The sequence below is a fragment of the Erwinia sp. MMLR14_017 genome (assembly GCF_033657285.1).
Taxonomy (GTDB): Bacteria; Pseudomonadota; Gammaproteobacteria; order Enterobacterales; family Enterobacteriaceae; genus Erwinia.
In genome coordinates this window covers 57,672-288,357 of record NZ_JAWVWP010000001.1, presented here as the reverse complement: position 1 = coordinate 288,357, position 230,686 = coordinate 57,672, and the positions used below count along the sequence as shown (strand labels likewise).

The following is a 230,686-nucleotide window of genomic DNA, read 5'->3' as shown; positions in this document are numbered from 1 at the left end:
TCTATTTCGGCGTCACTATTTCCTAATGTATTGTAAAAAATGGTACCGATTACCGCGACACCAAGCGCAGTACTGATTTGTAAAGCCGAGCTTGTCACGCCAGCAATCATGCCTGAAAATTCTGGCGCTACGCGGCCGGTTATCATCCGCATAAGCGTTGGCATCGCCAAACCCTGGCCAAAACCCGTAATAAACAGTAGCGCGCTAAGTGGTATGAGCGGGGGGGAGAAATCTACGGCCGTTTTGTTAATTAACCATACCAGTGCCATTAACCCAGCGGCTTCACACGCCATCCCAATGGAGCATAAATAATCACCTGCAAACCTCCTCAGATAAGGTGTCAATAGCGGACCAATTAAAAAGCCGACACCAAAGGGCAAAAAGATCAGACCTGCGTTTAAAGCGTCTAAATGTAATGCTTTTTGCAGATAAATCGTAAACAGTAGAAAGAATGCGGCGAGTGAATAGAATAGCAGAGCTATGACGAGTCCGAGCCCAATCCCCGGGGTGCCTAACACTCTTGGATCAAGTAGTGGTGCTCCCCCTTTCTGGCTAAGAAGGATTTCATAACGCCATGTAATAAAAGTCAGTAATGGAACTGTCAGAAATAATAACCATATCCACCATGCCCAGCCTGCCTCACGGCCTTCAACCAGGGGAATGATCAATGCACTGAGTGTTATTGTTGCTAATAGCATACCTCCAGGATCAAGTTTCCGGGCATTTTGTACCCGCGTTTCTTTTAGAAACCGAATGCCAAAAAGGATGACAAACAACGCTACTGGCAGATTAACGAGGAAAATCACCCTCCACCCCAGATTGAACAGATCCATAGAAATCAGAATACCACCCAGCGCCTGACCGATAACTGAGGCTAAACCAAATACTGCGCCATATAAACTTAACGCTAGCGGCTTCTCCTTATCGGGAAATAAGACCTGCACAGAAGCCAGCGCCTGGGGTGCCATTATAGCGGCTGTAGCCCCTTGCATTATACGTCCAGCAATTAACATTCCGGGTGAAGAAGCTAAACCGCATAACAATGATGCAGTAGCAAAACCGATTAATCCAAAGAAAAACATTTTCCCCCGGCCATATAAATCACCCAGACGGCCACCAGTCATTAACATCACCGCATAAACTGCGGCATATGATGAAATAACCAATTGTTCAGCTGAAGAGGAAGCGCCTAGCTCACCTTGAATAGAAGGCAAGGCCACATTAACAATAAAAAAGTCAAGCGGCGGCAGAAATGCTCCAACTAGTAAGATAAAAAACATTACCCAGCGACGCGGTTCTGGTTGTGTAACATTATATAAAGTCATTGAACGCTCCACATGGAATTAATCAGCCTCCATGATTTTAAATTTTTTAAAATGCTCTTTATACATTCAACTCTTCCCTGTAATTCTAATTTACTGGTCTGTCTGTATCGTCTTTACCTGGGGCACAGTTGAAAATGATATTTGCGCCATCAACTGCACACTGGCGAGCAATACCAGCACCAATGCCTTTAAAAGCTCCCGTTATACGAGCAACTTTGCCTTTTAATTTTTTCATTTACTTAATTCCAGGTGAGGCCTTAAAGGCAGTAGGTTGAAGATATTATAATGACCATTACAATATTGTTTAGGAACTGTCATTTTTGTTCTTTTAATGTTCATTTTTGAACGGCGCTATGAGTATGTATCGAGTTGGGCCCACCATTTCTCATATCCAATCGCACCAGGTAATTTTTTATGGGTGGTTAAATCCTGGATCAATCGTCTGTTCCGGCGAGGAAAAATGCTGATAGCACAAATCTCTGATATTCATGCTTCAGGGGATAATGACAATCTGAGTCGGTTTGACAGAGCGCTTGAATGGCTGGAGCATCAAAGTCTGGATATTCTTGTACTGACAGGCGATCTTATTGACGATGGGTGGAGTGAAGGTTATCACCTGATCTCTGAGCGGCTGGGACGGAGAAAATGGACATCCCTGATTCTGCCGGGAAATTCTGACGATCGCCGCCTGATGCGTTCAGTATGGGGAGCGAACCGATGGGCCAGTGATGCCCCAGCAGGTTCCCTGCATTTCGCCCATGAAACCGATCGGCTGCGCCTGTTAGGCCTGGATACAACCGTTGAAAATAAAACCTCTGGCAATGTAATCAATCATCTTGGATGGCTGAAAAAACAGCTGCAAAGTGAAAATACACTGCCATCGCTTCTCTTTCTGCATCATCATATTTTTGAATCTGGCATACCTACTCTGGATAGTACTATGTGTGACGGTTCCAGCCAGCTTGCCGATCTGCTCAGGCATATACCTGATAAGCCGCTAGCTATAGCCTCCGGGCACGTCCACAGGCCGGTTGCGGGAATTTTTGCCGGTATACCCGCTTTTATCTGCGGCTCAGTTTGTCCGGCCAATCCTCTCTGGTTTGGTTCAGAAAATGTCCCGCCGGTAAACGATCCGCCTTCGCTGATGATCCACCGATATGCGGGAAACGTTCTGACCAGTCATCATGTTTCGCTTTAGTGCTGAAGCAACGCTAAGAAAGGTGCCGCTGGATCATGCCGCAACATCCAACGGGCGGGAACGAGTCCCGCCGTTGGGTTGCCTTACCTTACGGCTTCGTAAGCCAGGCTGGCGACAACCTCCGTTCCTCCCTGTTTGATGTGCAGTTCGCACAACGAGCCACGGGTCAGCCAGGTGAAGAGTAATACCGTCACGCAGACCACCAGCAGGCTCAGAAAGAGCAGTTTATGTGCCATCGTTGGCTTCCTTCTTCCGTTGCTTTTCAGCAGGTAAAAGGCTACCTTTATGTTGTTGGGCATAAGGGTTGGCCTCACTCAGATTAACATCGTGTGGGGCCTTTCTCTTTCTGTCCCTTACGCATGCTCAGGACAAAAAGATCCAGAGCACCCGCCGCGTAGTTTACCCAATCCCCCTCTCCTTTTAATGAGCAGTTCATGAAAATCCGAGGCGGATCCCTGTTTATATAAGAACGATGAAACCTCTTTTTCAGGCAAGCTGGACTGGCCACTGATTCAGGACAATCCCCCGTTTGCGGGCGCCTTCACCAAAGTCTTTCAGCACCGCTTTCACATCGGGATCGATATATTCCGCATTGTCATGATCGACGATCACCACGCTGTTTTCCGGGATCTCTGCCAGCAGACCTTGCAGACGCGGGTTATGCATAAAGGTCAGGTTTTGCTGGAAGCGCAGAACAAAATGGTCGTCATAGCGCGTTAACTGCATCGCGTTGCGGTGACTCTTGTAAATGCTGAACAAAATCTGGGTCGCCAGACCAATACCGATCCCGGCCAGCATACCGAATACCAGAATGCCGCCGATAGTGGCCAGGAAAGGCACAGACTGCTGCGCGCCCTGCCGGAAATGTTCCACAAACAGGCGGGGCGTTGCCAGTTTATAACCGGTATAAAGCAGCACGGCGGCCAGGCTCGCGAGGGGTATCGCGTTCAGCAGATCGCTGAAGAGCAGTCCACAAACCAACAGCAATACGCCATGCAGCAGAATAGAAATTTTACTCTGTGCGCCCGCACTGACGTTAACCGAACTGCGGACAATAACCGCCGTAACAGGCAGGCCACCTAAAAAGCCGCTGATCAGGTTACCAATGCCCTGCGCGCGCAACTCTTTGTCTGGTGAGGGTGGCGGGTTCTGCGGACGCAGTTTTTTCAGCGCTTCCTGACTGAGCAGCGTTTCAAGGCTGGCGACAATGGCAAGCGTTACCGCCACCATATAGACCGCCGGATTCTGCCAGACGCGCCAGTCGGGGCGAACCAGCTCGCCAGTGAGTGCCGCAATAGAGTCGAAAGAAGGCAGAGAGATACGTGGAAGCGTGCTGACAATATCCGGGAACATCCTGCCTCCAACCACCGTCACCAGGCAGCCAAAGAGTACGGCTACCAGTGGGCCGGGCATCCAGCTTAACGCCTTGATCTTTTTTAGCGTCGGCGTCGACCAGAACCAGAGGATAAACAGACCAATCCCCGCAACAACAATGGCTGGGATCGAGACGCTGAACGCACCGCCAGTGATCAGCGAGCTGAGTTCACTCTCTTCAGAGGCCCCTAAAGCTACGGGAATTTGCTGGATTATCAACAAAATACCGATAGCGGCCAGCATGCCCTTAATCACCGTTCCCGGCACAAGCGTAATAAAACGTCCTGCCCGTATTACACCCAGTAAAAATTGCAGCACGCCAGCCACGATCAGCGCGAACAGCAACGCCGGGAAAGAACCCAGTGTTTCAATAGCGCCGGTAACGATAGTGACCAGGCCTGCCGCCGGGCCGCTGACGGCAAATTTTGACGGACTGAATGTGGTGACCACCAGGCCGCCGATCACACCCGTCAGTAAGCCCACAAACGGTGGCAGTCCGCTGGCCTGTGCAATGCCAAGGCAGAGTGGTAAAGCCACCAGAAACACCACCAGACCAGCCGGGATATCCCGGCGAAGCGTATTCAGATTCATGGGGAAGGTTCCTCTGCACTGTGTTGAATTAACTCTTTCAAATGCCCGGACTGCAAATCGTACACGCAGCCAAACACGTCCAGTTGCACACCGCTACGCCACGCGTTGAGAACGGGTTCTGCGGCGACAAGGTGGCTGAACTGCGCAAGGACATTAGCCTCGACCAGCTGATTAAGTTTTTCAGTTTCATCCTCAATGCCTTCAGTCTGAGCCAGACCAGCAGTGAGCGCTTCACGCAGTTGCGTTATGCGCCGCGCCAGCGGGGAGTTTTCATCGGATAAGGGAATGCCGGGCAGAGCCAGCGCCGCCTGCACGCCGCCACAACCATAATGACCGCACAGCACGATGCGTGAAACCTTGAGATACTCCAGCGCATATTGCAGCACGCTCATAAAGTTATCGTCGCCCTTCACCACCATATTGGCGATGTTACGGTGAACGAACAGTTCTCCCGGATGGGCGCCGGTCAGCACTTCTGCCGGTACGCGGCTGTCAGAGCAGCCTATCCAGAGCGAATGGGGCTGCTGCGAATGCACATTCTGATGAAAGTACTGTGGATTGCGTTGGCGGCGCTGTAAGGCCCAACTGCGGTTTTTCGCTAACAGGGGTTTAAGTGTCGTCAAAATACAGTCTCTCTTTGCTGGAATCAGGGATCGGATCGGGAAGTTAATAATTTGAAATATGTGTTAACAGAGAAAGAACCTCTGCATCAGTATGTACACAACTCATGTAATAAGTGCTGATATTTTAGAATGCCCTTAAATTATTAGGATTTATCCTGGGCATTTAAAATAAAGCAAAATGTAATCTTTTTTAAATTAATTAATAAAAGATTGATTTTTTAACTTCAGGGGTGAGGTTCATTAAAAACAAAGGATGGATAGAAGTTATGTCATTAATTTCAATAACTTATAATTACCTTTTATTTTGTATTGTTATTCACATATAAGTAAAAGTTATTCCTGAAAAGAAAATAGTCGGGACACCCGTCTCATTTTAATATTGTCGTATTACAAGCTTCATTCCAGCCTGAAGTGAATTTAAGCGAGGGGGAATAAGGCTTTTCATTTGTTTCTCTTTGAAGAAATAAGTCAGATAGTAATAACGCTATTTATCAAGTATCGTCAGACACACGCTGAAATTCTTTAACTTCTTTACAAAGAATAAGCCCCGCAGATAGCGGGGCTTTATAAGCGATGAGGCCTGACTAAACTTTTGCTGGTCCTGTTTTTGCCTTAACCAGGGCCAGAGAGCATCAGTGGATAACAGCATTCAGGATCAGCACGCCCGCCAGTCCCAGGAATGAGATTAATGTTTCCATTACCGTCCAGGTTTTCAACGTCTCTACCACCGTCAGATTGAAATACCCTTTAAACAGCCAGAAGCCCGGATCGTTCACGTGGGAAGCGATGACGCTGCCCGACCCCACAGCCAGCACCATCAGCGCCGGATCGGTATGGGTGATGGCGATGATGGGGGTAACAATCCCGGCGGTAGTAATAGCCGCGACGGTAGCCGAGCCCAGCGCTACTCGCAGCATCGCCGCAACGGTCCAGCACATCAGCAGCGGTGACAACGACGAGCCTTTCATCAAATCGGCAATGTAATTACCTACGCCGCTGTCCACCAGTACCTGCTTGAAGGCACCGCCGCCCGCAATAATAAAGACAATCATCGCGATTGCGGCAATGGAGCTGCCGCACATCTCCATCACTTCTTCCATCTTACGGCCGTTACGCAGTCCCAGCGTCAGCACGGCCACCACCACGGAGATAAACAGCGCAACGGCCGGGTTGCCGATAAATTCAAAGAACTGTCTGACACCGTTTTCCTTCGGCATGGTCAGCTCGCAGACGGCGGCAATCGCCATCAGGATCACCGGGATCACCGCCGCGAAGATGCTGATCCAGAAGCCGGGCATCTCGTGCTCTTCAAAAATTTTCGGATTAAACAAACCTTCCGGCGGTTCACGCTCGAAACTCTTCAGGAAGCGGGAGAAAATCGGCCCGGCGACAATCACTGTTGGGATAGTGATAATCAGGCCGTAGAGCAGCGTAGTGCCGATATTTGCCCCAAAGATGGTGGCAATGGCCGTTGGGCCGGGATGGGGCGGCAGAAAGCAGTGCGTTACTGAAAGCGCAGCCACCATTGGCACGCCTACGTACAGCAGCGGCATCTGCGCAGCGGCCACAATAGTGAACACCAGCGGCAGCAGCAGCACGAAGCCCACTTCGTAAAACATCGCCAGCCCGACAATCAGCCCGGTGACCACCAGCGCCCATTGCAGATGTTTTTTGCCGAAGGCGGCGATCAGCGTGGTCGCCACCCGCTGCGCTGCGCCCGTGTCCGACACCAGTCTGCCCAGCATGGCGCCGAACCCCAGGATCATTGCCAGGCTTCCCAGGGTGCCGCCAATCCCTTTTTGAATGGAGGCCACTACGGCCAGCGGCGTCATCCCTTCCGCCACGCCCACCACGGCAGAGACAAACACCAATGCAATAAAGCCGTTCACTTTAAAGACGATCATCAGCACTAAAAGCAGGATCACACCAACCGCTATAATGGTTACAGGCATTGTATTTCCTTGAAGAAAGTCGCCAGAAGATGAATCAGGTGTAGCTGCTTTTCTCTGCCTGTGCCGCCTGGCAGGCTAAATAGTTGGCGGCGCATCACACTCCGGTTAACAACACTTTCCGAACGGGCTTTTCGTCGCTACAGTACAACTCATCCGACCACTCACCTCAGGCTCCTATGAACACTTCTCTGTTCTCGCCGCTGGATCTGGGTTTTACCCAACTGAAAAATCGTCTGCTGATGGGCTCGATGCATACCGGGCTGGAAGAGCATTCTGACGGGCCGCGCCGTCTGGCCGCTTTTTATGCCGAGCGCGCAGCCGCTGGCGTGGCGCTGATTGTGACGGGCGGCATTGCTCCTTCCCCCGAGGGCGTAGTTATGGCGGGTGCAAGTGTTCTGAATCACCGGGAGCAGCTTGCAAACCATCGCCAGGTCACTCAGGCCGTACATCAGGCTGGCGGCAAAATTGCGCTGCAAATCCTGCACGCTGGTCGCTACAGCTATCAGCCCTCTTTAGTGGCGCCCTCCCCGCTTCAGGCACCGATCAACCCTTTCAAGCCGCTTGAGCTGAAGGCTGACGCGATTCTGACGCTGATTGGGGATTTCGCCCGCTGCGCCGCGCTGGCAAAAGAGGCGGGTTATGATGGCGTGGAAATAATGGGCTCGGAAGGCTATCTGATTAATCAGTTTCTCGCTGAGCGAACCAACCATCGCGATGATGAGTGGGGTGGCGATGAAACCCGCCGCATGCGTTTTGCGGTAGAAATTGTCAGAGCCATACGGGAAGCGGTGGGACGCGAATTTATTATTATCTTCCGGCTCTCCATGCTGGATTTAGTGGAACAGGGTAATACGCTGCCGCAAACGGTGCGGCTGGCAAAGGCTATTGAGTCGGCAGGCGCAACGCTTATCAATACCGGCATTGGCTGGCATGAAGCGCGGATCCCGACTATTGCCACCTCGGTGCCTCGCGCAGCCTTTGGCTGGGTGACGAAACAGCTTCGGCAGCATCTGCATATCCCTTTGATCGCCACTAACCGCATTAATCATCCCGATGTGGCCCAGGCTCTACTGGATGAGGGCTGTGCCGATATGATCTCGATGGCGCGCCCTTTTCTTGCCGATGCGCTGTGGGTGGAAAAAGCGCAATCGGGCCGCAGCAATGAGATCAACACCTGTATCGGCTGCAATCAGGCCTGCCTGGATCAAATTTTTGCCGGGAAGATAACCTCGTGCCTGGTCAACCCCCGCGCCTGCCATGAAACGGAGATGCCCGTTCAGCCAGCGGAGATAATAAAACGTCTGGCAGTCGTTGGCGCTGGCCCCGCCGGTCTGGCTTTTGCCGTCAATGCGGCCTCACGCGGGCATCAGGTCACGTTGTTTGATCGCGCTGCAGAAGTCGGCGGCCAGTTCAATATTGCCCGACAGATACCAGGCAAAGAGGAGTTCAACGAAACGCTGCGCTACTACCGCACTCAGCTGGCGCTGACGGGCGTCAGGCTCAGGCTGAACGAAACGGCTTCGGCCCGCCTGCTGGCAGATTTTGACGAAGTGGTGCTGGCAACCGGCGTGACGCCGCGCTGGCCAGCCATTCCAGGCATCGATCACCCCTGCGTGTTGAGCTATCTGGAGGTGCTGCGGGACAAAAAACCGGTAGGGAAACGCGTGGCATTAATTGGGGCAGGCGGCATTGGCTTTGATACGGCGGAGTATCTCAGCCAGCATGGCGCTTCAACCAGTCTGGATGTGGCTGCGTTTTGTCGGGAGTGGGGAATTGACCAGACATTGCAGCAACAGGGTGGACTGGTGCCGCCTGTGCTGCCCGTACCAGAGCGCGCGATCTGGCTGTTGCAGCGCAAACCTGGCAAGCCAGGCGCCGGGCTGGGTAAAACCACCGGCTGGATCCACCGTGCCAGCCTGCAAATGCGTGCGGTGAAGATGTGGGGCGGCGTGCAGTATCTGCAGATTGACGATCGTGGGTTACAGATCCTGCGCGACGGTGAACCGGTATTACTGGAGGTCGATAACGTGGTGATTTGCGCCGGACAGGAGCCTGACCGGGCGCTGGAAGAGGCGTTACGGGCAGCCGGCAAGCCGGTGCATATTATCGGTGGGGCTGATGTGGCGCTGGAGCTGGATGCGCGGCGGGCGATCGCTCAGGGCACAAAATTGGCCCTGGCGATCTGAGGTGCTGCTATTTACTTCCCGCTCCACGCCTTCAGACTGGCATCACGGGTTTGCAACTTCTGTTCGGGGGTGAGCTTGTTATAACCTTCGCCTAATCCGCTCTCCCAGTCTCCATAGAGCGGATTAGGAAGAATGATAAATTGCGTACCAAACAGGCGATTGTTCTGGTTCACAAATGCCCGGCGCTGAGCGTTGCCCTGATGATAAGTCGCTGCACCGTAATCGTTGAGATTATCGCCCACGTACAGCACAACGTTGTATCCTTCTGCCTTAATGGCATCAAAACGCGCCTGCTTATTGGAACTGTCGGTTTTCAGGCGCAGCGTTTGGTCATTTACGCCGGTAAAGCCCAATTGCCTGAGATTTTCTGCCGTGGCGGCAGCATCCTGCTTATCACGATTAGAGACATAGAACATCGTGCCGCCGTGACTGTTAACGTAGTTGGCAAAATTGACCGCGCCCGGTATGGCGAGGGCCTGTTTTGCCTGTGTCCAGCCTGACCAGGTTTTGTCGGAGAAGGGCTGGTTCGCTTTGACCTGCCATGCACTGTAGGCACTGTTATCGATCATCGTTTCATCCAGATCGACAATCACCGCTTTAGGCTTACCGGTCAGCGACGGTGCTTTATCAAAAGCCAGCGTGGCGAAGTTAAACGCCTGATACGCCAGCGCCTGATATTCACCCGACTGCTGGAACCAGTTGAGCGCCATAACCGACTGCTGATTGAGCTGATTAGCGGCATCCGTTTTCTGCTGCGCGCAGCCGGAAAGAGCCAGCGCCATCAGGGTGGCCACGCTTAACGACGTTTTTATTTTCAAAGTGCTGTATCTCCTGTCAGTGTGGCGGAAAAGCTTTCGAATTAATGCCTTAAAACTGTAGCATCTCCCCCGTACTGTGAAGAAAATGTTAATCCGCCAACTGCTGAAAAGGACCGGATCATGCCGCAACCCTACCATTCGCCCCTGTTATCCAGTCTGACGTGGCTTGATCACGCCTTCCAGCCAGCCGGAGAACGCCCACCGGAAGAGAGTATTTATAATCAGCAGCGCCACAGCGCCACGGTAGTGCTGGATACGGAAGCGCTGCCGGTCAAAAGCCGTGAGGCGGACGGGCTGATTGGCACAGGCACGCGCCCGGTGACGATTTATACCGCCGACTGCCTGCCGATTCTGATTGCGGATACACGCCACCAACAGGTCGCAGCAATACATGCCGGCCTTAACGGCGCATTGTCTGGCGTGTTGGTTAACACGCTTCGCCTGTTGACTGAACGGGGCGCAACGCCAGAAAGCCTGATCGTTGCGGTAGGCCCCGCTATTGGCCCCTGCTGCTATGAGCTGGGCGAAGAGCGCCTCGCCCGCATCCGGCAGGAGACACCAGAGATCGCCGCCCTTCTCGCCGTCACCCCCTCTCAGCCCACAAATGCAAAAGCCCTGCGGCCGCAGGCTGTGGGAACAACACAAGGAGAGTGGTTTGATTTGCCGCTGCTGGCTAAAAGGCTGGCGATGCGTGAAGGGGTGCCGGAGGCGCAGATTGAGCTGAGCCAGATTTGCACCTATTGCATGGCAGAGGAGAAGGCCAGCTTTCGCCGTAATACCCATTTTGCTCACGGCTATCAGCAGCGCTTCTCCTGGATCCGTAAGCGCAGCTAAATTCAGCGCAGTAAAAAGGCGGACTGTTTACACGGCCCGCCTTTTTTACTCTGAACAGCTGCGAACTAGCGCATCTTCACTGAACGCAGAATAACGAATTTCTGGTTAGAAGCGACGGTGGTGCAGTTGCCAAACAGCTTCTTCATTTTGCGGTAGTAATCGAGATGACGATTCCCGACAACACGCAGTTCCCCGCCCTGCTGCAGGCAGCGATACGAGTCACGCATCATCTGCCAGGCAATATAGTCAGTCAGCGTATTTTGCTGATGGAACGGTGGGTTACATAACACCGCGTGGAAGGCATTGGACGGAAAACCAGCCAGCGAGTTGTTTACCGAGAAGTGGCAGCGATCCCTGTCGTCAGGACGGTTCACTTCCACATTCATCTCGCTGGAGGCGACAGCCATCCAGGACTCATCAATAAAGTGCACTTCTGCCGCCGGGTTCTGATCCAGCGCCGTCAGGCCAATCACGCCGTTACCGCAGCCCAGGTCCGCGATTTCGCCCTCAATATTCTCCGGCAGGTTAGCCATAAAGAAGCGCGCGCCCACATCCAGACCGCTGCGCGAGAAGACGTTAGCGTGGTTATGGATCTCGTATGGCGTGTCATCCAGCGGCCAGATGGAGGTCATGGGGGCCTCTTCCAGCGCAGGCAACGTCGGCTGGCAGAAGATCAGCCTGGCCTTTTTCACCGCCAGCGAGGTGGTGGTCACGCCCAGCACACGTTCAAACAGGTTCAGCGTGGAAGTGTGAATATCTTTGGCTTTGCCTGCGGCGATGATCTGCGTCTCTGGCGTCACAACGCTACGCAGGGAGCGGAGCTGATGCTCCAGCAAGGCCAGCGTTTTAGGGATCTTCATCAGCACGCGCGCAGGCGCAACCGGCAGCGGAGCAAGGCTGTTGATAAACTTCACGTCGCCTTCATCCATCGCATTCAGATTCAGGTTCTGCCGCGTAGCCAGCTCGCCCATCAGGGAGTCGCTGATGCTGTACAGCTCTTCACCGTAAAGCCCACAAGCCAGCGCACCAAAGGTGTCGTTAAACAGGAATGTCGGTCCGGTAGTCTGGTCCTCTGCCACATGTTGCAGCAGATATTCATCAGCGGCATCCCACGCCTGCAGCGGGCTCTCTTCGCGCGTTTGAGGGAAACGGTGCAGCGTCAGCGTGCGGTGGCTCAGTTCGAGTTGGCTCATGGGATGACCTTAATGGTAAAATTCCCGCGTTTTATCCCCTAAAACGGGCTAACAGTAAACTTTTTTCTTTCCTGGAGTCTGCATGTCGTCGCTTATTTACCTGCAAGGTTACCCTGAATCGCTGTTGTCACAGGTGCAAACGCTGATCGATCAGCAGCGTCTGGGGGCGGTCCTGCAAAAGCGCTATCCGGCCAGCCACACCATTACCAGCGATAAAGCGCTCTACGACTATGCCCTGGCGTTGAAGAATCAGAGCCTGCGCAATGCTCCCCCGCTGAATAAAGTGATTTACGACAGTAAAATCAAGATAATGAAGCATGCGCTGGGCCTGCATACGGCCATCTCCCGCGTGCAGGGCGGCAAACTCAAAGCCAAGGCGGAGATCCGCGTGGCGACCATTTTCAAAAAGGCACCGGAAGCGTTTCTGCGCATGATCGTGGTGCATGAGCTGGCGCACATCAAAGAGAAAGATCACAACAAGGCGTTTTACCAGCTCTGTTGTCATATGGAGCCTGACTATCATCAGCTCGAATTCGATACCCGTCTCTGGCTGACCGACCAGGCTCTGCGGGGGCGTGAGGGCTGATCGCCCTGCGCCAGCCACGGAACCTGGCGTTGCATAACGTTCAGGCTACAGAAACTCCTTTGCCTTCTGGATCAGGCTGGTTTTGGTCAAGGCACCCAGATATCGCTTCTCCTGCGGATTATTCAGCACCGGTAAGCGCTCCAGCGTCACTCTGGCAAACGCTTCCCAGCTCTCAGTAATCGTTTGATTTTCAAAAATATAGGGGAAGGATTCATCCATGACGCAGCTCACCGGCGAATCCAGGGTGATCTCTTTATCCAGCACTTTTCTGGCGATATCGTGAATTGAGACCGCCCCCATAAACTGGCCGGTATCGCTGATAACGTAGACGAAGCGTTCACGCTTCAGTGAGCTGACCGCCAGCGCTTTCCCGACGGTATCGCCGGGCTTTAACGCCGCACCCGACACAATAAGCTGCGAGACAATACCGTTATCGAAATCGAATTTGGCGTCGGAGCGACTGAAGTGATTGCCAATCACCGGGTAGGTGCTGCTGGACTGCAGCCGGTAGACGGTCATTGAGGCCAGCACGCAGGCGATCATGGTGGGAAACAGCAGGCTGCTGTTGAGGGTCATCTCCAGCACCATCAGCATCGCCATCAGCGGGGCCTGGCTTACCGAAGCGAGGACTGCCCCCATTCCCACTGCGGCAAAAATCACCGTGTTGCTGACCGGCCATCCTGCCAGGCTGGCCAGCGTTGCCACTATCACGCCGAGTACCGCCCCTATCAGTAACGAGGGAGTGAAGAGGCCCCCAACGGCGTTAGATCCCACGGAAATCGCCGTAGCGATCATCTTCAGCGCCAGCAGCACAATCAGCCCTTTCAGCACAAAACTTCCGGCCATGATCGCAACAATCACTTCATAACCGTTTCCCAGAATATTGCTGCTGCCCACCGCCATCGCGCCGACGATAACGCCCCCTAATCCCAGCCGGAACGGCAGGCTTTTGATGCGGCCAAAACGCCGTTTGCTCTGGCCGATCAGCCAAATCATCGCCCAGCCCACCAGGCCCGCCAACAGACCCACTATCACCGTCAGCAGAATATTGCCGGGCGTCAGGTCAAACTGAGCGTGAGAAAAGGGATAAATGGCGGAACGGTAACCCAGCGTCCACATGGTCAGCACCGCCACGCCGGAAGAGATAATCAGCGGGATCAGTCGCTGTAAGGCGGAAATGCCAAACGCAATCTCCGCCACAAAAATCGCTGACGCCAGCGGCGCATGATACACAGAGGAGAGTCCGGCGGCGGCGGCCATCGCTACTATATCACTGTTTTTCAACGCAAGATGACGAAAGCAGAGCCGCCCCATCAGGCTGCCACTTAGCGCAGAAAGTTGCACCATCGGCCCCTCTTTACCTATGGAAGCACCGCTGCTGATGCTGGCAACAGAAGAGAGTGCGCGGAACAGAGAGGTTTTGGTGGGAACAGCGTCGAGCCTGGCGTTGATCACTTCCAGGTAGTCGGTACGGACCGTCTCTTTCTGTTCAATAGCGGTAGCATAACGCAGGAAAAAACCGGCAATCACGCCGCCCAGTCCCACCACCACCGGCCAGAGATACCACGGGTAGACGCCAATCGCCTGGGTCACATCCTGCTGCGTACCAAAGAGCACGGAGTTGATCATCTCAATCAACTGGCGAAACCCCAGCGTCACCAGCGTGGCCACCAGACCCACCGGGATAGCAACCAGAATGCTGGTCCAGTTCAGTGCGTGTTTACTGCCCGTCGTCATTGTTTATGCTCACCCTGGATGCGCGTATTTTCTCTTAGCGTGAAAGAGGATACGGTAAAAATCAAACTGCCTGAGACAGGATAACAGAGTGCCACACTGAGAGGCGCGCTTCGCTTTTTTTAGCCATTGCCCACGGCAACTCACGTGCTACTCTGACAGATAACGCCCAGGGCAGGCCCCTCTCCTGCTCCAACCTCACCCAAAACGTGTGGAGACTGAAACACGCATGATACGCTTCGCTGTTGTAGGGACGAACTGGATAACCCGTCAGTTTGTCGATGCCGCCCATGAAACCGGCAAAATGAAGCTGACCGCCGTCTACTCCCGCTCGCTTGAACAGGCTCAGGCCTTCAGCAAAGATTATCCCGTTGAACATCTTTTTACTTCGCTGGAGCAGATGGCGCAGTCAGAGGCGACAGATGCGGTCTACATCGCCAGCCCCAATGCCCTGCACTGCCAGCAGGCGCTGCTGTTTTTACAGCATAAAAAACATGTGATCTGTGAAAAACCGCTGGCCTCTAACCTGCGGGAAGTGGAGGCGATGATTGCCTGTGCCCGTGACAATCAGGTGGTGCTGTTTGAAGCCTTTAAAACCGCCAGCCTGCCTAATTTCCTGATTTTACAGCAGTCTCTGCCTAAAGTGGGCAAGCTGCGTAAGGCGCTGTTGAGCTATTGCCAGTACTCCTCGCGTTATCAGCGTTACCTCGATGGCGAGAATCCCAACACCTTTAACCCTGCCTGGTCAAACGGCTCCATTATGGATATCGGTTATTACTGCCTGGCCACTGCGGTCAGCCTGTGGGGCGAGCCTGGTCGCGTGACCGCTACCGCTTCTCTGCTGGAAAGCGGCGTGGATGCCCACGGAACAGTGCTTATGGAGTACGGCGACTTCGACGTCACAATCCTGCATTCTAAAGTCAGCCAGTCTGCGGTGCCGAGCGAGATTCAGGGTGAACAGGGATCGCTGGTCATTGAGCAGGTTTCGGAATGCCAGCGCGTCAGCTTTATGCCACGCGGCGCAAAAAGCCAGGACCTAAGTTATCCGCAGCATATTAATACTATGCTGTATGAAGCCGAGACGTTCGCCCGTCTGGTGGAAACTGATGAGATCGACCATGCAGGTCTCGCTACCTCACGTACCACGGCAAAGCTGCTGACTGAAATCCGTCGTCAAACTGGCGTCGTCTTCCCGGCTGACAATCTTGCGTCTGTGTAAACATTTCTAAATATGTCCAGTTGTGATTGACCTGTGCTGTGCCAGCCATTATCTTCTGGCACAGCATAGGGGAGTAACTTCAACGCCGAACGATCGTCAGCACGGTATCCACAGATATCCGGTCGTCGGGCAACAGGACAATGTACCTGCTGTGAGTGAGACCTGGCCTTAACCGGAACCTGTTTACCTTCTCTGAAGGAGGCAGCCTTCTTCTGAAAGCCAATTTTCATTTTACAGGATATCGCTATGCAATCTGTTGGCACGCCTCTGCTGTGGGGCAGCTTTGCCGTCATCGTCATCATCATGCTCGCTATCGACCTCTTCCTACAGGGGAGACGCGGCGCACAAACCATGTCAATGAAGCAGGCAGCGCTCTGGTCGCTCCTGTGGATCACCCTTTCTCTGCTTTTCGCCGCCGGTTTCTGGTGGTATCTCGACGGCAACATTGGCCGTGAAGTCGCCAATACGCAAACTCTGGCGTTCCTGACGGGTTATGTGCTGGAAAAAGCGCTGGCTGTGGATAACGTTTTTGTCTGGCTGATGCTGTTCAGCTACTTTGCGGTTCCTGCTGCAATCCAGCGCCGCGTACTGATCTACGGCATTCTTGGCGCTATCGTCCTGCGTACCATCATGATCTTCGCGGGAAGCTGGCTGGTTTCCGAGTTCAGCTGGATCCTTTACGTTTTCGGTGCGTTCCTGATTTTCACCGGCATTAAGATGGGCATGGAGGGCGGCAGCGAGGAGGAAAGCAACGTTGGCGACAAGCCGGTTGTGCGCTGGCTGCGGGGCCATCTGCGAATGACGGAAAATATGGAAGGCGAGAAGTTCTTTGTGCGGCGTAACGGCGTGCTGTTCGCCACGCCGTTGCTGCTGGTGCTGATTATGGTGGAGCTGAGTGACGTCATTTTTGCCGTTGACAGTATCCCTGCCATCTTCGCCGTCACCACCGATCCCTTTATCGTGCTGACCTCTAACCTGTTCGCTATTCTGGGCCTGCGTGCGATGTACTTCCTGCTGGCTAACGTCGCAGAGCGCTTCCACATGCTGAAGTATGGCCTGGCTGTGGTGCTGGTATTTATCGGTGTGAAAATGCTGATCGTCGATTTTTATCACATCCCGGTGTCGATCTCGCTGGCAACCGTGGGCGGTATCCTTGCGGTTACGCTGCTGGTTAATGCCTGGGTGAATCATCGCAACGACCAGAAGCAGTTAAGCAAATAATCGTGCCGTTGGCGGGGGCTGGTTCAGGCCAGCCCTCCGTATCGATTACCAGCGAATCTTTCTTATTGGCGGCCAATTCTTACCGACGTCAATTTTTCGAGACTTTTCCCTTCCCCTGACATCACATTTCCTTATACTCACCCGCGCAAACACACCGATGCCGCTCTGATCAGCGCATACGACGCTGGTGCGCATTGTTATTAATAACAAAAATGGTTTTTTATTATGAGTATGGAAAAACGTCGTCCCGGGCTGGTGCAGCGCCTGATGCAGGGAAGCCTGGTTACCCAAATCATGATCGGCCTGATCGCAGGTATTGCGCTGGCGTGGTTCTCCAAAGAGGGTGCGCTCTCCGTTGCCCTGCTGGGCACGCTGTTTGTCAGCGCCCTGAAAGCGGTTGCTCCGCTGCTGGTGATGGTGCTGGTCATTGCCTCTATTGCTAACCATCAGCACGGCAGCAAAACCAGCATCCGCCCCATCATCATCCTCTATCTGCTGAGCACCTTCTGCGCCGCCGTGGTCGCCGTGGTGTTCAGTCATCTGCTGCCGCAAACCCTGACGCTGACCGATGCCAGCCAGCAAATCACCCCGCCCTCCGGGATTCTGGAAGTGCTGAACGGTTTGCTGATGAGCATGGTTTCGAACCCTGTTGATGCGCTGATCCATGCTAATTATATCGGGATTCTGGTCTGGGCAATTGGCCTGGGCTTCGCGTTCCGCCACAGCAGTGACACTACGCGCGCTTTTCTGAATGATGCCTCCAACGCCGTGACTTATCTGGTGCGCATCGTGATCCGCTTCGCCCCTGTCGGTATCTTTGGCCTGGTAGCCTCGATTCTGGCCTCGACCGGTTTCTCTGCATTGTGGGATTACGCGCAGCTGCTGGGCTTGCTGATTGGCTGTATGCTGCTGATGGCGCTGGTGTTTAACCCGATTCTGGTTTACTGGAAAATTCGCCGTAATCCCTATCCGCTGGTCTTCACCTGCCTGCGCGAAAGCGGCGTTACCGCCTTCTTCACCCGCAGCTCTGCGGCAAATATTCCAGTGAACATGGCGCTGGCGAAAAAGCTCAATCTGGATGAGGATACCTACTCGGTTTCGATTCCCGTTGGCGCGAATATCAGTATGGCGGGTGCCTCCATCACCATTACCGTGCTGACGCTGGCAGCGGTCAATACGCTGGGTATTCAGGTGGATATCAGTACCGCGATCCTGCTGAGCCTGGTGGCTTCCATCTGTGCCTGCGGTGCCTCTGGCGTGGCGGGCGGCTCGCTGCTGCTGATCCCGGTAGCCTGTAATATGTTTGGTATTCCCAACGAGGTTGCCATGCAGGTGGTAGCGGTGGGCTTTATTATCGGTGTTCTGCAGGATTCAGCCGAGACTGCACTGAACTCCTCGGCGGATATTCTCTTTACGGCGGCGGCCTGTATGGCTGAAGATCGTCACCAGGAACGCCATGCCTGAAGTGCTGCAAAAGCAGGACTGAGGTCCAAAGCTGGCTTCTGCTCAGGAGTTATCACCCTGCGTGAGTTTTTGCAGAAAAGTCAGCTCTCAGCTTTACAGCAGGCTTGTCATCCAGGGTGGCGAGCCTGCTCTGTTTCCCTGCTGTTGCCTCACGTTATATTCAAAGCGTGACGCCACTTTTAAAAATCGCCAGCTCCCTGAAATCGTTCTGTTCATTACGGGTCTGGCGACCATTAGCAATCTCCACCAGCGTATCGACAAACTTCTCCAGCAGTACCGACATCTCTGTTCCTTTGATCAGGACACCAGCATCGAAATCGATCCAGTGCGGCTTTTTCGCGGCCAGCTCGCTGTTAGTGGAGAGCTTAACCGTGGGCACGAATCCGCCGTAAGGCGTCCCGCGCCCGGTACTGAACAGCACCATATGGCAGCCTGCGCCGGCCAGCGCGCTGGTTGCTACCGCATCATTACCCGGCGCACTGAGCAGGTTCAGACCCGGCTGATGCAGTCGCTCACCATATTTCAGCACATCAACCACCTGACTTTCTCCCGCCTTCTGCGTGCAGCCAAGAGACTTTTCTTCCAGCGTGGTGATGCCGCCCGCTTTGTTGCCTGGCGACGGGTTTTCGTAGATTGGCTGATCGTGGTCGATGAAGTAACGCTTAAAGTCATTAATCATATTCACCGTCTTCGCAAACGTCGCTTCGTCGCGGCAGCGGCTCATCAGGATCCGCTCGGCGCCAAACATCTCCGGCACCTCGGTCAGCACAGTGGTCCCGCCGTTGGCAATCATCTGGTCGGAAAAACGCCCCAGCAACGGGTTCGCGGTGATGCCGGACAAGCCGTCAGAGCCGCCGCACTCCAGGCCAAATTTCAGCTCGCTTAAGCGGCCTGGCTGACGCCTGTCGTGACGCATCACCTCAAACAGCTGGCGAAGATGCTCCAGCCCGGCCCCGACCTCATCATCATGCTGTTGCAGCGCCATAAAATGCACGCGCTCAGCATCATAATCGCCCAGCGTTTCACGGAAGACATCCACCTGATTGTTTTCGCAGCCCAGCCCAATCACCAGTACCGCGCCCGCGTTGGGATGGCGCACCATATTTTGCAGCATGGTACGGGTGTTTTCATGATCCTGCCCGAGCTGCGAGCAGCCAAAAGGGTGAGTGAAGAGGTGGACGCCATCAATGCCCGCCGCGTCATTACTCTCTTTCAGAAACCGGGTAACCATCTGCTTTGCAATACCGTTTACGCAACCTACCGTTGGCAATATCCACAGCTCGTTGCGGATCCCGACATCGCCATTTTTCCGACGGAAAATTTGCACCTCACGGTCGCCAGCCTGAGGCGGTAAGGTGGCGAAATCGGGTTGATAGCTGTACTCATCCAGATCGTTCAGATTGGTGCGGGTGTTATGCGAATGCAGCATTTCACCGGCGGCTACCGGCACGGTGGCATGCCCGATGGGCAGGCCATATTTAACAACCAGACTGCCCACGGCCAGCGGCTGAAGGGCACATTTATGCCCCCGCTCCATGCTCTGCTTGAGGATGACCTCTACTCCTGCAAAGTTCAGGCACTCGCCTTCAGCGAGATCGGTCAGAGCTACCGCCACGTTATCGTTTGGATGAATTTTAATGTAACGCTGCATCTGTTGTTCCTCAGTTCAAACGAATCAATGCCTGACGCACACCGTCACCGACAATGCGTTGCACATGTTCAGTCAGCGTGGCAGTTAAGCCGCTAACGCCGTTTAAGTCTTCGCCCCAGTGGTCCGACGCGCTCAGCACCGCTTCCACCAGCTGTTGCGGCGCCATTTTTCCACTATCCACCTGCTGCCACAGCGTGGCGAATGTTGTCAGCCAGGCTTCATCATCCTGCATAGCAAAGCTCTCCTCTCCCCGTTTGCCACGGTAATAAGCCAGCAAGGCGGCAAAAGCAAAGGTGAGACGCGCAGGCGGCTCGCCATGCAACTGACAGTGCCTCAGGATTTGAGGCAGTAAACGAGTACGAAACTTGGTCATGCTGTTCAGGGCGATAGCCTGTAACTGATGATGAATAAAAGGATTACGGAAACGGCTCAGTACCGCATCGGCAAAGCTGTTTAGCTCATCCGGGTGCTGGGAAAGCGTGGGAATAATCTCCTCTCTCAGCGTGCCGTTAACGAAAGCGGCAATATCAGCATCGGCCATCGCTTCCCCAACCGTATCCAGTCCGGCGAGGTAAGCGACCGGCATCATGGCCGTATGTGCCCCATTCAGGATCGCTACCTTCTGCTCTTTATAGGGTCTGATATCCTCCACCAGCCGGATATTAAGCGGGAATTTGTCCAGACAAAGCGCCTGTTCAAGCCAGGCAGGCCCCTGGATCGCCAGCAGGTAATAGATCTCTCCCGCCACCAGATACTCATCCTGATAGCCCAGTTGCTGCTGGATTTCTACGGCTTCCTGCGGATAGCCGGTAACAATTCTGTCGACCAGCGTTGAGCAGAAGGTGTTGTGCTGCTCAAGCCACTGCACAAAGGCAGAAGGGAGCGCCCACTCGTGCGCGTAGCGCAGTACCAGTGCCTTCAGCGCCTCGCCGTTATCATCAATCAGCTCACAGGGCAGCATCACCCAGCCTTTATCGCTGGCGCCGCAAAAGTGCTGCCAGCGGGCAAACAGCAGTTGCGTCAGCCTGGCGGGAAAACTGGCGGGCGGTCTCTCTTCCAGCCGATCGTTTGCATCGTAGTAAATACCGGCTTCGGTAGTATTAGAGAAAACGAAGCGGATCCCCTCCTCTTTTGCCAGCGCCATAAACGCTTCGTATTGCCGCCATGGATGGATCTCGGCATTCACTGAGCGGATTAGCCGGGGTTCGCTCACCACTTTCCCCTGCTCGTTCACGCCTCGGATCAGGGTGGTATAGAGCCCATCCTGGGAATTAAGGCTCCGCGTGGTCTGGCTGTTGCGCGGGCGCACCACGACAATACCGGCGTCAATGTCGGTATGTTCATTCAACAGGTCAATTTGCCAGCCAATGAAAGCGCGCAGGAAATTGCCCTCGCCGAACTGAATGATTCTTGTTGGGTAAGCCCGCCCCGGGAAGTTTTTGCGGTTCAATGCTGACATAGCCACATCCTTTACCTGAAAGCTGAGAATGAGTCAGCGCTGAAGGATGGCCGACGAATGGCTTCATGTTTAAAAGGTAGCAGGAGGGTTGTCCCTCTCCTCGCCGGGTAATTGCAGGATTGATCACACATTAAGGGTTTAATTGTGTATAAAAACCCGTTCAGGCACTTTTTTCGCCAGCAGCAAACATGGGGAAGCTGCAAAAAATTTAGAAATAAGCTACTCATGGCTTTTTTCAGCTCAAAGCTTGATAAATCGCATTTTAATAAATATCGCTCTCGCTCAATTCTTTGCAAAATAAGCGCTATAATGTCAGCCTGTGTAAAACTTCTTTTACCTGACTCCCAGGCCCTGTAAAACAACGTTGGCGACGAGTTTCTCCTGTCTCATTCGCCGCTATTTTGTTACAGTTAAACGCCTTTTCTTACCCGTTAGAGGGTATTCAGGGGGGCGTTCCGTTTTGCCTGTTAACCATAATACTGTCTGTGTTCAGACTGGGTGCCGCGCTCATAATAACGATTAACTCTTCGCGTCGGCCTCGTGCAGAACACCGTAAACAATGATGTTCGGGAACACCCAATGGATATTTTTAAAGCCCTGGTTCAAGCGCTTTGGCAACAAGATTTTGTCACCCTTTCCGACCCTACTCTGGTCTGGGCCATCTATTTTGTCCTGTTTATGATCCTTTTTCTGGAAAATGGCCTGCTTCCGGCTGCTTTTCTGCCCGGCGACAGCCTGTTGGTATTAGTGGGCGTACTGATTGCTAAAGGAACCTTAACCTTCCCTATGACCTTGTTTATTCTTACCACGGCGGCAAGCCTCGGCTGCTGGGTCAGCTATTTACAGGGGAAATGGCTGGGCAACACCCCTACCGTGCAAAAGTGGCTGTCGCACCTGCCCGCGCAATATCATCAGCGGGCCCATCAACTTTTCCACAAACATGGTCTTTCTGCTCTGCTTATCGGCCGCTTTATCGCCTTTGTCAGAACGCTGCTGCCCACTATTGCTGGCCTTTCAGGCCTGAGTAATACCCGCTTCCAGTTCTTTAACTGGATAAGCGCGCTGCTGTGGGTGCTGATTCTGACGGTGCTGGGCTTTGCGCTGGGCAAGACCCCTATTTTTCGCAAATACGAAGACCAGCTGATGTTCTGTCTGATGCTGCTGCCGCTGGTACTGCTGGTCTTTGGTTTGGTTGGCTCACTGGTCGTGCTCTGGCGCAAAAAGCGCAGCGCGAACAATGAGAAAGGAAACTCATAATGCTGGCTCTACTCAAACCCTATCTCTCAGTGCGGATGTTATCCATCCTCACGCTCTCTCTTGCCGCACTGATGCTGGTGATATTTGTCCCTTCGCTCTTTCGTAACGAGACGGCGCTGCAAATTCGCGTCTCACGACAGGGCACGACGCTGCCCGATGGTTTTTATGTTTATCAGCGACTTAACGCTGAAGGAATCCCCATAAAAAGCATCACGCCGGACAATGATTCGCTGGTGATACGTTTTGATACTCAAGAACAGAGCATTGCGGCGGAGAAAGTCCTGCACCAGATGCTGCCGTATGGCTTCGATATCAGCCAGTTCAATCCCCCTGGCTCCTCACAACTGATGAACCGCCTCAGCCTGCGAAAGCAGTCGGTAGGCTAGTTTTCAGCCGGATCAGCAAGCTATCTCTAAGAATCTTCTCTCTTTTTGAGCTTTTCAGGTTTTCTGACTATGCTTATCAGGCCAGAGAGACCCGATTCGTTTTTCAGGACTAGCGGGTCATATAGCGACCCAACACAATGGAAGGTAATTATAAGCATGAAATACCGCACTCTCCTCGGACTCAGCCTGTTTACTCTGACCACTTTTGCCACTGCTGCGGACACACTCTGTCTGCAAAAAGAGCAGGAAATTCAGCATGAAATCGACCTGGCCCAAAAACATGACAATCAACGTCGTGTCACTGGCCTGGAGCGCGCGCTGACGGAAGCGAAAGCGGGCTGCACTGATGAAAAGCTGAAGGCGCAGCATCAGGATAAGATTACTGAACTGAAGCAAAAAGTGGCCGAGCGGCAGAAAGAGCTGGAGAAAGAAAAAGCGGACGGCGATGACAGTAAAAAAATTGCCAAGCGTGAAAGAAAACTGGCAGAAGCAGAACAAAAACTGAAGGAAGTTCAGGCTGCACCTTACTGAGTAAGCGGCGCCGGACTCTCATTACTGACCATCAAAGGAGTTTGTCATGTCAAAAGATACTACGTCTGAACATCTGCGTGCAGAGCTGAAAACCCTGGCGGATACGCTGGAAGAAGTACTGAGCAATACCGGTGACAAATCCAAAACCGAGCTGGACAAGCTGCGCAGCAAAGCGCAAAGCGCGCTGAAAGATACTCGTGCACGCCTGGGCGACTCTGGTGAGCGTATTGCTCAAACCTCACGTGAAGTGGCCGATCAGGCTGATGTTTACGTGCGTGAAAACCCCTGGACCAGCGTAGGAATTGGTGCCGCCATTGGTGTGGTACTGGGTGTCCTGCTGACGCGCCGTTGATTATGGCAGATTCTCAACAACGCCACGGCCCCGGCAAAGGGGTCATTGATATCGGACAGCGTATCGTCACCACGATAGTGGGGATTGTGGAAACGCGTGTGCGGCTGGCCGTCGTCGAGCTTGAGGAAGAGAAAGCCAATCTGATCCAGATGCTGATCATGATTGGGCTTACCATGCTCTTCACCGCGTTCGGTCTGATGAGCCTGATGGTGCTGATCATCTGGGCAGTCGATGCACAGTATCGCCTGATGGCGATTGGCGTCACCACGGGCGTGCTGTTCGCTCTGGCTCTTATCTTTGGGCTCTGGACACTCGCCAAATCACGCCGCTCAACGCTGTTAAGCGTCACCCGTAAAGAGCTGAAGTCCGATCGGAAGCTGCTGGAGGATGAGTAATGAGCCGCGAGCGTGATGAACGCAAAGCCGGGCTGCTGCGTGAAATCCAGCAGCAGCGGCTTGACCTGAGCGCCGGTAAAAAGCGTTTTCTGGCCAGCACGGCCCGCTATGATCACGGCTGGCTGACGCTGGTTGGTCTGCGGCGCTATGTGGCGGTGGGAAGCGGCCTGATGGCTATCTGGTCAGTACGCAACCCGCGCTTTATTACCCGCTGGGCGAAGCGCGGCATTGGCGCGTGGAGCACCTGGCGCATGGTCCGTGCCTATCTTCCCCGCCGTTAGCCCCTTCAGCCCTCGCTGAGAGGGGCTTTTTTATTCCTCTACTCCTTCTTAACCCAGCAACATCTGGCCCGATCCTGCCATTCAATTTTCCTGAAGAACTTCGACAGTTTATCTCGCTTACAATACTTCCCTTTCACGAATATTATCTTCTGCAACGAACGGTACTGAGCGGTAAACACGTGTCAGGCCTGAATAAAACGTTGCAGGTGAGATTGCCTGCCTGATAAAACTTGTTAGGGTCAATCATGAAAAAATTAGAAGATATCGGCTTTTTGGTTGCGCGCATTCTGATGCCAGTGCTGTTTATTGTGGCGGGTTGGGGAAAAATTAACGGCTATGCCGGTACTCAGCAATATATGGAGCATATGGGCGTCCCGGGCTTTTTCCTGCCACTGACCATTCTGCTTGAATTTGGCGGCGGCCTGGCAATTCTGTTCGGTCTTCTGACTCGCTTCACCGCGATTGTGACTGCCCTGTTTACCCTGATCACCGCGTTTGTCTTCCACGCTGATTTCTCTGTGGATGGTAACTCAATCAACTTTATGAAAAACCTGAGCATTGCCGGTGGCTATCTGCTGCTGTTCATTACCGGCCCTGGCGCAATCAGTCTGGATCGTATCCTGAACAAAAAATGGTAAGAAACACCCGCTATACTCAGTAGCATCGAAGCGAGGAGACGATATCCTCGCTTTTTCATTTGTAGGAGGGAGGAATCATGGGACAACTGATTGACGGTGTCTGGCACGATAACTGGTACGATACCAAATCCACCGGCGGACGTTTCAAGCGCTCGGAATCGGCATTCCGTAACTGGGTAACCGTCGATGGCGAAGCAGGCCCGTCCGGTAACGGCGGCTTTCGTGCTGAAGCAGATCGTTATCACCTCTATGTTTCTCTGGCCTGCCCCTGGGCGCATCGCACGCTGATTATGCGCTCGCTGAAAGGCCTCGAATCACTTATTTCAGTTTCTGTGGTTCATCCACTGATGCTGGAAAATGGCTGGACGTTCGATGATAACTTTCCGGCAGCCACGGGCGACAGCCTCTACCAAAACGAATACCTTTATCAGCTCTATCTGCATGCGGATAAAGAGTATACCGGCCGCGTGACCGTTCCCGTGCTGTGGGACAAGCAGCAAAATACCATCGTCAGCAACGAGTCTGCCGATATCCTGCGCATGTTCAACAGCGCTTTTGATGCCGTTGGAGCAAAAGCGGGAGATTACTATCCTGCCGATCTGCGCAGCAAAATTGATGAGGTGAATAGCTGGGTTTACGACACCGTGAATAACGGCGTCTATAAATCTGGCTTTGCCACTTCCCAGCAGGCTTATGATGAAGCGGTTACCGCGCTGTTCCGCTCGCTGGATCGCCTTGAGCAAATGCTCGGTCAGCACCGCTATCTTACCGGCGACAGGCTGACAGAAGCCGATCTGCGGCTGTGGACGACCCTGGTAAGATTTGACCCGGTCTACGTGACGCATTTCAAATGCGACAGGCACCGTATTAGTGATTACCTGAATCTGAATGGCTTCCTGCGGGAAATCTATCAGATGCCGGGTCTGGCAGAAACGGTCAATCTGCCGCATATCCGCCATCACTACTACTGCAGTCATAAAACGATCAACCCATCCGGGGTGATCTCTCTCGGCCCGGCTTTCAACTGGGATGAGCCTCACGGCCGCGACGAGCGATTCCGTTAAGCTTTATGCTGCCGGCAGCAACGAAAACGGCCTCCTTTTTCAGGGAGACCGTTTTTCTCTCTCCAGGCGGCTTGATGCGCTGTTTCACCTGGATACTGGCATAAGGCGCGGTTTAGTTGCTCCGCTTCGCCATCAGTTTTGGGATTTCACGCAGGCACCAGGCTTTCGCTTCACCCATGCTGTCGCGTCGCCAGGCCATGATAATGTCAACCTCGCGGGTATATTCCGGGCTGACAACGCGCAACCGCCCTTCGGCAATATCTTTTTCCACCATCGGATAGGGCATGGAAGCCACCCCAAGCCCGGCAAGCAGCGCACGGTGCTTATCTTCGATTGAGCTGACGGTCAGCCGTTGTTGCTTGTCCAGCAGTTGCACAGTGAGCACCGGACGTTCCCGCGCGGTATCCGCGACGGCAATCCCGCGATATTTCACCCTGGTGACCTCTGACAGCGGCTCTGGCTCGTTATGAATGGGGTGATCCGGGCTGGCTACTATCACGCTGATCATGCTGTAGAGCTTGCGGGTATTGATCTCCGACGAGGCGCGGAAATGCATATCCGGCGCAATCACAATATCCGCCCGGCCTTGCTCCAGCCGCTCCCAGGCACCCGCAAGAACCTCAGTGACCAGCGAAATTTGCGTATTGGCTTTTTCGGCGAGCTTATCCAGCAGCGGAAACAGATAGCGGCTGGGCACCAGCGCTTCCGTGACGATTGTCAGGTGTGTTTCCCACCCTCTCGCCAACGCTTCGGCATCTGTCGTCAGCTTATCGGCCGCTTCCAGCAACACTCTTCCGCGCTCAAGCAGCATCCGGCCTACGTTGGTAAATTTGGTACGATGCCCGGAACGGTCAAACAGCACCACATCCAACTCTTCTTCCAGCTTCTGCATCGTGTAACTCAGGGCAGAAGGTACGCGGCCCAGCTCATCCGCCGCAGCCGCAAAACTTCCCCGCCGATCAATCGCATCCATCACTCTCAGCGCTTCCAGCGTCAGGGCGCGGTCTTTAGCCATAGCAGTTCTCTGTCAGGAATTTTGAATATACCGAGCAGATTAACTGGCTAACAATCTGCCGTCCAGAAACTTACCATAGAAGGATAATAAACGGTTGGCGAAATGAACTGACCGGGGAGGATATATGATTACCAGTCGCACCGCGCAAGAGTGTGGCAAGGCTGATTATGGCTGGCTGCAAGCGCGCTATACCTTTTCCTTTGGCCACTATTTTGACCCTAAATTACTGGGCTATGCGTCATTACGCGTGCTCAACCAGGAAGTGCTGGCACCAGGGGCTTCCTTTCAACCAAGAACCTATCCAAAGGTCGATGTACTGAATCTGATCTTGCAGGGAGAGGCAGAATATCGTGACAGCGAGGGCAATCATGTCACCGTCTGCGCGGGCGAGGCTTTACTGTTGTCGACCCAGCCTGGCGTAAGCTACAGCGAATTCAACCTCAGTAAAGAGCAGGAACTGACGCGTATGCAGCTGTGGCTGGATGCCTGCCCTGAGCGTGAGAATTCTGGCATACAGCGGATACAGATGGCTGAAAAGGTCCGTTATACGCTGCTCGCTTCACCTGACGGTGCGGATCGGAGCCTGCAACTGCGTCAACAGGTCTGGGTTCACCACGTCGTGCTGAAGCCGGGGGAGACGCAGACCGTGAAGCTTAACGGGCCACGCGCCTATGTGCAGTCGATCCACGGCAGTTTAAATGCGGTTGCCAGTTCCCAGGCTAAAGAAGAGTTAGTCTGTGGCGACGGTGCCTTTGTCTGTGATGAACAGAGCGTGACTCTGGTTGCTGAGACACCGCTGCGCGCGCTGATTATTGATTTGCCTGTTTAATTTAAGCCGGCACCAGGGAAATTTAGCGATCTGAAACAGAATCAGACGAAAACGGAGCTGTGCGTTTGTGATATACAGCTCATTGCGGCACCAGGGAAATTTTTCATATACAAAGCAAAACCCCGCTTACGCGGGGTTTTCTTTTTGCAGCAGCGGTGAAAATCAGACGTCAGATTTACGCAGTGCCGACCAGTAACCATAAAGCTGCAATGCGGCGGGGCTGATAACAGCCTGACTGCGTTCGTACTCTTCTGGTGTCATTTTATCAATGATTGCGGCCCCCTCTTCTGAAGCATGCAGCGCAATCGCGTCAAGCGCGGGCAGCAGGGTTTCCGGCAGGGCTGACCAGTTGTCCAGCCCCACACCTCGCAGATAGCCGAAACACCACTCTTCCACCACGATGTAATCTTCATCATCAACGGTGCTGTAGCCAAACAGCGGATCGAACTGGTCAGGGGCCGATGAAAGTCTTTCGGCAATATCGTTCTTGTGCTGGAACAGGAGGTCGTTGAACCGGGCCTCTTCCGCTTCATCAGCCCAGCGGGGAATATGCTGCTGTCCGCCCCACATCCCCGTGAGCCAGACTGAATTCTCCAACTTATTTGGCCCGGAAAGCACCGCAGTCAGCATGCCGTCCAGCTCAGAGATATCCAGCACGGATTCATCGTTGCCATACTCCAGCAACACCTCATCCAGCCACTCCAGTTGCTCTTCGTTAAGCGGTCCCGTATTCATACTCTGCTCCCCACAAGGATTTACGAACGATCCCTGAAGTTTACCTGCTAATCCTCTTTCCCGTAACGAAGAAAGCAGAAAGCTTGCTTTACCCTGCCCGTTGAAACGCAAAAACCCCGCCGAAGCGGGGTTTCTTTGATTGTTGAAGCTGACCGGTAAGCCGCTTTCTTTTTATAAAGAGCGTCGAGGACAGTCATTCATCGTCATACTCAGACTTAAACGCAAAAACTTCGCCGAAGCGGGGTTTCTTTGATTGTTGAAGCTGACCGGTAAGCCGCTTTCTTTTTATAAAGAGCGTCGAGGAGAGTCATTCATCGTCATACTCAGACTTAAACGCAAAAACCCCGCCGGAGCGGGGTTTCTTTGATTGTTGAAGCTGACCGGTAAGCCGGGTTCTGTCGAGGACAGTCATTCATCTAGGCCAGCAATCGCTCACTGGCTCAAGCAGCCTACCCGGGTTCAGTACGGGCCGTACCTGGTGAACCCCTATTTGGCCTTGCTCCGGGTGGAGTTTACCGTGCCACGAACTGTTGCCAGCCGCGCGGTGCGCTCTTACCGCACCCTTTCACCCTTACCTGATCCCACAAGTGGGCCATCGGCGGTTTGCTCTCTGTTGCACTGGTCGTGGGCTTGCGCCCCCCAGGCGTTACCTGGCACCCTGCCCTATGGAGCCCGGACTTTCCTCCCCTTTGTCTGTCTCCCCCGAAGGAGGACGGCAACAAAGCGGCGACTGTCTGGTCAGCTTCGGCGCGGATAATAGGGTATTCCGCGCAGTTTGTCACCCCTCTTGCTGCTCCAGAGCATACTTATAGAGGGCATTCTTTTTCACGCCGTGGATTTCAGCCGTGATCTGCGCTGCTTTTTTCAGCGGCAACTCTTTCTGCAGCAGGGCCAGCGTACGCAGCGCTTCCGGGGGCAGTGCATCCTCCTGCGCATGGAATCCCTCGACAATCAGCACCATCTCGCCTTTCCGACGGTTCTCATCTTCCAGTACCCAGGCCAGCAGCTCGCCCACCGGCGCGCCCTGAATGGACTCCCACGTTTTGGTGATCTCACGGGCGAGCACCACATAGCGATCCGTTCCCCATACCGTCACCATATCCTGTAGACTCTCCAGCAGACGGTGGGTGGATTCGTAGAAAATCAGCGTGCGAGGCTCCTGTTCAAGGGCGCGCAAAGTATCGCAGCGACCTTTGCTTTTGGCTGGCAGAAACCCTTCGTAACAGAATCGATCGGACGGCAACCCGGCAGCGCTTAATGCTGTAATCGCCGCACAGGCGCCAGGCAGCGGCACGACGCGAATGCCAGCTTCGCGGCAACGACGGACCAGATGGTAGCCGGGATCGTTAATAAGCGGCGTGCCGGCATCGGAAACCAACGCTATGCTTTGCCCTTCCTGCAGCTTAGCCAGCAATGTTTCTGCCTTATGCTGTTCATTGTGATCGTGCAATGCGAACAGCCGCGCATTGATGGCGAAATGTTGTAGCAACAGCCCGGTATGACGTGTATCTTCCGCTGCGATCAGGTCGACGCCTGCAAGCACTGATAGCGCACGTTGGGTGATATCGCCCAGGTTACCAATCGGTGTTGGAACGATATAAAGCGTGCTGGAAGAAATATCATCGCGTTGTTTCATTGTTTGATCCGAATTGCCGATTTAATATTGAGCATCTTGAAAAAAACATCACTGGATACAGTATGCTTCCTTCGAAAGTCATTCATAACAAAGCAGGACGCTGCATGCCTGTTCTGCTGGCCGCCTTGTTGTTTGCCGGGTGTACCAGCCAGGGCCCGCAAACGCCAACGGCGAATGTGCAGGGCGCAGCTACAGGCACTTCTGACTACTACCTGCAACAGATGCAGCAAAGCTCAGATGATAACAAGGTTGACTGGCAATTACTTGCAATCAAAGCGCTGCTTAATGAAGGGAAGTTCCCTCAGGCTAATGACCAGTTCTCCAGCCTGCCGCAGACGCTGAACGATACTCAACGTCAGGAAGCCCTGTTGTTAGAGGCTCAGTTAAAGCTGACACAGCAGGATGTTAAGGGTGCGACCGACCTGCTGAAACAGGTGGATGTCGCCTCGTTAGCGAAAGAACAACAGTCGCGTTTTTATCAGCTGCAGATTGCCGTGAACCAGGGGCGTCCCTCTCTGGAGGTACTACGCGCCTACATTGCGCAGGAGCCTTTGCTGACTAATCCGGCCGATAAGCAGAAAAATATCGACGTCACCTGGCAAACGCTGGTGCAGCTGACGCCCGATCAGGTCAACAATATGGTGATCAACGCGGACGAAAACATTCTGCAGGGCTGGTTAGATTTATTGAGCGTGTACAGGGCTAACAGCAACGATCCGGATATGTTAAAAGCGGGCCTTAGCGACTGGCAGACCCGCTACCCTAACAATCCGGCGGCCAAAATGCTGCCTACAGCGCTCAGCCAGGTGCAGAACTTCCAGCAGTCTTCAACCGGTAAAATCGCGTTGCTGCTGCCGTTAAGCGGTCAGGCACAGGTTTTTGCCAATGCGATTCAGAAAGGCTTTAACGACGCTAAAAATGGCGTGCTGGCCCAGGCTGCGGCTCCTGCTCCCACTGACGCGCCTGCCACCACAGAGGGCGCTCCTCAGCCTGACACTAACCCGGCAGATCCCGCTGCGGCAGTAAGTCCTTCAGCCGCGCCGACAGAAGCAAACAGCAACGCCGCAGCGGAGAGCACCCCTGCTCAGCCACAGCCTGCGGCGCAACCGGCTAATGTCGCTGATACCGCGCCGCCTTCCAGCGCGACGCAGGTGCAGGTTTATGACACCAGCACCCAGCCTGTTGATCAGGTACTGGCGCAGGCGCAGAGAGATGGCGCCACGTTAGTGGTCGGCCCGCTGATAAAAAGCGAGGTAGAGAAACTGGCCTCCCTTCAGACGCCGCTCAATATCCTGGCGTTGAACGAACCGGAGTCGGTACAGAACCATCCGAATCTTTGCTACTTTGCGCTTTCTCCTGAAGACGAAGCCCGAGATGCCGCTCATCATATGTGGGATCAAGGTAAACGATCGCCGCTGCTGTTGGTGCCACGCAGCTCGCTGGGCGACAGGGTCAGTAAAGCCTTTGCCTCTGAATGGCAGAAGCTTGGCGGCAACGCGGCCCTGCAACAGCAGTTCGGATCTGTCGGGGAGCTGAAGCAGGGAATCAACAGCGGCGCAGGCTTGCGCCTGACCGGTACGCCGATTACGCCGCAGCCAGAGCAGCCGCAGGGCGTGAGCATTGCCGGGCTGACCATTCCAGCGCCAGTGCAGGAACCGGCAGCAACCTCAGGTGAAAGCGGTAGCGTGGATGCGGTCTATATTGTGGCGACGCAGAACGAAATGGAGCTGATCAAACCGATGATCTCTATGCGTGTCAGCAGCCGTAATATGGTGCAGATGTATGCCAGCTCGCGCAGCTATCAGGCAGGTGCAGGCCCGGACTACCGTCTGGAGATGGATGGGTTGCAGTTCAGCGATGCCCCTCTGTTGTCCGGCGCGAATCCTGCGCTGATGCAGCAGGCAGCGAAAAATTTCAATAATGATTATTCGCTGGTTCGTCTGTATGCCATGGGCGTGGATGCCTGGACACTGGCTAACCACTTTAACGAAATGCGCCAGCTGCCGGGCTTCCAGATCAAAGGGGAAACCGGCAACCTGAGCGCTTCCCAGGAGTGCGTCATCAACAGGAAGTTGACATGGAGCCAGTATCGTCAGGGACAAATCGTTCCGGCAACCTGAGTCGCCAGCAAACGGGGGCGGGCTATGAGCAACAGGCCCGCCGCCTGCTGGAGAACGCAGGCCTGACCTTTGTGGCGGCAAATGTCCGCTATCGCGCAGGAGAGATAGACCTGATCATGCGCGACAGAATGACATGGGTATTTGTCGAAGTCCGTTATCGTCGCAACGCGCTTTTTGGCGGCGCTGCCGCCAGCGTGACCCGCAGCAAGCAGCAAAAGCTGCTTCATGCTGCCGCGCTGTGGCTCAGAAGCCGCAACAGTAGTCTGGAGACGACAGACTGCCGCTTTGATGTGGTGGCGATAACCGGGACACAGGTCGACTGGTTATCCAATGCCTTTACGGCAGAGTAGTGCCCTCTCAACGACTTACCAGGTGAATGAAGTGCTGGAAAGAATAAAAGTTTGTTTTACCGAAAGTATTCAGACGCAGATCGCAGCCGCAGAGGCGTTACCGGATGCTATCGCCCACGCAGCGATGACGATGGTACAGTCGCTTTTAAACGGCAACAAAATTCTGAGCTGTGGCAATGGAACCTCCAGCGCCAATGCCCAGCATTTTGCGGCCAGCATGATCAATCGCTATGAGACAGAGCGCCCCAGCCTGCCCGCTATCGCGCTCAGCGCGGATAACGTGCTGCTGACCGCTATCGGCAATGACAGGCTGCATGAAGAGATTTACGCCAAGCAGGTCCGTGCTCTGGGCCATGCAGGCGACATTCTGCTGGCTATCTCAACGCGCGGTAACAGCCGTGACATTGTGAAAGCCGTAGAAGCAGCGGTGACGCGCGACATGACAATCATAGCGCTAACCGGATATGACGGCGGCGAGCTCGCCGGTTTATTAGGACCGCAGGATGTGGAGATTCGCATCCCCTCGCACAGAAGCGCGAGGATTCAGGAAATGCATATGTTAACCGTGAATTGCCTGTGCGATTTAATCGATAACACGTTATTTCCCCACCAGGACGTTTGAAGGAGCTTAAATGAAGGCATTATCTGCAATGGCCGTGGTGCTGACCGCACTGATGTTACAGGGCTGCGTGGCAGCGGTTATCGGCAGTGCTGCGGTAGCGACCAAATCCGCCACTGACCCCCGCACCGTTGGCACCCAGGTGGATGACAGCACCTTAGAACTGCGCGTCAGCAATGCGCTCTCCAAAGATCAACAAATCAAAACGGATGCCCACATCGTTGCTACCGCCTACCAGGGCAAAGTGTTGCTGACGGGTCAGGCGCCTTCTGCGGATATCGCCAGCCGTGCGAAACAGATCGCCGTAGGTGTGGATGGGGCAACCGAGGTGTATAACGAAATTCGCACCGGCGATAAAGCGTCGTTCGGTACAGCCTCTTCAGATACCTGGATCACGACCAAAGTCCGTTCACAGTTGCTCTCCAGCGACCAGGTGAAATCGTCCAACGTGAAGGTCACCACCGAAAATGGCGAAGTGTTCCTGCTGGGTCTGGTGACCGAGGCTGAAGCGAAAGCGGCGGCAGATACGGCCAGCCGGGTCAGCGGCGTGAAACACGTGACCACAGCCTTCACTATTCTGAAATAACGCAGCACCTCCCCTACAGGCCGGAGTGGAGAGAAGACTTAACGTCCCGCTCCCCCGGCCTGAACACAAGCGTAAACTACGCCGGCAATCCAGGCAGAGACGAAAAGCCGATACCTGATTTTTTCAGCGGCGGAGACTCAAAGCCTGCTCAGACAATCCATCGCCACCGCCTTGAAGCTGGCGAAATCTCCGCTGTCACGCAGCCTTGTCATCGCCCTTTCACGCATAAACGTCACGAAGAGATCGTAGATAGCCATCGCCTCTTCATATTCCGTTTTGCTGATGGCCAGCAGGAAAATGACGTAAGCGGTCTCATCACCCCAGGCAATGCCCTGTGGAGCCAGCACGGTATAGACCACCGTTTTCTTCGCCAGCAGGCCCAGCGAGTGCGGTAAGGCAATGCCTTCACCCAGCATGGTGCTGACAATCGCCTCTCGCTCTTCAACGGAAGGCCAGAAATCGCTCTCCACCACACCCTCCTGCTCAAGCTGCTGGCACAGCGTCTGGAACAGGGTGGCCTGAGTCATTGGCTGATCGATAACGCAGAAATGCGCCGCGTCGAAGTACTTTTCCAGCATATAGGGACGGGTACGGTCCACCAGCACCAGCTTGCCGATCTGCTCAAGCTGATACTCTGTCGGGAAAGGAGACATCATCACCACCGGTTTGTCTTTCTCGCTCAGGCGCGCCGTGGAAATGACAAAGTCCTCCTCAATGGTGCTCTTCTGCTCATATTCACGCAGCGAGATGATGCTGCTGAGAACGATCTGCGGATACTTGCGGGTCAGCATGGCCTGAATCATCCGTACCGTAGAGTTGCCGGTATCACAGACCAGCAGGATCTGCGGATGGCGCTGATAGCCCACGTTGTAGTGCCGCTCCAGCCCGACGCCGATATGCAACACCAGAAAACCGATCTCATTTTCGCTAATCACGTAGGGGGTATATTTTCCCCAGCTGGAAACGGCCGCCAGGGTGACGTCATAAGCCATCGGATAGTGCTGTTTAATGTTGCTCAGCAGCGGATTGGGAATATTGATCTGATAGCGGACGCGGGTGATCATCGTTTTAATATGCGTAAGCAAATCCGCACGCAGCTGGGGATCGTTTTGCAGATTGAAGTTGTAGTGGTTGTTGATGTAGCTGAGGATATAGTCCACCAGCGACTCGCCGTCATCCGGGCTGATGGCGCTTGGCGCAATCTCCTCCACCCGCCGTGCCGCAATGTTGACACGCAGATAGGCCTCTTCCGCAGGCGAAATCGCCTTGCCGGTAATGGGCCGCATCAGATTGATGATATGGCGGGCGGCGTCGCGCACGTCCTCATCTACATCCTCTGCGCTGAAGTCCGACAGCGGATAGCCTTCGCTGATACGTCTGACCGCTACGGCGCAATAGAGGCGCAGATAAAACTCGCTGTCGTCCGTCATGCGAATATGGAAGCGGCTGAAACACTGATGCAGCAGCGGCTGAAGCGTGCCCAGCATGCCGCTGTTCAACGCCTCCAGGTTTAGCAGCGGATCTTCGCTGTCCTCCTGGGCAATCTGATAGAGCAGATCCGTCAGGCAGGTGCGCATCGCCACTTCGCTGCCAAACAGCTTCATACCGTAGCGGGGCTTGGTTTCAATCGCCAGCTGATAGCGCCCCAGCCACTCTCTTACTTCAGCCATATCGCTCTGCAGCGTGGCCCGGCTGACAAACCACTCGTCGGCCAGGTCCTCCAGCTTCAGAGAAAAGGCTGAAGTAAGAAATCGGGTTAACAGATAGTGTACGCGCGCGGCAGAAGTCCGGGGCACACGAAGATGGGAAGGTGACTGCTGTTGCAGCAGACTGTAGCGATCGGCATCCTCAATTTTTAGCTGATAGCCTTCACCGCGTGACAGGACAAAACGTACGCCATGATCGGCCAGCAGCTCGTTCAGGGTGGTGATGTCCGTCCGGACGGTACGCGTAGAAACAGCAAAGCGTCGCGCCAGCTCGTCCTGGGGCAACGTCTCGTTTTGTAACAGATCAAAAAGCTGAGCAAGGCGTTGGTTAGGGAATCTCACAAATGTTCCTGTCGTCAGGGAAGCCTGAAGCGGCCGGAAAGCTCCAGCCACAACCGCATTAAGGTGTTAAAACTAACTGCGAAGGGGCGCCCACCGCGGTGTAATCATTGCTGAACGTCAGGGCACCGCTGGCAGCATCTACCTGGAAACGGGTGATGTTATCGCTGCGCTGGTTCATGGCATACAGGGTCTTACCATCTGGTGACAGCGTCAGGGTACGCGTGTAGTCGCCCCGCGTCCACACGTCATCTTTATGACTCAGCGTGCCGTTCGCTTCAATAGCGAAATGGCCAATACTGTTGTGCAAGCGATTGGCAACATAGAGGTTTTTACCGGCGCTGTCGATCGCCAGACCGGCAGCAAAACTGGTGCCTTTATAGCCCGCAGGCAGTGCAGACACGGTTGCTGCTTCAGTCAGCGTTCCGGTTTTGCGGTTCAGCAGATAGCGGGTCAGCGTGGAGGCTTCTTCGTTGATCAAATAGATCGATTTGCCATCCGGATGGAATACAAAATGCCTTGGCCCGGCGCCTTCTGAAGAGGCGGAAATCCACGCCGGGGTATTAGCCTGTAATTTGCCGTCACTGCTTAGTCGGTACTGATAAAGCCGATCCAGCCCCAGATCCGTTGAGAAGACAAATTTACCGCTGGGATCGCTGGCGATCATATGCGCATGGGGACCATTATGATCGCTGATGGCAAAGCTTCCCTCTACTGCCGCTGCAGGCTTCCCAGCGCCCGCCGGGCCCTGATCCTGCTGCGAATCACTGGCTTCTGCAAGACCACCGTCCGCCCTGACCGGCAGCACCGCTTTACTACCGCTGACGTAATTCGCCACCAGCAGATATTTCCCGTCTGGCGTCAGGGAGAGGTACACCGGCCCCGCCCCCTGCGAACTGACCTGATTGAGCTTGCTCAGGCTGCCATCTGCCGCAATGGCATAGGCGACCACCACACCCTTCTCGCTCTCGCTGGCGACATAGAGGGTTTTGCCCTTCGCATCGATGGTGAGCTGAGCCGGATTGGGCAGATCGCTGACCAGCGTTTTACCGCTGAGCGCGCCGCTCGCGGCATCGACCTGAAAACGATAGACGCCTTCGCCGTTGGGATTATAGCTCCCGACATAGGCAAATTGCGCCTGGGCAACCAGGGGAACCGTCGCCATTAACGCGACAGACACGGCAGAGATCAAAGACCAGTTACGCATGGTGTTCCTCGCAAGAGAAGTTCAGGAGAGAAGGATAACGGCGGGCAGAGCGCCCGCCGGTTTAGCTTAACCTACCAGCTTTTTGGTCATCGCCAGCAGGGTGCTGACGTCGGCCGGGCGTGTGTTGCCGCTCTCTTTATCAATAATGGAGCTGTAGATATGCGGAATGATTTTCGGCACGCCCGCCTCAAGCGCGATCTGCAGGATCGCTTCATAGTTTTCCAGATCGATGCCGCCCGTTGGTTCCAGCCAGAAATCCTGATCTGCACACGCTTTTGCCACGGCTTTGAACTCATCAATGGATTTCAGCCCGCCCATCGGGAAATATTTTACCGAGCTTGCGCCCATATCTTTCAGCATGGCGATGGCGGTTTCTACCGGCACAATCGCATCAGCGGCTTGAGAACTCAGCGGTCCGGTAGAGATTTTCACCTGACCCACACTGCCGGTTGGGGAGATCAACGCATTCACTACGGTCTGGCTCTGGCCCAGCAGTGCACGGCTGGTTGCCGCACCGGTGAAGACCTGATTCACATGCTGCGGCTGGATTTCAGCTGAAATCGCGCTGACCATCGCAGACTGGTTAGGATCGCCAGCGCCCAGGCCAACAGAGAGCGCATTATCGATCAGAGCGGCGTATTCACGCATATCAGCGACGGCACTCTCCACGCTGTGGTAGTTTTTCGACAGCACGCCCACCAGCACATGGCCTTCAGCCGCTTCCCAGATCTCGCGGGCATTCTCTTTGGAACCGGCCAGCACGTTCAGACACACGCGGTCCTGATAAAATTTAGGGGTCAGCGTCATGCGTTTTTTTCTCCTGCTAATAATGACTTGATGCAAACATAAATCGTATCCAGCTGCGCAGGGGAAACGCTGCGTACGTCCACCTCAACGATGCCTTCATTGGCTTTATAGCCGCGGAAATAGATGGCGATGTCGCCGGTTTTCAGCGCCTGCACCACTTCGCCAGTGGTGTGGCCAATCACCGCTTCATCAAAATGGATTTCAGTGCGGGCGATGTCACGTCCAGCTGCATCCCATACCACGCGGGAGGTAATGCCCGGAAGAGAATTCAGGCTGTTGATAAACGGCGTCATTTTTTCCACCATCTGCGCGCCGGAGACTTTTTCCTGCACCAGATAGTTTTCAATCGCCTGGGTCAGTCCCAGAATCCCCTCTTTACCTACCTTCATCGCCCGGCCAATACCCATCGACTGGCGCTTCACCCATTCAACCGGCTGTTTACGCCCTACCACCAGCCCGCTGGTTGGTCCTTCAATGGCTTTGGCTCCGCTGTAAATTACTAAATCAGCGCCGTATTGGTAGTAACATTGCAGATCTTCTTCTGCGGCGGCATCCACAATCAGCGGCACGCCATGCTTGCGGGCAACAACGGCAGCCTGTTCAACGCTGAGGTGGCTCTTCTGCACGCAGTGGTGGGATTTGATATAGAGAATGGCTGCTGTCTGTGGTGTAACCGCAGCAGAGAGCTGATCCGCTGAGCATTCGTTAGCATAACCCGCCTCTACCAGACGACCGCCGCCCAGCGTCACCATCGTGCCCACGGGCGCGCCATAGTTCACGTTATGCCCCTTTGGCACCACAATATCGTGAGGGACAATCAGCGGCGCGGCGTGCAAATTCTCCAGCAGCCACTCATCATCCTTAACGATCACCGCCGCCACGGATTGCGCAATCCCGGCAGAAGCGCAGGAGACCACCACGGCATCTTCCGCACCCAGCAAATTAGCGATGTAAGCGCCGGTCTTGTTGACCAGCTCCTTCATTTCAAAATAGTGATTCAGGCCATAATTGACCGTTTCAACCACGTCGGCAGCTGGCGTGGAAACGCCCAGGATGGTCATGCGGCCAGAGGCGTTAATAACCTGCTTCAGGCCATATTTTTCATAAATCGAAGACATGATGCTTTTTCCCTTCGTCGGTAATGAACCAGTGTCCCGCCACGATGGCGGCCAGCGGCACCAGCTGTTTCTCACCCGCAACGGACTGCCCTTCGGAGTCGGTAAACAGGCAGGTTTCCTCTTTGAGGTCAAAAATAGTCAGATCGGCGTCCATGCCAGGCTCAAGCCGGCCTTTACTGTGCAGTCCCAGCCCTTCTGCCGCCTTGTGCGTCACGCACGCGATAATTTGCGGCAGGGTCATGCCGACGTTGAAGAATTTGGACATCACATGCGCAAGGGTATAAACCGGGCCATTCAGCCGGTTACGGCAGTAGATATCGGAACTGATGCTGTGCGGCAGAATACCCTGGGAAATCGCCACGCGTGCCACCTCAAAGCTGAAGCTGGCGCTGCCATGCCCCACATCCAGGCGAACGCCGCGCTGAATCGCCCGGCTCACGGAAGCACGAAGCTCTCCGGCAGGGGTCAGAATGCGGTTTGGCTTGCCGTTGTAACAGTGGGTAATAATGTCACCACGGGTCAGCAGATCGGCTATCTCATCCAGATCCGGCGGGTTGTTGCCGATATGCACCATCAGCGGTAAATCGCCGTTCTCCTGCTGGATCTCTTTCGCGCGGATCAGCGGGTTGATGCCGTTCGCTCCCACCACGCTGCTGCTCATGCGGGCCTTGATGCCGATGATAAAACCAGGCAGACGCTGCACTGCATCGCGTACGCCAACCTTGTCTATCTGCTTCATGTCGGCCAGTTCGTTCTGCGTCACGATGCCGGTACGGGCAATGTTCAGCAGTGCATAAACCTGAGTGCTGGCGTTGCGGGTCAGCTGATAAAATTCGTCGATGTCATCGGCACCGGTACTGCCTGCATCCACCACGGTGGTGACGCCGGTAGATACGCCGATCTTGTCCGCTTCATCATGATAAATAGGGGATTTTGGATAACAGTGAACGTGGGAATCGATCCAGCCAGCGCTCAGCCAGTAACGCCCCGCAAGGTCACATTGCTGGGTAGCGCTGCCGGTTACCTCACCCAGTACAGCAATTTTACCCTGCTGCACGGCAATATCGGTCAGGCTGCCATCGGGCAGTCGCGCACGACGGATAATAAGGTCAAACATGGCAAACTCCTTCTTTCACCGGATGCTCTGGCACCCGTCAAAGCGGCCTGCCCAAAACTTCAGGCAAGCCGCCGTTACTTCTAGAGAGCAACCGGGAAGAAAGCCCCCAGCAGCATGGCACCCAGAATTGCGCCACCGGTAATTGGCTTGTTCCAGAGATAGAACAGCAGCGCACCAATCAGCGACCCTAAGCCAATCGGAATCGACGCGGTCATCGCAGAGAGGATGATCAGCGGCCCCAGGAAACGGCCGGAGGAGTTACCCGCACCCATCATTACGTCCGCACCGTAGGTGGAGTCGCTGTTATTGATGGTGAACTTACGCGCCAGGATAATCAGATAGCCGATGGCCAGCCCAATCACCAGGCCGGTGACCAGCGAAGCGGCAAAGTTGGCGACCGGATAAACGATGCCCGCCCCCAACAGTAGCGCAGGAACGCCAAGGCCCACGCCCGTCTGGATGGCGCCACCGATGTCCAGGATACCTACCAGCGAACCCTCAATAATACGGGCAAACAGGAAGCTGGCACCAAATGCCGCTACCGCGCCGTAGACGCCAGTTTCCATTCCCGCACGCAACATCGACACAAAGGCCACTTCGTTAAAGGCACCCAGGCCATAGGTGTAATACATGTGCGTACCGGCAAAAACCCCTGCTGAGAGCAACCCGACAAAAATCGGGAAAGACCAGTCGGCATACCAGAAACCGCTTTTTGACTCTTCCATTATCACTGTCCTCGTCTTATTTGCCGCTCAGGGAGTTGTGGATCATCTCCAGCCACCCTGGCACGCCAAGCTGGAAGGATTGCAGCATTTTCATATCAAAGCCGCGGAAGAACCCGCTCAGCACGAACAGCAGGACAATCGCCACCATCATGATTTTGGTCACTTTGTTCCAGCCGCTCTCTTCCACGCCTTTACCAATCAGGATGCCCAGTACCAGACCCGGTACAGCGTTACCCATGATAAGCTGCGCCAGACCGCCGAAGATGGTTGCCCAGAAGCCCGACTTTTTGCCCGCGTCGATAGCTGCCAGCCAGAAAATCACCGGCATCACCGTATTCACCAGCAGGTTTGCCGCGGGCACCAGCACTTTAACGGCGGTGACCTGCAACGCTGCCGGAACGGCGGAAGCCGTCGAGTTAAGGAAAGCCACAACGATCATGCCGATGATGCCGCAGGCAATCGCCATTTTTTTCGGATCGTGCAGGGTTTCCGCTACGTTGCGGTTTTTCACCATCAGTGCCGCCGCGCCCCAGTGGGGGATAATGCGGTGGTCAACGTCCTGGGTGAAGGAACCGGCTGCCACAGAGGAAGCCCAGGCGTTAAAGAAGAAGCCCAGGCCAAAGGAGAAGTGAGAGGCGGGATCGCCTTCACAGGAGTTCAGTTCACCCAGTGTACGAAACGCCCCCATCCCCTGCGTTGTTGGTGCGTGAAACATGCGCGCTGCACCAGCGCCCACGCCCACGCCGACAAGACCGCCGATGATGAGCGACTTAAAGAGAATAATTAAAAACATCAGTCTTTCCTTTCAGGCTTGCGCCAACGTTTTTAAGTCATGGTTATTGCTGCCCTTACAGGCAGTGCTTTATTGCGTAATGAAATTGACTTTGTCAGTGTCAATCACCGTTACGTTGACGGTAATATCCAGCTCTACGCTGTAATTCCGTCGCTCTCTTGCCAGAAAGAAAAACAGAAACTTCTCCTTTCTGACGCTCTCCAGGGCGTGAACCACGACGACATCCTGGGGTTCAATCCGCAGCAGAACTTTGTTGGTCGCTTTAAGGACCTTGTTCTGTACCCGGCTCAGCGCGTCGGCAAAGGCTCTCTCTTTACTGTCACCCTTGCCGCTGACGTTCACCGTGGTGGTGAAGTGTTCCTTCATCAGTTAGCTACCGTGCTTCTTGTTCCACGCCTGCACCAGACGCTCACCTAACTCTTCTTTATCCATAAAACCGAAGCCCAGCACCGTGGCGCCTTCATTGATAGCGGTCACGCCTTCGTCAACAGAGCGCATACCGTGTTTCGCTTTGTAGCCATATTTATTCTGAGCCGTGATTGCTCCAGCGCCGCCGCTGCCGCAGAAAGAGATACCGAACGAGGCATTCTCAGCTTTCATCACGTCGCCCAGCTTCATATCTGCCGCCACGCCCGGTACAACCACCGCTTTGCCGCCCGCTTTCTCAACGCCCGCGGCCACTTTCTGCCCTTTTCCTAAACGATCGCCGATAACTACGATGACTTGTGACATGCTCTGATCCTTAATTGATTGAATTTGTAAGTTCTTACCCAGGGAGGAGACCTGCGGTTAGTCGTTCTCTTTTGCCACTTCAAAGTGAACAGAGAGCAGCCAGGCCTCTTCTTTCGGCAGGTTGCCGAACAGATCCACCACCTGCTGCGCCAGCGCCATCGACTCAGGGGAGATATCCTCAAACAGCTCCTCCTCCACTTCCGGCAGCGGTTCGCCGGTCAGGGAGCGCAGCGCCATCGCCTTAACATGCGAGACGAGCATCTGCTGCTGCACCGCATTGGGGACGATCGCTTTTGCGGCAAACAGGTCAGCAATCTGCGCCATTACTTTGTCTGCCAGCGTCTGAATCGCCTGCTCACTTTCATCCCTATTTACGGATACCGCTCCATTATTCACACTGCGCTCCTCGTGTTTCGCTTCGGTCCAGCCAAAACGGTGTTTTTTCGCGTTGAAAATAAATTAGCCCCAGCGGGGAAAAGTGTATAGACCGACTTTTTCCACTTCGAAGTGGAAATAGAACCACCGGGTGTGGGCCAGGCCACAAAATGGTTATTTCATGCAGAAAGAAGATAAAAACGGGAGATAAATCACGTTATTCCAGCCAGCCGCGATAATTTCACGCAGCAGGAAAGAAAAAAGGCGCCAGGTAAGGTCAGAGCAGGTGGATAAGATAGGTAAAACTTATAATAGTGGGAATAGCAGGAAAGAAGGGAAATTCAGCAAGTAAATGGGCCCGGCCAGGCCCGGAAATCTGTTAATAGTCCGAAGATTTTAACGGAATTTCTTATGATTCTCGTTACGCGTGTCGGCAAATTTCTCCGCTTCTTTTTTTGCGCCAGCCAGATCGCCAGCATTTGCCAGTTTCATGCTCGTATCAATCTGACTTATCAGCTTATCCAGCCCTGCATGAAAATCTTTTATCTGGGCACTGTCGGCAGGCTGGCCTTTTAACTTATCTGGCGTTTGCGTTTTGGCATTTTCAGCCGCGCCGCGCATATCGGTCAGGGCTTTTTTAAATTCGGAGAGATCATCCGTTTTAGTGACGGTACGTAAGCCGCCATTCAGAATATCCATATCATCCTCCAGGTCGGCCAGCGCCGAAACGCTGGAGAACAACAAAGAAGCCGTCAACAAAGTCAGTAACGTCCTACGCATGGCGCAATTCCTTATTTTTATGTGAAAAGCACGACAAAAAGGGGCGGCCTGTGGCCACCCCATAATAATACGCATAAATGACGGAATTACTGCCCGGCTATTTTCATTTCTGGCAGCAGCACCGAACCGCACTGAATATTACTGCGCAGCTCAATATCACTGCCGACAGTAACCATATTGCGCCACATATCTTTCAGATTACCGGCGATGGTTATTTCACTGACGGGATACTGGATCTCGCCATTCTCCACCCAGAAACCGGCCGCACCGCGGGAATAGTCGCCGGTAATGCCGCTGACGCCCTGCCCCATCAGCTCAGTGACCACCAGACCGGTGCCCATCTTTTTCAACAGCTGCTCAAAACTGTCGCCCTGACCGGCAATGCGCCAGTTGTGGATGCCACCAGCGTGCCCGGTGCTTTGCAGCCCCAGCTTGCGTGCGGAGTAGTTAGTCAGCAGCCAGGTTTGCAGCACGCCATCTTTTATAATATCGCGCTGCTGGGTGCGTACCCCTTCGCTGTCGAACGGCGTGGAGGCGAGCCCTTTCAGCAGGTGCGGCTGCTCCTGAATGGTGAGCCACTCCGGCAGGATCTGCTTGCCCAGTGAATCGAGCAGGAAAGTGGATTTACGGTAGACGCTGCCGCCGCTGATGGCTCCCACCAGATGCCCGAACAATCCTGTCGCCACTTCCGCAGCAAAGATGACCGGCGCTTTCATGGTGGAAAGCTTGCGCGGCGACAGACGTGACAATGTGCGACGCGCGCACTCTTCACCAACCCATTCAGGCGATTTCAAATCCTCAATAGCGCGGCCAATGGTATAGGCATAATCGCGCTCCATATCGCCATCGGCTTCCGCAATCACACTGCTGGAGATGGAGTGGCGGCTGGAAGAGTAGCCCTGGATCATGCCGTGGCTGTTACCAAACACTTTCATCCCGATGTGGCTGTTGAAACTGCCCCCTTCGGTGTTGGTAATGCGTTTGTCCGCCTTCAGCGCCGCCTGCTCTGCGCGAGCGGCCATCTCAATAGCACGATCGGGATCGAGATCCGTCGGGTGATAGAGATCCAGATCGGGGGCATCAAAAGCCAGCAGCTCACGATCGGCCACGCCAGCATAAGGATCGGGCGAGGTAAACTTCGCGATATCAATCGCCGCCTGCACGGTGCGTTTAATCGCTTCCGGGCTGAGATCGGTAGAGGAGGCGCTGCCTTTGCGGTTTTGATGGTAGACAGTGATGCCGAGTGCGCCATCGCTGTTGAATTCTACGTTTTCCACTTCACCAAAACGGGTGCTGACGCTGATACCGGTGGTTTTGGTCACGGCAACTTCCGCCCCATCGGTGCTGACTTTTGCCAGTTCGAGTGCTGTCGCTACCGCCTGTTCGAGGGTTTTACGCTGTTCTGCAACTTGGGAGAGTAATTTCATTGACCTACCATATAATTGATTAGGGCTTCTCTGGCAGCAGTGAAAACGCCAGATTTCCAGATTCATTCGGGATGAGGGTTCATTTGAGTCTAACAGACTCAGAGAACAATTTCGCAGTAGCCTAAGTTTCCTGATAGCATTAGCCTCTTTTTTAGGAACCTCCCATGACTAAACAGCCCGACGACTGGCTTGATGATGTACCCGATAATCAAGAAGAAGAAGATGAAGAGATTATCTGGGTCAGTAAAAGTGAAATAAAACGTGACGCCGAGGAGCTCAAGCGCCTGGGTGGAGAACTGGTTGAGTTAAGCAAGAACTCGCTGGACAAGATCCCGCTGGATGAAGATCTGCGTGCCGCTATTGAGCTGGCGCAGAAGATCAAGAAAGAGGGCCGCCGCCGCCAGATGCAGCTGATTGGCAAAATGCTGCGTTCACGCGATGAAGAGCCGATCCGCCTGGCGCTGGACAAGCTGAAGAACCGTCACAACCAGCAGGTTGCGCTGTTCCACAAGCTGGAAGTCCTGCGTGACCGTCTGGTTGCGGAAGGCGATGATGCCGTGCCGGACGTGCTGGCACTCTATCCGGATGCGGACCGCCAGCAGCTGCGTGCGATGATCCGTAATGCACAGAAAGAGAAAGCCGCCAACAAGCCACCCAAAGCCTACCGGCAAATCTTCCAGTATCTGCGCGATCTGGCTGAGGCCTGATCCTGAACGGGCGGAATAACCCCGCCTTCAGGCCAGCTGCCCCACAGCTGGGATGGTTAAGTCTCTTAGCTACGCGGGTCTCCCTCCCCTACGGATATCACGAGGGGGCGAATTTCTCCGCCCTCTTCACGCCACCCGCCGCGCTTACTTCGCCAGTCTCTCCAGTAGCTTCTGATGAATGCCGCCAAACCCGCCGTTGCTCATCACCAGAATGGTGTCGCCCGGCTGCGCCGTTTTGGCAATCATCTCCACCAGCGTATCCACATCCGCGCTCCAGTGGGCAGGCTGCACGCATGCCTCGGCTACCTCTGATACCTGCCACGGAATGTGATGCGGCTGGAACAGGAACACCTCATCGGCTCTGGCCAGCGCGGGTGCCAGATCGTCTTTGCTGATCCCCATTTTCATGGTGTTGGAGCGCGGTTCCAGCACGGCGAGAATACGCGCCGTACCGCCCACTTTGCTGCGCAGCGCCGTCATGGTTGCCAGAATAGCGGTGGGATGATGGGCAAAATCGTCATAGACCTTGATGCCATTCGCTTCACCACGCAGCTCAAGACGGCGGCGGGCATTGATAAAGTCGTTCAGTGCCAGGCCAGCATCTTCCGGTTTAATGCCTACGTGACGCGCGGCGGCAATCGCCATCATGCCGTTATGCATGTTGTGCTCGCCCACCAGCGCCCAGTTCACTTCCGCCACGCGTTCACCCTCCAGCCAGACTTCCCAGCGAGAGGCATCCGGCGTCAGCTTTTTCGCCTGCCAGTGACCTGATTCACCCACGCTCTCCTGCTCGCTCCAGCAGCCCATTGAGAGCACCTGTTTGATGTTGACGTCATGCTCAGGCAGCAGGATCTTACCCTGTCCCGGCACGATGCGGATCAGATGATGGAACTGACGCTGAATAGCCCGCAGGTCATCGAATATATCCGCGTGATCGAACTCAAGATTGTTGAGGATCAGCGTGCGCGGGCAGTAATGCACGAATTTCGACCGCTTATCAAAGAAGGCGCAGTCATACTCGTCCGCTTCGATGACAAAGAATGGGCTTTTTCCTAAAGTTGCTGAAACATCAAAGTTTCCTGGTACGCCACCAATAACAAAGCCGGGTTCGAGGCCGCACGCCTGTAAAATCCATGCCGCCATCCCCGCCGTAGTGGTTTTGCCGTGGGTTCCGGCCACGGCGATGACCCAACGGTCGCGCAGCACGAAATCATGCAACCACTGGGGGCCAGAGAGGTAAGGGATGTTACGTTCTAACACTGCTTCCACGCAGGCGTTTCCGCGCGTCATGGCATTGCCGATGATCACCAGATCGGGGGCCGGGTCGAGCTGGGAAGCATCGTAACCCTGAATTAAATCAATGCCTTGCTTTTCAAGCAGCGTGCTCATTGGCGGATAAACGTTGGCGTCTGAACCGGTCACCTCATGCCCGAGCGCGCGGGCCAGCATGGCCAGGCCGCCCATAAAAGTGCCACAGATACCGAGGATGTGAATACGCATAATAGATCCGTTAACTGGAAAGTCCGGCGCACAGTGTAGCGTCCCCGCAGCGAGGAAGAAACGGATTTGCCCTATGTTCTTTAGCGTTCAATCGGCTAAACTGCGTACGCATACGTTGGCAGTTTGTAAAGCAGGCTGCTGTTCAACCGCAGATTCAGGGATAGTGTTATGAAAACGTTAGGCGAATTCATCGTCGAGAAGCAACACGACTTTCCTCACGCCACAGGTGAGCTGACCGCGCTGATTTCAGCTATTAAGCTGGGCGCGAAAATCATTCACCGTGATATTAACAAAGCTGGCCTGGTGGATATTCTGGGCGCCAGCGGTGTCGAAAACATTCAGGGCGAACAGCAGATGAAGCTCGATCTGTTTGCCAATGAAAAACTCAAAGCGGCCCTGAAAGCGCGTGGAATTGTTGCCGGTATCGCCTCTGAAGAAGAAGATGAGATTGTGATCTTCGAAGGAGTGGAGAACGGTAAATATGTGGTCCTGATGGACCCACTGGATGGCTCGTCAAATATTGACGTTAACGTCTCTGTTGGCACCATCTTCTCTATCTATCGCCGTATTACCCCGGCAGGCACGCCAGTCACTGAGGAAGATTTCCTTCAGCCTGGCAACCAGCAGGTTGCAGCCGGCTATGTGGTTTACGGTTCCTCAACCATGCTGGTTTACACCACTGGCTGCGGCGTTCACGCCTTTACTTACGATCCCTCACTGGGTGTATTTTGCCTCAGCGCGGAAAAAATGGAGTTCCCTGAAAAGGGTTACACCTACTCTATTAACGAAGGAAACTACATCCGTTTCCCTCAGGGCGTAAAAAAATATCTGAAGTTCTGCCAGGAAGAAGATCAGCCTACCCACCGTCCCTATACCTCACGGTATATTGGCTCGCTGGTGGCGGACTTCCACCGCAATCTGCTGAAAGGCGGGATCTACCTCTACCCAAGCACCGCCAGCCACCCGCAAGGCAAGCTGCGCCTGCTGTATGAGTGCAATCCAATGGCTTTCCTGGCCGAGCAGGCTGGCGGTAAAGCCAGCGACGGTAAGAACCGTATTCTTGATTTAACGCCAGAAACGCTGCATCAGCGTTCACCGTTCTTTGTGGGTAATACCGACATGGTGAACGACCAGGAGCGCTTCCTGCGCGAATTCCCGGACGCGTAACGCCTCCAGGTAATCATGGTGAAAAGGGCGACCTCAGGGTCGCCCTTTTTTTAAGCCGGTTTTCAGGCCGGAGTGACTCTGAACACCGCCATTGACTGCACAAGTTGCTGGGACTGTTCTTCAAGAGAGTGAGTTGCCGCCGCAGCCTGCTCAACCAGCGCGGCATTTTGCTGCGCTACCTCATCCATCTGCGTAACGGCCTGGTTCACCTGTTCAATACCCCGGCTCTGCTCCTGAGAAGCGCTGGAGATCTCTTTCATCAGCGTGGTCACCCGCATCACCTCGGTAGCGATTTCATCCATGGTCTCCCCGGCACGGGTCGCCATTTGCGATCCTTCGTTCACTCTGGTCTGAGATTCGCTGATTAATTCGCGGATCTCTTTCGCCGCCGTTGCGCTGCGCTGCGCCAGCGTACGAACTTCGCTGGCAACAACCGCAAAGCCCCTGCCCTGTTCCCCCGCGCGTGCCGCTTCCACAGAGGCGTTCAGCGCCAGGATATTGGTCTGGAAGGCAATACCATCAATCACGCCCAGAATGTCGCCGATGCGCCTGGAGCTGCTGGAAATCTCCCGCATCTTCTCCATTACGTAGCTGACAACTTCACTGCCTTTATCGGCGCTGTCGGAGACCGATCTCGCCAACTGGTGAGCCTGGGTGGCATTTTCCGCATTCAGTTTCACGGTAGCAGTCAGCTGCTCCATGCTGGCCGCAGTTTGCTCCAGCGAGGCGGCAGACTCTTCCGTGCGCTGAGAAAGGTTAAGGTTGCCTGAAGAGAGTTCCCGGCTGCCGATATCGATTTGCAGGCTGGCATCCCGCACACGGCTGACCGACTGTTGCAGCGAAGCCTGCATTTCAGCCAGAGCAGTGTTCAGCCTGCCCAGTTCATTGCGGCCGCCCTCTGGTAACAGCTGTGTCAAATCGCCAGCCGCCACAAATTCCAGATGCTCAATGGCTGAATCCAGAGGCTTAAGCAGGATCGCCCGCAGTAACAGCCAGGAGACAGAGAGCAGGATAATCGTCAGGATGCCGCAGAAAACGATCAGGAAGGTAAGGATCTGCTGGTTTTTTGCTGTTTCTGCCAGCTGGGAATCGGAAACCTGATTGGCAAAAATATTGAAATCTTCCACCGCTTTGCTGAAGGCAGCGTTAAGCGGTGTCAATTTTTCTTCCAGAAGCGTGTAATAGCCATCGGTATTTTGCTGCTGCAAAGAGAGCATCATCGGCTTAATGCCCTGCTCAAGATAATTGCCGTAACTGGCTACAATGGCATCCGCCAGCTTCTTCCCCTGTGCGGTTACCGTGCCCGCATCAACAAACTTTTTTAATTCCTGTTGCGAAGTTTTAAGATATTTTTCGGCTCTGTTTGTCGCGCTGCTCGCGTCATCGATCATGCCGATTTCCATTTTCCTTACCGCCAGCGCGGCCGTGGTTCGTGCCCGGAGCAGGCCATTATTGGCAAGAAAAAGGCTGTTTAACTCGATCCCCTGAATGCGGTTAACGATATCCAGCGAACGATTTCCTTTATTAATGGCACTGATACCCATCACGCTGACGCCCAGCAGCATCAACGTCATCAACGCTAACAACACTAATAACCCGTTTCTGATTGAGATTTTTTTAAGCATGATGTTGTGTAATCCTCACTAAAGTTGTTAATCCATGAACGCCAAAAGCGGTGAGATTATCGGCAACGCCTTCCGCAATCTTTAGCAAAAATGAAGGTAAAACGAGCGGGAGCCATACGAGATTGATATGGATCAATTTTGCCTTTTCCTCTGAAAGGGTGAGCTCCAACAGCCCATAAGAGGGATCTGGCAAACCGAATTAACATCACGATAAAACCGGTTTGAATGGCTATTTTCTCAACATCATTAAGAGTATTTTTATGAAAAAAATTGCCCTGGTTCTCACGGTTCTGCTGTTTATGCTTAACGCTCAGGCCGCCACCAATCCGATTGATACCGCGCAACAGACCTGCCTGAACCGAGCCGCAACCACCCTGGCGATGCAGCGCTGCTTTGCTGAGGCAAATACCGCCTGGGACAAAGAGATGAATCAGCAGTACGCCAGACTTATTGCCATCCTGAGTACAGAGCAACAGGCCAAATTAAGGGGTGCTCAACGTGCCTGGCTCGAATACCGTGACAGTTGGCTGGAAGCCGTTAAAGCGCGGCTGAGTGATAGCGGCACTCAGGCCTCGTTACAGACAGGTGCTCAGCAGGTGGATCTGGTTAAAAACCAAGCGTTAGCGCTGAAATCTCTGGCACAAAGCTGCGGCAATCCGGATGAGTGTCATTAAACTGTTCCAGTCGTTTGTCCGACGCCGCCGCCAGCCCAGTACTGGAGCATTCCGAAAGGGCAAAAAGGGGGGATACTTTCAGTTGCAGTTGGCTATAATGAGCGTCACTTGATGATGAATGTATAAAGGAATTAACCATGAGTTTGAACCTGGTTCCAGCGGGCAAAGATATGCCAGAAGACATCTATGTTGTTATCGAGATCCCGGCCAATGCCGATCCGATCAAATATGAAGTCGACAAAGATTCCGGCACCCTGTTCGTTGACCGCTTTATGTCTACCGCGATGTTCTATCCGTGCAACTACGGTTACATCAACCACACCTTGTCTTTAGACGGTGACCCGGTAGACGTGCTGGTCCCGACCCCTTACCCACTGCAGGCAGGCTCGGTAATTCGTTGCCGTCCGGTTGGCGTGCTGAAAATGACCGACGAGTCTGGTGAAGATGCCAAACTGGTTGCCGTCCCGCACACCAAACTGACTAAAGAGTACGATCACATCAAAGATGTGAACGACCTGCCAGAGCTGCTGCGCGCACAGATCACTCACTTCTTCGAGCAGTATAAAGCGCTGGAAAAAGGCAAATGGGTGAAAGTGGAAGGCTGGGACAATGCTGAAGCGGCTAAAGCTGAAATTGTTGCCTCTTTCGAACGCGCTGCGAAAAAATAATTTTTCGTGTCGTGATAAAAAAACACCGCTCAGTGAGCGGTGTTTTTTTTATGACTTCTCTCCGGCGGGATCGACCTCATCGCGCAGCAGCCAGTCGCCGCTGACAATCTGTTTTTTCCCGGCAACCGAGCGCTGATAAACGTAGAGCCAGGCGCTGCCATAAGGCGTTTGCATCAGCTGACGTTTATACTCCCCACCTTTGGTTCTGAGCGCATCCAGCTCACCCAGCGTGGAAGCATCAATGCGGTAAACTTCGCAATAAACCCGTCCGTTTCCCGCCACTACGCCGGGATAAAGACCCAAACTGTAAAGCTCATAGCCGTCGATCTGGTGATCGCCCAGCCACTGCCCGTTGGTCATCCAGTGACTGTTGCCTTGCTTACGCCTTAAGCTGCCATAGACAATTATTCGCATTGCTAGAACTCAAACTGATAGAGCAAATCCAGGGCCTGGTCGAGACCAGACACCGCTTCCAAATAGAGCTTGGGCATCAGGCGATAACGTAAGGTTAACGTCGCCAGTGAATCAAATATGCCAACACCGTATTTTACCTGTAGACCCGGCAGAACATAGCCACTGACCTGGACCTGCTGGCTGTCACCGACGCCAGCCGTGTCCAGGGCCAGGTTACTCACACCAAAGGTCTCCCCGATTTTACCCACAACCTGCCCACTTTGTGCAAGTCCCAATCCCACTAAAGCTGAGGTTACTGCACTGCTGTCGCTGCCGGAAGAGTCCAGACCCTGTCCGCGAAGCAGATAGGACAAAGCTTCCTGCTGCGACATCGCCGGGTCGGCAAAGACTTCTGCTTTAGGTTCATCGGCCAGTCCTGTCACTCTGACGCCAGCGGTTACATCATCTTCGGTCGCTTCAGGATTACGAATCGCCTCAATATTAAGGTACGGCTGGTCTGGAGGACCGGCAAACTGCAGCTCTCCTTTGCGCACGATCAAGTCCTGTCCATACGCATGGAAGCGGCCGGACGGAATATTGATCTGCCCGTTAAGGCCCAGGCCACGTTTATCCTGCACCATTTTCAGATCGCCATTCAGTTTGGCTTTCAGGCCAAAGGCGCTGAGCCGCACGTCGTCACCGACATGGATAACCAGATTGCTGTTGATCGGGATCGCGGTGGATTTCGGTGCAATGGGCTTGAGGTCTTTATCCAGCAGCACTTCATCGGAGGAGACTCCCACGGCGCTCTCCGGCACTTCCTGCACGGTAATCCGCGCCCAGGGGATATCCACGCGACCGTCCAGGTTGAACAGCTGCGGCGTGGCTTCAAACACCAGATCCGGTGAAACGTCCATGCGTAACATTGGCGGTACCGTTACGCGGATTTTGTCACCCTTCGCCGCTATGCGTGCGCGCCATGCGTCGAGCACGCTCCAGTCCGCTCCGCCACTCAGGGTGAGCTGACCTTTGGAAGTCTGCACCAGCCCTTCCAGCGTGGAACTCATGCCGTTGAAGACCATATTCAGGTTGGCGGCAGTAAGGTCAACCGGCATAAAGCTGCCCTCGACGTCCACATCCTTCAGGCCGAGCTGGCCGAACACCTGTGGCTTTTGCAGAGAACCGCCGAGCCGCAGTCTGGAATTCACCATCCCGGCTACCTTCTCGCCCTTCATCAGGGCCGGATTAAGCAGCGCCAGCGACAGGTTGGCGATATTAACGTTACCCGACAGCGTGCGCCGACCCTCAGGATCGGCAATTTGCACGTTGCCATCCAGCTGGCCGTTATTAGCAATATGGATCAGCCAGTCGAGCTGGGCGCGACCGTTACGCAGCGCCGCATTCAGGTTCAGCGTGTCAAACGCGACCGGCAGCGTGTTGCCGTCCACATCCTGCTCCACCTTCACGCCGTTACCCTTCAGCGATACGCGGCCCTGCGGCAGACCACCGTCAGCCGTCCAGCTGACGTCAGCATCGCCCGTGAAGATGCCGCTGAGCTGAGTGCCGTCGCCGAGGAACGGCTTAACCATCGCCAGATCGAAGCGGTTAAGCGCCACTTTTGCGTGCCCGGAAGGCCCGGCCTCAATAGTTTGCGGCACGCACAGTTCAGCATTCGGGTTTTGCCAGCAGTGCGGTCCGATAGTGACGGTCTGCTTGCTGTTGAGGTAATCCAGCGCGATGGCGCGGGTTAAGCGCCATTCCCCTACCGGCGTGTCGAAACGCGTATTGTTCAGTGAGCCACGCCAGCGCTGAGTAGCCCGATCGAAGCTGCCATTCAGGGCCAGCTGGCCGGAAACCGGTTCGCCAGTCACGTCCAGCTTCAGCTGATGCTGCTTTTCACTGCCGCTGGCATCCAGCGTAATTTTTGAGATAGCCAGAGCATCCTGCTGCAATTGATCCACCTCAAGACCCAGCTTGCCCTGAATCTGCTCACCGGAGCTGACATCCCCTTTCAGCACCACACGAGCGATAGTAAGCGCCTGCCAGCGCAGGCCGGATGCGGTCAGGTCGGCGAGTAGCTGAGGCGTTTTCAGGTCGCCACGAGCCTTGATCGTCCCTTTCGCCACGCCGCCAAGGCCTGGCAGGGCGTTATCCAGATGCTGCGCATCGATATTGGCATCCAGGTTAAGCTTGTCGCCCAGTGATCCTTTGAGATCGATATTATTACGCCCCAGCACCAGCTTAAGACCCGGTATATCCCACTGGTTATAGCTGTTGCCATACAGCGAGCCGTCTGCAGTGACCGCATTCTGCTTAACGTTGCCGCGCAGCTTCAGCTCCGGCACGCGCATCTGCCAGCTTCCGCCGTACAGGCTGCCGCGCGTGGTAATTTTGCCCTCCAGCTTCGCAGGCCAGTCCGGGTATTGCTTCTCGGTATTGATGCCGGAAAGCGTCAGCTCGCTGCGCCAGCTGATCGCTTTGCTCCAGTCCACCAGCGCGGTGAGATCTGTATTTCCTTCCAGCGCCGCAAGCCGCAGCTTATCCAGCGCGAACTGTTCAACGTTGCCTTTGCCATCCAGCGTCAGGGTTGCAGGGGGAATGCTCTGCCCTTTCAGCGCGGTTTTCAGCGACATCACATAATCCGTCGCTTTACCTTTAAAGCTGAAGTTAAGGTTGTCTGCCTGATACTGCGTTTCACCAGTCAACGGCCAGCGCAGCTGTGGGCTCTGCACGGCCATCGACAGCGGTAACCCCACTTCAGCCAGCCGGGTAGTGGCATCCATTTGTACCCGCACCGGACCAGAGAGATTCAGCGCAAGGTTGAGCTGCTCACGCAGGCCGCCTTCCACTGTCATTTTGATCTTCTCGCCTTTGATCGGATCGACGTTGAGCGCGCTGTAAAGCGTGAAGTTCACCGGCCAGTTTCCGGCAAGCGTGGCCTGGCCTTGCGCGTTCAGCTGACCCTGTGGCGAGTCCACATCCAGCGTTTCCAGATGCAGCAATCTCTCCTGCGTTGTGGCTTTCAGCAGCAGTCGGTTCACGGTGATATCTGTGTCGCCGGTGATGCGCAGCTGCTCGCCAAGGAGTTGCTGAACATCAACATCCAGCGGCATTTTGAAGTCCGGCAGGTCAGGCAGCAAAGGTTTAGCGAACATCGCTTTCAGGGTTTCGCCCAGCGGCTGTTCATCAGGCTTCGGCTGCTGCACTTTTGGCTGCACCACCTGTTCATTAGCGACCTTCGCGGCTTTGGGCAGAGCGATCAGCAGGCCCTGAATATGCGTAGGATTCAGCGTCAGCGCCCGTCCCTGCCAGCTGAGTCCTGAGGTAAAATCGGCCAGCGAGATTGCCGTATCATCTACTTTTACGTTGATGTTATGCAGCGCCAGCTGACGCAGAGTGATGGGATAAGGAGTACTCAAATCGCCGGAGGAAGGCTCCTCCTCTTCGGGCGCAGGCGCAGCGGGGGCCATTTTTTTACTCTCCACCACCACGTTCACATCTTTCAGCGCCAGGTCATTCACGCAGAAGGCGCTATTTTTCAGACAGCCTAACTGGAGAGCCAGATGGAATTCCCCCGCGTTGACGGTGATGCCCGGCATCTCATACTGCACGCCTTTCAGCGTGAGATCACGCCAGCCGCCCTCCACCTGTTTGATCGCCAGGCCAGGAACCCAGCGTGACGCGCCGTTCAGCACGAGATGCAGACCGGTCGTGGTCCCAATTAAAAATGCGATGCCGCCCAGCAGCAACAGCAGGAAAATCAGGATGCCAATAAGGACCTTTTTCCAGCGACTCATAGTTCAGGCCCCAATCCGATGTAAAACTGTATATCCCGATCTTCATCATCCCCAACCGGTCGGGCAATATCGAGCTTGATTGGCCCCACCGGCGACTGCCAGCGTACACCGAAGCCTGCGCCCGTTTTCCAGTTACTTTGCTTGATATCATTCACCGCTTCACCGGAATCAATAAAGACCGCTCCCCACCATTTGCCCGTTACGTTGTACTGGTACTCCAGCGAGCCGGTAGCCAGTTTAGAGGCACCGGTCAGCTTACCGTCCTCATCTCGCGGTGAAATACCTTTGTATTTATAGCCGCGAATGCTGCGGTCGCCCCCGGCAAAGAAGCGCAAATCGGGCGGGACTTTTTCAAAGTCATTGGTTTCAATCCAGCCGAGATTACCGCGCGCCACGAAGCGGTGCTTATCGGCCAGCGTCCTTATCCAGACGTTCTGAGCCTGCACTACTGCGAAGTCGATATCCGAACCCCAGGTGGTATCAGAGACATCAAGAGAGTAGCGTTGCGAATCCCCCCACGTCGGCATTAATCCCCCTCTGGAGCGGGTGCGGTTTATGCTTACGCCTGGGTAGAGCAGCATCGTGGTGTTGGTGACATTACCCTGTGTAAAGTGATCAAGACTCCAGCGCAGGTTAATGGCGCGTTGCCAGCCGGAGGAGGATTCCCAGTAGCGGGAGGCTGCCAGCGTGGAGGAGTCAGATTTGGTGTCATTAAGGTCGGTCCTTTTCAGGCCTCCCTGTAGCAGGTAATACTGCTCAATGGGATTTTTCAGCAGCGGGATTTTATAGCTGAAATCGAGCTGCTGCTCCGGCGCCGAGACGTTGGCACTGGTAGTGAGGCTGTGTCCGTAGCTATTGACCCAGGGCTTTTTCCAGGTTGCTTTGACCCGTGGCCCCACGTCCGTTGAGTAGCCCACGCCGGTTTCAATGGTGTTTTCCGTACGCGGACTGACCACGCCGTGTAACGGCAGAATTTTGTTTTTACGGGATTTATCGAACTCAGGCGCCACTACCACAGAGTTAAACCAGCCGGTTGCAGATAAACGGCGGTTCAGCTCTGCCAAATCGCGCGAGCTGTAATAATCCCCTTTTTTAAAGGGCACCAGATTTTGCAGATACTCTTCGCGGATTTGCGAGCCTTCAAAGCTGACATCGCCAAAGCGATAGCGTTGCCCGCTGTCGTAATCGATGTCCCAGAAGGCCTCCCGACGCTCCACAGAGACGCCCAGCTGGCTTTTCGCATAGTCACCATCAAAGTACCCTTTGCGCAGCGCCATGTTGCTCAGGGAGCTTTTAAAACCGTCATAGTCACTGTGGTTCAGAACGCCGCCGATCTTCCCTCTACCGCTTTTCACCAGCGCCTGGTAATCTTTATCTTCACGCGCTTCGCCACGGATGATCACCGTTTCACCCGCCAGCTTCACCGGCTCGCCCGGCGTCACTTTAGCGACCAGCACCGGTCTTTTACCGCCTGCAGGCGGAGGTTGAAGATCAAACTCAATGGTAGGGTCATAATAACCCAGCGCTTTAAGGCCTTCTTTAACGGCATCGCTGACGCGGGCGCGGAAACGGCCATCCGCTGAAATCTCATCACTTGAAATGGTAGAGAGCCGCGCACGGACGTTTTTCTGTAAATCCCCGGATAACCCTGTCACCTGCAGTCGCACGGTGGCCGCTTCAGCAAAGGGTGCAGCAGCTAAAAGACCTAACATGCAATAGACATGAATTCGTGGCACGCTCACTCCTGATTATGTTGCCGGCCCTGATTCCAGCTGGGCACAACGTCTTCTTCATTTTATTTACTGGCTTTGGATCCTCTAAGCATGGCAACTTTTTGCCGCTTATCGACCTCTTTTTCCGCGTAAAGCCAAATTGTTGGACTTATTGTGTGCAAAGAGAGCATGGGTTACAACAACGGATCATGAATGAATATCAATGTCGGAGGTGATCCACAGGCAGAGTCGGATTAATCTCATCCTGATGAGTGCCGGAATTGTAAGCAGGGGTCACCACGGCTATAATCCACAGCACGGGTGCTGTTACCGCCTGTTAACTGACTTCTGCACCGGCTTTATGCCGATGGCGCAGACATTTTTGGCACGGATAGCCAAGTTTCTTATACGGAACAGGAGGTTCGCAGATCCTCATGCGCTGCCCAGGCCAAAAATGACAAGTAATCAACTCAAGGCCGGTTTCGAGCGCTTTCACCTGATAGCCACTGAACCGGGCCATTTTATGGATGTTTTATGTTAGACAGCTTGCTTGTCATCGTACTGCTGATTGCGATCAGCTCATTTTTCTCTCTTTCAGAAATCTCGCTTGCCGCCGCGCGCAAAATTAAGCTGAAGCTGCTGGCCGACACGGGCAACATTAATGCCCAGCGGGTAATGAAGATGCAGGAAACGCCAGGGATGTTCTTTACCGTGGTGCAAATCGGGCTTAACGCAGTGGCCATTTTAGGCGGTATAGTTGGCGACTCCGCCTTTTCACCCGCTTTTCGCTCCCTTTTCGAACGTTTTACTAACCCAATCCTGGCTGAACAGCTCAGCTTTATCTGCTCTTTTACTCTTGTCACCAGCCTGTTTATCCTTTTTGCCGATCTCTTCCCAAAACGTCTGGGAATGATCGCCCCTGAAGTGGTGGCGTTGAAAATTATCAACCCCATGCGCTTTTGCCTGTTTATCTTTCGTCCTCTGGTCTGGTTCTTTAACGGCGGGGCTAACATCATCTTTCGCCTGTTCAAAATTCCTCTGGTGCGCAAGGATGACATTACCTCTGACGATATCTATGCGGTCGTAGAAGCTGGCGCGCTGGCGGGCGTATTGCGTAAACAGGAGCACGAGCTGATTGAAAACGTGTTTGAGCTGGAGTCCCGTACAGTTCCCTCTTCCATGACCTCACGTGAAAACGTGGTGTGGTTCAATCTGCATGAAGATGAAGAGAGCCTGAAGGAGAAGATCGCCAATCATCCTCATTCCAAATTCCTCGTCTGCAACGATGATATCGACCATATCGTTGGCTACGTCGACTCGAAAGAGCTGCTGTTAAGGGTGCTGGGGCACCAGAGCATGGCGCTGAACAGCGGCGTGCAGATCCGTTCTGCGTTGATAGTGCCGGACACGCTGACCCTCTCTGAGGCGCTGGAGAGCTTTAAAACCGCCGGTGAAGATTTTGCAGTGATCATGAATGAGTATGCGCTGGTGGTGGGAATTATTACGCTGAATGACGTGATGACGACACTGATGGGCGATCTGGTCGGCCAGGGCATGGAAGAGCAGATTGTGGCGCGTGATGAGAATTCCTGGCTGGTGGAAGGCGGCACGCCGATTGACGACGTTATGCGCGTGCTGGATATCGATGAATTCCCACAGTCCGGCAATTATGAAACCATCGGTGGCTTCATGATGTTTATGCTGCGCAAAATCCCAAAACGCACCGATTTCGTGAAGTTTCACGGTTACAAGTTTGAGGTAGTAGATATCGACAGCTACCGTATCGATCAACTGCTGGTAACCCGCATTGATGCGCGTCCAACGGCGGCGGCGGCTGTACTGACTAAAGTGGCTGAAGAATAAAGGCAGGGAAGCAACAAAAAGGCGCGAATAGTCGCGCCTTATTTTTTAGTTAAACTCGGTCTGCAAGCGCAGCACCTGACGGTTTACTTCTGACATCACGCTGTAGTGCTGCTTATCTTTAATTCGTGGGATCAGGATCTTGCCTTTATCGAATTCGAAAGCGCCTACGTCTTTGATATATATCCTGCCGCGAAACAGCGTTTTTACGTATTTGGCTACCTGCAGCGGGTTGTATCGCTGGAAGATCTTCATGCTAATTAATACTCCTGAAAATGATGCGCGCTGCGTCGTGTCCAATCTCGGTACGAATCCTTGCAGCGCAAAGTGGATTCACTATAGACCAACATCGCCTTCCTGAAGTCCGAAAAATGAATTTTTTTACTGTTTTTACACATCGTGACAGAGGTCTCTCTGCTTTCGAAGTGTCCAGACAGTATAAACCTTCAATTGAAAGCGAATTGTGCAGTGTGTTGCAAAGATGTTGGCCCGATGCGACAGCAGCATCTTCTGCGCTTATTATTGCAGGAACATGACTAACTGGTCTGATCACCTTAAAAGGAGAAGCCGATGGCTGCCGTTCGCTTACTTTTTGTTCTTATCTCACTTTCACTGCCTTGTATTGCGGGCGCGCATGCCTTTAAAGAGGGTCAGCGCCTCCCCGCTATCGGTATTTCTGATAAAGGTGAGCTGATGTTGCAGCAGGATAAGTTTAGCTATCAACGCTGGAACAGTGCGAAATTGCCGGGCAAAGTACGAGTGGTTCAACATATCGCTGGCCGCTCGTCATCCAAGGAGAAGAACGCTTCGCTTATAGAAGCGATTAAGTCAGCAAGGTTTCCACACGATCGTTACCAGACCACCACCCTGGTTAACACCGATGATGCCATTCCCGGCACGGGAATGTTCGTCCGCAGCAGCATTGAGAACAACAAGAAACAGTTTCCCTGGTCGCAGTTCATCGTAGACAGTGACGGCGTGGCTAAAAAAGCCTGGCAGCTGGAGGATGGTGGTTCCGCGATTGTGGTGCTGGATAAAAAGGGTGAGGTGCGTTTTGCAAAGGATGGCGCGCTGACGCAGGAAGAGGTGAAACAGGTAGTGGCGCTGGTGCATAAGCTGCTGGAGTAAAGGGTGAGATCAAGGCCTGTAGTATAAGGACAAAAGCAAAACAGCGGCGCTGCCTGCCCTTCAGCCAGACATCGGGAAGAGAGAGTGGGCTGATAAGCAAAGGCTAAGCGGCATGGACGCCGCTTCGTAGCCCCAGGGAAGGGTTCACGGTATCTTTGTGTTCAGCCCACTCTCTTCGACCATGCAACTCAGATTACAGATTACGAGCGCTGTATATATTCAGACCGATGGCCTCCCATATTTACAGGTCGTGCATCTTTCAAAAATTCCAAATCACGCACTTAACTATCAGAAAATCGAAACGCGGAAGCCAGGATTCAGGAAGGATTCGCGTGGAGCATAATCCAGATCCTTGCCCTGCCAGTCGTGAACGTGCGCGCCTGCCGCTACTGCAACAGCATGCCCTGCACCGGTATCCCAGATATTGGTCGGCCCGAAGCGGGGATAGAGCTGCGCTTTCCCTTCCGCCACCAGGCAGAACTTTAACGAAGAGCCTATCGCCGTGGTCTGATGCTCACCTAACTGGCTGAGATAATCCTCCAGCTCAGTGTCTGAATGGGAACGGCTTACCACCACCAGCGGCGGACGGGCTTCCCGTACCTGAATCTGCTCACGGTTTCCGCCCTCTTCTTTCCACGCTTTGCCCTCCGCTGCGGAGTACATGACGCCCAGTACCGGAGCATAGACCACGCCCAGCACCGGTTTGCCCTTCTCAATCAGAGCGATATTCACCGTGAATTCACCGTTACGCTTGATAAACTCTTTGGTGCCATCAAGGGGATCGACCAGCCAGTAGCGCTGCCAGTGCTGGCGTACCTGCCAACCCGGCGGGTCTTCTTCCGATAACACCGGAATCTCTGGAGAAAGTGCAGAAAGTCCCTGAACAATCACCTGGTGGGCAGCAATATCCGCCGCAGTAACCGGTGAATCATCTGACTTGTGAGAGACATTAAGCGGCGCCTGTCCGTCATACACCACCATGATCGCATCGCCCGCTTCCCGAGCCAGCTGGCAGATTTTGTCTAACATTTTACACCTCATGATTAGCATCTTAAGACCGCGTATTACCGGCCAGTCTGTACTTGCATACCGATGGCTAAAACCTTAACCGATCATAGCAGCTGATAGTATCCCCCTCGCTGCCAGATCCTGAACCGGCAAGCTGTGATTGCTAAAGAGTGGGCTTAATTATCAACAGCATAATGTATATGGCGTTCAGTAACCTCCGCTTTTTAACCTCAGAGGTATAAGCAGTAAATATTTGTGGCTGATCACATTTATATGAGACATAAGGTAACAAGTTCATAAAACTTTGCGATGTTAGAGCGCTGTCGCCCCTGACTAACGGAGAAATGATGTTTTACGGAAAAATAACCTTGCAGACCACGCTATCCCTTTCGGCACTTTTTGTCGCAGCTTCGCTTCATGCCGCTACGGTCGATTTCCGCCTGCTGGAAACCACCGACCTGCACAGCAACATGATGGATTTTGACTACTACAAAGATACGCCCAGCGAGAAATTTGGCCTGGTGCGGACGGCCACGCTGATTGAAGCCGCCCGCAAAGAAGCCGCCAACAGCGTGCTGGTCGACAACGGCGATATTATTCAGGGCAGCCCGCTCGGCGACTATATGGCAACCAATGGCCTGCAGCAGGGCGAAGTGCATCCTGTCTATAAGGCGATGAATACCCTGGATTATACGGTGGGCAACCTGGGCAACCATGAGTTTAACTACGGCCTTGATTATCTGCATAAAGCAATCAGTGGCGCCCGCTTCCCTTATATCAATGCCAATATCATCGATGTTAAAACCGGTAAGCCACTTTTCACCCCCTGGCTGATCAAAGCTGTGGCAGTCACCGACAGAGAGGGGAAATCCCACCAGCTTAAGGTGGGTTACATTGGATTTGTGCCGCCGCAGATTATGGTCTGGGATAAAACAAACCTCACCGGCAAGGTTACGGTGAACGACATCACTGAAACTGCCCGTAAATGGGTTCCGGAGATGCGCAAAGCGGGGGCCGATATCGTGGTCGCCATTCCCCACTCCGGTCTCTCTGGCGACCCCTATAAAGCGATGGCGGAAAACTCGGTCTATTACCTCAGCCAGGTGCCGGGCATTGATGCCATACTTTTCGGCCATGCGCATGCCGTTTTCCCCAGCCAGGAATTCGCCAGCATTAAGGGCGCGGACATTAACCAGGGAACGCTGAACGGTATTCCCGCCGTGATGCCGGGAATGTGGGGCGATCACCTGGGCGTGGTCGATCTGGTGCTGGATAATCAGCAGGGGCGCTGGCAGGTCAGCAGCGCCAGGGCGGAAGCCCGTCCGATCTACGATAAAACGGCGAAGAAGTCGCTGGCCGCAGAAGACCCAGCGCTGCTGAAGGTGATGGAACAGGATCATAAAGCGACGCGCGAATTTGTCAGCAAACCGATCGGCAACTCTGCAGATGTCATGTACAGCTACCTGTCGCTGGTGCAGGATGATCCTACCGTGCAGATAGTAAACAACGCCCAGCGAGACTATGTGCAGCGTTACATTCAGGGCGATCCCGATCTGGCCACTCTGCCCGTACTGTCGGCGGCTGCGCCCTTTAAAGCGGGAGGACGGAAAAACGATCCCTCCAGCTATGTTGAGGTGGAAAAAGGCCCCCTTACCTTCCGTAACGCCGCCGACCTCTATCTTTATCCCAACACGCTGGTAGTGATGAAAGTCAGTGGCAAAGAGGTGAAAGAGTGGCTGGAGTGCTCTGCCGGTCAGTTCAATCGGATCGATCCACACAACAGTCAGCCCCAGTCGCTGATTAACTGGGATTTCCGTACCTACAATTTTGATGTGATTGATGGCGTTAACTATCGCATCGACGTTACGCAGCCGGCCAGATACGATGCCGAATGTCAGATGAGCAACGAAAAGGCTTCGCGTATCAGAGATCTGACCTTCAAGGGTAAGCCGATCGACCCGCAGGCAACCTTCCTGGTAGCAACGAATAACTACCGGGCCTATGGCGGTAAATTTGCAGGAACGGGGGAGAGCCATATTGCTTTTGCTTCACCGGATGAGAACCGTTCCGTCGTTGCAGCCTATATCAGCGCGCAGACCAGGGCTGAAGGCGAAGTGAAGCCGCAGGCGGATAACAACTGGAAGCTGGCGCATATTGAGAGCAGTACGCCGCTGGATATTCGTTTTGAAACCTCTCCCGGTGAAAAAGCAGCAAAATTTATCCGTGCGCAGGGGCAGTATCCGTTACAGCAAAAAGGAACGGATGAAATCGGCTTTGCTCTTTATCAGGTAGATTTGCAAAAATAAGGGGAATGGGCCAGGCGTACCTGGCCCGGAATCTTACAGGATCTCTAACAGCTCCACTTCAAACACCAGGGTGCTGAAAGGAGGAATAGAGGCACCTGCGCCACGCTCGCCGTAAGCCAGTTCATGAGGAATAACCAGCTCCCACTTTGAACCAACAGGCATCAGCGTCAGCGCTTCGATCCAGCCTGGGATCACGCCGCTCACCGGGAATTCAGCAGGCTCGCCGCGCTGTACTGAACTGTCGAATACGCTGCCATCGGTCAGTTTGCCGGTGTAGTGCACGCGTACGCGGTCCTGACGGGAAGGGATTGCGCCCTCGCCCTGAGCAATCACCCTGAACTGCAGACCTGACTCGGTGCTGCTCACGCCGTCGCGCTTGATGTTCTCTTCCAGGAATTTCTGACCTTCAACTGCCATTTCCTGCTGGCGCTCACGACGCACAGCATCAGCACGCTCATGAACTTCGCGCAGCGCACGGTGAACAACATCTACAGGTACAGCAGGGGCGTTCCCTTCCAGCGCATCGCGCAGGCCCGCCAGCAATGCTTCTGGTTGCAGACCCTGCAGACCAGATTCCAGCAGCTGCTGGCCAACCTGTAAACCGATACCGTAACTTGCTTGCGCTTCTACGCTGTCAAAAGAAGGGGTAGTCATGGATTTTCCTTTCATCATTGATAAAACCAGTGCAGAGCATAACAGCGCAGACATCGGGCGTAAAATGGCATCTTCTTCAGGTGACTTTTCGCCGTTAAAAGGAAACAATACCCGGATCCCACGGGCGGAATAAACTCCGCACGCACAATGCGTTATCAGCTATATTTTAGTCGAGGTTAACATGGGCCATCTTGCCCGCAGGCGAAGGAAAAGCCAGTCGCTTTCTCTGAACGGTTGGTTAAACCGGGTAGTAAAAAGCTCACTATTTGCGCGAGGTTCGCGCCCGGAGGAGGACCCCATGCCCAAAGCGTCTTCATCATCACGAATCCCGCAGTTGTTCAGCTGGATTTGGCATCTGCCGGAGTCTGTACGCTGGATGGATCCGTTACCGCCTTTCCACCGTCGCGGTATCATCCTCTCACTGTTGGTGATGCTGCTGGCCTTTCTCTGGCCTGCGCCTTCACCCCAGCGGCCAGCGATGACGTCAGGCCACTCTTCTGAGACCAGCATACCGATGCAGGCTGAACTCAGTAGTGAACAGCCAGAAGCGCCGACACAGAGGCCCTCAACGCCAGCGCCCTCGGCTAACGACTCGCAGGGCACATGGCATAATTATCAGATTGCCGCAGGGCAAACGCTGGCGCAGCTGTTTCGCGATAATAACCTGTCGGTCAATGATGTTTTTGCGATGGCACGGGTAGAGGGCGACGATAAGCCGCTGAGCAATTTACAAACCGGACAGGCTGTTCGCATTCGTCAGAATGCTCAGGGTGTGGTGAATGGCTTAACGGTGGATACCGACAACGGACAGATATTATTTACCCGTCAGCCAGATGGCTCCTTTGTTCGCGCGCAATAAAGCGGCGGGGACAAAAACAAAAACGCCGGCACGAGGCCGGCGTTTTTTCGCAGTAACGTCAGCGATTAAGCTTCAGAAACCACGTTTACAATCAGTTTAGCGAAGACTTCGCTGTGAACCTGGAAGTCCACTTCGTGCTCACCGGTGGTGCGCAGAACGCCGTTCGGCAGACGAACTTCGCTCTTAGCCACTTCAACGCCAGCTGCAGTTACAGCGTCAGCGATGTCGCGGGTACCGATGGAACCGAACAGTTTACCTTCGTCGCCTGCTTTAGACGCGAGAGTAACGGTGCCCAGTGCGTTGATTTTCTCAGCACGTGCATTAGCTGCAGAGAGAACGTCAGCCAGTTTGGCTTCCAGTTCTGCACGGCGTGTTTCGAAGAACTCAACGTTTTTCTTGGTAGCAGGAACAGCTTTACCCTGTGGAACCAGGAAGTTACGAGCGTAGCCCGCTTTAACGTTAACCTGATCACCCAGGCTGCCCAGGTTTGCTACTTTATCAAGCAGAATAACTTGCATTACCTTATCCTCTTAAAGTCGTTAATAGACAGCGGCCAGTTACTGATGACGATCGGTATATGGCAGCAGGGACAAGTAGCGAGCGCGCTTGATGCAACGAGCGAGCTGACGCTGGTATTTTGCACGAGTACCGGTAATACGGCTCGGGACAATTTTACCGCTTTCGGTAATGTAGTTTTTCAGCGTAGCGATATCTTTGTAATCAATCTCTACAACGCCTTCCGCGGTGAAACGGCAGAACTTGCGACGACGGAAATAACGTGCCATTAGGCTAGTCTCCAGAATCTATCAATTCAATCTGCTCGGCATGCAGTACCGTTTTGTTCAGTCCATTGCGGCCTTGATGGCAGCTAATAAAGCCTGAAACGGTAAGGTGCGTGCCGACCGTTATACTAAGAGTTTGGGCCTGATGGGCTTTGCCGCTGATAATCACCGGCATCCGACACCAGGCTTGCCGGGTAAAACCGGCTTCCACCTGCGATGAACGGTGCTCAAGCACGAACTGGCAGTGTGGAATACCTGACGGGCTTATTTTACGCATCGGCGTCTTGCACACAGTGCCAGACAGCGTCAGCCGGTTAGCCGTCACGGTCAATTACTCTTCAGAATCCCCAGCATCTGCATCATCAGAGGTTTCGTTAGCAAAATCTTCGCGACGATCACGACGCTCATCTTTCGCTTTAACCATCGGAGATGCTTCAGTTACCGCGTGCTTAACGCGCATAACCATGCTGCGGATAACGGCGTCGTTGAAGCGGAAGTTAGTTTCCAGCTCATCGATCGCTTCCTGCGGAGCTTCCACGTTCATCAGAACGTAGTGTGCTTTGTGCAGTTTATTGATCGGGTAAGCCAGCTGACGACGGCCCCAGTCTTCCAGACGGTGGATCGTGCCTTCTGCACCAGTGATAGCACCAGTGTAACGCTCGATCATGCCCGGAACCTGTTCGCTTTGGTCAGGGTGAACCATAAATACGATTTCGTAATGACGCATCGAATTTGCTCCTTACGGATTATTCAGCCTCCTGTCGGGGTCAGCCGCGGCCCATGGAAGCAAGGAACGTTATAAGCTGTGCCCCAAAATCTTTATCGGGTCACAACCTGAGAATGCGGCTGAAAAATTGACGCGTAATCATACTGGCGGCTCTGCAGAAACTCAAGGTAAAGTCGCGGCGGGGTGTAAATTATTTGTCAGCGGGGCACTGCTCAAAGCAGGCGTTTCGTGCTTAATGAGCGAAATCATTCTGTTAGAGAAAAGTCGTTCAAAAAAGCTGATCTAAAACAGCAAGAATTACTAATACCTTTTAGCGCGGAAGAGGCTAAACTATACCTGTTGCTTATGACACGACCCTGACGTCAGCGTCAGAGGGTTATCTGATTGTGGAGTTCACTATGAAAACCATCGCAATCGCCACTTTACTCGGTCTATTCCTTTCCACATCCGCCCTTGCCAGTACCTCTGGCTGCGAGCAGCAGGTGAAAAGCTACACCAGCAACGCGGCGAACAGTTACGTCTATATAAACCGGATTGCGTCTCCGTTAGACAAAACATCGCATAAAGCCCCAACCACCGCAGCAGAGCGGCTCTCCGGGCAGCTTTGAGAGCCTGACTCACAGGGTTGATATTGGCAGAAACGGCATGGCTCCCGGCCAGGGTTTACCTGAACGGGGGCTGCCCGATGGCTGCTGAGCGGGATAATGCGCCGCCCTGAGTTAAACAGGGTTACAGATAGCGCTTAAAAAAAGCCGCTATCGCTGCCAGCGCGGGCGGCGTGATGCGATGCCCAACCTCTTTCTCGGTAATAAACGTCAGATTTCCATCGAGTTTCGCTTCCCGCAGCGCTTTTTCTAACCTGAAGCTTTCTGCCGCAGGCACCACTTCATCCGCTTCACCGTGCCAGACCAGCAGTGGCCGGTTGGCGAGCTTTTCCAGCTGTTCGCTGACATCATAACTTGCCAGTGGTGCCATTCTTTCATCAAACTCTTGTTTCTGCTGCGGCGTTTTGGCCACCAGCGGAGGAAACAGCGTCTGTGACAGCGACATGAAATAGCCTGAACCCATCATACTGGCTACGCTGGTAATATGAGGGTATCGCGCCATCGCGCCCAGTGCGGTCATGCCGCCCATTGAGGCACCCGCCACTGCAAATCGCCCCTCTTCCACCAGCTTTTGTTCGCGTAGCGCCTCTTCTATAACCGGCACCTCATCAATGTTGCTTTTCAGGATCTCCCAGAAACGGCTCAGCCTTAACTCTGTATCGCCGTTGAAGCGTGAACCATGCATATCCGCATCTGGCATCACAACGCGAAATCCCGCCTTTGCCAGTTCAACGGCAAAATAGGCGTAGACCTCCTTCGATGAGGCAAATCCGTGCCAGAAAAGCAAGGTAGGCAGCGGTGCAGAGCGTTTCCCTGCTGGTGTGGCGTGCAAACACTCAATGCCTGCAAAAGAGTCCGTCGCTATCTCAATCATTAAGCCTCCGGTAAAGAGAATATGGCAATGAGGGGCCAACTCAAAAAACTGGCATTTGCGTTTATTCGCTAAATGGTTAGCCTGCTCACAAAATTAAAAACTAAATGTTTCATGAGTGTTGCCGTTAACCGATTCAACCCCCTAAAAAAATTAACAGGTCACCCATGAATAAATTCTCATTTCGGCGCTGGAGCCTGGGCGTAAAGCTCTCGGTGATCACCTCGCTCAGTGTCGCCCTGCTTTTACTGATCCTGACGTTAGCCTTAACGCACAATGCCGCTAAGCAACTGCAAACATTAACCCAGGAAAATATGGATAACCAGGTCGGCGGTATCGGCGATATGGCGGCCATGTTCAACAGTACGCTTAGCGAAGAAGTGGCCAATTATACGGCTCTCTTCCAGAGTTTTTTACCCAAACGCTTTACGCTGGATGAAACGCAGCAGATTGCCATTGGCGCTGAACAGACGCCAACCCTGCGCGCGGGCCTGAAAACCCTGAACCTGGATCAGGTTCTGGTGGATGACTTCCAGCAGCGCACGGGCGCAATTTCCACGATTTTCGTGCGTACGGGCGACGACTTTATGCGCATTTCCACCTCGCTACGTAAAGAGGATGGGGAGCGTGCCATCGGCACCCGTCTGGATCACGCCAGTCCCGCCTGGCAACGCGTCCAGAAGGGAGAAATTTATCAGGGCGTAAGCATGCTCTTCGGCAAGCGCTATATCACGCAGTATCAGCCGGTGAAAGACGACAGCGGTAAGGTCATCGGCATTCTGTTTGTTGGCGTGGATATCAGTAAACAGTATGCCGAAATCCGGCAAAAAGTGCTGAGTAAGAAGCTGGGTGCAACCGGGCATTTTGTGGTGCTGGATAACGCTGAAGGCAAAAACCACGGTAAGTTTGTTTTCCACCCTTCAGAAGAAGGGAAAACGCCGCGCTGGTCAGAAGCATTACAGCAGCAGTTGCTGAGCACGCCGGGCGGTATGGTGGAAGCGCCTGATGAAGATGGTTCGACGCAAATCATGACCTGGCATCGGTTGCCTGAGTGGAACTGGGTCATTCTGGGCGAGGTGGACAAATCCAGCCTGCTGGCGCCGATTGAGCGCACCCGCGATCTGTTCCTGATGATTGGCGCCGCGCTGGTGCTGGTATTCGCCCTGGGCTTTGTTATCACCACGCGCAACTGGATCAGCAAGCCACTGCAGGAAGTGATTGAGCTGGCCCGGCATTATGCCGCTGGCAACCTGCTGGCCACGCTGGATACCCGTCGTCATGACGAAGTAGGCCAGTTAATTATCGCCATCAACGGGATTGGTGACGGACTGGAGCAGATTGTCGCTCAGGTGCGTGAAGCCGCACAGGAGATCAGCACCGGCACCGATGCTATCGCGCTGAGTAGCGAGAATATCAGCGAACAGATCTCCCGTCAGGCCAGCAGCGTGGAAGAAACCTCAGCCAGCATGGAGCAGCTTAGCGCGACGGTGGCACAGAACGCGGCCAACGTCTCTCAGGCTCTGACTCTGGTCGATGAAGCCGCCTCAGCGGTAACCAACGGCGGCGAGACCGTGTCGCGCTCGGTGGTAACCATGACCGATATCAAGAGCGCCTCGCAGAGCATTGCTGACATCACGCATGTGATTGAGTCTATCGCTTTCCAGACCAATATTCTGGCGCTTAACGCAGCCGTTGAAGCCGCACGCGCAGGCGAACACGGTAAAGGTTTTGCCGTGGTAGCAGCAGAAGTCCGGGCGCTGGCGCAACGCAGTGCGCAGGCGGCAAAAGAGATTGACGGATTAATCGAAAACTCGCTGAGCAAAGTGGTTCAGGGTCACGCTCTCTCCGAGCAAACGCGTCAGGCAATGGAGGATATTGTGGGGCGCATCGGGCAGGTTAAAGTGCTGATGAGTGAAATCAACGTCGCCTCGAAAGAGCAGTCGGCTGGCATCGGACAGGTGAACATTGCCATGAACCAGATTGGCCAGGCCACGCACCAGAACACCGAGCTGGTTTCCACCTCCGAGACAACGGCGCAGGAGCTGAGTCGCAAAGGTCATCATCTGACGGATCTGGTCAGCGTATTTACGCTTAAAGGCTAAATTCGGTGGGATAGTTTACACTTTTTAGCTATCCCACTGGAGAACCGCCATGAGCCGAGTAGCCATCTTACTGTTTGTTTTGCTGACCGCTGGCTGTAGCCAGTTTAAAACGAAACCTGAATCTCCGCCGCCGCCAACGTCACAGGCCCAGGAGGTCAATCGCGCGCAAAGCCTGACTCTCACCAAACTTGGCTCCATCACTGTTAATGAACGGGGCTCGCCAGACGATGCGGAACGGGCGATAGCGGCTAAGGCCAACCAGGCTGGCGCAAGCTACTACTACATTCAGATGATCAGCGAAACCGTGATGCCGGGCCTCTGGTACGCCAGCGCGATTCTTTACGGCCCTTCAACCACCGGTGGCGCGCAGTAGCAGGCGCGCGGCTACACTTTCCGGCACCGGGGTGTGGCCTCTGGCATCGAGCATCTGGCGGCACCATGCGTCCGCCAGCCCCGGTTCCAGATGGGTCATCACCTGCGCACCGCAGGCAAGAGCAAACAGCGCTTCACACAGGCTTCTGGCCTGTGCCTCCTGCGGCTTACGCAGCCAGAGCTTTGTCTGACGCCACAGGCTGTCGTAATGACGATTCTGCCCTTTCACCGCGTCAAATTCCGCACAGAGCATCTCTGTTACGCCCGGCTGTCTGGCCACTACCCGCAGCACATCCAGGCACATAACATTTCCAGAGCCTTCCCAGATGCTGTTTACCGGCATCTCACGATAGAGGCGCGGCAGCTCACTCTCTTCGCAATAGCCGATGCCGCCCAGCACCTCCATCGACTCGGCAACAAAGACGCTGCCTTGTTTGCAGACCACATACTTGGCTACGGGAGTAAACAGGCGGCTGAAGACTTTCTCTTGCTCACTCTGAGCAAGAGACCAGGCGCGGGCAAGGCGCATCAGCATGGCGGTCTGCCCTTCCAGCATCAAAGCCTGAGAACATAAAACCTGCCGCATAAGCGGCTGTTCCACAAGTTTTTTGCCCAGCACCTGGCGCTGATGCACATGATAAAGTGCGACCGAAAAGGCCCGCCGCATCATCGCGTGGCTGCCCAGCGCGCAATCGAAGCGGGTATAGCCGCCCATTTTCAGGATCTGACGGACGCCTTCCCCCTCTTCGCCAATCAGCCAGCCGCTGGCATTAAAAAACTCCACCTCGCTGCTGGCATTGGAGCGGTTACCCAGCTTCTCTTTCAGTCGTTCAATATGCACCGCATTTCTTTCGCCGCCAGGCAGCAGGCGCGGCATGAAAAAGCAGGATAAACCGCCTTTCGCCTGTGCCAGCACCAGGTGAGCATCACTTTGAGGTACTGAAAAGAACCATTTGTGCCCGGTAAGGTGGTAGCACTCGCCATTGCCACGGGAAGCGGCTGGTTCAGCTCTGGTGGTATTACTCAGCAGATCCGTACCGCCCTGCTTCTCAGTCATTCCCATGCCGATCAACACCCCTTTTTTCAGCGGTGCTTCCTGCAAATGCGCATCGTAGCGATCCGAAAGCAGTGGCTTCAGCCACGCCTGAAAAGGCGCGGGAAGGTGCTTTTGCAACAGAGGAATGGCACCGAAGGTCATAGTGATGGGGCAAAGGCTGCCCGCTTCAACCTGCCCATGCACGATAAAACGGGCTGCACGGGCCACAAAGGCCGTTGCGGGCGCATTTTCCTGCCAGGGAAGATTATGTACGCGATTGGCGCACAGTCCCTGCATCAGCAGATGCCAGGCGGGATGAAAGCGCACCTCATCCAGCCGTTCGCCCCTGGCGTCGAAACGCAGCAGCTCAGGCGGGTAGATGTTCGCCAGCCGGCCTAATTCCAGCGACTCTGCGCTGCCTAATTGTTGCCCGACAGAAGTGAGCAGATCGGTATCCCAGCCCGCGCCCTCGCGCAGTACGGCCTCGCGTAGCGGCGTATCGGAGAGAAACAGATTGCTGTTCGCCAGAGGAAGAGGTTGATTAAAAACGGTATGGGTTTTCCACTCCATTGCGCCATCCTTTTCATTCACACAAACACACCGTGATTATGCGTGACAGAGCAGAAGTGGCGAGGAAAAGAGAGGGAATTCGGGGCGCAGGTCACGCCCCGTAACTGTTATTTACGGCGCTGGCGTACCGCTTCGAACAGGCAAACGCCCGTAGCAACAGAGACGTTCAGCGAAGAGACGCTACCCGCCATCGGAATGCTGATCAGCTCATCACAGTGCTCACGGGTCAGACGGCGCATACCTTCGCCCTCTGCGCCCATCACCAGCGCCATCGGGCCGGTCATTTTACTCTGATAGAGATCGTGATCGGCTTCGCCAGCCGTTCCGACGATCCACACGTTCGCTTCCTGCAGAACACGCATGGTTCTGGCCAGGTTCGTTACGCGGATCAGGGGAACATTTTCTGCCGCGCCGCTGGCAACTTTTTTCGCCGTGGCATTCAGTTGGGCAGAACGATCGCGGGGGACGATAACCGCATGTACCCCAGCGGCATCAGCGCTACGCAGGCAGGCACCCAGATTGTGCGGGTCGGTAATACCGTCAAGGATCAGCAGGAACGGCGAGGCCAGACTTTCCAGCAGGCCCGGCAGGTCATTTTCCTGATACTGACGACCAGGCTTCACGCGGGCCACGATGCCCTGATGCACGCCCCCTTCTACCTGGCTGTCCAGCCACTGGCGATTCGCCATCTGCACCACAATGCCCTGCGCTTCCAGCTCTTTTACCAGCGGCTGCAGACGCTTATCATCACGCCCTTTCAGGATAAACACTTCCTGAAAACGTTGAGGATCGCTCTCCAGCAGCGCCTTTACGGCATGGATCCCAAATACAATTTCACTCATTGATCGGTTACTCAGTTGGTCTTTATGCGCGTGCGGAACGGGGTCCATCATGCGTTGTAGAAAGGGGGCAGAAAGTCACTCTGCCCCCTGATGCTTCTCTGGCTTACAGAGCGCAACAAGCCCGCTCTGTGTCGCCAGGCCTTAAGCGGTAATGCTGCTCAGACAGGATTATCCGTTTTTTTCTTTGGCGCACGGCGTGAACGGCTGCCAGAGGTGCTTTTACGGTTTCGCTCCGCAGGCTTTCTCGGCTTTTTCTCTTTTTGAGCTCCCGCCTCAGCACTCTCATCTTTGGCCTTAGGCTCACGGAAAGCGCTGTCTGGCTCAAAATTGCCTTTTCGCGGTGCCCCACGACGCTTGCCGCTGTTAGAGAAACCGCCTTTTTTGGCCCGGTCGCGCTCTGTTTTGCCTTCGCCACGCGGTTTACGGCTGCTTGAGACCATTGCAAAATCAATTTTGCGCTCGTCCATATGCACCGCTTCCACGCGCACTTCTACCGTATCGCCCAGACGATAGGTTTTGCCGCCGGACTCACCAATCAGACGCTGCCCTACCGCATCGAAGCGATAGTAATCATTGTCCAGCGTGGAGACATGCACCAGACCGTCGATAAACAGATCGGTTAAGCGAACAAAGAAGCCAAAGCCGGTAACGCTTGAGATCACACCCGAGAAGGTTTCACCCACGTGGTCATGCATAAAGTCACACTTCAGCCAGTCGGCTACGTCACGGGTGGCTTCATCTGCACGGCGTTCGGTCATTGAGCAGTGCTGACCTAACTGCAGCATCTGCGGCAGATCGTAATGGAAGCCTCCTGTCGGTGTGGTATTCCCTTCCAGCGTGCCGTTCTCCTTCGCCAGCAGATATTTGATGGCACGGTGCAGCAGCAGATCCGGATAGCGACGGATAGGCGAAGTAAAGTGCGCATAAGAAGCCAGCGCAAGGCCGAAGTGACCACGGTTTTCCGGATCATAAACCGCCTGCTTCATGGAGCGCAGCAGCATTGTTTGCAGCATCTCGGCATCGGTACGGCTGGAGATTTGCTTCAGCAGCTCGGCGTAGTCCAGCGGATGCGGTTTGTTGCCGCCTCCCAGCGTCAGTCCCAGCTCGTTGAGCACGGAGCGGAAGCTCTTGATGTTCTCTTCGCTTGGGCGATCGTGGTCACGGAACAGGGCCGGCTCGTTATTTTTCTCAACATAACGGGCAGAGGCGATGTTCGCCAGGATCATGCACTCTTCAATCAGCTTGTGCGCGTCATTGCGGGAAACCTGTTCAACTCGCTCAATACGGCGCTCGGCATTGAAGACAAATTTGGCCTCATCGCTTTCAAACGAAATACCGCCGCGCTGCTCGCGAGACTTCTCCAGTACCAGATACATGCGGTGCAGCTCTTCCAGGTCTTTAACCAGCGGCTGATATTGCTCACGCAGCTCCTGATCACCCTGCAGAATGCTCCACACTTTGTTGTAGGTCAGACGCGCCCAGGAGTTCATCACCGCTTCATAATGTTTGTAACCGGTTAATTTACCGGTGGCGGAGATGGTCATCTCACAGACCATACAGAGGCGATCAACCTGCGGGTTCAGGGAGCAGAGGCCATTTGAGAGCACTTCAGGCAGCATCGGCACCACCTGGGATGGGAAGTACACCGAGGTGCCACGGTTGACCGCTTCGTCATCAAGCGGCGTGCCCGGACGGACGTAATAGCTTACGTCGGCAATAGCTACCCAGAGACGCCAGCCACCGCCGCGTTTGCGTTCACAGAAGACAGCATCATCGAAGTCACGGGCATCTTCACCATCAATGGTGACCAGCGGCAGATCGCGCAGATCCACACGGCCAGCTTTGGCTTCTTCCGGCACTTCTTCTTTCAGTTTAGCGATCTGGTTTTCCAGTTCCGGAGACCAGGTGTGCGGAATATCGTGGGTACGCAGCGCCATCTCCACCGCCATGCTGGTGCCCATGTTATCACCAAGCACCTCCACGACTTTACCCACGGCCTTGCTGCGGCGGGTAGGACGCTGAACCAGCTCCACTACCACCACATAGCCCATCCGCGCGCCCATCAGATCTTCAGCAGGAAGCAGAATATCAAAGCTCAGGCGGCTGTCGTCTGGCACAACAAAGCCCACGCCCGCTTCGGTGAAGTAGCGACCAACAATCTGGTTGTTACGCGGCTCAAGAACCCTGACCACGCGGGCTTCACGGCGACCTTTACGATCTGCGCCCATAGCCTGAGCCAGGATCACATCGCCATGCATACACATTTTCATCTGCTCAGCAGAGAGATAGAGATCGTCTTTGCTGCCTTCAATCCGCAGGAAGCCAAAGCCGTCGCGGTGGCCGATTACCTTTCCGCGCAGCAGATCGAGGCGCTCTGGCAGCGCGTAGCACTGGCGACGGGTGAAGACCAGCTGGCCATCACGCTCCATGGCGCGCAGGCGGCGGCGTAAGGCTTCAGTCTGCTCTTCGCCGGAGATAGAAAGTTCTGCAGCCAGCTCTTCACGGCTGGCAGGTTTTTCGCGTTTATCCAGATGAGCCAGAATAAATTCGCGACTGGGAATGGGATTATCATATTTTTCAGCTTCCCGTTCCTTAAAAGGATCTTTTGACATAGCGGTTCCTCCGTTGTCATCAACTGCTGAGTGAAGGGTGTTCAACCAGCAATAATTTGTAGAGCGGATGGTTATCTTCCAGCAGATCTGCCAGCGTGTAGCCATCCAAAACGGCCAGAAAACTCTGTACCGCATCGTGCAGCGCCTTTCTCAGGCGGCAGGCCGGGCTGATATGACAGGGGCTACAGTTTACAATCTGCAGCGGTTCCATATCGCGCACTACCTGGCCAATCACAATTTCCGCAGCCGGTTTACCTAAGCGGATGCCGCCATTTTTCCCGCGTACCGCCGCAACATAGCCAGCCCGACTGAGCTGATTGATGATTTTCACCATATGATTACGTGAAACGCCATAAGCTTCTGTCACTTCAGTAATACTGGCCATCTGGCCCGCAGGCAAAGCGGCCAGATAGATCAGCGCACGTAGACCATAGTCGGTAAAACTCGTTAGCTGCACAGTAACCTCAGAAGCCTGGCTGACGCCAGAAGCGATGCCGTAATCCGCTCAAAATGAGTGAGTTATCAATGATGATAAACCAGCCTCTGCGTTTGAGGCCATTTTATTTAAGCAAGCGTTGATAATGAGAAATAAGGCGGGAAGCGCAGACGGAAGAGTAAGGCCGGGCAAGACCCGGCCTTTTTTAACATTATGCGTCAAACGGGTCGCGCAGGATCATAGTTTCGCTACGATCCGGACCGGTAGAGATGATGTCAACCGGCACGCCGGTCACCTCTTCTACACGCTTAATGTAATCACGCGCGGCCTGAGGCAGGCCTTCCAGCGTCTTCACGCCAAAAGTGGTTTCAGACCAGCCCGGCATGCTTTCGTAGATCGGCTCAATCCCTTCCCAACCCTCTGCTGCCAGCGGGGTAGTGGTGACTTCACGGCCATCCGGCATACGGTAAGCAACGCAGATTTTCACCTCTTTCAGGCCATCCAGCACGTCCAGTTTGGTCATGCAGAAGCCAGAAAGGGAGTTGATCTGCACCGCACGACGCACGGCAACGGCATCCAGCCAGCCGGTACGACGACGACGGCCAGTGGTAGCGCCGAACTCGTTACCCTGCGCGCAGAGGAATTCACCCGTTTCGTCGAATAATTCCGTCGGGAAAGGACCTGCGCCCACGCGGGTTGAGTAGGCTTTAACGATACCCAGCACGTAATCCACATAACGTGGACCAATGCCTGAACCCGTTGCCACGCCGCCTGCAGTAGTGTTGGAGGAGGTCACGTAGGGATAGGTACCATGGTCGATATCCAGCAGCGTACCCTGAGCCCCTTCAAACATGATCAGATCGCCACGCTGACGTGCGCCATCCAGCAGTTCAGAAACGTCAACCACCATGCCGGTCAGGATGTCGGCAATAGCCAGCACATCGCTCAGCACTTTGTCGTAATCAACCGCTTCTTCTTTGTAGTAGTTCACCAGCTGGAAGTTGTGATATTCCATCACTTCTTTCAGTTTTGCGGCGAAGGTTTCCTTGTTGAAGAGATCGCCTACGCGCAGGCCACGGCGGGCCACTTTATCTTCGTAAGCAGGGCCGATACCCCGACCGGTAGTCCCGATCGCTTTCGCACCACGCGCTTTCTCACGCGCCACGTCCAGCGCCACGTGATATTCGAGGATTAAAGGGCAGGCTTCAGAAATAAACAGACGTTCACGTACCGGGAAGCCGCGATCTTCCAGACCTTTCATCTCTTTCATCAGCGCAGCCGGAGAGAGCACCACACCGTTGCCGATGATGCTGGTCACGTTTTCACGCAGAATGCCTGATGGAATTAAATGGAGGACGGTTTTCTCACCGTTGATGACTAGCGTATGGCCAGCGTTATGGCCGCCCTGATAGCGCACAACATATTTTGCACGTTCAGTCAGGAGGTCAACAATCTTACCTTTACCTTCGTCACCCCATTGGGTGCCCAGTACGACGACGTTCTTACCCATTTCTCAAAATCACCGATTGCTTAAAAATGGATTCTACCACCGTAAAACCCGTCTTTCAGCTCTTTTAGCATACGATTGCGGACTTTTTTGCCTGCGTTTAGCTGCCGCCGTGCACACTTATCATGTAGTAGATCACCGCGCCGGCTACCACCAGCCCACCGCCAAAACGGCGCAGCAGGGTGTCTGGTAACTGCGCCATCGATAATATCATCCGTCGCCAGATACGCGGCAGCAGTACCGGGCCCAGACCTTCTAAAACCAGCACTAAGGCCAGCGCCATCCAAATGGTTGGGTTCATTCTGTTTTCCGCTGATGAGCATAAAAAAGGGGCCGGAAAAATCCGGCCCCTTGCTTTATAACAGATTCTTAGCGGGTGGCGTTAGAAGGCGATTTCATAAAGCGGAAGAAATCGCTGTCCGGGCTCAGCACCATCACATCCTGGTTGCTGTTGAAGCTGTTTTCATAGGCACGCAGGCTACGAATGAAGGCGTAGAAGTCCGGGTCCTGGCTGAATGCGTCAGCAAACAGTTTGGCCGCTTCGGCATCTCCCTCACCCTGAGTGATCAGCGCCTGGCGACGTGCTTCTGCCAGCGTACGCTCCACTTCATAGTCCGCCTGCGCTCTGACTTTAGCCGCTTCTTCCGCACCCTGAGCACGCTGGCTACGGGCCACAGATTCACGCTCAGCACGCATACGGGCATAGATAGCATCGGAGACTTCGGTCGGCAGGTTAATCTGCTTGATGCGCACATCCACAACCTGAATACCCAATGCCGCCATGCTGTTTGGATTGATAGCTGGCTCATTGCTGGTGGTTTCACGCTCAACGCGTGCCGCCGCTGACGCGATAGCATCATCTGCCGCAGGCGTCGCCACATCATCATCCTGACCTGCGCTACCCGTGTTCAGCGCATCACGCACATCGGTAGTCAGACGGCCACGGGAGTCAGTAACGATATCCTTCACGTCCAGGCGACCGATTTCAGAACGCAAACGGTCACTGAACTTACGCTTCAGCAGCACTTCCGCCTGAGAGACGTCGCCGCCACCCGTGGCCAGATAGTAACGGCTAAAGTCGCTGATACGCCATTTGATATAGGAATCGACGATCAGATCTTTCTTCTCTTTGGTGACGAAGCGGTCGGCCTGGTTATCCATGGTCTGAATACGGGCATCCAGCGACTTCACGGATTCCAGGAATGGGATCTTGAAGTGCAGACCTGGCGCATAGACCAGCGGTTTGTTTTCATCATCACGCAGAACTTTGCCGAAGCGCATCACAATACCGCGCTGGCCTTCCTGCACCACAAACAGTGACGCGTAAAGCACCACCAGCACAACAATCAATACAACGATTAATGGCTTACGCATCGCTTACTCTCTCCCTTCGCGCTGGGTATCGTTACGCTGAGCATTCACCCGGCGCTGATCCATGATGTCGTCCGGGCTGAACGACGAACTGCCGGTGGCGCGATCGTTACTGTTCGCCGGTGGCATGCGCAGCAAGCTGCTGCCGCCGTCCCGGTTATTACTCGTTGTTCCGCCAGTCTGTCCACGCATGATCTGATCCAGTGGCAGCACCATCAGGCTGTTGCCTTTATCATTGACCAGAATCTTACGGGTATGACCCAGCACGCGTTCCATGGTCTCGATATAGAGACGTTCACGGGTAATCTGCGGCGCGGCCTTATATTCCGGCAGGATGCGGGCAAAGCTGTCCACTTCACCCTGAGCTTCCAGCGTGACGCGCGCTTTATAGGCGCGGGCTTTTTCTAAAATGCCCTGCGCATCACCACGGGCGCGTGGCAGTTTGTCATTGGCATAGGCTTCAGCCTCACGGACGGACTGCTCGCGGTTTTCGCGCGCGGCAATGGCATCATCGAACGACGCCTTAACATCTTCCGGTGGACGTGCCGTCTGGAAGTTAACATCCAGCAGCGTGATGCCCATATCGTAAGGACGGATAGTCTCTTCCAGCTCGCGCTGGGTATCGCTACGCACCACGGTACGGCCTTCGGTCAGAATGCGGTCCATGGTTGAACGGCCAATAACGCCACGCAGCGCGCTGTCCGTTGCCTGACGCAAGCTGTCATCCGCGCTGGTTACCGCAAACAGGTAGCGCTCAGGGTTAGTGACGCGGTACTGCACGTTCATTTCAACGCGTACAACGTTCTCATCAGAGGTCAACATGGTGCCGGAAGCCGACAGCTCGCGCACCGCCTCCACATTCACCGCACGGACCTGATCGATAAAGGTCGGTTTCCAGTTAAGACCAGGCTCAACCAGATGACTGAATTTACCGAAGCGTGTTACCACACCGCGTTCCGCTTCTTTGATGGTGTAGAAACCACTACCGGCCCAAATCACTACCGCCGCAACCACGACAATACCAATCAGACGACCACTGCGATTAGGACCAGATTGTCCGCCGCTGTTGTCGTTTTTACCACCGCCGAAACCGCCAAGCTTTTTGCTCAGCTTACGAAAAATATCATCCAAATCAGGAGGCCCCTTATCGCGCCCTCCCTTATTTCCCCCAGAGTTGCCGCCTTGATTATTGCTGCTCCCCCACGGGTCGCGGTCCTGTCCGTTATTCCCGGGCTGATTCCACGCCATGTTTATACTCCATATAATTGTGTGTGCGGTGGTATCCCAAGGCCGGGATACGCGTGTCAGGCAAAATCAGTCAAACAATGTAATCCACCAGCGTCGGTTCCTGTTTACACAGTCGACGCCAGTCAACGATTGGCATGCGTATTTGTAAACTTACGCTACCATCGTCTTCGTTCCACTCTTTTTCTATCGCCTGAAGCTGATAAAAACGGCTGCGTAACCGCCCTGCTTCTGGCGGCAGACGCAAATTATACTGCGCAATTTCGCCCGCCAGCCGCTCGGTCAGCGCCTGGAACAGCAGCGAAATCCCCTCTCCCGTCTGGGCGGAAAGCCAGACGCGGACCGGCAAATTCTCTTCATCACGATCGATTCTCGGCACAAATTCTTCGAGCATGTCGATCTTATTCATCACCTGAAGCGTGGGGATCTCATTGGATTCGATCTCTTCCAGCACCTCTTCAACAGCTTTAATATTTTCATCAACACGCAGGTCAGAAGCATCAATCACGTGGATTAAGAGCGTCGCTTCACGCGTTTCCTGCAGCGTGGCTTTAAATGCCGCCACTAAATCATGCGGCAGATGACGAATAAACCCAACGGTATCCGCCAGCACCACTTCGCCGACATCTTCAACGTCAACGCGCCGCAGCGTCGGGTCCAGCGTGGCAAACAGCTGGTCAGCGACATAAACCTCAGCGGAGGTCAGGCGATTAAACAGCGTGGATTTCCCGGCATTGGTATACCCCACCAGTGAAAGGGTAGGTACATCAGCCTTGTTACGCGCCTGACGCCCCTGTTCACGCTGTTTCGCCACGCGCTCAAGACGCGAGAGAATCAGCGTAATACGATTGCGCAGTAAGCGACGGTCTGTTTCCAACTGCGTTTCACCCGGGCCGCGCAGGCCAATACCGCCTTTCTGGCGTTCAAGGTGAGTCCAGCCCCGTACAAGACGAGTAGCCAGATGGCGCAGCTGTGCCAGCTCCACCTGCAGTTTACCTTCATGGGTACGGGCGCGTTGGGCAAAGATATCCAGGATCAGACCTGTCCGGTCGATGACTCGGCATTCACAAAGGGCTTCCAGGTTTCGTTCCTGGGCCGGGCTAAGGGCGTGATCGAACAGCACCACCGATGCACCGCTGGCTTTTACTGCCTCTGCAATCTCTACAGCCTTTCCTTCACCGACGAAATATTTTGGATGGGGCGCTTTTCGGCTACCGGTAATAACTCGCAGCGCTTCGACACCCGCAGAAGAGACCAGGGTTTCGAATTCCTGCAAATCTTCCATATCCCGGTCTTGGGAAAAATAGATGTGTACCAGTACGGCCTGCTCACCGGCATCATAACGGTCAAACAAACTTAAAACCTCTCAGAACCTTGTTAAACCTGCTACACGGATGGCCATACTGCGTGAATATCAGATTTTAAATGCGCGCCTGCTGAAGCAGACGGCGTTTTTTTGCGCGATATGGCCTCGCTGGTCAGCGAAGAGCCTTTCGGGCGAACTGCCAGGACGGGGAACCTGGTTAAAGAGGTGCCCCGTCATGGAAGCGCAGTCATTACTCTGCGTCGTCACTCTCTTGCTGAGGCTGAGTAGAAGCCCCCTGGGTGCTGCCATGATGATAGTTGCTGCTTCCGCCACCCGTATTGTTGCTATGATGGGAGACCGGGCGGGACGGAACAACAGTAGAGATAGCGTGCTTGTACACCATCTGGCTAACCGTGTTCTTCAATAAAATTACAAATTGATCAAACGACTCGATCTGACCCTGAAGTTTGATACCATTCACCAAATAAATCGAAACCGGAACACGTTCACGACGCAGCGCGTTTAAGAACGGATCTTGCAATGATTGCCCCTTAGCCATTCTATCTTTTCCTTATATGCTTGTTGTTTACTACTTAAGAGCATGAACGCTCTGAAATACTGCGTAAAAATTTGCGCAAGATAATGCACTAATTGTACACAATCACCCAGGCTTCGCACTAAGAACCTGTAACAGGGTATCCTGTGCGGCTTCCGGTTGTTCGCTATCCAGCCAGTGAACCTCCTTCCAGCCACGCAACCAGGTTATCTGTCGCTTAGCCAGCTGCCGGGTCGCACAAATTCCCCGATAAACCATGTCATCGTAAGTGATTTCGCCCGCTAAATATGACCACATCTGGCGATAACCCACACAACGAATGGAAGGCATGTCCGTATGCAAATCACCTCGTGCGTATAACGCCCGAGCCTCCGCTTCAAACCCTGACGCCAACATCTGCTGAAAACGCAGCTCAATACGCTGATGGATCGCTTCGCGATGCTGAGGCGCAATCGCGAACTGGACAACATCGTAGGGCAACGCTTCGCCAGCGGTTTTAGTCAGTTCCGTTAAAGTTTTACCCGAAATAAAAAAAACTTCCAGTGCTCGCGAGAGTCTCTGGGGATCATTCGGATGAATACGATTTCCAGCAACGGGATCTATCTCACATAATTGACGATGAAGGGCATCCCACCCCCTTTCATTCGCCTGCTGCTCAATACGCTGACGCACTTCCGGATCCGCCGGGGGCAACGGCGACAATCCTTCCAGCAAAGCCTTGTAATAGAGCATGGTGCCACCAACAAGCAACGGAATACGACCGCTTTGGGTAATCTCCGCCATTTCTGCGAGCGCATCCCGACGAAACTCTGCGGCGGAATAGGCCTCAGAAGGGTCGCGAATGTCCAGCAAACGATGGGGTGCCAACGCCAGTTCTTCTGCGGAAGGTTTGGCAGTACCAATATCCATTCCGCGATAGATCAGAGCCGAATCGACGCTGATTAACTCAACCGGCAGCTGCTGACGTAATGCAATTGCCAGCGCGGTTTTACCGGAAGCCGTTGGCCCCATCAAAAAAATTGCCTTTGGCCGGCCAGCCTTGGATGTTTCACTCATGCTTCAGGGCGTTCATCGCCAGTTCTGTATCGATGTGCTGTAAAAAACCAGAAGGTGGCGATTTCAGTAACTGCGGACAAAGTCGTTCAACTTCAGCCAGCAGTGCAATCGCCTGCGAGTGATTCCAGTGTGGATGCTCTGCGGCACAATGGCGCGCTAACCATTGCGCCACCTGCGTTGCCGACGCATCCTGCTGCCGGGCGAGATAGCCTAACAGGTCTGGAATCAAGTTTTGTAAATTTTGTTGGCGTAATGGTAAAGGTACGGCACGAAGCGTCACGTGATGCGAATCTGCCTGCAGATCAATGCCCATTCTCGCCAATAAATCGGCATGCTGGCCTATCGCTTCCCGCTCCGGCTTCTCCATTTTCAGCCGCACCGGAATCAGCAGCGGCTGCGGTTTCAGCCCCTCCACGCCTGGCTCCAGCTGCGCCTGTTTCAGCCAGCGCTCCGCCACCGGTAGATTGATCAGCGCCAGCCGCTCCTGTGCTTCAACCACGGCATAGCACTCCCTGAGCACCGTCAGTACGCGGCCAAAGCTCTGACTGTGAGCGCTGAGCGGCGTCTCCCTGGCTTTTTCGGGCAGTGGCTGTGGCTCTTCAGCCCTGGCGCTTTCCGGTGTTTGCAGGAGCTGCTGATAGGCTTTCCCTTCCCTTTTCTGGTAGGCCGGTTCCTGGCGCTGCCAGGCAGGGGAAGCCGCGCCCGTCTTTGACGTTCCGCCCGACACTGATGAAGTAGCCACGGTGGCGCGTCGGTCTGAACCTGATGAAGCGCCACGGGCGACGGAATTGCCTTGTGCATAAGAGCCTGAACCCTCGTCCTGCCCTGACGTGCTTGCCGGCGCCGGAATGGCGAAATGGTTTCCGCCCGCTGCCTGACGATTTTCAGGCTGCCAGCGGGCAGGATCTTCTGTCTCGCTGGCGGGTGTGCCCGTCTCCTGTAGCACGCTCACCACCCCCTGATAGATGAAGTCATGTACCAGTCGTGACTGATGAAAGCGCACTTCATGCTTGGCGGGATGGACGTTAACGTCTACCTGATGCGGATCGATTTCCAGATAGAGCACATAGGCGGGCTGGTGATTCTCTCCCAGCTTGTCCTGATAGGCCTGGCGGATGGCATGATTGATCAACCGATCGCGCATCATCCGGCCATTCACGTAGCAATATTGCAGATCCGTAATAGTGCGCGATCCCACAGGGTCAGCCACCCAACCCCGCAGGCTCAGATCGCCATGCTGCCACTCAATCGCCAGGGCGTGGGTCAGAAAACCCGTTCCGCAAATCGCGCCAAGCCTGCGTTCACGCTGGCTGCTCTCTTTCACGCCGCGATACTGGCGGATCAATTTACCGTTGTGGGTCAGTGAAAAGGCGACATCAAACCGCGCCAGCGCAATACGGCGGATAATTTCATCTATGTGGGTGAATTCAGTTTTCTCGGTGCGCATAAATTTGCGCCGGGCTGGCGTGTTATAGAAGAGATCTAATACTTCCAGCGTGGTTCCCACCGGGTGGGCCGCAGGCTTTAACGTCACCGCCATCTCACGGCCTTCGGCGTAGGCTTGCCATGCTTCTGCCTGCATTGCTGTGCGCGAGGTCAGCGTGAGCCTTGATACTGAACTGATACTGGCCAGCGCTTCACCCCGGAAACCGAGGCTGGTAATCGCTTCCAGATCGTCCAGCGTGGTGATTTTGCTGGTGGCGTGACGCGCAAGCGCCATCGACAGCTCATCTTTACCAATACCGCTGCCGTTGTCGCGGATGCGGATCAGCTTCGCGCCACCCTTATCAATCTCGATATCGATGCGCGTGGCACCGGCGTCCAGACTATTTTCCACCAGCTCTTTGACTACCGACGCTGGCCGCTCCACCACTTCACCAGCGGCTATCTGGTTAGCAAGCTGAGGAGGCAACACCTGAATCGGCATAGTTAAGTCCTTGTGATAAATGAAATTGCCCGAACGGCCTGCAAACGTCAGGAAACAAGACGCTGCCGCCAGCTTTACGAAGCCGGAATTTTCAGGGTCTGCCCCAGCATAACGTTTTGCGACTTCATTTTATTCGCCTGCTGTATCGCCTGCGGGCTGACGCCATAATGGGCGGCAATGGCGGTGAGCGAGTCGCCACGCACCACTTTATGCCGTGTCGGCGTTTTCGCCACGCTGCCGCCCGCCGGAACTTTTAATCGCTGTCCAACCCAGACGACATCGCGCTTCAGGGAATTAAGTGAGCGCAACGTCGACATACTCACGCCATATTGCGCGGCGATGCCGGAAAGCGTCTCTCCCCGTTTTACCACATGGCGCTGAGTTGCCCCAGTGTATTGGGTCGATTCAGGTGCCGGGTTGGGTTCAACATTAACCGCCGCTGCGGACTGCAAGGGGCGGTTTTCCTCCTTTGGGATAGATTGCAGCGGGTGCGCCAGGAAGTAGTTGCGGAGTCCTTTATAAATCGACTCGGCAATCTTCTGCTGGTATGCGCTACTGCCCAGCAGTCGCTCCTCCGAAGGATTACTGATAAAGCCGGTTTCCACCAGCAGAGAGGGAATATCCGGCGAGCGAAGCACGCCCAGGCTGGCATGTTCCGGCCGACGCTTATGAAGCGACCCCACGCGCTGAAGCTGCGCAATAACCTTAACAGCGACATCATAGCCAACCCGCTGCGAGTGGCCGAACTGCAGATCCAGTACCGCCTGGCTGAGGTAGGGATCTGCCTGACTGTTCGCCAACAGATCTCCCGCCCCGCCCAGTAGCTCAGACTGCTTCTCATGCTGCTCCAGCCAGCCCGCCATCTCACTGTTGGCACGACGGTTAGAGAGCACCCAGACAGAGGCACCGGAGGCGCTGCGGTTCGGCGCGGCATCGGCATGCACAGAGACCAGTACGTTGGCATTCTGCTTGCGCGCAACGTCTGAACGTCCCATCACCGAGATAAAGTAGTCGCCGTCGCGGGTCATTACCCCTTTGAACATCGGGTCAACATTCAGCAACGCCTTGAGCTTGCGGGCAATTGCGATGGTCACATTCTTCTCTTTCAAGCCGCCCGGGCCAATCGCGCCGGGGTCCTGACCACCATGACCGGCATCAATTGCCACAATCACCTGCTCATTGACTGAGCGAGGCGTTCTGCCAGGCGCCACAACCTGGTTGCCGCTGGTAACGGTTGTCACAGGGTTGGCTTTAAAAGGATTCTCTTTCGGAGAAGAAGATGCGCTTCGTGAAGCGCTGCTCACTGCAGCCGCACTACGGGTTGATCTGGTGGCGGATTTGGTGCCGTTGATGGTGAACACCACATTGTAGTTATTGCCGTTACGCTGCGTGACGGCACGGGTTTTGCCCGCCTGCGTCAGCTCAAACACCAGCCGGATACTTTGATTATCTTTAGGCTGGCTGGAGCGAATGCGCTTAACAATATTCTCGCCGCTGAAGCTTAGCGGCAGCCCTTTTACCACGCCGCTTTGACGAATATCCAGCACCACCCGGTCAGGGTTATGCAGCGGGAAAAAACCATAGATGGGCTGTCCGCTGAAACTCAGCGTTACGGTGGCTTTGTCATCACCGTTGGAGACCTGGATATCGGATAAATTGGCTGCAAGCGTGCTGAATGTGGACAGTAAAAGCGCCAGTACCAAACCAAACTTCATGCGCAATCTCATTGCCAATCCTTTTCCGCCGCGACTTGCTGAACCATCTTTTCCCCAACGGCGCTGCAGGCGGTGAGTTTTGCCTGACGCGCGTCGCCCTGATAACTCAGGGATAATTCAATATCCGGCACGGGCAGGAAGCCGGCGCCCTGTTGCGGCCACTCCACCAGGCAGATGCTTTCGCCGGTGAAATAGTCGCGGATGCCCATAAATTCAAGCTCTTCCGGGTCGGCCAGGCGATAGAGATCGAAGTGGTAAATCTGCCGGTCGGGCAAAAGATAGGGTTCCACCAGCGTATAGGTAGGGCTTTTAACGTTGCCCTTATGACCTGACGCCTGCAGGAAACCGCGGCTGAAAGTGGTTTTTCCGGCGCCCAGGTCGCCATAAAGATAGATGGTCACCGCGCCCTGACTGGCACGGGCCAGACTGGCACCTAAAGCGAGGGTTGCAGCCTCATCGGACAATGCGATTACACAGGTCTTCATGCTTATTTATTCAGAATCTCTGGATTAACAAAAAGATACAGCTCGGAAAAAAGATCGGTCGCCACCATTCCCCTCGTGCCATAGCGGGCAGAAACCGCTTCAGCCGCCGCACCGTGGGCTACGCATCCTGCGCAGGCTGCATCGAACAGTGAGAGCTTTTGCCCTAACAAACTGCCAATGATGCCTGACAATACATCTCCCATACCGCCGGAAGCCATGCCTGCATTCCCCACATCGGCAAAGGCCATCTCACCGGTTTCACTGGCGATAATGGTGCCCGCCCCTTTCAGTACCACTACGCCACCGTAGCGCTTTGCCAATTCTCTGGCTGAATGTAAGCGGTCACTCTCAATTTCACTGGTCTTGCCGTTCAGTAAGCGAGCCGCTTCACCCGGATGGGGGGTAATTATCCGATTTTGACGTTTATCGGGTCTGATTGCCAGCAGGTTAAGCGCATCTGCGTCCCAAAGCATCGGTTTCTGAGAATTTTCCACCTTTTCCAGCGCTTTTTTCCCCCATTCACCCTGGCCCAGGCCGGGACCGACTACGATCACGTCCGCCCACTCCAGAGCCTCGTCAATCGCCTGTCCCGTTAATTCCTGTACCATCAGTTCGGGCCGCGCCGTCAGCAGCGGCGTAATATTGTCTTTGTGAGTAAGTACTCGCACTAATCCCGCTCCAGCGCGCAGCGCCGCTTCTCCCGTCATGCGAATGGCGCCAGCGGTGCCGTGATCGCCGCCGATAATAACCAGCTTGCCATGATCTCCTTTATGCGAGGTGGGCTTGCGGGGTTGCAACCAACGTGAAAGCGAGGAGGCATCAAAACGTGCCAGAGGCGCTTCCTGCCCGGCAAGCCAGCTGTCGAGGCTCAGGGCGTGGAAATGCAATTGCCCGATATAATCGCGCGCTTTGCCGGTTAACAAGCCCGGCTTAAGGGCGATAAACGTCAGCGTGTGGGTGGCGGATATCACAGCACCAGGCGCTGTACCGTTAGCAGCTACTAACCCTGAAGGAATATCTACCGCAAAAATATCGGCCCGATGCGCATTCGCTTTATCGATCAGTTCGGTGTAAGGCGTTTCTGGCGGCCGGTTTAACCCCGTTCCCAGCAACGCATCGACAATCACATCAACTTTTTCCGGCCAGGTAGTAGCCGGATCGTGAATAACGCCGCCTGCCGCCAGCCAGGCATCCCGTGCCTGTGCCGCTTCTTCAGGCAGCGGTTTGCTGCCTTCGCAAGCGATCACCGTGACGGAAAGCCCCGCCGACTGGGCGAGTCTGGCGACCACAAACCCATCGCCGCCGTTATTACCCTGCCCACACAAAATCAACCAGTGAAGGCTGTCAGGCCACTGTTTACGCAGTGTGGCAAAAGCTGCTTCCCCCGCCCGCTGCATCAGTTCAAACATCGTTAAGCCCAGCGCATCTGCGGCTTCCTGCTCAAGCTGCGCCATCGCCTCTACAGGCCAGACAGAATAGGGTAAACTGGTGGGGTTAATTTGTTGGTTTAGGTTAGTCATGTCGCATCCTCTCGATCTCCATCAACTTGCCCGGGATATTAAACAGTGGGGGCAGGAACTCGGCTTTCAGCAAGTGGGCATCTGTGATACAGATTTAAGCCCTGAAGAGCCGCGCCTGCAGGCCTGGCTGGACAACCAGTATCATGGAGAGATGGAGTGGATGGCGCGTCACGGCATGATGCGCGCCCGTCCCCATGAACTGTTGCCCGGTACGCTGCGGGTCATCAGCGTACGGATGAATTATCTTCCCGCCAAAGCGGCCTTCGCCAGCACCCTGAAAAATCCTGAGCTGGGCTATGTCAGCCGCTATGCTCTCGGGCGCGATTACCATAAAGTATTACGCAATCGACTGAAAAAGCTCGGAGACTTAATCCGCGAACGCTGTTCAGAGGCGCAGTTCCGCCCTTTCGTGGACTCCGCACCGGTTCTGGAAAGGCCGCTGGCAGCAAAAGCGGGACTGGGCTGGACAGGCAAACATTCGCTGATTCTCAACCGTGAAGCGGGATCGTGGTTTTTCCTTGGCGAGCTGCTGATCGATCTGCCGCTGCCCGTTGATCAACCGCAGGAAGAGCAGTGTGGGCGCTGCGTTGCCTGCCTGACTATCTGCCCCACCAACGCCATTGTCGAACCCTATAAAGTAGACGCCAGACGCTGCATTTCCTATATGACCATTGAGTTGGAGGGCGCAATTCCGGAAGAGTTCAGGCCGCTGATTGGTAACAGGATCTACGGCTGCGATGATTGTCAGTTGATCTGTCCCTGGAATCGCTATGGTCAGTTGACCGATGAAGAGGACTTCAGCCCTCGTGCCGTGCTGCACGCCCCGCCGCTGACGGAGCTGTTCGCCTGGGATGAGGCAAAATTCCTGCGGACAACGGAAGGTTCAGCCATACGGCGTATTGGTCATCTGCGTTGGTTGCGCAACATTGCCGTGGCGCTGGGTAACGCGCCCTGGTCAGCAGAAAATGTTGCCGCGCTGGAAGCCAGGCTGGGGGAAAATGCGATGCTGGATGAACATATTCGCTGGGCGCTCAACCAGCAGTTAGCCCGCCGCAGTGAAAATGCCATAGCGATAAATGGACAGCAGAAAAGGCTGGTAAGGGCAGTAGAAAAAGGATTAACACGCGATGCATAAGTGTACAGCCGGGCTGTGGCTAAATTTGTCCACACGCTGTGTATAAAAATAAAAACTTGTTGTCATTCAATCGTAACAGAAAGCACAAGCGATCCGGATAACAATTTGTAATATTGATATAAGCTGTAAAAACAATAGATTACATAATAAACGTAAGCATTTACTTCCCAACAGAGCACGCTATGTACAGGATTAACTTGTGGATAACTCTGTTAAAGAACTTTTGCAAAAGGTGATAAAAAGCGACGCGCAGGCGGCTTATCCCTGTGGATAAATCGACTGTAAAAAAGAAGGGTGATGTTCTGGAGCGGGAAACGAGACTCGAACTCGCGACCCCGACCTTGGCAAGGTCGTGCTCTACCAACTGAGCTATTCCCGCTTGGATATCTGGTGACGGTCTGCAACAAACATTTGGAGCGGGAAACGAGACTCGAACTCGCGACCCCGACCTTGGCAAGGTCGTGCTCTACCAACTGAGCTATTCCCGCTTGGGTGCTTGCTGCAATACTACAAAATCAATTTGGAGCGGGAAACGAGACTCGAACTCGCGACCCCGACCTTGGCAAGGTCGTGCTCTACCAACTGAGCTATTCCCGCTCTGCGTAACGAGTAAAAAAGTGTCTCGGTACGGGGTGCGCATTATACGAGAAAACAGACCTGCCGCAAGCCTGTTAACGGAAAAAATTTCTCTTTTTCGCTCGACTGCTGATTAAATCAACAAAGTGGTAATTTAATCAGCAATGACAGGCAATTTGGTTTACAGCTGGATAAAATGTTCGCGGTAATAAGCCAGTTCCGCTACCGATTCACGAATATCATCCATCGCCTGGTGAGTGCCCTGCTTTTTAAAACCTGGCAAAATAGCGGGCTTCCAGCGGCGTGCCAGCTCCTTCAGCGTGCTGACGTCAAGGTAACGGTAGTGGAAGTAAGCTTCCAGTTCCGGCATATATTTAAACAGGAAGCGACGATCCTGGCCGATGCTGTTGCCACAAATGGGTGAACTGTTGGCAGGCACCCACTCTTGCAAAAAGGCGATGGTCGCCAGTTCTGCCGCACGGTCATCATACTGGCTGGCCTTAACGCGCTCGACAAGACCGCTGTTGGTATGCGTGTTTACATTCCACTCGTCCATCAGCGCAAGCTGAGCATCGGACTGATGCACGGCAAAGACCGGGCCTTCCGCCAGGATATTGAGATCGGCATCGGTTACCAGGGTGGCAATCTCAATAATACGATCCTGTTCCGGGTCCAGCCCGGTCATTTCAAGGTCAATCCAAATCAGGTTACTGGCATTTGCAGGCATAGGGATCCTCACCGTGGCTTATATCATCAAACATTAGGGTGTATCATAAACGTTTTGCCCTGTCAGGGCGAAGCCTGCCAAACGTGAGAGGAAGAGTGAGTAAAAACAAACTGTCCAAAGGTCAGCAACGTCGCGTGAGTGCCAACCACGACCGCCGTCTTAAACAGCGTGCGGATAAACCAGAACCCGATGACAGCCTGTTTGGCGAAGCGCGGGACGGTGTGGTCATTAGCCGTTTTGGTATGCACGCTGATGTGGAAGATGCGGATGGTTCAGTACACCGCTGCAATATCCGCCGAACTATTCGTTCGCTGGTAACCGGCGACCGCGTGCTCTGGCGCCCCGGAGTGCAAGGCGGCGCGACCGTCAAAGGCATTGTGGAGGCGGTCCATGAACGCACCTCCGTCCTGACGCGTCCTGATTTTTATGATGGCGTGAAGCCGATTGCCGCCAATCTCAATCAGATTATTATTGTCTCTGCGATCCTGCCCGAGCTGTCGCTGAACATCATAGATCGCTATCTGATAGCCAGTGAAACGCTCGACGTGGAGCCGCTGCTGGTGCTGAACAAAACGGACCTGCTGGATGATAAAGGCCGTGAGTTCGTTGACAAGCAGATGGAGATCTACCGCAATATTGGCTACCGCGTGTTGATGGTTTCCAGCCATCAAAAGAACGGTCTGGAAGAGCTGGAAGCCGCGCTGACCGGGCGAATCAGCATCTTTGCCGGGCAGTCTGGCGTGGGTAAATCCAGCCTTTTGAATACCCTGCTGGGGCTGGAACTGGGTACCAATGAGATCCTGACCAATGACGTATCAGACGTTTCCGGCCTGGGTCAGCACACCACCACCGCCTCCCGCCTCTACCATTTCCCCCATGGCGGCGATGTGATTGACTCCCCTGGCGTGCGCGAATTCGGTTTATGGCATCTTGAACCGGAACAAATCACCCGGGGATTTGTCGAATTTCGTGAGTATTTAGGTCACTGTAAATTCCGTGATTGCAAACATGATAACGATCCCGGCTGTGCCATTCGTGAAGCCGTAGAAAAAGGCGAAATCGCGCGAGCACGCTTTGAAAGCTACCACCGAATTCTGGATAGCATGTCTGATATGCAACTGAAAACACGGCGTAGTTTTTCAGAAAACAGTGACTAATACTGGCCCGCCTGCAAACAGCGGGCGGGCACCATAGCCTAATCACCAGGGCACTGTTACAATCCGCCCCGTTTCTCTATTTGTCTGATCAAGCCAGGAGGCTACTGTGTTGGATCGTCTTAAACTCGGCCTGAACGCTGTTTTACCTAAAAAAGGCCTGACTGAACTCGCCGGCTGGGGCGCAGGAAAACGCGCAGGCTGGCTGACTAAAGCGGTTATCGATACCTTTGTCTGGTTCTATAAAGTCGATATGAAAGAGGCTCAGAAACCGGACACGGCAAGCTACCGCACCTTTAACGACTTCTTTGTCCGCCCACTGCGTGACGAAGCCAGACCGATTGAAACCGATCCGAATTTGCTGGTGCTGCCTGCCGACGGCGCGATCAGCCAGTGCGGTCATATTGATGGCGACCAGATTTTCCAGGCGAAGGGGCATACCTATTCGCTGGAAGCGCTGCTGGCGGGTAACGCGGCGATGACTGAGATGTTCCGCGACGGCGAGTTTGTGACCATTTACCTGGCACCCAGGGATTATCACCGGGTGCATATGCCCTGCAACGGCATCCTGCGTGAAATGATCTACGTGCCAGGGGATCTCTACTCGGTTAATCCGCTAACGGCTCAGAATATTCCAAACCTGTTTGCCCGTAACGAACGCGTTATCTGCCTGTTTGATACCGAATTTGGTCCGATGGCGCAGATTCTGGTAGGCGCAACGATCGTCGGTAGCATCGAAACCGTCTGGGCTGGCACCGTAACGCCGCCGCGTGAAGGTGTAATCAAACGCTGGAGCTGGCCGGGTGCAGAATCTGAAGAGTCGGTAGTGCTGCTTAAAGGCCAGGAAATGGGCCGTTTCAAGCTGGGTTCTACGGTGATCAACCTGTTTGCCAAAGATCGGGTTAAGCTGGCCGAGAGCCTGACGCCAGAAACCGTCACGCGCCTGGGTCAGACGCTGGCTATCGCACTGCAGAAAACCAGTGCGGAAGATGTTCTCCACCACTCATAGCAGACACGCATGTTACGCCTGATTCTCACCGTTTTATTGGGCTGGGTACTTCTCCAGCCAGCCTGGGGTGCCAGTGCACCCGACGCCGCCCCTGTCAGGCAACAGCTTGACGAGGCGAAGTCGGATAAAAATATGCCGAATCAGGCGGACGTCGTGGATGCGCTGCAAACGGCGTTGAACTGGCTGGACGAGAGGGATAAATCGCTCGCCAATTCAGATGAGTATCAGCAGGTTATTGACGGCTTCCCCAAACTCTCCCGCGAGCTTCGCCAGCAGATCGTCGCGCTGGCGGAGAGCCCTAAAACCCTCAGCAGCACCATCACCGCACCAGAACTGGATCAGGAGATCCTTCAGGTCAGCAGCCAGCTGCTGGAAGAGGGTCGCCAGGCGCAGCAGGAGCAGGACCGCGCCCGTGAAATCAGCGACTCTCTGGCTCAGCTTCCCCAGCAGCAGACGGAAGCGCGTCGGGCGTTGAACGAGATTGAACGCCGCCTCCAGGGACAGCCTTCGGCTACTACGCCGCTGGCGCAGGCCCAGCTTGTCGCCCGTCAGGCCGAATCCGCCGCGCAAAAAGCCAAAGTGGATGAGCTGGAGCTGGCTCAGCTCTCCGCCAACAATCGTCAGGAGTTGGCCAGAATGCGGAGCGAGCTGCATCAGCGCAAGGCCGCCCAGCTTGATACCTATCTGCAGGATCTTCGTAATCAGCTCAACAGCCGCCGTCAGCGCGAAGCGGAAATTGCGCTGGAGCGCACCGAACAGCTGGCAGAAAACAGCGGCGAGCTGCCGAAAAATATCAGTAAACAGTTCCGCGTCAACCGCGAGCTTTCCAATGACCTGAATCAGCAGGCGCAGCGCATGGACCTTGTGGCTTCCCAGCAGCGTACTGCCACCAACCAGACCATTCAGGTTCGTCAGGCGCTGAGCACCATTCGCGAACAGTCGCAGTGGCTGGGGGTCTCTAACGTACTGGGCGAAGCCCTGCGCGCGCAGGTTGCCCGCCTGCCTGAAATGCCCAAACCCCAGCAGCTTGATATTGAAATGGGTGAACTGCGGGTACAGCGGCTGCGCTATGAAGATCTTCTTGAGCAGCAGCAGCAGTTGCGCAAACTAAAGCAGGATGATGGCAGCCCGCTCACCAACGATCAAAAGCGCATTCTTGAAGCGCAAATCAAGACCCAGCGTGAGCTGATAAACTCTTTACTTTCCGGCTGTGACAACCTGATCCTGGAGGTTACCAAGCTGAAGGTAGCCAATGGTCAGCTGGAGGATGCGCTCCACGAAGTGAAAGAGGCCACGCACCGCTATCTGTTCTGGACGGCGGACGTGAATGCCTTGAGCCTGAACTTCCCGCTGGATCTGGCGCGCGATCTGAAAAGCCTGCTTTCTCTGGATACTCTCGGTCAGATGGGCGGCGCGCTGGTTATGATGTTTACCAGCCGTGAAACCGTGATCCCCATTCTTGGCGCCGTGTTGCTGGTGGGCTTCAGCCTTAGCTCCCGCCGTCATTATCGCGATTTTATGGCTCGCTCGGCCAGCAAAGTGGGCAAAGTCACCCAGGATCGCTTTGGTCTGACAATGCGTACTGTGTTCTGGTCAATCCTGGTTGCCCTGCCCCTTCCTGTGCTCTGGATGGCGCTCGGCTACGGGCTGCAACACGCCTGGCCCTACCCTATCGCCGTTGCTATTGGCGATGGCGTCACGGCGACGGTGCCGCTGCTGTGGGCGTTTATGATTAGCGCCTCTTTTGCCCGCTCTCAGGGGCTGTTCATCGTGCATTTCCGCTGGCCCCAGGCGCGGGTTGCCCGCGCGATGCGTTTTTATACGCTTTGTGTCGGGCTGGTTGTGCCGTTGATTATGTTATTGATAAGCTTTGATAATCTGGACGACAGACAGTTCTCCTCCACGCTGGGCAGGCTCTGCTTTATTCTGATCTGCGGCGCGCTGAGCCTGGTGACAGTCAGCCTGAAGCGGGCAGGCATTCCGCTGCATCTCGACAAAGAGGGCAACGGCGAAAACCTGATCAATACGCTGCTGTGGAACCTGATGATCTGCATCCCCCTGATAGCCGCGCTGGCTTCCTGCATTGGCTATCTGGCGACGGCGCAGGCGCTGCTGGCCAGGCTGGAAACCTCTGTGGCTATCTGGTTCCTGCTGCTGGTGATCTACCACATTATTCGTCGCTGGATGCTTATTCAGCGCAGACGTATCGCCTTTGATCGCGCCCGTAACCGACGGGCTGATATCCTGGCGCAACGGGCAAAAGGGGAAGAGGAAGCCGTTACTGCTCAGACCAACTCCGACACGCTGGAAGTGGAAGAGCCGGTGATCGACCTTGACGCTATCAGCGCGCAGTCGCTGCGGCTGGTGCGCTCGATTCTGACGCTGATCGCCCTGATCTCGGTCATCGTGCTCTGGTCAGAAATCCATTCGGCGTTTGGTTTTCTGGAAAACATCAGGCTCTGGGATGCCAGTACCACCGTGCAGGGTGTTGAGAGCCTGCAACCGGTAACGCTGGGGTCGGTACTGATTGCGGTTCTGGTGCTGATCATCACCACACAGCTGGTGAGAAACATGCCCGCGCTGCTGGAGCTGGCGCTGCTGCAACACTTAAGCCTGACGCCGGGCACCGGTTACGCCATCACTACTCTGACCAAATATGTGCTGATTTTTGTCGGTGGGCTGGTGGGCTTTTCGATGATTGGCGTGGACTGGTCGAAGCTGCAATGGCTGGTCGCGGCGTTGGGTGTGGGATTAGGGTTTGGTTTGCAGGAGATCTTCGCCAACTTTATCTCGGGCCTGATCATTCTGTTTGAGAAGCCGATACGCATTGGCGATACCGTCACCATCCGCGATTTAACCGGCAGCATCACCAAAATCAACACGCGCGCCACCACCATTACCGACTGGGACCGCAAAGAGATCATCGTGCCGAACAAGGCCTTTATCACCGAGCAGTTTATCAACTGGTCACTCTCGGACTCGGTTACCCGCGTGGTTCTCACCATTCCTGCGGCTGCGGAAGCCAACAGTGAAGAGGTCACCAACGTGCTGCTGACTGCCGCGCAGCGCTGCCAGTACGTGCTGGACACGCCGCCAGCAGAAGTTTATCTGGTCGATCTGCAGCAGGGCATACAGCTGTTTGAGCTGCGTATTCATGCCGCCGAAATGGGTCACCGTATGCCGCTACGTCATGAACTGCATCAGCTGATCCTGCGCGGTTATCAGGAGCATGGTCTGGAAATGCCGTTCCCACCGTTCCAGGTACGGATGGAAACGATTGGCCGCAAGACACCTGCGCAAAATGGCGCGCCTGCGGCAAGAACTTACAGGTCAGGTGGATTGTAAAGCGGGCTGAGGGCTGAGGCAGGTCAGAACAGGGAGGCGGTGGAGAACCGCCTCCTGAGGTCGGTCAGCAGCGATCGACGGAGAAAGCGATCACTTCACTCAGCGTTTCCGCTTTAAGTGCCAGCATCACAATACGATCCACGCCTAACGCCACGCCTGAACAGTCCGGCATGCCGTGTGCCAGCGCGGCCAGCAGATGAGTATCAATGGGGTGCTGCGGCAGGCCGCGCGCGGCACGTTTTCGGTTATCCTGCTCGAACCGCTGACGCTGTTCACGGCTGTCGGTCAGCTCGCGGAAACCATTTGCCAGTTCAATTCCCCTGAAGTAAACCTCAAAACGCTCCGCAACACGGTGATCCTCAGTACTGATCTCTGCAAGAGCCGCCTGGCTTGCGGGGAAATGATAGACAAAGGCCGGTTTATCTTTACCGATCTGCGGCTCCACGCCCATCATAAACAGCAGTTGCAGCAGCGTATCGCGGTCTTCTTCACGGCTCGCCAGATCGCCCACGCCCAGCTTTTCAGCGACTTCACGCAGCTGCGTTTTGTCTGCTGAGAGCGGGTCGATCTCCAGGTGGCGGAGAAAAGCCTGCTGGTAAGAGAGCGTTTCTGCGGGTGCGCACTCCAGAACCTGCTGTAACAGATCGTCCACCTCGTTCATCAGCCGGTACATATCGTAGTGCGGGCGGTACCATTCGAGCATGGTGAATTCAGGATTATGGTGGCGTCCTGCTTCCTCGTTACGGAAGCTGCGGCAAAGCTGAAAGATCGGGCCGCTTCCCGCCGCCAGCAGACGCTTCATATGGTATTCCGGGCTGGTCATCAGATAGAGATCCAGCCCCTGCGCCGCGCCTGGCCCGACGAAACGGGTCTGGAAAGGAAACAGATGAACATCGGTCACCGTAGCCTGGCTCATGGCGGGGGTCTCCACTTCTAATACCCCTCGATCGGCAAAGAACCGCCGAATTTCCGCCATAATTGCCGCACGCTTCAACAAATTGGCAATGGGTGCGCTCGGCAGCCAGCTGGCCGTATCGCTCATCATTTTTACTCCTCATCAGACAGGGTGAAGCAGTCTACCTGTACCGGCAGGAACACACAAATTTGCGCGGAGAAATTCCCCGGCGGCGGTAAAGAGTCTGACCAACAGCGCGTAAAAACCCTGACGCCGCTCCCATTTTTTCTGTTTATTTCCCGACCAAATACCGGAACATATCAAGTTTAGCGGTGATGGGCAGTTTTATACTGATGCCCCTGGAAAAAATAAGGGTTTCCCCTTTTTTCCACTCTGACAGTCTGACAGGGAGAACACCGTGCACACTTGTACTGCCGATCTGGTCATTGTCGGCGCTGGCGGGGCGGGCCTGCGCGCCGCCATTGCCGCTGCCGAAGCGAACCCCACCCTCTCTATTGCGCTGGTTTCCAAAGTCTATCCCATGCGCAGCCACACGGTTGCCGCTGAAGGCGGCTCTGCTGCCGTAACTCAGGCCCATGACAGTTTCGACCTGCACTTTCAGGACACCGTTGCAGGCGGTGACTGGCTTTGCGAGCAGGATGTGGTCGACTACTTTGTTGAACACTGCCCACGAGAGATGACGCAGCTTGAACTGTGGGGCTGCCCCTGGAGCCGCAAGGAGGACGGCTCGATTAACGTTCGCCGCTTTGGCGGCATGAAGATTGAGCGTACCTGGTTTGCCGCGGATAAAACAGGCTTTCATATGCTGCATACGCTCTATCAAACCTCGCTGAAATATCCGCAAATCCAGCGTTTCGACGAGCATTTCGTGCTCGATTTACTGGTTGATGAAGGCGAAGCGCGCGGTCTGGTGGCGATGAATATGATGGAAGGCACGCTGATGCAGATCCATGCTGCGGCGGTGGTGCTGGCTACCGGCGGCGCTGCCAGGGTCTATCGCTATAACACCAACGGCGGTATCGTCACCGGCGACGGAATGGGGATGGCGCTGCGTCACGGCGTGCCGCTGCGTGACATGGAGTTTGTGCAGTACCATCCCACCGGGCTTCCCGGATCGGGGATCCTGATGACCGAAGGCTGTCGGGGCGAAGGCGGCATTATGGTCAACAGGCACGGTTATCGCTACCTGCAGGATTATGGCATGGGCCCGGAAACCCCACTCGGTCAGCCGAAAAATAAATATATGGAGTTGGGTCCGCGCGACAAAGTTTCTCAGGCTTTCTGGCACGAATGGCAGAAAGGCAACACCATCGCTACGCCGCGCGGAGACGTGGTTCATCTTGACCTGCGTCATCTTGGCGAGAAGAAGCTGCATGAACGGCTGCCGTTTATCTGTGAACTGAGTAAGGCCTACATCGGCGTGGACCCGGCTCAGGCCCCTGTTCCCGTCAGACCTACCGCGCATTACACCATGGGAGGCATAGAAACGAATACCCAGTGTGAAACACGCATTTCCGGGCTGTTCGCTGTGGGTGAATGTTCGTCCGTGGGACTGCACGGTGCCAACCGGCTGGGTTCCAACTCGCTGGCTGAGCTGGCTGTCTTTGGCCGCTTAGCCGGGGAAAATGCCGCCGCGCATGCCCTGCAACATCCGGCTAAATCCAACAGCGTAGTAGAGGCTCAGGCAAGGGATTGCGAAAGCCGCTTAAAAGGTCTGGTTAATCAGCAGGGTAAGGAGAGCTGGTCTGCTCTGCGCGATGAGATGGGGCTGGCAATGGAAGAAGGATGCGGCATTTACCGTACGCCTGAGCTGATGCAGAAAACCATCGATAAACTGGCCGAGCTACAGGAACGATTCAGACAGGTGCATATCAGCGATACCAGCAGCGTTTACAACACCCAACTGCTTTACAGCATCGAACTTGGTCATGGCCTTAACGTAGCGGAATGCATGGCGCACTCGGCGATGCAGCGCAAAGAGTCCAGAGGGGCGCATCAGCGTCTGGATGAAGGTTGTACCACGCGCAATGATGAGCAGTTCCTTAAACATTCGCTGAGCTATTACACCCCCGCAGGCGCGCCCGTTATTGCCTGGGATAAGGTGAATATCACCCGCCTGCCGCCTGCACAACGCCTGTATGGCGCAGAAGCGGAAAACAAGGAGGCTACTCATGGCTGAACTCACCCGCTGTAGAATCGATATTCAGCGCTACGATCCGGAAATCGATCTGCTGCCGCGCAATGAAATTTTCGAGGTTCCCTGGGATGACCAGACCTCATTGCTGGACGCGCTGGGTTATATCAAAGATAACCTGGCTTTTGATCTCTCCTGGCGCTGGTCATGCAGAATGGCGATATGCGGCTCCTGCGGCATGATGGTGAACGGTGTACCCAGGCTGGCATGCAAAACTTTTCTGCGCCACTACCCCCAAGGAATAAAAGTTGCGCCGCTGGCCCATTTTCCCGTTGAACGGGATCTGATTGTGGATATGAGCCGCTTTATCGAAAGCCTGGAAGCGATCAAACCTTGGATTATTGGTAATCCGCGCGAGGCGGCAAAGGGACCCAACCGGCAAACACCCTCGCAAATGGCGAAATACCACCAGTTTTCCAGCTGTATCAACTGCGGCCTCTGCTATGCCGCCTGCCCACAGTTTGGCTTAAATCCCGAGTTCATTGGGCCAGCCGCTATTACCCTGGCGCACCGTTATAACCTTGATAATCGGGATAAAGGCCGGGCGCAGCGTATGCCGCTGCTCAACGGCGATAACGGCGTCTGGCCCTGTACCTTTGTGGGTTACTGTTCAGAGGTGTGCCCCAAACATGTCGATCCGGCTGCCGCTATTCAGCAGAGCAAAGTGGAAAGCACCAAAGACTTTATGATTGCCACCCTCAGACCGCAATAAGGAGCTGCCTGATGACCACCAAGAGGAAACCTTATCATCAACCGATTGCCGCTAACTGGTGGCTACAGCTGGGCTTTTACCGCTTTTATATGCTGCGTGAAGCCACTGCCATTCCAGCCGTCTGGTTCAGTCTGGAGCTGATTTACGGACTTTTTGCGCTGAAAAAGGGTGAACAGAGCTGGCTGGCCTTTGTTGCTCTGTTGCAGCACCCGGTAATGCTGGTGATAAACGTGCTGGTGCTGGCCGCCGCCCTGCTGCACAGCAAAACCTGGTTCGACCTGGCGCCCAAAGCGCAAAGCCTTGTGCTGGGTGGTAAAAAAGTGTCGCCCGGTCCAATTGTAAAGGGACTCTGGGCAGTAATGATTCTGGTCAGCCTGATCCTGCTGACCTGGGTAGTGATACAGGAGCAGTAATGAAAAAGCTGACAACACGTTCAGATGAACCGATTTTCTGGAGTCTGTTTGGGGCAGGCGGCATGTGGGCTGCGATTGTCTCGCCAGTAATGGTTTTGCTGGTAGGCATCCTTTTACCGCTGGGTATTGGCACCGAAAGCGGGCTGAGCTACGAGCGCCTGCTGCCAGCGGCACAGGCTTTACCGGGGCGTCTCTTTCTTTTCCTGGTGATTGTGTTGCCGCTCTGGTGTGGCCTGCACCGACTTCATCACGGCATGCATGATCTCAACCTGCATGTTCCTGCCGGGAAATGGGTGTTTTATGGGCTTGCAGCGATCCTCTCCGTGGTCACGGCCCTCGAGGTGATTACGCTGTAAATCTCGGGCGGCATACCGCCGCCTGCTAAAAACCTTCTATACTCAAGCTATTCATACTTAAAGGAATAGCTTATGTCTCTGTGGAAATTTCTGGCGGCGGGAACTGGCGCCCTGCTTTCGGTAGCCTGTAGCACCACGCCGCCCAAAGGTGTGACGCCGGTCGAAGGATTTAACGCTGACCTCTATCTGGGAAGCTGGTATGAAATCGCCAGATTAAATCACCCTTTTGAGCGGGGTCTGGATCACGTCACTGCCACCTACAGCAAACGGGATGACGGCGGCTTAAAAGTGGTGAATCGCGGCTATAACACCAAAAAACAGCGCTGGCAGGAGAGCGAAGGGAAAGCCTATTTTACCGGACAGCCGAGCCGGGCCGCGCTGAAGGTCTCGTTCTTCGGCCCATTTTACGGTGGCTATAACGTGATTGCGCTGGATAGCGCCTATCAGCATGCGCTGGTTTGCGGGCCAAACAGAGACTATTTATGGATACTCTCCCGCACGCCGCAGATTAGCGACCAGGTTAAAACATCACTGCTGGAGAAGGCGCGAACGGAGGGGTTTGCGGTAGATAAGCTGATTTGGGTGAAGCAGACGCACTAACGAATGAGGCCGGTGCAGCGCACCGGCATCCGGGATTACTGAGCGGTTCGCTGAATCGCCTGCCCACCGGCAGAGACATCTTCACCCACGCCACGCGTAGTATTACAGGCTGTGAGCACTGAAGAGAGCACCAGAACAGAAAGAATCGAAATAATACTTTTCTTTAACATGGGAATGTCCTTTTAAGGTGAAGTAGAGTACTGCAATCAAAGCATAGCCGTAATTCAGCCACATGCGCTTGATACGAGTAATAAAAAGGACATTTTAGGAAATGAAGAGATTATTTGGCTGCGTGTGAGATGGCGCCACCCAAATGCTGGACGTCCTCACCAAAACCGTGGAAGGTATTACAGGCGCTGAGCGCGCTGGTCATTAACAGTGTGACAACAAGGCGTTTTATCCACTTCATCATCTGAATCGGCTCACATCATTAAAGAAAAGGGCCTGCAAACAGGCCCACTTCCCGGCGGTTATTTTACGCGAGAAACGTATTCACCTGAACGGGTATCCACACGAATAACTTCACCAATCTGCACGAACAGAGGCACTTTCACCACGGCACCGGTAGAGAGCGTAGCGGGCTTGCCGCCGGTTCCTGCGGTATCGCCTTTCAGGCCAGGATCGGTATCAGTGATTTCCAGCTCGACAAAGTTAGGTGGCAGCACCTGGATCGGCTTGCCGTTCCACAGCGTCACGATACATTCAGCATTATCCAGCAGCCATTTAGCCGCATCGCCAACGGTCTTCTCTTCAACAGGGTGCTGTTCGAAGGTTTCCGGGTGCATGAAGTGGTAGAACTCACCGTCGTTATACAGGTAGTTCAGGTTAGTATCTACTACGTCTGCGCCTTCGGCGGAGTCGGTAGATTTGAACGTTTTCTCAACGCGGCTGCCGGTCAGCAGGCGACGCATTTTCACGCGAGCAAAAGCCTGGCCTTTGCCTGGTTTAACGAACTCGCTCGATTCGATAGCGTAAGGTTCGCCTTCGAACATGATTTTAAGACCGGGACGGAAATCGTTGCTAGAATAAGTCGCCATAAAGGCCCTCTACAATTTAACACTGGTACTTAGCCAAAAAAATGGCACACATTGTAACCCTAAATACCCCTTCGCGAGAAGAATGGTTGCATCAACTTGCAGATGTAATCACCGACCCTGCTGAATTACTGCAACTGCTAGGCCTCGATTCGCACCCGGAGCTGACGGCGGGCAATGCTGCACGCCGTCTGTTTGCCCTGCGCGTCCCGCGAGCCTTTGCGTCCAGAATGCAAAAAGGCGATCCACAAGATCCGCTCCTGCTGCAGGTCATTACCGCCAGCCAGGAGTTTATTGATGCTCCGGGTTACAGTACCGATCCGCTCGATGAGCAGACCAGCGTGGTGCCGGGTTTATTACATAAATATCGTAATCGTGCGCTGTTGCTGGTCAAAGGCGGCTGTGCGGTTAACTGCCGCTACTGTTTCCGCCGCCATTTTCCCTATTCTGATAACCAGGGAAACAAGCGCAACTGGCAGCAAGCCCTGGAGTATATCCGAGAGCAGCCAGAACTGGATGAGATTATTTTCTCCGGCGGCGATCCCCTGATGGCAAAAGATGCGGAACTGGCGTGGCTGATTGACGAACTGGAGCAGATCCCGCACCTGAAACGTCTGCGCATCCACAGTCGTTTACCGGTGGTGATCCCAGGCCGCATCACACGTGCTCTCTGCCAGCGGCTGGCGCAGTCGCGATTGCAGGTGCTGCTGGTGACCCACATCAACCACGCGCAGGAAATAGATGATGAGCTGCGCGCTGCGCTGCATCAGTTGAAGCAGGCGGGCGTAACCCTGCTTAACCAGAGCGTTCTGCTGCGTAATATCAATGATAACGCCGTTACGCTGGCAGAGCTGAGTAATGCGCTGTTCGATGCCGGTGTCCTGCCCTATTACCTGCACGTGCTGGATAAAGTCCAGGGTGCGGCGCACTTTTACGTCTCTGACGACGAGGCCAGGGCCATCATGCGCGATCTGCTGGGCCGGGTCTCGGGCTATCTGGTGCCAAGGCTGGCCAGAGAGATTGGTGGCGAGCCAAGTAAAACGCCGCTGGATTTACAGCTCAGACAAGTTTAATACCCGGCCTGAAAAACAACAGGGGAGGATCATCGATCCTCCCCTGTGCACTCTTAAGCATTCTGGCTATGTTGCCTGGCGCTTATCCGGTGCCATTAAGGGCACTTATAGACCTGGCCGCTCATCTTGCTGTCCAGCGGGGCAAAGCTTGACCAGATATTTTGCGTTGGGCTGGTCGCGCCATAAATCACGTTGCCGCCCATCTCTGCCGCACGGTTGCGCAGATCGTTAGCTGCGCCACGCAGCGAGCTGCTTTCGCCGCCGCCTGCACCGCTAAACCAGTTACTCTGTTCGCCTGTCAGGTTGCCCAGCATCTGACACTCTTTTGCTGGTTGCTGGTCAGTGAAGGTGACGCGTTGACCCGCAGGACTCAGCTTGTTAGAAGTACTGCTACAGCCTGCCAGCAGCACGGCTGCCAGAGAAAATCCCAGCAAGACGTTAGTCCGCATTTTAATCCCCATTATTATCATCAGAGTCAGTTCTGAGCGTACCGGAATTTGAGCACTTTGGGTAAGTTTCCGTTGCCCAAAAACAGATAAATCATTGTTCGGGTTACTTCTTGCGCCATAACTTTACTATTTTCCCTCCAAAAAGAAAAACCCCCGTTTAAAAAACGGGGGTTTATCAGCGAGCTGAACCTTTTGTCTGCGACGCCAGGTTCTTTTGCCGGGAGGCGGGGATTACATCATGCCGCCCATGCCGCCCATACCACCCATGCCGCCGCCAGCACCTAAATCAGGCGCGTCGCCTTTAGGCAGGTCGGTAACCATGCATTCGGTGGTGATCATCAGGCCCGCTACAGAGGCCGCGTACTGCAGAGCAGAACGGGTCACTTTAGTTGGGTCCAGGATACCGAAGTCGATCATATCGCCGTACTCTTCGGTCTGAGCGTTATAACCGTAGTTACCTTCGCCCGCTTTCACGTTGTTGGTCACTACAGAAGGTTCTTCACCGGCGTTAGAAACGATCTGACGCAGTGGAGATTCCATCGCGCGCAGTGCCACTTTGATACCCACGTTCTGGTCTTCGTTCTGGCCACGCAGCTCGCCCAGTTTAGAAGCAACGCGTACCAGCGCCACACCACCACCAGCAACCACGCCCTCTTCTACTGCAGCACGGGTTGCGTGCAGAGCATCTTCAACGCGAGCTTTCTTCTCTTTCATTTCTACTTCAGTCGCTGCGCCCACTTTCAGTACGGCAACGCCGCCTGCCAGTTTAGCTACACGCTCCTGCAGTTTTTCACGGTCGTAATCAGAAGTTGCTTCTTCAATCTGCTGGCGAATCTGAGAAACGCGGCCAGAGATAGTTGCTTCTTCACCAACGCCATCGATGATGATGGTGGTGTCTTTGTTGATTACAACGCGTTTTGCCTGACCCAGATCTTCCAGAGTCGCTTTTTCCAGCTCCATACCGATCTCTTCAGAGATTACGGTACCGCCAGTCAGCACAGCGATATCCTGCAGCATTGCTTTACGACGGTCGCCGAAGCCTGGCGCTTTAACAGCAGCCACTTTCACGATGCCGCGCATGGTGTTTACTACCAGGGTAGCCAGCGCTTCGCCTTCAACATCTTCAGCAACGATCAGCAGCGGTTTGCCTGCTTTCGCCACGGCTTCCAGAACTGGCAGCATTTCGCGGATGTTGGAGATTTTTTTGTCAGCCAGCAGGATGAACGGAGTTTCCAGTTCTACTGCGCCGGTTTCTGGCTTGTTGATGAAGTACGGGGAGAGGTAACCACGGTCGAACTGCATACCTTCAACCACGTCCAGCTCGTCCTGCAAGCCGGTGCCTTCTTCAACGGTGATCACGCCTTCTTTACCCACTTTCTCCATTGCCTGGGCGATCAGCTTGCCCACGGTTTCATCGGAGTTAGCGGAGATGGTGCCTACCTGAGCGATAGCTTTGGAATCGGAGCAAGGTACAGAGAGGTTTTTCAGTTCTTCAACCGCCGCGATAACGGCCTGGTCGATACCGCGCTTCAGATCCATCGGGTTCATGCCCGCAGCGACAGCTTTCAGGCCTTCGGTGATGATGGATTGAGCCAGCACGGTTGCGGTGGTGGTACCGTCGCCCGCTGCGTCGTTCGCTTTAGAGGCAACTTCTTTCACCATCTGCGCGCCCATGTTCTCGAACTTGTCTTCCAGTTCAATTTCACGTGCTACGGAAACGCCATCTTTAGTGATGGTCGGTGCACCAAAAGATTTATCCAGCACTACGTTACGGCCTTTAGGACCCAGGGTAACTTTTACTGCATCTGCCAGTACGTTAACGCCACGCAGCATTTTTACACGTGCGTCATTACCGAATTTTACGTCTTTAGCTGCCATCTTAAATATCCCTTAAATTCGTTTCGTTCAATGAGTTACGCGAAATTACGCTTCAACAATTGCCAGAATGTCGCTTTCAGAAATGATCAGCACTTCCTGGTTGTCAATTTTCTCAGTTTTCGCACCGTAGCCTTCGCTGAAAATGACCACATCGCCCACTTTCACATCCAGCGGTTTAACTTCGCCGCTTTCCAGGATACGGCCATTGCCAACAGCCAGCACTTCGCCACGGGTAGATTTGCCAGCTGCGGAGCCGGTCAGCACGATGCCACCAGCTGATTTGGATTCCACTTCTTTACGCTTGACGATAACACGGTCGTGCAATGGACGAATTTTCATTGATAACTCTCCTTTGAGAAGTCCAATCAGGTTTTTTGGGATGAACGCCGGGCTTCACTGGCCCCGCCTCGTGACGGAAGAGATAGGGACGGAGAACCTCCCTTTCAAGGGGAAAAAAATAAAAATTTTGCTTCTGCGTCGCTTTTGCCCAAAAAATGCGCAATACCGTGCTGTAAAAAGCAAAAGGCGGGAAATCTCCCGCCTTGCGTTTCGTTACCGACGATCCTGAGGATCGTCATGTTCAATCAGTTTGCTCTCTTTACGCTCATACTCGCCGTCAACGGTGAAGCCGCTGTCGGGGCCTGCGCCTGTCCCGCGCCAGACCTTGAGATGGGGCATCAGTTTCAGCGTCAGATGCTTCTGTACCGGCGGCAATAACAGCAGTAAACCAAGGAAATCGGTAAAGAAGCCGGGCAGCAGCAGCAGGAAGCCCGCCAGGATCAGCGAAACGCTTTTGATCATCTCCGCAGCGGGGCTTTCACCCACCGCCAGTTTCTGCTGCATCAGCATGAAGTTTTTCATCCCCTGGTTCTTCACCAGTGAGATACCAATGAGGGAGCTGAACACCACCAGCAGCAACGTCAGCAATACGCCCATGACATGGGCAACCTGGATGAAAATCGTAATCTCGATCCAGGCAAGAAGAAATAGGACTAAAAACGGTAACCAGCGCACCGCACACTCCTGTCAGTCAGGGCCGTCTCGCCAAAACGCGACGACAAAAAGGGGATCGTTAACGATCGTATCTTTCAAAGATGGGCTCGCCCACCCCTGTTTTCAACCGCAACCAGAGAATTTCATGCCGGAGGAGCATTTGTGATCCAGATCACATCAGTTCGGACACGTTTGAAAATAAACGCTATTTAAGTGATCTCTCTTCAGGCTTTTTGCTACTAACAGAATATGATCGTGCTCCGTCAGTCGCAAATGGATAACATGTTCGCCGAGATGCAGCAGTACCAACGATCACATTGATTGTGACCACTCATGCCCCCTGAGCCTGGCCTGCAGAACGCGCCCGGTAGGGAAGGAGCATTAACAAGAAGGTTCCCATGACTAATAACATTCGTATCGAAGAAGACCTGTTAGGTATGCGTGAAGTTCCGGCAGATGCTTACTACGGTGTTCATACTCTGCGTGCGATTGAAAATTTCTACATCAGCAACAGCAAAATCAGCGACATTCCTGAATTTGTGCGCGGCATGGTAATGGTCAAAAAAGCGGCGGCCATGGCCAATAAAGAGCTGCAGACTATCCCGCGCAACGTCGCTAACGCGATTATTCAGGCCTGCGATGAGGTGCTGAACAACGGTAAATGTATGGATCAGTTCCCGATTGACGTCTATCAGGGCGGCGCGGGGACCTCGGTTAACATGAACACCAACGAAGTGCTGGCCAACATCGGGCTGGAGCTGATGGGGCATCAGAAAGGGGAATATCAGTTCCTCAATCCGAATGACCACGTTAACAAGTGCCAGTCAACCAATGACGCTTACCCAACCGGTTTTCGTATTGCGGTCTACACCTCAATTTTAAAGTTACTGGATGCTATCGGTCAGCTTAGCGAAGGATTCCAGCGCAAGGCTGTGGAATTTGAGTCCATCCTGAAAATGGGCCGTACCCAGCTGCAGGATGCCGTTCCCATGACGTTAGGCCAGGAGTTCCATGCCTATAACGTGCTGCTGAATGAAGAGATTAAAAACCTGCTGCGCACCGGCGAACTGCTGCTGGAAGTTAACCTGGGCGCTACGGCCATTGGCACACGCCTGAACACGCCTGACGGTTATCAGGCGCTGGCGGTGCAGAAGCTGGCGGAAGTCAGCAACCTGCCCTGCGTCCCGGCAGAAGATTTGATTGAAGCAACCTCTGACTGCGGCGCTTATGTCATGGTGCACAGCGCCCTGAAACGCCTGGCGGTGAAGCTTTCTAAAATCTGTAACGATCTGCGCCTGCTCTCTTCCGGCCCGCGTGCGGGATTGAACGAGATCAACCTGCCGGAGCTACAGGCTGGTTCCTCAATCATGCCAGCCAAAGTCAATCCGGTGGTGCCTGAGGTGGTAAACCAGGTCTGTTTCAAGGTCATCGGCAACGACATGACGGTAACCATGGCCTCAGAAGCGGGCCAGCTGCAGCTGAATGTGATGGAGCCAGTCATTGGCCAGGCGCTGTTTGAATCTGTTCATATCCTCACCAATGCCTGCTCAAACCTGCTGGAAAAATGCGTGAACGGCATCACCGCTAACAAAGCCGTTTGTGAAGCCTACGTGTTTAACTCTATCGGCATTGTGACCTACCTGAATCCTTATATTGGCCACCATAACGGCGATATCGTCGGCAAAATTTGCGCCGAAACGGGCAAAAGCGTACGGGAGGTGGTGCTGGAGCGCGGCTTACTGACCGAGGCGGAGCTGGATGACATTTTCTCTACGCAAAACCTGATGTTCCCGGTTTATAAAGCGAAACGCTATACCGATGAAAATGAACAATAACGCTCCAGCCAGTTAGGCCTTGAAGGCACGCCAGTTGCAAAACGGCGTGCCTTTTTTTATGACACCCTACAAATCATTAACGGTTAGTTATCATTTTTGACCAAGGAGAGCAGTATGTTAATACCAGAGCTGATTGTCGTGCTGATGGCGATCTATCTTGGGGCGCGGTTGGGCGGCATTGGCATTGGCTTCGCCGGAGGATTGGGCGTACTGATCCTGACGCTGGGCTTCCAGCTCAAGCCGGGCGCCATACCTTTTGATGTCATTGAGATCATCATGGCGGTTATCGCCGCTATTGCAGCAATGCAGGTCGCGGGCGGCATGGATTATCTGGTCAGTCTGGCCGAGCGCCTGTTAAGAAAGCATCCACGGCATATTACTCTTCTTGCTCCGCTGGTTACCTGGACGATGACCTTGCTGGCCGGAACGGGCCATACGGCCTTTTCTACCCTGCCGGTAATTGCGGAAGTTGCCAAAGAGCAGGGCGTTCGCCCTTCCCGTCCGTTATCTGTCGCCGTAGTCGCTTCTCAGATCGCCATCACCGCCTCACCCATCTCTGCCGCCGTGGTATTTCTGGCCGGCATTCTGGAACCCAGGGGCGTCAGCTATCTGGCCCTGCTTGCCGTATCGATCCCCTCAACCCTGATCGCCGTTTTGCTTGCTGCACTGGTCACTAATTTCCTGGGCAAGGAGCTGAAAGATGATGCGATTTATCAGCAACGGCTGGCAAAAGGAGAAACAGTATTAAGGGGTGCTGGTCTGTTTGAGGCGAAACCTGGCGCCAGACTTTCCGTGCTGCTGTTCCTGCTGGGCATTGTGGCCGTGGTGCTGTATGCCACCGCCATCAGCGATGCGGTGGGCCTGATCGCAAATCCGGTTCTGCCCCGTAACGAGGCCATCGTGGTCTTTATGCTGACGGTTGCCGCGCTTATTTGCTTCACCTGTAAAGTGGATACGGCCAGAATCCTCTCTGCCAGCACCTTTAAATCGGGCATGAGCGCCTGTATCAGCGTGATGGGCGTGGCTTGGCTGGGCGATACCTTCGTCAAGGCCCACATCAGTGAAATCCAGCAGGTGGCGGGCGAACTGCTTAATGACTATCCCTGGATGCTGGCGGTGATCCTGTTTTTTGCCTCCACGCTGCTCTATTCCCAGGCCGCTACCACCAAAGCGCTGATGCCTGCGGCGCTGCTGCTGGGCGTGTCGCCTCTCACCGCTGTCGCCTCTTTTGCAGCCGTTTCAGCGCTGTTCGTGCTGCCAACCTATCCTACTCTGCTGGCTGCCGTGGAGATGGATGACACTGGCTCAACGCGGATTGGTCGGTTCGTTTTCAACCATTCGTTTATCGTGCCTGGCACCATCGCTATTGTACTCTCTGTGCTGTTTGGCTTCCTGTTTGGAAGCCTGATTTTGTAGCAGCCCGCCAGGCCTGAGGAGAAGAAAGATACCGCAAGGCCTGGTTACGTCCTGACAAACCTCCCCATGCGCCGTCATGATATAGTCTGCCTCTTAGTCAGGATTGCCCTGTACGCTCAACCTGAGCCAGGAGAGGCACCTGCCCGATTTACTGCAACATGGAACCTGTAATGGCTAAGCGCTTTACCCACCTGCTGTTCATTCTTTTTATTTCTCTGCTAAGCACGAGCGCTTCTGCGTCACTGTTCGGACAAAACCGCACGCAGTTTGTTACGGTTAACCAGGCCTTCGCGTTCGACTTCACTCAGCAGGCGAACAAACTGACGTTAAGCTGGCAGGTCAAACCGGGTTATTACCTCTATCGTCAGCAAATTAACATCACCGCTCAGGGTGCCCGGCTGGCTACATGGTCGCTCCCGGCGGGTAAACCGCATGAGGATGAGTTCTATGGCAAAACGGAAATTTATCCCGACAGCCTGACACTGCCGCTCACGCTGCAACAGGCAGGGCAAGGTGCGACCGTTACCGTCACCTGGCAGGGCTGCGCTGCGGCAGGATTTTGCTACCCGCCGGAAACCCGTTCGGTTCCGCTTAACGCCGTAAGCGCTTCACAAAACAGCGATATACCGCGTACCACATTGAACAGCGAGCCAGATACCGCTATCGCTTCACAAAACAGCGACACACCAGCTGCTGCGTTGCACATACAGCCCTCTGCACCTGAAAGCCTGCCGTTTTCACCGCTGTGGGCGTTGCTGATTGGCATCGGCGTAGCCTTCACGCCGTGCGTTCTGCCGATGTACCCTTTGATTTCAGGCATCATCCTGGGAGGGAACCGGAAATATTCTCTCTCCCGTTTGTTTACGCTGGCGATGGTATATGTACAGGGAATGGCGCTGACTTATACGGTAATGGGCGTAATTGTTGCCGCTGCGGGCCTGCGCTTTCAGGCCGCGCTACAGGCTCCAGCTATTCTGATCGGCCTTTCCCTCGTTTTCATTCTGCTGGCGCTGTCGATGTTTGGCCTGTTCACGCTGCAGCTTCCCTCCGGGTTGCAGACGCGGCTCACCTTGTGGAGCAATCGTCAGCAGGGAGGTTCGCTGCCGGGCGTATTCCTGATGGGCGCGCTGGCAGGCCTGATTTGTTCGCCCTGCACTACCGCGCCGCTTAGCGCCATTCTTCTTTATATCGCCCAGAGTGGAAATATGCTGGCTGGCGCAGGGACGCTCTATCTCTATGCGCTGGGAATGGGCTTGCCGCTGATCGTGGTCACGCTGTTTGGTAACCGTCTGCTGCCGAAAAGCGGCGCATGGATGCAGACGGTCAAGGAGGGCTTTGGCTTTGTGATCCTCGCGCTGCCGGTGTTCCTGCTGGAGAGAGTGACGGGTGAGGTCTGGGGGTTACGTCTCTGGAGCCTGCTGGGCGTGGGCTTCTTCGGCTGGGCGTTCCTCAGCCTGCAATCCAAAAACGGCTGGCTGCGTCTGGGGCAAATTTTGATGCTGGCGGCTGCGCTGGTAGCGGCACGGCCCCTGCAGGACTGGGTATTTGATGCTCCGCCGCAAACGGCAACCACCCTGGCGTTTGGGCGAATAACAAATACTGCACAGCTTGATCAGGCGCTACAGAACAGCCAGAACCGCATCACCATGCTCGATCTCTATGCGGAGTGGTGCGTAGCCTGCAAAGAGTTTGAAAAACAGACGTTCAGCCAGCCTCAGGTTCAACAGGCGCTTGGCCATACTCAGCTGCTTCAGGCCGATGTCACCGCAAATAATGCGCAGGAGCGCGCGCTGTTAAAAGAGCTGCAGGTGCTGGGGCTGCCGACCATTCTTTTCTTTGATGCCAACGGCAAAGAGATCCCCCAGTCACGCGTGACGGGCTTTATGGATGGGGCGGCGTTTGTGCAGCATTTGCAGAAACTGCCGCAGTAAACGACACTACACTGTGATTTCCCGGCCCGTGGCCCGGAAAAGGCATTAAAGAGGAGAGTCGCTTGCAACGTGAACAGGTACTCGAGCATGCACTGAATATACTCGAGCAAAATGGCCTGGCGGCCTCTACCTCCTTTGCCATGATGGCGGATGGGGTAAACTGTCAGGAAGAAGATCTGCAACGCTACTGGCCAGACCGTGAAGCGCTGCTGTACGACGCGCTGCGCTACCACAGCCAGCAAATTGATCTCTGGCGGCGCAAGCTTATGCTGGATGAGTCGCTGAATGCAGAACAGAAACTGCTGGCGCGCTATCAGGTGCTGGAAGAAGCAGTAAAAAACAACCGCTATCCCGGCTGTCTGTTTATTGCTGCCTGTAGCTTCTACCCCCAGCCCGATCACCCTATCCATCAGGTAGCCGATCTGCAAAAGCGCGCCTCATGGCAGTATACGCACGATCTGCTGTCGCAGCTGGGCACTGACAACCCAACCCTGGTCGCCCATCAAATGGAGCTGATTCTGGAAGGTTGCCTGAGCCGCCTGCTGGTGAAGCGCAACGTGCAGGAAGTGGTTACCGCCCGCACGCTGGCGGAAGATGTGTTGAGCTTCGCGCTTTGCAGAAAGAATGGCGCATTAACCTGAGTAAGATTCACACTTTCTGTCTGAAAAGCAGCCAGTCAGCTCATCTTTAGCAGATTTTTGTGACAAAGCCGTTGACGCAAGACGGCCTTTACGGTTTAATGCGCCCCGTTGCCCGGATAGCTCAGTCGGTAGAGCAGGGGATTGAAAATCCCCGTGTCCTTGGTTCGATTCCGAGTCCGGGCACCATATTCAGAAAAACCAGCCTTAGGGCTGGTTTTTTGCTTTCTGGCGTTCCTTCTATTGTGATATTGCTGACCTGAAAACCGCCAAAGTGCCGATTTCGCTGCGGATGGCGAAGAGAAATGACCCGAACGCAGCCAGTCAATATAGCAGTCAGCACCTAACCTGAAATTATCGGCCAATAATCTCCTGACTTCATAAATCAGGAATAAATCCTTCGTCCAGCAATACCTTAATTACCCCACGAATCAGATACGAGTTAGAAAACTTCGCCGTATAGGTACGCGCCCCCTCTTCAACTGGCTGGAGCAGTCCCCTCTCAATCAGTTTACCAAGCTGATAAGTCACCTGCGTAGGCTTCAGGTCAGGTAAAACGGTGCGTAGATCGCCCGCTTTTATCGTCCCTAATTCAACAGAACGTTTCAGAACCTTTGATTCCAGCGGATTTATCAGCCCTCTCTCCGACGAAAAATCGATGGCCGGATACAAGATTTTTTCGCTCAGGAAAGCGTGGTTTGTCAGTTGATCGACTTTTTTCAGCTCAGAGGAGATCCCCGAAAGCACATATAGGCACCACTCTTCCAGCCCCTGCTCTGTTCCCTTATCGGCTAACGAAAGCATGGCGTAATAGCGTTCACGATCGTTACAGAATACCGCTGTCGGATTGAGTACCCGCCCACCAGCCTGAACATTAAAACCATATTTGATAAGCAACGCGTAGGTCAGCAATCTGACGGTTCTGCCATTACCGTTGCCAAAAGGATGTATCCAGCCAAAGCGGTGGTGCACCAGCGCAACCTTCATCAAATCGTACTTTGGCTTATCGGCACGGTTAATAAAGGCGGCCAGTTCCGCCATATAATCGGGAACGCGGATGTGGTCCGGCGGTAAATGGTCAGATTGAGCAATGCTGACGTTATGTTGCCGATATGCGCCGGGCGTTCTGTCGCCTTCCTGTTGCAGCCCGGCAACCGCCAGGCTATGTAGCTCGCGGATAAAATATTCCGTTATGTCATCGCCATTGCTCAGGTATGCGTCGATGAACTCCATCGCAGCTTCAATGTTGTTGATTTCTTTGAGCTGGTCCGTCGAACTCTGCGTTCCTTCAACCTTGCTTTCAACATAGTCGGCAAGTGTGGTGTGGTTTCCCTCAATCTTTGCAGAGCCAAGACTCTCCAGCATGTGGAATACGGCCTTCAACTGCGCAAACAGGATTGGGTGAACATCGGTTTCCAGCCGCAGATGCCGGAGGATCTCCAGTTCCGTCAGCGCGTCGACCAGAGGGGAGTCAAAGCTGGGGTTCAGAAGCGAGAGTTCAAAGTGATTACATTGAGCCATGATGTTTAGTTATCTCGACTGGTCCATGACGGTATCTCAAAAGTATAGAGAAAATTCTAATAGAATCTATATATTAGAAAATACACCAGTTATGATTATCTCAAAAACTATTGTTCAAACATATCAAATCTATGTTTGAAAGATGTTCAATGCAAAGGGGGACGGGGCTTTGTCGGCGTAATGCAGCATGGTTTTTTTAGCGCCGCTATGTGTGGAGTTCAGACCGTTATATGTGGAGTCAGGTCCACATATAGTGAATGGAACTCCACACATAACGAAGCCCCCCATGCGCAAAATGACGATTTTTCGTGTTAGCCCTCGCAAAAACAAAGCGATTTTTTATGGGGGCCTTAGTGGGGGCGCAGCTTGTGAGAAATACCAATAAAACCAATAAGAAACAGCGAGTTAGTGGTGGATGTGATTCCGGGTCCGGCACCCTATTCAGAAAAACCAGCCTGCGGGCTGTTTTTTTGCTTTCTGCTCTTGCTGATATTCCCTTTTCCCTGTTTTTCTGCATATTCCCCCTCCCCCGCGCTGTTAATTCCTTAACTTAAAATAAATTTCCTGCCAGATCGTTGCCTGGCAAGCCCTGCCGCTGCGCTCACAAAAAAAAGCCGCAGCCGGACTTGATCGATCCCTGAAAATGATAATACTGTATTTATATACAGTCCTTTCACGAGCTACTAACATGAATCTTCTCCAGCTTGCCGAGGTGCGGGATACCCTCTCTCTCCCCCTTTTTCTGGCCCGCGTACCCTGCGGTTCGCCTTTCTCTGCAGGGGATGACGTCGGGCAGCCTATGGACCTGAATAACCTGCTGATCCAGCATCCCGACGCCACCTATTTTATCAAGGTGAGCGGCGAATCGATGAAGGATGCCGGCATCAACGACGGTGATTTACTGGTGGTGGATAACTCGTTGACGGCCGGTCACGGCGACATTGTGGTGGCGGCCATCGATGGCGAGTTCACGGTAAAAAAATTGCATCTGCGGCCGGTGGTTCAACTGGTGGCGATGAACGAAGCCTGGCCACCGATTGTGCTGGCCGGGGAGGAGAAGCTGGATATTTTTGGTGTGGTTACCTTCACCATTAAAGCAATGGAATAAAAGAGGAGTAATGCATGACGGATCGTATCAGACAGTATGTCACCGGTGAGGTTTTGTCTTCTCACGCTGCCCGTTTTCGCTCGCCTGCCAGGCGGGAAGTAAAGTTTCTGTTCAGTAAATTACAGGATTTGGTGCCGACCAATCACGACTGCTACCTCACCGCCTGTAACGGCAGCTTCTGTATTATCGATCGTTATCGTCCAGCCGTAGCTGGCAGCCGTGTGCTGATAGAGCTGAACGGTAAGGGCGACTGGGCGAAAGTCCGGCTGAACCCGCCTCAAATGGTCACTGACGATGGGGAGATTATTCAGGGTGAACAGCTGAATGAGGTGACGGTAATTGGCGTGGCGATCCGTGAAGTGGTCTCAACCTATCTGCACCCCCGGCCCTCTCTTTAGCCGCAAGCAGCCTCCCGCAGGGCTGGCTATGATGCGCACAGAAATCACTGTTTTACCCAGCCCGGCGCGGTAGAATTCCTGACTCATGCCCACCAGGCCGCCGCTGTACAAACAGCGGCGGCTGGGACAACCAGGAGCAGTTTTGATGGTAAAGGATCCAGAAATCATTTCCCGGCTGGAGCAGGTGTTGGGGAAAGAGCAGGTGCTGACCAGTGAGGACAGCAAAGCGTATTACACCAAAGGATATCGGGTAGGCAGCGGCAAAGCGCTGGCTGTAGCTGTCCCACAGACGTTGATGCAGCTCTGGCAGGTTCTGGAAGCGTGCATCGCCTGCGATAAAATTATCCTTATGCAGGCGGCCAATACCGGCGTCACCGGCGGGTCAACGCCGGATGGTGCAGAGTATGACCGTGAAGTCATTATCGTCAGCACCCGCCGCCTGAAAGGGGTACAGATTATTGACGAGGCGCGTCAGGTCATTGCATTCCCTGGCAGCACCTTAACCGAACTGGAAAAAGCCCTGCTTCCCCACGGCAAAGAGCCCCACTCCGTTATCGGCTCATCCTGCATTGGTGCTTCCGTCATCGGCGGCGTATGTAATAACTCGGGCGGGTCGCTTATCCGTCGTGGCCCCGCTTTTACCGAGAAATCGCTGTTTGCCCGCATCAATGCGGACGGTTCCCTGCAGCTCGTCAACCATCTTGGCATTGAACTGGGCAGCACGCCGCAAGAGATGATTGCAAATCTGGAGTCCCACCACTACAGCACCGGTACGGCAGCCGACTGGCAGGGGAAGATCTGGGCAGATGATTATGCAGGGATCCTGCGGGACGTCGAAGCTGATACCCCAACCCGCTACAACGGTAACGTTCAGTATTTACATGACAGCTCAGGCAGCGCCGGGAAAGTCGCCGTGTTTGCCGTGCGCCTCTCCACCTTTGATGCCAGCGAGAAAACCCGCACCTTCTATATCGGCACCAACGATGAAGCGGAGCTGGTTGCACTACGCCGTACGCTGCTGACCGGGCTGACAGAATTACCCCTTCAGGCTGAATATATTCATCGCGATGCCTTTGATTTAACCCTGCGTTATGCCAAACATATGTGTTGGGCAATCAGCCGTTTTGGCCCCGAAGCCTTGCCTGGGCTGATGGCAAACAAAGCGAAATGGGATATCCGGGTGAAAAACCTGAAGATCCTTCCGCATAATTTTGTCGACAAAGTGCTGCAGTTTGCTAACAACGTGATGCCAAAAGGGGTCGCACCGCGCATTCTGGCCTGGCGGGATCGGTTCGAGCATCATCTGATGATCAAGGCTGAAGCCCGTCATGCCGATGAGTTACAGCAGCAGTTGGAGGATTTTTTCAGCGGCAGGTCTGGCCGCTATTTTGCCTGTGATGAACGTGAAGAGCGCGATGCTTTCCTGCTCCGTTTTGGCGTGGGCGGCTGCACTATCTCATATTGCGATTATAAAGGAATTAATGCCGACCAGCGGCTGGTTGCTTTTGACGTGGCGCTGCGTCGCAATGATACGGAATGGCGGATAAAATTGCCGCAGGCGCTGCGGGATCAGGTGCAGGAGGAGTCCTGCTGCGGGCATTTCTTCTGCTTCGTCAATCATCAGGACTACATTCTGAAGCCTGGGGTGGATGCCGTAGCGTTCAAACATGCCGTGCTTGAATATCTCGATCGGCGCGGCGCGAAGTATCCGGCAGAACACAACGTTGGGCATCTCTATCATGCCTCGTGTGAGTATGAGTCGCACATGCGTCAGTTGGACCCCACCAACAGCTGCAATCCTGGCATCGGCAAAACCAGCAGGAAGAAGTTCTGGCAATAAACGGCAGAGTGAACAGGGTGAAGGATAAGAGAAGAGCGCGGAGGGCTGGTCATCCGCGCTAACAGGCGTTACTTCGCGTAAGCCTCGGTAGAGATAGTCAGCTTCACATCATCGCCGACGGCTGGAACATATTTATCCAGCTTAAAGTCTGAACGCTTAAAGGTGGTGGTGGCATCAAATCCTACCGCCTGCTTCTTCACCATCGGGTGCATTCCCTGCTTATTCAGCACCGCATGCAGGATAACCGGTTTGGTAATATCTTTGATGGTCAGGTCGCCATAAACGTCCATTTTGTTTTTCCCTTTACTGACAACTTTTGTGCTTTTAAAGGTTGCCGTCGGGTACTTGCTCACGTCGAAATAGTCTGCGCCTTTGAATTCCGTGGTCAGCGCATCAACGTGGGTATTAATGGTTTCTACCGGGATGGAAACATCCACTTTTGATTCAGAGACATTGCTGGCATCAAAATCAATATTACCGGTGATATTGGAGAGATCGGCCGTTGGATGCGAGAAACCAAAGTGGTTCCAGGCTACCACAACCGAGGTGTGGCCTGAGTTTATTGCATAGCTCTCTATCGCCGCAGCAGAGAGCTGGGAATAGAAAGCGGCGGTAACCAATAACGGTACGGTAATTTTTTTCATTAATGACATCAGACTTGCCTTTATTTTCTCGAAGTGTGGTTCAGATAGTGCAAGATTATTCCCGCTGCCGATAGTGAAGATATTTGACCGGGTTGGTCAAAAAGATTAGACGACAGGCAGACGTTATTTCTTCCACAGCCTGTTCCTGCCGTCCTGATTCGTGCTTATTTCCCGGCCAGCGACTCTATTTCAGCTTTGGTTTGCAACAAGGCCGGTAACAAAGTGGGCAAATGCTCATCAAAACGCAGGGCGGGAGCCGCAAGGGAAAGTGCATAACGCTCGTTACCCGGCAGCGTTAAGGCCACCGCCACCCCACATACGCCCAGTGCATGCTCTTCACGGTCAATCGCTACGCCTTTATTCCGGATCTCCTGCAGATGGATCAGCAGGTCAGCCCGATCAAGACAGGTATTGGCTGTTCGCTGCTCCAGCTTCTCGGGCAGCAGCGCGTAAAGCCGATCGTCAGGCAATGCTGCCAGTAAGGCTTTACCCGGTGCGGTAGCATTGATGGGAAAAGCTGTGCCCGGCGGCGAAACGACTCTTAGCTCCCGATCGCTGACGGACTGTTCAACCAGGATAGCATGCAGCCCGCGATGCACAGCCAGGTCCACCGTTTCCCGCGTCCGGCGGGCCAGAGCTTCTATCGCCGGTCTGGCGAGGGCAACGATATCGGTATGCGCAGCGGCTGCCAGTCGGGCAAGCGCGGGACCAAGCGTTACGCCAGTCGCCGTCTGTGAAACAAACTGCTGGGCTTCCAGCGAGGCGACCAGCCGGTAAACCGTGCTGCGCGGCAGCGAGCAGTGCCTTGCCAGCTGCGCCAGGCTCAGGCCTGCGGGACAAGCTTCCAGTACCTTAAGAACGGTTGCCGCACGGGCAATGACGCCTGAATCTCCCTCACCTTTCATGCTTACTTCTCCCGGCCATTGACACAGACAAAATCTCCCACGACACTTATACCATTATATGGACAATCTGTCCATTATACGGACAAGGTGGACAGCGTGGTGCAAAAGAACAGAAACAGGCTTTCAGCGGCGGGGGCTTTCACCTTACTGGCGATCGCCTCTCTGACTATTATGGTGGGATGTGTGATTGTTCCGGGCCTTCCTTCCGTGGCGATGCATCTTGGTGTGCAGGGAGCGGCGGGCTGGCTGATTACCCTTCCCTCCCTGGGCGTGGTGATATTTGGCCCGATAGTCGCTAAAGCTATCGCCAGGCGAGGCCTTTACCGGGCGCTGCTGCTGGGGCTGTTCACTTACGGTGCGCTGGGCGTTGCCGGCGCCTTTCTCACCCATCCGGCGCTGTTATTTGCCGACCGGTTTCTGCTGGGCGGCGCAACGGCGATGGTGATGTCCGCCGGAACCGGGCTGCTTTCCGGCTTTTATGAAGGCGAACAGCGGCTGAAAATGATTGCCCGTCAGGGGATGTCGATAGAGCTGGGCGGCGTAATTTTTCTGTTCTTTGGCGGACTGCTGGCTACTGTCGGCTGGCGCTGGCCTTTCAGTCTCTATTTATTCGCCTGGCTGTTTATGCTGATGCAGCTGATGTTTGTACCGCGTCCTGCCAGAGCAACGCCAGTAACTGAAGTGGCACAGACGGAAACGAAAGATCCTTCTCTTTCACTGCTAAAGCCGATCTTCGCGGCGGCTGTTTTCTCAATGATCTGCTTTTTCACCGCGGTCATCATGCTGCCGCTGCAGCTAAAAGGCCTGGGTTACAGCGAAGCAGAAACCGGCTATTTTCTCTCTTTTATCTCATTAATGGCGGTGATCGCCGCCTGGCTGATGCCACGTTTTGTTATCTGGCGAGGCGATTACGGCACGCTGTATCTAGCTTTTGCGGCTTATGCTGCGGCGCATCTGCTGCTGGCGTTCAGCAGCGAGTTGAACCTGCTCCTTATGGCTGGCGTTCTGATGGGGGCTGGATTTGGTATGTCCGTTCCGCTGGTTAACCATCTTGTCGTCGACAAAAGCCCGGTACACCTCAGAGGAGCGCATCTGGCTTATCTGGCGATGGCCATTTTTTCCGGACAGTTTCTCTCTTCATTTATGGCTTTTATTCCCGGCAGTCGGGAGCGGATCTTTATCGGCGCGGCGCTTATCGCGCTGGGAACAGGGGGAGTGTTATGGCGCTGGCGGATAAACCAGCAACAGGCAGAACGGGAGAGCCAGACCCTCCCGTAATGGCTTAGCCTTGCACGTAAGCTTTTACCACTTCCTGCCAGGGCGTGGTTGGGCGGCCAATCAGTTTGCTGAGCGTATGGCCCTCATCAAACAGCGCACCTTTGGCCGCATTAGCATCGGAGTCAGCCAGCATCTCTGCCAGCCCGGCCGGCAGACCGGCTCCTTTCAGCGCATCTGCAAACGCTTCCTGAGAGAGATTGATATACTGAACCTCTTTGCCGCTTTGCTTAGCAATCTCTGCGGTGAAGGCCGCCAGCGTATAGGCCGAATCCCCCGCCAGTTCGTAAATCTTGTCTGCCGCATCACTGCTGGTGAGCACTGCGGCGGCGGCTTCCGCGTAATCCTGACGGCTGGCAGAGGCAATTTTCCCTTCTGCTGCGGCCCCAATAAAGGCGCTATGGGTGAGCGCAGGCGCAATGCTGGCGGCATAGTTTTCCGTGTACCAACCGTTACGCAGAATAGCGTAAGGGATGCCGGAAGCGATCAGGGCCTGCTCGGTGCTGCGGTGCTCACCGGCCAACCCCATGGGCGAGGTATCCGCATGCAGCAGGCTGGTATAGGCCAGCAGCGACACGCCTGCCTCCTTCGCCGCGGCAATCACCGCCAGGTGCTGAGCCTCACGAGCGCCCACCTCATTCGAGGAGATTAACAGCACTTTATCCACGCCGCTAAAGGCGCTGACCAGGCTTTCAGCATCGCTATAGTCCGCTTTACGGACCTGCACTCCCAGACCGGCAAGGTCAGAAGCTTTCTCAGGTGAACGTACGGCGGCAATTATCTCAGCCGCAGGGACTCTCTTCAGTAAAGCATCAATCACTAAACGGCCCAGTTGGCCAGTTGCACCGGTTACAGCAATCATGTTGTTCTCCTTATTTGCCTTTTAAATGCGTTAACAGCCTTTATGCGGCTAAATCGCTTTCACCCCACCACCCTATGCCATACACTAATTAAAAGTAAGTACTTACAGGAATGTTAGTGTGATAAAAAATCAAAATACTCCCTGCACTTCGCTCAGTGAAAAGTTTCGCCGTGGCGAACTGTTTGATGCCAACTGCCCCTCCAGAGAGGTGCTTAAGCGTCTGACCAGCCGCTGGAGCTTGCTGATTCTGGTCGCGCTGGAAGATGACACCTTGAGGTTCAGCGAGCTTAAGAGGAAAATTGGCGGTATCAGCGAAAGGATGCTGGCGCAAACCCTGCGTTTTATGGAAGAGGATGGCTTTGTCGAGCGCATCGCTTATGAGGTGATCCCGCCGCACGTAGAGTACAGATTGACGCCAATGGGCCAGGAAGTGCGCGGCCAGGTGGTGGGGCTGGCAGACTGGGTTGAAATGAATTTGCAGCAGATTATGGTGCATCGCCAGCAGTTTTCCGGCGAGTGATCCCGCTTCCTGATGCAGAGTTGCAGAGCGTTAAAACGAGGAAAAAAATGCATTATCCGAAAACAGGCGTAGGCGTTCTGATTGTGCGGGAAGGCAAGCTGCTGCTGGGCAGGCGCATTGGAAGCCACGGTGCCGACAGCTGGTCAACACCCGGTGGTCATCTGGAGTTTGGAGAAACGCCGGAACAGTGCGCGCGTCGGGAAGCGCAAGAGGAAACCGGACTGCACATTGGGAAAGTCACGAATCTTGCGTTTACTAATAATTTCTTCACCGCTGAGAATAAACATTACGTGACGCTTTTTATGCTGGCGGATGAGGTTTCCGGAACGCCAGAGCGTTGCGAGCCTGAAAAGTGTGCTGGTTGGGCGTGGTTTAGCGCCTCTGACTTACCGCACCCTTTGTTCGCCCCGCTTGAGACCTTGCTTAAGGAAGGCGGGCTGCTGCCCGTGTTGAGCGGCGCGCTTAACCGTACCTGACTGAGCCTGAGCTTGTTAATTTCTTTTGTACAGGCCTGGCCTGGCAAAAACATGAATAATTTATCCTTAAATTTTAATTAGTTAAACAAACCCCAGCCGATCTGTAAGGGGAACGTCTGGTGAGCCGGGCTGACTGGCAGTAGAGTGAAGATCCCCTTTGATGATGATGAGCATGTGCGATGACCAGCCTGGCCCCGATTATCAATTTATCTTCCCACCCGATTAACGATGCCGACTACCTTGCCAGCTGTAAACAGTGGCTTGATAAGAGCGGTGCGCTGGTGCTGAGAGCGTTTCTGACCACGGATGCGCTGAAGCGTGTTCGTCAGGAAGGCGAAGAGCATCAGCATCTTGCCTACTACGCTGCCAGCAAGCACAACGTCTATCTGAAAGCGCCAGACGAGGCGTTTGCCCCCGATCATCCGCGTAATTACCAGATCACCTCTTCCAAAGGGTGCATTACCGATGAGGAAGTGCCGGAGAACTCACCGCTGCGTACGCTTTACAACGCGGAAGCCTTTAAGGCTTTTCTCTGCGGCGTGCTGGGCGAAAAGCAGCTTTATCCCTATGCAGATTCCCTCTCCTCTATCAATCTGCACTATGCGCATACCGGGCAGGAGCTGGGCTGGCATTTTGATAACTCCTCCTTTGCCATTACTCTGCTGATCCAGAAGCCTGAAGCGGGCGGCGTATTTGAATATGTCAGTAATCTGCGGGATGCCGAAGCGGGAGAGATGAATTTCGACGGCGTGGAGCAGGTGTTGCAGGGCAAACGAACAGTGGAGAAGCTGGCGATCAATCCGGGCGATCTGGTGCTGTTTCGCGGCCGCAATGCGCTACACCGCGTGACGCCAACCGCAGGCGAGACCAGCCGCATGCTGGTGGTGCTGGCCTATAATGCTCAGCCCGATATTGCGCTCTCCGAAACCGCCCGTATGACATTTTACGGGCGTCTGTGACCCTGTAAGTGGGAAAAGAGGCCTGTTACAGGCTTCTGTAACCATCGAACCTACGGAAAAGGGCCTGTACTGCCTTTTCCCATTCAGTTTGCAAGCTTTACTGTCCGGCATCCAACACCCAGCAGCCACCTCCCAACGTCCAATATCCAACATCCGTCATCCAGCAGCCACCTCCCAACGTCCAATATCCGTCATCCGGCACCCAGCACTCAGCACTCAGCACCCAGCACTCAGCACTCAGCACCCAGCACCCAGCACCCAGCACCCAGCACCCAGCACCCAGCACCCAAAACTGCCACCTTTGTGCTCTGACGCCAACCTCTCTCCTCCGTTCTCTCTTCTGCTCCTTTACTGACCACTGCACCACAACGACGCACCTTTTTGATGCTTTCAACCTCACCGCTGCGGTCAGCCTCTCCTTAAATCAACAGGTTATTTTTGGCATCTATTTTGCAGTCTCATTTAATGAAACTTAATCCCATTTTTTGAGACTTGCCTGTGTCAATTCTGGAAACTACCGCCAGCATTTTAAAATTGATGGTATCGCTACAGGGCGGTATCCGTATCAGTGATGTCATCACCCATCTGGGCATGCCGAAAAGCACCGCCTCACGGGTCATGAATCAGCTGGAATCTTATGGCTATATTGAACGTGATGAATCCAGGGGCGTGTTCCTGCCTGGCCCGCTGATCCTCTCCGCTTCGCATCTGGTTAATCGTCAGGCCCCGCTGAGTGAACTGGTGGACAACGCGCTGCGCTCCCTGTGCGAACGAACCGGCTATACCGGCTATATCTCCATGCTGGACGATCAGGAGATCCTGGTTTTACGGGTGATCCACGGGCGACAGACGCTGCCGGTAGTGACCTGGCCCGGCTCCCGCTCTCCAGCCTGGGGCACCTCAACCGGGCGGGCCTTACTGGCGCGACTGAGCGACACAGAGCTGCGGACTTTTTTCACCAGCCCACAGGTGTTGGCTCAGCTGACCGGAACAGGCCACACCACTGAGAAACTTCTGGCCGCTATCAGCCAGACCCGTGAGGCGGGTTATGCCACCGCAGTGAATGAATCGGTGGCGGATACCGCCTCGGTCAGCTGTGCCATTGGCGACCCCACTACGCATGAAGCGGTCGCGTTTTGTCTCTCCTTTCCCCAGGCGCTGGCAAAGCCGGAAGAGCTGCAGCGCATCGCCACCCTTTTAAAAGAAACCGCTCTGCTTATCGCCCAAAAAACGGGTGACGCGCTGGTGAGCCACCAGCCTTAACTTTTGCCAATACCAGGAGAATCACCGTGAGCCAGACAGTGCGTTCAGAAACATCACACGACCAGACGGCGGGACATCCCCGCACCTTCGCCCCTGCCACGCTGCTGCTCCTGCTGGCGCTCAGCGTATTTGGTGCGATCATCGGGGTTCAGCTATTAACCACCCTCGGCGTGACGCCCAATACCGCCATCATTGGCGCGATGGTCGCGATGGTTATCGCCCGTATTCCGCTGCAGTGTTTTGCGCGCTTCCGTTCCATACATATTCAGAATCTGGCACAGAGCGCCACCTCCGCCGCGACGTTCGGTGCCGCCAACTCCCTGCTGCTGCCCATTGCCATTCCCTGGCTGTTTGGGCGTCAGGATATGGTGATGCCGATGTTTGTTGGCGTGGCTTTAGCGATGCTGCTGGACGGCTATCTGCTCTATCGCCTGTTCAATACCCGCATTTTTCCGGCAGAGGGAGCCTGGCCTCCTGGCGTGGCTGCCGCGGAATCGATTAAAGCGGGCGATCAGGGCGGGAAGCATGCCGCGCTGCTGGGCGTGGGCATTGCTATGGGCGCTGTCGGCTCCTGGTTTAAATTTCCTATGGCGGCGCTCGGCACCGCCTTTATCGGCAATATCTGGGCGCTGGGCATGCTGGGCATCGGCTTCCTGCTGCGCGGCTACTCGCTGCCGGTGTTTGGCTTTGATATCAATAAGCTCTACATCCCGCACGGCATGATGGCTGGTGCCGGAGTGGTGGCGCTGTTCCAGATCGTCAGGCTGGTGCGGAGCGGTAAAAACGAGGCGCCACCCGCCGAACAGCAACAGGCAATATTGCCAGAAGCGCAAAATACGCAGATCGGTAAAACGCTGCGTTTCGGCGCGCTCGGCTTTGCGCTGATCTCTGTTCTGATTGCGTTGACCAGCGGCCTTTACGCTCACCTCACTCTGCCCTGGCTGCTGGCATTTATGGTTTACGCTGCCTTCGCCGCCTTCCTGCACCAGATGATTGTCGGTCTGGCGGCGATGCACTCTGGCTGGTTCCCGGCCTTTGCCGTGGCGCTGATTACGCTACTGGCAGGCATTCTGATTGGCTTTCCACCGGAAGCGCTCGCCATGCTCTGCGGCTTCTCGGCAGCGACCGGGCCAGCCTTTGCGGATATGGGCTATGACCTGAAAGCGGGCTGGATCCTGCGCGGTAAAGGGGAATTCACCTCTTTCGAACTCGATGGCCGCCGCCAGCAATTGCTGGCCGCGATGCTGGCCTTTGTCGTGGCTATTCCGGTGGTGTTGTTTATCTACAAAGGCTATTTCGCCCAGGGGCTGGTGCCGCCGGTTGCCAAAGTTTATGTCGCCGCCATCAACGCGGGCGTGTCGATGGAGATCGCTAAATCACTGCTGATCTGGGCCATTCCCGGCGCGCTGATCCAGCTTGTCGGCGGCCCTGGTCGTCAGATGGGCGTACTGCTGGCTACCGGCCTGCTGATTAACAATCCGCTGGCAGGCTGGGCGGTGCTGATCGGTATCGCTATCCGCACGGTCTGGATCCGCGTTGGCGGTGAACCGGCGCGCAACAAGATGGAAGTGCTGGCCGCAGGCATGATCGCGGGTGACGCGCTGTTCAGCTTCTTCAGCTCGGTGCTGCCGGGTGGAAAAAAATAATTCAACATTGAGGGAAAATCATGAGCTTATATCAAACTTTGCAGGTATTTGAATTGCTGGACAGCGCCTGGGCCAGCGGAGAGAAAGTACGGGAACTGCTGGCGGGTTACGCTAACGTAGAGGTGACCGTGAAAGAAGTTCGTGGCGCGAAAGGCACCACCGACTTTATCAAAATCTTTATTCCGGGTTTTGAAGGCAAGCGGCTGGGCGGCTCCGCGCCTACGCTGGGTATCGTAGGACGACTTGGCGGGATTGGTGCCCGTCCGGGCCGTATCGGGATGGTTTCCGATGCGGATGGCGCGGTAGCGGCGATAGCCTCTGCCCTCAAACTGGCGGAGATGCAGCGCCAGGGAGACAGCCTGCCCGGCGACGTGATTATCACCACCCATATCTGCCCGGATGCGCCTACGCGCCCGCATGAGCCGGTCGATTTTATGGATTCGCCGGTAGAAACCGAAGAGATGAACGAGCAGGAAGTCTCTGAAGAGATGGATGCGGTGCTCTCTATCGACACTACCAAAGGCAACCGTATTATTAACCACAAAGGGTTCGCGATTTCGCCAACGGTGAAAGAGGGCTACATCCTGCGCGTCTCTGAAGATTTGCTACGGATAATGGAGATGACTACCGGTAAACTGCCCGTCACCTTCCCGATCACCACTCAGGACATCACGCCTTACGGCAACGGCGTTTACCACCTGAACAGTATTCTGCAGCCTTCTATTGCTACCCGCGCTCCTGTAGTTGGTGTTGCGATCACTGCCGAAGGCATCGTACCGGGCTGCGGCACCGGCGCCAGCCACGAAGTGGATATCGCGCTCGCCTGCAAATTTGCGGTGGAAGTGGCGAAAGAGTTCTCTCGTGGCAGCTGCCAGTTCTTTGATGCCACTGAGTACCAGCAGCTGCTGAATCTTTACGGCTCGCTGGCTCATCTGCAGAAGCGCCAGCCGGAGGCCTGAGATGAAGGCTCGTAAAATTGGCACGCTGACCATTGGGCAGGCGCCGCGCAGTGATATCACTCCCATACTGGACAATGCATTACCAGACCATGTTACCTGCCTGCACGCAGGCGTGCTGGATGGACTGGATGACGCCACCATTGCTGCCCGTTTCCCCGTGGGACCTGACGAAGCGGTGCTGACTTCACGCCTGCTGGATGGCCGGGCGGTAGTGATGGGAAAAACGGCGGTTGGCCTTGCCGTACAGCAGAAAATTAGCGAGCTGGCGGCAGCGGGCTGCGAAATGGTGGTTCTGCTCTGTACCGGAGAATTTCATGGGCTGCATGGCGATGGCGCATGGTTGATCGAGCCGGATCGTATTTTGCCGCCAACGCTTAACGCGCTGGTGGGCGATCGTCAGGCCGGGATCCTGGTCCCCCTGGCTTCACAAATCGCCAGCGAACTGGAGAAGTGGAAAGGGGCAGCGAGGAAGCCGGTGTTTGCCGTAGCCTCACCTTATACCGCAACAGAAGAAGAGATCGCTGCCGCTGCCCGCTCGCTCGCTGAACAGGGCGCAGAGATCATTCTGACCGACTGCATGGGCTACACTGGCTGGCATCAGGCCATCTGTGCCCGCCACGTTGACCAGCCGGTGGTGCTCTCTAACCAGCTGCTGGCCGATCTGCTCCGCAACGTGTTGTAAAAGGAACAATCATGAAACTGCTGTTATTAAGTAATTCAGCGTCACCTGGTTTGCGCTACCTTGAGCATGCCCTCCCGCTGGTCGGGCGCGATCTGAAACCGGGCCAGAAAGTGGTGTTTATTCCTTTCGCCGGGCTTACGCAGAGCTGGGATAGCTACACCGACAAAGTGCGCGAGGCTTTTCGCGATCTGCAGCTTGAGATCGTCGGGGCCCACACGCTGTCCGATCCGCAGAGGGCGATCGCGGCGGCTGATGCCATTATGGTCGGCGGTGGTAACACCTTTAATTTGCTAAAAGAATGCCGTGCACGCGGCCTGTTGCAACCCATTGCCGAAGCGGTCAAAACGGATACGCTGTATGTAGGCTGGAGCGCTGGCTCCAACCTTGCCTGCCCCACTATCCGCACCACCAACGACATGCCTGTTGTTGATCCAGGCGGGTTCGATGCGCTGAATCTGTTCCCACGCCAGATCAACCCGCACTTCACCAACGCGCTGCCAACGGGCCATCAGGGCGAAACGCGCGAACAGCGTATCCGCGAGCTGCTGGTGCTTTCGCCAGAGCTGGAAGTCATTGGCCTGCCGGAAGGAAACTGGATCGAGATGAACGGCGACCAGGCTTATGCTTATGGCCCTCATCCGACGCTGCTGTTTAAAGCCGGTGAAGAAGCTGTGACGCTGCCAGCCGGAGAGCCGCTGCTCTGAGGGGAAAATTATGCTGGGGATTATCCGGGTTCTGACGCACGACGATCCACATTTTGTGGGAGAACATGGCCGACTGATTGAAAAGCACTACGGAATTGTTTCAGTGAGCCGCTGTATTGACCAGCAGCGAACCGGGATTTTTGATGCGCAGAGCGAAGCGCGTGCTATACCGAAAATTGTGGCACTGGGAAAAGCGCTGGAAAACGAAGGTTGCAATGCGCTGTTTCTCAGCTGCGCCGCCGATCCGGGTCTGCTTTTGTTACGTCAGGCTGTCTCAGTTCCGGTCATCGCCGCAGGTAGTGCTGCCGCAAGCGTGGCAGCACTACTACAGCGGCCCACTGCGGTGATGGGCATCGGCACCGAAGCGCCCCAGCCCTTCAGAACGCTGTTGGGTGAAAATGTCCGTTACGCCAGGCCCGAAGGCATCACTAACACCACCGATCTGCTGACGCCAAAAGGGCGGGCTGCCGCTCTGGCCTGCGCTGAGACGCTCTACACTGAGGGGATTGAAGTCATTGCTTTCTCCTGCACTGGCTTCTCAACCATTGCACTGGCCACCGCTATCCAGCAACAGCTCGGCAAGATTGCTATTGATGCCGTCAGTGCCGCCGGGCTGTTTATCAGTCAGCTTGCTCCCCGCTAAGGCTGAGGGCTGAAACCTTCAGCCCTCATTTATTATCACAACCGGCACCCCGAAACGGCGGCACAGCGCCCTGATATGTTTACCTCACCGCGCGGGACCAGCATCTGGCTGCGTTAATGCCGTCCAGGCCCTGAAGAAGATCTGTCGGGTGCGCAGCGCGATCAATGCCTGCCAGTCGGGATCGTCAGGAAAGAAGCCGTCATAAAGATCCCGCTTGATCTGTAACCCCTGTTCACTGGCGGGATCGCCAAACAGATGCAACCAGTGATCGTTACGCACGCGGCGATGCATCTCTTCGCCTTCCAGCGTCCCACACTCCACCACCAGCTGAAGTAGCTGCGTTTGCGGCAGGTTATCCAGCATAAACTGAGAGAGGTAACCGGTGGCCGTGGCGGTTACGCCCGTTTCGCTGTCGCGGCCTGCGCCAGTAATCAGCACCGTTAACCACTCGCCAAAGATCGCTCTGGCCTGCCGAAGCGCCGGATAGTCATGCCCGGCTATCGCCATCAGCATCGGATGGCCGTAAGCGCCTGCGCCAGTATGCAGGTCGAAACTGACGATCTTTTCAGCCCGAGCCAGATGACGGTCGATAATGTTTTTCAGCGTGAGGTGCGACCAGCTCGCCCGCTGCCCGCCATAGAAGATGCCGTCGGCAAACTGATACTGTCCCGCCTCAACGATACGCTTAACGCCTGCCCAGCCCAGCGTTTGCCGTTTCTCAAGCAGCAGCGCGTCTGCCCGCGCCCGCCCGGCCCCGTCAAAGTCGCGGCAGGTATAAACGGCATGCAGTTCACCATATGCCTGGTTATGCGGCGTCCCTGTCACGAAATTGATAAAGTTACGGTTGAGATCGGCATTATCTTCGTTCACCCGACGTAAATGGGCGGTGCCCCAGGGGTTGATCAGATGCACCAACACCAGCGCCACATTATCCGGCATCGCTGTTGCCTTAACCCTTTCCAGCCAGGCAATCTGACTCTCTGAGCCGTAATAGCCCTCTACGCCGTGCGTGCCGGAGACGATAAGCATCAGCTTTTCCGCTGCGGGATCGCCCACTACCGCAACATCGGTAAATAATGCTTCGCCATTCGGTCCAGCAAGAGGATGCGGGTAAGGGGTATTCACTCCGCCCGCTCTTGCCACGGCGGCCAGAAAGCGCGCCCGCTGCGCGCTGTAATCAGGAAGAGATCGCATCAGGCTCACTTCTGCAGGTGGTAAACATCAAAGCTGAAATACTTTTTCGCCAGCTTGTCGTAGGTACCATTTTTATGCAGTTCAGCCAGCGCGGCGTTAATCTCGGCGACCCGCCCGGTGTCATCTTTACGCAGACCAATCCCAACGCCTTCACCAAAGTACTCTTTGTTATAGAGCGTTTTGCCGCTGATCTGATAATCCTTGCCCTGCGGAGATTTCAGGAAGCCCGTTTCCGCCGACGCGGCGCTGGTCAGCGTCGCTTCTACGCGCCCGGAGGCCAGATCTGGCCAGATCTCTTCCTGATTAGGGTAAGAGACTACCTGGATACCAGCGGAAGCCCAGACAGCTTTAGCGTAAGCTTCCTGCGTCGTGCCCTGCGCCACGCCGATCGTTTTGCCTTTTAGTGAAGCAGTATCTGGAGCCAGACCGCTGTTCTTTTTTGTCACCAGTGCGCTGGGGGTGTTGTAAAGCATATCGGTGAACGCTACCTGCTGGCGACGCTTGTCGGTCATTGCCATTGCCGAGAGGATGGCATCGAATTTACGCGCCTGTAAGGCAGGAATAATCCCGTCGTAACCTGTCTGCACCCAGACACATTTCACCTGCATCTGATGGCAGATGGCGTTGCCCATCTCTATATCAAATCCCCGCAGGCTGCCATCCGGCGCTTTGGATTCAAAAGGGGGAAAAGTGGGGTCAACGCCAAAACGCAGCGGCTCGGCGGCAGAAGCGCTGACGGCAAACAGCACCAGAGCAGTAAGGACAATTTTTTTCATTCATGGCTCCCGGGAGTAAAAGCGTAAAAAACGTTCATCTCTTTCATACCATGATTTATTTGCCGCAGGGGATACTTTCCGCTTATAGCTGATTTTACAGACAAAAAAAGGGCCTTCATCAGAAGGCCCTTGTTACTGTTTCGCGCTGAATTAACGCTTTGGTGCAGCGTCCGGATACATGGCTAACAGGCGGCGCGTCACGCCGTTGGTCCAGCCGAAGCCATCCTGCAGCGGATATTCACCGCCGCCTGCCAGCACCGGCGCGCGTCCGGCAACATTATATTTTTCAACCATTTTGTGATGGCGATGGTAGGTTGCGCCCACTACTTGTAGCCAGCGCGTGGCAATTTCCTTCGCCAGCAGCTCTTCGCCATAATTGTTAAAGCCTTTGATCGCCATCCACTGCATGGGCGCCCAGCCGTTTGGTCTGTCCCACTGCTCCCCTGTCTCTTCAACGGTACAGAGCACGCCGCCAGGGGCAAGCAGATGCGAACGGATAGCGGCCGCAGTCTGCGTAGCCTGATCCAGGCTCGCCATCCCCACATACAGCGGCGTCACCGAAGCCGCAGAGAAGGCGCCTTTTTCGCGCTCACGCCAGTTGTAATCGCGGTAGAGACCCGCTTCGGCATCCCAGAGATAGTTGTCCAGGATCTCCCGGCGGCGTACGGCTTTCTGCTGGAACAGTTCAGCCGTTACCAGGTCTTTCTTCTCTGCCGACAGGCGCGCAATGGTGGTTTCCAGCTTGTAGAGAAACGCATTAAGATCTACCGGCACGATGCTGGTGGTCTGGATACTCTCCAGACGGCCAGGCTCGCTCAGCCAGCGCGAAGAGAAGTCCCAGCCCGAAGCCGCCCCTGCGCGCAGGTCACGGTACACCTCGCCTGAAGGACGTGCGGAATTTCTGGCTGTTTCGACATCCTCAATCCACGACTCGTCACGCGGCGTATCGCGATCGTCCCAGTAGCGGTTCAGCACCGATCCATCAGAAAGCATCACCACATGACGATACGCTTCATTTGGTGTCAGCGACTCCTGACCATCCATCCAGAACGCATGTTCGCGCTTCAGCTGCTTCAGGTAGCGATGCGCTTCATTCACGCCATCCTTCTCAAACAGCTCCACCATCATGGCGAATACCGGTGGCTGTGAGCGGCTCAGATAGTAAGTCCGGTTGCCGTTCGGAATATGCCCGTAGGTATCAATCATCCAGGCGAAATTGTCCGCCATATTTTTAAGCAGATCGGTACGGCCGCTGGCGGCAAAACCCAGCATGCTGAAGTAAGAGTCCCAGTAATAGGTCTCGCCAAAGCGGCCTCCCGGCACCACATACGGCTCTGGCAGCGGCAACAGCGAAGAGAATTCGGAATGCTTCTCAGGCTGACGGGTTAATACCGGCCACAAGGAGTCGATATGCTCGCCCATACTTTTATTGGGATCGGAAACATAGCGGCTGTCATGCACTCGTGGCAGATCGAAATTCTCCAGCACAAACGCCAGAAGATTAAAATCTTCGCGCTCACGCTGAATAAAATAGCGGTACAAAATTCTTTCGGGCTCAATTTTCGGCGCGCAGTCCGCAAACGTTTTACTGTCGGTAAATATCCGCGACGTTTGTACCGCCTCAAACAGTTCCTGATAGCGATCGGAAGGCGTCAGGATATCTGGTGAGGGCAGACCACGGATCGGCTCCGGTTGTGGCTCAACGTTTACGTCCAGACCAGCTTCGTAGTCATGATAATAAGCTTCAAAGTCAGTCTGATTATTGTCAATGATTAGGTCATTTTGGTTAAAAGTGATAAAAACCTCCTGATGCCAATTTATATCGACAATGTTTGCGCTGTAATTTCGAAAGAAGCGCTTAGTATAGTACTCTGGTCTCACAACGCAACCCGCTGTATTTATTACCAGTAATAAATTAATATTTCAAAAAATGACTCTCTGCCCTTCCCAGTTATATTTTTACGTATTTATTTATATTTATTCTTATCCACAGACATAAACTGACAGACTGGGGTAAAAAGTGAGAAATTTATTGCTTAAACGCAGCACAATAAAACACAAAAAAAGTGGGCAGCAGCGGGCCGCGCTTCAGGCGTAGCGCAGAAAACCAGCAGCGGATGACTTAAGGAAAATTCTTAGTGCCCCTCTGTTTTGTTCAGTAGCAAAATTAGCCAGAGCCGAAAGAAAAGTAAGTAAAAATATTGGCGTTTATCGTTTACATCTTTTTAAAAGAGTCGAATACTGTCTCAGCCAGATTGTCGTGCAGCCCTAGCCACGCCTGGCATCAATAAGCTTATCTGATAGCAAACCAGACACGTTAATTAATAGTTAAGGAACTCTCGTGGCACCGGTAGTAAATAAATCCGCAGCGTTGCACTCGGAAAGTCTTTCTGATGAAGATGACAGTTTAGTTTCCTCCCCGGATATCGATTCCATAAATAAAACCTATATTACCCGTGGCACACGTCGCTTTATGCACGCCACGCTGGCGCTTTTTTGTGCCGGACTCTCAACCTTTGCCGTACTCTATTGTGTTCAACCGATCCTTCCTGTCTTCTCCCAGAGCTTTAACCTTACCCCTGCCCAGAGCAGCCTCTCACTCTCGGTGACAACGATAATGATGGCGCTGGGGCTGCTGGTAACCGGCCCGCTGTCGGACGCTATCGGGCGGAAATCGGTGATGTCCGTGTCGCTTTTGCTGGCAGCGTTCTTCACCCTGATCTGCGCCACGATGAGCAGCTGGGAAGGTGTGCTGGCGATGCGCGCGCTGACTGGCCTTGCTTTAAGCGGCGTTGCGGCGGTTGCCATGACCTGGCTCAGCGAGGAGCTGCATCCCGTATTCCTCTCATTTTCGATGGGACTCTATATCAGCGGCAACTCCATTGGCGGGCTGGTTGGCAGGCTCTCGACAGGGATGCTGGCCGATCACTTTTCGTGGAACGTCTCGCTGTTTGTTGTGGGCCTGTTTGCGCTGGCAGCCGCAGGGCTGTTCTTCCGCCTGTTGCCGCCTTCGCAGCATTTTCGCGCCTGTTCGCTGCGGCCTCGTAAGCTGTTAGTTAACTTTATGTTCCAGTGGCGTGATATGGGGCTGCCGATGCTGTTCCTGATCGGGTTTGTGCTGATGGGCAGCTTCGTCACCCTGTTTAACTACGTGAGCTACCGTTTTATGGCCGCGCCTTTTTCTCTCAGCCAGACGGTTGTTGGCCTGCTGTCAGTGGTTTATCTGACTGGCACCTACAGCTCGCCACGAGCCGGGATGATGACCGTAAAATATGGTCGTGGCGTCGTTCTGATGGGCTCGCTGATGCTGATGTTGACTGGCCTGCTGGCCACCCAGTTCAGCACCTTGTTGCTGGTGCTGCCCGGACTGATGCTGTTTGCAGCGGGCTTTTTTGCTGCGCACTCTGTGGCCAGTAGCTGGGTGGGACATCGCGCGCGTCGTGCCAGAGGCCAGGCTTCCTCTCTTTATCTGTTCTTTTATTATCTGGGTTCCAGCGTTGCGGGCACGCTGGGCGGCGTGTTCTGGCACGGTTGGGGCTGGATGGGCGTCTCGGCATTTATCGCCGTTATGCTGCTGGGCGGTCTGTGGCTGGCAAACAGGCTGCGGAAGATCCCCGTTCTGGTGAAAAAAGTACGATAACATGCGGGCGGAGGCGCTCCTCCGCCCCCGCTCCTTCCCCGAAGATTTACAACCCTCTGCTCAACCATTAAGCTACCGCCCTGATCAAGCCCACCCCCTGCCCGTTGCCCTTTTCAGGCCGGGAGAAACTGCCGTTGAAGGAACAGTGATGAGCGACGTGGAAAACCTACAGGCCATGGTGATCTTCGCCAAAGTGGTTGAGACGCTCAGCTTTACCGAAGCGGCGAAACTGGTGGGCGTGTCAAAATCCTCCGTCAGTAAAGAGATCTCTGCGCTGGAAGTCCGGCTGGGCACCAAACTGCTGCAACGCACCACCCGTAAAATTGCGGTGACCGAGGTCGGCATGACCTGGTATCACTACTGCGCCCGTATTCTCAGCGAAGTAAAGAGCGCCGACCTGTTTATCCGCCAGTATCACGAAGAGCCAACCGGCAGCCTGCGCGTGGTGGCCCCGGTCACATTCGGCTGCCAGTGTATAGTGCCGGTGCTTAATCAGTTTGTGGCGAATAACCTGCACGTCAGCGTCGATCTTGATCTCACCGACCGCCCGGTAAATCTGGTGGATGACAATGTGGATCTGGCGATTGTGATCCGGCGCGATCCGCCTGAGCACGCCCACGCTACGCCGCTGATGGATATCAGTTGGGGGTTGTATGCCGCGCCTGACTATCTCAAACGCTTCCCGATAATCGCTCAGCCGGACGACCTTCCCCGTCACGACTTTGTTCTGTTTCGCGGCCCGGCCCATACGCTTTCGCTGCCGTTTCGTCGTGACAAGCTCAAGCGGGACATTGAGGTGCGCAGCCGCTTTCGTGCTAATAACAGCACTGCGCTGGTCAATTCCGCCATTGCGCAGACTGGCATCGCCTATCTGCCGGACTACATCGCTCAGGAAGCCGTCAATGAGGGCAGGCTGTGCCGTGTTTTACCCGAGTGGGAAATGGATCTCTACAAATCGTGGGTTCTGACGAAAAGCGACACTCTGATTTCGCCGCGCGTCAGAGTCTTTATTGAGGATTTACAGCAAGCTTTGGGGCAGGAAAGATAAAGGCGGAAACGCTGTTCCGCCTTTCTGCACTCAGTAGTAGTTACCGTGACGGTAATCCCAGGTGGTAAAGGTGTCGGATAACATAGACATAATTTTATCCACATCCAGCCCTTTACGGATCAGTACCGGGCATGGCGTGATATTACGCTCGCCTTTCTGCTCCGGAACCAGTTTGCCCTGATCATCGACCATTGCCACCATCACGCCCTGCTCGTAACGGGTTTTCTCAGACTCGTTCGGCTGGATAGATTTTACGTAGTCGTTAGCTTCAATAATCAGGTCAGCCTGCGATTCAATACGCTCGCCAATCCCTTCAACCAGACCACGATTGCCTTTGCCTGACGGGTTAGCGGAGCTGGCGAAGGAGAATTTCCCGTGGTTTTCCCACAGCTCTTTCGCCAGGTTTTCGCCAGGTACGCCAAACTTGATTACGAAGCAGCTGGTCTGGCGACGATCCATCATCAGCTCTTTTGAACCATCTTCCGGGATACGGGCCACCGCTTCTTCTTTCCACGGCAGAATGCAGCCTAACAGCACATCCTGATCCCAGTGCTGCTGATAAAGCGACTCGATTTCCGGGTTCAGCTGCGCCAGCTCTTTCAACTGCTCCAGAGAACCACACAGCACCACGCCCGGCTTGTTACGGTTGCGCTGCTTGGCATCAAACTTACGCTCCAGACCTTTAGCATCGGAAGTCATAATGATGTAGCCCACTTTAGTGGGACAGACGATCATCCCGCCCTCGGCAGAAAGAATGTTAACTGCTTCTGGCTGTAAGCCGCCGTTCCAGTGGATAGTTTTATTGCTCATGGTGGCACCTGTTCTCAGAAATTCAAATTTAGCGAAGCGTTGAAGGTAGCACAGCTTTCACCGGCTGGCCTTGAGCTTGCCTGTTGCAATCATCCTGCCGTTAACCCGCCCCTTACGCAACAATTAAGCAGTAAATTGCATCATTGTTTTTACCAGGAAACAATTGTTGCTTAACGCGTACTCTGGCGAACTTCATTCTCTTCCGGCCCACTCAACATTTTAAGCGAAAATCCGGAGGCTATATGCAGCTCGACTTTTTTCAGGAACAGGATATTCCCCTTCTCAGTAGCTGGTTTGCCTCACAGCGTGAGGTGACCCAGTGGGCAGGACCCGGCGTGCAATGGCCGTTAAGTGACGACTTTCTGCAGACGCTGCTCGGTTCTGCCAGCCAGAAACCGGCACGTCTGCTGACGTTTGCAGCGCGGCAGGAAGGGGAGCTGGCGGCCGTGGCGCAGCTGGGATTTGAATGGGAAAACCATCTTGCCTGTCTGTGCCGCGTGGCGGTGAACCCCAGGCTGCGTGGGCAAAATCTGGCGGAAAAAATGGCTAACTTGCTGATTGAAAGCGCCTTTTTACACCTGCAGCCTGTGGTGGAACGGCTTGAGCTTCACGTCTATCCGTTTAATCAGGCAGCGGTAAGGACCTATGAAAAACTGGGCTTTGTGCATGAGGGCGTGCGACGGGCTTGCGTGGCGGTGGGTGATGAACGCTGGGACTGCGCCTTTTACGGCCTGCTGCGCACGGAATACACCGGGCGCAGCGCGGGATTAACAGCGCAGGAGAAGGCTTTTAGCGCTGCCTCTGCCTGAAATCAGGCCGGGATCAGTTTTTCCGCTTTCAGGCGGTCAAACAGCGCAATAAAGGCATCGCGGGTGCATTGATAGCCCGTGAATCCTGCCTTGCGGCTCTTGCTGATGTCGGTAAACACCTCCATTGGCCGGCCCAGATCGGCATCGGTATGCCACCAGGAAACCAGTTTGCTGATATCCGCTTCTTTCAGGTTGAACTGTTTTGCAATGGCCTGCCACTCGGCTGGCGCGGCATCCATACGCCCTTCCAGCGGCTGCACTTCGCCCGGGAACGGCGCGGCTTCAATGCCAAAGTAGTCGGCAATCTCACCCCACATCCATTTCCAGCGGAATACGTCACCGTTCACGACGTTGTAATCCTGATTCTGCGCTGAAGGGGTGGTCGCAGCCCATTCCAGCTGCTGCGCCAGAATATGCGCATCCGTCATATCGGTCACGCCTTCCCACTGCGCCTGTGAACCAGGGAAGATAAACGGCTGGCCGGTTTGCTTGCACAGGGTCGCATAAACCGCCAGCGTCTGGCCCATGTTCATCGCGTTGCCCAGGGCAAACCCGATGATAGTGTGTGGACGGTGAACGCTCCAGGTGTAACCATATTTCTCTGCGCCAGCGAAGAGTTCATCTTCCTGAGCATAATAGAAATTATCCACTGGCTGACGTCCCTGCTCTTCACGGAACGGAGTCATTGGCACTTCGCCCTTGCCGTAGGCATCGAACGGGCCAAGATAGTGTTTAAGGCCGGTGATCAGGGCAACATGACCGCCTTTCAGACGATCGCCCAGAGCTTCAATCACGTTACGTACCATCGCCCCGTTAACGCGAATATTCTCTTTCTCATTAGCCTGACGAGCCCAGGCACTGAAAAAGACTTTGTCTACGCTGATGTCTTGCAGGGCTTTCTGAACAGAGTCGCTGTCAGTGAGATCGGCGGTGAGCGCCGTACAGCCTGCAGGAACGGCAGTCCGCCCGCGGGACAAGCCATAAACTTCCCAGCCTTCACCAGTAAGCTGCTCTGCGAGGGCGGTACCATTAATGCCGCTGATACCAACGATGAGTGCGCGTTGTTGCATAACTAATCTCCTGAAAATAAGCAGACAATAAGCATAATAGAGAAATCCGACGGGCGCATAGCTCCCCGAACAGTACTGCACCGGATGGCATCAGGCGATGGTGAAGCGCAGGTCGCGGCCGTGGTTGCCGCTCCTGGCGTGGCGCAAATGGCGGCCTGGCCGATGGAAAAGGAGCTGTCGAGGGGAGAACTGATACCCATCCTGCCAGAGCTGGCGGTGGATGGGCTGCCGCTAACCGTAATCTGGCCGCGCAAAAAGCAGCTGACATCCAAAGTCGATGCGCTGCTTTCCGTGTTGAATCAGCTCAGAATGCATTAATTGCTGGCGGGTTTGTTAACGCTTATCCGCCATGGAATACCGAATTTATCCACCAGCGTACCGAATCCCAGCGCCCAAAATGTCTCTTTCCACGCCAGCGTCACAGAGCCACCCTCGGCAAGGTTGTCGAACCAGCGTTTGCCTTCATCAACGTCATGGCTTGAGAGACTGACGGCAAAACCGTTGTAGTTTACCGCTTCAGCGCTGTCGCTCAGTTGCAGTTCGCCGTCGCCGATATGCAGCAACGCATGCATGATTTTATCATCTGCAGGCTGCTGTGCTGCGGGGCTGTTCTGCTTTTCAGGCTGCTGATGCTGGTCAGAGGGAACATCTCCCCAGGTCATTTTAAACGCCAGTTTGGCGCCGGTAGCCTGCTGATAAAAGGCCAGAGCTTCTTCACAGTTGCCAGCAAAATAGAGATAGGGTGAAAGCTGCATAACGTCTCCTTGGTTTGAAAGGGGGCAAAATCTCAGACTCAGGAGCAAGTGTAGTAGAGGAAAGCGGCGGGATCGGAAATCTCGGGAATTGAGTCTGGTTATTTATCCCGTAAGGCCAGGGTGTGAAAAGAAAAATGGCCGGATTTACCGGCCATTGAAGAAGATAAAACGGACGCAGCTATGTGCCCGGCATCCGTTTTTCTGCGTACGTGAAGGCATAAAACCGCTGCTGCTATTTGCCCTGCATCAGTTTTTCTGCGTCCACATTGCCCTGTTCCGGCACCGTTTTACGCACTTTCGCCACATCGCTGGCGCTGACCTGCGTTTTGGCTGTGTTGCCCCAACTGGTGCGGATAAAGTTCACCACATCTGCCACCTGCTGGTCATCCAGGCGCCAGCCAAAAGCGGGCATGGTGATGCTGGACGGCGCGCCTTTCATGCCTGACAGCGTAGAGCCGCCGAGCACAATGTGGATCAGGGAAGTGGGATCTTCAGCCTGAACCACAGGATTGCCCCGCAGCTCCGGGAAGAAACGCTGATAGCCGCTGCCGCTGGTTTTATGGCAGGCGGCACAGCTGTCCACATAGAGAGAGGCGCCTGGCTTGCTCTCATCCCCTTTCCACAGCGCTTTAGCAACTGCCTCATCCTCTTTGAAGCCAGCCTGATTAGGATCGCGAGCGCCTAATGACTTCAGATAGCGGGCAATGGCGGTGGCATCTTCAGCCGAGAGGTGCTGCAGACTGTGCTCAACCACGTCGGTCATCCCGCCAAATACGGCGGTGCGATCGTTACGGCCTGTACGCAGGAACTGCACCAGATCATCTTCGCTCCAGCTGCCCAGGCCATCCCGGTTATCGCCACGCAGATTACTGGCGGTCCAGCCATCAATCGGCGCATTACTGCCGGACAGGTAGTCGCTGCCTTCGCTGTCGTTGAGCGCTTTTTCCTGCATAGTGAGGCTGCGGGGCGTATGGCAGGCGCCACAGTGCCCCAGCCCTTCCACCAGATACTGGCCGCGAGCCAGCACCGGGTCCTGACCTTTTATCGGCTGGAAGGCCTTCACATCCGGCGCAAACACGCCGCGCCAGATAGCCAGCGGCCAGCGCATAGAGAGCGGCCACACGATGTCACTCTCCTGATTGGGCTGTTCCACCGGCTTCACGCCATGCATAAACCAGGCATACAACGCCTGCATGTCGCTATCGCTGACCACTGCATAGGAGGGATAGGGCATCGCCGGATAGAGCGTATCGCCGTTTTTCGCCACGCCATGACGCACCGCTTTCTGGAACTCATCATAGCTGTAGTCGCCGATACCGGTTTTCTTGTCCGGGGTAATGTTGGTGGAGTAGATATTGCCAATAGGCGTTGCCATCGTCAGGCCACCCGCAAACGGCTCGCCGCCTGCTTTGGTATGGCAGGCTACGCAGTCTCCGGCTCGCGCCAGATATTCACCGCGTGCAATCTGCTCTGCACCGTTGTCATCCGCCAGCGCGGCAAAACTTGCCATGCCCAGGACCAGGGCCGGGATCATCATCTTCATCAGGGTTCTCCTTACGCCTGCACCAACGGACCTGGGTTTTTCAGGTACTGTTCACGAATCGCTTTCGCTGACCAGTAGGTCAGTGCCGCCACCATGCCAGTTGGGTTATAACCCAGACCTTGTGGGAAGGCAGAAGCGCCGGGCACAAAGACGTTCGGCACGTCCCAGCTTTGCAGATAGCGGTTCACCGCGCTGGTTTTAGGATCTTCACCCATGATCGCGCCGCCGTTCATATGCGTGGTCTGGTACACCGTGGTGTCGAAGTGGGTGCCTGGCTTTTTCGGTGAGCCGCTGATCAGCTTCGGGTTCATCGCTTCGGCAATTTTGTGCATCCGATCGTGCATGAACTGCGACATTTTGATGTCGTTATCCTGCCAGTCGAAGGTCATCCGCAGCAGCGGCTGGCCAAATGCGTCCTTGTAGTTGGGATCGAGATCCAGATAGTTGTTACGGTAAGACTGGTGGGCACCGTGGGCATCCATCGAGACGTGGTGGGTATAGTGATCGGCCACTGCCGCTTTCCACTTGCTGCCCCAGTTTGGCGTGCCCGGAGGCGTCGGCAGACCGGAGACAGGCTTCACGCCCGCCTGGTTGACCCAGAAAGGGGAGCCGCCGACAAAACCATATTTACCGTGATCGAAGTTATCCGCGTTGAAGTCATCCACACCCACGCCCGCGCCGCCTGCGCCAATAAAGTTATTGGTGAAGACATCTTTATCGAAGAACGCTTTGATAGTAGAGATGTTCTGATAGGCGAAGTTTCGCCCTACGGTGCCCTCATTAGTCACCGGATCGTAAGGCTTACCAATCCCGGAGAGCAGCATCAGATGCACGTTGTGGAACTGGAAGGCAGAAAGGATCACCAGATCTGCAGGCTGCTCGATCTGGCGACCCAACGCATCGACATAAGTCACGCCGGTAGCGCGCTTTTTGTCGGCGGTGAGGTTAACGCGCAGGACGTTGGCATTTTCACGCAGTTCAAACTTCGCTTCCTGACGCAGCGAAGGCAGCACGTTCACGTTTGGCGAGGCTTTAGAGTACATATAGCAGGCGTAGCCGCTGCAGTAGCCGCAGAAGTTACACGGCCCCATTTGTGCGCCATAGGTGTTGGTGTAGGGGCCAGAGGTGTTGGCGGAAGGCAGATCGTAAGGGTGATACCCCACTGACTCTGCCGCCTGAGCAAACATCTGGGCAGAGAAGGTGCGTTTTTGCGCGGGCAACGGGAATTTGTCGGAACGGTCTGGCGCAAACGGGTTGCCTTTGCCCTGCCCCGTCACTTTGCCTTTCACGCTCCATTCTGAACCGGAGGTGCCAAAGACCTTCTCTGCTTTGTCGAAGAAGGGTTCAAGCTCGTCATAAGTGACGCCGAAATCCTGAATGGTCATGCCTGCGGGGATAAAGTTTTTGCCGTAGCGCTCTTCGTAATGGCTGCGCATCCGCAGTTCGATCGGATCGACGCGGAAATGCACGCCGGACCAGTGCAGGCCTGCGCCGCCGGTGCCGGTGCCGGGCAGAAACGCGGCAAGCTGGCGGTAAGGCTGGGCTGTCTGCGCAGCATTGTGACGGATGGTCACGGTGCTTTTCGACAGGTCCTGGAACAGCTTTTTACGGATGTTATAGGTCAGCTCGTCAATCACCTGCGGGTAAGCGCCGTCAGGATAGGTGTCGCGATGCGGGCCGCGCTCCAGCGCTACCACGTTCAGCCCGGCTTCGGTCAGCTCTTTGGCCATGATCGATCCCGCCCAGCCGAAACCCACAATCACCGCATCCACTTTTTTCATTTCATTTGCCATGATTATGCTCTTTCCCCACGAATCGATACCGGTGGGAACGGATAGCGCTCGCCACGTTCAACCCAGTCCATAAAGTCCGCACGTGCGCCCGGAAAACCAATCAGCGTCCAGCCAACCATGCCCTGATTACCGCCATGGATCGGATCGCTGAAGAATCCTTCACGGGTATTCTGCAGCAGGAAAGTAAAGAACACTTTTGCCGGAACCTGCTTAAACTCTACGCTGCCCGCTTCAAACGCCTGCAGCAGCGCATCCTGCTGGTCGCCGCTGAGCTTAGCGAAGACGCTGCCATGCCGGGCTTTTGCCACCGCATCGGCATCTTCCAGGCCAAGACGGTAAATCTGACGTGGGACTAAGGGATACTGAAATCCCAGTTCTTTATCCGCATCCGGGTGGAACGGCCCCTGCATATACCAGTTGGCGCCGGTGGCATAAGGGGTGTTCATCTGGCGGTCGATATATTCCGCTACGCCAGCTTCCAGCGCACCCGGACCGCGATCGTCAGCGGGGATCAGACGGGCAACAGCGGCCTGGATAAAGGCATACTCTTCTGGCGTGAACCATTCCGGTTGGTAATCACGAGCTTTCTGTGGGCCTGCGGGAGTGGCCTCTTTCGCGGCGGCAGGCACGGCGGCGGTAAACGCGCCAATGCCAGTACTGCCAATGGCTACAGCGGGAGCGAGGGTAATTGTTTTCAGCAAAAAGTCCCGGCGGGAACTTCCTGTTTTTTCATTCGACATTGAGATTGCCTTATCAAACTTACGCCTGGTGTTACGGCTAAGGTTTCACGGTTGCTTGCGGTCATTATTTTTTTGGGTAGGGCTGACTGGGGTTACCGTTAAAAATGTTACCGGTAACAATGGCACGCAGTTTAACAGGTCTTTTAGCAAATATTTAGCGACAGGAAACAAAATGGCACAAATTCATTAACAAAGAAGCGGATTCAACCAGTAAACAGGGAGCTTAAGCCTTAGGATGATGAGTTACTGCACTGTAATAATGAGGTTAATAATTAAATGAGTGAAGCCCTATCCTCAGGGATATCCCCCCACCAGCCTGCTAATAACGGCACGCTTTCAGCACGTATTGATGCCCTCCCCGCTTCTGCCGGGCTCTGGCGCTTTATCGCCCTGCTCTCGCTGGGCGGCTTCTTCGAGCTTTACGATCTGTTTCAGACGGGTTACATCAGCGGCGGACTGGTAGCGGAAAATATTTTTCACCTGGGTACGCTGGGCGTGTTCGGCATTTCCGATCAGGCGGCTTTTGCTTCCTCTACTTTCCTTGGCTTATTTATCGGGGCGAGCCTGCTTGCTCCTTACGCCGACCGTTTTGGTCGTCGTCTGACCTTTATGTGCGCGCTGGCCTGGTACGGCTTCTTTTCCCTGCTGATGGCGTTTCAGCATCAGGCTGAATGGATTATTTTTTTCCGTCTGCTGGTGGGGATTGGGCTGGGTATTGAACTGGTCACCATCGACACCTACCTGACGGAATCGGTGCCGAGCTATCTGCGTAGCAGAGCATTTGCTTTTGCCTTCTTTGTGCAGTTCCTGTCGGTACCCGCCGTGGCGCTGATGTCATGGTGGCTGGTGCCGCAGACGTTTCTGGGGTTAACCGGCTGGCGCTGGGTAGTGATTGCCGGTGCGCTCTGCTCGCTGGTGATCTGGATTATCCGTAAGAATCTGCCTGAGTCGCCCCGCTGGCTGGCGCAACAGGGCCGCCATCTGGAAGCGCATCAGGGCGTGACCCGCATGGAGCTACGCTGTGGAAAACCCTCCACCGAGCCGGCGCCAGAAGCTATTGATACCGGTGAAATCATTCAGCAAAAAGGGCGCTTCCGCGACATCTGGCGGCCAGAGTACCGCCAGCGCACGCTGATGCTGGTGGTGATGAATATCTTTCAGGCGATTGGCTTTTTCGGCTTTGGTAACTGGCTTCCGGCGCTGCTCTCCGGCAAAGGCACCAGCATTACCCACAGTCTGCTGTACGCTTTTTTTATCACCCTTGCCTATCCGTTGGGTTCACTGATTTGCAGCCGCTATGCCGACAAAATCGAGAACAAATGGCAAATCGTCTTTGCTTCACTGATGACGGTGGTGTTCGGCACGCTGTTCGCTCTGCTGAGTAACCCAATCCTGCTTATCGTATGTGGTTTCTGCATCACTTACTCCAACGCCTGGCTGACCTACAGCTATCACGCCTATCAGACAGAAGTGTTCCCGACGTTTATTCGCGCGCGCGCCGTGGGCTTCTGTTATTCCTTCAGCCGCCTCTCTACCGTGTTCAGCAGCATTATTATTGGCGTCATCCTGCAGGCGGCGGGAACGCAAGGGGTGCTCGCCTTTATCGTGGTCAGCATGCTGATTGTGATGCTGGTGATTGGCATATTTGGGCCAAAGACACGCGGCCTTGACCCGGAGAAGATCTGAGAGCAACCAGCCGTTACCGGCTGGTTTTCGTTACTTGCCTGAAAGCGGATCTTGCGGGAAATGCAGGCCAGGCGGCGCGGCAATTCCCACCAGCCCGACGCTGTCATGCCGAAGGTCGGGGGAATGCTCTGCAAAACGTTCTGCGGGATGGAATACCTTCAGCCGGGTTTCCGGAGGCTGCGGGCGACCAAAGAAGTAGCCCTGGAACAGGGTGCAGCCCTCGATTTTTAACTGCTCAAACTGTTCACTGCTTTCCACCCCTTCCGCGGTGATCTGAATATCCAGACTGCGGCTCATCCCGGTGATGGCACGAATAATCGCCAGCGCTTCGCGGCTCTCCTTCATGTCGTTAATAAAGGACTTATCGATTTTTATTTTATCGAACGGGAAGGATCGCAGGTAGCTGAGCGACGAATAGCCGGTACCAAAGTCATCCAGCGCAATCCGCACGCCTAATGCCTTTAATTTTTGCAGCGTGCGAATGTTCACCAGCGTGTTGTCCAGCAGCACGGATTCCGTTATCTCTACCTCAAGACGCTGCGGTTCCAGCCCCGACGCCTTCAGCGCTGCCTCAACCACCGAAACCAGCGAGCTGTTTTTGAATTGCAGCGGCGAAAGGTTCACCGCCACGCTCTGATGCGCAGGCCAGGTTGCCGCCTCACGGCACGCCTCATACAGCGCATAAGCCCCCAGGCTGTGGATCAGGCCCGTCTCCTCCGCAATCGGAATAAACTCCATCGGCATGATCAGCCCTTTCACCGGATGATGCCAGCGCATCAGCGCTTCATAACCGATGATTTCACGGCCATGGTTATTGGTGATGGGCTGGTAGTAGAGCCGCAGATGCTTGTTGGTGATCGCCTCACGCAGATCGTTTTCAATCATTCTGCGCAGGCTGGCGGCTTCGCCCATCTCTACAGAGAAATGCTCAAACCGGTTGCGTCCGTTACGCTTCGCTTCGTACAGCGCCATATCGGCACAGCGCAGCAGTTGCTCCGGCGTGGCGAGTTCGCGGCCGCCGATAGCGATACCAATACTCAGACCGACCGAGAGGTTATGGCCGTCAACGTTGAATGGCGCACGGATAACTTCAATCAGCCGGCGGGCTACCGCTTCGGCCTCTTGCTGGTGCGAGAGCGAGGGCAGCACAATGGAGAATTCATCGCCACCGTTACGGGCCAGCGTGTCGACATCCCGCAGGACGCCACGTAACCGGCTGGCGACAGCACGCAGCAGATCGTCTCCTACCTGATGGCCGAGAGCATCGTTGACGTTTTTGAAATTGTCGAGATCCAGACCCAGGGTGGCAGTCAGCTTGCCCATCTCACGGTCCTGGCGCAGCGCTTCGTTCAGCCGCTGGCTGAACAGCACGCGGTTGGGCAGGCTGGTGAGGTTATCGTGATGCGCCATATGGTGAATACGGGCATCCGCCGCTCGCTGGTCGGTGACATCATCCGCAATCAGCAGGACGTAATTCGTGCGGGCGTCGTTACCCCGGATGATCGACGCAGAGGCAGAGATAATCCGCTCTCCGCCGCGGGTATTTAACAGCTGTTCGTTTTTATGCAGCCCTTCATTACGCTGCGCCGCCGAGGAGAGCTGGGAGAAATAGTCACCCATTTCTGGCGTCAGGCACTCAACAAGCTTTTTGCCGTTGACCTGATTCTGCATCAGGCCAAGCAGCTGTTCGGCCTTGTTATTCATCAGCAGGATCTCCCTGGAGACCACATCCTCCACAATCACCAAAGAGGGGATATTGGCGATAATGGTATCCAGGAATTTAGAGAGCGAGGCCATCTTGGTACTGTTCTGCTCGGCCAGATCTTTCGCCCGCAGGATCTGCTGCTCATACTCGCGCACTTCGGTGCAGTCACGGGTGATCTTGGCATAGCCCAGCAGCTGGCCCTTTTCATTGCGGATGGCATCGATCACCACATGGGCCCAGAACGCGCTGCCATCTTTACGGTAGCGCCAGCCCTGATCGTTAAAACGACCGGTCGTTTCTGCCAGTTTCAGGTTAGTTTCAGGCAGGCGTGCCAGCCGGTCCTGTGCGCTATAGAAGCAGGAGAAATGCTTGCCCACGATTTCGTCTGCGGTATAACCCTTGGCGCGGTGCGCGCCAGCGTTCCAGTTAACGACCCTCCCCTTCGGGTCCAGCATATAGATGGCGTAATCGGTTACGCCTTCCACCAACAGCCGGAAAACCTGCTCTCGTTCGCGTTGCTCATCTAAAAGCCGCTGCTGTTCTGTGCAGTCGCGGGTGATCTTGGCGTAGCCGATCAGTTTGCCGTCGTCGTCATGCACCGCGTCAATTACCACATGTGCAAGAAAGGAGCTACCGTCCTTACGGTAACGCAGCCCCTGCTCTTCAAAACGTCCCGTGCGATAAGCGGTTTTCAGGTTGGCTTCCGGCACTTTGGCCAGCCTCTCCTGAGCGCTGTAAAATACGGAAAAATGTCTGCCAACGATCTCGTCAGCGGTATAACCTTTGGAACGCTTTGCGCCAGCGTTCCAGTTAACGACGTGACCATCCGGATCAAGCATATAGATGGCGTAATCAGTGACGCCCTCCACCAGCAGACGAAATTTTTGCTCCTGCGCACGCTGCTCTGCCTGCAAGGCTTTTTGTTCTGTGCAGTCACGGGTGATTTTCGCGAAGCCGATCAGCGAGCCATCATCAGCATGCACGGCATCAATGATCACGTGCGCCCAAAACGAGCTGCCATCTTTGCGGTAACGCCACCCTTCCACTTCGTAACGACCCGTTCTGGCGGCTGTGGCAAGACCATGCTCAGGTAAGCCTTTAGCGCGATCCTCTGCGCTGTAGAAGGTGGAAAAATTTTTGCCGATAATCTCTTCCGGCAAATAGCCTTTGGCTCTTTGCGCACCCGCATTCCAGTTGGCTACAGTGCCGTCCGGTTTGAGCATATAGATTGCGTAGTCAATTACGCTCTGCACCAGTAACCGGTACATCACATCGCTATTTTCTGTCATGGTCTTTTCGCCTGGTTGCTGAGGACGTTGTGAGCTTTTGGCTAATACGTCACCCGCTTTCGACTGCGTCAGGGCTTGACGCCAAAGGGCTCAACGCTGCCTCAGTTCTGCAGGTTGCCTGTTTTTTTCTAAGAAAATTCTTAACAGCTATAAACTGAAAGGCGCAATGATTTCAAGCGTTTTCCGTTTCTCACTCAGAGGTTCTTTTATCTGTATCGGCATTGTTTAAAAATTATTCAGCATTTATTTAATGCTGACACTTATCGAAACAACCGCGATAAGATTGTTCACAATAAAAAGCGTTATAAAAAAGAGCACACTTTATGGAGTCATTATGTTCAAATCTTTTTTCCCCCGACCGGGGCTGTTTTTTGGCAGTGTCGTGCTCTGGAGCGCCCTGGCTATTTTGATGTGGTTTGCCGGCGCCAGTAACTGGATCTCTCATTTTTCCGTGTTTGCCGCCAGCGCTCAGCAACCGCTACCGAATAATGCCTGGCGCTTTATCGCGCCCTCTGCGCTGGCCTTTTATCTCTACTATCTGGCGGTCACCGCGCTCTTTTACGCCTTCTGGGCCATCGTCAGCCCGCATCCCTGGCAACGCTGGTCCATTCTGGGTTCCGCGCTGATTATTTTTGCTACCTGGTTTTCGGTGCAGGTGAGCGTGGCGGTGAACGCCTGGTATGAACCTTTCTATGATTTGATTCAGAAGGCGATGTCGCATCCTGACACCATTAAAATCGAGACCTTCTACCAGCAGCTGCAGGGGTTTTTAAGCATTGCGATGATTGCGGTGGTCGTAGGCGTACTGAATATGTTCTTTGTCAGTCACTATATCTTTCGCTGGCGCACGGCGATGAACAACTACTACATGGAGCACTGGCCGGAGCTGCGGGGCATTGAAGGCGCCGCACAGCGTGTGCAGGAAGACACCATGCGTTTCTCCTCCACGCTGGAAGATATGGGCACCAGCTTTATCAACTCCATTATGCTGCTGATCGCCTTCCTGCCGGTACTTGTGACCCTTTCCGTGCATGTGAAAACCATCCCTGTGCTGGGCAGTATTCCTTATTCACTGGTGATTGCGGCGCTGCTGTGGTCGGTGCTGGGAACAGGCCTGCTGGCGGTGATTGGTATTAAGCTGCCGGGACTGGAGTTCCGCAATCAGCGGGTAGAGGCGGCTTACCGTAAAGAGCTGGTCTATGGTGAAGACGACCCCCATCGCGCCCGGCCGCCAACCGTTCGCGAACTGTTTTCCAACGTGCGCAGAAACTATTTCCGCCTCTATTTCCACTATCTCTACTTCAATATTGCCCGCATTCTTTATCTGCAACTTGATGCCGTATTCAGTCTCTTTGTGCTGTTCCCGTCGATCGTTACCGGTGCCATTACCCTTGGATTGCTGACACAGATAACTAACGTGTTCGATCAGGTTCGCGGCTCGTTCCAGTATCTGATTAACTCCTGGACTACGCTGGTAGAACTGCTGTCGATCTACAAACGTCTGCGCAGTTTTGAACGGACGCTGGACAATTTACCCGACCCGCAGGATGCGACGGTCGAGTAAGGTTCCGGCTGTAAAAAAAGCCCCGTTTTTTTGAACTGCACTCTAAAAGTTGGAGACCCAACTGATTAAGGTGCAGTTCAGTGAGCAGTCCAGATGTTTCCCCTCGAATTACGGCTCGCCGTTGCTATCTTAACCGCAGGAAGAGTTACCTGAGACAGCCGTCCGTTTTGATGTGGGCCGCACAGCGGTTCGCCGCTGGGTTGCCGCATGAGAGCAGCACGGCATTGACGGCCTGCCCAGAGAGGATGCGTTATCCCTCCGTTTTTTTTACTCTCACAATGCAATTAATCCTGAATATGCTTAATTTCAGACAGAGATAAGGCGTCGTGATAACCGGACATGGCTGGGGAAAAATGTGTTTTATTGATTTACATCAACAAAACAATAAACAGGATCCCCTTATAACGGACAGATCAGAAGATAGTTTTCTTCTTCACGCGATAAGGAGTTTGCGAATGGCTATACCAGTGTACTTATGGCTTTACGATGATGCGGGAAATCCAGTCAAAGGTTCTGTAGATATAAATGGGCGGGAAGGCAGCATCGAGATTGTAGAACTGATGCATTCAGTTGATTTACCAATTGATGATCAAACGGGAAGAATAACGGCTAAGCACGTTCATGGCGATTATGCTCTTATCAAAGAATCAGACAGTTCATCCCCTTACCTGTATCAGGGAGTAACCACAGGGAAACGCTATAAAAAAGCAGAGATAAAGTTCTACAGAATAAATAATAACGGGCAGGAAGTTGAATATTTCCGCACAACGTTAAAGAACGTTCTTATTAAAGAACTGGAACCGTTCATGCTGGATGTAAAACACCCTGCATTTACCAGGCACAACCATCTTGAGGCTCTTTATCTCAGCTACGAAAAAATTACCTGGCATTATATTGATGGAAACATTATTCACTCAGATTCATGGAATGAAAGGAAGGTTGCATAATGGGATGGGTTTATAACGTTAGCTCCAGAAAATTTTTGCTCAATGGAACCTATCGGTTTTCTGCAAGATACTCAGGAAGACCGGGTTACAAAGACGATAGCGCAAATGAATGTGTCAAAGGGAAAGGCCCGATCCCTGGAGGGAAATATACGATTGGCAGGCCTTTTTACCACCATAAAACGCGTGGCTGGACTATGCGTCTCACTCCCGCTCATTCTAACTCTATGTGCGGGCGGGATGGTTTCATGATCCACGGTGATAGCTCAAAACATCCAGGTGAAGCCTCAGATGGATGTATTATTGTCGATCTTTCAGGCAGAAAAGAGATTGCTGCTAGTGGTGATTACACTTTGGTTGTTGAGTGACTTACATGATAAAAAGAGTTATTTACATAATAATCACCCTGCCATTTTTTTCATACGGAGCAGGAAGTAGCTGTGCAGTCGTTGGTGCTTCAATGGAACAATATCTGTTTGATTCCGTTGTTCACGATTTAAATATCGACGGAGCGGTTATTGAACGCAAAGAGACCAAAGTGCAGATTATCAATATATCACCTGTATCTGACCTGTTTGCGGAACAGCTTGCAAAAACAGATGGCAACGCAGATAAAAATAAAAAAGCGTTGTTGAAGGAAGGGGATTATTTTGAAAGCTATTATACTAACGGAGCAAAAACCATTACAGCTAAATATATATATTTCAATAACAAAAACAAGAAAAATATATTTATCGCATCCAGCATTATGAACAATGACGAATGTTCTGTACGCTTTAATGGGTATCTGACGCTATCTCGCGAATTTTAGAAGGAGTTCTTAGAGATAATCAAAAAGCAGGATTAGCAATTTGGCAGGCAAAAATTGATTATGCTGGCATGGTGAGTATGCCGGGATTGTTCTTAGGTAAAATCCGATAGGGTAACTGGTAATCTCAGGCAAAGGTGTCAGGCCAACGAATGACGAAATTCCATGAAGTTTCCCCGACCAATCTGTTCCAGGTTGATCGGGGGTTTCCAATGATCCCGTGTCCAACATTACGGGGGCATTTTATTCAGAGGCTTTCCGTCGCGCCTTAGCTTCAGGGCTTCGCCTCTTTCGCCAGCGCAGCAAAGACCTGCTCAACGGCCCAGGCGCCCGGATCTTTCACGCCGTTCAGGCTATCCTGATTCAGGTAGGAAGAGCGCCCCGCCTGTGCTTTCTCCATTTTTGCCGTTTCGTCGGCGCCTCTCTTCGCCGCAGCGGCCACGCTGGCGAGATCTTTACCGGCCACCAACGCTTCAAAGGCAGGATGCAGCGCGTCGATCATCGTGCGGTGCCCCGGACGTGCGCCGCCATAATGCTGCATGCGATCCAATCCCCAGCTTAGCGCTTGCGGCAAGGATTCGCCCTCTTCCAGCTTCTGCCCGGCAGCGGTAAACATGATCGACATCAGCACGCCGCTGGACCCTCCCATGACCACGGCAAGCTGCTCCCCCACCAGGGTAAGCAGACTCTGCAGCTCGTTTAAAGGCAGTTTTTTCTCCTGCAACTCTTTCAGGATTTTGCCCGCGCCCGCGGCAAAAGTAGAGCCGGTATCGCCATCGCCAACTTTGGCATCCAGCTGATTCAGCTCGCTTTCCAGCCCCACCAGCGTGGTACAAATTGTGCTGATGGCGTCTGCTACGCCAGCATTTTCAGAAGGCGTTATCTGCTGCTGCGAAGCGGTTTTCTCGCCTTTAACAGACTTCAGTGCTTTTACCTCCACAGCTGGCTGCCAGCCGCTGGCTTCCACTGGTGCAAGCAGCGCCTCTTCCAGTTGGGGAGAGAGCAGCAGCGTTGAGAGTGAAAAACCTTTCATATCCAGTGCACTCACCAGCGTGGCCGGGCCAACCAGGTACTTCACCGATTTTCCCAGAGAGGCGTTCAGCGTCTCACGCGTTAATACCGCCATCTCTAAGGCAGAAAATCCGCCCAGGTTATTGATCAGCAGAGCCACTTTCTGACCCTGTGCATTATGCTCCGCCAGCTTTTCCGTCAGTACGTTAACGATCTCCACGCTGTTTTGTGTTTTCAGCGTAGAGGCACCCGGCTCGCCATGAATGCCCATCCCCAGCTCGCTCTGCCCCTCCTTCACCCGATCGTCGCGTTTTTCACCCGGTACATGGCAGGTGGAAAAAGCCAGCCCGATACTGGCCGTCGCTGCAATCGCTTCCGTTGCCAGTGCAGTCACCTCTTGCAGAGATTTTCCCTGTTCGGCGGCAAAGCCCGCCACTTTATGCACCAGCGCCGTTCCCGCGATGCCGCGCGGCTGAGGATTATCCGGCAGCGCAATGTCATCGGTTACCATGACCAGCTCAACGTTGAATCCCAGCTTTTTTGCTTTTTCCGCCGCCAGACCAAAATTAAGCCGGTCACCGGTGTAGTTTTTTACAATCAGCAGACAGCCCTTCTCACCCGTCACGTTCACAATAGCGCTAAGTACCGCATCCACGCTGGGGGAGGCGAAGATATCGCCACAGACGGCCGCCGTCAGCATCCCTTTTCCCACAAACCCTACATGCGCAGGTTCATGGCCCGATCCCCCACCGGAAATTAACGCGACGTCAGATTTATCCCAGTCATTACGGACCACGACCCGGATATCCTCCCCTACCTCTAACTGGCTCAGATTATGGAACCGGCTACTAAGCAAAGCCCCTTCGATCGCTTCATTAACCAGGCTGCTCTTCTGATTCATAAAAAACTGACTCATGCTGCTTCTCTCTCTGATGAAATGAAAAGGAATCTAAGTCACTAACTGTAGCTGAATTATTCTGGTAAACCGGAAAAAAGCATGCCCCAGGGCGAGTAAAAAAGGGAAATTAAGATAAAGCTTAACATGTTAATTTAATACCATTAATTGACCAACTAACTTATCAATCTACTTATTTTCCCGCGCACGAAATATTGCAATTCTTATTTAGTTTTTCATGTTACTACAAGCCATATATCTTATTGTGGCGCTTCGACACAAAACCTTAATCAGTTGATAAACAATGGAATTATTCCTTAACACATTTTTATCAAAATCACTTTCACCCGAAAAATTGCGCCCTGTAATGCCGTTTCAGTCACATTTTAATGTTAATTATTTTTCAACATAGTGAGAAATGGCTTAAAATAAGCGTGATTTTTAAGAAAGGCTTGTGGCAACCATAATTATCCTTTAAAAAAGACTTGAGCGGATAAGTCATAATAGTTATTAAAATACCGCTCACAGCAAATGCATTGAGTTCTATCACGCCAACACCAGGGCGTTCAGGAAGCAGACCATCAGGTCTGCTTTTTTTTGTTTGTCAGATCCTCTCTACATGCTGTCAGTTTTGCGCCAGCCTCCTCTATCGCATCCCGGCAGAATGAATTCTTTACTTCAGGAGAGTCATCATGCTGTTAACCCCTTCAGAAAAGTATTCGCCAGCCCCCGTTTTATCCCTGCCCGATCGCCAGTGGCCGGGAAATACCCTGACTCAGCCGCCGCGCTGGCTCTCTACCGACCTGCGCGACGGCAATCAGGCGCTGGCAGAGCCGATGGACAGTGAGCGTAAGAGGCTGTTCTGGGAATTGCTGTTGCAATGTGGTTTTAAGGAGATTGAGGTGGCTTTCCCTTCCGCCTCGCAAACCGACTTCAACTTCGTTCGTGAGCTGATTGAGGGCAATCATATCCCGCCAGACGTGACCATTCAGGTGCTCACGCAGGCCAGAAGCGATCTGATTGACCGGACATTTATGGCGCTGGAGGGGGCGAAACAGGCGACTTTGCATCTCTATAATGCTACCGCTCCCCTGTTCCGTCGTCTGGTGTTCCGGCAGAGCCGGGAAGAGATCGTTGCGTTAGCCGTCAGCGCTACGCGGCAGATCAGGCAGCGCTGCGAGGACTACCCAGCCACGCACTGGACGTTTGAATATTCACCGGAGACGTTCTGTTTTACCGAAAGCGATTTTGCGCTGGAGATCTGCGAAGCGGTCGCCGCCGTATGGCAACCCTGCTCTGCGCGTCCAATGATTATCAATCTTCCGGCAACCGTCGAGGTGAATACGCCTAACGTCTATGCCGATCAGATTGAGTATTTTTGCCGCCATTTCTCCCTGCGTTCGCAGGTGTGCATCAGCGTTCATCCTCATAACGATCGGGGCACCGGCATCGCCTGTGCCGAGCTGGCGATGCTGGCGGGTGCCGATCGGGTGGAGGGCTGTTTGTTTGGCAATGGTGAACGTACGGGCAACGTTGATTTAGTGACGCTGGCGCTGAATCTCTATACGCAGGGCATCTCTCCCGGCCTCGATTTCAGCAATATCAGGCAGATTGTAGAGACGGTGGAGCAGTGTAATCAGCTGCCGGTTCATCCCCGCCATCCCTACGCCGGAGAGCTGGTCTTTACCGCGTTTTCTGGTTCGCATCAGGATGCGATTAAAAAAGGCTTCAGCGCCCGTCAGTTGTCCCCGCTCGATCGCTGGGAAGTGCCTTACCTGCCGCTGGACCCTGCCGATCTCGGCTGCAGTTATGAAGCGGTGATCCGCATTAACAGCCAGTCCGGAAAAAGCGGTGCAGCATGGATGATCGAGCAAAATCATGGTCTGGCGCTGCCACGCGCGCTGCAACAGCATTTCAGCCAACACGTGCAACAGCAGGCCGACCGCGAAGGTGGTGAAATGACCCAGGCGGCCATCTGGCAGCTTTTCTGCCGCTTATATGGGCTGGCATCGCCCCTGGTGTTGCTTAATGATTACCGCTGCCAGAGCGAAGGTGGCGAACTGCTGTTACAGGGAGAAGTCAGTATGGGAGAGAGACGCAAGACGCTGGAAGGCAGAGGAAAGGGGCTGCTTTCCGCAGCCGTCAACGCATTAAGCCGGGCTTTTAATATCACGCTGTCGATTCAGGATTATCATGAGCATACCCTGGGGAAACAGAGCGACAGCCGTTCCATAGCTTATCTTCACTGCGTGCTGCCAGGCGGGCAAACCCATTGGGGAGTGGGCATTGATGGCGACGTGGCCAGGGCTTCCTTACAGGCGCTGCTGAATGTCCTTTCTCACTGCCCCTCTCTCGCCGGAAAATAGTCGCTGGGCGAAACGCCCATAATCCGGCGGAACATGGCGCTGAAGGCACTGTGGCTTTCATAGCCCATATCCAGCGCCACACGCAGTACGGAGTCGCCCGCAGCAAGGCGCGTCAGGGCTTCCATCAGCCTGGCACGCCGCACCCAGTCGCTGAACTGTAACCCTGTCTCCTGTTGAAAATGTCGCGCCAGCGTCCGGCTGCTGACGTTGATCTGCCTGGCGCTGCTCTCCAGCATCCAGCACTCCGCCGGTTCAGCACGGATGCGCTGGCAAAGCGCGATCAGCGGCGGGCTTTGCGGCTCCGGCAGGCAAAACGGCAGCACATTCATTATCCTGATTTCATCCAGCATCAGCTCATAAATCCGCTCCGTGCGCGTGTTGGGCTGATACGCGTCGGGAAGTAACAGGGCAGAGACGATCAACTCACGCAGCAGCGGAGAGACCTGCACAACCTGGCAGGTCACGGGCAGATCGGCACGTGCCAGCGGGTCGATAAACAGTGTTCTGGCGGCCACCTGACCGGTAATCTGCAACGCGTGCCTGACGCCTGCGGGCATCCAGACGCCGCGACCGGGCGGCACAATCCAGTGACCTTCTGCGGTTTCGACTTTGACTACCCCGGAAAGAGTATGAATCAGCTGGGCGCAGTCGTGATGATGTAGCGGTTCAAGCTCACCGTGCTGATAATCATGGGCGAAAGGGATTAGTGGGCGGGAAGTAAAACGGGGAGTAAAGGTTGTCGACATTCTTGTCACCGGCAGCAGACTAATTACAAAAACTTAGCATGCAACCGGTGACGAAAACAGCTTTTAAGCGCTAGCGGAAAACGCTGATCGCTTCCACCAGCCGCGTTGCCTGATGGGTCATCCGCCCTGATGCCTGCGCGCCCTCTTCCACTCGCGCCGCGTTCTGATGGGTAATATTATCGAGGTCCTCTACCGCCAGGCTGACTTCACTTAACGCCGTTGCCTGCTCGGAAGTTGCCGCGCTGATCTGCGCAATCAGCGTGGTCACGTTCTGCACCTGCGAAACAATATTTTCCATCGTTTGCCCGGCGTCGTTGACCTGGTCACTACCCAGCCGCACTTTGGTAGCGCTGTTCTCCACCAGATCCTTGATCTCGCTGGCGGCTTTAGCGCTGCGCTGCGCCAGACTGCGAACTTCTCCAGCCACCACCGCAAAGCCTTTGCCCTGCTCGCCGGCGCGCGCGGCTTCCACGGCCGCATTCAGCGCCAGAATATTGGTCTGAAACGCGATGCCGTCAATCACGCTGGTAATGCTGGCGATTTTCTTCGAGCTTTCAGCAATTTCGGCCATCATAGTGACCATCTCCTTCATCGCTTTGCCACCCTTGCTGGCCACATCACTGGTGCTTTTCGACAGCGAATTCACCTGCTGCGCCGTTTCGGTATTACTTTGCACCGTCGCGGTCATCTCATTCATCGTGGCGGCAGTCTGCTGTACGTTAGCTGCCGCCTGTTCGGTACGACGGCTCAGCTCATTGTTGCCCTGCGCTATCGCATCACTGGCGCTGAGCACATTGATTGCCTGACCGCTGACATCATTCACCAGCCAGCGGAACATCAGCCCCAGTTGGTCAATCGCCCGCAGCGTGGTGCCAACTTCATCCACGCGATCGATCTGATCGACCTGATGACTGGCGCCCGTTGCCACGCGCAGCGCCTGCTGGCACATCTGCTCAATCGGGCGTGAAATCTGCTGCTCCAGCCAGGCCGAAGCCAGAATCAGTAACAGCGCCATGATGCCGCCGAAAATAGCCAGAGATTGCGCAGGCAGACCCAGCGACCAGACACCCGCTAATGAAAGAGGCAACAGAGCAATCAGAGCGGTACGGATACGCCAGCGTAGCGGCAACGTTTTGAACAGGGAAGCCCAGCGCATCACGCCGGTTCTGACCAGCAGCCCTTTATGGAAACGCCACCCTTTACGTTTGCCCTCGCGGAATTCGCGATAAAGCCGTTCGGTTGCCTGGATCTCCTGCACGGTGGGTTTGGTGCGCACGGACATATAGCCCTGCACTTTGCCCTCTCTGACCACAGGGATGGCGTTAGCCCGCACCCAATAGTAATCGCCATTCTTACGGCGGTTCTTCACCAGTGCCGTCCATGGCTCGCCCTGTTTCAGCGTCGCCCACATATCCGCAAAGGCTTCCGGCGGCATATCGGGATGCCGCACCAGATTGTGCGGCTGGCCGTTAATCTCATCCGGCGTAAAGCCGCTGGCCTCGATAAACGCATCGTTAGCATAAGTGATATGGCTGTTGATATCGGTGGTCGACATCAGTGTGGCCCGATCGTCAAACATATACTCTTGCTGGGTGACGGGTAAATTTGTACGCATGAATGAATACCCTTGAGGCTGCCGCCTGAATTGACTTAGTGGGATAAATTACGGTTTTTTATATTTTCGGCGGCAGAGGGGTGAACTTTAGCGGCCTGAAAGAAATTACGTGATTCTTGTCGCAAACCGGGAATTCAGGCGGGCCGTGCGTTGCGCAGAAAATGAACCGGTTCCAGAGCAGAGATACCCCTTCATCTGCCAGGCCATTATTATCAAGAGGAATTTCAGGATAGAGCGGAGATAAGGTTGCAGAAAAGCAGTGAGTGGAAAAAAGAGGCGGTAAAACTGAGGGTTAGTAAAGAGTGCTAAGGGCGGGTTTTTCTGCCCTCAGCACCCACTTATCATCAGGTCGCTGAAGCTAATTTCTTCATTTTTGATTCATATGCCACTGCCTGCTTAGCATCGAACTGGTTTTCCCATTTGGCAATAACCAGCACCGCCAGCGCATTGCCCACCACGTTCAGCGCGGTACGCGCCATGTCCATGATGCGGTCTACACCAGCAATAAAGGCCAGGCCTTCCAGCGGAATACCTACGCTGCCAAGCGTGGCCAGCAGCACCACGAAGGAGACGCCCGGTACGCCTGCAATACCCTTTGAGGTCACCATCAGCGTCAATACCAGCACAATTTCCTGACCCACAGAGAGGTCGATGCCGTAGAGCTGGGCGATAAAGATGGCCGCGATGCTTTGATAGAGCGTCGATCCGTCGAGGTTAAACGAGTAGCCCGTCGGCACCACAAAGCTGGTGATCGATTTCGGCGCGCCATAGGCTTCCATCTTCTCCATGATACGCGGCAGCACGGTTTCCGAACTGGAGGTGGAGTAAGAGAGGATCAGCTCATCTTTCAGAATGCGCATCAGCGTGGTGATACGCAGTTTGCAGAGACGTGCGACGCCACCCAGCACTACAAAAGCAAAGAACAGGATCGCAGCGTAAACCAGGATAACCAGCTTCGCTAACGGCCACAGCGAGGCGAAACCGAAGTTGGCGATGGTCACCGAAATCAGCGCAAACACCCCAATCGGCGCGTAACGCATGATCATGTGGGTGACTTTGAACATCGCTTCAGAGGTAGAGCGGAACACCTTCAGCAACGGATCGCGATGTTCGGCAGGCAGCGAAGAGAGCCCCAAGCCAAACAGCACGGAGAAGAAGATGATCGGCAGCATGTCGCCTTTGGCGATGGCGGCGAAGATATTCTGCGGGATCAGCGACAGAATGGTGGTGACCAGGCTGTGCGCCCCGCCCTGCACCTGCGCCGTGGTTGCTTCATACTTAGAGATGTCCACCGTTGCCAGCGTCGACATATCAATGCCGTAGCCGGGTTGAAACACGTTCGCCAGGGTAATGCCTACCACAATGGCAATGGTGGTTATCACTTCAAAATAGACGATGGTTTTCACGCCAATTCGCCCGAGTTTTTTTGCATCACCCACACCGGCAATACCTACGATCAGGGTGGAGATGACGATGGGCACGACAATCATTTTGATCAGGTGAATAAAGATGTCACCAGCGGGGCTGAGAAGGTTAGTGATTAACCATTCACGTTCTTCCGGCTGGTTATGCAATATAGCGCCGACGATGATCCCCAGTACTAACGCCGTCAGTATTTGCCAGGCAAGGCTGAATTTTGCTTTCATAACTTGTCTTTTTCCTTAACAAAACCCGTGCTCCGCGCAGAATGGCGGAATGAATCACTCTCAAGGGGAGTAGGCCGATGTCGGCTAATTCGCGGATAATGGATGGTTGAAACCTGAATTTCAGGCGCGTAATCAGTACCATTTTCACTGGTATAAATGCAACCCTAAGCGACATGTGGCTACTTTATGGTCAGGTAACAGGATAAAGCTCTGAAACGCCGCCACTTATAGTAACTTGTTGTTATACTTAGAAATAATTTAGATTCATTAAGCATATCTATGCATTTTGTGTCATTGCGTTGAAATAATGATACGTTTCAGTTGTCTGTTTTATAAGCGATGATTTTCGTTGATGCGCTGCTTTTGTGGGCAAAAAGGCGAAAAGGTTCCACCCTCTGGGGGCCATTCAGAGCCATTTCATTACCTGATGTTATGACGTGATCTGTGGCGCAAAAAGCAAACAAAACTCCCCGGCTCGCTTTAATTAACCTTTGATTGACATATCATTAACATCTTCAAGGAGATTTGCCATGAGCCAACAACACCGACACCCTGTTCCCGCCAATATTGCGGAAAATGCCCTGATCACTGCCCATCAGTACCAGTCGATGTATCAACAGTCTGTACAAGACCCCGATGCGTTCTGGGGCGAACAAGGCAAAATACTCGACTGGATCAAACCCTTTTCTGTGGTGAAGAACACTTCGTTCGCGCCGGGTAATATTTCTATCCGCTGGTATGAGGATGGCACGCTGAACCTGGCGGCTAACTGCCTTGACCGTCATCTGCACAGCCGTGGCGATCATCCCGCCATTATCTGGGAAGGAGATGATGCCAGTGAGAGCAAAACGCTGACTTTCCGCGAGCTTCACCGGGAAGTCTGCCGCTTTGCCAACTCCCTGACCGAGCTTGGGGTGAACAAAGGCGACGTGGTGGCTATTTATATGCCTATGGTGCCGGAAGCTGCGGTTGCCATGCTGGCCTGCGCGCGCATTGGCGCGGTGCACTCGGTGATTTTCGGTGGCTTTTCTCCGGAGGCCGTGGCGGGCCGCATTATTGATTCCAGCGCTAAGCTGGTGATCACAGCCGATGAAGGTGTACGTGCGGGCCGTACTATCCCACTGAAGAAGAATGTTGATGACGCGCTGGCTAATCCCGGCGTGAAGACTATTACCAATGTGGTGGTGTTCAGGCGCACCGGCAAAGAGACGGGCTGGGTAAATGGCCGCGACCTCTGGTGGCATGAGTTAATGAATAAGGCCAGCGCGCACCATCAGCCGGAAGAGATGAGTGCGGAAGATCCGCTGTTTATCCTTTATACCTCAGGTTCCACCGGCAAACCCAAAGGGGTGCTGCACACCACCGGCGGTTACCTGGTCTATGCCGCGACAACCTTTAAATATGTTTTTGATTACCATCCTGAAGATGTTTACTGGTGCACCGCTGATGTGGGCTGGATAACCGGACACAGCTACCTGCTGTATGGCCCACTGGCCTGCGGCGCGACCACTTTGATGTTCGAGGGCGTGCCCAACTGGCCGAAGCCCAGCAGGATGGCAGAAGTCGTCGATAAACACAAAGTTACTCTTCTTTATACCGCACCTACCGCCATTCGCGCCCTGATGGCCGAAGGGGACAAAGCGATTGCCGGAACCGATCGATCCAGCCTGCGCATTATGGGTTCCGTGGGTGAGCCGATCAATCCGGAGGCCTGGGAGTGGTATTACAACAAAATTGGTGACGGACGCTGCCCGATTGTGGATACCTGGTGGCAGACCGAAACGGGCGGCTTTATGATCACCCCGCTGCCTGGCGCGACGGAACTGAAAGCGGGCTCAGCGACTAAGCCCTTCTTCGGCGTACAGCCTGCATTGGTAGATAATGAAGGGCATGCTCAGGAAGGGGCCTGTGAAGGCAACCTGGTGATTGTGGATTCCTGGCCGGGCCAGGCCCGCACCCTCTATGGCGATCACGACCGCTTTGAACAGACTTACTTCTCTACCTTTAAAAATATGTATTTCAGCGGTGACGGTGCGCGCCGTGACGAAGAAGGTTACTACTGGATCACCGGGCGGGTTGACGATGTGCTGAACGTTTCAGGCCATCGCCTTGGCACGGCAGAGATCGAATCGGCGCTGGTGTCGCATCCGAAAATTGCCGAGGCTGCCGTGGTGGGTATTCAGCACAGCATCAAAGGCCAGGCAATTTATGCCTATATCACCTTAAACAGCGGCGAAGAACCCTCTCCTGAGCTTTATACCGAAGTGCGTAACTGGGTGCGCAAAGAGATTGGTCCGATAGCCACGCCAGATGTGCTGCACTGGACCGACTCGCTGCCGAAAACCCGTTCGGGCAAGATTATGCGCCGCATCCTGCGCAAAATTGCTTCGGGCGATACCAGTAATCTGGGCGACACCTCCACGCTGGCCGATCCTGGCGTCGTGGAGAAACTGCTCGAAGAGAAGCAGTCCATTAAGATGCCGTAGCGGCACAGGTTTTAAATAGCGTCATAACGGTAAATGGGCAGCGTAATAAAAAGAAGTTAATAACGCTGCCCATTATTCATTTCACTAACAGTCATTGAATGCTTTAACCCTATCCTACAGACCCTGAATAATTTGAGGTTTGGTGCGACGAGCGTATTCCGGGAGCCTGCTCCAGGGGGCGCTCGTGCACTATCCGCAGCCTGAAGTATGACGGGTATAAAAGAATACCTCTGGAGACTCTGTGATGAATGACATTATTTATCAACGGATAGAAAAGAGTGCACGCTTTAAAGAACTGGTGAGAAAACGCCAGGCCTTTGCCACTCTGCTCTCCGTTATCATGCTGATTCTGTACGTGGGCTTTATTCTGCTGATTGCCTTTGCGCCCGGCTGGCTGGGTACGCCGTTGCACGCCGGAACCAACGTCACCCGGGGTATTCCGATTGGCGTTGGGCTTATTGTGATCTCTTTTGTGCTGACCGGCGTTTACGTCTGGCGCGCTAACGGTGAATTTGACCGTTTAACCCGTGAGTTGCTGAATGAGGTAAAAGGATGAAATATCGTCATCTGTTATTTAGCCTGCCCGCCCTTTTGCCTTTTTCCGCGCTGGCTGCCGATGCGATAACCGGCGCGGTGGAAAAGCAGCCGACCAATTACGAAGCGATAATTATGTTTATTATCTTCGTGGCGGCAACGCTCGGTATTACTTACTGGGCCTCTAAACGCACCCGTTCCCGCAATGATTACTATACGGCTGGCGGCAATATCACCGGCTTCCAGAACGGGCTGGCCATGGCGGGTGACTTTATGTCAGCCGCCTCTTTTTTGGGCATCTCCGCGCTGGTTTATACCTCGGGTTATGACGGACTGATCTACTCGCTGGGCTTCCTGGTGGGCTGGCCGATTATTCTGTTTCTGATTGCCGAGCGCCTGCGCAATCTTGGACGCTATACCTTTGCTGATGTGGCTTCTTACCGTCTGAAGCAACTGCCGATCCGCACGCTTTCGGCCTGCGGCTCGCTGGTAGTGGTCGCGCTCTATCTTATTGCTCAGATGGTCGGCGCGGGCAAGCTTATTCAGCTGCTCTTTGGCCTGGATTACCACATTGCGGTGGTGCTGGTAGGGATATTGATGGTGCTCTACGTGCTGTTCGGCGGCATGCTGGCCACTACCTGGGTACAGATTATTAAAGCCGTCCTGTTGCTGTTTGGTGCCAGCTTTATGGCGATTATGGTGATGAAAACCGTTGGTTTCAGCTTTAATAACCTGTTTACCCAGGCGATGGCGGTGCACCCGAAAGGCATTGAGATCATGCGGCCTGGCGGCCTGGTGCATGATCCGGTCTCCGCCCTGTCGTTAGGGCTTGGGCTGATGTTTGGTACCGCCGGTCTGCCGCATATCCTGATGCGCTTTTTCACGGTCAGCGATGCCCGCGAAGCGCGTAAAAGCGTGTTCTACGCCACCGGATTTATGGGCTATTTCTACTTCCTGACCTTTATTATTGGTTTTGGCGCTATCCTGCTGGTTGGCGCTAATCCAGCCTTTAAGGATGCCAGCGGCCTGCTGATTGGCGGAAATAATATGGCGGCGGTACATCTTGCCGATGCGGTAGGCGGCAGCCTGTTCCTGGGCTTTATCTCCGCCGTTGCCTTCGCCACCATTCTGGCGGTGGTGGCTGGTCTGACGCTGGCAGGCGCGTCGGCGGTCTCTCACGATCTCTATGCCAGCGTGTTCCGCAAAGGACAGGCGACTGAACTACAGGAGCTTCGGGTTTCCAAAATCACCGTAGTGCTGCTGGGTTTTGTGGCTATTGCGCTGGGGATTTTATTCGAGAAGCAGAACATCGCCTTTATGGTGGGGCTGGCGTTCTCCATTGCCGCAAGCTGTAACTTCCCGATTATTCTGCTGTCGATGTACTGGTCGAAGCTGACCACACGCGGCGCGATGATTGGCGGCTGGCTGGGATTGATCACCGCTATTATGCTGATGGTGCTTGGCCCGACTATCTGGGTGCAGGTTCTGGGCAATGCCAAACCGATCTATCCGTATGAATATCCGGCTCTTTTCTCAATGCTGGCGGCCTTTATTGGCACCTGGCTCTTCTCTGTTACCGACCATTCGGTATCGGGCGCACAGGAGCGTGAGCGCTTCCAGGCGCAGTTTGTTCGTTCACAGACGGGTGTGGGCATTGAGGGCGGCAAGGCGCACTGAGTAAAGCATAGAGGGGCGGATCGAGCGATCCGCCCTGCGCATCAGAAGTGAACTGAAGCACCTACATAAGGGCCATCGGCAATAACGTTATCTTTACGACCGTCTTTGCCGTTCATGCTCATATATTTATAACCTACACGGACATCAACCAGGGAGATTGGCTGGAAGCTGACGCCGCCTGATGCTTCCTGGTAGTCGTCGATATGGCTGGAGAAGGCGTCCGGAGAGTAGTAGTACTCGCCGTAAACGTTGAACATTTTGGTCACCGGCACCCGCACGCCGCCGCCGACCGCAACGGCATAGCCATCTTTGCTGTCAGTGGGGTTGGTGGACATCACTTTTACGCCAGGTGAGAGGAATACATCGCCAATGGCGACGTTGTAGCCCAGACCCAGGCTCTCTACATTGCCGTCATGATCGCTGCGCAGCCAGTCGCCTGAAAGCGCAAAGCCTGGCGAGTTAGTCCCCAGCCCTACGCGCACGTGGGTGTAATCCTCACCGACGTTAACGCCGCCATCGATTGCCTGCGCGGATCCTGCCAGCGCCAGAAGCGCCAGTGCGCCTGCGGTAGTTGCCACTGCTTTCATTTTTTTTCTCCTGATGAATTTACTCACGCCTTTATCGGGCGGCCTCGCAGAGTAAACTAACTGTGGGCTGAATAAAATGAGACATGGCCTTATCACCGGAGAATTTAGTTAACATTACAAATCATCTGGTAACAGGATGTGTCCCTCAGACCGTTGCCCAGAGCAAATGCCCGATCGCAGGCGCCATTACCACCGTCACCACTCCCGAGAGCATCATCACCAGGCTGGCGACCACGCCCTCTTCCTGACCCAGTTCATAAGCATGAGCTGTTCCGGCCCCATGAGAGGCCGCGCCAAACCCGGCACCTTTTGCCATGCCCTGTTTTACCGCCAGCCTGATAAACAGCAGATCGCCCACCGCCATGCCAAACACGCCAGTGATCACGACAAACAGGGCCACCAGGTCTGGTTGCCCGCCAAGCTGTTTAGCCGCAGCAAGCGCAAACGGGGTTGTGATGGAACGCACCGCCAGGCTCCGCTGGATCTCCTCTGGCAGCGTCAGCAGCCGGGCCAGCCACACCGAGCTGAATATGGCCACTGTCGTGGCGGTAATAACGCCTGCGGTTAACGACATCCAGTGACGCCTGATAATGGCCAGATTTTCATATACCGGCACGGCAAAGGCCAGCGTGGCGGGTCCCAGCAACCAGAGCAGCCAGTGGCTCTCACCAATATAGTTCTGCCACGAGATATGCGTGACCAGCAGCAGCGCGACCAGTACCAGCGGCGTCATCACCAGCGGCATCATCATCAGCTTGTGCCAGCGGCGGTAGAGACGCTTATTAAGGAAATAGATACACACCGTGGCAATCAGGCAGAGAATGCTGATAAGAAAGCTGGTCATTCCGCTCCCCTTTTCTTGCGCTCTGCCAGCCAGATTTCCAGACGATAAACCCGATCGACCACCAGTGCCGTCGCGCCCAGCACCAGCAAAGTGCTGAGGCCAATCACCAGCATAATTCGCCAGCCCTCTACCCGCAGCAGCTGGGAGTAGTTAACTACTGCGACCACGGCCGGAATAAAGAACAGCAGCATTTCGGCCAGCAGCCAGCGCGAACCCGCCTTCACCCAGCCCAGCGGCAGCACGCGCAGCATAATTAAAGCCAGTAACAGCAGCATACCGACGATATTTGCAGGCAGCGGCAGATGGAATCTGTCGACCAGTTGCTGGGCAACCAGAAAGAAGGCGATATAGAGTGCGACCTGAAATGGAACCTGAACACGTTGCAGCCAACCCGTTCTTTGCGAGCTAAGGACCAACGCCATACTGACTTCTCCCTAAATGTATCGAGCCACCAGTATAAAACGGTTACAAAGAGTGAAAAAAATGACTTAATATTATTCAAACTATGCCGTACAGGAATGATTATGGACGTTCGCGCCCTGCGCTATTTTGTCGAAGTGGTACGCCAGCAAAGCTTTACGCGGGCGGCGGAGCAGCTGTATGTCACTCAGCCCACCATCAGTAAGATGCTGCGCCAGCTTGAGGATGAGCTGGGTTGCACGCTGCTGATCCGTGAGGGCCGCAAGCTGCATCTGACCGATACCGGTCAGGCGGTTTACCAGCGCGGGATGACCATCCTGCAGGAGTTCAAGCAGCTTGAAGCTGAGATCAGCGATATTAACGATTTGAAAACCGGCGAGCTGCGGTTAGGTATTCCGCCAATGGTGGGGATGCAGATTGCCGGTTCGATCTCCGCCTTTCGTCACCGTTATCCCGGCGTGGAGCTGAAAATTTCTGAATTTGGCGGCTTAACGGTCCAGCAGGCGGTGCTCTCCGGTAGTCTGGATATTGCGATGACCGCGCTGCCGGTTGCCGATGATTTACCGCTTAACGCTTTACCGTTGATGAGCCATCCGCTCTGCGTGCTGGTACCGCGCACCAGGGAATGGCTGCGGCGCACGCATATTCCGATTGCCGAGCTGGCCTCGCAACCTATCCTGATTTACAACGAAGAGTTTTCCCTCAATCGTCAGCTGATGAAGGCTTTTCAGTCCAGCGGCTTTACGCCGCAGATAGCCGTGCGCAGCGGCCAGTGGGACTTTTTAGCGGCAATGGTACAGGCCGGCATGGGCGTTGCCATTCTGCCGGAGCCGATCTGCCAGCGGCTGGATAAAAAGCACTTGCTCTGGCTGCCGCTGGAGTCCGATCTGGTCTGGAAGCTGGGGCTTATCTGGCGGGAAGGCAGCTATCTGTCAAAAAGCGCCCAGGCCTGGATAGCCTGCTGCCGGGAGTTCTGGCCCGGTCAGGCTCCTACGCTATCGGTAGGGTCGCGCACATAAGAGGCCTGAATGACCGCCAGCACACGGAGGGTTGTTCCATATTCCTCAGGCTGTACGCTGCCTTTTAACTTCTGCCAGAGACAAACTCAAAGGGACGATCGCCGGGCCGATGCTACCTATTGCGGCGATCTGTTCTGAAGAGGGTTTAAAACAGCTGCTGCGCCTTCGCTATTGCATCCCGATATAACCAAATCTTCACAGCCCAATAATCATTCAGTTATTTTGATTAATTAGAGCAAATAGCTCAGCTTTCATTCACACCTTCTCACGCCTATGATTGTTCACATCGGGGCATAAAGCCTCCCAAAAAATTAAAAAACTCAGGAAATAATCATGAAAACCATCAAAACTTTAGTTGTAGTTACCGCCCTGTCTCTGGTTTCTTTCACCAGCTTCGCTCAGAGCGTTACCGCTTCTGCTTCCACGCTGGATGGTGCAGTCGCTAAAATTGCCGCTGAGGCTCATCAGGCTGGTGCCTCCTACAAAATCACCGGCGCTCGCGTAGACAATGGCGCTTACGTCTCGGCTGAACTGGCTAAATAAGTCTCTTTGCCTGAGCCAGAGCTGAAAAAGGCCGCCCAATGGGCGGCCTTTCTGTCTCTGCAAACCGGATGCAATCGACCTGTAAATCCTCTGGCCCGCGAACTCAGCTACGGGCGAAGCGATCTACTCTTCCTTCTCGATCAGCAGTGCCTCCAGTAAATCGAGGTCGTGCAGCAGTTTTTGCATCGTCTCGTTGCTGATCTTCTGCGTGGCGCGCAGGTGATAGAGTTCACCCCGTTCGGCGCGCAACGCAGTCAGGCGGAAGCGGCGTTCAAGGTTCTCGGCGTAGAGTGAACGCTCAAGATCCTCTTTCCCTACTACCCGTCGACGAAGATTACCTGTAACCCGCGAACTCACCTCTTTAATCAGTTCAGGATCGATATTCTCTTCCGTATCTACCACCAGGCGCTCTTCCATCTTATGCAGACTCTCAATGGCGGTACCGGCCATGACCGCACGGGCCATCTGAATCTCGTGCCGGTGCGCGTTCTTATCCTTGCCGGCAATGCCGCGCAGCAGCAGCGGCAGCAGCACCACGCCCACCAGCAGCGAGAACAGGATCACGCCCGTTGCCAGAAACACCAGCTCATAACGCGCCGGGAAAGCGTCTCCGTTGCTCAGATAGAGCGGAATAGAGAGGACACCGGCCAGCGTAATCGCCCCACGAACCCCTGCGAAAGAGGCAATCAGCAGCTCACGCAGCGAGTAGCTGGTGAACTCCATCGGCTTCTTCTTCAGCAGCCGTTTGCTGATCAGCTGCATGGTCCAGAGCCAGCCGAAACGCACAACCATCAACGCGGCGTAAATCAGCACCACGGAAAGCATCAGCATCCACAAATCGACGTTCGGGTCAGCATCCGCCTGGGTGACCGAGATCTGCAAAATAGCCGGTAGCTGGAGTCCCAGCATCAGGAACACCATGCCGTTAAACACAAATTCCAGCATCTGCCAGACGCTGTTGGCACGCAGGCGCATAGCCAACGGAGCCTGACGGATAATACCGGAACGGGTGATGGTCATACCGGCCGCAACCGCCGCCAGAATGCCCGATACGCCAATATGTTCCGCAATCAGATAAGAAGCAAAAGGCAGCAGCAGCAGCAATACAGTTTGCGTAGCGGGATCGTCTCCGCTCCAGCGGCTGAACAACCGCAGCGATTTCCCGTACAGCCAGCAGATAGCGATACCCGCCAGCAGGCCGCCAATCGCCACTTTTAAAAATTCGATGGTGGCGCCGGAGACGGTAAACACCATCGTTCCCATTGCTACAGCCACCGCAAACTTCAGGGAGACCAGGCCGGAGGCGTCGTTCATCAGCGCTTCGCCCTGCAAAATCGACATGATTTTTTTCGGTATCCGCCCCTCGCCCACAATGCCGGAGAGCGCCACGGCATCGGTTGGTGAGAGTACGGCTGCCAGCGCAAAAGCAGGCAGCAACGGGATCCCCGGCACCAGCCAGTAAATCAGGTAGCCAATCCCTACTACCGTAATCAGTACCAGAACCAGTGCCAGACCGATAATCTCACGCCCGTGGTGCAAAAATTCGCTGGTTGGCGTTTTCCAGCCGTCAGCAAACAGCAGCGGCGGGATAAACAGTACCAGGAACAGCTCAGGGTCGAAGTCGACATGCAGGCCAAACGTCGGCCAGGCGAGCAGCGCGCCCAGGCCTATCTGCACCAGCGGCAGCGGGATTTGAAAGGGGATAATGCGGGCGGCAACGCCGGAAAGCGACACCATCAGCGTTAAGATGAGGATAGTAAAAAAGATTTCCATGTTTTCCTTATACGTCTTCCTGGGGAGTGCTAAAACTCAGACGAAAATGTGATCAGGCTCAGTGAATAGTAAAACAAAAAGGGCAAGGGTTTAAAAACAGGAAGTGCCTATTTGCAGAAAAAACGGGAGAGAAGGAGAGAAACGGGAGCCGTAAGCTGGCTCCCGGAAAATCAGATCGCCCAGCCACCGGCATAAAACGCCACCAGCGCGACCGCAATGATCACCGTGCCAGCGTTCAGCTTGCGCCATTCGCCTGCGAATATCCGGCCAATCACCAGTGAACCGAAACCAAGCATGATGCCGGTAACGATGTTACAGGTCAGCACGATAAAGACCGCAGCCAGCAAACCGGACATCGCGTCGACAAAATCATCAAAATCAATTTTCGATACGTTGCTCAGCATCAGCAGACCGACATACATCAGCGCGGGCGCTGTAGCATAGCCTGGTACCAGATAGGCCAGCGGAGAGAGGAACAGGATCAGCAGGAACAGGATGCCGACCACAATCGCCGTCAGGCCGGTTTTACCGCCTGCCGCCGTACCCGCTGCGGATTCGATATAGACCGCTGCAGGAGAAGCGCCTACCAGCCCGGAGAAGATGCTGCTGAGGGAGTCAGTGGTTAGCGCTTTACCACCGTTGATGATCTGGTTCTCTTTATCCAGCAGGTTTGCCTGCCCGGCCACCGCACGGATAGTACCTGTAGCATCAAAAACGGCGGTCATTACCAGCGCCAGCACGCTTGGCAGCACCGCAGGTTTCAGCGCACCGAGGATATCCAGACTGAATACCAGTGAGTTGCCCTGGGCATCGCTCAGACTCGGCATGGCAAACAGCCCCTGATATTTTACCGCCGGGTCAAAGATCAGGCCGAGAATGGAAATGGCAATAACCGTCAGCAGAATGCCGCCGGGCACGCGCAGTTTTTCCAGGCCAAAGATCACCGCCAGCCCCAGCAAAGACATCATTACCGGGAACGACGCAAAGTCTCCCAGCGCCACAGGCAGGCCGGGCGCCGGGTTTTTCACCACCAGTCCGACACCATCAGCGGCAATCAGCAGCAGAAACAGGCCAATCCCCACGCCGGTGCCGTGCGCCACGCCCATCGGCAGGTTGCGTAGTATCCAGGAACGAATGCCGGTGGCAGAGATAATGGTGAACAGGATCCCCATCAGGAAGACGGCACCCAGCGCCACAGGCACGCTGATATGCTGCCCCAATACCAGACTGAACGCGGTAAATGCGGTCAGAGAGATGGCACAGCCGATAGCCATGGGCAGATTAGCCCACAGCCCCATAAGCAGTGAACCGAAGCCCGCAACCAGACAGGTTGAAACAAATACTGCCGCCGGAGGGAAACCCGCTTTGCCCAGCATGGAGGGAACAACAATGACGGAATAGACCATCGCCAGGAAGGTCGTGAGGCCTGCTATGATTTCCTGGCGAACAGAACTGCCGCGCGCAGAAATTTTAAACCAGCTGTCCAGTGAACCACCGGGCTGATGAGAAGGAGTCGACATAGTGAAAAATCCCCTGAGATTTCTTATGAGTTATTGATGCGTGACGCATGAAGCAGACCTCGTTCAACGTTTTACCATCCCAGGACACTCTGTTCACAGACCGTAAAAAACCCATTCAGGGGCGACGGTTGGAAAAAAGGCAAACGTTTACTACGCCACGCAAAAGGCTAACATTTAAAGGCAAACGATTATCCAGCGTTTATTACTGCATTTTCAACTCTTGTTTGCGCCTGTTTTTACACAAACTCTGAGCCAGCTCCTTGCGGATTTATTCCGCTGCAAAGTCCGGAAACTCTACCCATCTGCCCTGCCGCCTCGTAATAGTGATTTCTTATAGGTAAAGGGGCCGGAAGGGATGCTGAAACGCTGGATGCCTTCAGGGGAAAAAAAATTCAGCTAAGTTTCACTTCTCCACCCTTTTGCAGGGCACGCTGCCAGGCTGCGCGGCTCTGCACTTTTGCCAGCCAGGCCTGAATGGCGGGAGAGGTCGCCGCGCCGCCACGGGCGCTCAGCGCCTGAAGGGGAAAGCTCATCTGCACATCGGCAATGCTGAAATGCGCACCGGCAAACCATTCGTGACGGCTCAGGTGCTGTTCAATAAAGTCTCTGTGCGTCGCCAGTTGTTTATCCAGATAAGCTTTCTGTACGCCCTTGCCAAAAGCGTTGCCAACGGGCCGTAACAGCCACGGCACCGGGGGCTGCCCCATCCGGCTGAAGATCAACTTCATCACCAGCAACGGCATAAGTGAGCCTTCGGCATAGTGCAGCCAGTAGCGAGACTGCAGGCGTGCTTCCTCATCCAAAAGTTTCAGCCTGTTTTCTGCGTCATATCGCTCAGCAAGGTACTCAAGGATCGCACCAGACTCCGCAATAACCCGATTATCGTCGGTGATAACCGGAGATTTACCCAGCGGATGCACTTTTTTTAACGCCTCCGGCGCCAGCATGGTGGCTTCCCGCTGGTAAAGCTTAATCTGATAAGGGAGTTCTAACTCTTCCAGCATCCAGAGCACACGCTGCGAGCGGGAGTTATTAAGATGGTGAACAGTAATCATGCGCTAACCTTGTGTTAAACGAAGTGTTAGCAGTATAGACCCCGCTCAGGCGTGGGGCTTATTCCTGTTCAGGCTCCAGCAGAATAGCACCGGTGCCCTGCGCGCCTAACTGATCGTTGGGGTTACGCAACGGGCAATCCTGCATGGAGAGACAGCCGCAGCCGATGCAGCCATCCAGATCGTCACGCAGCCGGGTCAGGGTTTCAATTCGCCGGTCCAGCTCTTCGCGCCACTTTTCCGTCAGCACTTTCCACTCTTTAGGCGACATCCGGTGTCCGACCGGAAGCTGCATCAGATGATCGCCAATCGTCGCCAGCGGAATACCAATGCGCTGCGCAATTTTCACGATCGCCACCCGACGAAGCACATCACGGTGATAACGTCGCTGATTGCCGGCATTACGGAAGCTGCTGATTAATCCTTTGCTTTCATAGAAGTGCAGTGCAGAAACGGCCACACCACAGCGCTGGGCGACATCGCCTGGGGTCAGCTCCCGCTTGTTGGGGCAATTGCGATTTATTTTCATTCAGGCCTTTACCTCAAGTTAACTTGAGGAATTATACTCAGCAACCATTGAGAAGACGAACCGAAATTTCTCACCAGGGAGAAGAGCAGTATGCATGACGACATCATTCACACCCTTACCGACTGGATTGAAGGCAATCTCGATAAAACGTTGTCGATTGACGAAGTGGCTGCCAAATCGGGCTATTCAAAATGGCATTTACAGCGGATGTTTCGTACCGTCACTAAACAGACGCTGGGCAACTATATCCGTGAGCGCCGCCTGACGCTGGCGGCTGAAGCGTTACGCCAGACGCAGCGCCCGGTATTTGATATCGCCATGCAGTATGGTTACGACTCACAACAGACCTTCTCCCGTGTGTTTCGCCGTCAGTTTTCGCAGACCCCCACGGCTTACCGCCACACGATGCGTCGCCAGTCGTTGATCCGCCCTTCTGGTTATCGCTTCGATTGCAGCGATTTCGCCACGCATGCCTGTGCCAAAGTGGCCGATAAAACGATCACGCCTGCTTGCAACTGAAGAGAGCCAGCCGCCCCCTTGCTACAGCAATTCATGGTTATAAAGGGGGTGGTCCCTGCAATAACCGTTCAGGCCCGGCGGCTGTTCTGTGATGCGGCCTGCGGGTCCTGGCCCCAAAATGAGGGGGAGAAATACCAGCCGCCGCCCAGCTCTTTGATGTGGTACATCGCCGCATCCGCCCTGGCCAGCAGCGCCTCTCCGGAAGGATGATCTCTGGCCAGCGCCACGCCAATACTCAGGGACTGCGCTACCATTTTGCCGTTCCCTAACTGAATTGGCTCCCGCATCGCCTCTATGATATGTTCCGCCACTCTTGCCGCCTGTTCGCCACTTTCGATTCTGGTCAGCAAGACGGCAAACTCATCGCCTCCCAGTCGGGCAACCATATCTCCCTTGCGTAAATTATCGCGCAGGCGTTGCGCGGTTTCTGCCAGTACGTTATCTCCGGCGGCATGGCCATGGGTATCGTTCACCTCTTTAAAACGATCGCCATCAATAAACAGCACCGCCAGTTTGTTCGCCATCAGGGGATCGCTACTCAGCTTTTTCAGTTCCAGTTCAAAAGCCTTTCGGTTGGGTAAGCCGGTCAGCGCATCATGCAATACCTGATGCGCCAGCGAATCATTTTCACGCTGCAAGTGATGCTGCCATTCAGTAAGCTCATCCAGCAGGCTGTTGAAATCTCCGCTCAGCTTATTCAGCTCTGCAATAGAGGAAGAAGGAACCCGCATCAAGAAGGCGCGACGTATCCGAACATCGTGAGCCACAGAGGCAATATTCAGCAGGCCGCTAAGGATGCCGGCATGCATCCGGTTTGACAGCCAGAAGGCGAGAATAGCGGTAATCAGCAGGCTGCCGCTCAGCCATTTCAACGCCTGGCTGAGATAGTGCATCACCCGGCTGGCATCCCCCGTCAGCCACACTTCGCCGACCTGCTGTCGGGAATGCATAATGGGCACGCTGACCGGCTGTGGGAAAAGCCAGTGCGTCACCAGCTCTCCCGCGCCTTCAGCGTGACGGGTGCCGGGCACAGGCCAGTTGACCAGCACTCTTTTATTGGCATCAAGAACCCTGGCATGACCGAACTCTGCTGTTGCCGCAATTTGCCGGACAATATCGCTGGCGGTGGCACTGTCGCCTGCTAACACCGCAGGCTCCAGGCTGTAGCCCAGCGTAGTGGCGACCAGTTGCAGGTTATTTTCTGCGTAATTGCGCAGCGCAAACAGCGACAGCACCGACAGCGAGACCCCGCTGAACATCAGCGACACGACAATGATCGCCAGATAGATCCGTTGCAGAGATTTGCGCAGCGTCGGCAACGGCTTTTTGCCCGTTGCTACAGCTGGTTCAGAATAGTCAGGCATGCCTTCTCCCTCGCCTGAATGGCGGTGAATGAGCGTTGAGTTAAAAACACAAAAGCTCCTTTCTGTTTTTATTGCCCGCTGCTGACTACTAAAGCCGTTATTCAGTGAGCTAATCTTCAGGCAAAGCCTGTCCGTCCCGGAAAATGCAAAGGGATGAGAGGTAAGGATTTTGAGTATGAAAAAGCCTACAGCCCACAGGCGGGTTGCACAACGTTTAGCAGGTCGGATTCATCCCAAAGAGGAAATTTGACTTAATCCTGAAATAAAAGAAGCTTAAAACGTCACGCAAATTAGCTATCGACTAAATTGCGGGTTATCTCCTCAACCGCCAGTAAGAAAATACAAAGGGGCAAAGTAAAAATAATAAGCCAGACGTTTGCTTAACAGAATTAATTGTCATTTCCCGTCTCAAAAATCAGCTTCCCTCCGGCTCCGCTAATAATATTTTTAATAACGAAAGCGCTTCTCTCGAGCATACAGCGTGCTGGCGGGCACTGTTCGGGAGCGATGCCACAGTAATAAATTAACTATTCACGATTTAAGGAATAATTATGTAAACCTCAGGAAATAAAAGCTTATTTAGCGCCGCAACAAAAAACTACCATACCAGGGCTAAATTTTATTCAAATTTTAAAATCGAGTGATATAATGTGACAGTCGTCACACTTCTAAGCCCCTTTGTGTCTGCTCAGATGAAAAGTAACCTGGCAATTTTTCGTCTGAACTGGTGATGACACGGCCTTTTGTCAGGGCAGTCTTACCTGGAGTATATACAGATATGGGTACCTTAACCGCTAGCCTGGTATTGATGAGATGGGAACTGGTTAGTGCAGTAATGATGTTTTTCGCCAGCACCTTTAACGTGAAGTGCCGTAAAACCAGCCGTAACGGCATCGCTTTCATTTTTACTGGTGTAGGGATCGGCATGTCATGCTGGTTCGTTACAGGGCTGTTAGGCATCACGTTGAGTATGGAGAATCTGCACAACTTCTGGCACATCACTAAAGATGTGTTCATCGACGTCATGAGCCACACCCCTTCTGATTATCCTATGCCCTGAAAACAAGCGAGCCGCTTTCTCCTGGAGAAACGGCTCGTTAGTCCGATCGGGTCATTCAGATTTTTTTAAGCGCTACCGGCAGCGGCGTTACGTCAGAAGTCGCGGGCAGATTTGTCGCCTTCTTTTCCTGCAGCCACATATCACCCATCATTTTATCCAGACCCATATCAAGTCCTGTTACCATGCCAGCACCCGGCGTAAAGGTAAGCTCACCAAAGTAAATTTGCCCTTCACTGATGTACCAGTCTACCCGTACATAGTCAAAATCACTTGCCAGCTCCTTACTGAGCGCCAGCGCCTTTTCCAGCGTTTCTCTGTCGCCGCTGATATCCAACCCCGTGTCACGGATTTTGTAGAAGCACTGCTGCAAGCTGTTTACGTAGAAGTTCATAGAGAGTGGCGCATTACCGCAGCGGTTGTAGATAATCTGCAGAACGTACTCAAAATTGCCATCTTTCTTGTTGAACATGTGGAATTTATAATCTACAGCGGCAAGTTTACCGTCGCCCACATACTCCTCCACTACGATCCGCGGCTTAATATAGCGGTAATGGATCTCACGGGAATGGTGTGAGAAATCGCGGCTCAGCCACTCTTCACAGCGTTTAACCAACAGCTGTTTCTGAATACAGTCCGGCTCTTCCAGCAATATTTCTACCATACCAGAACCATGGTTCGGTTTAATTACGGTATTTTTAAGGGATTTAAGACCCAGCAGCGTGATCGGATCTGCCGTTTCATGCAGCATGGGAATTAAATACTGTTCACCAATTGTTTTTGCTATGTAGTCACGCACCAGAATTTTATCCGATAGGTTGCCATATCGAACATGGTCGCCGGTAACAAATTTCCTATACAGAATTTTCTCATTAAATAATTTTGGCTGGTGTATGTTAGGCAACCGCTTAAATTTGTGAAAATAATGAATTCTGTCCTGATAGGACCAAGGCATTTTTTTGAGCAGGTATAAGACGCCTTTTCTCAATTCTGCTTTGAGTTTTAACATTTTTTACCTCATTTGTAGGTTTTGTAGTTGAGCGAGGAAAGCTGTATTTTAAGAATGACGCCATTCTTAAAGAGATAATTCATTACCGTCAGGGAGAGCAACTCTGTAACCAGTACGCTCCAGGCAGCCCCTGTTAATCCCCAGAAACGGATGAAGAACCAGTTAGTCACTACGCTAATTACCACCAGTAAAACAATCTTAACCAGCAGATAATTAAAACCACCTTCTTTCACCATATAGCGATAAGCTACTGTTCCCATTGCCGAAAAACAGGTGGCCAGTGACAATAACGTAACGAGGTTTCCCGATTGTGTGTAGTCATGCCCATAAAGGGTAATGATGATCTTTTCGCCAAACAGCGCGACGACAAGAAGCATCAAAAATGAAACTGCCATAACATAGCCATTCAGCCTTGCGGCCAGTTTTACTGCCACATCCGCGCGCTCCCTGAAAATCTCAGAAAAACAGGATGTAATAATCGCCACCGGAATAAAGATCCATGAGGCAGAAATCGTATTGGCGGCGGTAAAAAGCCCCAGGTCGTGCGCTGACCCCACCCCCACCAGGAAAAATTGCGCCAGCTTCACCTGTATCGAAATAAACACGCTGGATATAGCCAGCGGTAAGCCCGCATGCAGCAGATAACGCAGATAGCTCCTGTGCTTGCGTTTAGGTGGTGAGCTGATGCTATTTGCCTGATAGAAGCGGCTACGCTTGATAACATATGGCACCAGCGTGACGGCTACTATAGAGAACGAAAGCAGCATAGGGCTCAGCTTGAACCACGCCACCAGAAAACTAATAGCAAAGCTGATGAGCATACCGGTGGCATTGGCAACCGTATTCATCCGTGATTCCAGCCGGGCGTTGTTATATACGCTGAAAATATCCTGGGTAACAAACATCGCAGAGAGAAACGATGCGATAGCGAAAACCAGGAAGTCTTCCCGCATTTCCAGCCAGACATAAATTAATACCGGCATGGACAACAGTAACAACAGAACCATCCGCAGCTGTTTGGCAACCGCCATCAGCCGTATTCCTTTAGCCGCACTTTTGCTGATACTTTTAAACAGAATGGTTTCAGTACCGAAAATGGCAATAGTCTGAACAATTGAAAAAATTGAAGCAGAAAATGCTATTTGCCCGAATATCGAAGGCCCAAAGGATTTTGCGACATAAGATGTGACAAATATCACACCGAATACGGAAACAACCTTTTCCGACATCATCCAGATGGCGTTTGACATAGCGCTGTGTTTCATCGAAGCATCCTTTGTAAAACTAACCACTTGTTGCAATAACTCAGACATCCATGTTGAAAACGAAAAAGTAATACGCTCAATAAACCTGGCGATAAAATTGGACCTGGAATTTATAATACGGATTAATCCTAATCCGCGCTTATTCAAAAGCGTTCGTTTTTCACATCTTCATCACTGAAAACTGTATTGAAATTCTCCGAAGATAAATCCTGAAGGGTTTTCCCTAAGCCACTTTTGGCGCTAATTATCATGGCACAGATTTTACCGCTTACATGCTGGAGTATTCTGAATTACCCGCTGGTCTTGCTCATGACATGAGACGAATTTATATCAAAAAGCTGCATATCGAAAGCTAACTCGGGGCTTTGGAAATAAAATAGGAGAAATCCCATGATGATATTTCTTCATAATCACTTAACTTAATCGTTGCCATTCAAATCGCGCACTTACACCGGCTGCCCTAATTTATGGAATTATCAGATCCATTCATTATTGCAGTCATTCTCATCACATTATTGTTAAGAAAGGGAAGAGCATTTATGAGAAAGTCACGATATACAGAAGAGCAAATCACCAGCGCCATTAAAGCATCTGAATGTGGTGTAAAGGTCAAAGAGATTTGCGATGAACTGGGCATCTCTGAAGCGACGTTTTACAGCTGGAAGAAAAAATTCGCTGGACTCTCTTCTGAGGAAGGAAGGAAAATCAAGGATTTAGAAGAGAAAGTTCATAACATGGAGCGTGAGTTACAGACGCTGTCCTCGGATAAAGAGATGCTGCAAAGCGTTCTGAAAAACTTCTTTACTACCAATGACAAACGTCAGGCAGTTAATTATCTGCAGGATACTTTTGATATCGGAACCCGCCGCAGTTGCCGTTTGTTGGATATAAGCCGCAGTGTTTATCACTATCCCTACAATGTAGAAAATCATTAATTGAGATCTACCGCACATTTCATTATTAATTGCAGGACCAAATTAAAATATTTACAATGCTAATTGAAAAGTACGAACCCATTTCAGGGAGACGCTTTTTTGTGATGAGTTAGTTGTCATTATCGTCCCCTAACGAACTGTTCATTTATTCATCGCCAGCTAAAAACCTTTTAACTTCAAGTGCTTCTGAGCGCATTTATCTTTGAATCCAAAGATAAATGCGCCTTTCATGACATTAACCCTTCTAACGAAAAGCGTGAAAAACAACCATACTACTTTAAATTCCGTAAACTTTTTCTTTTTATCAATGGTTCATGAATTTGATCCTTCTGGCGAATTTTCACTCTTTCTGCTACCTCCCGTCCCAGCCAGAAAGCCCGTATTGCGGCGGCCGTCAGGGATAGAGCCCTGACTTTGCTACCATAAATTAAGTAGAGATACTTATGCATAGCCTTATTTATGGTTAAAAAATAGCCAAAAGAGAAACCCTAACCTGGGTATTTCTAATGTTTTAGACGAATCTATAGCGCATTCCTGACCTTTGCCGGGCCAGATTATTTGAGTTAAGTGTGGTTTTACTTTACAGAAAGCGTCTCAAAAAATGCAATTTTGCCATTAAGTAGTCGCTGTTGACTGTCCAAAAATAGCGCTAATATCATTAGCGATTATTCTTATAGCAGAACAATTACTTACTGTGCCAGGCAGAAAGAGTCTGTATGCAGGCCCTGAGCGGCTCGGCATAGTCTTAAAAACACGCCTTGCATCACAGTTCCTTCAAAATAACGGCGGTCTTTGCGGCCAGCCAGGAGAAAAGGAGCCGGTCAACTTATCAGCATAAATTTATTTATCAGTAACGACTTTAATGATGACGGGTTCAGGTTTAATGTGCGTGGCGACAACTACCCCCGCAATCAGAAAGAGGATCCCGCAGAGAGTCAGCAGAGGCGGCCAGCTCTGGCGAATAAGAAAGGTATAAGCCAGCCCGGCAAGGATTTCGAACACGATCAGCGGCCCCACCAGCACGGTAGGCAGTCGTTGGCTCGCTTCATTCCAGCATAATGCCCCCAGCCAGGAACAAAACAGCCCAATCGCTATCATTAAAGGCACAAAGCGCCCCGGATGCGGCCCAAAAGGCAGCGGGAAATCGGGCTGAGTTATCTGCAATTGCAGACTCACTAACAGATAGCCCGCTATCGCCAGCGGCAGGGTAGCAATGCCCTGCGCCGTTGCCCAGGTGCTCGCCTTTTTCTCCGGATGCTCCCGCAGCCAGCGAGCGTTGCGTAGCGGATACCATGTCCAGCAGATCATCGCCATTACGGCCAGCGCAATGCCGCTGAGATAGTGCCACAGATCGGTCTGAGGGCCGCTTCCCGCTAACTCTGCGATATTGACGCACACCAGGCCGCCCGCAATCAATATCAGAGCCGGCGTCAGCTTACGCCAGGACAATCTGCCTTCATGATGCCCATAAAGCAGGTTGGCGCTGACGGATATCACCACCGGCAGCGTGCCAATAATCATTGTTGAAACCGGGGCGCCAGTGCGCTGGATAGCGTTCGCCAGAAAGGTGTAATAAAGAAGGTTACCGACCAGGGCCAGTTTAAATGCTTCATTCCAGTCGCTGCGCTTAAGCTGGCGCAGACGTTTCCAGTCACGCCAGGCAAGCGGCAGTGCGATCAGGCCAAATGCGAGATAACGGGCGACAGACTGCAACGCTCCGGGATAATCAGGCACCAGTAAAGGGCCAACAAAAATTAAGCCCCACATCATCCCGGCAGCCAGAGCAAACAATACACCTGCAAACATAGAAACCTGCTTTTCAACAAAAGAGAGGCACATTGTCGATATGGGGAGAGTAAAAAGCTTGTAGCAAATTGCTATCGCCTGCTGGCGTTGACCTGCTTCTGATAACGCGCGGGGGTAATGCCATAGCGGCCGGCAAAAGTTTTTGTCAGATGGGCCTGGTCGCTTAGCCCTACCATTACCGCCACGTTCGCCGCAGGGATCCCTTGTGCAAGCAGCGTTTTGGCATGGTAAAGACGAAACGCCATAAGCATCTGGTGGGGAGTCACATGGAAATGCGCTTTGAACTGACGCTGGAAATGGTAAGGACTGAGCGAAACCAGACTGGCAAGGTCAGCAAGAGAATGGGTGTCGGCCAGATTTTCGCGAAGAGAGGCTTTAACCAGATCGAAACGGTGTTGGGCTTCAGCAGGTGCTTTTTCCGCAATGCGGGCATGAGGACGGAGAAGTTCAGTCAGCGAAAGCAGCAAGCTGTCCCGCGCCAGCGGATCGGGCGCTTGCCATAACGCAGCCAGCAAACCAGAGAGCTGTTTCGCCCGCTGCGGATCAAACCGCACTGCGTCAGTAAACCACCAGCCCTGCTCGCCTGTTAACGCTTCAAGCTGCTGTGGCTCGATATAAATCATCCGATATTGCCACCCCTCTTCCGCAGCCGATTCACCGGTATGCAGTTCGTCCGGATTCATCAATACCAGCGATTGAGCAGGGGCAAGATGCTGAACCCCGCGATAACGGAAACGTTCGGCGCCCGCCACAATCGTGCCGATGCCAAAAGCTTCATGCGTGTGCGGTTCAAAGGCATAGCGGGAGATATGGGCATGATAAAGCTCCACGCCAGGCAAGCCTGCAAGGTGGCGAAACTGGGCGCGATCTTTTTCATCGCTGAACTGCGCTGGCACACCCTGCACTTGACTCTCCGTCAGAGAATAAAGAAAGGATAAGCTTACGACGTTTACACAGGGCGATCCATTTTTGCCGTTTGCCCGGCTGATTTGCCTTAATTCTTCCGCAAGATAAACGGCTACTCAACGTCCGGGAATTTTCTTAAGTCGAACAGAGATGTTTACCAAATGTTGAGCGTCAGGGTGGTTGACTGTGGTTTTCCCTCTGGATAAGCCGCTATGTCTGATACCACTTTAGTTCCCCACCAGGAAACGAACCTGACCTTTTTTCTCTCCCTGATCACCGGAAAATTCAAGCCAGGAAAATTGTGGTATGACCGCGAATATCGCATCAAATATCTGTTCCGTTCCCTTGCCGTGCCGGCCACGACGTGGAAGATAGTGAAAGCAATTACCCGGGAACCGGTGATGCGCGATATTCTGCCCATTCAACATACGCTGCCCAGTAAAATACACCGCCCTTACCTTTACAGCGGCATGCCGTTAGCCGATCGCGCTGACGCGATTATCAACCACTATCGCTATGTGAAAAATTTGCCCGTACCGCGCCTTCGTCAGGCTATGCTCACCAGCCAGGGCGTGGAATTAATCACGTTCGCGGGAAAGAGTGGCGAGACGTTTACCATTACGCTGGCCTGCACCGGTCGTTGTGAAAGAGAAGGGGAAGTCAATCTGCTGTTCCGGCGTGAAGGGATCCAGCTGGCGATGCTGACCTTTGCGGTCACGGAAAGTCAGGGCAAAAAAGTGGCGATGATTGGGGGCATTCAGGGCGCTCACCGGGATACGCCGCACGAGCTGATCCGCGAAGCGACCAAAGCCTGTTACGGGGTATTCCCAAAACGTTTGCTGATGGAGACGCTGAGCCTGATTTGTACCGCCACCGGCATTGAAAAAATCGAAGCGGTCAGCGACAACGGGCATATCTTCCGCAGCCTGCGTTACCGGCTAAAAAAACGCCAGCTGTTCCACGCCAGTTACAATGAATTCTGGCAGACGCTAAACGCGCAGCCGCTTTCAGACAAACTCTACGCCCTGCCGCTCAGCTTCCCGCGTAAGCCGCTGGAAGAGATAGCCAGTAAAAAACGGTCGGAATACCGTAAACGTTATGAGCTGCTGGAGGCCATACGGAAGCAGTTCAGTGAGGCGATTGCCTGAAGCGGGGGAAATAGCCCTGCTAAACGGGCTACTTATTCTCTTTTTCGACGTCGTCGATTCGCCAGCCTGCCGCCTCTTTATGTAAGGTGATCAGCAGAAGCTGTTGATCGGCAGGATCGTCGCCCAGCGTCACGTCTCCGGTCGCGGTAGTGCCATTCAGGGTAAAATGCCCCACCTCAACATGATCTACCCAGCTGTCGCTGTAGTCCTGATCCTGGAGAAAATAGTCGTCATCCATGCCGTCCGGGCTTTTGATCAGCACGTTGATCTTCTGAAGAAGCCGTGGGGTCACAAAGCTGTTGAGTTCAGGATCGTGTTCATCGATCGGACTTTCGTCTTTACTTAAGGCCGTTAAGTACCAGCTGTAAAAATTTCTGCTGGTCGCTTCGGGATCGCTGTTCTGTTCCGCCGCCGTTACCTGCCAAGCCAACAGGGCCATCACTGACGCCAGTAACCATTTTTTCATCTAATGCCATCTCTACCCGGAAAGTTCGGAACGCTCAGCTAATTTACCCTTTCACGCTGCGCTTTGAGCAGAAATTCGCTTTTTATTTAGTAACTTTTTATACGGTATGTGCCTGCGGCACCTTCATGGATCATATTTTGCTCAGCCCTGCCCGCCAGCGGCAGGCCTCAGGAAAAGCAACATGGCCGGAAAGGGCCGAAAACTGACAATAATTGAGATAAACAGCAGCAAACGGACATTACTTATTTTCATTAACAAATAATACGGCTTTCCGGCAACCTGTTTTCCTGACGGGCCACTTTTTTCACTACAATCAGGTTTTGCGGGCAACGGCTTAATTTTGCCTGTGTAATCAGAACGCCGGGGAGAAAAGATGCAACAGATGTTGATAAAGAGTAAGCGAAGCAGAACGCATCTTGAAGATCGCCATTTAGCTCTGGTGCTCGCTACCGCAGCTGGCCTGCTGAACGCGATGGCGCTGGGCGCGTTCGGCTTTTTCCCCTCGCATATGTCGGGTAACACCTCGCAAATCTCAACGGAAGTTTCTTCATCTGATTTAAGCGATCTGCTGATCCTGGCGGCCATCATTGTCGCGTTTGTTGCCGGTTCGGTCACTTCGCGCCTGTTGGTTATCAGCGGGATAAAAAATAGTATCAGGACTATTTTCAGCCTGATTTTGTTGCTGGAGGGCGTGGCGCTGATCCTGTTATCGCTGTTTGAGCAGTTCTTCTACTCTTCCAGCCATAATAACGAAATGATAGTGCTGCTGGGATTCCTGATGGGCATTCACAACGCCACCTCTACCCAGCTCTCTAATGGCCGTGTCCGATCCACGCATATTACCGGCACGTTAACTGACGCGGGCATAGCCATGGGGTCCGTATTAAGCGCGCTGATGCGCCGCGACTTCTCGAAAGATTTAAAGGCACAGCGCAGCCAGCTTTTCACCCACCTGGTGACGATTTTTTCGTTCCTGGCGGGTGGGGTTTGCGGCCTGCTGCTGTTTAAGTACTTTGGCTTTACCGCCATGATCGCCGTCGGCGTGTTTCTGGCGCTGGTGTCGTTAAGTTCCATCGCGCTTACGCTGCTGATGGCAAAAAAACGTCCCCTGAAGCCGGGGGTTTTATGAGGTCTTCAGAAGATCTTCCTGATAAACCGGGTAATCCGTAAATCCTTCACTTGTCCCACCATAAAGCGTGGCGGCATGATGATTGTTAAGTGGCCAGCCTTTGGCGATGCGTTCAGGCAGATCGGGATTAGCGATAAAGGGTCGACCAAAGGCAATCAGATCGGCCAGATTCTCCTCAACCAGCCTGGCGCCCCGCTCCGCCGTGTAACGACCGGCATAAATAATACGCCCGCTGAACACAGCCCGGATTTCGCGGCGAAAAGCGTCAGGCAGATCCGGGGCATTTTCCCAGTCCGCTTCAGCTATAGAAACATATGACACGCCAGCGCTTTCGAGTATTTTCACCGCTTCCACATAGGTTTTATGGGGGTCTTTCTCAACCAGCCCGATATAGACACGATCTTCATCGGTGCTGGTAAACAGCGGCGTAAAACGGACGCCCAGACGTTCTGGCCCTATGGCGTCACTGATAGCCTGAACGATTTCACGCAGGAACCTCAGTCTGTTTTCAACAGAGCCGCCATATTCATCGGTACGCTGGTTGGCATGCTCCGAAATAAACTGATTAACCAGATACCCATTTGCAGCATGAATTTCCACGCCGTCGAAACCTGCACTGAGGGCATTTTTTGCCGCCTGCGCATAGAGGCCGACAAGGCTTTTAATCTCTGAGTGAGTCAGTTCTCGTGGCGCAGAAGGCGCGACCAGTGTCCCTGTATTCGGCCCGGTTTCGATAAACGCTTTTACTTTTTCGGCCATAATGGCAGAAGGCGCTACGGGCGCTCCCCCTTCTGGCTGCAAAGCGGAATGAGAGACGCGTCCCACATGCCAGAGTTGTGCAAAAATGATCCCTCCTTCGGCATGTACCGCACGGGTGACTTTTTGCCAGCCCTCAATCTGCTGCTGGCTGTAAATACCCGGTGTCCAGGCATAACCCTGACCACGAGGCTCGATTTGCGTCCCTTCGCTGATCATAAACCCTGCGCTGGCGCGCTGGCGATAATACTCCGCCATGAGATCGGTGGGCACATTACCTGGCTGGGCGCTTCTCTGCCGCGTAAGAGGCGGAAAGACAATCCGGTTCTTAAGCGTATAGGGGCCAAGGCTGGTGGTATCGAACAAAGCTTTATGATTCATGTCGTTTTCCAAAATTATCATCGAAAGGATGGCCAGAGGTAAAATCTGCCGTTTGCGTTTTAACGCCTGTTCCGCAAGCTGCCTGATAGAGTGAACAGGATTTGAGTGACCGGTCGTAACGCGCAACTATTGATTAGACCGGTCGTCTAAGATCTGAGCAAATCGCTGTTCTTTGTAACAAGAGCCACTCCGGGTGTGATTACCTTACGATTACTGCGATAAACTTTTTGCCGCTTTCTCAATCAGGGCGGCGACTTTTTCCGGCTGTGAGGCGTAAATGGCGTGACTACCTTTCAGCTCCGTAACGGTGCTGTGCGCACGCTGTGCCATAAAGCGCTCCAGCTCAGGATTGATGGCGCGATCCTGCGTGGAGACCACCGCCCAGCTCGGTTTGGTTTTCCATGCCGGTGCGCCTGCCGGTGTGTTAAAGGCCGCCGCGGCCGTCATAACCTGAGAGCGCGCCATAAAGTCAGCCTCTTTTGCCGGTAAGTCGGCAGCAAAGTCTGCGTGGAAATTTTCAGGTTTCAGATAGAGATAGTGATCGGTGGTTTCGGTAATCCCCTTGCTGGCTGGCGGATTTTTGCTGGCAAGGTTCAGTAACGACTCGCCTTTCTCTGGCTGGAAGGCCGCCACATACACCAGGCCCGCCACCGACGGGTCATTTCCCGCGTCGCTGATGATCATGCCGCCGTAGCTGTGGCCCACCAGCAGCGTTTTTCCTTTCTGTAATGCCAGAACGCGGCGGGTCGCGGCAACATCATCAGCCAGAGAGGTTTCCGGCTCCTGCACCACGGAAACGTTATAGCCCTCTTTGCCCAGAATACGCGCCACCGGTAACCAGCCAGAGCCGTCAGCAAAAGCACCATGCACCAGAACTACGTTTTTCACCGGTTCAGCCATTGAAGCCTGAGCAAAGGTGGAGAGGATCAAACTTAATGCCAGGGAGGTAAATGATTTTTTAAACATGATTTTTCTCGCAAATGTCAGTGACGCCGCCCCGGCTTACTGGCCGGCAGAGGCGCGTTCACGTATGAAAAAGGGTTTGAAGAGGAGGCTTGCCATCAGGGCCGCCTCCTCACCGCTGAGAGTTATTCAGCCAGCTGCTTAAGAAGCTGTGCCGCCGTGGCCGCAGAAGAGGTCGGGTTCTGACCGGTGATCAGCAGGCCGTCTCTGACAACATACGAACTCCAGTCCGCGCCTTTGGAGTAGATGCCACCTTTGGCAATCAGTTCGTCTTCCACCAGGAAAGGCACAATCCGGGTCAGGCCGACCGCTTCCTCTTCGGTATTGGTGAAGCCGGTTACTTTTTTGCCCTGAACCAGCGGCGCGCCTTCAGGCGTTTTGACGTGGCGAAGCACGCCGGGCGCATGACAAACCAGCGCGACGTTTTTGTTTGCCGCCAGGAAGGCCTCGATTAATGCGATAGAGTGCTTATCTTCCGCAAGATCCCACAGTGGGCCGTGACCACCGGGATAAAAGACCGCGTCGTAATCTGCCTGCGACACGCTGTCCAGGCGAACCGTTTCGGCGAGCTGCGCAATGGCGTCGGCATCTGCCTCAAACCGGTGTGTCTGCTCGGTGCGGAAATCAGGCTCGTTGCTTTTTGGATCTAACGGCGGGTTGCCCCCTTTTGGCGAAGCCAGCGTGACTTCTGCGCCCGCATCTTTAAAGGCGTAGTAAGGCGCTGCCAGCTCTTCGAGCCAGAAACCTGTTTTGCGTCCGGTATCACCCAGTTGATCGTGTGAGGTCAGAACCATAAGAATTTTCATTTGTGACTCCTGCAATATAGTATTTAAGGTTTGATTAGACCGGTCGTCTATTAACAAGGTAAAAAAACAGCCCGGCCTGGTTAAATAATTTCTGTAAGAACTCTTTTACTTTTCAGTTCAACACCGGCCTGCACTCTTGCTTACTTCCGGTTGATGTCTCTAAGCTACCATCCATTAGACTGGTCGTCTACAAGTAATTTGCTTCTTTTTTATCTCTTGCTTAACTCGCCAACATTCAGAGAAAGGTCAACCCAATGATATCAGTCTTTTCAAAGGGTTGCCTCAGGTGCTTTTTTAAGCCCGGCATAAAATCAATCGATCGTTTTTGCCCAGACGGCCTGTGCGTTAGTGAATTCACGTAACCCAAAGTGGGAAAGCTCGCGGCCATAGCCGCTCTTCTTCACGCCGCCCACAGGTATCCGGGCGTTAGTGGCAGAAAATCCATTGATAAAGACCCCACCCGTTTCCAGCCGACGTGCGATACGCTGCGCTCGTGTTAAGTCACTGGTCCAGAGATTGCCGCCTAAACCATAATCGCTGGTATTAGCCAGCAGAATGGCATGCTCCACATTGTCGGCAATAGTGATAGCGGCCACCGGGCCAAACGTTTCTTCATCAAATGCAGCCATACCCGGAGTGACATTACCCAATACGGTAGGCTCATAAAAATTACCGCTTCCCTCTATTTTCTTACCGCCCAGAAGCAGCGTTGCTCCGGCTGCAAGGGTACGTTCTACTTGCTGATGCAGTTCCTCCCGCAGATCTTTCCGCGCCATTGGCCCAACGTTAGTAAGCGGGTCAAGCGGGTCGCCAATCTTCAGTTGCCTGACGGCTGCGATAAATTTCTGCGTGAACTCTTCAGCTACAGGCTTTTCCAGAATAAAACGCTTGGCTGCCAGACAGACCTGGCCTGCATTCTGGAATCGCGCTTCCACAGCCGCCTTCACGGCCAGCTCAATATTCGCATCAGCAAGCACAATAAACGCGTCTGAACCACCCAGTTCCAGCAGGCTCTTTTTCAGCGCCTTGCCAGCGATTGACGCCACGGCAGAACCTGCACGCATACTTCCGGTCAACGTCACGGCTGCTACGCGGTCATCTTCTATAACCCGTGCCACGGTGTCGTTATCAGTAATAAGATTTGCAAAGAGTCCTGCCGGGAAGCCTGCGCTCTCATAGGCGTCCTGTAAGGCATAAGCCGAGCCCATAACATTCGGCGCATGCTTAAGAATAAAGCCGTTGCCTGAAAGCATAATCGGCCCTGAGGCGCGGATCACCTGCCACAGCGGAAAGTTCCAGGGCATAACGGCCAGAATGGAGCCAACGGGCAGATAGGAGACATGCACCCGATCGTCATTCTCAACAGAGACAGGTTCATCAGCGAGGATAGCCGGGCCGTTATCAGCAATCCAGTCAAGGGTAGCAGCACATTTTTCTACTTCCCCACGGGCGGCGGCCAGCGTTTTTCCCATTTCGGCGGTAATGATCCCCGCCAGGCTTTCTGTGCGTTCACGCAAAATTGCCGACAGGCGACGATAAGCGACGACGCGTTCAGACATTGGAGTGGCACGCCACAGACGAAAAGCCGCGTTATTTTCCACCAGCAGGCTTTCTATTTGCTCAGCGGTCTGGAATGCATAGGTCGCTATCAATTCATCAGTCGCGGGATTACGTGAAGTCGCGACGCTGACGGCAGGGGTAGTCATTGGAATCGGTTGAGATGACATGATGTTGCCTCCGGGTGGTTTAAGAGAGCACGTTGTGTGCTGCTGTGAATCCACTTTAGGCGGGTCAGATCATCCCTGGAAGGCGTCTTGTTATCCTATGACTCGCTGTCACTGGCAACGTGTCGTGGAATATAGGTCACCAGAGAAAGGTCGGGACGCCCCTCTGGCGTTAAGGCGACATAGGTAAATTCAATATGTCCCGAGGTAGGATGTAAAAGCCGCTTGCTGCCCTCGCCCATGCCTTTCACTTCCGTATCCTGCCACCACTCCTGGAATTCCGGGCTTTGTTCAGAAAGCTCCTGAATAAGGTTGTCGAATGGCGCTTTATTCTGCGCATGCGCCCGTGAAGCGCGGAACACAGAGATCATCCCTCTCGCCATTTGCTCCCAATCCAGGATCAGCGTGCGGTAGGGCCGGTACAGAAACAGCAGGCGCAACGTATTGCGTTCATGGGGTTGCAGCGAGCCATAATCGATAAACAGCTCTGCAATAGCATCATTCCAGGCAAGAATATCAAGCCGGGTATTGCGGATATAGGCCGGGATGGGGTCGATAGCACGAACCAGACTCTCCAGCCCTTCGCTGACGCCATCATCAACCGTACGGGGCAGAGGCTCTTCACGGGGTGAAAGGGCAAAAAGATGGGAAGACTCAATTCTGTCGAGCCTGAGGACTTTGGCTATACGCTGCAGGGCATCGGCGGAGGGCTTGATCTCTCTGCCCTGCTCCAGCCAGGTATACCAACTCACGCTGACGCCAGCCAGTACCGCCACTTCTTCACGCCGTAAACCTGGCGTACGGCGCGTGCCTGCGGGCATGCCAAATTCCTGCGGGTTCAGACGCGCCCGTCGGCTTACGAGGAAAGCGCCCAGTTCACGACGCTGTTCCGGGGAGGTTTTTTTTACCATGCAACGTGTTATCCCTTAGCTTAATCATTGATGAGAGCTATCTTTCTCTGTGCGCATCGCCTGAAAAATCTTATCGCAAAAAGGAAAGGGTTAACATGGCCTCCCCGGAAATCCAACTGAAAGAGTTGCTTCAACAGCTAACCCTGAAAGATTTTCCAGCTATTTCAGTGGCTGTTGGTAAAGGTCACCACAGAGTCTGGCAGGCCTCGGCAGGCTATTGCGATCTTCAACATCCTATAAAAATCACCCCCGATACCGGTTTTGGCATCGGCAGCATTACCAAGGTTTTTGTTGCGGTAATCATTCTTCAGTTAACTGAAGAAGGTCTTCTCTCGCTTGATCTGCCGCTGTCACGCTGGTTAGAGAAAAGCTTTTTGTCAGGGATCGCTAACGCAGAAACCGCCACTGTCAGGCAACTGCTGTCACACTATGCCGGAATACCGAGCTGGGAAAATCAGCCCGCATGGATTTGTGCTGCCCGTGGTAAAGGGATGGAACCAGAAAAGCGATGGTCGCCCGCGGAAACGATTGAGTATATTCGCGGGAAAGAGCCATTATGCCGTCCGGGTGAACAATTTAATTATTCCAATACTAACTTCACGCTGCTGGGATTATTAATCGAACGGGTCACACAGAATACTTTTGAAACAGAATTATACAGAAGGATTATCGGGCCGCTTGCGTTAGAGAATACCTGTTTAACAGGCGCTGCATTTTCTGCGCCTTTAAAAATAGCCAACCAATATCACCATGCCGACAACAGTTTTATAAAAAATGCCGGACTTTCCCCCTGGTTTAAGCCAGCGAATAATAATCTTGTCGACGTTTCTGCCAGTAACCTCTCGGTAGAATGGGCGGTGGGAGGCATAATTTCAACGGCGCAGGATCTTATCAGTTTTATTCTGGCATTGAAAAATGGCAGGTTGCTGAATGCCCAAAGCAGGCAGGAAATGCAGCACTGGATGCCAGCCGACAGCGCAAGTATGGGATTGAGTCTGTTCAGAGCGGAGACAAATTACGGCAGAGCAACAGGACATGGCGGCAACGTATTGGGCTTCAGTGCCTGCGCATGGTGGTATGAAAAAACGGATTGTGCCGTCGTCATACTGACAAACCTGGGTTCAATGCATGCCGATCCAGAGGCCAACTGCGCAAGTAAGTTATTCAGGGAATCAGAAATTGGCAGGCTGGCGCAGGAGATATGCGCACTGAATTAAAACTAAAGCTCTGGCGGTTACCGCGCCGATGCCCGATGAGTGTCCGATATTTGATTTACTACATTGATGCGCCGCTTATGAGTCATGCACAGACTGACCCGAAGTGCTGGCTGGTGCCGAATAAAGTGAGGGTGCAATCAGACATAAAATCCGGGCATATTAATCGTTGAAGTATCCCCATACGGGGGATAAACTATCTCATAGTTGGGGATAGGTGACATCATGCGCGCGACATTTATTGAGCTTTCCAGCTTCCAGAAATACCGGGCTGAATATCTGAATGATGATCAGTTCAGGCTGTTTCAGAACATGTTGCTGGCCGCCCCTGAAAAGGGCGATGTGATCCCTGATACAGGCGGGCTACGTAAAGTTCGTTTCAGGGATGAGCGCCGGAACAAGGGCGCAAGGGGCGGGATCAGGATTATCTATTACTGGACGAATGAAAAAGGCCAGTTCATCCTGTTTACCATCTACGATAAAGATCAGCGTGACGATCTGACCAAACAGCAGCGTGATGCCCTGGCGGACGCGCTGAATGTGATTAAAAAGGGGCTGAGACATGACTAAACGCGATATTTTCAGTGAACTGATGGCGGGTATGCAGGAGCTTAAAGATCATCAGGATGGTAAGATCACGCTCAAAAGCTACAAGGTCAGCAAGCGCGCGCCCATCACCATTGCACCGCAGGAGCTGCGCAACGTGCGCGAAAAACTCAACCTGTCACAGGCCGTTTTTGCCCACTATCTTCACACGGGCGAAACCACATACCAAAACTGGGAGCAGGGAAGAGCCAGACCTAACCCACAGGCCGTTTTGCTGATCCGCATGGTAGAGCAGAACCCTGAAACCCTGCATACCCTCGCCCAGCTCTGATGCGCCCGTGACTGAACAAACCGCGCTAAATGACCTGGTTTTTCTTTATATTCCCCGCACGCTCTGGAGAGCAGCCCCTGGAGGATAAAGCCGATGCTGCCGCACCAGCTTTTCCCGTGCACCCCTATATGGCCACTGCGCTGCATTTATATTTCCTGCTGACGCGCAGTCTGTTTTCTGTTGTTCTGAGATGGCACCGGCTTTCGCTAAGGGTATCACTGTGCTGCGCTATCGCCAGAAGTAAGCTCTGGACGCTTGGTTATCACCGCAGCGACTACACAAAACCAGAGAGCGTTTCCGCAAAATCCTGGCCTTTCAGGTCGCTGAGTTAATTAACATAAATGTTTCCCGGAGCGGTTTTTCCAGCAACATAACGGCATACGCATACGCTTGCGAGCGAATATTGGTTTAGCCCAGAACCAGACCGTAACGTTTCTGCGACTGGCTGTACCAGCTGGAAAGGGGAAAGACCTGAAGATTATGTTTCTGCCAGATAGCTGCAAGCGGCACATCCTGTATGCCTTTGCGAAGAAAGGCCACGATATGCATGCCGCCATCTGTCAGTTCATAATAAAAATATCAGAATAGAGTGCATACAACGCGCCGGGCATTATCTCTCTTCGCTGCTGAAAAAGAGTGCGCATTCTTTTTATATGTTTAAAAAATGTCCTTCACTGAGAAACATACTGAGTATTTTTTGAAGTAACAGAGGTTGGCCAGTCTCCATAATTTCCCCATTTTCCCGGAAACGCTGGATGGTATTCGGTGGCATAACAATGTAGCCAATACGCAGCGCGGGCATGATGGTTTTACTGAAGGTCCCGATATAAATCACCCGCTCGTTGATATCAAGGCTCTTTAATGCAGGTATAACTTTACGGGTGTAGTGAAACTCTCCGTCATAATCATCTTCAACAATCCATCCTTTATTTTCGCTGGCCCACGCCAGCAATTCATGTTTTCGCGGTAAAGAGAGGGAGACGGCCAGGGGACTCTGATGAGTCGGGGTTATTAGGACAAAACGCGCATCATGATGATGTTTTTTAAAATAACAGGTATCCAGCCCCTGCTGATTTACTGGCGAGTAATGCAGGTTTGAAGCAATACGTTTGAGCAGCTTCTGGCCAAAAAAATAGCCCGGGTCTTCCATCACTACTTTATCGGTATGCTGAGCCAGTGACTGCAGGATTAAGCGAATATTTGTGCGATAGCCATTAGTAACAAATATTTGTTCAGGCGTGCAGGTTATCCCGCGTGAGATTTGCAGGTAGCTGGCCAGCGCCTCACGCAAGGGGGCATAGCCCATCAGCGGCTGGTTTGTCATCTCTTCCGGATGAAGTGAACGGGCCGCTTTACCAGAAAGTAACAGCCATTTTTTAAAAGGAAATTCATCAAGGGCAGGAATGCCCAGTCGAAGATCCCCGCTACCCTCTCGCAGATCGATAATCTCGTTGATATCCGCATCCGCTAATTTTGCTTCAACAGGGCTACTGACAGGACTCATCCTTAAATCCGGATTAACCCGTGTTCCTCTTGCACCCTGACTGACAATGTAATCTTCACCCACAAGGATAGCGTAAGCAGATTCAACGTCGTCCGGCCTGGGCAAGAAATGTGCCGGGGTCAGCATTCTGCTTCAGCCCGCTGGGCATCCGTGATAACTGCAACCTGCCCGCACTCTGCGGGCAGAAGGGAAAGTAATGCAGAAAAAACAGCTCCGCTACCCTACCGTTTACGCATTATTACCTGTATCAGTCGCGACAGAGCTGTGGCTTTTTAACTAACCTCTTTATCCGACTTTCAGTGGCCATGGGTCCTGAGCTGATTCAAGCAACCACTCTTTAAAAGAGTGGGCGGCGGCTGAAGGCTGAGCTTTTGCTATCTCTACAAGGTAATAGGCCAGCGGGCTTGACTGAGCATCACCAAAAGGTCTGACTAAACGGCCAGCCTGAAGGTCAGCCGTGACCAGGCTGCTTCGTCCCAACGCCACTCCACTTCCAGCCATTGCTGCCTGTAATCCCGCTGCTGAGTCATTGATCCTGAGCACGCGGTTTCCAGTCTGGACATCCATTCCGGCTTGTTGAAGCCAGCTCTGCCAGGTGGGGAAAGCTGGCGTATCCCGCATTGAGAGATCGTGAATTAATACATGATGACAGAGCATTTCCGGGGAAGTCAGCGGGAACTCTCCCTCCAGTAAGGCAGGACTACAGACCGGGAAAAATTCCTCCCCCATCAGGTGTTCTGCACTCAGACCGGGCCAGCGTCCATGACCAAATCTTATCCCCAGATCGATACGCCCGGCGGCTAAATCCACAAGACGGCCCTCCGTCTGAAGAATAAGTTCAAACTGAGGGTAGCGAGACTGAAAATGTTCCACGCGTCCAAGCAACCACTTGTCTGCAAAAGCGGGCGGAACGGTGACAGTGATAGTTGCCGGAGCCGAGCCCTGACGTAGCCCCTCTACGGCGCTGGTCATCAGGTCAAATGCAGCCTGTAACTGACTCAGGGCGGTGATGGCTGGGGGCGTCAGTTCCAGACGGGATGGCCCTCCTCTGGAACGATTGAATAAGACTATGCCATAACTCTCTTCAAGGTTTTTGACGAGTTGCCCTACCGCCGCAGGGGTGACATTGAGTTCCTGCGCTGCACCGACAAAGCTCAGATGCCGGGCTGCGGCTTCAAATGCACGCAGTGCGTTAAGGTGACGGGGAGCCCGCATTCCATGAATTCTCCATAGCATTAAGATTACGATCGAAATAATAGTGCCGATGTGTGGAAAAAGTTTGCATAAGCACTCTGTCGCTTGCCTATCCGTCATTCAGGCCATTGGCGGTGAAGCCAATGGCTGTGAACTCAGAACTTTGACAAACCGCCATCAACGACGATCTCATCACCTGTGATAAACGAAGCGCGATCGCTGGCAAGAAACAGGACGACTTTTGCCACTTCACTCGCTTCACCGAAACGTCCCAGCGGTACAGAGGCTTCAATGCCTGCCGCAACTTCTTTCAACTGCTCATCCGACAATCCCAGTTTGCCGTGAAAGGGTGTGCTGACTGGCCCAGGACTGACAGCATTCACGCGGATCCCACGTGGGGCAAGCTCTGCGCCCAGGGTCAACGCCAGAGAACGCACTGCGGCTTTGGTCGCCGACAGAATGGACAGGCCTGGCGTGCCGACACTGTTCAGGAAAGAGGTGGTAAGAATAATACTCGCCCCTTTACTCATCAGCGGTGCTGCCTTTTGAACGGTGAAAAAGGCACCGTTAAAGTTCAGCGAGAACTGTTCGCTAATTTGTGCAGCAGTCACCTCTTCAAGAGGTGAAGCGCTGCCTGCGCCAGCATTAGCAAACACAATATCCAGACGGCCAAAGCGTTCAGCAATGGCGCTTACTACCTCATCCAGTGAGTCGGGATGACGAAGGTCACAGGCGATAACCAGCGCTTTATCACCAAACTCAGCTCGCGCCTGCTCAAGCCGCTGTTGATTTATGCCGGTCAGGACGACCTGAGCGCCCTCTGCTATAAACTGGCGCGCGGTTTCAAGACCGATCCCGGAAGTCCCGCCAGTGATCAGGACAATCTTGTTTACAAATTCGCGGTTTAAGTTAGTCATGGTTTTTTCCTCAGCGATGATAGTTGATTTATGCCGGTGGTAACTGGCAGGAGTAAACTATCCAGGAAAGAGCGCATTCAGCCAAACCACAAGAACTAAGCTGCCGCTAAAGAAAAACTATACTCCTTACTCCATCCAGATAAGGAGAAAAGAGTATGTTTGCAGGATTTACCCAGCAGGAGGTTACGCTTTCTGAAGCCGTGCTTAACGTACGTTATGGCGGCAATGGCCCGCCCGTGCTGTTACTGCATGGCCATCCCCGTACTCACGCAACCTGGTCAAAGGTCGCCCCGCTGCTTGCTCAATCTTTCACCGTGGTGTGCCCGGATTTACGCGGTTTTGGCCGCTCTTCCAAACCCGCTGACTTACCCGACCATGCAGGCTCCTCCAAAAGAGCAAAAGCCCGCGATTGTATAGAGCTGATGAGCTTTCTTGGCTTTGAGGAATTTGCGTTAGTTGGGCATGACAGAGGAAGTTATACCGCCTACCGCACCGCTTTAGATTATCCCGAAAAGATTACGCGGCTGGCGGTACTGGAATGCGTTCCCATACTCGAAGCACTGGAGCGATGTAATGAAAAATTTGCCCGCCAGTGGTATCACTGGTTTTTCTTTGCACAACCTGAAAAGCCTGAGCGGGCTATCCTGGCCGATCCTGACCAATGGTACGGAGAGCGTCCGGAAACGATGGGAGATGAAGAGTATGAAGAGTTCAGACGGGCGATACACGATCCAGCAACAGTACATGGAATGATTGAAGATTACCGTGCCGGGTTGTCTGTAGATCGACAACATGAACTTCAGGACCGTCAGGCAGGCAGAATGATTAAGTGCCCTCTGCTCTCGCTGTGGGCAGAGCATGATGACCTGGAGGAGATCTATGGCGATATTCCGGCCATCTGGAGACGCTGGGCGCATAATGTGCAGGGTAAGAGCATTAACAGCGGCCACCATATGGCCGAAGAGGCTCCTGAGGAGCTTACGGCTACACTCCGGCAGTTTCTTTTGTCATCTGAGTAGCGTTCAGCCAGCTAAGTGCCCTGCCAGCGTGACAGGAAAAGGTGAGCTTTATGCGGCTGGCGGAAGCATAAAGCGTTCACTGACCGGTTACAATGGCCTGATTCTTGTTCAAATTTATTGAGTTATTGCAGCAAATTGTTCAGCTTTTAAACGTTCATGTTTGAGCCTATTATGATTTTATCGAGGCAGAACGGCCTCTTAATAAAATTATCTCTGAGGAATTAAACATGAAAACCATCAAAAATTTCGTTGCAGTTACGGCTCTTTCCCTGATCTCTTTCGCCAGTTTCGCCCAGAGCATTACCGTTTCAGCCCCTACTCTCGACGATGCTGAAGCGAAAATTTCCGCTCAGGCTCTGCAGTCTGGCGCAACTTATAAAATCACCGGCGCACGTGTTGATAACGGTGCTTACGTGTCGGCTGAACTGACTAAATAAGTGTCCTGCTTTAAAACAGTGCAAAGCAATAGCGTGATATTGAAACAAAAAACCCTGCCTGAGCAGGGTTTCACTGTTTCCAGAGTAAACAAGAGCAATTAGCTACCGATCAGCCGGACTATCAATCGTCGGATTCGGTGAGTGTAGCCCTGACGTGAGGGAGGCTCTGCGGATAATTTTGCTGAATAAACGCAATCATTTTCTCACGCACGTGACAGCGTAAATCCCAGGCTATGGGTGAATTCTGCGCGGTCATCAGCAATCTGATTGTCATAGTTTTCTCATTAGTATCAGTAACCTGAAGCACCTGAGTCTGTTGATCCCATAATTTTGTCTCACTGAGGACTTTTTCAAAATGCTTACGCAGAGGCTCTAAAGGCATGGTGTAATCAACATAAAGAAAAACAGAGCCTAATATTTGTGCGTTATTACGCGTCCAGTTCTGGAAGGCATTTTCTGTAAAGTAGGTTATAGGCAGCACCAGTCGGCGCAGGTCCCAGATACGCACAACAACATAAGTCAGGTTTATCTCCTCAATCCAGCCCCACTCCTTTTCAACGACCACCGCATCATCAATTTTTATAGGTTGCGTAAAGGCTATCTGAATGCCGGCAAACAGGTTGACAAGCGACTTCTGTAGCGCAAACCCAATGATTATTCCGGCAACCCCCGCACCGGCCAGGATGGTTGTGCCGAATTTTCGAATGCCAGGGAAACTGAGTAGTATCAGAGAAACACAGAATGAGACCAGCAGTACAATAGCGACTTTTTTTACATATATTATCTGAGTGCGAACTTTACGGGCACGAAGATTATTTGAAAGATTAATGTCATAGCGTATAAAAAGCATATCCTGCACAACATTCGTCAATCGAATTAAAATCGAGCAAAATGATAATATAATGAATATATTAACAATGTTTGTAATAATATAAAGATAACTCGGGTGGATGTTAATATAATTAACGCCAATATTTATTAACATCAAGGGAATGAAAAGAAACATCGATCCACGAAGATGCTTTTCAAGGGATTTGAATAGCTTTCGGTCACGATTCTGCCAGTAGCGAATAAACACGAGAAGTATAAATCGGGCCAGGAACCCCACTGCGAATGAGAGAGTGACGAGCAATAAAGCAGGTACCCATGATGGCGCACCAGATAACTCACCGAATATCATTGGCATTTTTTTCCCTTATATTCAGACAACAACTTTTAGTTGTCATATCAGTAATAAAAATTCAGTAACCGTTGTCTTTCCGGTTATCTGCGAATTCAATGGCTAACGCGCATAAGTTCAGATAACTGACGATTAACGCAAAATATCCATGAAAATAAACCAATATAAAGGGTAGCATAAACGCCAATGGCCTCACTCAGTTGGCTGAAGAAGCCTGAGGAGCTGGCGGCTGCACTCCGGCAGTCTCTTTTGGTATACGAGTAGCGTTCAGCCGGATCGATACCGTTTCAGCGTGACAGCGCAAGGTTTGCGCCATATGTCTGGCAGGATATAAAGCACTCACCGATCGGTTAAAAACGCCCTGAAACTTATTCAAATTTATTGAATTATTTCAGCAAATTGTTCAGCTTTTAAACGTTCATGTTTGCGCCTATTATGATTTTATCGAGGCGGAACGGCCTCTTAATAAAATTACTTCTGAGGAATTAAACATGAAAACCATCAAAACTTTCGTTGCTGTTGCGGCCCTTTCCCTGATCTCTTTCGGTAGCTTTGCCCAGAGCATTACCGTTTCAGCCCCTACTCTTGACGATGCTGAAGCGAAAATTTCCGCTCAGGCTCTGCAGTCTGGCGCATCTTATAAAATCACCGGCGCACGTGTTGATAACGGTGCTTACGTATCGGCTGAACTGACTAAATAAGACTCCGGCGTTAAAGCAGTCAAAGCAGTCAAAGCAGTCAAAGCAGTACCGTGATACTGAAACAAAAAAACCCTGCCTGAGCAGGGTTTCACTGTTTTTATGGAACGATGACTGAAACGAGAGTCCTCAGAAAGGAATATCGTCGTCAAAATCCATTGGTGGTTCATTGTTAGCCGGAGCGTTATTCTGCTGCGGCTGCTGCGGACGGGACTGCTGGCCGCCGCTGAACTGGTTGTTGCTGCCGCCCTGTGGCTGCTGTGGCTGGCCCCATCCGTTGTTGTTGCCCTGTCCACCGCCGCCTGCCGGTGCGCCTGCGCCGCCACCCTGACGGCCACCCAGCATCTGCATGGTGCCGCCGACGTTAACCACCACTTCCGTGGTGTATTTCTCTACGCCAGCCTGGTCAGTCCATTTGCGAGTCTGCAGCGCGCCTTCGATATAAACCTGGGAACCTTTACGCAGGTATTCACCCGCCACTTCCGCCAGCTTGCCAAACAGCACAACGCGGTGCCATTCGGTTTTCTCTTTGGTTTCGCCGGTCTGCTTGTCACGCCAGCTTTCAGACGTGGCCAGGGTAATGTTGGCAACGGCGCCGCCATTTGGCATGTAGCGAACTTCCGGGTCTTGACCCAGGTTGCCCACCAGGATCACTTTGTTTACGCCTCTGCTGGCCATGTTGGTGTCTCCGATAATTGTTCTGCTTTAAGTCTAAGCCGGAAATTCTAACATGCCACTCTTTGAGATCCTACTTTCAGATCGGGATCGTAAAGGGTTTATCAGGCTTGCAACGTTGCAGGTTGCGGCCTGAGAAGGATCGGAAAATTTTCCGGTCAGGATCAGGATCCTGGTATGCTCTGTTGGCAAAACACTGGTTATCCATATAGGTTTTTTTGTGCCATAATAACAGGCTTCATTCTGACCGTGCCTGCACGGTGAGGTCTGTGTTAATCCGGGAATTGTGAATGGATAAGATCGAAGTACGGGGTGCACGCACCCATAATTTGAAAAATATTAACCTGATCATCCCTCGCGACAAACTGATCGTTGTCACAGGCCTGTCAGGCTCCGGTAAGTCCTCGCTGGCGTTTGATACGCTCTACGCCGAGGGGCAACGCCGTTACGTGGAATCTCTCTCTGCCTATGCCCGCCAGTTTCTCTCACTGATGGAGAAACCGGACGTTGATCATATTGAAGGGCTGTCGCCAGCCATTTCCATTGAGCAGAAATCCACGTCACATAACCCGCGCTCCACCGTGGGAACAATCACTGAAATTCATGACTACCTGCGCCTGCTGTTTGCCCGCGTGGGTGAGCCTCGCTGCCCGGATCACGACGTGCCGCTGGCCGCACAAACCGTCAGCCAGATGGTGGATAACGTGCTGGCTCAGCCGGAAGGCCGCCGCCTGATGCTGCTGGCGCCTGTTATCAAAGATCGTAAAGGCGAGCACACCAGGACACTGGAAAATCTGGCGTCACAGGGCTATATCCGCGCCCGTATTGATGGTGAAGTGTGCGATTTGTCAGATCCGCCAAAGCTTGAGCTGCAGAAAAAACACACCATTGAAGTGGTGGTAGACCGCTTTAAAGTGCGCGAAGACTTACAGCAGCGTCTGGCCGAATCGTTCGAAACAGCGCTGGAGCTTTCTGGCGGTACCGCCGTTGTGGCTGATATGGATGATGAAGCGACCGAAGAACTGGTGTTCTCCGCTAACTTCGCCTGCCCGGTCTGCGGTTACAGCATGAGCGAACTGGAACCGCGCCTTTTCTCCTTCAACAATCCGGCCGGCGCCTGCCCAACCTGTGACGGCCTGGGCGTACAGCAATATTTCGACCCGGATCGCGTGGTACAGAACCCGGAGCTGTCGCTGGCTGGCGGTGCTATTCGCGGCTGGGACCGCCGCAACTTCTACTATTTCCAGATGCTGCGTTCACTCGCCGAACATTTGAAATTCGATATTGAAGCGCCGTTTGAAACGCTGAAGGATCATGCGCGTCAGGTGATCCTGTTTGGATCCGGCAAAGAGAGCATTGAATTTAAGTACATCAACGATCGCGGCGATACTTCCGTGCGGCGCCATCCGTTTGAGGGCGTGTTGCACAACATGGAGCGCCGCTATAAAGAGACCGAATCTTCTGCCGTACGTGAAGATCTGGCGAAATTTATCAGCAACCGCTCCTGTGCCAGCTGCCACGGAACGCGCCTGAAGCGTGAAGCACGTCATGTGTTTGTAGAGAACACCACGCTGCCGACTATTTCTGATATGAGCATCGGCCATGCGCTCGATTTCTTCCAGAACATGAAGCTGAGCGGCCAGCGGGCGCAGATAGCTGAAAAAGTGCTGAAGGAGATTGGCGACCGCCTGCGGTTCCTGGTGAACGTGGGCCTGAACTATCTCTCTATGTCTCGCTCTGCCGATACGCTCTCCGGTGGTGAAGCGCAGCGTATCCGTCTGGCGAGCCAGATCGGGGCGGGGCTGGTCGGCGTGATGTACGTGCTGGATGAACCCTCTATCGGCCTGCATCAGCGCGACAATGAACGTCTGCTGGAGACGCTGGTGCATCTGCGCAATCTCGGTAACACGGTGATTGTGGTTGAGCACGATGAAGACGCTATCCGTGCGGCTGACCACGTGATTGATATCGGTCCGGGCGCGGGCGTACACGGTGGTCAGGTTGTGGCGGAAGGCACCGTAGATGACATCATGGCGGTTGAGGAGTCCTTAACCGGGCAATACCTTAGCGGCAAGCGTGGCATTGCGGTCCCAAAAGAGCGCGTGAAGGCAGATCCCAGCAAGGTACTTAAGCTGACCGGCGCCAAAGGCAACAACCTGAAAGATGTGACGCTGACGCTGCCGGTAGGCCTCTTCAGCTGCATTACCGGGGTCTCCGGCTCGGGAAAATCCACGCTGATCAACGATACGCTGTTCCCGATCGCCCAGCGCCAGCTCAACGGCGCAACCGTTGCGGAAGCCGCGCCTTATCGTGAAGTCACCGGCATGGAAAACTTCGATAAGGTTATCGACATTGACCAGAGTCCGATTGGCCGCACGCCGCGCTCTAACCCGGCAACCTATACCGGCATTTTCACGCCAGTACGTGAGCTGTTTGCTGGCGTGCCGGAATCGCGCACGCGGGGTTATACACCCGGACGTTTCAGCTTTAACGTCCGTGGCGGGCGTTGTGAAGCCTGTCAGGGCGATGGCGTGATCAAAGTTGAGATGCATTTCCTGCCCGATATCTATGTGCCGTGCGATCAGTGCAAAGGCAAACGCTATAACCGTGAAACGCTGGAAATTAAGTATAAAGCGAAGAATATTCACGAAGTGCTGGATATGACCATTGAAGAGGCTCGCGAGTTCTTTGATGCCGTTCCTGCGCTGGCGCGTAAGCTGCAGACGCTGATGGACGTTGGCCTCTCCTATATCCGGCTGGGCCAGTCGGCCACCACCCTTTCCGGTGGTGAGGCGCAGCGCGTGAAGCTGGCACGTGAGCTTTCCAAGCGCGGAACGGGCCAGACGCTCTATATTCTTGATGAGCCGACCACCGGTCTGCATTTTGCGGATATTCAGCAGCTGCTGGAAGTGCTGCATAAGCTGCGCGACCAGGGCAATACCATCGTGGTGATTGAGCACAACCTTGATGTGATCAAAACCGCGGACTGGATTGTGGATCTCGGTCCGGAAGGCGGCAGCGGCGGCGGGGAAATTCTGGTTTCCGGCACGCCGGAGACGGTAGCGCTGTGCAAAGAGTCGCATACCGCGCGCTTCCTTAAGCCGATGCTGAATGTGAAGTGATAACGTTGTCGGGGCGGAGAGTTCTGCCCCGACAAATGACGTTTTAATGTTTATTGCGTGACAAACAAAATCTACGTTTTTCAACAAATCACCCACCTTTTAAGGCTATTTTTGCCGCATTCAGCTTAATCGTGCAGGATCAGGCAAGATTTAGACAGGTTCCGGCATACCCCCTTTGCCTTTCGCTAACTATCCTTACTGTTCTCTGATCTGTTCAGATCACGGTGCCCTTTGCAGGGACTCACCTAAGCGTTACGTTCAAAAAACTTTCACTGACTGGAGATACCATGAATATTACGCATGCCTATGCTGCACAGGATGCAAAATCGAAGCTGGCCCCGTTTGAGTACCAGCCGCGCGAACTGCGTGAACACGATGTCCAGATTGAAGTGATGTACTGTGGCGTCTGCCATTCCGACCTCCATCAGGCTCGCAACGAGTGGAAAAACACCATTTTTCCCGTCGTTCCAGGCCATGAAATCGTAGGCCGCGTGACAGCGGTAGGCGGCCATACTCATAAATATAAAGTCGGCGATCTGGTCGGCGTAGGCTGCCTGGTAGATTCCTGTCGTACCTGCGACAGCTGTAAAGAGGACCTGGAGCAGTATTGTGAAAACGGCTTCACCGGCACCTATAACGGCGAAGACCGCATCACGGGCGATATCACCTACGGTGGTTACTCCACGCAGGTTGTGGTGAATGAGGACTTCGTGTTGCGCGTACCGGAGAATCTGGACCCGGCTGGTGCCGCGCCGCTGCTGTGCGCCGGTATTACTACCTACTCTCCTTTGCAGCACTGGAAAGTGGGTCCCGGTAAAAAAGTCGGCATCGTTGGCCTGGGCGGCCTGGGCCATATGGGCGTAAAAATTGCTCATGCCATGGGTGCCTATGTTGTGCTGTTCACCACCTCACCTTCTAAAGTGGAAGATGGCAAGCGCCTGGGTGCGGACGAAGTGGTAATTTCAAAAGATGCGGACCAGATGGCTGCGCACGTTAACAGCTTCGACTTTATCCTCAACACCGTAGCAGCCCAGCACGACCTGAACCCGTTCATCAACCTGCTGCGCCGTGACGGTAATATGACGCTGGTTGGCGTTCCTGAACATGACCATCCATCACCGCAGGTTATTAACCTGATCTTTAAACGCCGCAGCATTGCCGGCTCGCTGATTGGTGGCATCAAAGAGACGCAGGAAATGCTGGATTTCTGCGGTAAGCACAACATCACTTCCGATATTGAGATGATTAAAATGGAAGAAGTGAACGAAGCTTACGAACGTATGCTGAAAAGCGACGTGAAATACCGCTTTGTAATCGACATTGATACGCTGCGTAACCAGTAAGCTCTGCTGGTAATATTGCTACAGACGGGCGGAATTTTCCGCCCGTTTTGTTATTCCGAATGTTGCCTTTACAGAATCTCCTCAGGCTTCACAGCGGTGATTGGTAGAGTAGTCAGATTCTCTTTACTCGCTTAAGCCATTGCCAACTGATACCGATGCCTGACTTGCTGCGGCTGGCTCTTCGTCAGAATAAGCGGCAGTATGAAAATCTATCTCCCATTTCAACACCTTGCCATATAGCTCGGAGAGGGCGAACTTCTCTTCCACACTCATTTCTGCTGCACAGCGGTCCAGCTCCGCTTTCAGCCAGCTCGCCTGCTGATAAAATTCCTCTTCTGCATGCATCTCAACCCAGTGGCGAATGTCGCTATCGCTCTGCGTTTTCAGACTGACGCGTTTGCACCAGTGGTAATACATCCATTCCGCCCCAAACATTAGCGTGACGATCTCCGAATAACTACCGCGCTGTGCCACATTCAGCATACCCTCGCGGAAACGCTGCACGCCCGGCAGGTTATCCGGATAGTTTGCAGGATTGACCTCACGCTTCGCCAGCACCTTTTCAAACCATGCAATCTGCGTATCGACCAGCGCATTCAGTACGCCGATGAGCCAACGCTGCTGGCGGATGTCGGGGGCTTTACTTACCCCCAGCGCAAAGATAGCGATGGCGGTAGCAACAAAATTCCCCTCGAACACCAGATAGCGGTTAAACACCTCTTCCGGCAGGCGATCCTGCTCTATCTCGCAGACAAAGCGATGCTGCTGCATCGCCTGCCAGCCAGCCTGATGCTCACGCAACAGGCGATCGCTGAACGCCTCCATCTATTCAGCCTCCAGCACGCTGCGGGCTGCCGCCATAAAATGTTGTACGCGGGCCAGTTCGACCTCATTCCACCAGACGCCATCCACCTTTAACGCGCTGGCGACGATCACGCCCTGGGTTCTGGCAAGGATCTGCCCAACGTTGTCCGGCGTTACGCCCGACCCGACCAGCAGCGGCAGTTCGGTTGCGCTGCGGATCTCGTCAATTTCGTCCAGCGTCGCGCTGTCACCGGTTCGCTGTCCGGTGGCGATCACCGCGTCGGCCTCAAAGAAATCCACATCACGGGTCAGCTCCTGAATGGAACGGTCGGCCACAATAGCGTGGCTGCCATGTTTGACGTGGCTGTCGGCAAACACTTTGATGTGCTCCGCCCGCAGTTGGCTGCGGTAACGCAGTGCTTTAGCCGCCGCGCCTTCGATAAAGCCTTCGTTGGCGATATAAGCATTCGCCCACTGATTAACACGTACAAAGTCTGCCCCGCCCGCCAGCGCGGTGGCCAGTGCTGGAATGGCCGCATTAGCAAGGACATTGATGCCCAGCGGTACGTTAAACCGGGTACGGACTTTTTCGGTTATCACTGCCATTAGCGCAGCGGTTTCCGGGCCAATATCTTCCGGCTTGGAGAAGGGAATATCGCCATGATTTTCAATGATCAAACCATGAACACCGCCGGAAATATAATTATCCGCATCGCGTAGCGCGCGCTCAATAATATCGCCTACAGTCTTTCCTCTGTATTTTGGTGTGCCGGGAAAGGGGTCGCAATGAATAACGCCAATGACCGCTTTCTTACGTGAAAAAATAGCTTGTATTGCGTCTGTTTTTCCTGCTGATATAGCAACCATCTTCTTCATCCTGTTCAAGGAAACACAATGCGTGTTTATGTCACCGGTAATATCACCGTCGATGAAACCTGGGCAATATCTGATATTCCCAAAAAAGGCTCATCCATTCATGGCAATAAAATCTCACAAGATATCGGAGGAAAAGGGGCTAATCAGGCCATATTACTTGCCCGCTGCGGAATAGAGACAACGCTTATTGCCGCCGTGGGAAATGACAGTAATGGCAGCTGGATCAGAGAGCAAATACGCGCTGAGCCGCTACGCCTGTTGCCTGAAAAGTTATTCCCTTGTCACAGTGATACCTCAATTATTTTCAATAGCGAAGATGGCGATAATGCCATCGTCACCGCCACCGTTGCAGCTGACTCTTTGAGCCTGGCAGAGATTACGCAGGCGCTAACCGGCGCACAGCCTGGCGATGTTTTACTACAGCAAGGCAATTTCTCCCTGGAGAAAACCCGCAGTCTGTTCGAGCTGGCCAGAGCCAACGGAATGATCGCCGTCTTCAATCCGTCGCCCGTTAAACCTGAGTTTGCTCAGCTCTGGCCGCTGGTAGATATCGCGGTACTTAACGAGCATGAGGCTGAGTTACTCAAGCCTGCGGGCGTAAAAACGTTAGTGATCACTCACGGATCTCAGGGCGCATCGCTGAAAACCGCTGATAAAACTCAGTTTTGTGCGGCAACACCCGCTCAGGCTATTGATACCACCGGCGCTGGCGACACGTTTCTGGCGGTGATGCTCGCCTCCGCCCTGCTCCGCCAGAGCGAGATAGACGAGTTAGCACTTACTCACGCCAGTAAGGCTGCGGCCATTACCGTCAGCCGTCCGGGAACCCACAGCGCTTTCCCCAACATAGCTGAACTCAACGCGCTGCTACAAAACTAACGCGCAGGCCCACCTCTCTGTGGGCCTGCAGATTTATTTGAAAAGAGGACGATAGGGGTCAACGTTCGCTTTTGTCACCACGGTAGCGGGCACCAAAATTCGCTTTGGCACCGTTTTTCCAGCGCTGATGTCGTTCAGGGCTTTCAACGCCTCTTCGCCCATCTTCTCAGGATCCTGTTGCAGAACGGCGGCAACATATCCGCCATCTATGCCGCTGATGGCTTTAGCCGTAAGATCCCAGCCAAACACCTTAATGTCCTTTTGCCGCCCCTGGTTTTCAACAGCCGCAATCGCTCCCAGCAGTGCCGGCTCGCCGGTGGCATAGATAGCGGTTAAATCAGGGTTGCCGGTAATCAGATTCTCTGCCGCCGTCATGGCGCTGTCCTGAATATTGCGGCCATCCACCACGTCGGCCACGGTAATCTGCTTGTTGGCTGTGATGATCTCCTGGAACCCTTTTTGCCGGTCGTTCTGAATGGCTGAGTTCAGCGCACCAACAATACCCAGCCGTGCCTTGCCGTTCATATTTTTTTGCACATAATCAAGGAAGTAGCGACCAAGGATTTTACCGCCCTCAATATTATCCACGCCCACCTGGGCCGCCTGCGGCCCTTCAGGCAACACGGCATCAATGGCAATCACCGGGATCTTTGCCGCTGCCGCTTCTTTGATGGCAGGCATAATGCCGTTGACGTCAATGGCATCGACCAGAATGCCCTTCACACCCTGCTGAATATAATTTTCGATGGCATCATTCTGCGCAACCGGATTATCAGTAGCATTGAAGACCACCAGATCTTTTCCGCTGGCTTTTGCGGCGTCCTGTGCCCCTTTATTCATCAAATTGAAAAACAGCGCCTGCTGATTAATCTGAACCAGGGCATAAGTGGGCGCGGCTGCCCAGGCAGCAGCCATATAACTGCCGGATGCCATTAATACTGTCGCCAGTGCCAGAACACGTAATTTCCCGGTGTTAAATACCATCATTATTGTCCTCAGTGGAATTGAGTTATAACCAGCTATGCCGCAGCGAAAATTAATCCGGCGGGAAGTGTTGGCAGGACAAATATCAGCGTGATGACTGACGCTCTTTTTTTAAAAAAGAGACGATCGACAGAAACCGGGAAAAAACATTTTTGCAGCCGGTCCGTGTCGGCGCAGGAATAAAATGCTTTTAACAGGGTGGGAATTGCTTCCCGGGCCGTGCAGGTAAACTGTCTATTACCATTCTCCGTTGTCGTTTTTTTGTCAAGCGTTAATTTTGTTAAGATCTGAAGATTGCAAAAAATGGTATAACAGCGGCGCTTAACTATGTTACAGATATCCTTCTCTCTGATATGGCCTGCATGATGATAAAAAAACGCGTTCTGCTCTCTGATGTGGCAACCCTTGCAGGTCTCTCTAAAGCCACCGTTTCCCGCTACCTGAACCACAGTATCGTGCTGCCGCAGGAAACCATTACGCGGATTGAATCGGCTATTGCTCAACTGGATTACCGGGGCAACAGTCTGGCCCGCCGTCTGAGTAAAGGCGGCAGCGAAACGCTGGGGCTGGTGCTGCCGGATATCACTAACCCCTTCTTCGCAGAACTGGCCGATGCTGCGGAAGAGGCGGCGTTTGAACATGGCTACAGCCTGGTGCTTTGCATCACCCGCAACAATCCGGAAAAAGAGAGCCAGTTTATCCGCTGGCTGGATACCTGCCAGGTTGATGGCCTGCTGTTTACCACTAATCGCCCCGATAACGGCCTGTTGCGCAAGGAGATCCAGCGTCATCAGCGCATTGTGCTGCTGGATGAGGATATCCCTGGCAGCACGGTGCCCAAGGTTTTTGCCGATAACGTGCAGGGCGGTATGCTGGCCACGCAGCAGCTGATTGTCGCCGGACACCGGCAAATCGCCTTTATCGGTGGGCCGGACGAGTTGATGAGCGTGCGGGAGCGCTATCACGGCTTCTGCACCGCGCTGGCGCAGGCCGGATTGCACTGCCCACCGGAGTGGGTGATGTATGGAAATTATCAGCGCGAATTCGGCCAGCGGGCGCTGCATCAGCTGTTCAGCCGCGATATCCGCCCTACTGCCGTTTTCGCCGCCAGTGACTTTCTGGTGCTGGGCTTGCTGGATGGCCTGCGCGAGCTGGGCCTGCATGCACCACAGGATCTCTCGCTGGTGGGTTTTGATGACGCCAGCTATGCCGATTTTACGCAGCCCCGCATTTCCACTATCCGCCAACCCGCCAGAGAGCTGGGCAGAACCGCCGTCAGCCTGATGCTGCGGCTGCTTAACGGAGAGGAGAATATTGCTGCAGAAACCCGCCTGCCAGTGACCTGGATCGGTCGCGACTCCATTCAAATCCGTTAAGCCTGCCCAAAATGGCGCGCTATTCGCACAATGATGGCGCAAAAACTGTTCACTCCTTCCTTGCCACCTCCCTTCCCGTAAACCGGTTTACTAAAAATATAACTATTTTCATCTTTTATTTCAGCCGGTTAAAAACATGACACTGTCCACTCCCCGCCGCCTGGCATGGAAGCTGCTTTACTTCATCCGGCGAACAAATATTTAAGCGTTTTTTCCGATGTGCAGTGTGGAAAGGCCCGCCAGTCAGGTAAACCGGTTTACAAGATGTGAACCGCGACTGGCAGGCCCTTTTTCTGCCATCACCGTCCTTGCCGCTGTCTGGCGATGGGAGTTAACGATGCAACAGCCACAACCCGTTAAAGCGCGGGTAGAAATGGTCAATATCACCAAAACTTACGGCTCTATTCGCTCGCTGCGCGGGGTTAACCTCAAGCTGGCGCCGGGTGAAGTACTGGGCCTGGTGGGGGATAACGGCGCGGGGAAATCCACCCTGACCAAAGTGCTTTCCGGTGCCGTAGTGCCCACCAGCGGTGCCATCCGCATTGACGGTGAAGAACAGCATTTTGCTAATCCAGCCGACGCGCGCCGCTGCCATATCGAAATGGTCTATCAGGATCTCTCGCTGTGCGACACCGTAGACGTGGCGGGCAACCTGTTTATGGGCCGCGAGCCGATGAAGCATAGGCTGGGCATCCCTTTTCTTGACCAGAAAAAAATGCATGCAGATGCCCGTGAAATGCTGAAAGGTCTGGGAATTTCCATCCCTGATACGCGGTTGCTGGTGCGTAATCTCTCCGGGGGGCAACGCCAGGCGATTGCCATTGCCCGTGCAGCCGCCTTCGAACCGAAAGTTCTGATTATGGATGAACCCACCGCCGCGCTGGCCGTGGCAGAAGTGGAGGCGGTGCTGGAACTGATCCGGCGCGTCAGCGCCAGGGGAGTCAGCGTGATTTTGATCACCCACCGGCTGCAAGATCTCTTCCTGGTTTGCGACCGCATCATGGTGATGTATGAAGGTACCAACGTGGCGGATCGCCTGGTGGCAAACACCAGCCTGAGCGATATCGTTAATCTGATTGTCGGTGAGAAGTTCACCGCTCACTCAGCCGCCGCGCACTGAGGTAAACGGGATGAGTATGATTAATCTGAGCACTCCACGCGTTATCCGCCATTCGCTGCCGCGCCGCCTCTTGCATAACCACTCGGGCGTCGTCAGCATCGCGCTGTTTTTCGTTTTCTGTTGCGTGGTGTTCTCGTTTATCACCGGTAACTTTCTCAGCAGCACCAACTGGCTGAATATCATCCGCCAGAGCGCCCCGCTGCTGATCGTCGCCACCGCCATGACGCTGGTGATCACTACGGGAGGAATCGACCTGTCGGTAGGCTCTACGCTGGCACTGGTGGGCGCGCTTTCTGCTATTGCACTGAATTACTGGGGCTTACCCTGGCCTGTGGTGCTGCTCGGCGGCCTGCTCCTGGGCGGTCTGGTCGGCGCTATCAACGGATTCTTTATTGCTTACGAAGGAATCCCTGCCTTTATCGTGACCCTTGCCACTCTTGCCGTGGTGCGTGGCGTAGCGTTGCTGATCACTCAAGGCTACTCCATTCCCATTCCGGCAGACAGCCTGTTTACCGCAATGGGACGAGCCTGGGTGCTGGGCATCCCGATGCCCGCGCTGATTGGCATTGTGGTGTTAATCGTCGGGCATATTGTGCTGAACCATATGCGCTTTGGCCGCTATGTGACCGCTATTGGCGCCAATGCAGAAGGCGCCCGCCGCAGCGGTATCAATACCAAAGCGGTTACGATGCGCGTCTACATCATCAGCGGCATGGCCGCCGCGCTGGCCGGGATGATTATCACCGCGCGCCTGGGCAGCGGCTCCTCAAATCAGGGAGAAGGGTTTGAGTTGCAGGTGATTGCAGCAGTGGTGTTAGGCAGCACCAGCCTGTTTGGCGGCTTCGGTACTATCATCGGCACGCTGCTGGGCGCCCTGTCGATCGCCATCATCCAGAACGGGCTGATCCTGTCGCATATCTCGCCGTTCTACACCCAGATTGCTACTGGCACCATTATCCTGCTGGCTATCTGGCTGAACACCCGCATTCTCAACCCGGCGCGAGCGCCGTCGAAAGGATAGCTGATGAAAGGATCGATTTTTCGCCATGCGGAGCCGTTGCCGGTAGGCGTCAGCAGCGGTTATGTGATGAGTGTGCTTGGCCCCCTGCCGCTGGCAGAAATGGGCGTGACGCTGATGCATGAACATATTCTGTTGGACGCCTCCGGCAAATGGGTCGCGCCCTGCTGCTGTAGCGATCGCCATATTGCCGAAATGCCGGTCAGGATCGAAAACCTGGGCGAGCTGTCGCTTAACCCGTTAATGAGTCGCGATAACTGCCAGCTCTTTGACGTGGACGTCGCTATTGAGGAACTGATGAAGTTTCGCGCCCTGGGCGGTGAAACGGTTATCGACCCAACCAATATCGGCATCGGTCGCGATCCCAAAGCGCTCCAGCGGATTGCACGGCTGACCGGTCTGAACATCATCATGGGGACAGGACTCTACCTTGAGCCTTCCCACCCCGAGTGGGTGAAAGCGATTTCCGTAGAGGAGCTGACAGAAAAGCTGATTTACGACGTGGGTGGCGCAGCGGAAAAACCTGAGGTGATAGCCGGACTGATTGGCGAAATCGGCGTATCAAGCCGGTTTACTGCTGACGAAGAAAAATCTCTGCGGGCAGCAGGCCGCGCCAGCGCGGCTACCGGCGTGCCGATTGAGGTTCATCTTCCCGGCTGGGAAAGGCTGGGACATAAAGTGCTTGATATCCTGGAGCAGGAAGGGGCAGATCTGCGCCACACCGTGCTGTGCCATATGAACCCCAGCTGTGCCGATAAACGCTATCAGCGTGAGCTGGCGCAGCGCGGGGCTTTTCTCGAATATGACATGATTGGTATGAGCTACTACTACGCCGACGAGTCTGCGCAGTCTCCGTCTGACGAAGAGAACGCCCGCGCTATCTGCGAGCTGATCGACGACGGCTTTATCCAGCAGATCCTGCTGTCGCAGGATGTGTTTCTGAAAACCATGCTGACCCGCTACGGCGGCCACGGTTATGGCTATATCCTCAAACATTTCGTGCCTCGTCTGCGCCGTCACGGCGTCAGCGGCGAGCAGCTTGAAACCTTATTAATTGCCAACCCGCAGCGCGTTTTTGGCGGGTAAAGGGAGTCGTTATGCCAAAGAATATTTTACTGGTCGGAGAGTCATGGACCAGCACCTCAACGCACGTAAAAGGCTTCGATCAGTTTGCCACCGCTACCTGGCACAACGGCGCGACGGAGTTCCTCGCAGCGCTGGCTGACAGCGATTACGCCATCACGCATATGCCCGCCCATGAAGCGCCGGTGAGTTTTCCGCTGACGCTGGAAGCGCTGCAGCAGTGGGACGCCATCATTCTGTCAGATATTGGCGCCAACACGCTGCTGCTGCATCCCGATACCTGGCTGAAAAGCCAGCGTACCCCGAACCGTCTGGCGCTGATCCATGATTACGTCGCCGCTGGCGGCAGCCTGATGATGATTGGCGGTTATTACAGTTTTCAGGGCATTAACGGCGGCGCCCGCTATCGCAACACTGCGGTGGAAAAAGTCCTGCCGGTGCGTTGCCTGGCCTGGGATGACCGCATTGAGTCGCCGGAAGGCATTTACCCTGAGATCAGAGAACCTCATGCCGTGTTCAGTAATATCTCTGGCGACTGGCCCTGGCTGCTGGGCTACAACGAAGTGGAAATGCAGCCGGAAGGGAAGCTGCTGGCCACCGTGGCGGGCACATCCCATCCGCTGGTTGCGGTACGTGAATATCAGCAAGGCCGCTCGTTAGTCTGGACCAGCGACATGTCCGCCCACTGGCTGCCCGCCGAGTTTGCTGCCTGGCCGGGTTATCGCCAGCTCTGGATCAATTGCCTGGCGTGGCTGACAGAGAGAGCCGCATAAGCGGATGGCCCCTGACCTCAACTGCCCACGCAAGGAGAACGCCGGATGAATCATCATACCTCTGAACTGGCTCAACGTTTACTGAGTTTCAATACCATTAATCCGCCCGGCGATGAGGCTGCCTGCATGGCGTTTTTCGCTGGCTGGCTTGAAGCGCAGGGTTTTGAGGTCACGCTTAGCTCGTTTGGCGGGGATCGCGTCAATATGATCGCCAGGATCGCTGGCAGAGCCGAAGGCGATCCGCTGGCCTTTACCGGCCATCTGGATACCGTGCCGCTGGGAAATCAGGCCTGGCAACATGACCCGTTTGGCACCACGATCGAGGGCGATCGACTGTACGGACGCGGCGCCAGCGATATGAAAGCGGCGATTGCAGCCTTTGCTGTCGCCTGCGTCACCCACCAGGCCGTAATCCGTGAAGGAACCGGCGTGGTATTGCTGATTACCGGTGGAGAAGAAACGGGTTGTGATGGCGCAAAAGCGCTGATCGCCACGGGCGAACTTCCCGCTGTCGGTGCGCTTATCGTCGGGGAACCTACGGCAAATTATCCGGTAATCGGCCATAAAGGGGCGCTCTGGTTGCGTTGTGAAACTCGCGGTAAAACTGCGCATGGCGCTATGCCGGAGCTGGGGATCAATGCGATCTATCTGGCTGCTGAAGCGCTGGGTAAGATCCGCCACTTTGAGCCAGGCGAACCGCATCCGCTGATGAAGAAGCCGACGATCAATGTCGGGCGCATTCAGGGCGGCCTGAATATCAACTCCGTTCCGGATCGTACTCAGTTTGATGTGGATATCCGCACCGCGCCCAATTTACACCACGCCACCATCCGGCAGGATCTCTCTACCGTGCTGGGGGAAAGCGTTGTGGTTTCCACGCTGGTGGATCTGCCTGCCGTGCTCAGTGCAGAGGAGAATAAGTGGATTGAAAGCGTGTATCAGCATTGCCAGCCGCTGCATGCAGAGCCGCTAACGGCCAAAATCGTGCCCTACTTTACCGATGCCTCACTGCTGCTGCCAGCGATCGGTAATCCGCCCTGCATTATTCTGGGGCCAGGTGAACCCGCAATGGCGCACCAGACAGATGAATACTGCCTGCTGAGCCGCCTGAACGAGGCGGAAATGCTCTACGGCGAGCTGATCCTTGACTGGCAAAAAGCTTAATGTTTGCGGTATTCCCGAATGGGCCTGACAGCTTCAGCCCCTGGGCAACTCTCCAGGCAGCTAGTGCGCGCGGCGCGTATCCAGCGCCTTCTGCAAAGAGGCATCCACCAGATAGTAAATCTGTGAATCTTTCAGCGTGCCGTCCAGCAGCACAGTGCTCCAGTGCGACTTGTTAAGATGTTCGCTGGGCTGCACATCCTCATGCGCATCACGCAGTAACTCCGCCAGTGCTGGTGTCGCTTTCAGCGCCACAGCCGGGCGGCCATCAACTTCATGAACCAGCGCAAATAATACGTCGTCGACTTTAATCTGTGTTGCTTTCCAGTCGCTGTGAACGCTCTGTTCCGCGCCCGGTTTATCCATGCAGTAAGTCAGAAGATCCGATACGTTCATGCTTTTATTCCCCTTGCAACGTAGTCATCGTGGTAGGTGAGTATAGGTGATTTCTTTAGCATATCGTTCCTCCCGGCTTAAAATGGGCTGCCTGATTATTTTGTTATCGCGATAACTAATCGCTTGCAAAATATATTGGTTATGGCAGGATGGCTCTACCGACTTAAGTAGCACACTATTTAATAGCAAATTAAACTCCTACTGAGGACTCCGCCATGAACAGCAAAAAAACCGCCATAGCCGCTATGTTGTTAACCAGTACATTGTCTGCCTGGGCTGCCGAACCAGGCAACCAGCCTGCACCAACGGCAGGTGTGGCAAAATTCCTGCACGCGTTAAACAGCGGCGGCGGAAAGCCTATTGAACAACTTTCGCCAGCAGATGCCCGCAACGTGCTTATCGGGGCGCAGAAAGGAGCTTCGCTTCCTCCGGCACAGGTTTCTGAGAAAACGATTAGCGTGATGGGGAAACCGCTGACCCTGACCATCGTGAAACCGCTTCATGCAGAGGGTACGCTGCCGGTGTTCATGTTCTTTCATGGCGGAGGCTGGGTGTTAGGTGATTATCCGACTCACGAGCGCCTGGTCCGTGATCTGGTCAACGAGTCTGGTGCCGCTGCCGTATTTGTTAATTACGATCCCTCACCGGAAGCTCATTTCCCGGTAGCGATTACACAGGCCTATGAAGCAACAAAATGGGTCGCTCAGCACGGTGAAGAGATTGGCGTGGATGGCAAACGTCTTGCGCTGGTAGGCAACAGCGTGGGGGGAAATATGGTTGCTGCTGTCGCGCTGCAGGCGAAAAATAATCATACTCCGGCCATCCGTTACGATGTCATGCTCTGGCCGGTGACCGATGCCAGCTTCAGCACCGCCTCTTATGGGCAGTTTGCCGACGGCTATTTTCTGACGAAAAACATGATGAAATGGTTCTGGGACAGTTACACCTCGTCGGAGCAGGACCGCAACAACATTCTGGCCTCGCCTTTGCGCGCTACCTCAGCGCAGCTTCAGGGCTTGCCGCCAACGCTGATTCAGACCGCAGAGCTGGATGTGCTTCGTGATGAGGGTGAAGCTTTTGGCCGGAAACTTGATGCAGCAGGCGTCCCCGTTACCGTGACGCGGTATAACGGCATGATCCATGACTACGGGTTACTGAATGCCCTGAGCCAGGAACCAACGGTCCGCACGGCTATTCAGCAGGCATCTGCTGAACTGCAACGGCATCTTAAATAAGCAGAAGGCCGCCAGCCAGGTGGCCCGTCTGTACCCTTTGCAGTAAAGAACAACCTGTGAAAGCTAACGGATTAATTTCCGTTAGCTTTCTGATCAGCAACGCTTTTTCGCAAAAGCTGGCACATTACTTCCCGCTGACTTCCTGCTCAACAATGCTGTTACGCAACTGAATAATTTGTTCATTCAGCTGCTGCAAAGCCTCTCCTTCAAGCTGTGAGCGGCTCAGCAGAGTCTCCGAAAGACACAGGGAGGTTTTTTCCAGCGATTCCCCCTTCTCAGTCAGCGTGATCAGTATCTTACGCTCATCCTGCAAACTGCGTTTACGGCAAACGAACCCTTCTTTCTCAAGCCTTTTCAGTAAGGGCGTCAGGGTGCTGATTTCCAGTGCCAGCGTTTCGGCAATCTGGCTTATCATCAGTTCACCCTGTTCCCACAGCACATTGAGGACCAGATATTGAGGATAGGTCACCCCCATCTCATCCAGTAGCGGCTTGTAGAGCCGCTTAATAGCCAGTGAGGCGGAATAGATGGAATAACACAACTGCTCTGCCAGACGCGGGTGTTCAGACATGTCGGTCTCTCCTTAGAATTTTAAGCGTCTGAGCCTGCCATAGCCTCTGCCACGCTGTTGAGAACATATTTATTCCCCCTGCAGCGTGGCCACAATTTTGCGTGATCCGCCGTGAATGCGATGTTCTCCCAGCCAGATGCCCTGCCACGTCCCGAGAACCAGATGTCCACGGCTGACCGGCAACAGCAGCGAGGCCCCTAACATCGACGATTTGATGTGCGCAGGCATATCATCCGCCCCTTCATAATCGTGTTTGTAGGGCGCTTTTTCAGGCACGGCGCGCAGGAAATGCTGCTCCATATCGCTACGTACGGTGGGATCGCAATTTTCATTCAGCGTCAGCGAGGCGGAGGTATGTTGCAGCAGCAAATGGAGCAGCCCAACCTGCACGTCGCTGAGGCGCCGCAGTTCTTCGACAATCTCATCGGTCACCAGATGAAATCCGCGGGATTTAGGGCTTAAGGTAATTGTCTGCTGATACCACATTGTGTTGCTCCTTCACGAAATGAGTCCTGCTAAGTGTGCAGCATGTGGCGAAAAGGTAAACCCGCAATCGTAAAAATAGGGGTAACTGTCGCAGGGAAGCAGGCATCGGTATCACTTTCCAGCCGGGGGAGAGAAGGATGGCAGAATTTTACTGGCCGCAACGGGAGTAATGACTCAGTGAGAGGGGATTTTTACTTTTTGCCTCTGTTAGTGGGTCGGGAATAAGACGCTTTGCGCTTCTCTTGCAAAGTGGCGCTGTCTCAGGCTTCCTTCAATATTTGATCTTGCTGCCCGCGCGGAAATTCCATTTTCACGGCTTTTACCTGGCAATACGGCTCCCGAAGGAGCCGTATTCAGCTGTTGCTGACTTAAGCGTTACATTACCGCAGCAAACGCTTCTGCTACCAGATGCACGTTTTTGCTGTTCAGGCCAGCCACGCACATGCGGCCGCTGGCGATCAGGTAGATGCCAAACTCATTACGCAGGCGGTCCACCTGCTCTGTGCTCAGGCCGGTGTAGCTGAACATGCCGCGCTGCTGCAACAGGTAGTTGAAGTTTTTATCCGGCATGGCCGTGCTGAGGACCTCTACCAGCGCCTGACGCATAGAGAGAATGCGCACGCGCATTGCTTCTACTTCAGCCAGCCAGTCAGCCTTCAGCTCGCTATCATTCAGCACGGTTGACACGACCTGCGCACCGAAGTTTGGCGGGCTGGAGTAGTTGCGGCGTACAGTTGCCTTAAGCTGACCCAGCACGCGGGACGCTTCTTCAGCATCATCACACACTACGGACAGACCGCCGACGCGTTCACCGTAGAGCGAGAAGATTTTAGAGAAGGAGTTGCTGACCAGCGCCGGCAGACCCGCCGCCGCAATAGCGCGAATGGCGTAAGCATCTTCTTCCATACCGGCACCAAAGCCCTGATAGGCGATGTCCAGGAAGGGGATCAGATTGCGTCCTTTCAGCACGTCGGTAACGATATCCCACTGGGCGTTCGTCAGGTCTGCGCCGGTCGGATTGTGGCAGCAAGGGTGCAGCAGCACGATGCTCTGCGCAGGCAGCGTCTTGAGTGTGGCGACCAGCTCTGCAAACTTCACGCCGTTGCTCTCTTCGTCGTACCACGGGTAGGTTTTTACCTGGAACCCGGCACCGGAGAAGATAGCAACATGGTTTTCCCACGTCGGATCGCTGACATAGACCTCAGAACCCGGGAAGTAAGTTTTCAGGAAATCCGCACCCACTTTCAACGCGCCGGAACCGCCAACGGTCTGGATGGTGGCGATACGGCCAGCCTTAAGCATCGGGTGATCCTGACCAAACAGCAGCGGGGCAATCGCACTACGGTAAGGGGGCAGACCATCCATCGGCAGATAAAGCGAGGCGTTATGCGCGCCAGCATTTAAACGCGCTTCCGCTTCTGCTACCGCCTTCAGCTGGGGAATTTCGCCCTGCTCGTCATAATATAAGCCGATGCTCAGGTTCACCTTTTGCGGTCGCGTATCCTGCTTGAAGGTCTCCATCAGGGAGAGAATTGGATCGCCAGCATAGGCATCAACGTTTTGAAACACGGTGCAGATCTCCATTAATTGGTTGGGTCAGGCTCGCGCTGCCCTCACCGGCAGCGCACTACTTCTTACTTCATCACAGGACAGGTCAGACGTCATAGCGTCCGGGGCGATGGTTCATGGCGATAATCAGATTCAGGATCACCGCGCCCGCAATGGAAGCGGCCAGCATCGGCAGTGACACCACAAACAGGGAGGCGAGCACCACGCAGGTATCAACGCCCATTTGCAGCTTTCCGGCACGAATACCGTACCGATCCTGCAACCATAACGCCAGAATATTGATGCCGCCCAGGCTGGCTTTATGCCGGAACAGCACTATAAACCCAATTCCCATTATCACGTTACCGAACAGTGTCGCGTAAAAGGGATCCAGCGCGGAAAAGTGGATGAAAAGCGGATGCAAATGGGTAAACAGCGACACCAGGCCCACCGCGCAGAAGGTTTTCACCGTAAATGCCCGTCCCATCCGGCGCAGGGCGAGCCAGTAAAACGGCAGGTTGATGACAAAAAAGGCCAGGCCGAAAGAGGTGTGCGTCAGGTAGCTAATCAGAAAGGCAATCCCGGCCGTGCTGCCTGTTAACGCACCGGCAGTTTTTAGCAGCGTGACGCCAAAGGAGACCAGAAGCGTGCCAAACAGGATGGCCAGCGCATCTTCAACAAGCGTATGGGGGATTTTAGCGGGTTGTACGACGTTATCCATAAAAGCTGATTCTCAGAGAAAGCGTCTCCGGTTACAGCAAAAATCGCACCAATCCGGCACGCAAAAAATGAGCCGGATGGTGCCAGCGAATCAACCCATTGAATACAAGGCGCTTTACTACTTTATTTTGTGCATAAAAGACGGGCTACATCGTCAAATCACGCACTAAAATTCTTTTTCTACACGGGCCGCGCATTAAAATGCACTTCGATGCACTATTGTGACGCAGGCTCGCCCTGAACTGGTGCGAAGGCGGGCGTCATCATGCCGTTTTCTTTTAAGCGGGTAAGAACCACGGAGGTTTTCACGTGGGAGACGCTCTGGTGCCCCGCCACCAGCTGGCTGATTAACGCGCTCAGCCCGGCAAGATCGGCCACGGCCACCTTCAATAAATAGTCGGCATCGCCCGTAGTTTTATAGGCATCCACAATCGCAGACTGCTCTGCCACCATGCGGTGAAAGCTTTCAACGTAATCGGAGGTGTGGTTGATCAGACGGACCTCAATCAGCCCTATCATCCCCAGGCCAACGGCGTCAGGCGAGAGCCGCGCGTGGTATCCCAGAATCAGGCCCGCCTGCTCAAGACTGATACGGCGGCGTGAACATTGTGAGGCGGAGAGCCCCACTAAATCACTCAGTTCCTGATTGGTCAGACGACCGTTAGTTTCAAGTAAAGTCAGTATCTTAAGGTCGTAATCATCAATCTGAGTCATTATCGATCCGGGCGGCTGAACAGAAACGCTACCCGGACAGATAACCGCATTTCTCATTCCGTTGTCCAACACTATTTTCTGATGGATAGCGGGGTGATGCCCATTTTGTGCAGGCCAGGTTAATCGTCGTCGTACTGCGGGCCTGCGTAGTTATCAAACCGCGACCATTGCCCGTTAAAGGTGAGACGCACGGTACCAATGGGGCCGTTACGCTGCTTGCCGAGAATGATTTCCGCAATCCCTTTTTGATCGCTGTTTTCGTGATAAACCTCATCACGGTAGATAAACATAATCAGGTCCGCATCCTGCTCGATAGAGCCAGATTCACGCAGGTCGGAGTTGACCGGACGTTTATCAGCACGCTGCTCCAGCGATCGGTTCAGCTGCGACAGCGCTACTACCGGCACCTGTAACTCTTTTGCCAGCGCCTTAAGGGAGCGGGAGATCTCGGCGATTTCCAGCGTGCGGTTATCAGAAAGCGACGGCACGCGCATCAGTTGCAGGTAGTCGATCATGATCAGACTCAGGCCGCCGTGCTCGCGGAAGATTCGCCGCGCGCGGGAGCGTACCTCCGTAGGGGTCAGGCCGGAGGAGTCATCAATAAACATGTTCTTTTTCTCCAGCAGAATGCCCATGGTGCTGGAGATACGCGCCCAGTCCTCATCATCCAGCTGGCCGGTACGAATACGGGTCTGATCCACGCGCGAAAGCGAGGCCAGCATACGCATCATGATCTGTTCGCCTGGCATCTCAAGACTAAAAATCAGTACCGGCTTATCCTGGAGCATGGCGGCGTTTTCGCACAGGTTCATGGCAAAGGTAGTTTTACCCATTGCCGGACGAGCCGCGACGATGATCAGATCTGAACGCTGCAAACCGGCGGTCTTTTTATTGAGATCATGGTAACCGGTGTCCACGCCGGTAACGCCATCATGGGGCGTCTGATAGAGCGACTCGATCCGCGAGATCGTTGCCTCAAGAATTTGATCGACGCTTTTCGGGCCGGTGTCTTTATTCGCTCTGCTTTCAGCAATCTGGAACACGCGCGACTCCGCCAGATCCAGCAGATCTTCGCTGGTTCGTCCCTGCGGATCGTAGCCTGCATCGGCAATTTCGTTGGCGACTGAAATCATTTCACGCACAACCGCACGTTCACGCACGATATCGGCATAAGCGCCGATGTTGGCCGCACTTGGCGTGTTTTTAGACAGCTCAGCCAGATAGGCGAAGCCGCCTACCAGGTTAAGCTCGTTTTTGGTTTCCAGCGACTCGGAAAGCGTGATCAGGTCAATGGGTTTGCCCAGCTCCAGAAGGCGCTGCATTTCGCTGAAGATCATCCGGTGCGGACGGCTAAAGAAGTCGAGCGCCACGACGCGTTCAGAGACATTATCCCAGCGCTCATTATCCAGCATTAACCCGCCCAACACGGACTGCTCCGCTTCCAGCGAATGGGGAGGCAGCTTCAGCCCTTCCATCTGTCTGTCGCGAGGTTCACGGTTTTCACCGGATTTGTTGGTGGGTTTATTTCCTGCCATAGTGATGCAATACCGAATAGTGTGGGGACGGGCAAGTATACCCTTTTGGGCTGCTGGCGTCCTCTCTCAATGACGCGGAACCCACAGGAGTAAGCATGGCAAAACGTATACAAATCAGCCAGCATGGCGGTCCGGAAGTGATGCAGCTGATTGAGACAGCAATGCCCGAGCCAGAGGCTGGAGAGGTGGTGGTTGAGCACAAAGCGATCGGCATTAATTATATTGATACCTACGTGCGCAGCGGGCTATATCCCGCCTCGCTGCCTTGCGGACTGGGCACCGAAGCCGCTGGCGTGGTGCACAGCGTGGGCGAAGGCGTTACGGCCGTAAAGCCTGGCGATCGCGTGGTTTATGCTCAGTCCGCCTTAGGCGCTTACAGCGATTATCATGCTGTGCACGTTGATAAGCTGGCCCTGTTGCCAGAGAACATCTCTTACGAGCAGGCAGCCGCCTCCTTCCTCAAAGGTCTGACGGTCCACTACTTACTGCGCCAGACCTATGTCGTGCAGCCCGATGAAATCTTCCTGTTTCAGGCAGCCGCGGGCGGAGTCGGCCTGATTGCCTGTCAGTGGGCAAAAGCGCTGGGCGCGCATTTGATTGGTACCGTGGGTTCCGCAGAAAAAGCACAGCGTGCGAAAGAGGCGGGTGCCTGGGCCACCATCAATTATCGTGAAGAAGATATCGCCAGACGCGTTGCCGAGCTTACCGACGGCAAGAAAGTCCGCGTGGTGTATGATTCGGTCGGCAAAGATACCTGGGAAGCTTCGCTGGACTCTCTGCAACGTCGCGGGCTGATGGTCAGCTTCGGCAACTCTTCCGGCCCGGTCAGCGGCGTGAATCTGGCAATCCTCAACCAGAAAGGGTCGTTATATGTTACCCGCCCTTCACTGAACGGCTATATCACCACGCGTGATGCGCTGACGCAGGCCAGTAATGAGCTGTTTTCGCTGATTGGTAGTGGCGCTATTAAAGTTGATGTGCCGGAGCAGCAGAAGTTCGCCCTAAAAGATGCGCAGCAGGCGCATAAAACGCTGGAGAGCCGTGCTACGCAAGGCTCCAGTCTGTTAATTCCCTGAACGCCAGACGCAAACAGGGCTTCCCGCAGGAAGCCCCTTTTTCTTTTTTATAGTTCGCGCTGGTTGTAGGGTCAGAGCGATGAATTCGTGTCAATTCAATAAAAGCATCCTGCCAGAGTTCATAAGTAAATAATATGTTTAATTACCATTTAGTCTGTGCAATATCACATGCTGTGATCCAGAGCGCATTTTTATTGCACCTTTCCCCGACAACTCATTGATATTAACGTGATAACCACCGGTCTGCTTTAGACTTTGGCTTTTTATAAGCGCGATATATCCAGACAGAAACTACCGCCAGCGCCAGCCACGGCAACATTTTTATAACAATGGCTAACATACCGCCAAACAGCATCACAAACGTCGCCACCACCAGCGCGGCGACGATGCCCAGCAGCGAAACGCCGGTCAGCAGCAGCATCAGGAAGAAGCCGAGTACAAATAAGATTTCCATTAGCGTATTCTCCGGAACAGGTTCTGTAAGAAGTATTACAAGAACCGTGCCAGAGTTCATTTATTTTAACTAATTGAATTAAATAGGCATTTATTCAGGCATCAGGAAACGCGTTAGTCAAATTCATCACTTTATGGTCAGGAATTAACCTTCACTTATCGGCATTTCAGGCCGTTATGCCCCTCTGCTCATTGACACCTGCCGATAATCTCCATGTAAAAAGGCCTTTCCTGCCTTTCTGAATATTCAGCCACAACCCGATCCCTGAACCAAATGGCCTCACATGCCGTTACCCAACAGACAACACTAAATTGGGTCATCTGGTACTGATATTGCATCGCCCCCTTATGCAGTTCAGCGTTTCGTTTCCGGGGGTTTCCAGTGAATTTAAATACTTATAAATATTTCAATGAAGTAGCTGCAGCAGGTTCTATTCGCCGCGCGGCCGATCGATTACATGTTGCACCATCAGCTATCAGCCGCCAGATCGCATTATTAGAACACAGTCTGGGCATCATGCTGATTGAACGCAGCAATACCGGCATTCAGCTGACGCCAGCTGGCATGATGCTGGAACGCTACACCCGCAAGATGGTGCGTGACCTGGACCGCATTCACGAAGCCATCAGAAACCTCAAGGGACTGCGCCAGGGTGAAGTCAAAATTTGGGTGATAGAAGCGGTGGTTCAGGCCATTCTGCCGCGCATCATGACTGAGTTTAACGAAACCTATCCCGCCATTAAGTTTTCCATTAATACCGAATCTTCAGACCGCACCATTGAAGCGATCATCAACGATGAAATCGACATCGGCATCGTGTTCAACCTGGGAAACCGTCCCAGCGTGGAAGTGATCAAACAGTGCCCTGCTCCCGTGCAGTGCCTGGTGGCGCCCGGTCATCCTCTCGCCCGGCATCAATCCGTCAGCCTTGAAGAGATCTGCTCTTATCCGATAGCGCTACCCGTTTCCAGTTTCGGCTTACGGCAGACGTTCGACAAAGTCATCCGCGCCCTGCACCTGGTACCGCAATCCATTGTTAACACCAACAACCTGGAACTCACCAAGGCGATGGCTATTGCAGGCCGCACGCTGACCATCGGGCCGCAACTGATCGCTACCAAGGAAATTGAGCATAATTTGCTGCGCGCTATCCCGATAGATAACGAAGCGATGGTGTCCGCGACCATTGAGATTTGCGTGCACCGCGACCGTTCACTCTCCTTTGCCGCGCACCACTTTCTCAAGCTGGTGTGTCGGGAATTTAACTAACTTCCCCTCACTATTCCGTATAAGACGTGTACCAGAACGGGCAACACGGCGTGCTGCAATCGGCACTACTTGCTGCGGCAAACAGCGTGCTATTTATTCAGTCATCGCTTAGTTCAAACGCCTGACGGGGTCAGGAAAATAGCCAGAGAGGGTGAGAAATGCCGAACGTCATGACGAACGGGATCAACACGCATTACAGGAAATGTGGCGCGGGGCCGGTGCTGATCTTCGTTTCCGGGCTGGGTGGCACAGCGGCCTACTGGAAACCGCAGCTTGAGGTTTTCAGCAAGCACTTTACGGTCATCACCTATGACCAGCGCGGTTCAGGTACAACTGACCATCCCGAAGGGCCTTGCAGCATCGAAATGCTGGTGGATGACCTGCAAGCGCTGATTGAGGCGCTGGAACTGGAGCGCCCGCTGCTGGTGGGGCACTCCACCGGCGGCGCAATCGGGCAACACCTGGCCGCCCGCGATCCCGCTTTGCTGGCCGGCATGGTGCTGTATGCCAGCTGGGCTAAGTCAGACAAACATTTTAACTGGTGCTTCCGCATGCGCCGCGCGCTGCTGATTGGCAGCCCGCTGGAAGAGTATGTGCACGGCAGCGCGCTATTCCTTTATCCGCCGGACCACGTGAGAGCGAACGCGGAAGCGCTGTCGCCTGCCCTGCTGGCTTCTGTTGCCAGCTTCCCGCAGCGCGAGGTCATCCTGAGCCGCATTGACGCCATCATGGATCACGACGCTACGGCGGTACTGGCTGCTATTCAGACACCGACGCTGGTGCTCTGCGCGCAGGACGACATTCTTACGCCGCCTTATCAGTCACGGCTGCTGGCGGAAGCGATCCCGGAAGCCCGGCTGGAAATTGTGCCGCGCGGCGGACACAGCTTCTCAGAAACTGAAACGGCTTTATTCAATCAAATTACGTTCGACTTCCTGGCGGGTTGCCGTCAGTTAACGCACTGAGTGAAGGGGAACCCCATGTCTGGTAATGACCATCGCAACGTTGAGTTTGGCGTGTTTCTTCCGGTAGGCAACGGAGGCTGGATCACCTCAACCACCAGCCCTCAGCTTCCGGCGACCTATGATTACAACAAAGAAGTGACGATCCTGGCCGAACAGCTGGGCTTTGACTTCGCCCTGTCGATGGCGAAATGGCGTGGCTACGGCGGGCCTTCCCGCCACTGGGACGTGACGCTGGAAAGCCTGACCACGATGGCTGGCCTGGCGGAAGCCACCAGCCGCATCGGCGTCTGGGGCACCGTACACACCATGGTGTTCCACCCGGCGGTGGTCGCCAAAATGACCGCGGTGCTCGATCAAATCTCCAGGGGCCGTTTCGGACTGAATATCGTCTCAGGCTCGAACCCGACCGATCAGGGCCAGATGGGGCTGTGGATGGATCTGGATCATGCCGAACGCTACGAGCTGGCGGCGGAATGGCTGACCGTGCTGAAACGTCTCTGGACTGAAGATCGCGTCGATCATGTCGGCAAGCATTATCAGCTGACTGACTGCATGTCTGACCCCAAACCCGTCACGCCGCCGCCGATTATCTGCGCCGGCGCATCTGACCGTGGCTTCCTGTTCACCATGGAGCACTGCACAGGCAGCTTTATGCTGGGCTCCGATCATGATGACTTCATTAAAACCGGCCTGCGCGCTAAAGAGCTGGCGGCACAGCAGGGAAAACCCGATTTCAAAACCTACGGGCTCTTCACCATTGTCCCTGGCACGACCGATGCCGAAGCCCGGGAGCGCGTGGCGCTGTTCGATTCGGGCGTAGACACCATCGCGCTGGACAACCAGACCCGCGAATACTCCGGCGACAAGAGCTTTAAACAAAACACCATGGCGCAGCGTTTCGTCTCCCAGGGCGAGCAGCGCAACTCGATGACGCGTGCGGCGCTGGTAGGTTCCCCGGAAACCATCGGCAACAAGCTGGCGGCAATTGTGAAAGGCGCGCAGCTCGACGGGGTCACGGTGATTGTGCCGGACTTCATTGACGATTTGCGTACTGTGGGAACCGACGTGTTGGAAGTACTGGAGCTGAACGGCGTTAACACTAACGCCCGTGCTTATCAAAAATCTGTGGAGAAGAGTTGAGCGATGAAAATGAAAAAAATGTTAGCTTTTGCTGTTTCCGCGGCGATGGCTTGCGCCTCCGTTGCTCATGCAGATGACAGCAAACCTCGCGTGGCTGCGTTATTTACCCAGACCGTAACTCAGGGTTCATGGGATATGGCGGGCTTTTCCGCCTTCAAATCGATGGCCACAAAAGAGGGATTCTCCTCCAGCTATCTGGAGCATACCACCTATGAGTCCGCCCCTTCGGTGTTGCGCCAGCTGGCATCCGATGGCGTAAAACTGATTATTGCTCACTCCTCCGGCTATTCGGCGGCAATCAAAGAGGTAGCACCTTCTTTCCCCAACACGCAGTTTGTCCTCTATTCGTATGAGGGCTCCACCAACAACCTGCCAAACTACTCGGCCTGGTCGGTTGACTGGGATGAGTACGGCTTTGTACTGGGCGTGCTGGCGGCAGCGGCCAGTAAAACAGGTCATATCGCGGTGATCAGCGGCGAACCCATCCCGTCTGCTGAGCGTACTGTGCAGTTCATCAAAAAAGGCGCGGCTTACGTGAACCCGAAAGTGGTAGTGGATTCTGCCTATGTCGGCTCGTTTACCGACGTTGCCCGTGCCAAAGAGATTGCAACCGGCGCTATCGCCCGCGGTGCGGACTTCGTTATTCCAGCAGCTGATACCGCCGATGCGGGCATCCAGCAGGCGGCGGATGAAGAGGGTGTACTGACGATTGGTTCTTATACCGATCAAGCCAAATCCTTCCCCAACTCCATTATGACCTCCACGGTGATGAACTTTGATAAGTCCTATGCGGACATCGGCAAACACTTTGTAGACCACCAGTTGGGTAACCGCATCGTGACCGAGAACTTATCCACCAGCGGCTGGACGCTCTCCAGACCCTTTGCCCATGTAGACAAAGGTGTGCAGGACAAGGTGTTCAAAGTGGTGGATGAACTCAAGGCCGGCAAAATCAAGATTGAGGAATAACAGCATGTCCAGCCCCGTTATCGAGCTTGATCACGTTTCAAAGCGCTACCCCAACGGATTTGTCGCGCTTGAAAGAGTGTGCCTGTCCTTTTATCCGGGCGAGATCCACGCGCTGCTGGGCGAGAACGGTGCGGGGAAATCGACATTGATGAATATTCTCTACGGCGTGCACGAACCCACCGAAGGTGGCGTGCTGATGAATGGCCGGCAGGTGGTCCACCGCCGGCCAGCCGATGCTATCGCTAACGGCATTGGCATGGTGCACCAGCACTTCAAACTGGTCGCGCCCTTCACAGTGGCGGAGAACCTGGCGCTGGTCGCCAGAGGAGAACGCAAGAAAATCTTCCGTCGCAATGCCGATATCCGGTCATTTATGCAGGGTTATGGCGTGGAGCTTGATCCAGATGCCATCGTGGGGATGCTGCCGCTGGCCTTACAGCAGCGTGTGGAAATCCTCAAGGCGCTGGTGAATGACACCAAAGTTCTGCTGCTGGATGAACCGTCGACCATTCTGACGCCGAGCGAGATCCAAGGGTTATATGCCACGGTCCGCAGGATCTGTGAAAAAGGCACTGCGGTGGCGGTAGTCACCCACAATGTCGATGAAGTGCTCGCCAACGCTGACCGCTACACCATTCTGCGACGGGGAAAAACCAATGGCACCGGGCTGACTGAAGGCTGTACGCCTGATGAGCTGGTGGAAAAAATTGTCGGGCGTGTTGTCGCCAGCGGAACACGGCTGGGCAGACAGCGACTGGCTGGTGAGAAACAGATGCGGCTCAATGCGGTGAATCTGCGTCCATCGAGCGGGTCGCCGGGACTGCACGCAGTCAGCCTGATGCTGTGTGAACGTGAAGTAATTGGCGTCGCCGGCGTGGAAGGCAACGGGCAAACCGAGCTTTTTGAACTGCTTGCAGGCCAACGCCAACCGGACAGCGGCGCTATCACACGCAGCGGGCCGGACGTCACGGTCGCGCTGGTGCCGCAGGACCGTCATCACGAAGGCCTGTCGCTGGATCTCCCGGTTTCTCACAATCTGCTTTACCCCAAAATTATGCAGGGCGGATACCGCCGTCTTGGGCTGTTAAACCATGCTGCCATCGCAGAGCGCGCCAGGGAGATGATCAGCGAATCGGATATCCGCACGCACTCGCATGGCAGCCTGGCCCGCTCTTTATCGGGCGGTAATCAGCAAAAAATCGTGGTGGCGAGAGCCATGGCGGAATCCGCATCTATTATCGTGGTTTACCAGCCCACGCGCGGTCTGGATATGGCGGCGGCAGAAGCGGTATTAACCCGCCTGGCCGATGCGGCAGATAGCGGAACCAGCGTGATCATCATCTCCTCAAACATCGAAGAATTACTCCGCGTGTCCGACCGCATCGTGGTGATGAACGGCGGCAGGATCACCGGGGAAGTGACGGGGGATGATATGTCCTTCGAAAAAATTGGCACGCTGATGACCTCTGGTCGCGGCGTGCAGTCGACGGCGGCAGGAGCAGAACATGTCTGAATCGTTAAAATCTCTGGCTGATACCGGTGTTTCGCTGCGCCGGGTACTGGTCAAATTAAGCGGTTCCCGTTCGTTATGGGTCACGTTGAGCGCCTTTGTCGGCTCGCTGATCCTCGGGCTGGCTCTGATCGCTGCAATGGGCGTCCCTCTGCTTTCAGCCCTGCGCGTCGCTTTTGAAGGCGCGTTTGGCAACATCCGCAGCTTGTCCGACACGCTGGTATTTATGACGCCGCGCCTGCTGGTGGCGCTGGGTGCGCTGATTGCTATCCGGGGCGGCATGTTTAACCTTGGCGGCGAAGGTCAGCTGCAAATGGGCGCGATTAGCGCCATGTTGCCTTTCCTGGCTTTCGGCGACATTGGCCCGGCCCTCTTGCCGCTGTCCATCATCAGCGGCGCACTTTGCGGCGCGCTGTGGGGGCTGATCCCTGCCGTGCTGAAAGTGTGGCGCGGCATCGACGAAATCATCGTGACGCTGATGATGAATTTTATCGCCATCTACTTCCTGAAGTATCTGGTACAGGGGCCGATGCGCCCGGCAGGCTCCAACTTCAATATGTCTGCCCAGCTGCCGTCTGATGGCGTGTTCCAGCAGGTGATAGAGGGAACGCGACTGCACTCCGGCGTGTTCCTCGCGCTGCTGATTGCGGTGGCCGTCTGGGTCATGCTGAAACACAGCGCGTTCGGACTCAAGCTTCGCGCCAGCGGCCAAAGCCCGCGTTTCGTGCAGTTCCAGGGACAGTCTGCCGCCAAAAATGTCATTGCCAGCATGGCGCTGTCGGGAGCGATCAGCGGGCTTGCCGGTGCTTTTGAAGTGCTCGGCGTGCAGTACCGCCTGATTGACGGCTTCTCATCCGGGCTGGGCTTTGAAGGGCTTGCCGTTTCCTTCCTGGCAGGTCTGGAGCCCTTTGGCGCGGTGATCGTTTCGCTCTACTTCGGCGCGATCAACAGTGCGGCGCTGGCGCTGCAAAGCACTTTTTCTATTCCTGCTGCATTAGCGGATGTGCTTGGCGGGATGCCGATTTTGTTCCTGGCAGTGATGAGCGGCGTGATGTTGGTTAAGGGGAGACCTGTATGGAATTCAACACTGTAACGCTGGCACTGTTTTTTGCCGGTGGCCTGAGGCTGTGCGTGCCGGTGCTGCTGGCCGCGCTGGGCGAAGCGGTTTCAGAACGGGCCGGGGTTTTCACCATCGGGCTGGAAGGGTTGATGCTGTTTGGCGCGTCTTCTTCCGCGCTGGGGCTGGCGGCAACCGGATCTCCTGTACTGGCACTGCTTGCCGGTGTGCTTGGCGGCGTACTGGCCGCAACGGTGCTGGCGTTGGGCACCGTTTTCGCCCGCGCTAACCAAATTGTGATGGGTATTGGTTTCAATCTGTTCGCTATCGGAGTCACTTCGCTGATTCGTCAGGTGTGGCTGGCTGG

Annotated in this window: 215 protein-coding genes, 4 tRNA genes, 1 other RNA gene and 2 pseudogenes (2 of these 222 only partly in view); 103 read left to right on the top strand and 119 right to left on the bottom strand. The window is 54.0% G+C overall.

Annotated elements, in window-relative coordinates:
- Positions 1-1,325, bottom strand: partial view of an MFS transporter gene (locus SD961_RS01380; RefSeq protein ID WP_318788620.1) — the 5' portion only. It extends 124 nt beyond the left edge of the window; 1,325 of the gene's 1,449 nt are visible here — the first part of the coding sequence; it begins with the start codon at positions 1,323-1,325; its stop codon lies off the left edge, out of view.
- An 85-nt stretch (positions 1,326-1,410) separates the two neighbouring features.
- Positions 1,411-1,560 (bottom strand): hypothetical protein, encoded by a 150-nt coding sequence (locus SD961_RS01375; RefSeq protein WP_318788619.1) that lies wholly within the window; start codon positions 1,558-1,560, stop codon positions 1,411-1,413.
- Positions 1,561-1,785: 225 nt separating this feature from the next.
- Here SD961_RS01375 and SD961_RS01370 point away from each other — a divergent pair, with 225 nt between their 5' ends.
- Positions 1,786-2,523 (top strand): metallophosphoesterase, encoded by a 738-nt coding sequence (locus SD961_RS01370; RefSeq protein WP_318788618.1) that lies wholly within the window; start codon positions 1,786-1,788, stop codon positions 2,521-2,523.
- An 83-nt stretch (positions 2,524-2,606) separates the two neighbouring features.
- Here the strand turns inward: SD961_RS01370 and SD961_RS01365 are convergent, their stop codons facing one another.
- The 4 genes from SD961_RS01365 to SD961_RS01350 form a co-directional block, all read right to left on the bottom strand.
- Positions 2,607-2,759 (bottom strand): Hok/Gef family protein, encoded by a 153-nt coding sequence (locus SD961_RS01365; protein ID WP_318788617.1) that lies wholly within the window; start codon positions 2,757-2,759, stop codon positions 2,607-2,609.
- 250 nt (positions 2,760-3,009) lie between these two features.
- Positions 3,010-4,488, bottom strand: coding sequence for a SulP family inorganic anion transporter (locus SD961_RS01360; protein WP_318788616.1), 1,479 nt, complete (start codon positions 4,486-4,488; stop codon positions 3,010-3,012).
- Positions 4,485-5,111 (bottom strand): carbonic anhydrase, encoded by a 627-nt coding sequence (locus SD961_RS01355; RefSeq protein WP_318788615.1) that lies wholly within the window; start codon positions 5,109-5,111, stop codon positions 4,485-4,487. The genes SD961_RS01360 and SD961_RS01355 overlap by 4 nt, the downstream gene beginning before the upstream one ends.
- A 632-nt stretch (positions 5,112-5,743) precedes the next feature.
- Positions 5,744-7,063, bottom strand: a complete 1,320-nt coding sequence (locus SD961_RS01350) for a gluconate:H+ symporter (RefSeq protein ID WP_318788614.1) — start codon at positions 7,061-7,063, stop codon at positions 5,744-5,746.
- 176 nt (positions 7,064-7,239) lie between these two features.
- Here SD961_RS01350 and SD961_RS01345 point away from each other — a divergent pair, with 176 nt between their 5' ends.
- Complete coding sequence (locus tag SD961_RS01345; RefSeq protein ID WP_318788613.1) at positions 7,240-9,249, top strand: NADPH-dependent 2,4-dienoyl-CoA reductase; 2,010 nt, start codon at positions 7,240-7,242, stop codon at positions 9,247-9,249.
- Between the two features lie 11 nt (positions 9,250-9,260).
- Here SD961_RS01345 and SD961_RS01340 read toward each other — a convergent pair whose 3' ends face one another.
- The gene (locus SD961_RS01340; RefSeq protein WP_318788612.1) at positions 9,261-10,067 is read right to left on the bottom strand and encodes a 5'-nucleotidase, lipoprotein e(P4) family; all 807 of its coding nucleotides are present in this window, start codon (positions 10,065-10,067) and stop codon (positions 9,261-9,263) included.
- A gap of 120 nt (positions 10,068-10,187) precedes the next feature.
- Between SD961_RS01340 and SD961_RS01335 the strand changes: the two genes are divergently transcribed.
- On the top strand, positions 10,188-10,901 hold the full coding sequence (locus SD961_RS01335) for a polyphenol oxidase family protein (RefSeq protein ID WP_318788611.1): 714 nt from the start codon (positions 10,188-10,190) through the stop codon (positions 10,899-10,901).
- 65 nt (positions 10,902-10,966) lie between these two features.
- Here the strand turns inward: SD961_RS01335 and rlmG are convergent, their stop codons facing one another.
- Positions 10,967-12,094, bottom strand: coding sequence for a 23S rRNA (guanine(1835)-N(2))-methyltransferase RlmG (rlmG, locus tag SD961_RS01330; protein ID WP_318788610.1), 1,128 nt, complete (start codon positions 12,092-12,094; stop codon positions 10,967-10,969).
- Positions 12,095-12,176: 82 nt separating this feature from the next.
- On the opposite strand from rlmG, the gene SD961_RS01325 reads away from it, so the two are divergent.
- Positions 12,177-12,680 carry a M48 family metallopeptidase gene (locus tag SD961_RS01325; protein ID WP_318788609.1) on the top strand — a complete coding sequence of 168 codons (504 nt, stop codon included), beginning with the start codon at positions 12,177-12,179 and terminating at the stop codon, positions 12,678-12,680.
- 45 nt (positions 12,681-12,725) lie between these two features.
- Here SD961_RS01325 and SD961_RS01320 read toward each other — a convergent pair whose 3' ends face one another.
- The gene (locus SD961_RS01320) at positions 12,726-14,417 is read right to left on the bottom strand and encodes a chloride channel protein (protein WP_318788608.1); all 1,692 of its coding nucleotides are present in this window, start codon (positions 14,415-14,417) and stop codon (positions 12,726-12,728) included.
- Positions 14,418-14,643: 226 nt separating this feature from the next.
- On the opposite strand from SD961_RS01320, the gene SD961_RS01315 reads away from it, so the two are divergent.
- From SD961_RS01315 to sstT, 3 genes are all read left to right on the top strand, one after another.
- On the top strand, positions 14,644-15,633 hold the full coding sequence (locus SD961_RS01315) for a Gfo/Idh/MocA family oxidoreductase (RefSeq protein WP_318788607.1): 990 nt from the start codon (positions 14,644-14,646) through the stop codon (positions 15,631-15,633).
- 246 nt (positions 15,634-15,879) lie between these two features.
- Positions 15,880-16,854 carry a TerC family protein gene (locus SD961_RS01310; protein ID WP_318788606.1) on the top strand — a complete coding sequence of 325 codons (975 nt, stop codon included), beginning with the start codon at positions 15,880-15,882 and terminating at the stop codon, positions 16,852-16,854.
- A 231-nt stretch (positions 16,855-17,085) separates the two neighbouring features.
- On the top strand, positions 17,086-18,318 hold the full coding sequence (sstT, locus tag SD961_RS01305) for a serine/threonine transporter SstT (RefSeq protein WP_318788923.1): 1,233 nt from the start codon (positions 17,086-17,088) through the stop codon (positions 18,316-18,318).
- A gap of 160 nt (positions 18,319-18,478) precedes the next feature.
- Here sstT and SD961_RS01300 read toward each other — a convergent pair whose 3' ends face one another.
- Both SD961_RS01300 and SD961_RS01295 read right to left on the bottom strand, forming a co-directional pair.
- Positions 18,479-19,969 (bottom strand): altronate dehydratase family protein, encoded by a 1,491-nt coding sequence (locus SD961_RS01300; RefSeq protein ID WP_318788605.1) that lies wholly within the window; start codon positions 19,967-19,969, stop codon positions 18,479-18,481.
- 10 nt (positions 19,970-19,979) lie between these two features.
- On the bottom strand, positions 19,980-21,428 hold the full coding sequence (locus SD961_RS01295) for a tagaturonate reductase (RefSeq protein WP_318788604.1): 1,449 nt from the start codon (positions 21,426-21,428) through the stop codon (positions 19,980-19,982).
- Positions 21,429-22,007: 579 nt separating this feature from the next.
- On the opposite strand from SD961_RS01295, the gene SD961_RS01290 reads away from it, so the two are divergent.
- The 8 genes from SD961_RS01290 to SD961_RS01255 all read left to right on the top strand — a co-directional run bounded on the left by SD961_RS01290 (position 22,008) and on the right by SD961_RS01255 (position 26,332).
- Entirely contained in the window at positions 22,008-22,685 is a 678-nt protein-coding gene (locus SD961_RS01290; protein ID WP_318788603.1) for a DedA family protein, read from the top strand.
- 35 nt (positions 22,686-22,720) lie between these two features.
- Positions 22,721-23,071 (top strand): EnvZ/OmpR regulon moderator MzrA, encoded by a 351-nt coding sequence (gene mzrA, locus SD961_RS01285; RefSeq protein ID WP_412916641.1) that lies wholly within the window; start codon positions 22,721-22,723, stop codon positions 23,069-23,071.
- 156 nt (positions 23,072-23,227) lie between these two features.
- The gene (locus tag SD961_RS01280; protein ID WP_318788601.1) at positions 23,228-23,602 is read left to right on the top strand and encodes a DUF1090 domain-containing protein; all 375 of its coding nucleotides are present in this window, start codon (positions 23,228-23,230) and stop codon (positions 23,600-23,602) included.
- A gap of 46 nt (positions 23,603-23,648) precedes the next feature.
- Positions 23,649-23,954 (top strand): DUF883 family protein, encoded by a 306-nt coding sequence (locus SD961_RS01275; RefSeq protein WP_306208296.1) that lies wholly within the window; start codon positions 23,649-23,651, stop codon positions 23,952-23,954.
- Positions 23,955-23,956: 2 nt separating this feature from the next.
- Entirely contained in the window at positions 23,957-24,349 is a 393-nt protein-coding gene (locus SD961_RS01270) for a phage holin family protein (protein ID WP_318788600.1), read from the top strand.
- Positions 24,349-24,630, top strand: a complete 282-nt coding sequence (locus SD961_RS01265) for a YqjK-like family protein (RefSeq protein ID WP_318788599.1) — start codon at positions 24,349-24,351, stop codon at positions 24,628-24,630. The genes SD961_RS01270 and SD961_RS01265 overlap by 1 nt, the downstream gene beginning before the upstream one ends.
- Before the next feature lie 245 nt (positions 24,631-24,875).
- Positions 24,876-25,268 (top strand): DoxX family protein, encoded by a 393-nt coding sequence (locus SD961_RS01260; RefSeq protein ID WP_306208300.1) that lies wholly within the window; start codon positions 24,876-24,878, stop codon positions 25,266-25,268.
- A gap of 77 nt (positions 25,269-25,345) precedes the next feature.
- Positions 25,346-26,332, top strand: a complete 987-nt coding sequence (locus tag SD961_RS01255; protein WP_318788598.1) for a glutathione S-transferase family protein — start codon at positions 25,346-25,348, stop codon at positions 26,330-26,332.
- 112 nt (positions 26,333-26,444) lie between these two features.
- Here the strand turns inward: SD961_RS01255 and SD961_RS01250 are convergent, their stop codons facing one another.
- The gene (locus SD961_RS01250) at positions 26,445-27,347 is read right to left on the bottom strand and encodes a LysR family transcriptional regulator (RefSeq protein ID WP_318788596.1); all 903 of its coding nucleotides are present in this window, start codon (positions 27,345-27,347) and stop codon (positions 26,445-26,447) included.
- Between the two features lie 124 nt (positions 27,348-27,471).
- Here SD961_RS01250 and SD961_RS01245 point away from each other — a divergent pair, with 124 nt between their 5' ends.
- Positions 27,472-28,176: a pirin family protein gene (locus SD961_RS01245; RefSeq protein WP_318788595.1), complete on the top strand. Its 705-nt coding sequence runs from the start codon at positions 27,472-27,474 to the stop codon at positions 28,174-28,176.
- 162 nt (positions 28,177-28,338) lie between these two features.
- On the opposite strand, the gene SD961_RS01240 is transcribed toward SD961_RS01245, so the two are convergent.
- The 3 genes from SD961_RS01240 to rsmI form a co-directional block, all read right to left on the bottom strand.
- Entirely contained in the window at positions 28,339-28,911 is a 573-nt protein-coding gene (locus tag SD961_RS01240; protein ID WP_318788593.1) for a UPF0149 family protein, read from the bottom strand.
- 368 nt (positions 28,912-29,279) lie between these two features.
- Positions 29,280-29,657, bottom strand: an RNA gene (rnpB, locus tag SD961_RS01235) — RNase P RNA component class A.
- Between the two features lie 32 nt (positions 29,658-29,689).
- Entirely contained in the window at positions 29,690-30,547 is an 858-nt protein-coding gene (gene rsmI, locus SD961_RS01230; RefSeq protein WP_318788592.1) for a 16S rRNA (cytidine(1402)-2'-O)-methyltransferase, read from the bottom strand.
- A 62-nt stretch (positions 30,548-30,609) separates the two neighbouring features.
- Here rsmI and SD961_RS01225 point away from each other — a divergent pair, with 62 nt between their 5' ends.
- Genes SD961_RS01225 through dolP form a run of 4 tightly spaced genes read left to right on the top strand, consistent with a single transcriptional unit; the run spans position 30,610 to position 34,222 of the window.
- Positions 30,610-32,667, top strand: coding sequence for a penicillin-binding protein activator (locus tag SD961_RS01225; protein ID WP_318788591.1), 2,058 nt, complete (start codon positions 30,610-30,612; stop codon positions 32,665-32,667).
- Positions 32,625-33,017, top strand: coding sequence for a YraN family protein (locus tag SD961_RS01220; protein WP_318788590.1), 393 nt, complete (start codon positions 32,625-32,627; stop codon positions 33,015-33,017). The genes SD961_RS01225 and SD961_RS01220 overlap by 43 nt, the downstream gene beginning before the upstream one ends.
- Positions 32,998-33,639, top strand: a complete 642-nt coding sequence (gene diaA / locus SD961_RS01215; protein ID WP_412916637.1) for a DnaA initiator-associating protein DiaA — start codon at positions 32,998-33,000, stop codon at positions 33,637-33,639. Before SD961_RS01220 ends, diaA begins: the two co-directional genes overlap by 20 nt.
- A gap of 10 nt (positions 33,640-33,649) precedes the next feature.
- Entirely contained in the window at positions 33,650-34,222 is a 573-nt protein-coding gene (gene dolP / locus SD961_RS01210; RefSeq protein WP_318788589.1) for a division/outer membrane stress-associated lipid-binding lipoprotein, read from the top strand.
- A 137-nt stretch (positions 34,223-34,359) separates the two neighbouring features.
- Here the strand turns inward: dolP and SD961_RS01205 are convergent, their stop codons facing one another.
- The 12 genes from SD961_RS01205 to pmbA all read right to left on the bottom strand — a co-directional run bounded on the left by SD961_RS01205 (position 34,360) and on the right by pmbA (position 45,348).
- The gene (locus tag SD961_RS01205) at positions 34,360-36,270 is read right to left on the bottom strand and encodes a BglG family transcription antiterminator (protein ID WP_318788588.1); all 1,911 of its coding nucleotides are present in this window, start codon (positions 36,268-36,270) and stop codon (positions 34,360-34,362) included.
- Positions 36,271-36,328: 58 nt separating this feature from the next.
- Positions 36,329-37,432: a lactonase family protein gene (locus SD961_RS01200; RefSeq protein ID WP_318788922.1), complete on the bottom strand. Its 1,104-nt coding sequence runs from the start codon at positions 37,430-37,432 to the stop codon at positions 36,329-36,331.
- 108 nt (positions 37,433-37,540) lie between these two features.
- A complete protein-coding gene (gene dagF, locus SD961_RS01195; RefSeq protein ID WP_318788587.1) occupies positions 37,541-38,281 on the bottom strand; it encodes a 2-dehydro-3-deoxy-phosphogluconate aldolase in 741 nt (246 codons plus the stop codon).
- Positions 38,278-39,399, bottom strand: coding sequence for a DgaE family pyridoxal phosphate-dependent ammonia lyase (locus SD961_RS01190; protein ID WP_318788586.1), 1,122 nt, complete (start codon positions 39,397-39,399; stop codon positions 38,278-38,280). Before SD961_RS01190 ends, dagF begins: the two co-directional genes overlap by 4 nt.
- Positions 39,383-40,516 (bottom strand): amidohydrolase/deacetylase family metallohydrolase, encoded by a 1,134-nt coding sequence (locus tag SD961_RS01185; protein WP_318788585.1) that lies wholly within the window; start codon positions 40,514-40,516, stop codon positions 39,383-39,385. Before SD961_RS01185 ends, SD961_RS01190 begins: the two co-directional genes overlap by 17 nt.
- Positions 40,517-40,596: 80 nt before the next feature.
- Positions 40,597-41,241: a DUF4310 family protein gene (locus SD961_RS01180; RefSeq protein ID WP_318788584.1), complete on the bottom strand. Its 645-nt coding sequence runs from the start codon at positions 41,239-41,241 to the stop codon at positions 40,597-40,599.
- A gap of 16 nt (positions 41,242-41,257) precedes the next feature.
- Positions 41,258-42,034, bottom strand: a complete 777-nt coding sequence (locus SD961_RS01175) for a DUF4311 domain-containing protein (RefSeq protein WP_318788583.1) — start codon at positions 42,032-42,034, stop codon at positions 41,258-41,260.
- A gap of 69 nt (positions 42,035-42,103) precedes the next feature.
- Positions 42,104-42,400, bottom strand: coding sequence for a DUF4312 family protein (locus SD961_RS01170; RefSeq protein ID WP_318788582.1), 297 nt, complete (start codon positions 42,398-42,400; stop codon positions 42,104-42,106).
- Between the two features lie 3 nt (positions 42,401-42,403).
- Positions 42,404-42,766, bottom strand: coding sequence for an SFCGS family glycine-rich protein (locus SD961_RS01165; protein ID WP_318788581.1), 363 nt, complete (start codon positions 42,764-42,766; stop codon positions 42,404-42,406).
- 57 nt (positions 42,767-42,823) lie between these two features.
- Positions 42,824-43,162: a glycine dehydrogenase gene (locus tag SD961_RS01160; protein ID WP_318788580.1), complete on the bottom strand. Its 339-nt coding sequence runs from the start codon at positions 43,160-43,162 to the stop codon at positions 42,824-42,826.
- 375 nt (positions 43,163-43,537) lie between these two features.
- On the bottom strand, positions 43,538-43,921 hold the full coding sequence (cybC, locus tag SD961_RS01155; protein ID WP_318788579.1) for a cytochrome b562: 384 nt from the start codon (positions 43,919-43,921) through the stop codon (positions 43,538-43,540).
- Between the two features lie 86 nt (positions 43,922-44,007).
- Entirely contained in the window at positions 44,008-45,348 is a 1,341-nt protein-coding gene (gene pmbA / locus SD961_RS01150; RefSeq protein WP_318788578.1) for a metalloprotease PmbA, read from the bottom strand.
- A 164-nt stretch (positions 45,349-45,512) separates the two neighbouring features.
- Here pmbA and yjgA point away from each other — a divergent pair, with 164 nt between their 5' ends.
- Positions 45,513-46,055, top strand: a complete 543-nt coding sequence (gene yjgA / locus SD961_RS01145; protein WP_306208340.1) for a ribosome biogenesis factor YjgA — start codon at positions 45,513-45,515, stop codon at positions 46,053-46,055.
- Positions 46,056-46,199: 144 nt separating this feature from the next.
- On the opposite strand, the gene mpl is transcribed toward yjgA, so the two are convergent.
- The gene (gene mpl, locus SD961_RS01140; protein WP_318788577.1) at positions 46,200-47,555 is read right to left on the bottom strand and encodes a UDP-N-acetylmuramate:L-alanyl-gamma-D-glutamyl-meso-diaminopimelate ligase; all 1,356 of its coding nucleotides are present in this window, start codon (positions 47,553-47,555) and stop codon (positions 46,200-46,202) included.
- A 168-nt stretch (positions 47,556-47,723) separates the two neighbouring features.
- Here mpl and fbp point away from each other — a divergent pair, with 168 nt between their 5' ends.
- Positions 47,724-48,722, top strand: a complete 999-nt coding sequence (gene fbp, locus SD961_RS01135) for a class 1 fructose-bisphosphatase (protein WP_318788576.1) — start codon at positions 47,724-47,726, stop codon at positions 48,720-48,722.
- 62 nt (positions 48,723-48,784) lie between these two features.
- On the opposite strand, the gene SD961_RS01130 is transcribed toward fbp, so the two are convergent.
- On the bottom strand, positions 48,785-50,347 hold the full coding sequence (locus SD961_RS01130) for a methyl-accepting chemotaxis protein (RefSeq protein WP_318788575.1): 1,563 nt from the start codon (positions 50,345-50,347) through the stop codon (positions 48,785-48,787).
- Positions 50,348-50,607: 260 nt separating this feature from the next.
- Between SD961_RS01130 and SD961_RS01125 the strand changes: the two genes are divergently transcribed.
- Both SD961_RS01125 and ppa read left to right on the top strand, forming a co-directional pair.
- On the top strand, positions 50,608-51,021 hold the full coding sequence (locus SD961_RS01125) for a lysozyme inhibitor LprI family protein (RefSeq protein ID WP_318788574.1): 414 nt from the start codon (positions 50,608-50,610) through the stop codon (positions 51,019-51,021).
- Between the two features lie 137 nt (positions 51,022-51,158).
- Positions 51,159-51,689 (top strand): inorganic diphosphatase, encoded by a 531-nt coding sequence (ppa, locus tag SD961_RS01120; RefSeq protein ID WP_318788573.1) that lies wholly within the window; start codon positions 51,159-51,161, stop codon positions 51,687-51,689.
- A 48-nt stretch (positions 51,690-51,737) separates the two neighbouring features.
- Here ppa and SD961_RS01115 read toward each other — a convergent pair whose 3' ends face one another.
- The 3 genes from SD961_RS01115 to tamA are packed head-to-tail and all read right to left on the bottom strand — an operon-like array spanning position 51,738 to position 57,591.
- Positions 51,738-52,103, bottom strand: coding sequence for a gamma-glutamylcyclotransferase (locus SD961_RS01115; RefSeq protein ID WP_318788572.1), 366 nt, complete (start codon positions 52,101-52,103; stop codon positions 51,738-51,740).
- 2 nt (positions 52,104-52,105) lie between these two features.
- Positions 52,106-55,879 (bottom strand): autotransporter assembly complex protein TamB, encoded by a 3,774-nt coding sequence (gene tamB, locus SD961_RS01110; protein WP_318788571.1) that lies wholly within the window; start codon positions 55,877-55,879, stop codon positions 52,106-52,108.
- A complete protein-coding gene (gene tamA, locus SD961_RS01105) occupies positions 55,876-57,591 on the bottom strand; it encodes an autotransporter assembly complex protein TamA (protein WP_318788921.1) in 1,716 nt (571 codons plus the stop codon). The genes tamB and tamA overlap by 4 nt, the downstream gene beginning before the upstream one ends.
- Before the next feature lie 534 nt (positions 57,592-58,125).
- Between tamA and SD961_RS01100 the strand changes: the two genes are divergently transcribed.
- Entirely contained in the window at positions 58,126-59,454 is a 1,329-nt protein-coding gene (locus tag SD961_RS01100) for a hemolysin family protein (RefSeq protein WP_318788570.1), read from the top strand.
- Positions 59,455-59,499: 45 nt separating this feature from the next.
- Here the strand turns inward: SD961_RS01100 and SD961_RS01095 are convergent, their stop codons facing one another.
- The gene (locus tag SD961_RS01095; protein WP_246760837.1) at positions 59,500-59,706 is read right to left on the bottom strand and encodes a DUF1107 domain-containing protein; all 207 of its coding nucleotides are present in this window, start codon (positions 59,704-59,706) and stop codon (positions 59,500-59,502) included.
- A gap of 315 nt (positions 59,707-60,021) precedes the next feature.
- Here SD961_RS01095 and SD961_RS01090 point away from each other — a divergent pair, with 315 nt between their 5' ends.
- The gene (locus SD961_RS01090; RefSeq protein WP_318788569.1) at positions 60,022-60,579 is read left to right on the top strand and encodes a YtfJ family protein; all 558 of its coding nucleotides are present in this window, start codon (positions 60,022-60,024) and stop codon (positions 60,577-60,579) included.
- 288 nt (positions 60,580-60,867) lie between these two features.
- Here the strand turns inward: SD961_RS01090 and cysQ are convergent, their stop codons facing one another.
- Complete coding sequence (gene cysQ / locus SD961_RS01085) at positions 60,868-61,608, bottom strand: 3'(2'),5'-bisphosphate nucleotidase CysQ (protein ID WP_318788568.1); 741 nt, start codon at positions 61,606-61,608, stop codon at positions 60,868-60,870.
- A gap of 326 nt (positions 61,609-61,934) precedes the next feature.
- Between cysQ and SD961_RS01080 the strand changes: the two genes are divergently transcribed.
- Positions 61,935-63,893, top strand: coding sequence for a bifunctional 2',3'-cyclic-nucleotide 2'-phosphodiesterase/3'-nucleotidase (locus tag SD961_RS01080; protein WP_318788920.1), 1,959 nt, complete (start codon positions 61,935-61,937; stop codon positions 63,891-63,893).
- Between the two features lie 33 nt (positions 63,894-63,926).
- On the opposite strand, the gene fklB is transcribed toward SD961_RS01080, so the two are convergent.
- The gene (gene fklB, locus SD961_RS01075) at positions 63,927-64,547 is read right to left on the bottom strand and encodes an FKBP-type peptidyl-prolyl cis-trans isomerase (RefSeq protein ID WP_318788567.1); all 621 of its coding nucleotides are present in this window, start codon (positions 64,545-64,547) and stop codon (positions 63,927-63,929) included.
- 298 nt (positions 64,548-64,845) lie between these two features.
- On the opposite strand from fklB, the gene SD961_RS01070 reads away from it, so the two are divergent.
- Positions 64,846-65,406 carry an OapA family protein gene (locus SD961_RS01070; protein WP_318788566.1) on the top strand — a complete coding sequence of 187 codons (561 nt, stop codon included), beginning with the start codon at positions 64,846-64,848 and terminating at the stop codon, positions 65,404-65,406.
- Between the two features lie 65 nt (positions 65,407-65,471).
- Here SD961_RS01070 and rplI read toward each other — a convergent pair whose 3' ends face one another.
- The 4 genes from rplI to rpsF are packed head-to-tail and all read right to left on the bottom strand — an operon-like array spanning position 65,472 to position 66,915.
- The gene (gene rplI, locus SD961_RS01065; RefSeq protein WP_306208372.1) at positions 65,472-65,924 is read right to left on the bottom strand and encodes a 50S ribosomal protein L9; all 453 of its coding nucleotides are present in this window, start codon (positions 65,922-65,924) and stop codon (positions 65,472-65,474) included.
- Positions 65,925-65,963: 39 nt separating this feature from the next.
- Positions 65,964-66,191, bottom strand: a complete 228-nt coding sequence (rpsR, locus tag SD961_RS01060) for a 30S ribosomal protein S18 (RefSeq protein WP_002210155.1) — start codon at positions 66,189-66,191, stop codon at positions 65,964-65,966.
- Positions 66,192-66,195: 4 nt separating this feature from the next.
- Positions 66,196-66,513 (bottom strand): primosomal replication protein N, encoded by a 318-nt coding sequence (gene priB / locus SD961_RS01055; RefSeq protein ID WP_318788919.1) that lies wholly within the window; start codon positions 66,511-66,513, stop codon positions 66,196-66,198.
- Between the two features lie 6 nt (positions 66,514-66,519).
- Positions 66,520-66,915: a 30S ribosomal protein S6 gene (rpsF, locus tag SD961_RS01050; RefSeq protein WP_318788565.1), complete on the bottom strand. Its 396-nt coding sequence runs from the start codon at positions 66,913-66,915 to the stop codon at positions 66,520-66,522.
- Positions 66,916-67,313: 398 nt separating this feature from the next.
- On the opposite strand from rpsF, the gene SD961_RS01045 reads away from it, so the two are divergent.
- Positions 67,314-67,523 carry a hypothetical protein gene (locus SD961_RS01045; protein ID WP_306208377.1) on the top strand — a complete coding sequence of 70 codons (210 nt, stop codon included), beginning with the start codon at positions 67,314-67,316 and terminating at the stop codon, positions 67,521-67,523.
- A gap of 121 nt (positions 67,524-67,644) precedes the next feature.
- On the opposite strand, the gene yjfP is transcribed toward SD961_RS01045, so the two are convergent.
- Positions 67,645-68,394 carry an esterase gene (yjfP, locus tag SD961_RS01040; protein ID WP_318788564.1) on the bottom strand — a complete coding sequence of 250 codons (750 nt, stop codon included), beginning with the start codon at positions 68,392-68,394 and terminating at the stop codon, positions 67,645-67,647.
- A gap of 164 nt (positions 68,395-68,558) precedes the next feature.
- Between yjfP and SD961_RS01035 the strand changes: the two genes are divergently transcribed.
- Together SD961_RS01035 and bsmA are read left to right on the top strand one after the other, a co-directional pair.
- Positions 68,559-70,493, top strand: coding sequence for a methyl-accepting chemotaxis protein (locus tag SD961_RS01035; protein ID WP_318788563.1), 1,935 nt, complete (start codon positions 68,559-68,561; stop codon positions 70,491-70,493).
- A 49-nt stretch (positions 70,494-70,542) separates the two neighbouring features.
- Positions 70,543-70,866, top strand: a complete 324-nt coding sequence (gene bsmA, locus SD961_RS01030) for a biofilm peroxide resistance protein BsmA (RefSeq protein WP_318788562.1) — start codon at positions 70,543-70,545, stop codon at positions 70,864-70,866.
- Here the strand turns inward: bsmA and SD961_RS01025 are convergent.
- The 15 genes from SD961_RS01025 to nnr form a co-directional block, all read right to left on the bottom strand.
- On the bottom strand, positions 70,843-72,471 hold the full coding sequence (locus SD961_RS01025; protein WP_318788561.1) for an isovaleryl-CoA dehydrogenase: 1,629 nt from the start codon (positions 72,469-72,471) through the stop codon (positions 70,843-70,845). The two genes, bsmA and SD961_RS01025, sit on opposite strands and share 24 nt — an antisense overlap.
- Positions 72,472-72,578: 107 nt before the next feature.
- The gene (gene rlmB, locus SD961_RS01020) at positions 72,579-73,313 is read right to left on the bottom strand and encodes a 23S rRNA (guanosine(2251)-2'-O)-methyltransferase RlmB (protein ID WP_318788560.1); all 735 of its coding nucleotides are present in this window, start codon (positions 73,311-73,313) and stop codon (positions 72,579-72,581) included.
- Between the two features lie 158 nt (positions 73,314-73,471).
- Positions 73,472-75,925, bottom strand: coding sequence for a ribonuclease R (gene rnr / locus SD961_RS01015; RefSeq protein ID WP_318788559.1), 2,454 nt, complete (start codon positions 75,923-75,925; stop codon positions 73,472-73,474).
- A gap of 19 nt (positions 75,926-75,944) precedes the next feature.
- Positions 75,945-76,382, bottom strand: coding sequence for a nitric oxide-sensing transcriptional repressor NsrR (gene nsrR / locus SD961_RS01010; RefSeq protein WP_318788558.1), 438 nt, complete (start codon positions 76,380-76,382; stop codon positions 75,945-75,947).
- A gap of 190 nt (positions 76,383-76,572) precedes the next feature.
- Positions 76,573-77,871 carry an adenylosuccinate synthase gene (locus SD961_RS01005; protein ID WP_318788557.1) on the bottom strand — a complete coding sequence of 433 codons (1,299 nt, stop codon included), beginning with the start codon at positions 77,869-77,871 and terminating at the stop codon, positions 76,573-76,575.
- A 97-nt stretch (positions 77,872-77,968) separates the two neighbouring features.
- Positions 77,969-78,169: a DUF2065 domain-containing protein gene (locus SD961_RS01000; RefSeq protein ID WP_318788556.1), complete on the bottom strand. Its 201-nt coding sequence runs from the start codon at positions 78,167-78,169 to the stop codon at positions 77,969-77,971.
- Between the two features lie 68 nt (positions 78,170-78,237).
- Positions 78,238-79,242 carry a protease modulator HflC gene (gene hflC, locus SD961_RS00995; protein WP_318788555.1) on the bottom strand — a complete coding sequence of 335 codons (1,005 nt, stop codon included), beginning with the start codon at positions 79,240-79,242 and terminating at the stop codon, positions 78,238-78,240.
- A 3-nt stretch (positions 79,243-79,245) separates the two neighbouring features.
- Entirely contained in the window at positions 79,246-80,487 is a 1,242-nt protein-coding gene (hflK, locus tag SD961_RS00990; RefSeq protein WP_318788554.1) for an FtsH protease activity modulator HflK, read from the bottom strand.
- 70 nt (positions 80,488-80,557) lie between these two features.
- Complete coding sequence (gene hflX / locus SD961_RS00985; protein ID WP_318788553.1) at positions 80,558-81,838, bottom strand: ribosome rescue GTPase HflX; 1,281 nt, start codon at positions 81,836-81,838, stop codon at positions 80,558-80,560.
- Positions 81,839-82,040: 202 nt separating this feature from the next.
- Entirely contained in the window at positions 82,041-82,349 is a 309-nt protein-coding gene (hfq, locus tag SD961_RS00980; RefSeq protein ID WP_306208402.1) for an RNA chaperone Hfq, read from the bottom strand.
- 102 nt (positions 82,350-82,451) lie between these two features.
- Positions 82,452-83,402, bottom strand: coding sequence for a tRNA (adenosine(37)-N6)-dimethylallyltransferase MiaA (gene miaA, locus SD961_RS00975; protein ID WP_318788552.1), 951 nt, complete (start codon positions 83,400-83,402; stop codon positions 82,452-82,454).
- Positions 83,395-85,329 carry a DNA mismatch repair endonuclease MutL gene (mutL, locus tag SD961_RS00970; RefSeq protein WP_318788551.1) on the bottom strand — a complete coding sequence of 645 codons (1,935 nt, stop codon included), beginning with the start codon at positions 85,327-85,329 and terminating at the stop codon, positions 83,395-83,397. Before mutL ends, miaA begins: the two co-directional genes overlap by 8 nt.
- A 74-nt stretch (positions 85,330-85,403) precedes the next feature.
- Complete coding sequence (gene amiB, locus SD961_RS00965; protein ID WP_318788550.1) at positions 85,404-87,056, bottom strand: N-acetylmuramoyl-L-alanine amidase AmiB; 1,653 nt, start codon at positions 87,054-87,056, stop codon at positions 85,404-85,406.
- Entirely contained in the window at positions 87,053-87,529 is a 477-nt protein-coding gene (tsaE, locus tag SD961_RS00960) for a tRNA (adenosine(37)-N6)-threonylcarbamoyltransferase complex ATPase subunit type 1 TsaE (protein WP_318788549.1), read from the bottom strand. Before tsaE ends, amiB begins: the two co-directional genes overlap by 4 nt.
- A gap of 2 nt (positions 87,530-87,531) precedes the next feature.
- Positions 87,532-89,049, bottom strand: a complete 1,518-nt coding sequence (gene nnr / locus SD961_RS00955) for a bifunctional ADP-dependent NAD(P)H-hydrate dehydratase/NAD(P)H-hydrate epimerase (RefSeq protein WP_318788548.1) — start codon at positions 89,047-89,049, stop codon at positions 87,532-87,534.
- Between nnr and queG the strand changes: the two genes are divergently transcribed.
- On the top strand, positions 89,048-90,184 hold the full coding sequence (gene queG / locus SD961_RS00950) for a tRNA epoxyqueuosine(34) reductase QueG (protein ID WP_318788547.1): 1,137 nt from the start codon (positions 89,048-89,050) through the stop codon (positions 90,182-90,184). The genes nnr and queG overlap by 2 nt on opposite strands.
- A 303-nt stretch (positions 90,185-90,487) precedes the next feature.
- On the opposite strand, the gene SD961_RS00945 is transcribed toward queG, so the two are convergent.
- The 4 genes from SD961_RS00945 to orn all read right to left on the bottom strand — a co-directional run bounded on the left by SD961_RS00945 (position 90,488) and on the right by orn (position 91,487).
- Positions 90,488-90,563, bottom strand: a tRNA-Gly gene (locus SD961_RS00945).
- 33 nt (positions 90,564-90,596) lie between these two features.
- Positions 90,597-90,672, bottom strand: a tRNA-Gly gene (locus SD961_RS00940).
- Between the two features lie 33 nt (positions 90,673-90,705).
- Positions 90,706-90,781, bottom strand: a tRNA-Gly gene (locus tag SD961_RS00935).
- A gap of 160 nt (positions 90,782-90,941) precedes the next feature.
- Positions 90,942-91,487 (bottom strand): oligoribonuclease, encoded by a 546-nt coding sequence (gene orn / locus SD961_RS00930; RefSeq protein WP_318788546.1) that lies wholly within the window; start codon positions 91,485-91,487, stop codon positions 90,942-90,944.
- A gap of 95 nt (positions 91,488-91,582) precedes the next feature.
- Between orn and rsgA the strand changes: the two genes are divergently transcribed.
- The 3 genes from rsgA (at position 91,583) to mscM (ending at position 96,995) form a co-directional block, all read left to right on the top strand.
- The gene (gene rsgA, locus SD961_RS00925; protein ID WP_318788545.1) at positions 91,583-92,644 is read left to right on the top strand and encodes a small ribosomal subunit biogenesis GTPase RsgA; all 1,062 of its coding nucleotides are present in this window, start codon (positions 91,583-91,585) and stop codon (positions 92,642-92,644) included.
- A 106-nt stretch (positions 92,645-92,750) separates the two neighbouring features.
- Complete coding sequence (asd, locus tag SD961_RS00920) at positions 92,751-93,650, top strand: archaetidylserine decarboxylase (RefSeq protein ID WP_318788544.1); 900 nt, start codon at positions 92,751-92,753, stop codon at positions 93,648-93,650.
- 9 nt (positions 93,651-93,659) lie between these two features.
- Positions 93,660-96,995, top strand: coding sequence for a miniconductance mechanosensitive channel MscM (gene mscM, locus SD961_RS00915; RefSeq protein ID WP_318788543.1), 3,336 nt, complete (start codon positions 93,660-93,662; stop codon positions 96,993-96,995).
- A 64-nt stretch (positions 96,996-97,059) separates the two neighbouring features.
- Here mscM and epmA read toward each other — a convergent pair whose 3' ends face one another.
- Positions 97,060-98,037 (bottom strand): elongation factor P--(R)-beta-lysine ligase, encoded by a 978-nt coding sequence (epmA, locus tag SD961_RS00910; protein WP_318788918.1) that lies wholly within the window; start codon positions 98,035-98,037, stop codon positions 97,060-97,062.
- A gap of 271 nt (positions 98,038-98,308) precedes the next feature.
- Here epmA and frdA point away from each other — a divergent pair, with 271 nt between their 5' ends.
- The 5 genes from frdA to SD961_RS00885 all read left to right on the top strand — a co-directional run bounded on the left by frdA (position 98,309) and on the right by SD961_RS00885 (position 102,186).
- On the top strand, positions 98,309-100,090 hold the full coding sequence (frdA, locus tag SD961_RS00905; protein WP_318788542.1) for a fumarate reductase (quinol) flavoprotein subunit: 1,782 nt from the start codon (positions 98,309-98,311) through the stop codon (positions 100,088-100,090).
- Positions 100,083-100,817, top strand: a complete 735-nt coding sequence (locus SD961_RS00900; RefSeq protein ID WP_318788541.1) for a succinate dehydrogenase/fumarate reductase iron-sulfur subunit — start codon at positions 100,083-100,085, stop codon at positions 100,815-100,817. Before frdA ends, SD961_RS00900 begins: the two co-directional genes overlap by 8 nt.
- An 11-nt stretch (positions 100,818-100,828) precedes the next feature.
- On the top strand, positions 100,829-101,230 hold the full coding sequence (frdC, locus tag SD961_RS00895; RefSeq protein ID WP_318788540.1) for a fumarate reductase subunit FrdC: 402 nt from the start codon (positions 100,829-100,831) through the stop codon (positions 101,228-101,230).
- A complete protein-coding gene (gene frdD, locus SD961_RS00890) occupies positions 101,230-101,586 on the top strand; it encodes a fumarate reductase subunit FrdD (protein WP_318788539.1) in 357 nt (118 codons plus the stop codon). The genes frdC and frdD overlap by 1 nt, the downstream gene beginning before the upstream one ends.
- Positions 101,587-101,658: 72 nt before the next feature.
- On the top strand, positions 101,659-102,186 hold the full coding sequence (locus SD961_RS00885) for a lipocalin family protein (RefSeq protein WP_318788538.1): 528 nt from the start codon (positions 101,659-101,661) through the stop codon (positions 102,184-102,186).
- A 35-nt stretch (positions 102,187-102,221) separates the two neighbouring features.
- On the opposite strand, the gene SD961_RS00880 is transcribed toward SD961_RS00885, so the two are convergent.
- The 3 genes from SD961_RS00880 to efp all read right to left on the bottom strand — a co-directional run bounded on the left by SD961_RS00880 (position 102,222) and on the right by efp (position 103,223).
- The gene (locus tag SD961_RS00880) at positions 102,222-102,356 is read right to left on the bottom strand and encodes an entericidin A/B family lipoprotein (protein ID WP_318788537.1); all 135 of its coding nucleotides are present in this window, start codon (positions 102,354-102,356) and stop codon (positions 102,222-102,224) included.
- A gap of 110 nt (positions 102,357-102,466) precedes the next feature.
- On the bottom strand, positions 102,467-102,598 hold the full coding sequence (locus tag SD961_RS00875) for an entericidin A/B family lipoprotein (protein ID WP_306208433.1): 132 nt from the start codon (positions 102,596-102,598) through the stop codon (positions 102,467-102,469).
- Between the two features lie 58 nt (positions 102,599-102,656).
- Positions 102,657-103,223 (bottom strand): elongation factor P, encoded by a 567-nt coding sequence (efp, locus tag SD961_RS00870; protein WP_034891518.1) that lies wholly within the window; start codon positions 103,221-103,223, stop codon positions 102,657-102,659.
- Between the two features lie 41 nt (positions 103,224-103,264).
- Here efp and epmB point away from each other — a divergent pair, with 41 nt between their 5' ends.
- Positions 103,265-104,293, top strand: a complete 1,029-nt coding sequence (gene epmB / locus SD961_RS00865) for an EF-P beta-lysylation protein EpmB (protein WP_318788536.1) — start codon at positions 103,265-103,267, stop codon at positions 104,291-104,293.
- 95 nt (positions 104,294-104,388) lie between these two features.
- Here epmB and SD961_RS00860 read toward each other — a convergent pair whose 3' ends face one another.
- The 4 genes from SD961_RS00860 to SD961_RS00845 all read right to left on the bottom strand — a co-directional run bounded on the left by SD961_RS00860 (position 104,389) and on the right by SD961_RS00845 (position 107,634).
- On the bottom strand, positions 104,389-104,742 hold the full coding sequence (locus SD961_RS00860) for a DUF4156 domain-containing protein (protein WP_318788535.1): 354 nt from the start codon (positions 104,740-104,742) through the stop codon (positions 104,389-104,391).
- 231 nt (positions 104,743-104,973) lie between these two features.
- Positions 104,974-106,620: a chaperonin GroEL gene (groL, locus tag SD961_RS00855; RefSeq protein WP_318788534.1), complete on the bottom strand. Its 1,647-nt coding sequence runs from the start codon at positions 106,618-106,620 to the stop codon at positions 104,974-104,976.
- Positions 106,621-106,665: 45 nt separating this feature from the next.
- On the bottom strand, positions 106,666-106,959 hold the full coding sequence (locus tag SD961_RS00850; RefSeq protein WP_034891529.1) for a co-chaperone GroES: 294 nt from the start codon (positions 106,957-106,959) through the stop codon (positions 106,666-106,668).
- Positions 106,960-107,172: 213 nt separating this feature from the next.
- Positions 107,173-107,634, bottom strand: a complete 462-nt coding sequence (locus SD961_RS00845; protein WP_318788533.1) for an FxsA family protein — start codon at positions 107,632-107,634, stop codon at positions 107,173-107,175.
- Between the two features lie 377 nt (positions 107,635-108,011).
- On the opposite strand from SD961_RS00845, the gene aspA reads away from it, so the two are divergent.
- From aspA to SD961_RS00820, 5 genes are all read left to right on the top strand, one after another.
- Positions 108,012-109,448, top strand: a complete 1,437-nt coding sequence (gene aspA / locus SD961_RS00840) for an aspartate ammonia-lyase (RefSeq protein ID WP_318788532.1) — start codon at positions 108,012-108,014, stop codon at positions 109,446-109,448.
- 114 nt (positions 109,449-109,562) lie between these two features.
- Positions 109,563-110,864 carry an anaerobic C4-dicarboxylate transporter gene (locus SD961_RS00835; RefSeq protein ID WP_318788531.1) on the top strand — a complete coding sequence of 434 codons (1,302 nt, stop codon included), beginning with the start codon at positions 109,563-109,565 and terminating at the stop codon, positions 110,862-110,864.
- Positions 110,865-111,034: 170 nt separating this feature from the next.
- Positions 111,035-112,795: a protein-disulfide reductase DsbD gene (locus SD961_RS00830; RefSeq protein WP_318788530.1), complete on the top strand. Its 1,761-nt coding sequence runs from the start codon at positions 111,035-111,037 to the stop codon at positions 112,793-112,795.
- Positions 112,796-112,857: 62 nt separating this feature from the next.
- Positions 112,858-113,436: a transcriptional regulator gene (locus SD961_RS00825; RefSeq protein ID WP_318788529.1), complete on the top strand. Its 579-nt coding sequence runs from the start codon at positions 112,858-112,860 to the stop codon at positions 113,434-113,436.
- 110 nt (positions 113,437-113,546) lie between these two features.
- Positions 113,547-113,622: transfer RNA gene (locus SD961_RS00820), tRNA-Phe, on the top strand.
- A gap of 189 nt (positions 113,623-113,811) precedes the next feature.
- Here SD961_RS00820 and SD961_RS00815 read toward each other — a convergent pair.
- Complete coding sequence (locus tag SD961_RS00815; protein WP_318788528.1) at positions 113,812-114,954, bottom strand: Fic family protein; 1,143 nt, start codon at positions 114,952-114,954, stop codon at positions 113,812-113,814.
- A gap of 688 nt (positions 114,955-115,642) precedes the next feature.
- On the opposite strand from SD961_RS00815, the gene umuD reads away from it, so the two are divergent.
- The 3 genes from umuD (at position 115,643) to dld (ending at position 118,300) form a co-directional block, all read left to right on the top strand.
- Positions 115,643-116,062: a translesion error-prone DNA polymerase V autoproteolytic subunit gene (gene umuD, locus SD961_RS00810; RefSeq protein ID WP_318788527.1), complete on the top strand. Its 420-nt coding sequence runs from the start codon at positions 115,643-115,645 to the stop codon at positions 116,060-116,062.
- A 14-nt stretch (positions 116,063-116,076) separates the two neighbouring features.
- Positions 116,077-116,460, top strand: coding sequence for a hypothetical protein (locus SD961_RS00805; protein WP_318788526.1), 384 nt, complete (start codon positions 116,077-116,079; stop codon positions 116,458-116,460).
- A gap of 145 nt (positions 116,461-116,605) precedes the next feature.
- Positions 116,606-118,300, top strand: a complete 1,695-nt coding sequence (gene dld / locus SD961_RS00800) for a D-lactate dehydrogenase (protein WP_318788525.1) — start codon at positions 116,606-116,608, stop codon at positions 118,298-118,300.
- A gap of 68 nt (positions 118,301-118,368) precedes the next feature.
- Here the strand turns inward: dld and SD961_RS00795 are convergent, their stop codons facing one another.
- Both SD961_RS00795 and SD961_RS00790 read right to left on the bottom strand, forming a co-directional pair.
- A complete protein-coding gene (locus SD961_RS00795) occupies positions 118,369-118,953 on the bottom strand; it encodes a YceI family protein (protein ID WP_318788524.1) in 585 nt (194 codons plus the stop codon).
- A 155-nt stretch (positions 118,954-119,108) separates the two neighbouring features.
- Entirely contained in the window at positions 119,109-119,849 is a 741-nt protein-coding gene (locus SD961_RS00790) for an IclR family transcriptional regulator (RefSeq protein WP_318788523.1), read from the bottom strand.
- A gap of 99 nt (positions 119,850-119,948) precedes the next feature.
- Here SD961_RS00790 and SD961_RS00785 point away from each other — a divergent pair, with 99 nt between their 5' ends.
- Positions 119,949-121,127: an MFS transporter gene (locus SD961_RS00785; RefSeq protein ID WP_318788522.1), complete on the top strand. Its 1,179-nt coding sequence runs from the start codon at positions 119,949-119,951 to the stop codon at positions 121,125-121,127.
- Between the two features lie 4 nt (positions 121,128-121,131).
- Here SD961_RS00785 and SD961_RS00780 read toward each other — a convergent pair whose 3' ends face one another.
- The gene (locus SD961_RS00780; RefSeq protein ID WP_318788521.1) at positions 121,132-121,986 is read right to left on the bottom strand and encodes an SDR family oxidoreductase; all 855 of its coding nucleotides are present in this window, start codon (positions 121,984-121,986) and stop codon (positions 121,132-121,134) included.
- A gap of 118 nt (positions 121,987-122,104) precedes the next feature.
- Between SD961_RS00780 and SD961_RS00775 the strand changes: the two genes are divergently transcribed.
- The 9 genes from SD961_RS00775 (at position 122,105) to SD961_RS00735 (ending at position 129,838) form a co-directional block, all read left to right on the top strand.
- A complete protein-coding gene (locus tag SD961_RS00775) occupies positions 122,105-122,506 on the top strand; it encodes a helix-turn-helix domain-containing protein (RefSeq protein WP_318788520.1) in 402 nt (133 codons plus the stop codon).
- A 47-nt stretch (positions 122,507-122,553) separates the two neighbouring features.
- Entirely contained in the window at positions 122,554-122,982 is a 429-nt protein-coding gene (locus SD961_RS00770) for an NUDIX hydrolase (RefSeq protein ID WP_318788519.1), read from the top strand.
- 179 nt (positions 122,983-123,161) lie between these two features.
- Positions 123,162-123,941: a 2OG-Fe(II) oxygenase gene (locus tag SD961_RS00765; RefSeq protein ID WP_318788518.1), complete on the top strand. Its 780-nt coding sequence runs from the start codon at positions 123,162-123,164 to the stop codon at positions 123,939-123,941.
- 498 nt (positions 123,942-124,439) lie between these two features.
- Positions 124,440-125,204: an IclR family transcriptional regulator gene (locus tag SD961_RS00760; RefSeq protein WP_318788517.1), complete on the top strand. Its 765-nt coding sequence runs from the start codon at positions 124,440-124,442 to the stop codon at positions 125,202-125,204.
- Positions 125,205-125,230: 26 nt separating this feature from the next.
- Positions 125,231-126,850: an OPT/YSL family transporter gene (locus tag SD961_RS00755; RefSeq protein WP_318788516.1), complete on the top strand. Its 1,620-nt coding sequence runs from the start codon at positions 125,231-125,233 to the stop codon at positions 126,848-126,850.
- 20 nt (positions 126,851-126,870) lie between these two features.
- Positions 126,871-127,809: a DUF1177 domain-containing protein gene (locus tag SD961_RS00750; protein WP_318788515.1), complete on the top strand. Its 939-nt coding sequence runs from the start codon at positions 126,871-126,873 to the stop codon at positions 127,807-127,809.
- A 1-nt stretch (position 127,810) separates the two neighbouring features.
- Entirely contained in the window at positions 127,811-128,491 is a 681-nt protein-coding gene (locus SD961_RS00745; RefSeq protein ID WP_318788514.1) for an AroM family protein, read from the top strand.
- An 11-nt stretch (positions 128,492-128,502) separates the two neighbouring features.
- A complete protein-coding gene (gene pepE, locus SD961_RS00740) occupies positions 128,503-129,195 on the top strand; it encodes a dipeptidase PepE (RefSeq protein ID WP_318788513.1) in 693 nt (230 codons plus the stop codon).
- A 10-nt stretch (positions 129,196-129,205) separates the two neighbouring features.
- Positions 129,206-129,838, top strand: a complete 633-nt coding sequence (locus SD961_RS00735; protein ID WP_318788512.1) for an aspartate/glutamate racemase family protein — start codon at positions 129,206-129,208, stop codon at positions 129,836-129,838.
- Between the two features lie 84 nt (positions 129,839-129,922).
- On the opposite strand, the gene SD961_RS00730 is transcribed toward SD961_RS00735, so the two are convergent.
- The 3 genes from SD961_RS00730 to SD961_RS00720 form a co-directional block, all read right to left on the bottom strand.
- Positions 129,923-131,032 (bottom strand): DUF2817 domain-containing protein, encoded by a 1,110-nt coding sequence (locus SD961_RS00730; protein ID WP_318788511.1) that lies wholly within the window; start codon positions 131,030-131,032, stop codon positions 129,923-129,925.
- 5 nt (positions 131,033-131,037) lie between these two features.
- The gene (locus SD961_RS00725) at positions 131,038-131,808 is read right to left on the bottom strand and encodes an ABC transporter substrate-binding protein (protein ID WP_318788510.1); all 771 of its coding nucleotides are present in this window, start codon (positions 131,806-131,808) and stop codon (positions 131,038-131,040) included.
- A gap of 150 nt (positions 131,809-131,958) precedes the next feature.
- Positions 131,959-133,605 carry an alpha,alpha-trehalase gene (locus SD961_RS00720; RefSeq protein ID WP_412916640.1) on the bottom strand — a complete coding sequence of 549 codons (1,647 nt, stop codon included), beginning with the start codon at positions 133,603-133,605 and terminating at the stop codon, positions 131,959-131,961.
- 544 nt (positions 133,606-134,149) lie between these two features.
- Between SD961_RS00720 and SD961_RS00715 the strand changes: the two genes are divergently transcribed.
- A complete protein-coding gene (locus SD961_RS00715; RefSeq protein ID WP_318788508.1) occupies positions 134,150-135,448 on the top strand; it encodes an MFS transporter in 1,299 nt (432 codons plus the stop codon).
- 148 nt (positions 135,449-135,596) lie between these two features.
- Positions 135,597-136,496, top strand: coding sequence for a LysR family transcriptional regulator (locus SD961_RS00710; protein ID WP_318788507.1), 900 nt, complete (start codon positions 135,597-135,599; stop codon positions 136,494-136,496).
- Positions 136,497-136,526: 30 nt separating this feature from the next.
- Here SD961_RS00710 and SD961_RS00705 read toward each other — a convergent pair whose 3' ends face one another.
- Positions 136,527-137,306 (bottom strand): L-threonylcarbamoyladenylate synthase, encoded by a 780-nt coding sequence (locus SD961_RS00705; protein WP_306208492.1) that lies wholly within the window; start codon positions 137,304-137,306, stop codon positions 136,527-136,529.
- A 242-nt stretch (positions 137,307-137,548) separates the two neighbouring features.
- Here SD961_RS00705 and SD961_RS00700 point away from each other — a divergent pair, with 242 nt between their 5' ends.
- A complete protein-coding gene (locus SD961_RS00700; protein ID WP_318788506.1) occupies positions 137,549-138,115 on the top strand; it encodes a GNAT family protein in 567 nt (188 codons plus the stop codon).
- 2 nt (positions 138,116-138,117) lie between these two features.
- Here SD961_RS00700 and SD961_RS00695 read toward each other — a convergent pair whose 3' ends face one another.
- Positions 138,118-139,185 carry an SDR family oxidoreductase gene (locus SD961_RS00695; RefSeq protein WP_318788505.1) on the bottom strand — a complete coding sequence of 356 codons (1,068 nt, stop codon included), beginning with the start codon at positions 139,183-139,185 and terminating at the stop codon, positions 138,118-138,120.
- Between the two features lie 48 nt (positions 139,186-139,233).
- Between SD961_RS00695 and SD961_RS00690 the strand changes: the two are divergent.
- Positions 139,234-139,503, top strand: a pseudogene (locus SD961_RS00690) (LysR substrate-binding domain-containing protein); the annotation flags it as partial.
- Here the strand turns inward: SD961_RS00690 and yjdN are convergent.
- From yjdN to SD961_RS00670, 4 genes are all read right to left on the bottom strand, one after another.
- A complete protein-coding gene (gene yjdN, locus SD961_RS00685; RefSeq protein ID WP_318788504.1) occupies positions 139,500-139,940 on the bottom strand; it encodes a VOC family metalloprotein YjdN in 441 nt (146 codons plus the stop codon). The pseudogene SD961_RS00690 and the gene yjdN sit on opposite strands and share 4 nt — an antisense overlap.
- A gap of 232 nt (positions 139,941-140,172) precedes the next feature.
- Positions 140,173-141,483 carry a cytochrome c gene (locus SD961_RS00680; protein ID WP_318788503.1) on the bottom strand — a complete coding sequence of 437 codons (1,311 nt, stop codon included), beginning with the start codon at positions 141,481-141,483 and terminating at the stop codon, positions 140,173-140,175.
- Between the two features lie 11 nt (positions 141,484-141,494).
- Positions 141,495-143,276: a GMC family oxidoreductase gene (locus SD961_RS00675; RefSeq protein WP_318788502.1), complete on the bottom strand. Its 1,782-nt coding sequence runs from the start codon at positions 143,274-143,276 to the stop codon at positions 141,495-141,497.
- Positions 143,277-143,278: 2 nt separating this feature from the next.
- Positions 143,279-144,016: a gluconate 2-dehydrogenase subunit 3 family protein gene (locus tag SD961_RS00670; RefSeq protein ID WP_318788501.1), complete on the bottom strand. Its 738-nt coding sequence runs from the start codon at positions 144,014-144,016 to the stop codon at positions 143,279-143,281.
- 276 nt (positions 144,017-144,292) lie between these two features.
- Here SD961_RS00670 and SD961_RS00665 point away from each other — a divergent pair, with 276 nt between their 5' ends.
- Entirely contained in the window at positions 144,293-145,702 is a 1,410-nt protein-coding gene (locus SD961_RS00665) for an MFS transporter (protein WP_318788500.1), read from the top strand.
- A gap of 30 nt (positions 145,703-145,732) precedes the next feature.
- On the opposite strand, the gene SD961_RS00660 is transcribed toward SD961_RS00665, so the two are convergent.
- The gene (locus SD961_RS00660; protein ID WP_318788499.1) at positions 145,733-148,696 is read right to left on the bottom strand and encodes a bifunctional diguanylate cyclase/phosphodiesterase; all 2,964 of its coding nucleotides are present in this window, start codon (positions 148,694-148,696) and stop codon (positions 145,733-145,735) included.
- Positions 148,697-149,030: 334 nt separating this feature from the next.
- Between SD961_RS00660 and sbmA the strand changes: the two genes are divergently transcribed.
- The 4 genes from sbmA (at position 149,031) to SD961_RS00640 (ending at position 152,015) form a co-directional block, all read left to right on the top strand.
- Entirely contained in the window at positions 149,031-150,260 is a 1,230-nt protein-coding gene (sbmA, locus tag SD961_RS00655; RefSeq protein WP_318788498.1) for a peptide antibiotic transporter SbmA, read from the top strand.
- 455 nt (positions 150,261-150,715) lie between these two features.
- Positions 150,716-151,207 carry an Hcp family type VI secretion system effector gene (locus tag SD961_RS00650; RefSeq protein ID WP_318788497.1) on the top strand — a complete coding sequence of 164 codons (492 nt, stop codon included), beginning with the start codon at positions 150,716-150,718 and terminating at the stop codon, positions 151,205-151,207.
- Complete coding sequence (locus tag SD961_RS00645) at positions 151,207-151,572, top strand: tlde1 domain-containing protein (RefSeq protein WP_318788496.1); 366 nt, start codon at positions 151,207-151,209, stop codon at positions 151,570-151,572. Before SD961_RS00650 ends, SD961_RS00645 begins: the two co-directional genes overlap by 1 nt.
- A gap of 5 nt (positions 151,573-151,577) precedes the next feature.
- Positions 151,578-152,015, top strand: coding sequence for a Shiga toxin A subunit (locus SD961_RS00640; RefSeq protein WP_318788495.1), 438 nt, complete (start codon positions 151,578-151,580; stop codon positions 152,013-152,015).
- A gap of 271 nt (positions 152,016-152,286) precedes the next feature.
- Here the strand turns inward: SD961_RS00640 and SD961_RS00635 are convergent, their stop codons facing one another.
- Positions 152,287-153,939 carry a dihydroxyacetone kinase subunit DhaK gene (locus SD961_RS00635; RefSeq protein WP_318788494.1) on the bottom strand — a complete coding sequence of 551 codons (1,653 nt, stop codon included), beginning with the start codon at positions 153,937-153,939 and terminating at the stop codon, positions 152,287-152,289.
- 671 nt (positions 153,940-154,610) lie between these two features.
- Between SD961_RS00635 and leuA the strand changes: the two genes are divergently transcribed.
- Positions 154,611-156,284, top strand: coding sequence for a 2-isopropylmalate synthase (gene leuA / locus SD961_RS00630; protein ID WP_318788493.1), 1,674 nt, complete (start codon positions 154,611-154,613; stop codon positions 156,282-156,284).
- Here leuA and SD961_RS00625 read toward each other — a convergent pair.
- From SD961_RS00625 to gltP, 3 genes are all read right to left on the bottom strand, one after another.
- Positions 156,257-157,030 (bottom strand): helix-turn-helix transcriptional regulator, encoded by a 774-nt coding sequence (locus SD961_RS00625; protein ID WP_318788492.1) that lies wholly within the window; start codon positions 157,028-157,030, stop codon positions 156,257-156,259. The two genes, leuA and SD961_RS00625, sit on opposite strands and share 28 nt — an antisense overlap.
- A gap of 70 nt (positions 157,031-157,100) precedes the next feature.
- Positions 157,101-158,645, bottom strand: coding sequence for a methyl-accepting chemotaxis protein (locus SD961_RS00620; protein WP_318788491.1), 1,545 nt, complete (start codon positions 158,643-158,645; stop codon positions 157,101-157,103).
- A 344-nt stretch (positions 158,646-158,989) separates the two neighbouring features.
- Entirely contained in the window at positions 158,990-160,291 is a 1,302-nt protein-coding gene (gene gltP, locus SD961_RS00615) for a glutamate/aspartate:proton symporter GltP (protein WP_318788490.1), read from the bottom strand.
- Between the two features lie 530 nt (positions 160,292-160,821).
- On the opposite strand from gltP, the gene acs reads away from it, so the two are divergent.
- From acs to SD961_RS00600, 3 genes are all read left to right on the top strand, one after another.
- Complete coding sequence (gene acs, locus SD961_RS00610) at positions 160,822-162,777, top strand: acetate--CoA ligase (protein WP_318788489.1); 1,956 nt, start codon at positions 160,822-160,824, stop codon at positions 162,775-162,777.
- Positions 162,778-163,021: 244 nt separating this feature from the next.
- Positions 163,022-163,333: a DUF485 domain-containing protein gene (locus tag SD961_RS00605; RefSeq protein WP_306208523.1), complete on the top strand. Its 312-nt coding sequence runs from the start codon at positions 163,022-163,024 to the stop codon at positions 163,331-163,333.
- Positions 163,330-164,988, top strand: a complete 1,659-nt coding sequence (locus SD961_RS00600; protein WP_318788488.1) for a cation acetate symporter — start codon at positions 163,330-163,332, stop codon at positions 164,986-164,988. Before SD961_RS00605 ends, SD961_RS00600 begins: the two co-directional genes overlap by 4 nt.
- A 41-nt stretch (positions 164,989-165,029) precedes the next feature.
- Here SD961_RS00600 and SD961_RS00595 read toward each other — a convergent pair whose 3' ends face one another.
- The 3 genes from SD961_RS00595 to SD961_RS00585 all read right to left on the bottom strand — a co-directional run bounded on the left by SD961_RS00595 (position 165,030) and on the right by SD961_RS00585 (position 166,841).
- A complete protein-coding gene (locus SD961_RS00595) occupies positions 165,030-165,575 on the bottom strand; it encodes a YfaZ family outer membrane protein (RefSeq protein ID WP_318788487.1) in 546 nt (181 codons plus the stop codon).
- A 145-nt stretch (positions 165,576-165,720) separates the two neighbouring features.
- Positions 165,721-166,419 carry an LrgB family protein gene (locus SD961_RS00590; protein ID WP_318788485.1) on the bottom strand — a complete coding sequence of 233 codons (699 nt, stop codon included), beginning with the start codon at positions 166,417-166,419 and terminating at the stop codon, positions 165,721-165,723.
- Entirely contained in the window at positions 166,416-166,841 is a 426-nt protein-coding gene (locus SD961_RS00585) for a CidA/LrgA family protein (protein WP_318788484.1), read from the bottom strand. Before SD961_RS00585 ends, SD961_RS00590 begins: the two co-directional genes overlap by 4 nt.
- 102 nt (positions 166,842-166,943) lie before the next feature.
- Between SD961_RS00585 and SD961_RS00580 the strand changes: the two genes are divergently transcribed.
- Entirely contained in the window at positions 166,944-167,858 is a 915-nt protein-coding gene (locus SD961_RS00580) for a LysR family transcriptional regulator (RefSeq protein WP_318788483.1), read from the top strand.
- A gap of 333 nt (positions 167,859-168,191) precedes the next feature.
- Positions 168,192-168,401, top strand: coding sequence for a DUF1471 domain-containing protein (locus SD961_RS00575; RefSeq protein WP_318788482.1), 210 nt, complete (start codon positions 168,192-168,194; stop codon positions 168,399-168,401).
- Positions 168,402-168,524: 123 nt separating this feature from the next.
- Here SD961_RS00575 and SD961_RS00570 read toward each other — a convergent pair whose 3' ends face one another.
- The 4 genes from SD961_RS00570 to soxR all read right to left on the bottom strand — a co-directional run bounded on the left by SD961_RS00570 (position 168,525) and on the right by soxR (position 173,275).
- Entirely contained in the window at positions 168,525-170,174 is a 1,650-nt protein-coding gene (locus tag SD961_RS00570) for a Na+/H+ antiporter (protein WP_318788481.1), read from the bottom strand.
- 170 nt (positions 170,175-170,344) lie between these two features.
- Positions 170,345-171,694 carry an NCS2 family permease gene (locus SD961_RS00565; RefSeq protein WP_318788480.1) on the bottom strand — a complete coding sequence of 450 codons (1,350 nt, stop codon included), beginning with the start codon at positions 171,692-171,694 and terminating at the stop codon, positions 170,345-170,347.
- Positions 171,695-172,086: 392 nt separating this feature from the next.
- Complete coding sequence (locus SD961_RS00560; RefSeq protein ID WP_318788479.1) at positions 172,087-172,749, bottom strand: glutathione S-transferase; 663 nt, start codon at positions 172,747-172,749, stop codon at positions 172,087-172,089.
- Positions 172,750-172,807: 58 nt separating this feature from the next.
- Positions 172,808-173,275 (bottom strand): redox-sensitive transcriptional activator SoxR, encoded by a 468-nt coding sequence (soxR, locus tag SD961_RS00555; RefSeq protein WP_318788478.1) that lies wholly within the window; start codon positions 173,273-173,275, stop codon positions 172,808-172,810.
- A 90-nt stretch (positions 173,276-173,365) separates the two neighbouring features.
- Between soxR and soxS the strand changes: the two genes are divergently transcribed.
- Positions 173,366-173,794 carry a superoxide response transcriptional regulator SoxS gene (gene soxS / locus SD961_RS00550; RefSeq protein WP_318788477.1) on the top strand — a complete coding sequence of 143 codons (429 nt, stop codon included), beginning with the start codon at positions 173,366-173,368 and terminating at the stop codon, positions 173,792-173,794.
- Between the two features lie 68 nt (positions 173,795-173,862).
- Here soxS and SD961_RS00545 read toward each other — a convergent pair whose 3' ends face one another.
- Positions 173,863-175,158 carry a diguanylate cyclase domain-containing protein gene (locus tag SD961_RS00545; RefSeq protein WP_318788476.1) on the bottom strand — a complete coding sequence of 432 codons (1,296 nt, stop codon included), beginning with the start codon at positions 175,156-175,158 and terminating at the stop codon, positions 173,863-173,865.
- A 778-nt stretch (positions 175,159-175,936) separates the two neighbouring features.
- On the opposite strand from SD961_RS00545, the gene SD961_RS00540 reads away from it, so the two are divergent.
- Complete coding sequence (locus SD961_RS00540) at positions 175,937-176,218, top strand: YjcB family protein (RefSeq protein WP_318788475.1); 282 nt, start codon at positions 175,937-175,939, stop codon at positions 176,216-176,218.
- Between the two features lie 55 nt (positions 176,219-176,273).
- Here the strand turns inward: SD961_RS00540 and SD961_RS00535 are convergent, their stop codons facing one another.
- Both SD961_RS00535 and SD961_RS00530 read right to left on the bottom strand, forming a co-directional pair.
- Entirely contained in the window at positions 176,274-177,224 is a 951-nt protein-coding gene (locus SD961_RS00535; protein ID WP_318788474.1) for an ATP-grasp fold amidoligase family protein, read from the bottom strand.
- 8 nt (positions 177,225-177,232) lie between these two features.
- Positions 177,233-178,489 carry a polysaccharide biosynthesis protein gene (locus SD961_RS00530; RefSeq protein WP_318788917.1) on the bottom strand — a complete coding sequence of 419 codons (1,257 nt, stop codon included), beginning with the start codon at positions 178,487-178,489 and terminating at the stop codon, positions 177,233-177,235.
- Between the two features lie 467 nt (positions 178,490-178,956).
- Here SD961_RS00530 and SD961_RS00525 point away from each other — a divergent pair, with 467 nt between their 5' ends.
- Entirely contained in the window at positions 178,957-179,424 is a 468-nt protein-coding gene (locus SD961_RS00525; protein ID WP_318788473.1) for a transposase, read from the top strand.
- 840 nt (positions 179,425-180,264) lie between these two features.
- On the opposite strand, the gene SD961_RS00520 is transcribed toward SD961_RS00525, so the two are convergent.
- Together SD961_RS00520 and SD961_RS00515 are read right to left on the bottom strand one after the other, a co-directional pair.
- Positions 180,265-181,230 (bottom strand): DMT family transporter, encoded by a 966-nt coding sequence (locus tag SD961_RS00520; RefSeq protein WP_318788472.1) that lies wholly within the window; start codon positions 181,228-181,230, stop codon positions 180,265-180,267.
- A 71-nt stretch (positions 181,231-181,301) separates the two neighbouring features.
- Positions 181,302-182,135, bottom strand: coding sequence for an AraC family transcriptional regulator (locus SD961_RS00515; RefSeq protein ID WP_318788471.1), 834 nt, complete (start codon positions 182,133-182,135; stop codon positions 181,302-181,304).
- 213 nt (positions 182,136-182,348) lie between these two features.
- Between SD961_RS00515 and SD961_RS00510 the strand changes: the two genes are divergently transcribed.
- Complete coding sequence (locus SD961_RS00510) at positions 182,349-183,284, top strand: VirK/YbjX family protein (RefSeq protein WP_318788470.1); 936 nt, start codon at positions 182,349-182,351, stop codon at positions 183,282-183,284.
- A gap of 28 nt (positions 183,285-183,312) precedes the next feature.
- Here SD961_RS00510 and SD961_RS00505 read toward each other — a convergent pair whose 3' ends face one another.
- Entirely contained in the window at positions 183,313-183,750 is a 438-nt protein-coding gene (locus tag SD961_RS00505; protein ID WP_318788469.1) for a DUF3828 domain-containing protein, read from the bottom strand.
- Positions 183,751-184,123: 373 nt separating this feature from the next.
- Between SD961_RS00505 and SD961_RS00500 the strand changes: the two genes are divergently transcribed.
- A complete protein-coding gene (locus tag SD961_RS00500) occupies positions 184,124-184,879 on the top strand; it encodes a YoaK family protein (protein ID WP_318788468.1) in 756 nt (251 codons plus the stop codon).
- Here the strand turns inward: SD961_RS00500 and SD961_RS00495 are convergent.
- The 5 genes from SD961_RS00495 to SD961_RS00475 all read right to left on the bottom strand — a co-directional run bounded on the left by SD961_RS00495 (position 184,874) and on the right by SD961_RS00475 (position 190,420).
- Positions 184,874-186,016: an alkene reductase gene (locus tag SD961_RS00495; protein ID WP_318788467.1), complete on the bottom strand. Its 1,143-nt coding sequence runs from the start codon at positions 186,014-186,016 to the stop codon at positions 184,874-184,876. The two genes, SD961_RS00500 and SD961_RS00495, sit on opposite strands and share 6 nt — an antisense overlap.
- A gap of 210 nt (positions 186,017-186,226) precedes the next feature.
- Positions 186,227-186,982, bottom strand: coding sequence for an alpha/beta hydrolase (locus SD961_RS00490; protein WP_318788466.1), 756 nt, complete (start codon positions 186,980-186,982; stop codon positions 186,227-186,229).
- A 122-nt stretch (positions 186,983-187,104) separates the two neighbouring features.
- Entirely contained in the window at positions 187,105-187,785 is a 681-nt protein-coding gene (locus tag SD961_RS00485; RefSeq protein WP_318788465.1) for a type 1 glutamine amidotransferase domain-containing protein, read from the bottom strand.
- 311 nt (positions 187,786-188,096) lie between these two features.
- Positions 188,097-189,491 carry an NAD-dependent succinate-semialdehyde dehydrogenase gene (locus SD961_RS00480; RefSeq protein WP_318788916.1) on the bottom strand — a complete coding sequence of 465 codons (1,395 nt, stop codon included), beginning with the start codon at positions 189,489-189,491 and terminating at the stop codon, positions 188,097-188,099.
- Between the two features lie 116 nt (positions 189,492-189,607).
- Positions 189,608-190,420: a helix-turn-helix transcriptional regulator gene (locus SD961_RS00475; protein WP_318788464.1), complete on the bottom strand. Its 813-nt coding sequence runs from the start codon at positions 190,418-190,420 to the stop codon at positions 189,608-189,610.
- Positions 190,421-190,515: 95 nt separating this feature from the next.
- Here SD961_RS00475 and SD961_RS00470 point away from each other — a divergent pair, with 95 nt between their 5' ends.
- The 3 genes from SD961_RS00470 (at position 190,516) to SD961_RS00460 (ending at position 192,511) form a co-directional block, all read left to right on the top strand.
- Positions 190,516-191,637: a serine hydrolase domain-containing protein gene (locus SD961_RS00470; protein WP_318788463.1), complete on the top strand. Its 1,122-nt coding sequence runs from the start codon at positions 190,516-190,518 to the stop codon at positions 191,635-191,637.
- Positions 191,638-191,859: 222 nt separating this feature from the next.
- Positions 191,860-192,204, top strand: a complete 345-nt coding sequence (locus SD961_RS00465; RefSeq protein ID WP_318788462.1) for a toxin — start codon at positions 191,860-191,862, stop codon at positions 192,202-192,204.
- The gene (locus SD961_RS00460) at positions 192,197-192,511 is read left to right on the top strand and encodes a helix-turn-helix domain-containing protein (protein ID WP_318788461.1); all 315 of its coding nucleotides are present in this window, start codon (positions 192,197-192,199) and stop codon (positions 192,509-192,511) included. Before SD961_RS00465 ends, SD961_RS00460 begins: the two co-directional genes overlap by 8 nt.
- A 315-nt stretch (positions 192,512-192,826) precedes the next feature.
- Here the strand turns inward: SD961_RS00460 and SD961_RS00450 are convergent.
- From SD961_RS00450 to SD961_RS00440, 3 genes and pseudogenes are all read right to left on the bottom strand, one after another.
- Positions 192,827-194,102: pseudogene (locus SD961_RS00450) on the bottom strand (PLP-dependent aminotransferase family protein); the annotation flags it as partial.
- A gap of 198 nt (positions 194,103-194,300) precedes the next feature.
- Complete coding sequence (locus SD961_RS00445; protein WP_318788458.1) at positions 194,301-195,230, bottom strand: LysR substrate-binding domain-containing protein; 930 nt, start codon at positions 195,228-195,230, stop codon at positions 194,301-194,303.
- Between the two features lie 134 nt (positions 195,231-195,364).
- Positions 195,365-196,126: an SDR family oxidoreductase gene (locus SD961_RS00440; protein WP_318788457.1), complete on the bottom strand. Its 762-nt coding sequence runs from the start codon at positions 196,124-196,126 to the stop codon at positions 195,365-195,367.
- 155 nt (positions 196,127-196,281) lie between these two features.
- Between SD961_RS00440 and SD961_RS00435 the strand changes: the two genes are divergently transcribed.
- Together SD961_RS00435 and SD961_RS00430 are read left to right on the top strand one after the other, a co-directional pair.
- Positions 196,282-197,145 (top strand): alpha/beta hydrolase, encoded by an 864-nt coding sequence (locus SD961_RS00435; protein ID WP_318788456.1) that lies wholly within the window; start codon positions 196,282-196,284, stop codon positions 197,143-197,145.
- Between the two features lie 227 nt (positions 197,146-197,372).
- Positions 197,373-197,582 carry a DUF1471 domain-containing protein gene (locus tag SD961_RS00430; protein WP_318788455.1) on the top strand — a complete coding sequence of 70 codons (210 nt, stop codon included), beginning with the start codon at positions 197,373-197,375 and terminating at the stop codon, positions 197,580-197,582.
- Positions 197,583-197,703: 121 nt separating this feature from the next.
- Here the strand turns inward: SD961_RS00430 and SD961_RS00425 are convergent, their stop codons facing one another.
- A complete protein-coding gene (locus tag SD961_RS00425; protein WP_318788454.1) occupies positions 197,704-198,768 on the bottom strand; it encodes a mechanosensitive ion channel family protein in 1,065 nt (354 codons plus the stop codon).
- A 485-nt stretch (positions 198,769-199,253) separates the two neighbouring features.
- On the opposite strand from SD961_RS00425, the gene SD961_RS00420 reads away from it, so the two are divergent.
- Entirely contained in the window at positions 199,254-199,463 is a 210-nt protein-coding gene (locus SD961_RS00420; RefSeq protein WP_318788453.1) for a DUF1471 domain-containing protein, read from the top strand.
- 126 nt (positions 199,464-199,589) lie between these two features.
- On the opposite strand, the gene ssb1 is transcribed toward SD961_RS00420, so the two are convergent.
- Positions 199,590-200,138 (bottom strand): single-stranded DNA-binding protein SSB1, encoded by a 549-nt coding sequence (gene ssb1, locus SD961_RS00415; protein WP_306208595.1) that lies wholly within the window; start codon positions 200,136-200,138, stop codon positions 199,590-199,592.
- A gap of 287 nt (positions 200,139-200,425) precedes the next feature.
- Here ssb1 and uvrA point away from each other — a divergent pair, with 287 nt between their 5' ends.
- Positions 200,426-203,257 (top strand): excinuclease ABC subunit UvrA, encoded by a 2,832-nt coding sequence (gene uvrA, locus SD961_RS00410; protein ID WP_318788452.1) that lies wholly within the window; start codon positions 200,426-200,428, stop codon positions 203,255-203,257.
- 287 nt (positions 203,258-203,544) lie between these two features.
- Positions 203,545-204,600, top strand: coding sequence for an NAD(P)-dependent alcohol dehydrogenase (locus SD961_RS00405; protein ID WP_318788451.1), 1,056 nt, complete (start codon positions 203,545-203,547; stop codon positions 204,598-204,600).
- 123 nt (positions 204,601-204,723) lie between these two features.
- On the opposite strand, the gene SD961_RS00400 is transcribed toward SD961_RS00405, so the two are convergent.
- Positions 204,724-205,425 (bottom strand): TenA family protein, encoded by a 702-nt coding sequence (locus SD961_RS00400; RefSeq protein ID WP_318788450.1) that lies wholly within the window; start codon positions 205,423-205,425, stop codon positions 204,724-204,726.
- Entirely contained in the window at positions 205,426-206,271 is an 846-nt protein-coding gene (locus tag SD961_RS00395; protein WP_318788449.1) for a BtpA/SgcQ family protein, read from the bottom strand.
- 27 nt (positions 206,272-206,298) lie between these two features.
- Between SD961_RS00395 and SD961_RS00390 the strand changes: the two genes are divergently transcribed.
- On the top strand, positions 206,299-207,159 hold the full coding sequence (locus SD961_RS00390; protein WP_318788448.1) for a ribokinase: 861 nt from the start codon (positions 206,299-206,301) through the stop codon (positions 207,157-207,159).
- 33 nt (positions 207,160-207,192) lie between these two features.
- Here the strand turns inward: SD961_RS00390 and SD961_RS00385 are convergent, their stop codons facing one another.
- Positions 207,193-208,146, bottom strand: coding sequence for a substrate-binding domain-containing protein (locus SD961_RS00385; protein ID WP_318788447.1), 954 nt, complete (start codon positions 208,144-208,146; stop codon positions 207,193-207,195).
- A gap of 350 nt (positions 208,147-208,496) precedes the next feature.
- Between SD961_RS00385 and SD961_RS00380 the strand changes: the two genes are divergently transcribed.
- From SD961_RS00380 to SD961_RS00355, 6 genes are all read left to right on the top strand, one after another.
- Positions 208,497-209,519, top strand: a complete 1,023-nt coding sequence (locus SD961_RS00380; protein WP_318788446.1) for a LacI family DNA-binding transcriptional regulator — start codon at positions 208,497-208,499, stop codon at positions 209,517-209,519.
- 373 nt (positions 209,520-209,892) lie between these two features.
- On the top strand, positions 209,893-210,639 hold the full coding sequence (locus tag SD961_RS00375; RefSeq protein WP_318788915.1) for an ATP-binding cassette domain-containing protein: 747 nt from the start codon (positions 209,893-209,895) through the stop codon (positions 210,637-210,639).
- Positions 210,640-210,658: 19 nt separating this feature from the next.
- Positions 210,659-211,660: an ABC transporter permease gene (locus SD961_RS00370; protein ID WP_318788913.1), complete on the top strand. Its 1,002-nt coding sequence runs from the start codon at positions 210,659-210,661 to the stop codon at positions 211,658-211,660.
- Between the two features lie 3 nt (positions 211,661-211,663).
- Positions 211,664-212,743, top strand: coding sequence for a phosphotriesterase-related protein (locus SD961_RS00365; RefSeq protein WP_318788445.1), 1,080 nt, complete (start codon positions 211,664-211,666; stop codon positions 212,741-212,743).
- Between the two features lie 11 nt (positions 212,744-212,754).
- Positions 212,755-213,513, top strand: coding sequence for a glutamine amidotransferase (locus SD961_RS00360; protein ID WP_318788444.1), 759 nt, complete (start codon positions 212,755-212,757; stop codon positions 213,511-213,513).
- Between the two features lie 45 nt (positions 213,514-213,558).
- The gene (locus SD961_RS00355) at positions 213,559-214,677 is read left to right on the top strand and encodes a M20 family metallopeptidase (protein ID WP_318788443.1); all 1,119 of its coding nucleotides are present in this window, start codon (positions 213,559-213,561) and stop codon (positions 214,675-214,677) included.
- Positions 214,678-214,737: 60 nt separating this feature from the next.
- Here SD961_RS00355 and SD961_RS00350 read toward each other — a convergent pair whose 3' ends face one another.
- Positions 214,738-215,070 carry an MmcQ/YjbR family DNA-binding protein gene (locus tag SD961_RS00350; RefSeq protein WP_318788442.1) on the bottom strand — a complete coding sequence of 111 codons (333 nt, stop codon included), beginning with the start codon at positions 215,068-215,070 and terminating at the stop codon, positions 214,738-214,740.
- A 215-nt stretch (positions 215,071-215,285) separates the two neighbouring features.
- On the opposite strand from SD961_RS00350, the gene SD961_RS00345 reads away from it, so the two are divergent.
- Positions 215,286-216,305: an alpha/beta hydrolase gene (locus SD961_RS00345; protein WP_318788441.1), complete on the top strand. Its 1,020-nt coding sequence runs from the start codon at positions 215,286-215,288 to the stop codon at positions 216,303-216,305.
- Between the two features lie 124 nt (positions 216,306-216,429).
- Here the strand turns inward: SD961_RS00345 and SD961_RS00340 are convergent, their stop codons facing one another.
- The 6 genes from SD961_RS00340 to dnaB all read right to left on the bottom strand — a co-directional run bounded on the left by SD961_RS00340 (position 216,430) and on the right by dnaB (position 221,879).
- Positions 216,430-216,876, bottom strand: a complete 447-nt coding sequence (locus tag SD961_RS00340; protein ID WP_318788440.1) for a MarR family transcriptional regulator — start codon at positions 216,874-216,876, stop codon at positions 216,430-216,432.
- A gap of 69 nt (positions 216,877-216,945) precedes the next feature.
- Positions 216,946-217,362 (bottom strand): secondary thiamine-phosphate synthase enzyme YjbQ, encoded by a 417-nt coding sequence (locus tag SD961_RS00335; RefSeq protein ID WP_318788439.1) that lies wholly within the window; start codon positions 217,360-217,362, stop codon positions 216,946-216,948.
- Between the two features lie 375 nt (positions 217,363-217,737).
- Positions 217,738-218,931, bottom strand: coding sequence for an amino acid aminotransferase (locus SD961_RS00330; RefSeq protein ID WP_318788438.1), 1,194 nt, complete (start codon positions 218,929-218,931; stop codon positions 217,738-217,740).
- Between the two features lie 85 nt (positions 218,932-219,016).
- The gene (locus SD961_RS00325) at positions 219,017-219,631 is read right to left on the bottom strand and encodes a YitT family protein (protein ID WP_318788437.1); all 615 of its coding nucleotides are present in this window, start codon (positions 219,629-219,631) and stop codon (positions 219,017-219,019) included.
- Between the two features lie 215 nt (positions 219,632-219,846).
- Complete coding sequence (locus tag SD961_RS00320) at positions 219,847-220,344, bottom strand: Lrp/AsnC family transcriptional regulator (RefSeq protein WP_318788436.1); 498 nt, start codon at positions 220,342-220,344, stop codon at positions 219,847-219,849.
- A 119-nt stretch (positions 220,345-220,463) separates the two neighbouring features.
- Entirely contained in the window at positions 220,464-221,879 is a 1,416-nt protein-coding gene (gene dnaB / locus SD961_RS00315) for a replicative DNA helicase (protein ID WP_318788435.1), read from the bottom strand.
- Between the two features lie 95 nt (positions 221,880-221,974).
- Between dnaB and SD961_RS00310 the strand changes: the two genes are divergently transcribed.
- Positions 221,975-222,955 carry a quinone oxidoreductase gene (locus tag SD961_RS00310; protein WP_318788434.1) on the top strand — a complete coding sequence of 327 codons (981 nt, stop codon included), beginning with the start codon at positions 221,975-221,977 and terminating at the stop codon, positions 222,953-222,955.
- Positions 222,956-223,178: 223 nt separating this feature from the next.
- Here SD961_RS00310 and pspG read toward each other — a convergent pair whose 3' ends face one another.
- The gene (pspG, locus tag SD961_RS00305; RefSeq protein ID WP_318788433.1) at positions 223,179-223,409 is read right to left on the bottom strand and encodes an envelope stress response protein PspG; all 231 of its coding nucleotides are present in this window, start codon (positions 223,407-223,409) and stop codon (positions 223,179-223,181) included.
- Between the two features lie 381 nt (positions 223,410-223,790).
- On the opposite strand from pspG, the gene SD961_RS00300 reads away from it, so the two are divergent.
- The 7 genes from SD961_RS00300 to SD961_RS00270 all read left to right on the top strand — a co-directional run.
- Entirely contained in the window at positions 223,791-224,678 is an 888-nt protein-coding gene (locus SD961_RS00300; protein WP_318788432.1) for a LysR family transcriptional regulator, read from the top strand.
- Positions 224,679-224,836: 158 nt separating this feature from the next.
- The gene (locus SD961_RS00295; protein WP_318788431.1) at positions 224,837-225,643 is read left to right on the top strand and encodes an alpha/beta fold hydrolase; all 807 of its coding nucleotides are present in this window, start codon (positions 224,837-224,839) and stop codon (positions 225,641-225,643) included.
- Between the two features lie 15 nt (positions 225,644-225,658).
- Positions 225,659-226,783, top strand: coding sequence for an LLM class flavin-dependent oxidoreductase (locus SD961_RS00290; RefSeq protein WP_318788430.1), 1,125 nt, complete (start codon positions 225,659-225,661; stop codon positions 226,781-226,783).
- Between the two features lie 3 nt (positions 226,784-226,786).
- The gene (locus SD961_RS00285; protein WP_318788429.1) at positions 226,787-227,752 is read left to right on the top strand and encodes a BMP family protein; all 966 of its coding nucleotides are present in this window, start codon (positions 226,787-226,789) and stop codon (positions 227,750-227,752) included.
- A 4-nt stretch (positions 227,753-227,756) separates the two neighbouring features.
- On the top strand, positions 227,757-229,265 hold the full coding sequence (locus SD961_RS00280; RefSeq protein WP_318788428.1) for an ABC transporter ATP-binding protein: 1,509 nt from the start codon (positions 227,757-227,759) through the stop codon (positions 229,263-229,265).
- The gene (locus SD961_RS00275) at positions 229,258-230,355 is read left to right on the top strand and encodes an ABC transporter permease (RefSeq protein ID WP_318788427.1); all 1,098 of its coding nucleotides are present in this window, start codon (positions 229,258-229,260) and stop codon (positions 230,353-230,355) included. Before SD961_RS00280 ends, SD961_RS00275 begins: the two co-directional genes overlap by 8 nt.
- Positions 230,337-230,686, top strand: the 5' portion of a protein-coding gene (locus SD961_RS00270; protein WP_318788426.1) for an ABC transporter permease. It continues 592 nt past the right edge of the window; the window shows 350 of its 942 coding nt (coding positions 1-350); the start codon lies at positions 230,337-230,339; its stop codon lies off the right edge, out of view. Before SD961_RS00275 ends, SD961_RS00270 begins: the two co-directional genes overlap by 19 nt.

Bases quoted from the DNA above. Each gene is read 5' to 3' on its own strand.
- SD961_RS01375 (WP_318788619.1), bottom strand. From the start codon at position 1,560: ATGAAAAAATTAAAAGGCAAAGTTGCTCGTATAACGGGAGCTTTTAAA.
- SD961_RS01370 (WP_318788618.1), top strand. From the start codon at position 1,786: ATGCTGATAGCACAAATCTCTGATATTCATGCTTCAGGGGATAATGAC.
- SD961_RS01365 (WP_318788617.1), bottom strand. From the start codon at position 2,759: ATGGCACATAAACTGCTCTTTCTGAGCCTGCTGGTGGTCTGCGTGACG.
- SD961_RS01360 (WP_318788616.1), bottom strand. From the start codon at position 4,488: ATGAATCTGAATACGCTTCGCCGGGATATCCCGGCTGGTCTGGTGGTG.
- SD961_RS01350 (WP_318788614.1), bottom strand. From the start codon at position 7,063: ATGCCTGTAACCATTATAGCGGTTGGTGTGATCCTGCTTTTAGTGCTG.
- SD961_RS01345 (WP_318788613.1), top strand. From the start codon at position 7,240: ATGAACACTTCTCTGTTCTCGCCGCTGGATCTGGGTTTTACCCAACTG.
- SD961_RS01335 (WP_318788611.1), top strand. From the start codon at position 10,188: ATGCCGCAACCCTACCATTCGCCCCTGTTATCCAGTCTGACGTGGCTT.
- rlmG (WP_318788610.1), bottom strand. From the start codon at position 12,094: ATGAGCCAACTCGAACTGAGCCACCGCACGCTGACGCTGCACCGTTTC.
- SD961_RS01325 (WP_318788609.1), top strand. From the start codon at position 12,177: ATGTCGTCGCTTATTTACCTGCAAGGTTACCCTGAATCGCTGTTGTCA.
- SD961_RS01320 (WP_318788608.1), bottom strand. From the start codon at position 14,417: ATGACGACGGGCAGTAAACACGCACTGAACTGGACCAGCATTCTGGTT.
- SD961_RS01315 (WP_318788607.1), top strand. From the start codon at position 14,644: ATGATACGCTTCGCTGTTGTAGGGACGAACTGGATAACCCGTCAGTTT.
- SD961_RS01310 (WP_318788606.1), top strand. From the start codon at position 15,880: ATGCAATCTGTTGGCACGCCTCTGCTGTGGGGCAGCTTTGCCGTCATC.
- sstT (WP_318788923.1), top strand. From the start codon at position 17,086: ATGGAAAAACGTCGTCCCGGGCTGGTGCAGCGCCTGATGCAGGGAAGC.
- SD961_RS01300 (WP_318788605.1), bottom strand. From the start codon at position 19,969: ATGCAGCGTTACATTAAAATTCATCCAAACGATAACGTGGCGGTAGCT.
- SD961_RS01295 (WP_318788604.1), bottom strand. From the start codon at position 21,428: ATGTCAGCATTGAACCGCAAAAACTTCCCGGGGCGGGCTTACCCAACA.
- SD961_RS01290 (WP_318788603.1), top strand. From the start codon at position 22,008: ATGGATATTTTTAAAGCCCTGGTTCAAGCGCTTTGGCAACAAGATTTT.
- mzrA (WP_412916641.1), top strand. From the start codon at position 22,721: ATGTTATCCATCCTCACGCTCTCTCTTGCCGCACTGATGCTGGTGATA.
- SD961_RS01280 (WP_318788601.1), top strand. From the start codon at position 23,228: ATGAAATACCGCACTCTCCTCGGACTCAGCCTGTTTACTCTGACCACT.
- SD961_RS01275 (WP_306208296.1), top strand. From the start codon at position 23,649: ATGTCAAAAGATACTACGTCTGAACATCTGCGTGCAGAGCTGAAAACC.
- SD961_RS01270 (WP_318788600.1), top strand. From the start codon at position 23,957: ATGGCAGATTCTCAACAACGCCACGGCCCCGGCAAAGGGGTCATTGAT.
- SD961_RS01265 (WP_318788599.1), top strand. From the start codon at position 24,349: ATGAGCCGCGAGCGTGATGAACGCAAAGCCGGGCTGCTGCGTGAAATC.
- SD961_RS01260 (WP_306208300.1), top strand. From the start codon at position 24,876: ATGAAAAAATTAGAAGATATCGGCTTTTTGGTTGCGCGCATTCTGATG.
- SD961_RS01255 (WP_318788598.1), top strand. From the start codon at position 25,346: ATGGGACAACTGATTGACGGTGTCTGGCACGATAACTGGTACGATACC.
- SD961_RS01250 (WP_318788596.1), bottom strand. From the start codon at position 27,347: ATGGCTAAAGACCGCGCCCTGACGCTGGAAGCGCTGAGAGTGATGGAT.
- SD961_RS01245 (WP_318788595.1), top strand. From the start codon at position 27,472: ATGATTACCAGTCGCACCGCGCAAGAGTGTGGCAAGGCTGATTATGGC.
- SD961_RS01240 (WP_318788593.1), bottom strand. From the start codon at position 28,911: ATGAATACGGGACCGCTTAACGAAGAGCAACTGGAGTGGCTGGATGAG.
- rsmI (WP_318788592.1), bottom strand. From the start codon at position 30,547: ATGAAACAACGCGATGATATTTCTTCCAGCACGCTTTATATCGTTCCA.
- SD961_RS01225 (WP_318788591.1), top strand. From the start codon at position 30,610: ATGCTTCCTTCGAAAGTCATTCATAACAAAGCAGGACGCTGCATGCCT.
- SD961_RS01220 (WP_318788590.1), top strand. From the start codon at position 32,625: ATGGAGCCAGTATCGTCAGGGACAAATCGTTCCGGCAACCTGAGTCGC.
- diaA (WP_412916637.1), top strand. From the start codon at position 32,998: ATGCCTTTACGGCAGAGTAGTGCCCTCTCAACGACTTACCAGGTGAAT.
- dolP (WP_318788589.1), top strand. From the start codon at position 33,650: ATGAAGGCATTATCTGCAATGGCCGTGGTGCTGACCGCACTGATGTTA.
- SD961_RS01200 (WP_318788922.1), bottom strand. From the start codon at position 37,432: ATGGCGACGGTTCCCCTGGTTGCCCAGGCGCAATTTGCCTATGTCGGG.
- dagF (WP_318788587.1), bottom strand. From the start codon at position 38,281: ATGACGCTGACCCCTAAATTTTATCAGGACCGCGTGTGTCTGAACGTG.
- SD961_RS01190 (WP_318788586.1), bottom strand. From the start codon at position 39,399: ATGTCTTCGATTTATGAAAAATATGGCCTGAAGCAGGTTATTAACGCC.
- SD961_RS01185 (WP_318788585.1), bottom strand. From the start codon at position 40,516: ATGTTTGACCTTATTATCCGTCGTGCGCGACTGCCCGATGGCAGCCTG.
- SD961_RS01180 (WP_318788584.1), bottom strand. From the start codon at position 41,241: ATGGAAGAGTCAAAAAGCGGTTTCTGGTATGCCGACTGGTCTTTCCCG.
- SD961_RS01175 (WP_318788583.1), bottom strand. From the start codon at position 42,034: ATGTTTTTAATTATTCTCTTTAAGTCGCTCATCATCGGCGGTCTTGTC.
- SD961_RS01170 (WP_318788582.1), bottom strand. From the start codon at position 42,400: ATGAAGGAACACTTCACCACCACGGTGAACGTCAGCGGCAAGGGTGAC.
- SD961_RS01165 (WP_318788581.1), bottom strand. From the start codon at position 42,766: ATGTCACAAGTCATCGTAGTTATCGGCGATCGTTTAGGAAAAGGGCAG.
- cybC (WP_318788579.1), bottom strand. From the start codon at position 43,921: ATGCGTAGGACGTTACTGACTTTGTTGACGGCTTCTTTGTTGTTCTCC.
- pmbA (WP_318788578.1), bottom strand. From the start codon at position 45,348: ATGAAATTACTCTCCCAAGTTGCAGAACAGCGTAAAACCCTCGAACAG.
- yjgA (WP_306208340.1), top strand. From the start codon at position 45,513: ATGACTAAACAGCCCGACGACTGGCTTGATGATGTACCCGATAATCAA.
- mpl (WP_318788577.1), bottom strand. From the start codon at position 47,555: ATGCGTATTCACATCCTCGGTATCTGTGGCACTTTTATGGGCGGCCTG.
- fbp (WP_318788576.1), top strand. From the start codon at position 47,724: ATGAAAACGTTAGGCGAATTCATCGTCGAGAAGCAACACGACTTTCCT.
- SD961_RS01130 (WP_318788575.1), bottom strand. From the start codon at position 50,347: ATGCTTAAAAAAATCTCAATCAGAAACGGGTTATTAGTGTTGTTAGCG.
- SD961_RS01125 (WP_318788574.1), top strand. From the start codon at position 50,608: ATGAAAAAAATTGCCCTGGTTCTCACGGTTCTGCTGTTTATGCTTAAC.
- ppa (WP_318788573.1), top strand. From the start codon at position 51,159: ATGAGTTTGAACCTGGTTCCAGCGGGCAAAGATATGCCAGAAGACATC.
- SD961_RS01115 (WP_318788572.1), bottom strand. From the start codon at position 52,103: ATGCGAATAATTGTCTATGGCAGCTTAAGGCGTAAGCAAGGCAACAGT.
- tamB (WP_318788571.1), bottom strand. From the start codon at position 55,879: ATGAGTCGCTGGAAAAAGGTCCTTATTGGCATCCTGATTTTCCTGCTG.
- tamA (WP_318788921.1), bottom strand. From the start codon at position 57,591: ATGTTAGGTCTTTTAGCTGCTGCACCCTTTGCTGAAGCGGCCACCGTG.
- SD961_RS01100 (WP_318788570.1), top strand. From the start codon at position 58,126: ATGTTAGACAGCTTGCTTGTCATCGTACTGCTGATTGCGATCAGCTCA.
- SD961_RS01095 (WP_246760837.1), bottom strand. From the start codon at position 59,706: ATGAAGATCTTCCAGCGATACAACCCGCTGCAGGTAGCCAAATACGTA.
- SD961_RS01090 (WP_318788569.1), top strand. From the start codon at position 60,022: ATGGCTGCCGTTCGCTTACTTTTTGTTCTTATCTCACTTTCACTGCCT.
- cysQ (WP_318788568.1), bottom strand. From the start codon at position 61,608: ATGTTAGACAAAATCTGCCAGCTGGCTCGGGAAGCGGGCGATGCGATC.
- SD961_RS01080 (WP_318788920.1), top strand. From the start codon at position 61,935: ATGTTTTACGGAAAAATAACCTTGCAGACCACGCTATCCCTTTCGGCA.
- fklB (WP_318788567.1), bottom strand. From the start codon at position 64,547: ATGACTACCCCTTCTTTTGACAGCGTAGAAGCGCAAGCAAGTTACGGT.
- SD961_RS01070 (WP_318788566.1), top strand. From the start codon at position 64,846: ATGCCCAAAGCGTCTTCATCATCACGAATCCCGCAGTTGTTCAGCTGG.
- rplI (WP_306208372.1), bottom strand. From the start codon at position 65,924: ATGCAAGTTATTCTGCTTGATAAAGTAGCAAACCTGGGCAGCCTGGGT.
- rpsR (WP_002210155.1), bottom strand. From the start codon at position 66,191: ATGGCACGTTATTTCCGTCGTCGCAAGTTCTGCCGTTTCACCGCGGAA.
- rpsF (WP_318788565.1), bottom strand. From the start codon at position 66,915: ATGCGTCATTACGAAATCGTATTTATGGTTCACCCTGACCAAAGCGAA.
- SD961_RS01045 (WP_306208377.1), top strand. From the start codon at position 67,314: ATGAAAACCATCGCAATCGCCACTTTACTCGGTCTATTCCTTTCCACA.
- yjfP (WP_318788564.1), bottom strand. From the start codon at position 68,394: ATGATTGAGATAGCGACGGACTCTTTTGCAGGCATTGAGTGTTTGCAC.
- SD961_RS01035 (WP_318788563.1), top strand. From the start codon at position 68,559: ATGAATAAATTCTCATTTCGGCGCTGGAGCCTGGGCGTAAAGCTCTCG.
- bsmA (WP_318788562.1), top strand. From the start codon at position 70,543: ATGAGCCGAGTAGCCATCTTACTGTTTGTTTTGCTGACCGCTGGCTGT.
- SD961_RS01025 (WP_318788561.1), bottom strand. From the start codon at position 72,471: ATGGAGTGGAAAACCCATACCGTTTTTAATCAACCTCTTCCTCTGGCG.
- rlmB (WP_318788560.1), bottom strand. From the start codon at position 73,313: ATGAGTGAAATTGTATTTGGGATCCATGCCGTAAAGGCGCTGCTGGAG.
- rnr (WP_318788559.1), bottom strand. From the start codon at position 75,925: ATGTCAAAAGATCCTTTTAAGGAACGGGAAGCTGAAAAATATGATAAT.
- SD961_RS01005 (WP_318788557.1), bottom strand. From the start codon at position 77,871: ATGGGTAAGAACGTCGTCGTACTGGGCACCCAATGGGGTGACGAAGGT.
- SD961_RS01000 (WP_318788556.1), bottom strand. From the start codon at position 78,169: ATGAACCCAACCATTTGGATGGCGCTGGCCTTAGTGCTGGTTTTAGAA.
- hflC (WP_318788555.1), bottom strand. From the start codon at position 79,242: ATGCGTAAGCCATTAATCGTTGTATTGATTGTTGTGCTGGTGGTGCTT.
- hflK (WP_318788554.1), bottom strand. From the start codon at position 80,487: ATGGCGTGGAATCAGCCCGGGAATAACGGACAGGACCGCGACCCGTGG.
- hfq (WP_306208402.1), bottom strand. From the start codon at position 82,349: ATGGCTAAGGGGCAATCATTGCAAGATCCGTTCTTAAACGCGCTGCGT.
- miaA (WP_318788552.1), bottom strand. From the start codon at position 83,402: ATGAGTGAAACATCCAAGGCTGGCCGGCCAAAGGCAATTTTTTTGATG.
- mutL (WP_318788551.1), bottom strand. From the start codon at position 85,329: ATGCCGATTCAGGTGTTGCCTCCTCAGCTTGCTAACCAGATAGCCGCT.
- amiB (WP_318788550.1), bottom strand. From the start codon at position 87,056: ATGAGATTGCGCATGAAGTTTGGTTTGGTACTGGCGCTTTTACTGTCC.
- tsaE (WP_318788549.1), bottom strand. From the start codon at position 87,529: ATGAAGACCTGTGTAATCGCATTGTCCGATGAGGCTGCAACCCTCGCT.
- queG (WP_318788547.1), top strand. From the start codon at position 89,048: ATGTCGCATCCTCTCGATCTCCATCAACTTGCCCGGGATATTAAACAG.
- nnr (WP_318788548.1), bottom strand. From the start codon at position 89,049: ATGACTAACCTAAACCAACAAATTAACCCCACCAGTTTACCCTATTCT.
- orn (WP_318788546.1), bottom strand. From the start codon at position 91,487: ATGCCTGCAAATGCCAGTAACCTGATTTGGATTGACCTTGAAATGACC.
- mscM (WP_318788543.1), top strand. From the start codon at position 93,660: ATGTTACGCCTGATTCTCACCGTTTTATTGGGCTGGGTACTTCTCCAG.
- epmA (WP_318788918.1), bottom strand. From the start codon at position 98,037: ATGAGCGATACGGCCAGCTGGCTGCCGAGCGCACCCATTGCCAATTTG.
- SD961_RS00900 (WP_318788541.1), top strand. From the start codon at position 100,083: ATGGCTGAACTCACCCGCTGTAGAATCGATATTCAGCGCTACGATCCG.
- frdC (WP_318788540.1), top strand. From the start codon at position 100,829: ATGACCACCAAGAGGAAACCTTATCATCAACCGATTGCCGCTAACTGG.
- frdD (WP_318788539.1), top strand. From the start codon at position 101,230: ATGAAAAAGCTGACAACACGTTCAGATGAACCGATTTTCTGGAGTCTG.
- SD961_RS00885 (WP_318788538.1), top strand. From the start codon at position 101,659: ATGTCTCTGTGGAAATTTCTGGCGGCGGGAACTGGCGCCCTGCTTTCG.
- SD961_RS00880 (WP_318788537.1), bottom strand. From the start codon at position 102,356: ATGTTAAAGAAAAGTATTATTTCGATTCTTTCTGTTCTGGTGCTCTCT.
- SD961_RS00875 (WP_306208433.1), bottom strand. From the start codon at position 102,598: ATGATGAAGTGGATAAAACGCCTTGTTGTCACACTGTTAATGACCAGC.
- efp (WP_034891518.1), bottom strand. From the start codon at position 103,223: ATGGCGACTTATTCTAGCAACGATTTCCGTCCCGGTCTTAAAATCATG.
- epmB (WP_318788536.1), top strand. From the start codon at position 103,265: ATGGCACACATTGTAACCCTAAATACCCCTTCGCGAGAAGAATGGTTG.
- SD961_RS00860 (WP_318788535.1), bottom strand. From the start codon at position 104,742: ATGCGGACTAACGTCTTGCTGGGATTTTCTCTGGCAGCCGTGCTGCTG.
- groL (WP_318788534.1), bottom strand. From the start codon at position 106,620: ATGGCAGCTAAAGACGTAAAATTCGGTAATGACGCACGTGTAAAAATG.
- SD961_RS00850 (WP_034891529.1), bottom strand. From the start codon at position 106,959: ATGAAAATTCGTCCATTGCACGACCGTGTTATCGTCAAGCGTAAAGAA.
- aspA (WP_318788532.1), top strand. From the start codon at position 108,012: ATGACTAATAACATTCGTATCGAAGAAGACCTGTTAGGTATGCGTGAA.
- SD961_RS00835 (WP_318788531.1), top strand. From the start codon at position 109,563: ATGTTAATACCAGAGCTGATTGTCGTGCTGATGGCGATCTATCTTGGG.
- SD961_RS00830 (WP_318788530.1), top strand. From the start codon at position 111,035: ATGGCTAAGCGCTTTACCCACCTGCTGTTCATTCTTTTTATTTCTCTG.
- SD961_RS00815 (WP_318788528.1), bottom strand. From the start codon at position 114,954: ATGGCTCAATGTAATCACTTTGAACTCTCGCTTCTGAACCCCAGCTTT.
- umuD (WP_318788527.1), top strand. From the start codon at position 115,643: ATGAATCTTCTCCAGCTTGCCGAGGTGCGGGATACCCTCTCTCTCCCC.
- SD961_RS00805 (WP_318788526.1), top strand. From the start codon at position 116,077: ATGACGGATCGTATCAGACAGTATGTCACCGGTGAGGTTTTGTCTTCT.
- dld (WP_318788525.1), top strand. From the start codon at position 116,606: ATGGTAAAGGATCCAGAAATCATTTCCCGGCTGGAGCAGGTGTTGGGG.
- SD961_RS00795 (WP_318788524.1), bottom strand. From the start codon at position 118,953: ATGTCATTAATGAAAAAAATTACCGTACCGTTATTGGTTACCGCCGCT.
- SD961_RS00790 (WP_318788523.1), bottom strand. From the start codon at position 119,849: ATGAAAGGTGAGGGAGATTCAGGCGTCATTGCCCGTGCGGCAACCGTT.
- SD961_RS00780 (WP_318788521.1), bottom strand. From the start codon at position 121,986: ATGATTGCTGTAACCGGTGCAACTGGCCAACTGGGCCGTTTAGTGATT.
- SD961_RS00770 (WP_318788519.1), top strand. From the start codon at position 122,554: ATGCATTATCCGAAAACAGGCGTAGGCGTTCTGATTGTGCGGGAAGGC.
- SD961_RS00765 (WP_318788518.1), top strand. From the start codon at position 123,162: ATGACCAGCCTGGCCCCGATTATCAATTTATCTTCCCACCCGATTAAC.
- SD961_RS00750 (WP_318788515.1), top strand. From the start codon at position 126,871: ATGAGCTTATATCAAACTTTGCAGGTATTTGAATTGCTGGACAGCGCC.
- SD961_RS00745 (WP_318788514.1), top strand. From the start codon at position 127,811: ATGAAGGCTCGTAAAATTGGCACGCTGACCATTGGGCAGGCGCCGCGC.
- pepE (WP_318788513.1), top strand. From the start codon at position 128,503: ATGAAACTGCTGTTATTAAGTAATTCAGCGTCACCTGGTTTGCGCTAC.
- SD961_RS00735 (WP_318788512.1), top strand. From the start codon at position 129,206: ATGCTGGGGATTATCCGGGTTCTGACGCACGACGATCCACATTTTGTG.
- SD961_RS00730 (WP_318788511.1), bottom strand. From the start codon at position 131,032: ATGCGATCTCTTCCTGATTACAGCGCGCAGCGGGCGCGCTTTCTGGCC.
- SD961_RS00725 (WP_318788510.1), bottom strand. From the start codon at position 131,808: ATGAAAAAAATTGTCCTTACTGCTCTGGTGCTGTTTGCCGTCAGCGCT.
- SD961_RS00710 (WP_318788507.1), top strand. From the start codon at position 135,597: ATGAGCGACGTGGAAAACCTACAGGCCATGGTGATCTTCGCCAAAGTG.
- SD961_RS00705 (WP_306208492.1), bottom strand. From the start codon at position 137,306: ATGAGCAATAAAACTATCCACTGGAACGGCGGCTTACAGCCAGAAGCA.
- SD961_RS00700 (WP_318788506.1), top strand. From the start codon at position 137,549: ATGCAGCTCGACTTTTTTCAGGAACAGGATATTCCCCTTCTCAGTAGC.
- SD961_RS00695 (WP_318788505.1), bottom strand. From the start codon at position 139,185: ATGCAACAACGCGCACTCATCGTTGGTATCAGCGGCATTAATGGTACC.
- yjdN (WP_318788504.1), bottom strand. From the start codon at position 139,940: ATGCAGCTTTCACCCTATCTCTATTTTGCTGGCAACTGTGAAGAAGCT.
- SD961_RS00680 (WP_318788503.1), bottom strand. From the start codon at position 141,483: ATGAAGATGATGATCCCGGCCCTGGTCCTGGGCATGGCAAGTTTTGCC.
- SD961_RS00675 (WP_318788502.1), bottom strand. From the start codon at position 143,276: ATGGCAAATGAAATGAAAAAAGTGGATGCGGTGATTGTGGGTTTCGGC.
- SD961_RS00670 (WP_318788501.1), bottom strand. From the start codon at position 144,016: ATGTCGAATGAAAAAACAGGAAGTTCCCGCCGGGACTTTTTGCTGAAA.
- SD961_RS00665 (WP_318788500.1), top strand. From the start codon at position 144,293: ATGAGTGAAGCCCTATCCTCAGGGATATCCCCCCACCAGCCTGCTAAT.
- SD961_RS00660 (WP_318788499.1), bottom strand. From the start codon at position 148,696: ATGACAGAAAATAGCGATGTGATGTACCGGTTACTGGTGCAGAGCGTA.
- sbmA (WP_318788498.1), top strand. From the start codon at position 149,031: ATGTTCAAATCTTTTTTCCCCCGACCGGGGCTGTTTTTTGGCAGTGTC.
- SD961_RS00650 (WP_318788497.1), top strand. From the start codon at position 150,716: ATGGCTATACCAGTGTACTTATGGCTTTACGATGATGCGGGAAATCCA.
- SD961_RS00645 (WP_318788496.1), top strand. From the start codon at position 151,207: ATGGGATGGGTTTATAACGTTAGCTCCAGAAAATTTTTGCTCAATGGA.
- SD961_RS00640 (WP_318788495.1), top strand. From the start codon at position 151,578: ATGATAAAAAGAGTTATTTACATAATAATCACCCTGCCATTTTTTTCA.
- SD961_RS00635 (WP_318788494.1), bottom strand. From the start codon at position 153,939: ATGAGTCAGTTTTTTATGAATCAGAAGAGCAGCCTGGTTAATGAAGCG.
- leuA (WP_318788493.1), top strand. From the start codon at position 154,611: ATGCTGTTAACCCCTTCAGAAAAGTATTCGCCAGCCCCCGTTTTATCC.
- SD961_RS00625 (WP_318788492.1), bottom strand. From the start codon at position 157,030: ATGTCGACAACCTTTACTCCCCGTTTTACTTCCCGCCCACTAATCCCT.
- SD961_RS00620 (WP_318788491.1), bottom strand. From the start codon at position 158,645: ATGCGTACAAATTTACCCGTCACCCAGCAAGAGTATATGTTTGACGAT.
- gltP (WP_318788490.1), bottom strand. From the start codon at position 160,291: ATGAAAGCAAAATTCAGCCTTGCCTGGCAAATACTGACGGCGTTAGTA.
- acs (WP_318788489.1), top strand. From the start codon at position 160,822: ATGAGCCAACAACACCGACACCCTGTTCCCGCCAATATTGCGGAAAAT.
- SD961_RS00605 (WP_306208523.1), top strand. From the start codon at position 163,022: ATGAATGACATTATTTATCAACGGATAGAAAAGAGTGCACGCTTTAAA.
- SD961_RS00600 (WP_318788488.1), top strand. From the start codon at position 163,330: ATGAAATATCGTCATCTGTTATTTAGCCTGCCCGCCCTTTTGCCTTTT.
- SD961_RS00595 (WP_318788487.1), bottom strand. From the start codon at position 165,575: ATGAAAGCAGTGGCAACTACCGCAGGCGCACTGGCGCTTCTGGCGCTG.
- SD961_RS00590 (WP_318788485.1), bottom strand. From the start codon at position 166,419: ATGACCAGCTTTCTTATCAGCATTCTCTGCCTGATTGCCACGGTGTGT.
- SD961_RS00585 (WP_318788484.1), bottom strand. From the start codon at position 166,841: ATGGCGTTGGTCCTTAGCTCGCAAAGAACGGGTTGGCTGCAACGTGTT.
- SD961_RS00580 (WP_318788483.1), top strand. From the start codon at position 166,944: ATGGACGTTCGCGCCCTGCGCTATTTTGTCGAAGTGGTACGCCAGCAA.
- SD961_RS00575 (WP_318788482.1), top strand. From the start codon at position 168,192: ATGAAAACCATCAAAACTTTAGTTGTAGTTACCGCCCTGTCTCTGGTT.
- SD961_RS00570 (WP_318788481.1), bottom strand. From the start codon at position 170,174: ATGGAAATCTTTTTTACTATCCTCATCTTAACGCTGATGGTGTCGCTT.
- SD961_RS00565 (WP_318788480.1), bottom strand. From the start codon at position 171,694: ATGTCGACTCCTTCTCATCAGCCCGGTGGTTCACTGGACAGCTGGTTT.
- SD961_RS00560 (WP_318788479.1), bottom strand. From the start codon at position 172,749: ATGATTACTGTTCACCATCTTAATAACTCCCGCTCGCAGCGTGTGCTC.
- soxR (WP_318788478.1), bottom strand. From the start codon at position 173,275: ATGAAAATAAATCGCAATTGCCCCAACAAGCGGGAGCTGACCCCAGGC.
- soxS (WP_318788477.1), top strand. From the start codon at position 173,366: ATGCATGACGACATCATTCACACCCTTACCGACTGGATTGAAGGCAAT.
- SD961_RS00545 (WP_318788476.1), bottom strand. From the start codon at position 175,158: ATGCCTGACTATTCTGAACCAGCTGTAGCAACGGGCAAAAAGCCGTTG.
- SD961_RS00540 (WP_318788475.1), top strand. From the start codon at position 175,937: ATGGGTACCTTAACCGCTAGCCTGGTATTGATGAGATGGGAACTGGTT.
- SD961_RS00535 (WP_318788474.1), bottom strand. From the start codon at position 177,224: ATGTTAAAACTCAAAGCAGAATTGAGAAAAGGCGTCTTATACCTGCTC.
- SD961_RS00530 (WP_318788917.1), bottom strand. From the start codon at position 178,489: ATGAAACACAGCGCTATGTCAAACGCCATCTGGATGATGTCGGAAAAG.
- SD961_RS00525 (WP_318788473.1), top strand. From the start codon at position 178,957: ATGGAATTATCAGATCCATTCATTATTGCAGTCATTCTCATCACATTA.
- SD961_RS00520 (WP_318788472.1), bottom strand. From the start codon at position 181,230: ATGTTTGCAGGTGTATTGTTTGCTCTGGCTGCCGGGATGATGTGGGGC.
- SD961_RS00510 (WP_318788470.1), top strand. From the start codon at position 182,349: ATGTCTGATACCACTTTAGTTCCCCACCAGGAAACGAACCTGACCTTT.
- SD961_RS00505 (WP_318788469.1), bottom strand. From the start codon at position 183,750: ATGAAAAAATGGTTACTGGCGTCAGTGATGGCCCTGTTGGCTTGGCAG.
- SD961_RS00500 (WP_318788468.1), top strand. From the start codon at position 184,124: ATGCAACAGATGTTGATAAAGAGTAAGCGAAGCAGAACGCATCTTGAA.
- SD961_RS00495 (WP_318788467.1), bottom strand. From the start codon at position 186,016: ATGAATCATAAAGCTTTGTTCGATACCACCAGCCTTGGCCCCTATACG.
- SD961_RS00490 (WP_318788466.1), bottom strand. From the start codon at position 186,982: ATGTTTAAAAAATCATTTACCTCCCTGGCATTAAGTTTGATCCTCTCC.
- SD961_RS00485 (WP_318788465.1), bottom strand. From the start codon at position 187,785: ATGAAAATTCTTATGGTTCTGACCTCACACGATCAACTGGGTGATACC.
- SD961_RS00480 (WP_318788916.1), bottom strand. From the start codon at position 189,491: ATGACTACCCCTGCCGTCAGCGTCGCGACTTCACGTAATCCCGCGACT.
- SD961_RS00475 (WP_318788464.1), bottom strand. From the start codon at position 190,420: ATGGTAAAAAAAACCTCCCCGGAACAGCGTCGTGAACTGGGCGCTTTC.
- SD961_RS00470 (WP_318788463.1), top strand. From the start codon at position 190,516: ATGGCCTCCCCGGAAATCCAACTGAAAGAGTTGCTTCAACAGCTAACC.
- SD961_RS00465 (WP_318788462.1), top strand. From the start codon at position 191,860: ATGCGCGCGACATTTATTGAGCTTTCCAGCTTCCAGAAATACCGGGCT.
- SD961_RS00460 (WP_318788461.1), top strand. From the start codon at position 192,197: ATGACTAAACGCGATATTTTCAGTGAACTGATGGCGGGTATGCAGGAG.
- SD961_RS00445 (WP_318788458.1), bottom strand. From the start codon at position 195,230: ATGCGGGCTCCCCGTCACCTTAACGCACTGCGTGCATTTGAAGCCGCA.
- SD961_RS00440 (WP_318788457.1), bottom strand. From the start codon at position 196,126: ATGACTAACTTAAACCGCGAATTTGTAAACAAGATTGTCCTGATCACT.
- SD961_RS00435 (WP_318788456.1), top strand. From the start codon at position 196,282: ATGTTTGCAGGATTTACCCAGCAGGAGGTTACGCTTTCTGAAGCCGTG.
- SD961_RS00430 (WP_318788455.1), top strand. From the start codon at position 197,373: ATGAAAACCATCAAAAATTTCGTTGCAGTTACGGCTCTTTCCCTGATC.
- SD961_RS00425 (WP_318788454.1), bottom strand. From the start codon at position 198,768: ATGCCAATGATATTCGGTGAGTTATCTGGTGCGCCATCATGGGTACCT.
- SD961_RS00420 (WP_318788453.1), top strand. From the start codon at position 199,254: ATGAAAACCATCAAAACTTTCGTTGCTGTTGCGGCCCTTTCCCTGATC.
- ssb1 (WP_306208595.1), bottom strand. From the start codon at position 200,138: ATGGCCAGCAGAGGCGTAAACAAAGTGATCCTGGTGGGCAACCTGGGT.
- uvrA (WP_318788452.1), top strand. From the start codon at position 200,426: ATGGATAAGATCGAAGTACGGGGTGCACGCACCCATAATTTGAAAAAT.
- SD961_RS00405 (WP_318788451.1), top strand. From the start codon at position 203,545: ATGAATATTACGCATGCCTATGCTGCACAGGATGCAAAATCGAAGCTG.
- SD961_RS00400 (WP_318788450.1), bottom strand. From the start codon at position 205,425: ATGGAGGCGTTCAGCGATCGCCTGTTGCGTGAGCATCAGGCTGGCTGG.
- SD961_RS00395 (WP_318788449.1), bottom strand. From the start codon at position 206,271: ATGGTTGCTATATCAGCAGGAAAAACAGACGCAATACAAGCTATTTTT.
- SD961_RS00390 (WP_318788448.1), top strand. From the start codon at position 206,299: ATGCGTGTTTATGTCACCGGTAATATCACCGTCGATGAAACCTGGGCA.
- SD961_RS00385 (WP_318788447.1), bottom strand. From the start codon at position 208,146: ATGATGGTATTTAACACCGGGAAATTACGTGTTCTGGCACTGGCGACA.
- SD961_RS00380 (WP_318788446.1), top strand. From the start codon at position 208,497: ATGGCCTGCATGATGATAAAAAAACGCGTTCTGCTCTCTGATGTGGCA.
- SD961_RS00375 (WP_318788915.1), top strand. From the start codon at position 209,893: ATGGTCAATATCACCAAAACTTACGGCTCTATTCGCTCGCTGCGCGGG.
- SD961_RS00365 (WP_318788445.1), top strand. From the start codon at position 211,664: ATGAAAGGATCGATTTTTCGCCATGCGGAGCCGTTGCCGGTAGGCGTC.
- SD961_RS00360 (WP_318788444.1), top strand. From the start codon at position 212,755: ATGCCAAAGAATATTTTACTGGTCGGAGAGTCATGGACCAGCACCTCA.
- SD961_RS00355 (WP_318788443.1), top strand. From the start codon at position 213,559: ATGAATCATCATACCTCTGAACTGGCTCAACGTTTACTGAGTTTCAAT.
- SD961_RS00350 (WP_318788442.1), bottom strand. From the start codon at position 215,070: ATGAACGTATCGGATCTTCTGACTTACTGCATGGATAAACCGGGCGCG.
- SD961_RS00345 (WP_318788441.1), top strand. From the start codon at position 215,286: ATGAACAGCAAAAAAACCGCCATAGCCGCTATGTTGTTAACCAGTACA.
- SD961_RS00340 (WP_318788440.1), bottom strand. From the start codon at position 216,876: ATGTCTGAACACCCGCGTCTGGCAGAGCAGTTGTGTTATTCCATCTAT.
- SD961_RS00335 (WP_318788439.1), bottom strand. From the start codon at position 217,362: ATGTGGTATCAGCAGACAATTACCTTAAGCCCTAAATCCCGCGGATTT.
- SD961_RS00325 (WP_318788437.1), bottom strand. From the start codon at position 219,631: ATGGATAACGTCGTACAACCCGCTAAAATCCCCCATACGCTTGTTGAA.
- SD961_RS00320 (WP_318788436.1), bottom strand. From the start codon at position 220,344: ATGACTCAGATTGATGATTACGACCTTAAGATACTGACTTTACTTGAA.
- dnaB (WP_318788435.1), bottom strand. From the start codon at position 221,879: ATGGCAGGAAATAAACCCACCAACAAATCCGGTGAAAACCGTGAACCT.
- SD961_RS00310 (WP_318788434.1), top strand. From the start codon at position 221,975: ATGGCAAAACGTATACAAATCAGCCAGCATGGCGGTCCGGAAGTGATG.
- pspG (WP_318788433.1), bottom strand. From the start codon at position 223,409: ATGGAAATCTTATTTGTACTCGGCTTCTTCCTGATGCTGCTGCTGACC.
- SD961_RS00295 (WP_318788431.1), top strand. From the start codon at position 224,837: ATGCCGAACGTCATGACGAACGGGATCAACACGCATTACAGGAAATGT.
- SD961_RS00290 (WP_318788430.1), top strand. From the start codon at position 225,659: ATGTCTGGTAATGACCATCGCAACGTTGAGTTTGGCGTGTTTCTTCCG.
- SD961_RS00285 (WP_318788429.1), top strand. From the start codon at position 226,787: ATGAAAATGAAAAAAATGTTAGCTTTTGCTGTTTCCGCGGCGATGGCT.
- SD961_RS00280 (WP_318788428.1), top strand. From the start codon at position 227,757: ATGTCCAGCCCCGTTATCGAGCTTGATCACGTTTCAAAGCGCTACCCC.
- SD961_RS00275 (WP_318788427.1), top strand. From the start codon at position 229,258: ATGTCTGAATCGTTAAAATCTCTGGCTGATACCGGTGTTTCGCTGCGC.